At 71.5% G+C, this 225683-nt stretch carries 198 protein-coding genes, 1 tRNA gene, 6 pseudogenes and 1 riboswitch (1 of these 206 running past the window's edge); of the genes and pseudogenes, 86 read left to right on the top strand and 119 right to left on the bottom strand.

Features of this window, described 5'->3' with window-relative positions; all coding sequences use genetic code 11:
• The 4 genes from ACIQVT_RS08985 to glgB all read left to right on the top strand — a co-directional run.
• The coding region (locus ACIQVT_RS08985; RefSeq protein WP_403749775.1) for a DUF3459 domain-containing protein at positions 1–429 on the top strand (429 nt) is incomplete at its 5' end.
• The gene (gene treS / locus ACIQVT_RS08990; RefSeq protein ID WP_403749777.1) at positions 426–2144 is read left to right on the top strand and encodes a maltose alpha-D-glucosyltransferase; all 1719 of its coding nucleotides are present in this window, start codon (positions 426–428) and stop codon (positions 2142–2144) included. The genes ACIQVT_RS08985 and treS, both read left to right, overlap by 4 nt.
• A gap of 95 nt (positions 2145–2239) precedes the next feature.
• Positions 2240–3625 (top strand): phosphotransferase, encoded by a 1386-nt coding sequence (locus ACIQVT_RS08995; protein WP_403749779.1) that lies wholly within the window; start codon positions 2240–2242, stop codon positions 3623–3625.
• Between the two features lie 27 nt (positions 3626–3652).
• On the top strand, positions 3653–5986 hold the full coding sequence (gene glgB, locus ACIQVT_RS09000; protein WP_403749782.1) for a 1,4-alpha-glucan branching enzyme: 2334 nt from the start codon (positions 3653–3655) through the stop codon (positions 5984–5986).
• 48 nt (positions 5987–6034) lie between these two features.
• Here glgB and ACIQVT_RS09005 read toward each other — a convergent pair whose 3' ends face one another.
• The 5 genes from ACIQVT_RS09005 to ACIQVT_RS09025 form a co-directional block, all read right to left on the bottom strand.
• Complete coding sequence (locus tag ACIQVT_RS09005; RefSeq protein WP_403749785.1) at positions 6035–8329, bottom strand: HelD family protein; 2295 nt, start codon at positions 8327–8329, stop codon at positions 6035–6037.
• Between the two features lie 120 nt (positions 8330–8449).
• Positions 8450–8764 carry a thioredoxin gene (gene trxA, locus ACIQVT_RS09010; protein WP_403750907.1) on the bottom strand — a complete coding sequence of 105 codons (315 nt, stop codon included), beginning with the start codon at positions 8762–8764 and terminating at the stop codon, positions 8450–8452.
• Positions 8765–8778: 14 nt separating this feature from the next.
• Complete coding sequence (locus ACIQVT_RS09015) at positions 8779–9207, bottom strand: MerR family transcriptional regulator (RefSeq protein ID WP_403749789.1); 429 nt, start codon at positions 9205–9207, stop codon at positions 8779–8781.
• A 29-nt stretch (positions 9208–9236) separates the two neighbouring features.
• Positions 9237–10007: a DUF2127 domain-containing protein gene (locus ACIQVT_RS09020; protein ID WP_403749794.1), complete on the bottom strand. Its 771-nt coding sequence runs from the start codon at positions 10005–10007 to the stop codon at positions 9237–9239.
• Positions 10008–10106: 99 nt separating this feature from the next.
• A complete protein-coding gene (locus tag ACIQVT_RS09025; RefSeq protein WP_403749799.1) occupies positions 10107–11804 on the bottom strand; it encodes an MFS transporter in 1698 nt (565 codons plus the stop codon).
• 142 nt (positions 11805–11946) lie between these two features.
• Here ACIQVT_RS09025 and ACIQVT_RS09030 point away from each other — a divergent pair, with 142 nt between their 5' ends.
• Positions 11947–12561, top strand: coding sequence for a TetR/AcrR family transcriptional regulator (locus tag ACIQVT_RS09030; protein WP_403749802.1), 615 nt, complete (start codon positions 11947–11949; stop codon positions 12559–12561).
• Positions 12562–12733: 172 nt separating this feature from the next.
• Here the strand turns inward: ACIQVT_RS09030 and ACIQVT_RS09035 are convergent, their stop codons facing one another.
• On the bottom strand, positions 12734–14122 hold the full coding sequence (locus ACIQVT_RS09035; protein ID WP_403749806.1) for a cation:dicarboxylate symporter family transporter: 1389 nt from the start codon (positions 14120–14122) through the stop codon (positions 12734–12736).
• Positions 14123–14300: 178 nt separating this feature from the next.
• On the opposite strand from ACIQVT_RS09035, the gene ACIQVT_RS09040 reads away from it, so the two are divergent.
• From ACIQVT_RS09040 to ACIQVT_RS09050, 3 genes are all read left to right on the top strand, one after another.
• On the top strand, positions 14301–15941 hold the full coding sequence (locus ACIQVT_RS09040) for an ATP-binding protein (protein WP_403749809.1): 1641 nt from the start codon (positions 14301–14303) through the stop codon (positions 15939–15941).
• Complete coding sequence (locus ACIQVT_RS09045; RefSeq protein WP_403749812.1) at positions 15938–16630, top strand: response regulator; 693 nt, start codon at positions 15938–15940, stop codon at positions 16628–16630. Before ACIQVT_RS09040 ends, ACIQVT_RS09045 begins: the two co-directional genes overlap by 4 nt.
• A 1325-nt stretch (positions 16631–17955) precedes the next feature.
• Positions 17956–18669: a helix-turn-helix domain-containing protein gene (locus ACIQVT_RS09050; RefSeq protein WP_403749816.1), complete on the top strand. Its 714-nt coding sequence runs from the start codon at positions 17956–17958 to the stop codon at positions 18667–18669.
• On the opposite strand, the gene ACIQVT_RS09055 is transcribed toward ACIQVT_RS09050, so the two are convergent.
• Positions 18666–19691 (bottom strand): ATP-dependent 6-phosphofructokinase, encoded by a 1026-nt coding sequence (locus ACIQVT_RS09055; protein WP_403749819.1) that lies wholly within the window; start codon positions 19689–19691, stop codon positions 18666–18668. The two genes, ACIQVT_RS09050 and ACIQVT_RS09055, sit on opposite strands and share 4 nt — an antisense overlap.
• A gap of 201 nt (positions 19692–19892) precedes the next feature.
• Here ACIQVT_RS09055 and pta point away from each other — a divergent pair, with 201 nt between their 5' ends.
• From pta to pyk, 3 genes are all read left to right on the top strand, one after another.
• On the top strand, positions 19893–21983 hold the full coding sequence (gene pta / locus ACIQVT_RS09060; protein ID WP_403749822.1) for a phosphate acetyltransferase: 2091 nt from the start codon (positions 19893–19895) through the stop codon (positions 21981–21983).
• Entirely contained in the window at positions 21980–23191 is a 1212-nt protein-coding gene (locus ACIQVT_RS09065; protein WP_403749824.1) for an acetate kinase, read from the top strand. The genes pta and ACIQVT_RS09065 overlap by 4 nt, the downstream gene beginning before the upstream one ends.
• 84 nt (positions 23192–23275) lie before the next feature.
• Positions 23276–24700: a pyruvate kinase gene (gene pyk / locus ACIQVT_RS09070; RefSeq protein WP_403749828.1), complete on the top strand. Its 1425-nt coding sequence runs from the start codon at positions 23276–23278 to the stop codon at positions 24698–24700.
• Between the two features lie 80 nt (positions 24701–24780).
• Here pyk and ACIQVT_RS09075 read toward each other — a convergent pair whose 3' ends face one another.
• From ACIQVT_RS09075 to ACIQVT_RS09110, 8 genes are all read right to left on the bottom strand, one after another.
• Positions 24781–25245, bottom strand: coding sequence for a hypothetical protein (locus ACIQVT_RS09075; protein ID WP_403749830.1), 465 nt, complete (start codon positions 25243–25245; stop codon positions 24781–24783).
• Complete coding sequence (locus tag ACIQVT_RS09080) at positions 25242–25637, bottom strand: hypothetical protein (protein ID WP_403749832.1); 396 nt, start codon at positions 25635–25637, stop codon at positions 25242–25244. The genes ACIQVT_RS09075 and ACIQVT_RS09080 overlap by 4 nt, the downstream gene beginning before the upstream one ends.
• A 161-nt stretch (positions 25638–25798) precedes the next feature.
• Positions 25799–26281, bottom strand: coding sequence for a hypothetical protein (locus tag ACIQVT_RS09085; RefSeq protein WP_403749835.1), 483 nt, complete (start codon positions 26279–26281; stop codon positions 25799–25801).
• A complete protein-coding gene (locus tag ACIQVT_RS09090; RefSeq protein ID WP_403749838.1) occupies positions 26278–26403 on the bottom strand; it encodes a hypothetical protein in 126 nt (41 codons plus the stop codon). Before ACIQVT_RS09090 ends, ACIQVT_RS09085 begins: the two co-directional genes overlap by 4 nt.
• A 96-nt stretch (positions 26404–26499) precedes the next feature.
• Positions 26500–27933, bottom strand: coding sequence for a hypothetical protein (locus ACIQVT_RS09095; protein WP_403749840.1), 1434 nt, complete (start codon positions 27931–27933; stop codon positions 26500–26502).
• Complete coding sequence (locus ACIQVT_RS09100; RefSeq protein ID WP_403749842.1) at positions 27923–28474, bottom strand: DUF6114 domain-containing protein; 552 nt, start codon at positions 28472–28474, stop codon at positions 27923–27925. The genes ACIQVT_RS09095 and ACIQVT_RS09100 overlap by 11 nt, the downstream gene beginning before the upstream one ends.
• Before the next feature lie 113 nt (positions 28475–28587).
• Positions 28588–29259 (bottom strand): DUF6230 family protein, encoded by a 672-nt coding sequence (locus ACIQVT_RS09105; protein WP_403749845.1) that lies wholly within the window; start codon positions 29257–29259, stop codon positions 28588–28590.
• 623 nt (positions 29260–29882) lie between these two features.
• Positions 29883–30854: a tetratricopeptide repeat protein gene (locus ACIQVT_RS09110; protein WP_403749847.1), complete on the bottom strand. Its 972-nt coding sequence runs from the start codon at positions 30852–30854 to the stop codon at positions 29883–29885.
• Positions 30855–31063: 209 nt separating this feature from the next.
• Here ACIQVT_RS09110 and ACIQVT_RS09115 point away from each other — a divergent pair, with 209 nt between their 5' ends.
• A complete protein-coding gene (locus tag ACIQVT_RS09115; RefSeq protein WP_403749849.1) occupies positions 31064–31690 on the top strand; it encodes a TetR/AcrR family transcriptional regulator in 627 nt (208 codons plus the stop codon).
• A gap of 70 nt (positions 31691–31760) precedes the next feature.
• On the opposite strand, the gene ACIQVT_RS09120 is transcribed toward ACIQVT_RS09115, so the two are convergent.
• The 8 genes from ACIQVT_RS09120 to ACIQVT_RS09155 all read right to left on the bottom strand — a co-directional run bounded on the left by ACIQVT_RS09120 (position 31761) and on the right by ACIQVT_RS09155 (position 37464).
• Entirely contained in the window at positions 31761–33461 is a 1701-nt protein-coding gene (locus ACIQVT_RS09120) for a methylmalonyl-CoA mutase (RefSeq protein ID WP_403749851.1), read from the bottom strand.
• A gap of 75 nt (positions 33462–33536) precedes the next feature.
• Positions 33537–33875 (bottom strand): DUF3817 domain-containing protein, encoded by a 339-nt coding sequence (locus ACIQVT_RS09125; RefSeq protein WP_403749853.1) that lies wholly within the window; start codon positions 33873–33875, stop codon positions 33537–33539.
• Positions 33876–33973: 98 nt separating this feature from the next.
• Positions 33974–34483, bottom strand: a complete 510-nt coding sequence (locus ACIQVT_RS09130) for a MarR family winged helix-turn-helix transcriptional regulator (RefSeq protein WP_403749856.1) — start codon at positions 34481–34483, stop codon at positions 33974–33976.
• A gap of 33 nt (positions 34484–34516) precedes the next feature.
• Positions 34517–35215, bottom strand: coding sequence for a TetR/AcrR family transcriptional regulator (locus tag ACIQVT_RS09135; RefSeq protein WP_403749858.1), 699 nt, complete (start codon positions 35213–35215; stop codon positions 34517–34519).
• A complete protein-coding gene (locus tag ACIQVT_RS09140; protein WP_403749860.1) occupies positions 35212–35892 on the bottom strand; it encodes a DUF4166 domain-containing protein in 681 nt (226 codons plus the stop codon). Before ACIQVT_RS09140 ends, ACIQVT_RS09135 begins: the two co-directional genes overlap by 4 nt.
• The gene (locus tag ACIQVT_RS09145; protein ID WP_403749862.1) at positions 35889–36641 is read right to left on the bottom strand and encodes a hypothetical protein; all 753 of its coding nucleotides are present in this window, start codon (positions 36639–36641) and stop codon (positions 35889–35891) included. The genes ACIQVT_RS09140 and ACIQVT_RS09145 overlap by 4 nt, the downstream gene beginning before the upstream one ends.
• Before the next feature lie 188 nt (positions 36642–36829).
• Positions 36830–37123 (bottom strand): MTH1187 family thiamine-binding protein, encoded by a 294-nt coding sequence (locus ACIQVT_RS09150; RefSeq protein ID WP_403749865.1) that lies wholly within the window; start codon positions 37121–37123, stop codon positions 36830–36832.
• Entirely contained in the window at positions 37120–37464 is a 345-nt protein-coding gene (locus tag ACIQVT_RS09155; protein ID WP_121786842.1) for a DUF3817 domain-containing protein, read from the bottom strand. Before ACIQVT_RS09155 ends, ACIQVT_RS09150 begins: the two co-directional genes overlap by 4 nt.
• 154 nt (positions 37465–37618) lie before the next feature.
• Here ACIQVT_RS09155 and ACIQVT_RS09160 point away from each other — a divergent pair, with 154 nt between their 5' ends.
• The 4 genes from ACIQVT_RS09160 to ACIQVT_RS09175 all read left to right on the top strand — a co-directional run bounded on the left by ACIQVT_RS09160 (position 37619) and on the right by ACIQVT_RS09175 (position 40278).
• Positions 37619–38251: an AIM24 family protein gene (locus ACIQVT_RS09160; protein ID WP_403750909.1), complete on the top strand. Its 633-nt coding sequence runs from the start codon at positions 37619–37621 to the stop codon at positions 38249–38251.
• Between the two features lies 1 nt (position 38252).
• Complete coding sequence (locus ACIQVT_RS09165) at positions 38253–38903, top strand: AIM24 family protein (RefSeq protein WP_403749867.1); 651 nt, start codon at positions 38253–38255, stop codon at positions 38901–38903.
• Entirely contained in the window at positions 38900–39709 is an 810-nt protein-coding gene (locus ACIQVT_RS09170; RefSeq protein ID WP_403749869.1) for an AIM24 family protein, read from the top strand. The genes ACIQVT_RS09165 and ACIQVT_RS09170 overlap by 4 nt, the downstream gene beginning before the upstream one ends.
• Positions 39710–39801: 92 nt before the next feature.
• Positions 39802–40278, top strand: a complete 477-nt coding sequence (locus ACIQVT_RS09175) for a MarR family winged helix-turn-helix transcriptional regulator (RefSeq protein WP_403749871.1) — start codon at positions 39802–39804, stop codon at positions 40276–40278.
• A 527-nt stretch (positions 40279–40805) separates the two neighbouring features.
• Here ACIQVT_RS09175 and ACIQVT_RS09180 read toward each other — a convergent pair.
• The 3 genes from ACIQVT_RS09180 to ACIQVT_RS09190 all read right to left on the bottom strand — a co-directional run bounded on the left by ACIQVT_RS09180 (position 40806) and on the right by ACIQVT_RS09190 (position 44509).
• On the bottom strand, positions 40806–42152 hold the full coding sequence (locus ACIQVT_RS09180) for an MFS transporter (protein ID WP_403749873.1): 1347 nt from the start codon (positions 42150–42152) through the stop codon (positions 40806–40808).
• 148 nt (positions 42153–42300) lie between these two features.
• Positions 42301–43257, bottom strand: a complete 957-nt coding sequence (gene meaB / locus ACIQVT_RS09185; RefSeq protein ID WP_403749875.1) for a methylmalonyl Co-A mutase-associated GTPase MeaB — start codon at positions 43255–43257, stop codon at positions 42301–42303.
• Positions 43258–43309: 52 nt separating this feature from the next.
• Positions 43310–44509, bottom strand: a complete 1200-nt coding sequence (locus tag ACIQVT_RS09190) for an acetyl-CoA C-acetyltransferase (protein ID WP_403749877.1) — start codon at positions 44507–44509, stop codon at positions 43310–43312.
• 150 nt (positions 44510–44659) lie between these two features.
• On the opposite strand from ACIQVT_RS09190, the gene mce reads away from it, so the two are divergent.
• The 6 genes from mce to ACIQVT_RS09220 all read left to right on the top strand — a co-directional run bounded on the left by mce (position 44660) and on the right by ACIQVT_RS09220 (position 53214).
• Entirely contained in the window at positions 44660–45100 is a 441-nt protein-coding gene (gene mce, locus ACIQVT_RS09195; RefSeq protein ID WP_403749879.1) for a methylmalonyl-CoA epimerase, read from the top strand.
• A gap of 205 nt (positions 45101–45305) precedes the next feature.
• Positions 45306–49253: a polarized growth protein Scy gene (gene scy / locus ACIQVT_RS09200; protein WP_403749881.1), complete on the top strand. Its 3948-nt coding sequence runs from the start codon at positions 45306–45308 to the stop codon at positions 49251–49253.
• Between the two features lie 183 nt (positions 49254–49436).
• Positions 49437–50372, top strand: coding sequence for a cellulose-binding protein (locus tag ACIQVT_RS09205; RefSeq protein ID WP_361996419.1), 936 nt, complete (start codon positions 49437–49439; stop codon positions 50370–50372).
• 185 nt (positions 50373–50557) lie between these two features.
• A complete protein-coding gene (locus ACIQVT_RS09210; RefSeq protein ID WP_403749885.1) occupies positions 50558–50821 on the top strand; it encodes a DUF3253 domain-containing protein in 264 nt (87 codons plus the stop codon).
• Between the two features lie 204 nt (positions 50822–51025).
• Positions 51026–52333, top strand: coding sequence for an ABC transporter ATP-binding protein (locus ACIQVT_RS09215; protein WP_403749887.1), 1308 nt, complete (start codon positions 51026–51028; stop codon positions 52331–52333).
• Positions 52330–53214 (top strand): ABC transporter permease, encoded by an 885-nt coding sequence (locus ACIQVT_RS09220; RefSeq protein ID WP_403749889.1) that lies wholly within the window; start codon positions 52330–52332, stop codon positions 53212–53214. The genes ACIQVT_RS09215 and ACIQVT_RS09220 overlap by 4 nt, the downstream gene beginning before the upstream one ends.
• Positions 53215–53260: 46 nt before the next feature.
• Here ACIQVT_RS09220 and ACIQVT_RS09225 read toward each other — a convergent pair whose 3' ends face one another.
• Positions 53261–53593, bottom strand: a complete 333-nt coding sequence (locus ACIQVT_RS09225) for an ATP/GTP-binding protein (RefSeq protein WP_403749891.1) — start codon at positions 53591–53593, stop codon at positions 53261–53263.
• 222 nt (positions 53594–53815) lie between these two features.
• On the opposite strand from ACIQVT_RS09225, the gene ACIQVT_RS09230 reads away from it, so the two are divergent.
• The gene (locus ACIQVT_RS09230) at positions 53816–54844 is read left to right on the top strand and encodes an LLM class flavin-dependent oxidoreductase (RefSeq protein ID WP_403750911.1); all 1029 of its coding nucleotides are present in this window, start codon (positions 53816–53818) and stop codon (positions 54842–54844) included.
• A 111-nt stretch (positions 54845–54955) separates the two neighbouring features.
• Here the strand turns inward: ACIQVT_RS09230 and ACIQVT_RS09235 are convergent, their stop codons facing one another.
• The gene (locus ACIQVT_RS09235) at positions 54956–55348 is read right to left on the bottom strand and encodes an SCO5389 family protein (RefSeq protein WP_121786857.1); all 393 of its coding nucleotides are present in this window, start codon (positions 55346–55348) and stop codon (positions 54956–54958) included.
• A 276-nt stretch (positions 55349–55624) separates the two neighbouring features.
• Between ACIQVT_RS09235 and nucS the strand changes: the two genes are divergently transcribed.
• Entirely contained in the window at positions 55625–56296 is a 672-nt protein-coding gene (nucS, locus tag ACIQVT_RS09240) for an endonuclease NucS (RefSeq protein WP_121786858.1), read from the top strand.
• A gap of 62 nt (positions 56297–56358) precedes the next feature.
• On the opposite strand, the gene ACIQVT_RS09245 is transcribed toward nucS, so the two are convergent.
• The 4 genes from ACIQVT_RS09245 to ACIQVT_RS09260 all read right to left on the bottom strand — a co-directional run bounded on the left by ACIQVT_RS09245 (position 56359) and on the right by ACIQVT_RS09260 (position 61393).
• Entirely contained in the window at positions 56359–59031 is a 2673-nt protein-coding gene (locus tag ACIQVT_RS09245) for an ATP-binding protein (RefSeq protein ID WP_403749894.1), read from the bottom strand.
• Positions 59032–59297: 266 nt separating this feature from the next.
• The gene (locus ACIQVT_RS09250; protein WP_403749896.1) at positions 59298–59621 is read right to left on the bottom strand and encodes an STAS domain-containing protein; all 324 of its coding nucleotides are present in this window, start codon (positions 59619–59621) and stop codon (positions 59298–59300) included.
• A 157-nt stretch (positions 59622–59778) separates the two neighbouring features.
• On the bottom strand, positions 59779–60627 hold the full coding sequence (locus ACIQVT_RS09255) for a 3-hydroxyacyl-CoA dehydrogenase family protein (RefSeq protein WP_403749899.1): 849 nt from the start codon (positions 60625–60627) through the stop codon (positions 59779–59781).
• Between the two features lie 124 nt (positions 60628–60751).
• Positions 60752–61393, bottom strand: a complete 642-nt coding sequence (locus tag ACIQVT_RS09260) for a TetR/AcrR family transcriptional regulator (protein ID WP_403749902.1) — start codon at positions 61391–61393, stop codon at positions 60752–60754.
• A gap of 89 nt (positions 61394–61482) precedes the next feature.
• On the opposite strand from ACIQVT_RS09260, the gene ACIQVT_RS09265 reads away from it, so the two are divergent.
• From ACIQVT_RS09265 to ACIQVT_RS09275, 3 genes are read left to right on the top strand one after another with little or no spacing between them, the layout of a single operon-like run.
• Entirely contained in the window at positions 61483–62271 is a 789-nt protein-coding gene (locus tag ACIQVT_RS09265; RefSeq protein WP_403749905.1) for an ABC transporter ATP-binding protein, read from the top strand.
• Between the two features lie 20 nt (positions 62272–62291).
• On the top strand, positions 62292–63041 hold the full coding sequence (locus ACIQVT_RS09270) for an ABC transporter permease (RefSeq protein WP_403749907.1): 750 nt from the start codon (positions 62292–62294) through the stop codon (positions 63039–63041).
• A gap of 13 nt (positions 63042–63054) precedes the next feature.
• Positions 63055–63627 (top strand): cob(I)yrinic acid a,c-diamide adenosyltransferase, encoded by a 573-nt coding sequence (locus ACIQVT_RS09275; RefSeq protein ID WP_403749910.1) that lies wholly within the window; start codon positions 63055–63057, stop codon positions 63625–63627.
• A 65-nt stretch (positions 63628–63692) separates the two neighbouring features.
• Here the strand turns inward: ACIQVT_RS09275 and ACIQVT_RS09280 are convergent, their stop codons facing one another.
• Together ACIQVT_RS09280 and ACIQVT_RS09285 are read right to left on the bottom strand one after the other, a co-directional pair.
• Complete coding sequence (locus ACIQVT_RS09280) at positions 63693–64196, bottom strand: DinB family protein (protein ID WP_403749914.1); 504 nt, start codon at positions 64194–64196, stop codon at positions 63693–63695.
• Positions 64193–64789 (bottom strand): hypothetical protein, encoded by a 597-nt coding sequence (locus ACIQVT_RS09285; protein WP_403749916.1) that lies wholly within the window; start codon positions 64787–64789, stop codon positions 64193–64195. The genes ACIQVT_RS09280 and ACIQVT_RS09285 overlap by 4 nt, the downstream gene beginning before the upstream one ends.
• A gap of 152 nt (positions 64790–64941) precedes the next feature.
• Between ACIQVT_RS09285 and ACIQVT_RS09290 the strand changes: the two genes are divergently transcribed.
• The 3 genes from ACIQVT_RS09290 (at position 64942) to ACIQVT_RS09300 (ending at position 68699) form a co-directional block, all read left to right on the top strand.
• Positions 64942–66114 carry a sensor histidine kinase gene (locus tag ACIQVT_RS09290; protein WP_403749918.1) on the top strand — a complete coding sequence of 391 codons (1173 nt, stop codon included), beginning with the start codon at positions 64942–64944 and terminating at the stop codon, positions 66112–66114.
• The gene (locus ACIQVT_RS09295; RefSeq protein WP_403749920.1) at positions 66111–66752 is read left to right on the top strand and encodes a response regulator; all 642 of its coding nucleotides are present in this window, start codon (positions 66111–66113) and stop codon (positions 66750–66752) included. The genes ACIQVT_RS09290 and ACIQVT_RS09295 overlap by 4 nt, the downstream gene beginning before the upstream one ends.
• A 123-nt stretch (positions 66753–66875) precedes the next feature.
• Complete coding sequence (locus tag ACIQVT_RS09300) at positions 66876–68699, top strand: glycosyl hydrolase family 18 protein (protein ID WP_403749922.1); 1824 nt, start codon at positions 66876–66878, stop codon at positions 68697–68699.
• 77 nt (positions 68700–68776) lie between these two features.
• On the opposite strand, the gene ACIQVT_RS09305 is transcribed toward ACIQVT_RS09300, so the two are convergent.
• The 25 genes and pseudogenes from ACIQVT_RS09305 to ACIQVT_RS09425 form a co-directional block, all read right to left on the bottom strand.
• Entirely contained in the window at positions 68777–69223 is a 447-nt protein-coding gene (locus ACIQVT_RS09305) for a DUF2550 domain-containing protein (protein WP_403749924.1), read from the bottom strand.
• A gap of 154 nt (positions 69224–69377) precedes the next feature.
• Positions 69378–69752: a F0F1 ATP synthase subunit epsilon gene (locus ACIQVT_RS09310; protein ID WP_121786871.1), complete on the bottom strand. Its 375-nt coding sequence runs from the start codon at positions 69750–69752 to the stop codon at positions 69378–69380.
• A 110-nt stretch (positions 69753–69862) separates the two neighbouring features.
• Positions 69863–71299, bottom strand: a complete 1437-nt coding sequence (gene atpD / locus ACIQVT_RS09315; protein ID WP_403749927.1) for a F0F1 ATP synthase subunit beta — start codon at positions 71297–71299, stop codon at positions 69863–69865.
• Positions 71300–72217 (bottom strand): F0F1 ATP synthase subunit gamma, encoded by a 918-nt coding sequence (locus ACIQVT_RS09320; RefSeq protein WP_403749929.1) that lies wholly within the window; start codon positions 72215–72217, stop codon positions 71300–71302.
• 21 nt (positions 72218–72238) lie between these two features.
• A complete protein-coding gene (gene atpA / locus ACIQVT_RS09325; RefSeq protein WP_403749931.1) occupies positions 72239–73831 on the bottom strand; it encodes a F0F1 ATP synthase subunit alpha in 1593 nt (530 codons plus the stop codon).
• A gap of 141 nt (positions 73832–73972) precedes the next feature.
• The gene (locus tag ACIQVT_RS09330; RefSeq protein WP_403749934.1) at positions 73973–74788 is read right to left on the bottom strand and encodes a F0F1 ATP synthase subunit delta; all 816 of its coding nucleotides are present in this window, start codon (positions 74786–74788) and stop codon (positions 73973–73975) included.
• Complete coding sequence (locus tag ACIQVT_RS09335) at positions 74785–75330, bottom strand: F0F1 ATP synthase subunit B (RefSeq protein ID WP_403749937.1); 546 nt, start codon at positions 75328–75330, stop codon at positions 74785–74787. The genes ACIQVT_RS09330 and ACIQVT_RS09335 overlap by 4 nt, the downstream gene beginning before the upstream one ends.
• Before the next feature lie 42 nt (positions 75331–75372).
• Positions 75373–75603, bottom strand: a complete 231-nt coding sequence (gene atpE, locus ACIQVT_RS09340; RefSeq protein ID WP_030915976.1) for an ATP synthase F0 subunit C — start codon at positions 75601–75603, stop codon at positions 75373–75375.
• Positions 75604–75675: 72 nt separating this feature from the next.
• Complete coding sequence (atpB, locus tag ACIQVT_RS09345) at positions 75676–76497, bottom strand: F0F1 ATP synthase subunit A (RefSeq protein WP_403749940.1); 822 nt, start codon at positions 76495–76497, stop codon at positions 75676–75678.
• A gap of 225 nt (positions 76498–76722) precedes the next feature.
• On the bottom strand, positions 76723–77169 hold the full coding sequence (locus ACIQVT_RS09350) for a hypothetical protein (RefSeq protein WP_403749943.1): 447 nt from the start codon (positions 77167–77169) through the stop codon (positions 76723–76725).
• 301 nt (positions 77170–77470) lie between these two features.
• On the bottom strand, positions 77471–78817 hold the full coding sequence (locus tag ACIQVT_RS09355) for an MraY family glycosyltransferase (RefSeq protein WP_403749946.1): 1347 nt from the start codon (positions 78815–78817) through the stop codon (positions 77471–77473).
• Between the two features lie 161 nt (positions 78818–78978).
• Entirely contained in the window at positions 78979–80217 is a 1239-nt protein-coding gene (glyA, locus tag ACIQVT_RS09360) for a serine hydroxymethyltransferase (protein WP_403749949.1), read from the bottom strand.
• A 69-nt stretch (positions 80218–80286) separates the two neighbouring features.
• Positions 80287–80964, bottom strand: coding sequence for a protein-tyrosine-phosphatase (locus ACIQVT_RS09365; RefSeq protein ID WP_403749952.1), 678 nt, complete (start codon positions 80962–80964; stop codon positions 80287–80289).
• Positions 80961–81608, bottom strand: a complete 648-nt coding sequence (locus ACIQVT_RS09370) for an L-threonylcarbamoyladenylate synthase (RefSeq protein WP_403749955.1) — start codon at positions 81606–81608, stop codon at positions 80961–80963. The genes ACIQVT_RS09365 and ACIQVT_RS09370 overlap by 4 nt, the downstream gene beginning before the upstream one ends.
• A gap of 52 nt (positions 81609–81660) precedes the next feature.
• The gene (gene prmC / locus ACIQVT_RS09375) at positions 81661–82506 is read right to left on the bottom strand and encodes a peptide chain release factor N(5)-glutamine methyltransferase (protein ID WP_403749958.1); all 846 of its coding nucleotides are present in this window, start codon (positions 82504–82506) and stop codon (positions 81661–81663) included.
• Positions 82507–82545: 39 nt separating this feature from the next.
• Positions 82546–83622, bottom strand: coding sequence for a peptide chain release factor 1 (gene prfA / locus ACIQVT_RS09380; protein WP_403749960.1), 1077 nt, complete (start codon positions 83620–83622; stop codon positions 82546–82548).
• Positions 83623–83728: 106 nt separating this feature from the next.
• Positions 83729–83950 carry a 50S ribosomal protein L31 gene (gene rpmE, locus ACIQVT_RS09385; RefSeq protein WP_031140670.1) on the bottom strand — a complete coding sequence of 74 codons (222 nt, stop codon included), beginning with the start codon at positions 83948–83950 and terminating at the stop codon, positions 83729–83731.
• A 185-nt stretch (positions 83951–84135) separates the two neighbouring features.
• On the bottom strand, positions 84136–85269 hold the full coding sequence (locus ACIQVT_RS09390; RefSeq protein WP_403749963.1) for an LCP family protein: 1134 nt from the start codon (positions 85267–85269) through the stop codon (positions 84136–84138).
• A 350-nt stretch (positions 85270–85619) separates the two neighbouring features.
• Positions 85620–87674, bottom strand: a complete 2055-nt coding sequence (rho, locus tag ACIQVT_RS09395) for a transcription termination factor Rho (protein WP_403749966.1) — start codon at positions 87672–87674, stop codon at positions 85620–85622.
• 423 nt (positions 87675–88097) lie between these two features.
• Positions 88098–89015, bottom strand: coding sequence for a homoserine kinase (thrB, locus tag ACIQVT_RS09400; protein ID WP_403749969.1), 918 nt, complete (start codon positions 89013–89015; stop codon positions 88098–88100).
• A 411-nt stretch (positions 89016–89426) separates the two neighbouring features.
• Positions 89427–90485, bottom strand: coding sequence for a threonine synthase (gene thrC, locus ACIQVT_RS09405; RefSeq protein WP_403749971.1), 1059 nt, complete (start codon positions 90483–90485; stop codon positions 89427–89429).
• A 6-nt stretch (positions 90486–90491) separates the two neighbouring features.
• The gene (locus tag ACIQVT_RS09410; protein WP_403750913.1) at positions 90492–91784 is read right to left on the bottom strand and encodes a homoserine dehydrogenase; all 1293 of its coding nucleotides are present in this window, start codon (positions 91782–91784) and stop codon (positions 90492–90494) included.
• Positions 91785–91939: 155 nt separating this feature from the next.
• Positions 91940–93331 carry a diaminopimelate decarboxylase gene (lysA, locus tag ACIQVT_RS09415; RefSeq protein WP_403749974.1) on the bottom strand — a complete coding sequence of 464 codons (1392 nt, stop codon included), beginning with the start codon at positions 93329–93331 and terminating at the stop codon, positions 91940–91942.
• A 55-nt stretch (positions 93332–93386) separates the two neighbouring features.
• The gene (gene nrtL, locus ACIQVT_RS09420) at positions 93387–94394 is read right to left on the bottom strand and encodes an ArgS-related anticodon-binding protein NrtL (protein ID WP_403749977.1); all 1008 of its coding nucleotides are present in this window, start codon (positions 94392–94394) and stop codon (positions 93387–93389) included.
• A gap of 431 nt (positions 94395–94825) precedes the next feature.
• Positions 94826–95329: pseudogene (locus ACIQVT_RS09425) on the bottom strand (response regulator); the annotation flags it as partial.
• A 106-nt stretch (positions 95330–95435) separates the two neighbouring features.
• Here ACIQVT_RS09425 and ACIQVT_RS09430 point away from each other — a divergent pair.
• A tRNA-Arg gene (locus tag ACIQVT_RS09430) sits at positions 95436–95507 on the top strand.
• Between the two features lie 176 nt (positions 95508–95683).
• Here the strand turns inward: ACIQVT_RS09430 and ACIQVT_RS09435 are convergent.
• The 13 genes from ACIQVT_RS09435 to ACIQVT_RS09495 all read right to left on the bottom strand — a co-directional run bounded on the left by ACIQVT_RS09435 (position 95684) and on the right by ACIQVT_RS09495 (position 105535).
• Positions 95684–96067 (bottom strand): DUF6083 domain-containing protein, encoded by a 384-nt coding sequence (locus ACIQVT_RS09435; RefSeq protein ID WP_403749980.1) that lies wholly within the window; start codon positions 96065–96067, stop codon positions 95684–95686.
• Between the two features lie 192 nt (positions 96068–96259).
• A complete protein-coding gene (locus ACIQVT_RS09440) occupies positions 96260–97633 on the bottom strand; it encodes a tyrosine-type recombinase/integrase (RefSeq protein WP_403749984.1) in 1374 nt (457 codons plus the stop codon).
• A complete protein-coding gene (locus ACIQVT_RS09445; protein ID WP_403749987.1) occupies positions 97569–98810 on the bottom strand; it encodes a replication initiator in 1242 nt (413 codons plus the stop codon). Before ACIQVT_RS09445 ends, ACIQVT_RS09440 begins: the two co-directional genes overlap by 65 nt.
• Positions 98811–98937: 127 nt before the next feature.
• The gene (locus ACIQVT_RS09450; RefSeq protein ID WP_403749990.1) at positions 98938–99252 is read right to left on the bottom strand and encodes a SpdD-like protein; all 315 of its coding nucleotides are present in this window, start codon (positions 99250–99252) and stop codon (positions 98938–98940) included.
• A 19-nt stretch (positions 99253–99271) separates the two neighbouring features.
• Positions 99272–99427 (bottom strand): hypothetical protein, encoded by a 156-nt coding sequence (locus ACIQVT_RS09455; protein ID WP_403749992.1) that lies wholly within the window; start codon positions 99425–99427, stop codon positions 99272–99274.
• Positions 99428–99440: 13 nt separating this feature from the next.
• Positions 99441–99620, bottom strand: a complete 180-nt coding sequence (locus tag ACIQVT_RS09460; RefSeq protein WP_073889547.1) for a mobile element transfer protein — start codon at positions 99618–99620, stop codon at positions 99441–99443.
• 10 nt (positions 99621–99630) lie between these two features.
• Entirely contained in the window at positions 99631–100344 is a 714-nt protein-coding gene (locus ACIQVT_RS09465; RefSeq protein ID WP_403749995.1) for a DUF2637 domain-containing protein, read from the bottom strand.
• 89 nt (positions 100345–100433) lie between these two features.
• On the bottom strand, positions 100434–101807 hold the full coding sequence (locus tag ACIQVT_RS09470) for an FtsK/SpoIIIE domain-containing protein (protein ID WP_403749997.1): 1374 nt from the start codon (positions 101805–101807) through the stop codon (positions 100434–100436).
• 5 nt (positions 101808–101812) lie between these two features.
• Complete coding sequence (locus ACIQVT_RS09475) at positions 101813–102160, bottom strand: hypothetical protein (RefSeq protein WP_403750001.1); 348 nt, start codon at positions 102158–102160, stop codon at positions 101813–101815.
• A gap of 183 nt (positions 102161–102343) precedes the next feature.
• On the bottom strand, positions 102344–103165 hold the full coding sequence (locus tag ACIQVT_RS09480) for an integrase (protein ID WP_403750003.1): 822 nt from the start codon (positions 103163–103165) through the stop codon (positions 102344–102346).
• Positions 103162–104013, bottom strand: a complete 852-nt coding sequence (locus tag ACIQVT_RS09485; RefSeq protein ID WP_403750006.1) for a sigma-70 family RNA polymerase sigma factor — start codon at positions 104011–104013, stop codon at positions 103162–103164. Before ACIQVT_RS09485 ends, ACIQVT_RS09480 begins: the two co-directional genes overlap by 4 nt.
• A 175-nt stretch (positions 104014–104188) precedes the next feature.
• Entirely contained in the window at positions 104189–104578 is a 390-nt protein-coding gene (locus ACIQVT_RS09490; protein ID WP_403750008.1) for an ATP-binding protein, read from the bottom strand.
• A 105-nt stretch (positions 104579–104683) separates the two neighbouring features.
• A complete protein-coding gene (locus ACIQVT_RS09495) occupies positions 104684–105535 on the bottom strand; it encodes a helix-turn-helix domain-containing protein (protein WP_403750010.1) in 852 nt (283 codons plus the stop codon).
• Between the two features lie 385 nt (positions 105536–105920).
• On the opposite strand from ACIQVT_RS09495, the gene ACIQVT_RS09500 reads away from it, so the two are divergent.
• Positions 105921–106283, top strand: a complete 363-nt coding sequence (locus ACIQVT_RS09500; RefSeq protein ID WP_403750013.1) for a hypothetical protein — start codon at positions 105921–105923, stop codon at positions 106281–106283.
• A 54-nt stretch (positions 106284–106337) separates the two neighbouring features.
• Positions 106338–108416 carry a hypothetical protein gene (locus ACIQVT_RS09505; RefSeq protein ID WP_403750016.1) on the top strand — a complete coding sequence of 693 codons (2079 nt, stop codon included), beginning with the start codon at positions 106338–106340 and terminating at the stop codon, positions 108414–108416.
• A gap of 747 nt (positions 108417–109163) precedes the next feature.
• On the opposite strand, the gene ACIQVT_RS09510 is transcribed toward ACIQVT_RS09505, so the two are convergent.
• Positions 109164–109601 carry a hypothetical protein gene (locus ACIQVT_RS09510; protein ID WP_403750019.1) on the bottom strand — a complete coding sequence of 146 codons (438 nt, stop codon included), beginning with the start codon at positions 109599–109601 and terminating at the stop codon, positions 109164–109166.
• Between the two features lie 1043 nt (positions 109602–110644).
• Here ACIQVT_RS09510 and ACIQVT_RS09515 point away from each other — a divergent pair.
• The 3 genes and pseudogenes from ACIQVT_RS09515 (at position 110645) to ACIQVT_RS09525 (ending at position 114168) form a co-directional block, all read left to right on the top strand.
• Positions 110645–111183 (top strand): annotated as a pseudogene (locus ACIQVT_RS09515) (winged helix-turn-helix domain-containing protein).
• A complete protein-coding gene (locus tag ACIQVT_RS09520; RefSeq protein WP_403750915.1) occupies positions 111180–111746 on the top strand; it encodes a transposase in 567 nt (188 codons plus the stop codon). The pseudogene ACIQVT_RS09515 and the gene ACIQVT_RS09520 overlap by 4 nt, the downstream one beginning before the upstream one ends.
• 514 nt (positions 111747–112260) lie before the next feature.
• A complete protein-coding gene (locus ACIQVT_RS09525; protein ID WP_403750021.1) occupies positions 112261–114168 on the top strand; it encodes a DNA/RNA helicase domain-containing protein in 1908 nt (635 codons plus the stop codon).
• Between the two features lie 50 nt (positions 114169–114218).
• Here the strand turns inward: ACIQVT_RS09525 and ACIQVT_RS09530 are convergent, their stop codons facing one another.
• The 4 genes from ACIQVT_RS09530 to ACIQVT_RS09545 are packed head-to-tail and all read right to left on the bottom strand — an operon-like array spanning position 114219 to position 124361.
• Positions 114219–116351: a DEAD/DEAH box helicase gene (locus ACIQVT_RS09530; RefSeq protein WP_403750024.1), complete on the bottom strand. Its 2133-nt coding sequence runs from the start codon at positions 116349–116351 to the stop codon at positions 114219–114221.
• Complete coding sequence (gene brxD, locus ACIQVT_RS09535; RefSeq protein WP_403750026.1) at positions 116348–117679, bottom strand: BREX system ATP-binding protein BrxD; 1332 nt, start codon at positions 117677–117679, stop codon at positions 116348–116350. The genes ACIQVT_RS09530 and brxD overlap by 4 nt, the downstream gene beginning before the upstream one ends.
• Positions 117676–120441: a BREX-2 system phosphatase PglZ gene (gene pglZ / locus ACIQVT_RS09540; protein WP_403750030.1), complete on the bottom strand. Its 2766-nt coding sequence runs from the start codon at positions 120439–120441 to the stop codon at positions 117676–117678. Before pglZ ends, brxD begins: the two co-directional genes overlap by 4 nt.
• The gene (locus ACIQVT_RS09545; RefSeq protein ID WP_403750033.1) at positions 120441–124361 is read right to left on the bottom strand and encodes a PglY protein; all 3921 of its coding nucleotides are present in this window, start codon (positions 124359–124361) and stop codon (positions 120441–120443) included. The genes pglZ and ACIQVT_RS09545 overlap by 1 nt, the downstream gene beginning before the upstream one ends.
• A 341-nt stretch (positions 124362–124702) precedes the next feature.
• Here ACIQVT_RS09545 and ACIQVT_RS09550 point away from each other — a divergent pair, with 341 nt between their 5' ends.
• Complete coding sequence (locus ACIQVT_RS09550; RefSeq protein ID WP_403750036.1) at positions 124703–125812, top strand: hypothetical protein; 1110 nt, start codon at positions 124703–124705, stop codon at positions 125810–125812.
• Here the strand turns inward: ACIQVT_RS09550 and ACIQVT_RS09555 are convergent.
• Positions 125770–126279: an ATP-binding protein gene (locus ACIQVT_RS09555; protein WP_403750038.1), complete on the bottom strand. Its 510-nt coding sequence runs from the start codon at positions 126277–126279 to the stop codon at positions 125770–125772. The two genes, ACIQVT_RS09550 and ACIQVT_RS09555, sit on opposite strands and share 43 nt — an antisense overlap.
• 152 nt (positions 126280–126431) lie before the next feature.
• Here ACIQVT_RS09555 and ACIQVT_RS09560 point away from each other — a divergent pair, with 152 nt between their 5' ends.
• Positions 126432–127262: a helix-turn-helix domain-containing protein gene (locus tag ACIQVT_RS09560; protein ID WP_403750040.1), complete on the top strand. Its 831-nt coding sequence runs from the start codon at positions 126432–126434 to the stop codon at positions 127260–127262.
• The gene (locus tag ACIQVT_RS09565; RefSeq protein ID WP_403750042.1) at positions 127259–127450 is read left to right on the top strand and encodes a DUF397 domain-containing protein; all 192 of its coding nucleotides are present in this window, start codon (positions 127259–127261) and stop codon (positions 127448–127450) included. The genes ACIQVT_RS09560 and ACIQVT_RS09565 overlap by 4 nt, the downstream gene beginning before the upstream one ends.
• A gap of 65 nt (positions 127451–127515) precedes the next feature.
• Here ACIQVT_RS09565 and pglX read toward each other — a convergent pair whose 3' ends face one another.
• Positions 127516–131259: a BREX-2 system adenine-specific DNA-methyltransferase PglX gene (gene pglX, locus ACIQVT_RS09570; RefSeq protein WP_403750044.1), complete on the bottom strand. Its 3744-nt coding sequence runs from the start codon at positions 131257–131259 to the stop codon at positions 127516–127518.
• Between the two features lie 155 nt (positions 131260–131414).
• Between pglX and ACIQVT_RS09575 the strand changes: the two genes are divergently transcribed.
• The 3 genes from ACIQVT_RS09575 to ACIQVT_RS09585 all read left to right on the top strand — a co-directional run bounded on the left by ACIQVT_RS09575 (position 131415) and on the right by ACIQVT_RS09585 (position 134848).
• Positions 131415–131954: a hypothetical protein gene (locus ACIQVT_RS09575; protein WP_403750047.1), complete on the top strand. Its 540-nt coding sequence runs from the start codon at positions 131415–131417 to the stop codon at positions 131952–131954.
• A 69-nt stretch (positions 131955–132023) separates the two neighbouring features.
• Positions 132024–133376, top strand: a complete 1353-nt coding sequence (locus ACIQVT_RS09580) for a KGGVGR-motif variant AAA ATPase (protein WP_403750048.1) — start codon at positions 132024–132026, stop codon at positions 133374–133376.
• On the top strand, positions 133373–134848 hold the full coding sequence (locus ACIQVT_RS09585; protein ID WP_403750051.1) for a hypothetical protein: 1476 nt from the start codon (positions 133373–133375) through the stop codon (positions 134846–134848). Before ACIQVT_RS09580 ends, ACIQVT_RS09585 begins: the two co-directional genes overlap by 4 nt.
• 141 nt (positions 134849–134989) lie before the next feature.
• Here the strand turns inward: ACIQVT_RS09585 and pglW are convergent, their stop codons facing one another.
• Both pglW and ACIQVT_RS09595 read right to left on the bottom strand, forming a co-directional pair.
• A complete protein-coding gene (gene pglW, locus ACIQVT_RS09590) occupies positions 134990–139375 on the bottom strand; it encodes a BREX system serine/threonine kinase PglW (protein ID WP_403750053.1) in 4386 nt (1461 codons plus the stop codon).
• A 753-nt stretch (positions 139376–140128) separates the two neighbouring features.
• Entirely contained in the window at positions 140129–141163 is a 1035-nt protein-coding gene (locus ACIQVT_RS09595; protein ID WP_403750056.1) for a Ku protein, read from the bottom strand.
• 53 nt (positions 141164–141216) lie between these two features.
• Between ACIQVT_RS09595 and ligD the strand changes: the two genes are divergently transcribed.
• Positions 141217–142104, top strand: a complete 888-nt coding sequence (ligD, locus tag ACIQVT_RS09600; protein ID WP_403750058.1) for a non-homologous end-joining DNA ligase — start codon at positions 141217–141219, stop codon at positions 142102–142104.
• 24 nt (positions 142105–142128) lie between these two features.
• On the opposite strand, the gene ACIQVT_RS09605 is transcribed toward ligD, so the two are convergent.
• On the bottom strand, positions 142129–142932 hold the full coding sequence (locus ACIQVT_RS09605) for a nuclease-related domain-containing protein (RefSeq protein ID WP_403750060.1): 804 nt from the start codon (positions 142930–142932) through the stop codon (positions 142129–142131).
• Between the two features lie 102 nt (positions 142933–143034).
• Here ACIQVT_RS09605 and ACIQVT_RS09610 point away from each other — a divergent pair, with 102 nt between their 5' ends.
• The 6 genes from ACIQVT_RS09610 to ACIQVT_RS09635 all read left to right on the top strand — a co-directional run bounded on the left by ACIQVT_RS09610 (position 143035) and on the right by ACIQVT_RS09635 (position 149485).
• Positions 143035–143550: a protein phosphatase gene (locus ACIQVT_RS09610; protein ID WP_403750062.1), complete on the top strand. Its 516-nt coding sequence runs from the start codon at positions 143035–143037 to the stop codon at positions 143548–143550.
• A gap of 343 nt (positions 143551–143893) precedes the next feature.
• On the top strand, positions 143894–144670 hold the full coding sequence (locus ACIQVT_RS09615; RefSeq protein ID WP_403750065.1) for a hypothetical protein: 777 nt from the start codon (positions 143894–143896) through the stop codon (positions 144668–144670).
• Positions 144667–145911: an ATP-binding protein gene (locus tag ACIQVT_RS09620; protein ID WP_403750067.1), complete on the top strand. Its 1245-nt coding sequence runs from the start codon at positions 144667–144669 to the stop codon at positions 145909–145911. The genes ACIQVT_RS09615 and ACIQVT_RS09620 overlap by 4 nt, the downstream gene beginning before the upstream one ends.
• A gap of 180 nt (positions 145912–146091) precedes the next feature.
• The gene (locus tag ACIQVT_RS09625) at positions 146092–147453 is read left to right on the top strand and encodes an FtsW/RodA/SpoVE family cell cycle protein (RefSeq protein WP_403750069.1); all 1362 of its coding nucleotides are present in this window, start codon (positions 146092–146094) and stop codon (positions 147451–147453) included.
• Between the two features lie 35 nt (positions 147454–147488).
• Positions 147489–148946 (top strand): penicillin-binding transpeptidase domain-containing protein, encoded by a 1458-nt coding sequence (locus tag ACIQVT_RS09630; protein WP_403750917.1) that lies wholly within the window; start codon positions 147489–147491, stop codon positions 148944–148946.
• A gap of 44 nt (positions 148947–148990) precedes the next feature.
• On the top strand, positions 148991–149485 hold the full coding sequence (locus tag ACIQVT_RS09635) for a DUF3291 domain-containing protein (RefSeq protein WP_403750071.1): 495 nt from the start codon (positions 148991–148993) through the stop codon (positions 149483–149485).
• Here ACIQVT_RS09635 and ACIQVT_RS09640 read toward each other — a convergent pair.
• On the bottom strand, positions 149469–150287 hold the full coding sequence (locus ACIQVT_RS09640) for a hypothetical protein (RefSeq protein ID WP_403750919.1): 819 nt from the start codon (positions 150285–150287) through the stop codon (positions 149469–149471). The two genes, ACIQVT_RS09635 and ACIQVT_RS09640, sit on opposite strands and share 17 nt — an antisense overlap.
• 183 nt (positions 150288–150470) lie before the next feature.
• Between ACIQVT_RS09640 and ACIQVT_RS09645 the strand changes: the two genes are divergently transcribed.
• The 4 genes from ACIQVT_RS09645 to ACIQVT_RS09660 all read left to right on the top strand — a co-directional run bounded on the left by ACIQVT_RS09645 (position 150471) and on the right by ACIQVT_RS09660 (position 153592).
• A complete protein-coding gene (locus ACIQVT_RS09645) occupies positions 150471–151409 on the top strand; it encodes a diiron oxygenase (protein WP_403750073.1) in 939 nt (312 codons plus the stop codon).
• Positions 151410–151444: 35 nt separating this feature from the next.
• Positions 151445–152101 (top strand): TetR/AcrR family transcriptional regulator, encoded by a 657-nt coding sequence (locus ACIQVT_RS09650; protein ID WP_403750076.1) that lies wholly within the window; start codon positions 151445–151447, stop codon positions 152099–152101.
• A complete protein-coding gene (locus ACIQVT_RS09655; RefSeq protein ID WP_403750078.1) occupies positions 152088–152408 on the top strand; it encodes a hypothetical protein in 321 nt (106 codons plus the stop codon). The genes ACIQVT_RS09650 and ACIQVT_RS09655 overlap by 14 nt, the downstream gene beginning before the upstream one ends.
• Positions 152409–152521: 113 nt before the next feature.
• Positions 152522–153592: an NlpC/P60 family protein gene (locus ACIQVT_RS09660; RefSeq protein WP_403750080.1), complete on the top strand. Its 1071-nt coding sequence runs from the start codon at positions 152522–152524 to the stop codon at positions 153590–153592.
• On the opposite strand, the gene ACIQVT_RS09665 is transcribed toward ACIQVT_RS09660, so the two are convergent.
• The 5 genes from ACIQVT_RS09665 to ACIQVT_RS09685 are packed head-to-tail and all read right to left on the bottom strand — an operon-like array spanning position 153579 to position 159367.
• The gene (locus ACIQVT_RS09665; protein WP_403750083.1) at positions 153579–154832 is read right to left on the bottom strand and encodes a styrene monooxygenase/indole monooxygenase family protein; all 1254 of its coding nucleotides are present in this window, start codon (positions 154830–154832) and stop codon (positions 153579–153581) included. The two genes, ACIQVT_RS09660 and ACIQVT_RS09665, sit on opposite strands and share 14 nt — an antisense overlap.
• A 24-nt stretch (positions 154833–154856) precedes the next feature.
• The gene (locus ACIQVT_RS09670) at positions 154857–155516 is read right to left on the bottom strand and encodes a GTP-binding protein (RefSeq protein WP_403750086.1); all 660 of its coding nucleotides are present in this window, start codon (positions 155514–155516) and stop codon (positions 154857–154859) included.
• Positions 155497–155904, bottom strand: a complete 408-nt coding sequence (locus ACIQVT_RS09675) for a DUF742 domain-containing protein (RefSeq protein WP_403750089.1) — start codon at positions 155902–155904, stop codon at positions 155497–155499. The genes ACIQVT_RS09670 and ACIQVT_RS09675 overlap by 20 nt, the downstream gene beginning before the upstream one ends.
• Positions 155901–156398 carry a roadblock/LC7 domain-containing protein gene (locus ACIQVT_RS09680; RefSeq protein ID WP_403750092.1) on the bottom strand — a complete coding sequence of 166 codons (498 nt, stop codon included), beginning with the start codon at positions 156396–156398 and terminating at the stop codon, positions 155901–155903. The genes ACIQVT_RS09675 and ACIQVT_RS09680 overlap by 4 nt, the downstream gene beginning before the upstream one ends.
• Positions 156395–159367: a nitrate- and nitrite sensing domain-containing protein gene (locus ACIQVT_RS09685; RefSeq protein ID WP_403750095.1), complete on the bottom strand. Its 2973-nt coding sequence runs from the start codon at positions 159365–159367 to the stop codon at positions 156395–156397. The genes ACIQVT_RS09680 and ACIQVT_RS09685 overlap by 4 nt, the downstream gene beginning before the upstream one ends.
• 371 nt (positions 159368–159738) lie before the next feature.
• Between ACIQVT_RS09685 and ACIQVT_RS09690 the strand changes: the two genes are divergently transcribed.
• Positions 159739–160527 carry a protein phosphatase 2C domain-containing protein gene (locus tag ACIQVT_RS09690; RefSeq protein WP_403750097.1) on the top strand — a complete coding sequence of 263 codons (789 nt, stop codon included), beginning with the start codon at positions 159739–159741 and terminating at the stop codon, positions 160525–160527.
• A gap of 456 nt (positions 160528–160983) precedes the next feature.
• Here ACIQVT_RS09690 and ACIQVT_RS09695 read toward each other — a convergent pair whose 3' ends face one another.
• Positions 160984–161475 carry a MarR family winged helix-turn-helix transcriptional regulator gene (locus tag ACIQVT_RS09695; protein WP_403750098.1) on the bottom strand — a complete coding sequence of 164 codons (492 nt, stop codon included), beginning with the start codon at positions 161473–161475 and terminating at the stop codon, positions 160984–160986.
• 227 nt (positions 161476–161702) lie between these two features.
• Here ACIQVT_RS09695 and ACIQVT_RS09700 point away from each other — a divergent pair, with 227 nt between their 5' ends.
• Positions 161703–162539: a lysozyme gene (locus ACIQVT_RS09700; protein WP_403750100.1), complete on the top strand. Its 837-nt coding sequence runs from the start codon at positions 161703–161705 to the stop codon at positions 162537–162539.
• Between the two features lie 116 nt (positions 162540–162655).
• Positions 162656–165070 carry a SpoIIE family protein phosphatase gene (locus tag ACIQVT_RS09705; protein ID WP_403750103.1) on the top strand — a complete coding sequence of 805 codons (2415 nt, stop codon included), beginning with the start codon at positions 162656–162658 and terminating at the stop codon, positions 165068–165070.
• Positions 165071–165187: 117 nt separating this feature from the next.
• On the opposite strand, the gene lon is transcribed toward ACIQVT_RS09705, so the two are convergent.
• The 3 genes and pseudogenes from lon to ACIQVT_RS09720 form a co-directional block, all read right to left on the bottom strand.
• The gene (lon, locus tag ACIQVT_RS09710) at positions 165188–167611 is read right to left on the bottom strand and encodes an endopeptidase La (RefSeq protein WP_403750105.1); all 2424 of its coding nucleotides are present in this window, start codon (positions 167609–167611) and stop codon (positions 165188–165190) included.
• A 141-nt stretch (positions 167612–167752) separates the two neighbouring features.
• Positions 167753–168121: pseudogene (locus ACIQVT_RS09715) on the bottom strand (GNAT family N-acetyltransferase); the annotation flags it as partial.
• 114 nt (positions 168122–168235) lie between these two features.
• Positions 168236–169060 (bottom strand): rhomboid-like protein, encoded by an 825-nt coding sequence (locus tag ACIQVT_RS09720; protein WP_403750108.1) that lies wholly within the window; start codon positions 169058–169060, stop codon positions 168236–168238.
• Positions 169061–169254: 194 nt separating this feature from the next.
• Here ACIQVT_RS09720 and ACIQVT_RS09725 point away from each other — a divergent pair, with 194 nt between their 5' ends.
• From ACIQVT_RS09725 to ACIQVT_RS09740, 4 genes are all read left to right on the top strand, one after another.
• Complete coding sequence (locus tag ACIQVT_RS09725) at positions 169255–169932, top strand: spermidine synthase (protein WP_403750111.1); 678 nt, start codon at positions 169255–169257, stop codon at positions 169930–169932.
• 112 nt (positions 169933–170044) lie between these two features.
• Complete coding sequence (locus ACIQVT_RS09730) at positions 170045–170785, top strand: response regulator transcription factor (RefSeq protein WP_403750114.1); 741 nt, start codon at positions 170045–170047, stop codon at positions 170783–170785.
• A complete protein-coding gene (locus tag ACIQVT_RS09735; protein WP_403750116.1) occupies positions 170782–171906 on the top strand; it encodes an ATP-binding protein in 1125 nt (374 codons plus the stop codon). The genes ACIQVT_RS09730 and ACIQVT_RS09735 overlap by 4 nt, the downstream gene beginning before the upstream one ends.
• A gap of 303 nt (positions 171907–172209) precedes the next feature.
• On the top strand, positions 172210–176025 hold the full coding sequence (locus ACIQVT_RS09740) for a multifunctional oxoglutarate decarboxylase/oxoglutarate dehydrogenase thiamine pyrophosphate-binding subunit/dihydrolipoyllysine-residue succinyltransferase subunit (protein ID WP_403750119.1): 3816 nt from the start codon (positions 172210–172212) through the stop codon (positions 176023–176025).
• Positions 176026–176646: 621 nt separating this feature from the next.
• Here ACIQVT_RS09740 and ACIQVT_RS09745 read toward each other — a convergent pair.
• The 3 genes and pseudogenes from ACIQVT_RS09745 to ACIQVT_RS09755 all read right to left on the bottom strand — a co-directional run bounded on the left by ACIQVT_RS09745 (position 176647) and on the right by ACIQVT_RS09755 (position 177387).
• Positions 176647–176841, bottom strand: a complete 195-nt coding sequence (locus ACIQVT_RS09745; RefSeq protein WP_403750122.1) for a DUF6104 family protein — start codon at positions 176839–176841, stop codon at positions 176647–176649.
• A 110-nt stretch (positions 176842–176951) separates the two neighbouring features.
• Positions 176952–177035: pseudogene (locus ACIQVT_RS09750) on the bottom strand (DUF6104 family protein); the annotation flags it as partial.
• Between the two features lie 175 nt (positions 177036–177210).
• Complete coding sequence (locus tag ACIQVT_RS09755; RefSeq protein ID WP_403750125.1) at positions 177211–177387, bottom strand: DUF6104 family protein; 177 nt, start codon at positions 177385–177387, stop codon at positions 177211–177213.
• Between the two features lie 190 nt (positions 177388–177577).
• Here ACIQVT_RS09755 and ACIQVT_RS09760 point away from each other — a divergent pair, with 190 nt between their 5' ends.
• Together ACIQVT_RS09760 and ACIQVT_RS09765 are read left to right on the top strand one after the other, a co-directional pair.
• Positions 177578–178489 carry a DUF4097 family beta strand repeat-containing protein gene (locus tag ACIQVT_RS09760; RefSeq protein ID WP_403750127.1) on the top strand — a complete coding sequence of 304 codons (912 nt, stop codon included), beginning with the start codon at positions 177578–177580 and terminating at the stop codon, positions 178487–178489.
• A 1-nt stretch (position 178490) separates the two neighbouring features.
• On the top strand, positions 178491–179552 hold the full coding sequence (locus ACIQVT_RS09765) for a helix-turn-helix transcriptional regulator (protein WP_403750129.1): 1062 nt from the start codon (positions 178491–178493) through the stop codon (positions 179550–179552).
• Positions 179553–179658: 106 nt separating this feature from the next.
• Here ACIQVT_RS09765 and ACIQVT_RS09770 read toward each other — a convergent pair.
• Positions 179659–180076, bottom strand: a pseudogene (locus ACIQVT_RS09770) (Clp protease N-terminal domain-containing protein); the annotation flags it as partial.
• 7 nt (positions 180077–180083) lie between these two features.
• On the opposite strand from ACIQVT_RS09770, the pseudogene ACIQVT_RS09775 reads away from it, so the two are divergent.
• Positions 180084–180278 (top strand): annotated as a pseudogene (locus ACIQVT_RS09775) (helix-turn-helix domain-containing protein); the annotation flags it as partial.
• A gap of 59 nt (positions 180279–180337) precedes the next feature.
• Here ACIQVT_RS09775 and ACIQVT_RS09780 read toward each other — a convergent pair.
• Both ACIQVT_RS09780 and ACIQVT_RS09785 read right to left on the bottom strand, forming a co-directional pair.
• Positions 180338–181303 carry a zinc-binding dehydrogenase gene (locus ACIQVT_RS09780; protein ID WP_403750131.1) on the bottom strand — a complete coding sequence of 322 codons (966 nt, stop codon included), beginning with the start codon at positions 181301–181303 and terminating at the stop codon, positions 180338–180340.
• Positions 181304–181464: 161 nt separating this feature from the next.
• On the bottom strand, positions 181465–182688 hold the full coding sequence (locus ACIQVT_RS09785) for an NADP-dependent malic enzyme (protein ID WP_403750134.1): 1224 nt from the start codon (positions 182686–182688) through the stop codon (positions 181465–181467).
• Positions 182689–183281: 593 nt separating this feature from the next.
• Between ACIQVT_RS09785 and ACIQVT_RS09790 the strand changes: the two genes are divergently transcribed.
• Genes ACIQVT_RS09790 through ACIQVT_RS09800 form a run of 3 tightly spaced genes read left to right on the top strand, consistent with a single transcriptional unit; the run spans position 183282 to position 186018 of the window.
• Positions 183282–184241 carry an ABC transporter substrate-binding protein gene (locus ACIQVT_RS09790; RefSeq protein ID WP_403750136.1) on the top strand — a complete coding sequence of 320 codons (960 nt, stop codon included), beginning with the start codon at positions 183282–183284 and terminating at the stop codon, positions 184239–184241.
• 38 nt (positions 184242–184279) lie between these two features.
• On the top strand, positions 184280–185215 hold the full coding sequence (locus tag ACIQVT_RS09795) for an amino acid ABC transporter permease (protein WP_403750138.1): 936 nt from the start codon (positions 184280–184282) through the stop codon (positions 185213–185215).
• Positions 185212–186018 (top strand): amino acid ABC transporter ATP-binding protein, encoded by an 807-nt coding sequence (locus ACIQVT_RS09800; protein WP_403750142.1) that lies wholly within the window; start codon positions 185212–185214, stop codon positions 186016–186018. The genes ACIQVT_RS09795 and ACIQVT_RS09800 overlap by 4 nt, the downstream gene beginning before the upstream one ends.
• Positions 186019–186114: 96 nt before the next feature.
• On the opposite strand, the gene ACIQVT_RS09805 is transcribed toward ACIQVT_RS09800, so the two are convergent.
• The gene (locus tag ACIQVT_RS09805) at positions 186115–186873 is read right to left on the bottom strand and encodes a class I SAM-dependent methyltransferase (RefSeq protein ID WP_403750145.1); all 759 of its coding nucleotides are present in this window, start codon (positions 186871–186873) and stop codon (positions 186115–186117) included.
• A gap of 99 nt (positions 186874–186972) precedes the next feature.
• On the opposite strand from ACIQVT_RS09805, the gene ACIQVT_RS09810 reads away from it, so the two are divergent.
• Positions 186973–187602 carry a CGNR zinc finger domain-containing protein gene (locus ACIQVT_RS09810; RefSeq protein WP_403750147.1) on the top strand — a complete coding sequence of 210 codons (630 nt, stop codon included), beginning with the start codon at positions 186973–186975 and terminating at the stop codon, positions 187600–187602.
• On the opposite strand, the gene sodX is transcribed toward ACIQVT_RS09810, so the two are convergent.
• Entirely contained in the window at positions 187506–187940 is a 435-nt protein-coding gene (gene sodX, locus ACIQVT_RS09815; protein WP_403750921.1) for a nickel-type superoxide dismutase maturation protease, read from the bottom strand. The genes ACIQVT_RS09810 and sodX overlap by 97 nt on opposite strands.
• Positions 187941–188085: 145 nt before the next feature.
• Here sodX and sodN point away from each other — a divergent pair, with 145 nt between their 5' ends.
• The 3 genes from sodN (at position 188086) to ACIQVT_RS09830 (ending at position 189496) form a co-directional block, all read left to right on the top strand.
• The gene (gene sodN / locus ACIQVT_RS09820) at positions 188086–188481 is read left to right on the top strand and encodes a superoxide dismutase, Ni (RefSeq protein ID WP_046418451.1); all 396 of its coding nucleotides are present in this window, start codon (positions 188086–188088) and stop codon (positions 188479–188481) included.
• A gap of 162 nt (positions 188482–188643) precedes the next feature.
• Positions 188644–189045, top strand: coding sequence for a helix-turn-helix transcriptional regulator (locus ACIQVT_RS09825; RefSeq protein ID WP_403750151.1), 402 nt, complete (start codon positions 188644–188646; stop codon positions 189043–189045).
• A 34-nt stretch (positions 189046–189079) separates the two neighbouring features.
• Entirely contained in the window at positions 189080–189496 is a 417-nt protein-coding gene (locus ACIQVT_RS09830) for a VOC family protein (protein WP_403750153.1), read from the top strand.
• A 47-nt stretch (positions 189497–189543) separates the two neighbouring features.
• On the opposite strand, the gene ACIQVT_RS09835 is transcribed toward ACIQVT_RS09830, so the two are convergent.
• The 5 genes from ACIQVT_RS09835 to ACIQVT_RS09855 all read right to left on the bottom strand — a co-directional run bounded on the left by ACIQVT_RS09835 (position 189544) and on the right by ACIQVT_RS09855 (position 193289).
• The gene (locus ACIQVT_RS09835; RefSeq protein WP_403750156.1) at positions 189544–189762 is read right to left on the bottom strand and encodes a hypothetical protein; all 219 of its coding nucleotides are present in this window, start codon (positions 189760–189762) and stop codon (positions 189544–189546) included.
• A 41-nt stretch (positions 189763–189803) separates the two neighbouring features.
• On the bottom strand, positions 189804–190136 hold the full coding sequence (locus tag ACIQVT_RS09840; RefSeq protein WP_403750159.1) for a DUF952 domain-containing protein: 333 nt from the start codon (positions 190134–190136) through the stop codon (positions 189804–189806).
• Positions 190137–190172: 36 nt separating this feature from the next.
• Positions 190173–190418, bottom strand: coding sequence for a hypothetical protein (locus ACIQVT_RS09845; RefSeq protein WP_403750161.1), 246 nt, complete (start codon positions 190416–190418; stop codon positions 190173–190175).
• Between the two features lie 206 nt (positions 190419–190624).
• Entirely contained in the window at positions 190625–191770 is a 1146-nt protein-coding gene (locus tag ACIQVT_RS09850; protein ID WP_403750164.1) for a family 2 encapsulin nanocompartment cargo protein polyprenyl transferase, read from the bottom strand.
• 112 nt (positions 191771–191882) lie between these two features.
• Complete coding sequence (locus ACIQVT_RS09855) at positions 191883–193289, bottom strand: family 2B encapsulin nanocompartment shell protein (RefSeq protein ID WP_403750166.1); 1407 nt, start codon at positions 193287–193289, stop codon at positions 191883–191885.
• 305 nt (positions 193290–193594) lie between these two features.
• Between ACIQVT_RS09855 and ACIQVT_RS09860 the strand changes: the two genes are divergently transcribed.
• Both ACIQVT_RS09860 and ACIQVT_RS09865 read left to right on the top strand, forming a co-directional pair.
• Positions 193595–194188, top strand: coding sequence for an N-acetylmuramoyl-L-alanine amidase (locus ACIQVT_RS09860; RefSeq protein ID WP_403750169.1), 594 nt, complete (start codon positions 193595–193597; stop codon positions 194186–194188).
• Positions 194189–194991: 803 nt separating this feature from the next.
• Positions 194992–195897, top strand: a complete 906-nt coding sequence (locus tag ACIQVT_RS09865; RefSeq protein ID WP_403750171.1) for a 1-aminocyclopropane-1-carboxylate deaminase/D-cysteine desulfhydrase — start codon at positions 194992–194994, stop codon at positions 195895–195897.
• On the opposite strand, the gene ACIQVT_RS09870 is transcribed toward ACIQVT_RS09865, so the two are convergent.
• Positions 195894–197477: a Na+/H+ antiporter gene (locus ACIQVT_RS09870; protein WP_403750174.1), complete on the bottom strand. Its 1584-nt coding sequence runs from the start codon at positions 197475–197477 to the stop codon at positions 195894–195896. The two genes, ACIQVT_RS09865 and ACIQVT_RS09870, sit on opposite strands and share 4 nt — an antisense overlap.
• Positions 197478–197538: 61 nt before the next feature.
• On the opposite strand from ACIQVT_RS09870, the gene ACIQVT_RS09875 reads away from it, so the two are divergent.
• The 3 genes from ACIQVT_RS09875 (at position 197539) to ACIQVT_RS09885 (ending at position 199702) form a co-directional block, all read left to right on the top strand.
• Positions 197539–197799, top strand: a complete 261-nt coding sequence (locus ACIQVT_RS09875; protein ID WP_403750177.1) for a UBP-type zinc finger domain-containing protein — start codon at positions 197539–197541, stop codon at positions 197797–197799.
• 296 nt (positions 197800–198095) lie between these two features.
• Entirely contained in the window at positions 198096–198512 is a 417-nt protein-coding gene (locus ACIQVT_RS09880; RefSeq protein WP_009190566.1) for an anti-sigma regulatory factor, read from the top strand.
• 17 nt (positions 198513–198529) lie between these two features.
• Positions 198530–199702: an RNA polymerase sigma factor SigF gene (locus ACIQVT_RS09885; protein ID WP_403750180.1), complete on the top strand. Its 1173-nt coding sequence runs from the start codon at positions 198530–198532 to the stop codon at positions 199700–199702.
• A gap of 37 nt (positions 199703–199739) precedes the next feature.
• Here ACIQVT_RS09885 and ACIQVT_RS09890 read toward each other — a convergent pair whose 3' ends face one another.
• Positions 199740–200192 (bottom strand): hypothetical protein, encoded by a 453-nt coding sequence (locus ACIQVT_RS09890; RefSeq protein WP_403750183.1) that lies wholly within the window; start codon positions 200190–200192, stop codon positions 199740–199742.
• Between the two features lie 136 nt (positions 200193–200328).
• Here ACIQVT_RS09890 and ACIQVT_RS09895 point away from each other — a divergent pair, with 136 nt between their 5' ends.
• Positions 200329–201297, top strand: coding sequence for a diacylglycerol/lipid kinase family protein (locus ACIQVT_RS09895; protein ID WP_403750186.1), 969 nt, complete (start codon positions 200329–200331; stop codon positions 201295–201297).
• Between the two features lie 320 nt (positions 201298–201617).
• Positions 201618–201875, top strand: coding sequence for a WhiB family transcriptional regulator (locus tag ACIQVT_RS09900; protein WP_003992873.1), 258 nt, complete (start codon positions 201618–201620; stop codon positions 201873–201875).
• Positions 201876–202074: 199 nt separating this feature from the next.
• On the opposite strand, the gene ACIQVT_RS09905 is transcribed toward ACIQVT_RS09900, so the two are convergent.
• Positions 202075–203541 carry a sensor histidine kinase gene (locus ACIQVT_RS09905; RefSeq protein ID WP_403750923.1) on the bottom strand — a complete coding sequence of 489 codons (1467 nt, stop codon included), beginning with the start codon at positions 203539–203541 and terminating at the stop codon, positions 202075–202077.
• 530 nt (positions 203542–204071) lie between these two features.
• On the opposite strand from ACIQVT_RS09905, the gene nagB reads away from it, so the two are divergent.
• The 6 genes from nagB (at position 204072) to ACIQVT_RS09935 (ending at position 212465) form a co-directional block, all read left to right on the top strand.
• Positions 204072–204857, top strand: a complete 786-nt coding sequence (gene nagB / locus ACIQVT_RS09910) for a glucosamine-6-phosphate deaminase (RefSeq protein WP_403750188.1) — start codon at positions 204072–204074, stop codon at positions 204855–204857.
• A gap of 233 nt (positions 204858–205090) precedes the next feature.
• On the top strand, positions 205091–205855 hold the full coding sequence (locus ACIQVT_RS09915; protein ID WP_403750190.1) for a GntR family transcriptional regulator: 765 nt from the start codon (positions 205091–205093) through the stop codon (positions 205853–205855).
• A gap of 126 nt (positions 205856–205981) precedes the next feature.
• Positions 205982–206257, top strand: a complete 276-nt coding sequence (locus ACIQVT_RS09920) for a DUF3311 domain-containing protein (RefSeq protein ID WP_403750192.1) — start codon at positions 205982–205984, stop codon at positions 206255–206257.
• Positions 206254–207864 (top strand): monocarboxylate uptake permease MctP, encoded by a 1611-nt coding sequence (gene mctP / locus ACIQVT_RS09925; RefSeq protein WP_403750194.1) that lies wholly within the window; start codon positions 206254–206256, stop codon positions 207862–207864. Before ACIQVT_RS09920 ends, mctP begins: the two co-directional genes overlap by 4 nt.
• A 965-nt stretch (positions 207865–208829) precedes the next feature.
• A riboswitch (cobalamin riboswitch) is annotated at positions 208830–208972 on the top strand.
• Positions 208973–209094: 122 nt separating this feature from the next.
• Positions 209095–211452 (top strand): ribonucleoside-diphosphate reductase subunit alpha, encoded by a 2358-nt coding sequence (locus tag ACIQVT_RS09930; protein WP_403750196.1) that lies wholly within the window; start codon positions 209095–209097, stop codon positions 211450–211452.
• The gene (locus ACIQVT_RS09935) at positions 211452–212465 is read left to right on the top strand and encodes a ribonucleotide-diphosphate reductase subunit beta (RefSeq protein ID WP_403750198.1); all 1014 of its coding nucleotides are present in this window, start codon (positions 211452–211454) and stop codon (positions 212463–212465) included. Before ACIQVT_RS09930 ends, ACIQVT_RS09935 begins: the two co-directional genes overlap by 1 nt.
• On the opposite strand, the gene ACIQVT_RS09940 is transcribed toward ACIQVT_RS09935, so the two are convergent.
• Positions 212378–212620 (bottom strand): hypothetical protein, encoded by a 243-nt coding sequence (locus ACIQVT_RS09940; RefSeq protein ID WP_403750200.1) that lies wholly within the window; start codon positions 212618–212620, stop codon positions 212378–212380. The genes ACIQVT_RS09935 and ACIQVT_RS09940 overlap by 88 nt on opposite strands.
• Positions 212621–212713: 93 nt before the next feature.
• On the opposite strand from ACIQVT_RS09940, the gene ACIQVT_RS09945 reads away from it, so the two are divergent.
• Positions 212714–213676 carry a GlxA family transcriptional regulator gene (locus tag ACIQVT_RS09945; RefSeq protein WP_403750202.1) on the top strand — a complete coding sequence of 321 codons (963 nt, stop codon included), beginning with the start codon at positions 212714–212716 and terminating at the stop codon, positions 213674–213676.
• A gap of 21 nt (positions 213677–213697) precedes the next feature.
• Here the strand turns inward: ACIQVT_RS09945 and ACIQVT_RS09950 are convergent, their stop codons facing one another.
• The 10 genes from ACIQVT_RS09950 to ACIQVT_RS09995 all read right to left on the bottom strand — a co-directional run bounded on the left by ACIQVT_RS09950 (position 213698) and on the right by ACIQVT_RS09995 (position 223654).
• On the bottom strand, positions 213698–215068 hold the full coding sequence (locus tag ACIQVT_RS09950; RefSeq protein ID WP_403750205.1) for a cytochrome P450: 1371 nt from the start codon (positions 215066–215068) through the stop codon (positions 213698–213700).
• Positions 215065–216150 carry an epi-isozizaene synthase gene (gene cyc1 / locus ACIQVT_RS09955; protein ID WP_403750208.1) on the bottom strand — a complete coding sequence of 362 codons (1086 nt, stop codon included), beginning with the start codon at positions 216148–216150 and terminating at the stop codon, positions 215065–215067. The genes ACIQVT_RS09950 and cyc1 overlap by 4 nt, the downstream gene beginning before the upstream one ends.
• A 288-nt stretch (positions 216151–216438) precedes the next feature.
• The gene (gene def / locus ACIQVT_RS09960) at positions 216439–217089 is read right to left on the bottom strand and encodes a peptide deformylase (RefSeq protein ID WP_403750211.1); all 651 of its coding nucleotides are present in this window, start codon (positions 217087–217089) and stop codon (positions 216439–216441) included.
• A gap of 65 nt (positions 217090–217154) precedes the next feature.
• Positions 217155–218135, bottom strand: a complete 981-nt coding sequence (locus ACIQVT_RS09965; protein WP_403750213.1) for a tetratricopeptide repeat protein — start codon at positions 218133–218135, stop codon at positions 217155–217157.
• A 99-nt stretch (positions 218136–218234) separates the two neighbouring features.
• Positions 218235–219527 carry a metal-dependent phosphohydrolase gene (locus ACIQVT_RS09970; protein ID WP_403750215.1) on the bottom strand — a complete coding sequence of 431 codons (1293 nt, stop codon included), beginning with the start codon at positions 219525–219527 and terminating at the stop codon, positions 218235–218237.
• Positions 219524–220828 carry an HD-GYP domain-containing protein gene (locus ACIQVT_RS09975; protein ID WP_403750217.1) on the bottom strand — a complete coding sequence of 435 codons (1305 nt, stop codon included), beginning with the start codon at positions 220826–220828 and terminating at the stop codon, positions 219524–219526. The genes ACIQVT_RS09970 and ACIQVT_RS09975 overlap by 4 nt, the downstream gene beginning before the upstream one ends.
• A 110-nt stretch (positions 220829–220938) precedes the next feature.
• A complete protein-coding gene (rsrA, locus tag ACIQVT_RS09980) occupies positions 220939–221250 on the bottom strand; it encodes a mycothiol system anti-sigma-R factor (RefSeq protein ID WP_403750220.1) in 312 nt (103 codons plus the stop codon).
• Positions 221247–221942 (bottom strand): sigma-70 family RNA polymerase sigma factor, encoded by a 696-nt coding sequence (locus tag ACIQVT_RS09985; RefSeq protein ID WP_403750925.1) that lies wholly within the window; start codon positions 221940–221942, stop codon positions 221247–221249. Before ACIQVT_RS09985 ends, rsrA begins: the two co-directional genes overlap by 4 nt.
• A 256-nt stretch (positions 221943–222198) precedes the next feature.
• Positions 222199–222837 carry an alpha/beta family hydrolase gene (locus tag ACIQVT_RS09990; RefSeq protein WP_403750221.1) on the bottom strand — a complete coding sequence of 213 codons (639 nt, stop codon included), beginning with the start codon at positions 222835–222837 and terminating at the stop codon, positions 222199–222201.
• A 1-nt stretch (position 222838) separates the two neighbouring features.
• Positions 222839–223654: an SOS response-associated peptidase gene (locus ACIQVT_RS09995; protein WP_403750224.1), complete on the bottom strand. Its 816-nt coding sequence runs from the start codon at positions 223652–223654 to the stop codon at positions 222839–222841.
• A 103-nt stretch (positions 223655–223757) separates the two neighbouring features.
• Between ACIQVT_RS09995 and ACIQVT_RS10000 the strand changes: the two genes are divergently transcribed.
• Entirely contained in the window at positions 223758–224480 is a 723-nt protein-coding gene (locus tag ACIQVT_RS10000) for a M50 family metallopeptidase (protein ID WP_403750227.1), read from the top strand.
• Positions 224481–224508: 28 nt separating this feature from the next.
• A protein-coding gene (gene aroA / locus ACIQVT_RS10005) for a 3-phosphoshikimate 1-carboxyvinyltransferase (RefSeq protein ID WP_403750229.1) crosses the window boundary here: on the top strand, positions 224509–225683 show its 5' portion. 142 nt of this gene lie beyond the right edge of the window; the window shows 1175 of its 1317 coding nt (coding positions 1–1175); its start codon is at positions 224509–224511; its stop codon lies beyond the right edge, outside the window.

Here is a 225683-nt window from a genome sequence, read left to right on the forward strand (position 1 = left end):
AAGTACCAGCTGCGCCCCCGCGACTGGGAGGCCGCCGCACGCGAGGGCCGCACCATCGCCCCCCTGATCACCCGCCTCAACGCCGTACGACGCCGGAGCCCGGCCCTGCGGCAACTGCGCGACCTGCACTTCCACCACGTCGACAAGGACGCGGTGATCGCCTACTCGAAGCGGAGCGGATCGAACACGGTTCTGGTGGTCGCCAACCTCGACCCCCACGACACCCAGGAGGCCACGGTCTCGTTGGACATGCCGCAACTCGGCCTGGACTGGCACGAGTCCGTGCCGGTGCGCGACGAGCTCACCGGCGAGACCTACTACTGGGGCAGGACCAACTACGTGCGCCTCGAACCGGGGCACCGGCCCGCGCACGTCTTCACCGTCCTGCGACCGTCCACCCCGCCGATCGGAGGGTCAGCCACCATATGAGCGTCAACGAGCCCGTTCAGGACACCTTCGAGGACACTCCCGCCAAGGACCGGGACCCCGAGTGGTTCAAACGCGCCGTCTTCTACGAGGTGCTGGTCCGCTCCTTCCAGGACAGCAACGGCGACGGCGTCGGCGACCTGAAGGGACTCACCGCGAAACTGGACTACCTCCAGTGGCTCGGCGTGGACTGCCTGTGGCTGCCGCCGTTCTTCAAGTCCCCGCTGCGGGACGGCGGCTACGACGTGTCCGACTACACCGCCGTGCTGCCCGAGTTCGGTGACCTCGCCGACTTCGTGGAGTTCGTGGACGCCGCGCACCAGCGCGGCATGCGCGTGATCATCGACTTCGTCATGAACCACACCAGCGACCAGCACCCGTGGTTCCAGGAGTCGAGGCGGGACCCGGACGGTCCGTACGGCGACTACTACGTCTGGGCCGACGACGACAAGCAGTACCAGGACGCCCGCGTCATCTTCGTCGACACCGAGGCCTCCAACTGGACGTACGACCCCGTACGCAAGCAGTACTACTGGCACCGCTTCTTCTCGCACCAGCCGGACCTCAACTACGAGAACCCGGCCGTGCAGGACGAGATGATCTCCGCGCTGAAGTTCTGGCTGGACCTCGGCATCGACGGGCTCCGGCTGGACGCCGTGCCGTACCTGTACCAGCAGGAGGGCACCAACTGCGAGAACCTCCCGGCCACCCACGCGTTCCTGCGTCGGGTGCGCCGCGAGATCGACGAGCAGTACGCCGACAAGGTGCTCCTCGCCGAGGCGAACCAGTGGCCCGAGGACGTCGTCGACTACTTCGGTGACTACGCGGCCGGCGGCGACGAGTGCCACATGGCGTTCCACTTCCCCGTCATGCCGCGCATCTTCATGGCCGTGCGCCGCGAGTCGCGCTACCCGGTCTCCGAGATCCTCGCCAAGACGCCCGCGATCCCCTCCGGCTGCCAGTGGGGCATCTTCCTGCGCAACCACGACGAGCTGACCCTGGAGATGGTCACCGACGAGGAACGCGACTACATGTGGGCCGAGTACGCCAAGGACCCGCGGATGCGCGCCAACATCGGCATCCGCCGGCGCCTCGCGCCCCTGCTCGACAACGACCGCAACCAGATCGAGCTGTTCACCGCCCTGCTGCTGTCCCTGCCCGGCTCGCCGATCCTCTACTACGGCGACGAGATCGGCATGGGCGACAACATCTGGCTCGGCGACCGCGACGCCGTCCGCACCCCCATGCAGTGGACCCCCGACCGCAACGCCGGCTTCTCCTCCTGCGACCCGGGGCGCCTCTTCCTGCCCGCGATCATGGACCCGGTCCACGGCTACCAGGTGACCAACGTCGAGGCCTCCATGGCCTCCCCGTCCAGCCTGCTGCACTGGACCCGCCGCATGATCGAGATCCGCAAGCAGAACCCCGCCTTCGGACTCGGCTCCTACACCGAACTGCCGTCCTCCAACCCGGCGGTGCTCGCCTTCCTGCGCGAGGCGCCCCTGTCGGAGGAGGAGGGCGACGACATCGTGCTGTGCGTGCACAACTTCTCCCGCTTCGCCCAGCCGACGGAGCTGGACCTGAGCCGGTACGAGGGGCGGCATCCCATCGAGCTGTTCGGCGGGGTCCGGTTCCCGGCGATCGGCGAACTGCCGTACCTGCTCACCCTCGCGGGCCACGGCTTCTACTGGTTCCGGCTGCGCCGGGACGCCGCGTAGTGCGGCCGGACCTGCCCGGGCGGGGCGTTTCCACCGCCCCGCCCGGGGCACGGAGTAGTAACACCCCGACGACCCGGGGAAAGGACGTGACGCCCATGGCGGAGACGGTCACCCTCTCTGGCACCACCAGTTCCCTCCTCACCTCGCTCGACCCCTTGTTGCGCACCTGGCTGCCGCGGCAGCGCTGGTTCGCGGGCAAGGGCCGCCCGGTCACGGGCTTCACCGCCGTCGCCGTCACCGAACTCCTGCCGCCCGACGGCCGGCTGGGCCTGTACCACCTGCTGCTGCGCGTCCACCAGCCGTCCGCGCCCGGCACGCCGCCGCACGCCGGGGACTGCTACCAGCTCCTCATAGGCGTGCGCGAGGCGCTGCCGCCCCGGCTGGCGCCCGCGCTGATCGGACACGTGGAGGAGGGCCCGCTCGCCGGTCGCACGGTGTACGAGGCCCTCTACGACGCGCGGCCCGCCGAGGTGCTGCTGGAGGCCCTGCGCACCCAGGCGCGCGTCGGCGGGCTGCGCTTCGAGCGGGATGCGCGGCAGGACATCCGGTCGGGCCTGGTGGCCCGGCTGATGACGGCCGAGCAGTCCAACTCGTCCGTGGTCTATGGAGATACGTTCATCCTCAAGCTGCTGCGGCGGGTCGTGCCCGGCGTCAACCCCGACCTGGAGATCCCGCTCGCCCTGGCCCGCGAGGACTGCCCCCGGGTGCCCGCGCCGACGGCGTGGCTGCACGCCGACGTGGACACCGACGCCTACGTCCTGGCCGTCCTCCAGCCGTTCGTGAACGGCGCCGCCGACGGCTGGGAGCTGGCGCTGCGCGAGCTGGCCAAGGGCGAGGACTTCACCGCCGAGGCGCGGGCGCTGGGGCGGGCCACCGCCGAGGTGCACACCGCGCTGGCCCGCGCCCTGCCGACGGTCACCCTCGGCCACACCCAGCTGGAGTCGCTGGTGGACGGCATGCGGGAGCGACTGTCGGCGGCCGTGCAGGCGGTGCCGGCGTTGCGCCCGTACGAGCGGGGGCTGTGCTCGGCCTACGAGGCGCTGGCCGACCTGGCGGCCGAGGGCCGTACCTGGACCGCCCAGCGCGTCCACGGCGACCTGCACCTCGGGCAGTGCCTGCGCTCGCCGGCCGGCGAGTGGTCGCTGATCGACTTCGAGGGCGAGCCGGCCCGGCCGCTGGCCGAACGGCGCATGCCGCAGCCGCCGGTGCGGGACGTCGCGGGCATGCTCCGCTCCTTCGACTACGCGTCCCACTCGGCGAGCGCGCCCGACCCGGAGTGGGCGCAGCGCTGCCGGGCCGCCTACTGCTCCGGATACGCGGAGGTCAGCGGCGCCGACCCGCGCACCGACCCGGTGCTGCTGCGGGCCTACGAGACCGACAAGGCGGTGTACGAGGTCGTCTACGAGGCCCGCAACCGGCCCGACTGGCTCCCCGTACCCCTGTCGGCGATCCGCCGCCTCGCCGCGTCCGACCCGACCTGACCCGATCCTCGCCCGGGAGACCCGCTCGTGACGTCCAAGAAGTCAGCCACGCCGAAGAACGCGAAGAACAAGTCCGGCAGGAACAGGCCGGTGCGGGCGCCGCAGGAGACCGGGGTGCCCGCGCAGGAGACGCGGGTGCCGCCGCAGGCTCCCGCGCCCGTCCTGGAGGCGGCCGTCTCCCCGGCCGTGGACGCCGGGGACCGCGAGCGGCTGCTGCACGGCACCCACCACGCCCCGCACTCCGTGCTGGGCGCGCACCGGGTGCCGGGCGGGGTCGCCTTCCGCGCGTTCCGCCCGTACGCGCGGGCGGTCACCGTGGCCGGTGACGGGGTCCGGGCCGAGCTGCACGACGACGGCGACGGCTTCTTCTCCGGCCTGCTGCCGCTCGCGGAGGTCCCCGCGTACCGGCTGCTGGTGACGTACGACGGCACCGAACAGGAGACCGAGGACGCCTACCGTTTCCTGCCCACGCTCGGCGACCTGGACCTGCACCTGATCGGCGAGGGCCGGCACGAGCAGCTGTGGCAGGCGCTCGGCGCGCACGTCACCACCCACCAGGGGGTCACCGGCACCCGGTTCGCGGTGTGGGCGCCCGACGCGCTGGGTGTGCGGGTCACCGGCGGCTTCAACTTCTGGGACGGCACCGGCTTCCCGATGCGCTCGCTGGGCGGCACCGGGGTCTGGGAGCTGTTCGTGCCCGGGATCGGCGAGGGCGAGCTGTACAAGTTCGAGATCACCCGCCCGGACGGCTCGCGCACCCTGCGCGCCGACCCGATGGCCCGCCGTACCGAGGCGCCGCCCGCCACCTCCTCGGTCGTGCACGCCTCGCACCACGAGTGGGGCGACGCCGAGTGGATGGCCCACCGGGCGGACGTCCCGGTCCACGAGGCCCCTCTCTCGGTCTACGAGGTGCACCTGCCGTCCTGGCGGCCGGGCCTGAGCTACCGGGAGCTGGCCGAACAGCTGCCGGCGTACCTGACCGAGACCGGGTTCACGCACGTGGAGCTGATGCCGGTCGCCGAGCACCCCTTCGGCGGCTCCTGGGGCTACCAGGTCACCGGCTTCTACGCGCCGACGGCCCGGCTGGGCACCCCGGACGACTTCAAGTACCTGGTGGACCGGCTGCACCAGGCCGGCATCGGCGTCATCATGGACTGGGTGCCGGCGCACTTCCCGCGCGACGAGTGGGCGCTGGCCGCCTTCGACGGACGCCCGCTGTACGAGCACCACGACCCGCGGCGGGCCGCCCATCCCGACTGGGGCACGCTGGAGTTCGACTTCGGCCGGCGCGAGGTCCGCAACTTCCTGGTGGCCAACGCGGTCTACTGGTGCGAGGAGTTCCACATCGACGGGCTGCGCGTGGACGCGGTCGCCTCGATGCTCTACCTGGACTACTCGCGCGAGCCGGGCCAGTGGGTGCCGAACGAGCACGGCGGCCGGGAGAACCTGGACGCGGTGGCCTTCCTCCAGGAGATGAACGCCACCGTGTACCGGCGCTGCCCGGGCGTGGTGACCATCGCCGAGGAGTCCACGGCCTGGGACGGCGTCACCCGCCCCACCCACCTCACCGGCCCCAGCGGGTTCGGCGGGCTCGGTTTCGGCCTGAAGTGGAACATGGGCTGGATGCACGACTCGCTGGCCTACATGAGCCACGACCCCGTGCACCGCAGGCACCACCACCACGAGATGACGTTCTCCATGGTGTACGCCTACAGCGAGAACTACGTCCTGCCCATCTCGCACGACGAGGTGGTGCACGGCAAGGGTTCCCTGGTGTCGAAGATGCCGGGCGACTGGTGGCAGCAGCGCGCCAACCACCGCGCCTACCTCGGCTTCATGTGGGCCCACCCGGGCAAGCAACTGCTGTTCATGGGGCAGGAGTTCGCGCAGGGCGCCGAGTGGTCGGAGGTGCGGGGCCCGGACTGGTGGCTGCTCGACCCGGCCTACGGCGCGGAGGCCGACCACCGGGGCGTACGGGACCTGGTGTCGGACCTGAACAAGGTGTACCGGGCCACCCCGGCGCTGTGGCAGCGGGACACCGACCCGGCGGGCTTCGCGTGGGTCACCGGTGACGCGGCCGACGACAACGTCTTCGCGTTCCTGCGCCACGACGCCGACGGCACCCCGCTCCTCGCCGTCTCCCACCTGGCCCCGGTGGTCCGCACCGACTACCGGATCGGCGTCCCGGAGGACGTGCCGGCCTGGGTGGAGGTGCTGAACACGGACGCGGCGCGCTACGGCGGCGGGGACGCCACCAACCCGGACGTCGTCAAGCCCGAGGCGCACCCCTGGCACGGCCGGCCGGCCAGCATCCGCCTGACGCTGCCGCCGCTGGCGACCGTCTGGCTGCGCCCCGCCTGACCGGGCGGGACACGGGCCCGGGGGCCGGCCGCCCCCGGGCCCGACGCGTTACTCCCCGTCGGCGAGGCCCGGCGGCAGCGAGCCCGTGTGGAGCACACCGAGCCGCTGGGTGGCCCGGGTCAGGGCCACGTACAGGTCGCTCGTGCCGTAGGCGGCCGGCTCGACCACCAGGACCGAGTCGAACTCCAGCCCCTTCGCCTGGCGCGGGTCGAGCAGGACGGTGCCGCGCGTCAGGTCGGGTTCCGCGCCGGCCGTGACCCCGTCCAGCCGGGCGGCCAGGGAGCGGTGCAGCGCGCGCGGCGCGATCACCGCGAGCCGGCCCTCGGCGGGGGCGAGTTCGGCGGCCGCCCGGGCGACCGCGCCGGGCAGGTCACCGGTGGCCCGCCGCACCCAGGGCCGTACCCCGGTCGACCGGACCGAGCTGGGCGGCTCGAATCCGGGTTCCCGGGCGCGGACCACGGCGGCGGCGAGGTCCATGATCTCGGCCGGGGTGCGGTAGTTGACGCCGAGGCGGGTGTGGTCCCAGCGGTCCTCGACGTAGGGGGCGAGAATGTCCGCCCAGGAGCCGACGCCGGCCGCCTCCGCGGTCTGGGCCGGGTCGCCGACCAGGGTCATCGAGCGGGTCGGGCTGCGCCGCATCAGCAGCCGCCAGGCCATCGGCGACAGCTCCTGCGCCTCGTCCACGATGATGTGCCCGAACGCCCAGGTGCGGTCGGCGGCGGCCCGCTCGGCGGCGCTGCGGTGGTCCGCCTCCTCCTGCCGCTCGGCGAACCGCTCGGCGTCGATGATGTCGTGCGCCGACAGCACCTCCGATGCCTCTGGGTCGCTGTCCTCCTTGTCCTCGAACTCGTAGGTCCGGGAGGCGTAGGAGACGTCCAGCACGCCCTGCGCGTAGGCGATCTGGGTCTCGCGCTCGCGGTCCGCGCGGGCCCGCGCCCACCGGTCGTCCTCGCCGAGGAGCTCGGCCGCCTCGTCCAGCAGCGGGACGTCGGCGACGGTCCAGGCGCGGGTCACCGGGCGGCGGACGGCGTCCGCGTCCTCCTGGGGGAGGTGGTCGTCCGGTGCCGCGAGGAAGTCGGCGAGCAGCCGCTGCGGGGTGATCCGGGGCCACAGCTGGTCGACGGCGGACCGGACGGCGGGGTTCTCGGCGAGTTCGTCGCGGATCTGGGTGATGTCGGAGGCGTCGAGCAGGCTGCTGCCGTCGTACGGGTCGGTGCCCACGCGTTCGGCGTACAGCTCGGTGAGGGTGTTGAGGATGTGGCCCTCGAAGTACTCGCGGGCCGCGTTGTGCGGCACCTTCGCGGCGCGGGTCCGTTCCCGGGCGACGCGGACCAGGCCGTCGTCGAGCATCAGCACCTCGCGGTCGTGCTCGATGGCGAGGACCGGGTCGGGCAGCGTCTGCCGGTCGCGTACGACGGCGGCGAGCACGTCGGCCATGCCGGCGCGGCCCTTCACGGCGGCCGCCGCGGGGGTGTCGGTGGCGGTGGCCCGGACGCCGGGGAACAGCTCGCCGACCGTGGCCAGCAGCACCCCGGTCTCGCCGAGGGAGGGCAGCACCTCGCCGATGTAGCCGAGGAAGGCCGGGTTGGGGCCGACGATGAGCACGGCCCGGCGGGCCAGCAGTTCCCGGTACTCGTAGAGCAGGTAGGCCGCCCGGTGCAGGGCGACCGCGGTCTTGCCGGTGCCTGGGCCGCCCTCCACGACCAGCACGCCGCGGTGGGGCGCGCGGATGATCTCGTCCTGTTCGGCCTGGATGGTCTGCACGATGTCGCTCATGCGGCCGGTGCGGGCCGAGTTCAGCGCGGCGAGCAGCACGGCGTCCCCGGTGGGGTCCTCGTGGCCGGTGCGGGTGGCGTCGCCGAGGTCCAGGATCTCGTCGTGCAGGGAGGTGACGGTCCGGCCGTCGGTGGCGATGTGCCGGCGGCGGCGCAGCCCCATCGGGGTGTGGCCGGTGGCCAGGTAGAAGGGGCGGGCGACGTCGGCGCGCCAGTCGACGAGGACGGGGGTGCGTTCGGCGTCGTCCTCGCGCAGGCCGATGCGGCCGATGTGGTGCCTGGTGCCGTCGGTCAGGTCGATCCGGCCGAAGCAGAGCGAGCCGTCCACGGCGTTGAGCGCGGCGAGGAGCCCGGAGCGTTCGGCGACCAGGATGTCCCGCTCCAGCCGGGCCTGCATGGGCTTGTCGCCCTGGGCGAGGGCGTCCGCCACGGAGGTCTCGGCCTCGCCGAGCAGCACGTCCACGCGTGCGTACAGTCCGTCGATGAATTCCTGTTCGTCCCGCAATTCATCGTCCGGAAATTCGCTGTTCGACAGATCCGCGTTTGACAATTCCGCTCCCGCCCGCATACACTGTGCCCACTGAACTTCTTCGCGACCATTCGAATAGAAGTCGCGAACCACTGAATATACGCAGAGAAATCCCCCGGGCGCAATTGCCCGGGGGATTTCTCGTGTCGCGGGGCGGTCCTACAGCGCGTCCGCCAGGTCCGCCAGCAGCTTGCGCTTGGGACGCGCCCCCACGATCGAGCGCACCGGCTCTCCGTCGCGGAACAGCAGGAGCGTGGGCGTGGCCATCACCCCGTAGGAGATCGTCGTCCCCGGATTGCGGTCCACGTCGATCTGGACCACCTTCAGCCGGTGGCCCTCCTCGGCCGCGATGTCCTTCAGCACCGGCGCGAGCTGCCGGCACGGGCCGCACCACTCGGCCGTGAACTGCACCAGCACCGGCAGGTCGGAGCCGATCACCTCCGCCTCGAAATCGGCGTCCGTCACTTCCGCCAGTCCGCTCACCAGACTCACCGTGTCAGCCCTCCCAGTTCGCACACGGGTTCCGGGCCCCCCGGAACCAGCGCCTCGGCGGCCAGCTCGTCCCTGGCCCGCTCGGCCCGCTCCAGCTGTCCGGCGACCGTCCCTCGCACGGCCGTCAACTGCCCGATGAGCGCGTCCAGCTCCGCCAGCTTGCGCCGGTAGACCATGAGCGAGGCCGGACAGGAGTCGCCGTCCGGGTGGCCGGCCCGCAGGCACTCCACGAACGGCCGCGTCTCCTCCAGGTCGAACCCGAAGTCCTGGAGGGTACGGATCTGCCGGAGCAGCCTGAGGTCGCCCTCGTCGTACGTGCGGTGTCCCTTGCCGTCGCGCCGGGCCGGCAGCAGCCCGCGCGCCTCGTAGTAGCGCAGGGTGCGTGTCGTGGTCCCGGCCCGCGTGGCCAGCTCGCCGATTCGCATGTCCCCGACGGTACGGGTTGACGTGGGCGTCAAGGCAAGACCGGGACCCCCGCCGACTCGGCCACCTCCATGAGGGAGGCGCTGTGCCGTTCCTCCTCGAAGCGGCGGCGCCCGCCGCGCAGCCCGAACAGCCGCTTGGTCACGGCGATGTAGAGGACCGCGAGGACGTTGAGGACGAGCGTGGCGATCTTGACCCAGCTGACGTGCTCGGTCAGCTCGTAGATCTCCAGCGGCAGGAAGGCGGCCGTCGCGACCACCGTCAGGTACTCCGCCCACCGCCTGGCGTACCACAGGCCGACCGCCTCGATCAGCTCGACCAGCGCGTAGGCCAGCAGCAGGGCGGCCACCAGCAGCAGCGTGGAGTGCCGGTAACCGAAGGCCTTCTGCACCGAGCCGATGACCGGTGAGTGGTCGAGGTCGTAGTGGAAGTGCCGGAACACCGGGCGGAAGACGTCCAGGTACTCGTCGAAGAGCCGGCGCACCGCGTCCCGGCTGTTGCTGAACTTCCAGACCGCGACCGCGACGAGCACGATGAACACCCCGCGCACGGCCCGCTCGACCGCCAGGAAGCGCAGGACGAACAGGTCCCGCAGCACCTTGCCGCGCGGCACCAGCGGCGCGTCGCCGGCCGGCCCCGAGCCGTGCGGCTCGCCGAGCGCGAAGTCGCCGCAGCGCAGGCAGCGCCACGCGTCCCCGAGCGCGGTCCGGACGTGCAGCCGTACCCGCAGCCGGGGATCGTCGGGCGCGTAGGTCACATGACCCTTGCGCGCGCAGGTCCGCCGGTCCCAGTCGATCGTCATCCTCGTTCCTCCATACGCGTACAGACGCCACGCGCGGACGTGCCGTTCCGCCGGATGGGGAACGACACGTCCGCGCGTCGGTGCGGGGCGGGACGCGGGTCAGCCGGCCCGGCTGTCCGCCGGCTCGCGCTCCCCGGTCTCCGTCTCAGGCTCCGGCTCCGTAGCCGGTTCCGGCGCGGTGGAGTCGCGCCGGGGCAGCAGGACGGCCACGAGAACCGTGCCGACGCCGAGGATGACCGCGCCGACCAGGCTGGTGCGGGCGACGGCGTCGGAGAAGGACGAGCCCACCGCGTCCGCCATCTGCCGGGCGCCGGCGGCCAGCTCGGCGGCCTGCTGCTTGAGCTGCGCGGCCTGCTGCGGGTCCTTGGCGGCCGCCGCCCGCTCGGCCAGGGCGTGCGCCTTGTCGCCGATGCCCTGCGCGACGGCGTACCCGGCGCCGACCGAGTCCCGCGCGGTGTCCAGGGCGCTCGCCGGGAGCTTGCTGCCGGCGGTGGCGTCGGAGAGGTGGTCGCCGTAGGAGGTGGCGAGCAGGGAGCCGAGCAGGGCGATGCCGAGCGAGCCGCCCAGCTCCAGCGAGGTGTCGTTGACGGCGCCGCCGACGCCCAGCTCGGACTCGGGGAACGCGCCCATGATGGCGTCGGTGCAGGGCGAGAGGGCGAGGCCGATGGCCAGGCCGAGGATGATCAGGGGGGCCACGAAGTCGCCGTAGCCGGAGCCCGCGTCCACCCGGGTCAGCAGGGCGAGGGCGGTGGTGCCACCGACCATGCCCGCGCTGACGGTCCACTTCATACCGACGCGCGGGGTGAGCCAGCCGGTCAGGGCGGAGCCGACGAAGACGGCACCGGCCAGCGGCAGCATGCGCACACCGGTCTGGAGGGCGTCGTAGCCGAGGACGAACTGGAGGTGCTGGGTCAGGTAGTAGAAGGCGCCGAAGACGGCCAGGAAGAACAGGGCGACGGCGAGGTTGGAGCCCGCGAAGCGGCGGCCGGCGAAGCGGCGCACGTCCAGGATCGGGCGCGGGTGGCGCAGCTCCCACAGGACGAAGGCGACCAGGCCGACGCCCGCGAGCACCGCCGCCCCGACGGCCTTGGCGTGCCAGCCGAAGTGCGGCCCCTCGATGATCATGTAGACGAGGGCGCCGGTCCACAGCACGGAGAGCAGTCCGCCGACGTAGTCGATCCGGTCGTGGTGGCCGGCCTTGGACGGCGGGACGAGGACCAGCGCGCCGATGACGGCGACGGCCGCGATGGGCACGTTGATCAGGAACGTCGAGGACCAGCCGTGGTCGCGCAGCAGGGCACCGGCGACCACGGGTCCGGCGGCGATGGCGAGTCCGGCGGTGGCGGTCCACAGCGTGATCGCCTTCGCCCGCTCGGCGCGCGGGAAGGTGGCGGCCAGCAGCGAGAGCGTGGCCGGCATGATCAGGGCCGCGCCGACGCCCATCACGGCCCGGGCCGCGATGACGGTGGTGGAGCTGTCGGCGAGGTAGCCGAAGACGGCGCCGCCGCCGAAGACGACCAGCCCGAGGACGAGCGCCCCGCGCCGGCTGTACTTGTCGCCGATCGCGCCGAGCAGCAGCATCAGCGCCGCGTACGGCACGGTGTAGCCGTCGATGACCCACTGGAGGTCGGCGCTGGACAGCCCGAGGTCCCGGGTCATGTCGGGCGCGGCGACCGTGAGCGCGGTGTTCGCCATCACGATGATCAGCAGGCTGAGGCAGAGCACGAGCAGTGCCCACCAGCGCCGGGCGTAGGGGCGCTCCGTCGTGTCGACCGGTTCGGTCATGACGAGTCGCATGGCAGGGGGTCTCCTTCCCGGAGCGGCGGCCGGCGCGGGCGTCCGGCACACCGCCTCGACTTGCACAGTGACGTGCAATTGCACAACTATGTGCAATGTACGTGGTTGCACAGCGCCGTGCAAGTCGAGCCGGGGAGGCACAATGACCGCCATGACCACGGGTAACACCAGCCGCGCCGACGCCAACCGGCGTCGCATCCTCGACGTCGCCCTCACCGAACTGCTGCGCGATCCCGACGCCTCCATGGACCAGATCGCGCGCGCCGCGGGGGTCGTACGGCGCACGGTGTACGGCCACTTCCCCAACCGGGAAGCCCTGATCAGCACCCTGGTGGACGGAGCGGTGGAGGCGCTCGCCGACGCCGACGCGCACGCCCGCGCCGGCGTGTCCGACCCGGCCGAGGCGGTGGCCCGCTCGGTGCTCGCCCTGTGGCCGGTGGCCGACCGCTACCGGCTCCTGATCGCCCTGGCCCAGCGCACGGTCACCGTGCAGGGCATCCGCGAACGCCTCGCACCCGTGCGCGACGACAAGATCCGGCTCCTCCAGCGCGGACTGGACGAGGGCGTCTTCGTCTCCCCGCTGCCCGCGCCCGCCCTCGCCTACGTGGTGGAGCAGATGCTGTTCGCGGTGACGGAGGCGGTCAACGACGGCCTGCTGGCAGCACAGGAGGCGGGCCGCGCGGCCACGGTCGCGGTGCTGACCGCGGCGGGCGTACCCGCCTCGCGGGCCACCGAGCTGGTGGCCGAGGTGTCGTAGCGGAGGGACGGAACGAAGGAAGCGGAAAGGAACGAAGGGGGACGGGGACGCGGGCGGGGCGAACGCGGGAGCCGGGCGGCCGAGGTACGGGGGAGACTCGGCCGCCCGGCGGCGGTGACCGGACGCCCGGCCCGGGTTCAGGCCGGGCCGGACGTCCGGAACTCGTGGCGCATCAGGCCGTGGCCAGCTCCTTCTCGCCGTCCCCGCGCGGCTCGGGCAGCTCGCCCGCCGCCGGGCGCCCCTCGTCCAGCAGGGTCGTCTCGTCGAACGGCAGCTCACCGGCGAGGACCCGGCGCACCCGCGCCTTGTCGATCTCCTTGGTCCACGTCCCCACCAGCACGGTCGCCACCGCGTTGCCCGCGAAGTTCGTCAGCGCGCGCGCCTCGCTCATGAACCGGTCGATGCCCACGATCAGCCCGACCCCGTCGACCAGCGCGGGCTTGTGCGACTGGAGCCCGCCGGCCAGCGTCGCCAGACCGGCCCCGCTGACACCCGCCGCGCCCTTCGACGCCAGCAGCAGGAACAGCAGCAGCGGGATCTGCTCGCCCACCGACATCGGCGTGCCCAGCGCGTCGGCGATGTACAGCGACGCCATGGTCATGTAGATCATCGTGCCGTCGAGGTTGAAGGAGTACCCGGTCGGCACGGTGATGCCGACGACCGGCCGGCTGACGCCCAGGTGCTCCATCTTCGCGATCAGCCGCGGCAGCGCCGACTCCGAGGAGGAGGTGGACAGGATCAGCAGGAACTCCCGCGCCAGGTACTTGAAGAGGGAGAAGACGTTCAGCCCCGCGACGATCCGGAGCACCGCGCCGAGCACCACGAAGACGAACAGGAAGCAGGTGACGTAGAAGCCCAGCATCAGCACGGCGAGGCTCTTGAGCGCGTCGACGCCCGCGGAGCCGACCACGGCCGCGATCGCCCCGAACGCGCCGACCGGCGCGGCCCACATCACCATCGACAGGATGCGGAAGACCAGCCGCTGGATGTGCTCGACACCCCGCAGCACCGGCTGCCCCGCCGACCCCATGGACTGGAGCGCGAACCCGGCGAGCAGGGCCACCAGCAGCGTCTGGAGGACCTGGCCCTCGGTGAACGCGGACACGAACGTGCCCGGGATGATCGACAGCACGAAGTCCACGGGCGGCAGCGCGTCGCTGGACACCTGGGCGTGCCCGGTCTGCCGCAGCGCCTCGGTCAGGTGCAGCCCCGCGCCCGGGTGCAGCACGTTGCCGACGACGAGACCGATGGCGAGCGCGACGAGCGACATCACCAGGAAGTAGCCGAGGGCGATGCCGCCGACGGCACCGACCTTGGCGGCCTTGCGCACGGAACCGATGCCGAGCACGATCGTGCAGAAGATGATCGGCGAGATCATCATCTTGATCAGGTTCACGAACCCGGTGCCCAGCGGCTTCAGCTGCACCGCCGCGTCGGGCCAGATCAGCCCGACGGCGATGCCGAGCGCGACCGCCGCGATCACGGCGATGTACAGGTAGTGGGTCCGGTCCCGCTGCGCGCGGGGTGCGGCAGGAGCCGTACCGGGGGTGCTGGCGGACACGACTGCCTCCTTGACGTCTTCGTCGGTGGACAACCGGCGTGCGGCTCACGTCCGGGCGTTGTCGGGGGGACGCCGTGACTATCCCCCGCCCCTGTGAGGGCGGTCACCCTTGTGTTCATTGAGTTCGCGCCCGGCCGCCCGTTCACGCCCCGCCCGGCCCGCGAGGCACACTGCTGGCATGCGCCTCCCCACCCTCCCGCGGCCCCGCAGCCTGGCGGGCCAGCTGTTCGCCATGCAGGCCGTCCTGGTCGCGGTGGTGCTGGCGGGGTACGCGCTGTTCACCTACGTCAGCGACCAGCGGCAGGCCGAGGACGCCGCCGCCCGGCAGGCGACGGCGGTGGCCCGCGCGACGGCCGACTCCCCCTCGGTCCGCGCGGCCGTCCGCACGGCCGACCCCAGCGGGCGGCTGGAGCCGTACGCCCTCCAGGTCACGCGGGACACCGGCGTGGACTTCGTGACGATCATGACCCCGTCCGGCATCCGCTGGACCCACCCCGACCGGCGGCAGATCGGCAGGCGCTTCCTCGGCACCATCGAACCCGCCCGGCACGGCCGCACCTTCACCGAGACCTACACCGGCACGCTCGGCCCGTCCGTCCGCGCGGTCACCCCCGTCACCGACCACGGCCGGGTCACCGGGCTGGTCAGCGCCGGCATCACCGTGCAGAGGATCAGCGCCCGCGTCCGGGACCAGCTGGCCGCCCTGCTCGGCGTCGCCGGCGGTGTCCTGCTGCTGGGCGCGGTCGGCACGTACGTGATCAACGCACGGCTCCGCCGCCACACCCACGGCATGAACGCCACCGAGCTGAGCCGCGTGCACGACTACCACCAGGCCGCGCTGCACGCGGTCCGCGAGGGCCTGCTGATGCTGGACGCCCGGTACCGGGTGGCCCTGATCAACGACGGCGGCCGGGAACTGCTGGGCGTGGGCGGCGACGGGGACGGCGACGGCGACCTGATCGGGCGCTCGGTCGCCGGACTCGGGCTGCCCGCCCCGCTGACCGGCGCCCTGCTGTCCTCCGAACCCCGCGTCGACGAGGTGCACCTCACGGCGGACCGGGTCCTGGTGGTGAACACGTCCCCGGTGTCCGGCGGTGAGCGCCGCGGCACGGTCGTCACCCTGCGGGACGTCACCGAACTCCAGTCACTGATGGGCGAACTGGACTCCGAGCGCGGCTTCACCCAGGCCCTGCGCTCGCAGGCGCACGAGGCCGCCAACCGCCTGCACACCGTCGTCTCCCTCATCGAGCTGGGCCGGGCCGAGGAGGCGGTGGAGTTCGCGACGGCCGAACTGGAACTGGCCCAGGCCCTCACCGACCAGGTGGTCGCGGCGGTGAGCGAACCCGTCCTCGCCGCGCTGCTGCTGGGCAAGACCGCCCAGGCGAACGAGCGGGGCGTCGAACTCGTCGTGTCCCCCGACAGCCGGCTGGACGACGGGCTCCTCCCGGCGGAGCTGTCCGCGAGGGACCTGGTCACCATCCTCGGCAACCTGATCGACAACGCGGTGGACGCCGCCCAGGGGACGGCGCGGGCGCGGGTGACGGTGACGGCGTACGCTTCGGCCGCCGAGGTCGTGCTGCGCGTGGCGGACACCGGTCCCGGGGTCGACCCCGCCCACGCCGACCTGCTGTTCCGGCGCGGGTTCTCCACCAAGCCGGCCGGGCCCGGCGGGCGGGGGCTCGGGCTGGCCCTGGTCCGGCAGGCGGTCGGCCGCCACCACGGCACGCTGACGGCGACCGGGTCCGACGAGGAGGGTGAGGGCGGAGCGGTGTTCGAAGTGCGGTTGCCGGTGCGCACGGCCCCGGGCGGTGACCGGTGACCGGCGGGCGGGAACCCATCCGCGTCCTCGTCGTCGAGGACGACCCGGTCGCCGCCGACGCGCATGTGCTGTACGTCGGCCGGGTGCCCGGGTTCGTCGCGGTCGGGAAGGCGCACACGGGCGCGGAGGCGCGGCGCGTCCTGGACCGCACGCCCGTGGACCTGCTGCTGCTCGACCTCCACCTCCCGGACGTGCACGGACTCCAGTTCGCCCGGTCCCTGCGGGCCGCCGGGCACCACGCGGACGTCATAGCGGTGACGTCCGCCCGGGACCTCGCGGTGGTCCGGGAAGGGGTCTCGCTGGGCGTCGTCCAGTACGTCCTGAAGCCGTTCACGTTCGCGACGCTCCGGGACCGGCTCGTCCGGTACGCCGAGTTCCGCGCGGCGGTGGGCGAGGCGAGCGGGCAGGACGAGGTGGACCGGGCGCTCGCCAGTCTGCGGGCACCGTCGCCGGCCGCGCTGCCGAAGGGGCTGAGCGGGCCCACGCTGGAACGGGTGACGGGTGCGCTCCGGGGTGCGCCGCAGGGGCTCACGGCGGCGGGGGTCGCCGAGTCCGTGGGCATCTCGCGCATCACCGCGCGCCGGTACCTGGAGCACCTGGTGGAAACGGGCCGCGCCGGCCGAAGCCCGCTGTACGGCCAGGTGGGCCGCCCGGAACTGGTCTACCGCTGGAAATCCCCGCCCCCCTGACCGTCCACCCGAGGGGCGGAGCGCCGCGGCGGGCCGGCCGATCCAGCGAACGGCCGCGGGCCGAGGGCACGGCGGGGCACCGGGGGCCGGACGTCGGAGTCGGATGGCGAGGCGCCCGACGAGCGCGGACGGAGGCCGCCGGGCGGGGACGACAACGGCCGCGACCCGAACAGGCATGGGCGGCCCGCAGGCAGGCGCCGGCGACCGTGAAGTGGCGGCCCGAGCGAACGGGGCCCCGACCGACCGGGGCGGCGAGCCGCAGCGAGGGGCGAGCCGATCGGTGGGAGGTGGGCCGGGGCTGTCAGGCGGGGACCACCACGATCGCGGGCCTCACGCCCGGCGCCCACAGGCTCGGCGGCCGGCAGGCAGGGACCGGCGACCGTGAGGTGGCGGCCCGACCGAACGCGCCCCGACCGAACGGGGCGGCGAGCCGCAGCCGGAGGGCGAGCGCATCAGGGAGCCGGGGGTCGGGGGCCGGGGTCGGGAGTCGGGGGCCGGGAGTCGGCCGCGACGGGCCGGGGACCAGAGGCCGGGAGTCGGCCGCGACGGGCCGGGGACCAGAGGCCGGGAGTCGGCCGCGAGGGGCCGGGGACCGCCAAGCCGGGAGTCGGCCGCGACGGGCCGGGGACCGGAGGCCGGGAGTCGGCCGCGACGGGCCGGGGACCGGAGGCCGGGAGTCGGCCGCGAGGGGACGGGGACCGGAGGCCGGGAGTCGGCCGCGAGGGGACGGGGACCGGAGGCCGGGAGTCGGCCGCCGGGGCCTTGGACTGTGGTCCGCCGAGCGGCCGGGCCGGGCCTCGCGGCCCGGGCTCAGCGGCCGAGCTGTCGACCGAGACTGCACTAGCACCGCAGGGCGAGACGGCACCGGCCCCGCAGGGCGAGGTATCCCCCCGGCTCCGCCGACCGAGGCGCCCAGCCCGGTCGGTCGGGGTGGCGAGCCGCAGCTGCCGGGGGCGAGCGCATCAGGGGGCCGGGGTGGAGGGGTGGGCGCGGGGCGCCGGGGGCCTTGGACTGTGGTCCGCCGAGCGGCCGGGCCGGGCCTCGCGGCCCAGCTCAGCGGCCCGGCGTCGACCGAGGCACCCCGGCGCCGTTATGGCGCGCGAAGGCACCGGCCCCGCCGGGCGGAGGCGCCCCCACCCCCCGGCCCCGCCGGGCCAGGCACCCCCGCCCCCAGCCCAGCCGCCCCAGGCGCGCCCGGCCCGGTCGGTCGGCGGGGCACCGCGTGTCCGGGTCTACGGAGTGATCAGGCCGTACGTTCCTACGACCCGTGGTCTCGGTGGAACCGACCGTAGTCAGGTGGGCGGTGCGGGCCTACGGTGTGCCGGGTGCGCCAACCCTCAGCCCAGCCGAACCCCCCTGCTCCCCCGTTCGACGCCCTCGCCGCCCGCAGGCTCCGTGCCGCGCTGGGCATGGGGCCCGAGCACGTCGCCCACGGGATGCGGGTCTCGTACGGGCTGCCGTACGTCACCCCCGACCTCGTGATCACCTGGGAACGCGGCACCGCCCGCCCCGGCAATGCCGAACTCACGGCGCTGGCAGGCGTGTTGTGGTGTTCCCCGGGTGAACTGATCGGCCGGCCGCGGACGCTGCGCGAGCACCGCGTCGCCCGTGGCGTGGCCCCCGAGGACGTCGCCCGCGCCGTCGGCATGGACCTGCGCGCGTACCTGCGCGCGGAGGAGAGCGGACAGTGGCGGGGCGACGAACGCCGGTCGGCCGCGCTGGCGCGGGTCCTCGGGCTGGCCCTGCCCGACCTCGTCGCCGTCACCGGCCGCGAGATCCGGCTCGCGGAACTGCTGCACAGCGCGGTGACCACCCGATGGCAGGCCTACGTGGGGCCGGTGCTGCGGATCGCCCCGCTCGACCGGGACGTCCTGGAGTCGGTGCTGCGCGGGCTGCACCAGGACTACCAGGGGCACATGGCCGCCACGCTCAGCTGGGGCGGTGGCGGCACGGGTGCCAGCGACTCCGGCCGGGACTTCCTCGACCGGATCGTGGAGCACTTCTGGGACCGGGCCGCCGCGGCGGCCGGCGGGGTCTAGAAGACCGACTCCGCCTCGTCCATGCGGTCCTTGGGGACCGTCTTCAGCTCGGTGACCGCCTCCGCGAGCGGCACCATGACGACGTCGGTGCCGCGCAGCGCGGTCATCCGCCCGAAGTCACCGCGGTGCGCGGCCTCGACGGCGTGCCAGCCGAACCGGGTGGCGAGGACGCGGTCGTACGCGGTGGGCACACCGCCACGCTGGACGTGGCCGAGGATGACCGGCTTGGCCTCCTTGCCCAGGCGCCGTTCCAGCTCGTAGGCGAGGGCGGTGCCGATGCCCTGGAAGCGTTCGTGGCCGTACTGGTCGATGGCGCCCTTGCCGTAGTCCATGGTGCCCTCGGCGGGGTGCGCGCCCTCGGCCACGCAGATGACGGCGAACTTCTTGCCGCGGGCGAACCGCTCCTCGACCATCTTGACCAGGTCGGCCGGGTCGAAGGGCCGCTCGGGCAGGCAGATGCCGTGGGCGCCGGCGGCCATGCCGGACTCCAGAGCGATCCAGCCGGCGTGCCGGCCCATGACCTCGACGACCATCACCCGCTGGTGGGACTCGGCGGTGGTCTTGAGCCGGTCCATCGCCTCGGTGGCGACGCCGACGGCGGTGTCGAAGCCGAAGGTGCGGTCCGTTGAGGAGATGTCGTTGTCGATGGTCTTGGGCACGCCGACGACCGGGAGGCCGGCGTCGGAGAGCATGCGGGCCGCCGTCAGGGTGCCCTCGCCGCCGATCGGGATCAGCGCGTCGATGCCGAACTCCTCGACCATGTCGGTGGCCCGCTCGCAGGCCTCCCGCAGCCGGTCGCGCTCCAGGCGGGAGGAGCCGAGGATGGTGCCGCCGCGGACCAGGATGCCGCTGACCGCGTCCAGGTCGAGGGCCCGGTAGTGGCGGTCGAGCAGACCCCGGTAACCGTCCTCGAAACCGATGACCTCGTCGCCGTACTGCGCCACCGCCCGGTGCACGACCGACCGGATCACGGCGTTCAGGCCGGGGCAGTCGCCACCTGCGGTGAGAACTCCGATGCGCATCGTGCTGTGTCTCCTGCTCGCTGTCGGTACCGGTGAGCCGATCCCGATTCTTTCACGTCCGTTGGGCAGGAGATGTCTTGACGGGCGCCTTATCCGGCAGCGGAGGTATTGTCAAGAGGGTTCTGCTCACCTCGGTGAGCGATTTTTATGCCGCCGACGCGACAGCCACGGCACACACGACAGAGGGAACGGAGTGGACACGTGACGCGCAGCGTGTACGTGACCGGGATCGACCGGGGTGACGGCCGTCAGGTCGTGGAACTGGGGGTCATGGAGCTGCTGACCCGGCAGGTCGACCGGGTGGGCGTGTTCCGTCCGCTCGTCCACGACGGCCCCGACCGGCTCTTCGAGCTGCTGCGGGCGCGCTACCGCCTCGCCCAGGACCCGGCCACCGTCTACGGCATGGACTACCACCAGGCGTCCTCGCTCCTGGCCGAACAGGGCACCGACGAGTTGGTCTCCGCCCTCGTCGACCGCTTCCACCTGGTGGCCCGGGACTACGACGTCGTCCTGGTCCTCGGCACCGACTACGCCGACACCCAGCTGCCGGACGAGCTGTCACTGAACGCCCGGCTGGCCAACGAGTTCGGCGCGTCGGTGATCCCGGTGGTGGGCGGTCGCCGGCAGCCGGCCGAGTCGGTGCTGGCCGAGACCCGCAACGCCTTCCGCGCCTACGACGGCCTCGGCTGCGACGTCCTCGCGATGGTCGCGAACCGGGTGGCCCGGGAGGACCGCGACGAGATCGCCGAGCGCCTCGCCGACCGGCTGCCCGTCCCCACGTACGTGCTCCCCGACGAGCCGGCGCTGTCCGCGCCGACGGTCGCGCAGATCGCCCAGTTCCTGGGTGCCAGGGTGCTGCTCGGCGACGACTCCGGACTCGCCCGGGACGCCCTGGGCTTCGTCTTCGGCGGTGCGATGCTGCCGAACTTCCTCACCGCCCTCACCCCGGGCTGTCTGGTCGTCACCCCCGGGGACCGCGCCGATCTGGTCGTCGGCTCGCTGGCCGCGCACAGCGCCGGCACCCCGCCGATAGCCGGTGTGCTGCTCACCCTGAACGAGGTGCCGAGCGACGAGATCCTCACCCTGGCCGCCCGCCTCGCCCCGGGCACCCCGGTGATCTCGGTCGCCGGCAACAGCTTCCCCACCGCCGAGCAGCTGTTCTCCCTGGAGGGCAAGCTGAACGCGGCCACCCCGCGCAAGGCGGAGACCGCGCTCGGCCTGTTCGAGCGCTACGCCGACACCGCCGACCTGGCCCGCCGGGTCTCGGCACCCAGCAGCGACCGGGTCACCCCGATGATGTTCGAGCACAAGCTCCTGGAGCAGGCCCGCTCCGACAAGCGGCGGGTCGTCCTGCCCGAGGGCACCGAGGAGCGGGTGCTGCACGCGGCCGAGGTGCTGCTGCGCCGGGGCGTGTGCGACCTGACCCTGCTCGGCCCGGTGGAGCAGATCCGCAAGAAGGCCGCCGACCTCGGCATCGACCTCGGCGACTGCCGGCTGATCGACCCGGCCACCTCCGAGCTGCGCGACGCCTTCGCCGAGAAGTACGCGGCGCTGCGCGCCCACAAGGGCGTCACGGTCGAGCTGGCCCACGACGTCGTCTCCGACGTCAACTACTTCGGCACTCTCATGGTGCAGGAGGGCCTGGCCGACGGCATGGTGTCCGGTTCGGTGCACTCCACGGCGGCCACCATCCGGCCGGCCTTCGAGATCATCAAGACCCGGCCGGAGGCGGCCATCGTCTCGTCGGTGTTCTTCATGTGCCTGGCCGACAAGGTGCTGGTCTACGGCGACTGCGCGGTCAACCCGGACCCGGACGCCGAGCAGCTCGCGGACATCGCCGTCCAGTCGGCCGCCACCGCCGCCCAGTTCGGCGTCGAGCCGCGGATCGCGATGCTGTCGTACTCCACCGGCACCTCCGGTTCGGGCGCCGACGTCGACAAGGTGCGCGCGGCCACCGAGCTGGTCCGCGACCGGCGGCCCGACCTGAAGACCGAGGGGCCGATCCAGTACGACGCGGCCGTGGAACCGTCCGTCGCCGCCACCAAGCTGCCCGGCTCCGAGGTCGCCGGGCAGGCCAGCGTGCTGATCTTCCCCGACCTCAACACCGGCAACAACACCTACAAGGCCGTGCAGCGCTCGGCCGGCGCGATCGCCGTCGGCCCGGTCCTCCAGGGCCTGCGCAAGCCGGTGAACGACCTGTCCCGGGGCGCCCTCGTCCAGGACATCGTCACGACCGTCGCCATCACGGCCATCCAGGCCCAGAACCTCAGCGAGAAGGCACCCGAGCAGTGAGCACCCCCACCCGCGTCCTCGTCCTGAACTCCGGCTCCTCCTCTCTGAAGTACCAGCTGCTGGACATGCGCGACAGCGGCCGGCTCGCGGCCGGCCTGGTCGAACGCATCGGCGAGCAGACCTCCCGGCTGCGGCACACCTGCCTCGCCACCGGCGACACCCGCGAGCACAGCGGCCCCATCGCCGACCACGACGCCGCGCTCAAGGCCGTCGCCGGGGAGCTGAGCCGGGACGGCCTCGGCCTGGACTCCCCCGAGCTGGCCGCGATCGGGCACCGGGTCGTGCACGGCGGGCTGTTCTTCACCGAGCCCACCGTCATCGACGACGAGGTGGTCACCGAGATCGAACGGCTGATCCCGGTCGCCCCGCTGCACAACCCGGCCAACCTCACCGGCATCCGCACCGCGCGGGCCCTGCGTCCCGACCTGCCCCAGGTCGCCGTGTTCGACACCGCCTTCCACACGACGATGCCGGAGTCCGCCGCGCGCTACGCCATCGACCCGAGGATCGCCGACCGGCACCGCATCCGCCGCTACGGCTTCCACGGCACCTCGCACGCCTACGTCTCCCGGGAGACGGCGCGGCTGCTGGGCAAGGACCCTTCCGAGGTCAACGTGATCGTGCTGCACCTGGGCAACGGCGCCTCGGCGTCGGCGGTCGAGAAGGGCCGCTGCGTGGACACCTCCATGGGACTGACCCCCTTGGAGGGGCTGGTGATGGGTACGCGTTCCGGTGATCTGGACCCGGCCGTCATCTTCCATTTGGCGCGTGTCGGCGGAATGTCCATGGAGGAGATCGACACTCTCCTCAACAAGAGGAGCGGTCTGTTCGGTCTCTGCGGGGACAACGACATGCGGGAGATCCGGCGCCGGATCGACGAGGGCGACGAAGAGGCCGCTCTCGCCTTCGACATTTACATTCACCGGCTCAGGAAGTACATCGGCGCTTATTACGCGGTCCTCGGCACGGTGGACGCGGTGGCGTTCACCGCCGGGGTCGGCGAGAACGCGGCACCGGTGCGCGAGGCGGCGGTGGCGGGCCTGGAGAGCCTGGGTCTGGCGGTCGACCCGGAGCGCAACGCCGTCCGCGGCGACGGGCCGCGGCTGATCTCACCGGAGTCCGCCCGGGTGGCGGTGGCCGTGGTGCCGACGGACGAGGAACTGGAGATCGCGACGCAGACCTACGCACTGGTCGGAAAGCACAACTGAATAGCACCTGAGCGGTGCCACACTCATTTGTATCTTCCACCAGACGGAATATTCCGTAGCGAAACAAACCGATAGGATCGCTCCATGCGCCGTTCGAAAATCGTCTGTACTCTCGGCCCCGCGGTCGACTCCCACGAGATGCTCGTCGCCATGATCGAGGCGGGCATGAACGTGGCCCGGTTCAACTTCAGCCACGGCTCCCACGCCGAGCACCAGGCGCGGTACGACCGCGTCCGGGCCGCGTCCAAGGAGACCGGCCGCCCCATCGGCGTCCTCGCCGACCTCCAGGGCCCCAAGATCCGCCTGGAGACCTTCGCCGAGGGCCCCGTCGAGCTCGAGCGCGGCGACGAGTTCGTCATCACGACCGAGGACGTGCCGGGCGACAAGCACCTGTGCGGCACGACGTACAAGGGGCTCCCGGGCGACGTGTCGCGCGGCGACCAGGTCCTGATCAACGACGGCAACGTCGAGCTGAAGGTCCTGGACGTCGAGGGCCCCCGGGTCCGGACGATCGTCATCGAGGGCGGTGTCGTCTCCGACCACAAGGGCATCAACCTGCCCGGCACGGCCGTCAACGTGCCCGCGCTCAGCGAGAAGGACGTCGAGGACCTGCGCTTCGCCCTCCGCATGGGCTGCGACATGGTCGCCCTCTCCTTCGTCCGCGACGCCAAGGACGTCCAGGACGTCCACCGCGTCATGGACGAGGAGGGCCGCCGCGTCCCCGTCATCGCCAAGGTGGAGAAGCCGCAGGCCGTCGACAACATGGAGGACGTCGTCGCGGCGTTCGACGCCGTGATGGTCGCCCGCGGCGACCTCGCCGTCGAGTACCCGCTCGAGAAGGTCCCCATGGTGCAGAAGCGCCTGATCGAGCTGTGCCGGCGCAACGCCAAGCCGGTGATCGTCGCGACCCAGATGATGGAGTCGATGATCACCAACTCCCGTCCGACCCGCGCCGAGGCCTCCGACGTGGCCAACGCGATCCTGGACGGCGCCGACGCGGTCATGCTGTCCGCCGAGTCCAGCGTGGGCGCCTACCCGGTCGAGACGGTCAAGACCATGTCGAAGATCGTCACGGCGGCCGAGCAGGAACTGCTCTCCAAGGGCCTCCAGCCGCTGGTGCCGGGCAAGAAGCCGCGCACCCAGGGCGGTTCCGTGGCCCGCGCCGCCGCCGAGATCGCCGACTTCCTCGGCGGCCGGGGCCTGATCGCCTTCACCCAGTCCGGTGACACCGCGCGCCGGCTGTCCCGCTACCGCGCCAGCCAGCCGATCATCGCCTTCACCACCGACGAGGGCACCCGCAACCAGCTCACCCTCAGCTGGGGCGTCGAGTCGCACGTCGTGCCGTTCGTCAACACCACCGACGAGATGGTCGACCTGGTGGACCAGGAGATCGCCCGGCTCGGCCGCTTCGACGCGGGCCAGACGGTCATCATCACCGCCGGCTCGCCCCCCGGGGTCCCCGGCACCACCAACATGATCCGCGTCCACCACATCGGCGGCACCAACTGACCACCGAAGCACACTGAGGGCGCCCCCTGGCAACGGGGGGCGCCCTCCGCTCTTGCGGCGGCCGACGGACGGCCACCGTGTCACCCGGCCGGCAGACTTCCCACCGTCTCCCGCAGCCACGCGTTCTCCCGAAGCTCCGGATGGGCGGCGGTGATCAGCCGGTACGCCTCGGCCTTGGCCCGGTCGGTGAGCCACTGAAGCTCGGACCAGGTCAGTTCGGCTCTGGCCGGCGGCCACTGCGTCGTGAGGGTGACCGTGGTTCCTTCGCGGCGGAAGGAGTACGCGTGCTGGGTGAGGCTGGCCTCGACCGTGATGTCACCCACGGTCTCCAGCTCGTTCCTCGCGTACTCCAGCATCAACGCGATATCCACCACGGGCTCTCCCAGCAGGCGCACACTGAGGTCCACGCCGTGGACGACGAGCCGCAGGTCCGCCTTGAAGTACTTCAGGCAGAAGTCCGAGGAGTTCAGATCCGGACGCGCCGGCCGCCAGTCCGACGACCAGGAGTCGTCCTCGGCGCGGGGCTCGAAGGAGAAACCGATCACGTGTCGGTCCCTGACACGGCCTCGACGACGGCGTGCGCCAGGGTGTCGAAGTTCTCCCGGTAGAAGCCGAGCCGGATGTGGAACGGCTCCTCCGCGAACACTCCGCCGCGCGCCAGGAACAGGGTGGGCACGGCGGTCAACGCGCTGTGCGCCATATGCAGTTCACCCAGGGCAAGCCGGACGTCACGTGGTTCGGTGTGCGGGCCGACCAGGCGTTCCAGCAGCCCGTCCACCGCCTCCCGGCCCGCACCGACCAGCACCGTCAGCTCCGTGTCCGTGAAGTCGCGTTCCAGCAGGTGGCTCAGCGCCTCGTACATCGCCGACGCCTGGGAGGGCGCGAGCCGGACGACGAACGCGTCACCGTCGCGCGTCAGCTTCAGCCGTGTTCTCAACCGTCACTCCTTTCCACGTCAGCTACATGACGCGGCCCACTGCTTCCAGATGGTGGCCGATGCACGGATCCCCCGCCTCACCCCCTGGACGGCACCGAGCGCGCTCTCCTTGCCCGGAGGATGCCCTCGATCCTGTGCGAGGTGGCCCCCTCACGACGGCCTCATGCGGTCGGCGAAGGCCCCATCGTCTCCCGCAGCCACACGTTCTCACGCAGCTCCGGATGGGCGGCGGTGATCAGCCGGTACGCCTCGGCCTTGGCCCGGTCGGTGAGCCGCTGGAGCTCGGACCAGGTCAATTTCGCTGTGTGCGGCGTGTAGTTCGTCGTGAGGGTGACGGTCGTCGCGTCGCGGCTGAAGGAGAACACGTGGCGAGTCACGGTTGTCTCCACCGCGATGCCGCTCGCGGTCTCCAGCCCCCTCTTCGCGTACTCCAGCATCAGCGCGAAGTCGACCACGGGCAGTCCGGGCGTGCGCAGACCGAGATCCACGCCGTGCACGACGAGCCTCAGGTCGGCCTCGAAGAAGCCGGCGGAGAAGTCGGCGCCGGTCAGCTCCGGGTGCTCGGGCCGGTCGCGGTTCACCGGTAGCCGGTCCGGCGACCAGGAGTCGTCCTGGGCACGAGGCTCGAAGGAGAAAGTGATCACGTGTCGGTCCCGGACGCGGCCTCGGGAGTGGCGTGCGCCAAGGTGCCGAAGTCCTCCCGGTGGAAGCCCAGCCGGACGTCGAACGCGTCACCGTCGTGCCTCAGCCTCAGCTGTGTTCTCAACTGTCGTTCTTCCTCCAAGGACCGTGCCCCGCCGGGTGGGTCACCCGGCGGGGCACGGTCGCGGCTCCCGGAAAGGTTCGTGGGGTACGGCGACGGTCAGTCGGTCGTGTACTGGCGCATCCCCGGGATGGTCAGGGTGCCGCCGAACTGGGCCGCCTGCACCACCTTGACGTGGGTGAAGAGGATGAACGGGATGTTCAGGGGCGGCGGGTTGTCGGGGGTGAACGTCACGGGGATCAGGCCGAGCAGGTTCCCCGAGATGCTCTCGGTGTACATCGTGGTCTTGCCGCCCTCGATGGTGGACTCGAGACCCTTGCCGCTCTGTACGTGGTACGTCTTGCCCGACTGCTTGTCCTTGACGATCTGGTGGAGGTCCACGATCTTGGTGCCGCCGGAGATGACGTACTTGAGCACCTTCTTCGTGGTGCCGCTCGCCGTCTTCACCTCCACGATGCCCTGGTAGTCGGCGCCGTTCAGCGTCAGGGAGCTCGCCTCCAGGTGCCAGGGGTCGTCCGCCACCAGGGTGCCGTTGTCGACGCCGCCGACCTTGTCGGTGGCCGCCGGGCAGTCCTCCGGGGACGTGCCGGCATCGGCGGACGGGCTGGGCGTGGCCGACGAGGTGGCGTCCCTGGCCTTCTCGGTGGCGTCCCCGGCCTTCTCCGTGGCCTTGTCGACCGTGTCCTCGGCCGTGCCCGTGGCCTTCTCGGCCGTGCCCTTCACCGTGTCGGTGGCCTTCTCGGCGGTGTCCTTGACGGTGTCGGAGACGCTCGTGCCGCCTCCGGAGGAGGAACCGGAGCCCGACGACGTGGTGCTGGGGGTGGACGAGGGGGTGGGCGCGGACGACGACGGGGAAGCGGAGGGCGCCGGAGCCGCGGTCGACGTGCCGGTGTCCTTGTGGCCGCCGGTGAGGATGTCCCCGACGGTGTCGCCGATGGTGCCGAGGACGCCGCCTATGCCGCCCTGCGTGTGCGACGGCGTCGGGGTGGCCGTGTCACCGCCGGAACCGGAACCCGAACCGGAGCCCGAGCCCGAACCGGAGCCCGAGCCGGTGGACGCGGTCGGCTCGGGGGTGGCCTTGTCGCCGGAACCTGAATCCGGCGAAGAGGTCTTGCCCGGGGCCTTCGTGTCGTCCTGCGGCTTCGTGTCCGGCTTGCCGGTGTCGGCGCTCGCCGTGGGGGACGGCGTGGCCGAAGCACTGTCCGACGCGGAGGCCGAGGCGGACGGCGACGCGGACGGGGACGGCGAGGCGGACGCGTCCTTGGAGTCGCCCAGGGCCTTCACACAGTCCTTGTAGTCCTCGGCCTGCTGGCTGGTGGGCGCGGACGTGCTGCCGTTGGCGGCGAGGGCGAGCGAGGACGTGTACCCGAAGCCCATGAGCACCGCGGTCGGCATCGCCACGGACGCTATCGCCTTGCCGGCGGGCATGTGGAACCTGGTGAACAGGGTCTTCCTGGGGGCCGCGTGGCGTGGCCCGGTTCTTTCGCGGGACCCGTCCACGTCGGTCCCGCGGGCCACCTCGTCAGCCGGCACTGTGCCTCCCGTTCGCCCCGTCGAAGGGACTCGTTCCTGACAGATCCTTCGGCCCGCTCGTCCCCACCGCCGTGATGTCGAACGGGGTTTCGGGAGCGCCGCCCTCCTCCGTCCCGGTCGCCGCGGCGACTTCCGGCTGCGGCGGTACACCCGGCGCCCAGGCGACGGCCATGGCCCCGCCGATGAGCGCGAACAGGAAGCCGACCACGAAACCACCGAAGTTGGAGACGGGGATGGACACCAGGCCCAGCAGGATCGCGGCGACGCCCGCGAAGACGTGGATATGCCTCTGGAACCAGAGGCTGAAGCCCAGGACGACCAGCAACACGCCGATGATCAGGGACCCGGCGCCCGCGGTCGTGGACATCGCCAGCGTCAGGTGCCCGACCTGAAGATGCGCGTACGGGAAATAGATGATCGGAAGGCCGGCGAGCATGACCAACAGGCCGGCCCAGAACGGCCGAGTGCCTCGCCAGGCGCGGAACTGCAGCCTCCGGCGGGCGAACTGGCCGGATGCGGCGGCAGGAGTCTCGGCGCTCATGGAAAACAGCTCCCTGGTGCGGCGTTGCTGTGGTGATGTGGGCGCGCACTGGGGCGCAGCCAAGCTGTCGACGGGCGGGGGCGCCACCGGCTCCCCCGCCCGTCAGCGAGTGACTAGTAGCACTCGACGTTCGGGCCACTGCCGTCGTGCAGCGACATGTGCAGACCGGGAAGCTTGAAGGTACCGGCGGTGGTCGCCCACGCCGTCTGCTTCACCCCGGTCAGGGTCGCCTTGTCGGCCTGCTGACCGAACCCGAAGGGATTGGCGGCTTCCTTGCCACCCTTCATGCCCGGACCCTTGCCGCCCTTGTCCTTGCTCATGTCACCGGCGGCAACGCCGATGTCGATGTTGTCGAACTGGGCACTCGTCGTGCCGAGGTCGTCGACGTCGATGTACAGGTTCTTGGCGTAGACCTGCCCGTCCTTGTCACTGCTGTCGCCGGCCTTGAGCGTCAGCGTGACGGTGCCGACCAGCGGCAGGTTCGGGGTGACGACGGACTGGCACATCTTCTTGATGTGCGCCTCGTCGAACGCCGAGACCGCGACGGCGTGACCCGCCTTCTGCCCGCTGAGGGTGTAACCGGTGTCGAGGGCACCGTACTGGGAGAAGCCCGTACCTTCGAGCGAATCCGCGGTGACCTTGAACTCCTGGCCCGACACGCTGAACGACGCGGCCAGCGCACCCTGTGCGAGGGCGACGCCTATCGCTGCCGTGGCGGCGACGCTGGGCACCATGACCACAGCGAACCGCTTCCATCTGGTCCCGCCACGCACCTGGGACTCCATATTTCCTCCTTCTCGGACGTACATCTCCTGGCCCGGCCACGCCCCCGGACGGCGGCTCAGCCGGGCAGGGATGGGAGAAGTGCTACGTCCTCGGAAAGGAGAGCGCCCGCGCCCGGAAGCGCGAACCGCGCCCGAATCACCGGCGATCACCCCCGAGCGACAACCACTGGTCGCGCCTGACACGCATCACGCACAACCCTGCTGGACAGGCTTCACCGGCCGGCGAAGACCCCCCTGCCCGAGAGCCGGCGCCACTGCCGCCGGCTCTGCTCGGTGGGGACCCTGAGTCTCCCGTCTCCCGGCCGGATGCCGGGGTGCGGGAATGGACCGAGCGTCGCCGATCGTGGTGCATTCTCGGCCCGGACACAAGGGGGCTCGTTACTGGCTAGTAACGGCTGGATAACCGGAGGACGACCGACCGGTCTCGGAACGCCACACTCGGTGGTGGGCCGGGGACGGGAAAAGCCGTTGATCCCTGGACGAACCCAGACAGATCAACGGCTTCGGTTTACTGCGAGTAACAGTGGCCGCGATTGCCAAGTTTTGGCAAAGCACGGCCACCGCGACACCTCGTCGGCGAACCTTTCACCCCGGCATCACACACCGTGGCGTTTAGCGACTGGTCAGAACAGCGCCCGCGCCAGCGCCCGGCGCGCCCCGATCACCCGCGGGTCCTCGGGACCCACCACCTCGAACAGCTCCAGCAGCCGGACCCGCGCCGCGTCCCGGTCGTCACCCGCCGTGAGCCGCACGGTGTCGATCAGCCGGCCGAAGGCGTCGTCGACGTGTCCGCCGACCAGGTCCAGGTCCGCGGCGGCGATCTGCGCGGCCACGTCCGAGGGGTTCTCGGCCGCTTCCCTGCGGACCTTGTGCGGGTCCATGTCCTGCACCCGCTGGAGCAACTCGGCCTGCGCGAGACCGAGGAGAGCCTCCGGGTGCTGGGGGTCGTCGGCCAGCACGTTGCGGTAGGCCTGGACGGCCCCGCCCAGGTCGCCGGCGTCCAGCGCCAGCGCGGCGGCGTTCAGGGACGCGTCGTACGGACCCGCCGCCGGTGCGGTCTGCGGCGCGCCGCCCGGCTCGGCGTCCGGGTCGACGGTCAGGCCGGTCAACCCGAAGCGCTCCTCGGCGACCGCCACCAGCTGGTCCAGCGTCTGCCGGATCTGCTCCTCGCCGGCCGCTCCCTGGAACAGCGGCAGCGCCTGTCCGGCGACGACCGCGAAGACGGCCGGAACGCCCTGGATACCGAACTGCTGCATCAGCATCTGGTTGGCGTCGACGTCGATCCGGGCGAGGAGGAAGCGCCCGTCGTACTCGACGGCCAGCCGCTCCAGGACCGGGCTCAGCTGCTTGCAGGGCTGACACCACTCGGCCCAGAAGTCGATGACGACGGGTACTTCGGCGGATCGCTGGAGGACGTCGCGCTCGAAGCCCGCCTCATCGACGTCGATGACGAGGTCGGCCGGCGAGACGGCCCCCGTCCCGCCCTGGCGGGCGGCTTCGGCGCGCGCCTGTTCGGCCTTGGCCTTGGCCTCCTGGGCCGCCTTCACCGCGGCGAGGTCGACGACTCCGCTCATGGACATGTTCCGTGGCTGCATGCGTCTATCCTCCCCCGATCCCGCGCCGGAACGAAAAATGCGTCGTAGCGGCGCCGGGTCCCCACCCCACGCCCGTGGTCGTCGCCCGTGTACGTCCCTCACGAGCTTTCGCTACGACCCGTAGCGTAATACCAACCGGGCAGCGCGCGACACCCCGCCCCGGTGATCTCCCTCACGGCACCACAGGACCGCCCGGTTATGGTCGTGACATGCAGAGCCGCACCCCCGCCGGCCGTCCCGGACGCCCGCGCAGCGCCACCGCGGACGCCGCGATCCTGGCCGCGACGCGGGAGGCTCTCGTCGACCTCGGCTGGTCCAAGCTCACCCTGGGGGACGTCGCCACGCGCGCGGGGGTGGCCAAGACGACGCTCTACCGCCGCTGGGCCGGCAAGAACGAACTCGTCGTGGACGCCGTGGCGGAACTCTTCGACGAACTGCGCCTGCCCGACCGCGGCAGCCTCGCCGACGACATCGAGGGCGTCGTCCTCCAGTTCGCGGCCATCCTCGCCCGGCCGGAGGCGAAGAGCGGCCTGATGGGCGTCATCGCCGAGTCCACCCGTGACGACGTCCTGCGCGAACGCGTCCGCGCCTCCATCGTGGAACGCCAGATGTGCCTGGTCCTGGAGGGCCGGGCGCGGGCCCAGGAGCGCGGTGAGCTGCCCCCGGAACCCGACCCGCGAGAGTCCGCCCGTACCGTCGACCTGATCTTCGACGTGGTGGCCGGTGCGGTCGTCCACCGCACCCTGGTGAGCGGCAAACCGGCGGACGAGGAATGGGTCCGCAGCTTCACCCACGTCCTCCTCCACGGCCTCTCCCGGGCCCCGGGGGACGACTAGGACCACCGGCCCGCGGATGCCACGCTGCCCGCCGGCTGGGGGCCGGCGGGCAGTTCGGTGGGTGGGGGCGTCAGAAGCCCGGGGGTTCCGTGTAGACGCCCCACTCGTCGCGCAGGACCCCGCAGATCTCACCCAGCGTGGCCTCCGCGCGTACGGCGTCCAGCATGGGTCCGATCATGTTGGCGCCGGAGCGGGCCGCGGCCAGCATGGCGTCCAGGGCGGAGCGCACCGCCGTCTCGTCGCGGGCGGTCCTGCGGCCGGCGAGCGCGCGGACCTGTTCGCGCTCGACCTCGTGGCTGACGCGGAGGATCTCCAGGTCTCCGGTGACCGAGCCGGTGGCGACGTTGACGCCCACGACCCGCTTGTCGCCCTTCTCCAGGGACTGCTGGTAGCGGAAGGCCGACTCGGCGATCTCGCCGGTGAACCAGCCGTCCTCGATGCCGCGCAGGATGCCGGAGGTGATCGGTCCGATCGGGTGCCGTCCGTCCGGGTGGGCCCGCAGGCCGCGCTCGCGGATCTGGTCGAAGATCTTCTCCGCGTCCGCCTCGATCCGGTCGGTGAGCTGCTCGACGTACCAGGAGCCGCCGAGCGGGTCGGCGACGTTGGCGACCCCGGTCTCCTCCATCAGCACCTGCTGCGTGCGCAGGGCGATCTCCGCCGCCTGCTCGCTGGGCAGGGCGAGGGTCTCGTCCAGGGCGTTGGTGTGCAGCGAGTTGGTGCCGCCGAGCACCGCGGACAGCGCCTCCACGGCCGTGCGGACCACGTTGTTGTACGGCTGCTGCGCGGTCAGGGAGACCCCGGCGGTCTGGGTGTGGAAACGCAGCCACTGGGCCTTGTCGGTCTTGGCGCCGTACACGTCCCGCATCCAGCGCGCCCAGATGCGGCGGGCGGCCCGGAACTTGGCGATCTCCTCGAAGAAGTCGAGGTGCGCGTCGAAGAAGAAGGACAGGCCGGGCGCGAAGACGTCGACGTCCAGTCCGCGGCTGAGGCCCAGTTCGACGTAGCCGAAGCCGTCCGCGAGCGTGTACGCCAGTTCCTGCGCGGCCGTGGCCCCGGCCTCCCGGATGTGGTAACCGGAGACGGACAGCGGCTTGTACGCCGGGATGCCCGCCGCGCAGTACTCCATCAGGTCGCCGATCAGCCGCAGGTGCGGCTCGGGCTGGAAGAGCCACTCCTTCTGGGCGATGTACTCCTTGAAGATGTCGGTCTGGAGGGTTCCGTTGAGCACCCCCGGATCGACGCCCTGGCGCTCGGCGGCGACCAGGTACATGCAGAAGACGGGCACGGCGGGCCCGCTGATGGTCATGGAGGTCGTGACGTCCCCGAGCGGGATGTCCTTGAACAGCACCTCCATGTCGGCGGCCGAGTCGATGGCGACCCCGCAGTGCCCGACCTCGCCGAGCGAGCGCGGGTCGTCGGAGTCGCGGCCCATCAGCGTCGGCATGTCGAAGGCGACGGAGAGGCCCCCGCCGCCGGCGGCGAGGATCATCTTGTACCGCTCGTTGGTCTGCTCGGCGTTGCCGAAGCCGGCGAACTGGCGGATCGTCCAGGTGCGGCCGCGGTAGCCGGTGGGGTGGAGCCCGCGCGTGAAGGGGTACTCGCCGGGCCAGCCGATCCGGTCGAATCCCTCGTAGGTGTCGCCCGGGCGGGGCCCGTACACCGGCTCCACGGGGTCGCCGGAGAGCGTGGTGAAGTCCGCGTCGCGCTTGCGCGCGGCGTCGTAGCGGGCCTGCCAGCGACGGCGGCCCTCCTCGATGGCGTGAGCGTCCATACCCTCGAATTTACTAGGACGTCCTAGTAAATGTCGATGGCAAGCCGCCGTACGGCTTCCGTACGGCGGTGTGGGTTACGCCTTGGCGACGGCCGGGGCCCGGTCGGCGGACCGGTCGTCCAGCTCGCGGCTGATCTTCCGCTCGACGAAGAAGGCGGCCGTGGGGATGGTGCCCGCGAGCAGCACCCACAGCTGCTTGCCGACCGGCCACTTCGCCTTGGAGCCGAGGTCGAAGGCGAAGATCAGGTAGACGACGTACAGCCAGCCGTGGGCGATGGCGACGACCCGGGTGAAGTCGGCGGCACCGTCGACGTCCAGCCCGTACTTCGCGATCATGCTCAGGCACAGCAGCACCAGCAGGACGCCGGTGGTGTAGGCCATAACGCGGTAGCGGGTCAGCACGCTCTTTTTCATGGAGTCGAGCGTAACCACCCGTTCCGGGAGATCTTGCCCGGGGTCACCCGTCGTGGACGTCACGCGCCGTGCGCCGGCGCCGCGGACGTCACTCCTCGTCACTCGTCGTCGAAGTCGTGGGCCGCGATCCGCAGGGGCCGGAGCATCGCGAAGATCTCCTGGCACTCCTCCGCGTCGTAGACGCCGAGGCCGAAGTCCATGGCCATCAGGTCGCGGGTGGCCGCGTCGACCACCTCGCGGCCCTTGTCGGTGATCACGGCGAGGGTGCCGCGGCCGTCGTTGGGGTTGGGCCGCTTGGCCACCAGACCCGACCGCACCAGCCGGTCCACGGTGTTCGTCACCGACGTGGGGTGCACCATCAACCGCTCGCCGATCTTGGACATCGGCAGCTCACCGGCCTTGGAGAAGGTGAGCAGCACCAGCGCCTCGTACCGGGCGAACGTCAGCCCGTACGGCTTGACCACCGCGTCCACCTCGGCGAGCAGGATCTGCTGGGCCCGCATGATCGAGGTGATCGCGGCCATGGACGGCACGTTTCCCCACCGCTGCTTCCAGAGCTGGTCGGCGCGGTCGATGGGGTCGAACGGGAGGCTGAGAGGCTTCGGCACGTCGTCAGACCCTACCGGCCGGTCATATGCCGGTCAGCTCCGTCTCGGCTTTCGGTCACCCGGGCCCGGAGAGCCGCCCGGAGCCTCGGCGCCGGCCCGCCGCAGCCGGTGCCGTACCGCCCGCTGGGCCACCGGTCCGAGATCCTCCAGCGCGGCGACCAGCGCGCCGAGCTGTTCCAGCGCGGCGAGCGCCGCGTGCGCGCCCCGGTCGTCGACCCCCTCGTACAGCTCGATCCCGACGAAGGACGCGGCGATCGCCCGGGCCAGCCCCGGCGGGTCGACGAACTCGCCGAACGGGGTCGCGGCGAGCAGCCGGGTCAGCACCCGCTCGATCTCGGTGACCCACAGCCGCAGCCCGTCGGCGGTGGCCGGCCCCAGCGCCGCGTGCGTCGGCGCGCCGGCGAGCAGCTGGCCGAGGAGTGCCACGTGGCCGCCGGCCCGTTCCCGCTCGTGGATCTCCCGGCCGAGGGTGAGCAGCTCGGCCAGGCTGGAGACGGCGGCGAGCCGGTCCCGGTAGCCGGCCACGGCCTTCTCCGCGCCGTAGCGGCAGGCCGCGGCGAGCAGTTCGTCCACCGATCCGAAGTGGTAGAAGACCAGCGCCTGATTGACGCCGGCCGCCGCCGCGACCGTCCGCGCCGACGTCCGGGCGATGCCCTGCTCGGTGAGGGTCCGCAGGGCGCCCTCCAGCAGCCGCGTCCTGGTCTCCCGCGCCTTCGCCGTCTCCGGGCTCATCCGCGTGCCTCCTCGCGCACCGGCCGCAGCCCGGGCCGCACCCCGTGGACCCGTACGTCCGTGTACGAGACCGTGAACGAGCCCTCGTACCCGAAGAGCGGTCCGGCGTACCGGTTCACCACCCGCACCCGGACGCGGAAGCGGCCGGCCGCCTCGTCGTAGGACTCGCGCACCTCGGCCGTGGCGCCGACCAGCTCGGGCACGCGGACGTCGACCGGCCCCTCCCGGAACCGGTGCTCGCCGGAGCGGATGAGCAGCGAACCGTCCGGTTCGGCACGCGGGTGCAGGTCGCTGGCGAGGTGCTGATGGGTGCCGAGGTAGTCGAGGACGCGGTCGCCCCGCGGGCCCAGCACCATCTGCGCGTCGAAGCGGCGGGCGCGGCCGGGCAGGTCGAAGGTGCGCACGAAACTCACCGTCTCACGGCCTAAGGTGTCGAGGTAGGGCACGTTCTCGATCACGAACGGGACGTTCCGGCCCGCCCGGGGGACGAGGATGTTGCGGACGCCGCCCAGGGTCAGGAACGGCCGCACGAACGCCGGGCCGTGCCAGATCCGGTCCATCACGCCCCGGCCCGTGCAGGCCTCGCCGCCGGCCAGGCCCACCGAGAAGCGGCGCCGCAGCTCGGGGTGGAGGCGGTCGAAGTCGGTGCCCATCACGGTCCGGAAGATCGACGTCATCCGTGCTTCTCCAGGGTGGCGAGGAGGCGGGGCGCCCGGGCGCGGGTGACGGGGGCGCGCAGACAGCGCCGGGCGGCCGGGGTGGCCGCGAGCGGTGCCTTGAACAGGGCGAGGGATACACCGACCACCAGCAGCAGCGGGTACGGGTACGCCATGGCGTCCGCGAGGGGGCCGAGGGGGCCGGGGAGGCTGCCGTACCCGAGTCCGGTCAGGCACACGGCGAGCAGCAGGGTCCGGACCGTCAGCTCGGCGAGCCAGTTCACCAGGGCCCGCTCGGGGGTGACGCCCCGCTCCAGCCAGAGCCGCAGCCGGTCGAAGGACCAGGCGGTGGCCCAGCCCATCAGCGGACGGAACACCAGGCGGTCGGCGAGGGCGCCCGGGGCGCCCCAGCGGGGTCGGTAGTCGTAGCCGGTGAGGAAGCGGACACCGTGCGGGCCGGGCACGTAGCGCCAGTAGCCGGCGCCCTCGGCGATGAGCGAGAGGGGGTGCGGGGAGGAGAAGCGCAGCGCGGAGGTCCGGGTGCCGTCCGGGCGCTCCCGCTCCCCCGCCGCGACACCCGTGCCGGAGACGGTGAGGAACGGCAGGACACGGGTGGCGTAGCGGAACCGCTGCGGCTCGTCCCCCGCGCGCGGGAGGTGGTGGATCTCGGTGAAGCGCAGGTCCCAGCGCTGGTGGCAGGCCGGGTCCTGGGTGCGGGCCCACAGCTCGTCCAGATCGGCGCGGATCAGCGTCTCCACGTACAGACCCATGTCTCCCCCACGTCAGCATGGTGTTTGAGCGAACGCTCAAACCGTCTGCCGCGAACATACCGCTGCTTGAGCGATCGCTCAAACCCCTGGGCGGGGCCGTCTCCCGTCAACTCCCCCCGCACACAGGAGAACCCCGGCCCGTTGCGGGCCGGGGTCGTGGGCGCGGAGGCAGGGGGTGGGGCGGGGTCCTACTCCGCCAGGTGCCGCTCGACGGTCTCGACCTTGGAGGTGAGCCCGTCGGTCACCCCGGGCCGGATGTCGGCCTTGAGGACCAGCGAGACGCGGGGCGCGCGCCGCTCGACGGCGGCGACGGCGCGCCTGACGACGTCCATGACCTCGTCCCACTCGCCCTCGACGGAGGTGAACATGGCGTCGGTGCGGTGCGGCAGGCCGGAGGCGCGGACCACCCGGACGGCGTCGGCGACGTACTCCCCCACGTCCTCGCCGACCCCCAGGGGCGTCACGGAGAAGGCGACGATCATGCGTTCACGGCTCCTTCGCGGCGGGCACGGGCGGCGATGACGGCGTCCTCGGCCTCGCGGCGCAGCTTGCGCTCCGCGAAGAAACCGCCGGTGGGCAGCACGGAGAGGACGAAGTAGAGGGCGGCGGTGCCGAGCGGCCACTTGGTGCGGTTCCAGGCGTCCGCCCAGAACAGGACGTACAGCACGAAGAGGACGCCGTGGACCGCGCCCATGACGGGGACCGCGTTGAAGTCCGTGGTCCGCTTCAGGACCGAGCACAGGAGCAGGACCAGGAAGGACACGGCCTCCGGGGCCGAGACCAGGCGGAGACGGCGGAGGGCGGTGGCGGTCTTGATGTCCACGGGTCACCTTCGGTGGGAGTAATCGTTTGTGAACGTACGCACAAGCGTCCCCCCATTGTGGCAAACCGAGCCCCCAGGGGTCCGGTCAGGGTGGGTCTCCACCCATGGGCCCTGTTCCGTCCACCCGACCGGCCGCTACTTTCGCTGCGTGGCGATGTTCCGACTCCAGGGCAGCAAGGTGCTCGCCGTCGACATGACCGGTGACGCCGTGAAGGCGAAGAACGGCTCGATGGTGGCGTACGACGGGCGGGTGACCTTCAAGAAGCTGAGCGGCGGCGGCGAGGGGCTGCGCGGGATGGTGACCCGGCGGCTCACCGGCGAACAGATGACGGTGATGGAGGTGAGAGGACATGGAACCTGCTGGCTGGCGGACCGGGCCGCCGAGATCAACTTGGTCGCCCTGCGGGGCGACACGCTGTACGTCGAGTCGGGCAACCTGCTCGCGACGGACGGCGCGCTGCGGACGGGCACGACGTTCACCGGCCTGCGCGGCGCCTCGCAGGGCACCGGCCTGTTCACCACGACCGTGGAGGGGCACGGCCAGGCGGCGATCGTCTCCGACGGACCGGCGGTCGTCCTCCGGGTCACCCCGCAGTACCCGCTGACGGTGGACCCGGGCGCCTACGTCGCCCACCAGGGGCAGGTGCGGCAGTCCTTCCAGTCCGGTGTGACGTTCCGCACCCTCCTCGGGGAGGGCGGCGGCGAGGCCTTCCAGATCCGCTTCGAGGGCGACGGCCTGGTGTACGTGCAGCCGAGCGAGCGGAACACGATCGCGGGAGACCTCTGAGATGACGTTCCGGGAGATCAACTCCAAGATGGTCGAGGCGGCCGTGGTGCCGGGGCGGCGGCTGTTGAGCCAGCGCGGGGCCATGCTCGCCTACCGGGGGGACGTGTCCTTCACCCCCAGCGTCCAGGGCGGTCAGGGCGGGGTGATGTCGATGATCGGGCGCCGGGTGGCCGGCGAGGCGACCCCGCTGATGACCGTGGAGGGCAGCGGCACGGTCCTCTTCGGGCACGGCGGCCATCACGTGCACGTCATCGGCCTCACCGGCGACACGCTGTACGTGGAGGCGGACCGGCTGCTCGCCTTCGAGGGCACGCTGCGCCAGGGCACGATGTTCATGGGCGCGCAGGGCGGGGTGATGGGCCTGGTGCGCGGGCAGGTCACCGGCCAGGGCCTGTTCACGACCACCCTCCAGGGGCACGGCTCGGTGGCGGTGATGGCGCACGGCGGGGTCTTCGCGCTCCCGGTCGCCCCCGAGCGCCCGGTCCACGTGGACCCACAGGCCTACGTCGCCCACCACGGCGAGGTCCGCAACCGGCTGTCCACCGCGCTCGGCTGGCGCGAGATGGTGGGCCGCGGCTCCGGTGAGGCCTTCCAGTTGGAGCTGAGCGGCAGCGGCACGGTCTACGTCCAGGCCTCGGAGGAGAAGCTGTGAGCACCCACGCGACACCGGGCGCCGGACCGGTCGTGCACGACCCGACGACACTGCCCGTCGACGACAACGTGAACGCCTACACCTTCTGCGTCGACCTCAAGGGGAGCCAGTGGTTCCTCCAGAAGGGGAAGATGATCGCCTACTACGGGGCGATCGAGTTCGAGGGCATCGGGCACGGGCGACTCGACCGGCTGGTGCGGACGTCGTTCCATTCGCCACTGCACGCGAGCGACTGGGTCGTGGCGGCGGGCTCGGGGAAGATGCTGCTGGCCGACCGGGCCTTCGACGTCAACTCCTTCGACCTGGACGACGGGAACTTGACCATTCGCGCGGGCAACCTGCTCGCTTTTCAGCCAAGTCTCGCGCTCAAACAATCGATCGTGCCGGGTTTCCTGACCCTCCTCGGAACCGGGAAGTTCGTGGCCGCGTCGAACGGACCGGTGGTGTTCATGGAACCTCCGATCCGGGTCGATCCGCAGGCGCTCGTGGGGTGGGCGGACTGCCCGTCCCCGTGCCATCACTACGACCACGGGTACATGGCGGGTGTACTGGGCGGTCTCCGTGCGCTGACGGGCTTCGGCGGGGTTTCCGGCGAGGAGCACCAGTTCGAGTTCGCAGGCGCGGGGACGGTGTTGCTTCAGTCGACGGAGGCCCTGGTGGCCGAGGCGGCGACGGGGCCGCTGCCGCCCGATCCGGGGGTTCCCGGAGGTGGCTCAGCGGCACCGTCCGGGCACGGTCCGCAATCGTCGGCCGTACCGCGCCTTCCCGGACAGCTGGGGGACCTCCAGCGTCGCTTCGGGCTGTGAGCGGTAGTCTGCGGAGTGTGACATCGAACGCGTGCGCACAGTCACACCACCCGAAGTAGTTCGCCATTCAACTTCTTAGGTAGACTTCATTCATGGAGACCGAGACGGCCACGCGCTGGCTGACCGATGCGGAGCAGTGCGCCTGGCGCACCCACCTGGAGGTCAACAGGCTGTTGACGTACCAGCTCGAGAAGGATCTCCAACCGTTCGGCCTGACGATCAACGACTACGAGATCCTGGTCAACCTGTCCGAGTCGGAGGACGTGCGGATGCGGATGAGCGACCTCGCCTCCGCGACCCTCCAGTCCAAGAGCCGGCTCTCGCACCAGATCACGCGGATGGAGAACGCGAACCTGGTGCGGCGGGAGAACTGCGAGTCCGACCGGCGGGGACTCTACGCCGTGCTGACCGAGCACGGCATGGAGACCATGCAGAAGGTCGCACCGCACCACGTGTCGTCCGTACGGCGGCACTTCATCGATCTGCTGCCGCAGGACGCCCTGATCGAACTGGACAAGGCGCTCCGGCCGATCGCCGAGCACCTGAGAGGGCAGCGGGGACGTCCCTGAGCCTCCGGGGAGACCCAGGGACGTGACAGCGGGCGGCGGGGGGTGGGGCGTGCGGCCCGGCCCGGACACGACGCCGCCGCGCCCACCCACCTGCGCCGAATCAGGGCCCGGTGGGCGGGCGGCCGCCCCACTCCCTCGGCACGCGACTCGCACTCGGCGCCGCCGGCCCCACTCCCGCCGGACGCGCCGCCGGCAGCACCGAGCCCGACCGGCCGGTGGGTGCCGGCCGACTCCGCCGTCAGCACCCGGCTCCCTCCGCAGGCGGCCGCTCATCGTCCCGGACGGGCCGACCGACCCTGGCTCCTAGCCCGATCAGGGCCCCGGCTCGGGCTCGGCTCCGGCTCGGGCTCGGCTCCGGCTCGGGCTCCGGCTCCGGCTCGGGTCGGGCCCCGGCTCCGACCCCGGCCTGGGCCAGGCTCCGGCCAGGCGGCTTCCTTAGCACCCGCCGCAGCGGATCCGATCCCACCGGAGCCTCCCCCGGCCTCGTCGGGCCGCGCTCTGGCGCGGCTCGCGGCGGCCGGATCCGGTCACACGGAACCCGGCTCCACCCGGCTCGCGTCCACCGGACTCGCCTTCGCCGAACCCGGCTCCACCCGGACCTCGTCAGCCGGACGCACCATCCCTGAGCCCGGCTCCGCCGGACCCGTACCGGTCCGGGAGCCCGGCGCCGAGGGGTTCGCGTCGGACCGGGTCGCTCTCCTGGTGTGGCCGGCCACGGCTAGGGCGGAGAGCAGGGCGACGCCGCCCGCCAGGGCGAAGCAGACCGCCGAGGACAAGCGGCCGGCCAGCACTCCGGCCACCAGCGCCCCCGCCGAACTCCCGGCGTTCACCCCCATGTTCACCCACGCCCCGGCGCGGGTGCGGGCGCCCTCGGCGGCCGTCTCGTCGGCGAGGAGGTAGGCCGTCGTCAGGGCCGGGGCGACGAACGCGCCCGCGACCACCATGGCCCCGGCGAGCGTCCACAGCCCCGGCGCCAGCCCCGCCGGGACCAGCACCAGACCGAGCCCCGCCGCGAACCGGCAGAGCCGGGCCCGGGTGGAGGCGCGCCAGCGCACCGCCCCGTGGGCCAGACCGCCCAGCGCGCTGCCCGCCGAGAGGGCGCCCAGCACCCAGGGCACGAGGGCGATGTCGTAGGAGCGTTCCGTGGCGAAGGCCATCACCAGCAGTTCCACGGCGCTCAGGGAGAGACCCGTGCCGAGGGCGACAACGACCGGGGGCAGCGCCGCACGGAGACCGCCGCGCTCGGGCCGGCCGGAGCCGGGACGCGGGCCGGGCAGCGCCGGTGACCTGACGAAGACACAGGTGCCCGCCACGTTCAGGACCGCGCTGAGCAGGAGTCCGGCGGCCGGCGGGGTGAAACCCACGAGGACGCCGACCACCGCCGGGCCGGAGACGAAGAGCAGTTCCTCGGCGACCCCGTCGAGGCTGTAGGCCCGCCGCACGAGGTCCCGGTCCTGGACCAGCCGGGACCACAGGGCGCGCATGGTCGGGCCCAGCGGAGGAGCGCAGGCGCCCGCGAGCGCGGCGCACACGGCTATGGGGGCCACCGCTGCGCCGGGCCGCCAGGTGAGGAACGCGAGGACGGACAGCAGGGCGCCGTACAGCGCGGACATGGGCGGCAGGACGCGGCGCGGACCGTGGCGGTCGATCAGCGCGGCCCTCGGCGGCATGAGGAAGACCGTCGTCGCGCCGTACAGGGACAGCACGGCGCCGGAGACGGCGATGGACCCGGTGGCCCGGGTGACGGACAGCAGGGCCGCCAGGCCGACCGTGCCGTAGGACAGGCGGGCGGCCAGGACGGCGGTGAAGGCGTGGCGCGCATGGGGGACGCGCAGGACGGCGGCGTACGAAGGCCGCGAAGGGTGCGTGGACACGCGGACGTTCCTCTGGACGAGGCGGAAGAGGGGACACCGAGGGCGGCGGTGACCGGTGGTTGGTCACCGCGCGACGGGTGCGCTCTACGCCAGGAAGAGGAACGACATGGGGAGCAAGCTAGCAGGACGACGGCCCGGGCGACAGGGATCAGCCCTGTGTCAGGCCCGCGACCAGCTCGTCCGCCGCGCGGTACGGGTCCAGTTCGCCGGTGACGATCCGCTCGGCGAGGCTGCTGAGGCGGCGGTCGCCGTGCAGGTCGCCGATGCGTTCCCGCAGCGCGGTGACGGCGATGGTCTCCACCTCGCGGGCCGCGCGGGCCCGGCGCCGCTCGCCGAGGACACCGTGCTCCTCCATCCACGCCCGGTGCTTCTCCAGGGCCTGGACCACCTCGTCGACGCCCTGGGAGCGAGCCGCGACGGTCTTGACGATCGGCGGGCGCCAGTCGCCGGGGCCGCGGGACTCGCCGAGGCCCAGCATGTGGTTCAGCTCGCGGGCGGTGGCGTCGGCGCCGTCCCGGTCCGCCTTGTTGACGACGTACACGTCGCCGATCTCCAGGATGCCGGCCTTCGCCGCCTGGATGCCGTCGCCCATGCCGGGGGCCAGCAGGACGACGGAGGTGTCCGCCTGGGAGGCGATCTCCACCTCCGACTGGCCCACGCCGACCGTCTCGACCAGGATCACGTCGCAGCCGGCCGCGTCCAGCACCCGGATCGCCTGGGGCGCCGACCAGGCCAGGCCGCCGAGATGGCCGCGGGTGGCCATCGAGCGGATGTAGACGCCGGGGTCGGAGGCGTGCTCCGACATGCGGACCCGGTCGCCGAGCAGCGCGCCGCCCGAGAACGGCGAGGACGGGTCGACGGCGAGGACGCCGACCCGCCTGCCCTGCTTGCGGTAGGCGGTGACGAGCGCGGAGGTGGAGGTCGACTTGCCGACGCCCGGTGAGCCCGTCAGGCCCACCACATAGGCGTTGCCGGTCAGCGGCGCCAGGGCCGCCATGACCTCCCTGAGCTGCGGGGACGCCCCCTCCACCAGCGAGATCAACCGGGCCACGGCCCGTGGCCGGCCCTCTCTCGCCTGGGCGACCAGCGTGGGGACGTCCTGCATCACAGCTCCGTTCACTTCACCGACGTACCGGAACACGGCCCTGCCGGGGCCTTCAGGCCTTCGGCACCCGCACGATCAGCGCGTCGCCCTGACCGCCGCCACCGCACAGCGCCGCCGCGCCGACACCGCCGCCGCGCCGCTTGAGCTCCAGCGCCAAGTGGAGCACGAGACGGGCGCCCGACATGCCGATCGGGTGGCCGAGCGCGATGGCGCCGCCGTTGACGTTCACCTTTTCCGTGGACACGCCGAGGTCCTTCATTGACTGCACGGCGACCGCGGCGAAGGCCTCGTTGATCTCGATGAGGTCGAGGTCGGGGACGTCCAGGCCCTCCTTCTTCAGGGCGTGCCGGATGGCGTTGGACGGCTGGGACTGGAGGGAGTTGTCCGGGCCGGCCACGTTGCCGTGGGCGCCGATCTCGGCGAGCCAGGTGAGGCCCAGTTCCTCGGCCTTGGCCTTGCTCATCACGACCACGGCCGCCGCGCCGTCGGAGATCTGCGAGGCGGAGCCGGCGGTGATGGTGCCGTCCTTGGCGAAGGCGGGCCGCAGCCTGCCCAGGGACTCCGCGGTGGTGTCGCCGCGGATGCCCTCGTCCTTGCTGAACAGCACCGGGTCGCCCTTGCGCTGCGGAATCTCCACCGGTGTGATCTCGGCCTCGTACAGGCCGTTCTTCTGCGCGGCGGCGGCCCGCTGGTGGGACAGGGCGGCGATCTCGTCCTGCTCGGCGCGGCCGATGCCGAGCCGGGTGTTGTGCTTCTCGGTGGACTCGCCCATGGCGATTCCCTCGAAGGAGTCGGTCAGGCCGTCGTGGGCCATCGAGTCGAGCATCTCGACCGCGCCGTACTTGAAGCCCTCGCGGGACTTCGGCAGCAGGTGCGGGGCGTTGGTCATGGACTCCTGGCCGCCGGCGACGACGATGTCGAACTCGCCGGCGCGGATCAGCTGGTCGGCCAGGGCGATCGCGTCGAGGCCGGACAGGCACACCTTGTTGATGGTGAGCGCGGGGACGCTCATCGGGATGCCGGCCTTGACCGCGGCCTGCCGGGCCGGGATCTGGCCCGCGCCGGCCTGGAGCACCTGGCCCATGATCACGTACTGCACCTGGTCGCCGCCGATCCCCGCACGGTCGAGGGCGGCCTTGATCGCGAAGCCGCCCAGGTCGGCTCCGGAGAAGGACTTCAGCGAGCCCAGCAGTCGCCCCATGGGCGTTCGAGCGCCCGCGACGATCACCGAGCTGGTCGTTCCAGAAGACATGAGGTGCGATCCCCTTCCAGCTGACGAGCAGCCGAGGAGTGAACGAGGGTTTACTTCGAATGTACTGAGCCCGCGAGCACGGCGTCACCGGCCTGTCGGTGTGATCGCGCGCACGTTGCGTAACCACCCCGGGAGCGCTGCACTGAAACCATGCTGACGCGAATCGACCACATCGGGATCGCCTGTCACGACCTCGACACGACCGTCGAGTTCTACCGGGCCACGTACGGCTTCGAGGTGTTCCACACCGAGGTCAACGAGGAGCAGGGCGTGCGCGAGGCCATGCTCAGGATCAACGGGACCTCGGACGGCGGCGCCTCCTACCTCCAGCTGCTGGAGCCGACCCGCGAGGACTCCGCGGTCGGCAAGTGGCTCGCCAAGAACGGGGAGGGCGTCCACCACATCGCCTTCGGTACGGCGGATGTCGACGCGGACGCCGCCGACATCCGCGGCAAGGGCGTACGCGTGCTGTACGACGAGCCGCGACGGGGTTCGATGGGGTCGCGGATCACCTTCCTGCACCCCAAGGACTGCCACGGTGTCCTGACAGAACTGGTCACTTCGGCCCCTGTTGAGTCGCCCGAGCACTGACCCCCGTACATAAGGGCCGGTAGGGTTGGGGCGGTCGTCCCCGCACCGGGGGCGACCGCATGCCGGGGTCCGGGTTTCGGGGGACGAGCGTCGGGGCGGCAGCCCGTGCTCCGCCGTTGATCTGACACCATTCCCCGGGGGCCCCGTCCGGCGGATGGACGGAGCTCGTTGCAGAAGCCGACCAGGGGACGGATGGGACCGCGCAGTGCGGGGCTACGAGAGCCAGGAGCGAGAGCCGGCGGCTGACGTCGACCACCTCTCTCGGTTCGAGGCCGAGATGAAGCGGCTGAGGACCGAGCGGGAAAAGGCGATCCAGCACGCCGAGGACCTCGGCTACCAGGTCGAGGTGCTGCGCGCCAAGCTGCACGAGGCGCGCCGCACCCTCATGACCCGGCCCGCCTACGACGCGGGTGACCTCGGCTACCAGGCCGAGCAGTTGCTCCGCAATGCCCAGATGCAGGCCGAGCAGCTGCGCCAGGACGCCGAGCGGGAGCTGAGCCAGGCCCGCGCGCAGACCCAGCGCATCCTCCAGGAGCACGCCGAGCAGGCCGCCCGGCTCCAGGCCGAGCTGCACCAGGAGGCGGTGACCCGGCGCCAGCAGCTCGACCAGGAACTGGCCGAACGCAGGGCCACCGTCGAGTCGCACGTCAACGAGAACGTGGCCTGGGCCGAGCAGTTGCGGGCCCGGACCGAGGCCCAGGCCCGCCGGCTCCTCGACGAGTCCCGCGCCGAGGCGGAGCAGGCCATGGCGACCGCCCGCGCGGAGGCCGAACGGCTGACCCGGGAGGCCCGGGAGCGGCTCCGGGACGACGCGGAGAGTGCCCGCGCGGAGGCCGAGCAGATCCTGCGCCGCGCCCGCGCGGACGCCGAGCGGCTGCTGAACGCCGCCTCCACCCAGGCCCAGGAGGCCACCGACCACGCCGAGCAGCTGCGCACCGCCACGGTCACCGAGTCGGACAGCGCCCGCCGGCAGGCCGCCGAGCTGAGCCGGGCCGCCGAGGAGCGGATGGCGACGGCCGAGGAGGCGCTGCGCAAGGCGCAGACCGAGGCCGACAAGGTGGTCACGGAGGCGAAGGAGGCCGCCGCCAAGGCCCTCGCGAGCGCCGAGGCCGCCAACGAGACGCGGACGCGCACCGCGAAGGAGCAGGTCGCCCGGCTGGTCGAGGAGGCCACCAAGGAGGCCGAGTCCACCCGGTCCGAGGCCGAACAGCTGGTCGCCGACGCGCGCGCCGAGGCGGAGAAGCTGGTCACCGAGGCCGCCGAGAAGGCCCGCTCGATCACCGCCGAGGAGACCGCCACCCAGCTGTCCAAGGCGGCCAGGACCGCCGAGGACGTGCTGAACAAGGCTTCCGAGGACGCCCGGCGGACCACCCGGGCCGCCGCCGAGGAGGCCGAGCGGATCCGCGGCGAGGCCGAGGCCGAGGCGGACCGCCTGCGCGCCGAGGCGCACGACATCGCCGAGCAGCTCAAGGGCGCGGCGAAGGACGACACCAAGGAGTACCGCGCCAAGACGGTCGAGCTCCAGGAGGAGGCCCGCCGGCTGCGCGGCGAGGCCGAGCAGCTGCGCGCCGACGCGGTCACCGAGGGCGAGTCGATCCGCGCCGAGGCGCGCCGCGAGGCCGTCACGCAGATCGAGGAGGCGGCCAGGACCGCCGAGGAACTGCTGGCCAAGGCCAAGGCGGACGCCGACGAGCTGCGCCGGTCGGCGACCGCCGACAGCGAGAAGGTCCGCACCGAGGCCATCGAGCGCGCCACGGCGCTGCGCCGGCAGGCCGAGGAAACGCTGGAGCGGGCCCGCGCGGAGGCCGAGCGGCTGCGCGCCGAGGCCGCCGAGCGGGCCGAGACGGTCGGCGCGGACGCCGAGAAGGCCGCCCGCGAGCTGCGCGAGGAGACCGAGAAGGCCCTGGAGGCCCGCCGTACCGAGGCCGCCGAGGAGCTGGGCCGTCTCCAGTCGGAGGCGCAGGAGCGGCTGGCGTCGGCCGAGAAGGCGCTGGCCGACGCGCGCGAGGAGGCCGCCCGGATCCGCCGGGAGGCCGCCGAGGAGGCCGAGCGGCTGCGCGCGGAGTCCGCCGAGCGGATCCGTACGCTCCAGCAGCAGGCCGAGACCGAGGCGGACCGGCTGCGCGACGAGGCCGCGTCCGACGCGTCCGCCTCCCGCGCCGAGGGCGAGGCCATCGCCGTACGGCTGCGCTCGGAGGCCGCCGCCGAGGCCGAGCGGCTGAAGGTGGAGGCCCAGGACAGCGCCGACCGGGTGCGCGCGGAGGCGCAGGCCGCCGCCGAGCGGCTCGGCACCGAGGCGTCCGAGACGCTGGCCGCCGCGCAGGAGGAGGCCGCCCGGCGCCGCCGCGAGGCCGAGGAACTGCTCGGCGCGGCCCGCGAGGAGGCCGGGCAGGAGCGGCAGCGGGCCCGCGAGCAGAGCGAGGAGCTGCTGGCGTCCGCGCGCACCCGGGTCGAGGAGGCCCAGGCGGAGGCGACCCGGCTGGTCGAGGAGGCCGACCGGCGCGCCACCGAGATGGTCGCCGCGGCCGAACAGCACGCGCAGCAGGTGCGGGACTCCGTCGCCGGGCTGCACGAGCAGGCGCAGGAGGAGATCGCCGGGCTGCGTTCGGCCGCCGAGCACGCGGCGGACCGCGCGAAGCGGGAGGCCGAGGAGGAGGCGGACCGGGTCCGCGCCGACGCCTACGCCGAGCGGGAGCGGGCCGGCGAGGACGCCTCCCGGGTGCGGCGCGAGGCGCACGAGGAGACGGAGGCCGCGAAGGCACTGGCCGAGCGGACCGTCGCGGAGGCGATCACCGAGGCCGAGCGGCTGCGCTCGGACGCCGGCGAGTACGCCCAGCGGGTGCGTACCGAGGCCTCCGACGCGCTGGCCGAGGCCGATCAGGCGGCGTCCCGCACCCGGGCGGACGCCCGCGAGGACGCCAACCGCATCCGTTCGGACGCGGCGACCCAGGCGGACACGCTGATCACCGAGGTCCGCGCCGAGGCCGAGCGGCTCCAGACCGAGACGGCCGCCGAGGCCGACCGGGTGCGCACCGAGGCGCTGACCGAGGCGGACCGGCTCCGGACGGAGACGGCCGCCGAGGCGGAGCGGGTGCGGGCCGAGGCGCTCGCCGAGGCCGACCGGGTCCGGTCGGAGGCCGTCGCGGGCGCCGAGCAGCTCATCGGGGACGCCACCGGCGACGCCGAGCGGCTGCGGGCCGAGGCCGCCGAGACCGTGGGTTCCGCGCAGGCGCACGCCGAGCGCGTGCGGGCGGAGGCCGAGCGGCTCAGGACGGACGCGGAGACCGAGGCCGAACGGCTCGTCAACTCCGCGCGCGAGGAGGCCGAGCGGACGCTGGACGAGGCGCGCAAGGAGGCCAACAAGCGGCGTTCGGAGGCGGCGGAGCAGGTCGACACGCTCATCACGGAGACCACGGCCGAGGCCGACAAGCTGCTCGCCGAGGCGCGGCAGCAGGCGCTGAAGGCCACCGCGGACGCCGAGTCGCAGGCCGACACGATGGTCGGCGCGGCCCGCAGCGAGGCGGAGCGGATCGTCTCCGCGGCGACCGTCGAGGGCAACTCGCTGGTGGAGAAGGCCCGTACGGACGCGGACGAGCTGCTGGTCGGCGCCCGCCGGGACGCCACCGCCACGAGGGAGCGCGCGGAGGAGCTGCGCGACCGCGTCACCACCGAGATCGAGGAGCTGCACGAGCGGGCCCGGCGTGAGGCCGCCGAGACGATGAAGTCGACCGGCGACCGCTGCGACGCGCTCATCAAGGCCGCCGAGGAGCAGCTGGCGAAGGCCGAGGCGAAGGCCAAGGAGCTGGTGTCGGAGGCCGACTCGGAGGCGGGCAAGGTGCGTATCGCCGCCGTCCGCAAGGCCGAGGGGCTGCTCAAGGAGGCCGAGCAGAAGAAGGCCCGCCTCGTCAAGGAGGCCGAGGAGCTGAAGGCGGAGGCGATCCGCGAGGCCCGGCGCACGGTCGAGGAGGGAAAGCGCGAACTGGAGGTCCTGGTGCGTCGGCGCGAGGACATCAACACCGAGATCTCCCGCGTCCAGGACGTGCTGGAGGCGCTGGAGTCGTTCGAGGCGCCGGTGGCCGGCAAGGACGGCGGAGTCAAGGCGGGCGCCACCGTGGGTGCCCCCCGATCGGGTGGCAAGTCGTCGGACAGCTAGCGGGAAGGGTGGATTCCGGTGTGTTCCAAGGGCTTTGCCCGGGTCCTGGGTGGACCGTGCGCCGGTCGGCCATCCGAAAGTGGCGCCATTCTCCAGATCAAAACCGTATCCGCTCGATGACACACCGCTTCGGCCCCTAGGATTCCCCTTATCACCTCACCGGTCCCATTCGACAGGAACCCCATGAGCGACACTTCCCCCTACGGCTTCGAGCTTGTGCGGCGTGGGTACGACCGCGCTCAGGTGGACGAACGTATCTCCAAGCTCGTCTCCGACCGTGACAGCGCTCTCTCCCGCATCACCGCCCTGGAGAAGCGCATCGAGGAACTCCACCTCGAGACGCAGAACGCCCAGGCCCAGGTCAGCGACGCCGAGCCGTCGTACGCGGGTCTCGGCGCGCGGGTCGAGAAGATCCTGCGCCTGGCCGAGGAAGAGGCCAAGGAGCTGCGTGAGGAGGCCCGGCGGGCGGCCGAGCAGCACCGCGACCTCGCCGAGTCGGCGGCCCAGCAGGTCCGCAACGACGCCGAGTCCTACGCCTCCGAGCGCAAGGCCAAGGCCGAGGACGAGGGCGTCCGGATCGTCGAGAAGGCCAAGTCCGAAGCGTCCCAGCTGCGTTCCGACGCGCAGAAGGACGCTCAGTCCAAGCGGGAGGAGGCGGACGCCCTCTTCGAGGAGACCCGCGCCAAGGCCGCGCAGGCCGCCGCCGACTTCGAGACGAACCTGGCCAAGCGGCGCGAGCAGTCCGAGCGCGACCTGGCCTCCCGTCAGCAGAAGGCCGAGAAGCGCCTCGCCGAGATCGAGCACCGCGCCGAGCAGCTCCGCCTGGAGGCGGAGAAGCTGCGCACCGACGCCGAGCGCCGCGCCCGCCAGACGGTGGAGACGGCCCAGCGCCAGGCCGAGGACATCGTGGCCGACGCCAACGCCAAGGCCGACCGCATCCGGTCCGAGTCCGAGCGGGAGCTGGCGGCGCTCACCAACCGCCGCGACAGCATCAACGCCCAGCTGACGAACGTGCGCGAGATGCTCGCCACGCTGACCGGTGCCGCGGTGGCCGCGGCCGGCACGTCGACCGACGACGAGCCGGTCTCCCGGGGTGTGCCGGCGCAGCAGTCCCGCTGATCCCGGGCGGCCGTACGGCCCGGTGAGACCGCGAGGGGCGGTGGGATCCCATCCCACCGCCCCTCTCGCGCGCTCCCACGACGACGACCCGCGCCTAGCCTGGAACGGTGGGCCCGCCCTCGCCCCCCGGGTGGAGCCCCGTAGGGGGTGCCCGGGCGGGGTGGCACGGGAAGGCGGTGGTGTGGGTGACGGGTGAGCGGGAGCTGGAGCTGGAGGAGGCGATCCTCGGGCTGCTCGACCGGAGGGCCGCGGGGGCGTCGGTGTGCCCCTCGGACGTGGCCCGCGCCGTGTACCCGGGTGCGGACGAGGGCTGGCGGGAGCTGATGGAGCCCGTCCGCCGAGCCGCGGCCCGGCTCGCCGCCCGGGGCCAGGTGGAGGTCACCCAGCGCGGCCGCCCCGTCGACCCGGCCCGCGCCCGCGGCCCCGTCCGGATCCGCCGCCCGGCCTGACCCGTCCGGCGCGCCCCTTCCGGCCCGACCCGTCCGACCCGACCCACCGCCCGGCCCGCCGGGACGCCCGGTGCGCCCGCGGGCACCCCGGGTGACGTCCGGGCTTTACCCGGTCTTGAGCGGAACCGTCAGCGCCCCGATATCCTCCTAACCCTTACGGGGGCGTGTGCCCCGCTGTCCTGAACCTTTCGATGGGTGCGGAGCATGATCGAGGCTGTCGGCCTGACCAAGCGCTACGGCGACAAGACCGCCGTGCACAACCTTTCCTTCCAGGTGCGGCCCGGCGCCGTCACCGGCTTCCTCGGCCCGAACGGCTCGGGCAAGTCCACGACGATGCGGATGATCCTCGGCCTGGACAACCCCACCTCCGGCTCGGTCACGATCGGCGGCTACCCCTACCGCAGGCTGCCCAACGCTCCCCGCCAGGTCGGCGCGCTGCTCGACGCCAAGGCCGTGCACGGGGGCCGCACCGCCCGCAACCACCTGCTGAGCCTCGCCCAGCTGTCGGGCATCCCGGCCCGCCGGGTGGACGAGGTGCTCGGGGTCGTCGGCCTCCAGGACGTGGCGAGGCGGCGCTCCAAGGGCTTCTCGCTCGGCATGGGCCAGCGCCTCGGCATCGCCGCCGCCCTCCTCGGCGACCCGCAGGTGCTGCTCTTCGACGAGCCGATCAACGGCCTCGACCCCGAGGGCATCCTCTGGGTGCGCAACCTGATGAAGGCGCTCGCGGCGGAGGGCCGTACGGTCTTCGTCTCCTCCCACCTGATGAGCGAGATGGCGGTGACCGCCGACCACCTCGTCGTGATCGGGCGCGGACAGCTGCTCGCCGACATGAGCGTGCGGGACTTCATCTCCGCCAACTCCGCGGACTTCGCGCGCGTGCGCACCCCCGACGCGGATCCGCAGTTGCGCGAGAAGCTGACCTCCGCGCTCACCGAGGCGGGCGGGCACGTCCTGCCCGAGCAGGACGGCGCGCTGCGGGTCACCGGGCTGCCGCTGCCGCGCATCAGCGACCTGGCGCACGAGACGGACGTACGGCTGTGGGAGTTGTCCCCGCACCAGGCCTCGCTGGAGGAGGCGTACATGCGGATGACGCAGGGCGCCGTGGACTACCGCTCGACGATCGACCAGAAGGCGGGCCTCCAGCAGCCGCTGCCGCCCGGCGCGCAGCCGCCCATGCCGGTCCCCGGCCAGGGCCAGCCCGGCTGGTACGCCCCGCCGCCGCCCCAGCAGGGCGGCCGGCCGTTCGCGCAGGCACCGTACGACGGTGCGCCGGGCGCGGGCGCCGCCAACCCGTACGCCCAGCCGGCCGCCCCGGCCCAGCCCGCCCAGGGCCCGGCCCAGCCCGCCGAGGCCCCCGCACAGTCCGCTCAAGCCCCCGCCCAGCCGGCCCAGGCCCCGGCCGGTCCCGCCGCGCCGCAGCCGGCCCCCGCCGCCGGACCGGCCCCCGCAGCCGACACCGCGCCGGCCGCCTCCGCCACCGCCGACCCGACCCAGCCCGAGGACGCCCGATGACCACCCCCCAGCCCCCGATGCCACAGGCCCCCGCAGCCGTGCCCCACTGGCAGGCGGCGCCCGGCGGGCAGTATCCCGGCTACACCTCGCCCATCCCGGTCGTGCGCACGCACCTCGGGCACGCGCTGGCCTCCGAGTGGACGAAGATCCGGTCGGTGCGGTCGACGATGTGGACGCTGGGCGTCTTCCTGCTGCTCGTCCTCGGTATCGGTCTGCTGGCCGGCGCCCTGGTGAAGTCCCACTCGGACACCTCGTCGCTGTCCGGGGAGAACCCGCTGTCCTTCGGTTTCTTCGGCCTGCTCCTCGGCAGCATCTGCATCATCACGCTCGGCGTGCTGACCACGGCGTCCGAGTACGGCACCGGCATGATCCGGACGACGATGACCGCGTGCCCCAGCCGGGCCCGGGTGCTCGCCGCGAAGTCGATCGTGTTCTTCGCCGTCGCGTTCGTGATCACCCTGGTCTCGTCCGGCTTCGTGGCCATGGTCCAGGTGTCCATGCTGGCGGACACCGGCGCCCGGTCCCCCTCGGGCGGCGACTGGTTCAAGGCCACGGTCGGTGTCAGCCTCTACATCGCGCTGCTGGGGCTGATCTCGCTGCTCGTCGGCTCGATCATCCGGCACTCCGCGGGTGCCGTCACCCTCATGATCGGTCTGCTGCTGGCGCCGCTGGTGCTCGCGCTGTTCATGGCGACGGAATCGCTCAACAAGGTGCGGGAGTGGCTCTTCGAGTACTCGATCCCGAACCAGCTGAGCGTCTTCTACGCCAACTCCCTGAGCGAGTCCGGCCCCTCCGGCTGGGACCCTCTGTGGATCATGATGGGCCTGTCGGCGGTGGCGTACGCGGGCGCGTACGCGCTGCTGCGGAGCCGGGACGTGTGACACCCCCCGGACCGGGGTCCAAGGTCCTGTCTTTGTCAGACAGGGCCTAGAACCTCGGCGCGTTACGGGACCGCTGCACCCGCGTGGTGCGGCGGTCCTTCGCGTTCCAGCAGGCCCGGTGCCAGTGCCGGCGGTCGTCCACGCCCGAGTGCTCCGGCCAGGCGACCACGTGCGGCACCGCGGAGGGGATCAGCTGGTCGCAGCCCGGGCAGCGGTACGTCTTGCCCTGCGAGCTGGCCCCGGCGACGTGCCGCACGCTCCACTCCTCGCCCTGCCAGCTCTCGGTGGACTGCCAGCCGCCGTACCGGCCGGAGCGGTCGTCCTCGGCGCTGCGGCCCGGTGATCCGGCTGCGTTCGGTCGGTTGCGACGCGGGGACACGGGACACCTCTCGGGGCTGTACAGGAAGCACGGGGCGCCTCCAGCCTACGCGTCGCCGGACCGGGTACGCGTACGGAACCAACCCGCACAAGTCCCCCTCCACGAACCCCCATTCTCAAGACAATCCGCAAATCTCTCCGCCATGCCGTGTCCTGCGCACGTGTCAGACGGTTATGCCGAGCGGGGGAGCTCCGGGTCGGAGCCGAGGAAGCAGGGATGGCGATGCGCGTAGGAAGTTTTGTGCTGGCGGCCCAGTTCCCGGGCCAGGGTCCCGGCGAGGCCCTGCACCGGGCGGTCCGCTCGGCGGAGGTCGCCGAGCAGTCCGGGCTCGACGCGGTCTGGCTGGCCGAGCACCACTTCGTGCCCTACGGCACGTGCCCGTCCGCCGTCACCCTGGCCGCGCTGCTGCTCGGCCGCACCCGCCGCGTCCAGGTCGGTACGGCGGTCAGCGTACTGCCCACCGTCCACCCCGTCGCCCTCGGCGAACAGGCGGCACTGTTGCACGTGACGAGCGGCGGACGGTTCACGCTCGGCGTCGGCCGCGGTGGCCCCTGGGTGGACCTGGAGGTCTTCGGCACGGGTCTGGCGGCGTACGAACGCGGGTTCCCGGAATCGCTCGACCTGCTGCTGCGCTGGCTGGGCGAGCCGTCGGTGGGGGCCTCGGGGACGCGGTTCTCCTTCCGCGAGGTGCCCGTCGTCCCCCGCCCGTCCGAGGCGCTGACGGACACTCCGGGCCCCGAGGTCGTCCTCGCCTGCACCTCCCCGGCGAGCGTACGGCTGGCCGCCGAACGCGGGCTGCCGATGCTCCTCGGCATGCACGTCGGCGACGAGGAGAAGGCCGAGATGGTCGCCCTGTGGCGGCGCTGCGCCCGCGCGGCCGGCCGGCCCGGCGAGGAGATCGCGGGCGCCGCCCATGTGTCGGCCGGCGTCTGCCAGCTCGCCGACCGGCGCACGGACGCGGTGGAGACCCTGACGAAGGCGATGCCGGGCTGGCTGAGGCAGGGCCTCCAGGCGCACGTGACGGTGGACGGACGGGTGCGCGGGATGCGCGACCCGCACGCCTACACCGAGCTGCTCTGCGGACTGCACCCGGTCGGCACCCCCCGGCTAGCCGCCGACCGGCTCGCGGCCACCGCGGAACGCACCGGCATCTCCCGCTTCGCCCTCCTCATGGAGGGTTCCGGCGACCTCGCCGCCACGGAGGAGAACCTGCGGCGCCTCGGCGCCGAGGTACTGCCCCAGGTGCGCTGAGCCGCATCGCGCACGCGGGCCGGGGGCTTGCCGCCCCGGTACGGAAAGGTGCTCCCGCGGGTGGAGCGGCAAGCGGACGGCTCGCCGCCGCGGCCGTACCGAAGGCGTGCGTCAGCAGTCCCGGAACTCCGGCGACTGGTTCAGCAACTGGCTGCGCACCGAGGTGAAGCGGGCCAACGTCTCGTCCACCGAGGCGTCCAGCGGGAACACCGCCACCCGGTGGCAGTTCTGGAAGGCCAGCCGCACACCGAAGTGCCGCTGGAGCGCGCCGCGTATGGCGTCGCTCGCGAGCGCACGCAGCAGCTGACCGCGTGCCCGCTCGTCCGGCGGGGGCGTCTGGTTGTCGGCAAAGGAGCCGCCGTCCACCTTCAGCTGGGCCACCAGGGAGCTGATCATCTCCCATGCGTAGGGCAGGGAGGTCCGGACGCAGTCGACGAATGCAGCTTCGTCGACCTCGCCTCGCTCGGCCTGTTCGAGTAGGGCCGGTGAGACGTCGAGCGACATGGGTTCTCCTCTCGCACCCCCGAAGAGCAGGGGTTGCCGGACAGGTAAGGGAGTCCGCGATACGGAACACGCTCAGTACATGCGTCGCGACCTCCCGTTCCCTACGGTAGGCAACGGTCGGTGACCACACCAGCAGAATGCGTATATGGAACGGTCGGGTTGTGCCCACAATCGGCCAGGGATGAACAAGAGTTTCCAGGGACAAACGGGACGTTCCACAGGGAGCGGGGCGGGTGGATCGCGAGCACCCGCGGCCGTCGAGTAGCGTTGCCGACCATGCGTCTCGTCATTGCCCGATGCTCGGTCGACTACGCCGGCCGGCTCACCGCCCATCTGCCCTCGGCGCCCCGACTGATCCTGGTCAAGGCGGACGGCAGCGTCTCCATCCACGCCGACGACCGGGCCTACAAGCCGCTCAACTGGATGTCGCCGCCCTGCGCCCTGAAGGAGGGCAAGGGAGAGGACGAGGGCGTGTGGACCGTCGTCAACAAGGCGGGCGAGAAACTGATCATCACGATGGAGGAGATCCTCCACGACTCCTCGCACGAACTCGGCGTGGACCCGGGGCTGATCAAGGACGGCGTGGAAGCGCACCTCCAGGAGCTGCTCGCCGACCGCATCGAGACGCTCGGCGAGGGCTACTCGCTCATCCGCCGTGAGTACATGACCGCGATCGGCCCGGTGGACATCCTCTGCCGGGACGCCGACGGGCAGACCGTCGCCGTCGAGATCAAGCGGCGGGGCGAGATCGACGGCGTGGAGCAACTCACGCGCTACCTGGAGCTGTTGAACCGCGACCCGCACCTCGCGCCGGTCCGCGGCGTCTTCGCCGCCCAGGAGATCAAGCCCCAGGCCCGCGTCCTCGCCACCGACCGCGGCATCAACTGCCAGATCCTGGACTACAACGCCCTGCGCGGCATCGAGGACGACAAGCTCCGCCTCTTCTGACAAGCTCCGCCTCTTCTGATCCGCCGCCGGCCGGCCCCCTCGGGTCGGCCGCCGCGCCGGCGTCAGATCACGGCGCCGGCCGTCCCCGGCGCGCTCTGCGACGCCGACGCGCTGCTCGACGTCCCGCCGGTGGAGCCGCTCGTGGTGTCCCCGCCCGCGTCACCGCCCGTCGTGCCGCCCCCCGTGGTGCCGCCGCCGGTCCCGCCGCCGCCCGTGGTGCCGCCGCCCGCGCCGCCCGTCGTACCGGTGGAGCCGCCGGTCCCGCCCGCGCCGCCCGTGCTCGTGGAGCCGCCCGTGGGGGTGCCCCCCGTCGAGGTGCCGCCCGTGGGGCCGGAGGAGCCGGTGCTGCCGCCGGTGCCGCCGGTGCCGCCCGTCGTACCGCCCGACGGGCTGCCGCTGGTGCCTCCGGTCGTGCCCCCTGTCGTTCCACCTCCCGTGGTCCCGCCGGAGGAGGGGGCGCTCGATCCTCCCGGCCGGGGCGACCTGGACGAACTGCCGGAGGGCTTGGCGGAGCCGGACGGGTCGGCGCTCTCCGACGGCCGGGGGGTGTCGGCCGACGGCGCGGGGTCGTCCGCCGTGCCGTACGTGCCGTCGGGCCCCGGTGCCGTGGCCCGGCCGCCGGCCGAGCCGGTGCCGCCGGTGCCCCCGTTCCCGTCGCTGTCCACGGGGTCCGCGACGACTCCGCCGTCGTCGGCGCCCTGGCTGGCGGACGGGTTGGCGCCGCCCTTGCCCGCCGGGTCGCGCCCGGTGTCGCCGGGGGACGTCATGCCGAGCGTGACGACCGTGCCGAGCACGGCGGCGAGGAGCGCGCCGGAGCCGGCCGCGACCATGTTCCGGCGGGCCACCCGCCTGAGACCGCCGCCGCGCCGCGCCGGCGCGGGCGTGTGCGCGGCCGCGGGGCGCTCCAGCCGCTGGGTCGCCTGGGCGGCACTCGCGGCACCGACGGCACCCAGCGCGCCCAGCGCGCCCAGCGGCGGCCAGGGCTGGTCCCTGGGCGCCGTCTCCTCGGGCTCCGGCAGCGGCGGCCCGGGCACGTCGCCCGTGCGGTCGGCGAGCAGTGCCAGCGCGCGGCGGCCGGCGACCGCGCCGCGCTTGTCGGCGAGGGCGCCGCGCAGTCCGCCGGCCGCCTCCAGTTCGGCGCGGGCCCGGTCGAACTGTCCGGTGCAGAGCGCGAGGATGCCCAGTTCGTGGTGGAAATAGGCTTGTTCGGACACCTCGCCGGCCATCCGGGAAGCCTCCGCGCCGGACCGCAGGGCACGTTCCCAGGCGCTCCAGTGGAGGCCGGCGGCGAAGGCCGGCGCGGCGGTGCGGGCGAGCCGTACGGCGGTGCTCTCCTCCTCCTCGGCGGGCGGGGAGGTCTGGGGTACGACGGCGGCGAGCGCGGCCAGCACCGCGTCGGCCTCCGCGCACACCCGCTCCGGGGTGACCGAGGGGTGCCCGGCCCACCAGGAGTAGTGCTGGGCGGCGGTGACGGCGCGCTCTGCGGCGTCGTCACCGTACCCGGCGGCCTCCAGCTGGGTGAGCACGCCGGCCGCGAGGCGATAGCGGGGGCCGGCCGGGGAGACCAGCCCGCAGGCGACCAGTTCGCCGAGGGCGGCGTCCGCGTGGGTGTCGCCGACCAGGGCGGGCAGGTGCGCCTGGTGCGGTACCTCGCCGCCGAGCGCGACAGCGAAGCGGAGGGCGGCGCGGGCGCAGGCGCCGAGCCGGGAGGCGAGCAGCGGGGCGGGGGCGGCGGCCTCACCGAGGGAGGGCAGGGGTATGTGCTCCTGCTCCGCGTCATGCGGCGGGTCGGCCGTGGTCCGTACGTCCTCGAAGACGCCGTACTCGTCGACCGCCCCGGTGCCGGCCCGCAGCAGGTCGCGCCGGCGCAGCAGGGCACCCGCCTGGACGAAGCGCAGGGGCAGCCCCTCGGACTCGAACCACAGGTCGCCGGCCCAGTTGGCCTCCTCCTCGGTGAGGACCCGGCCGACGGTGCGCTCCAGGATCTCCACCCCGCCGGCGCGGTCGAGGCCGGTGAGGAAGACCTCCTCGACGTCCGACTCGGCGGAGGGCGCGGGTACGTCCGGGGTGGCGCCGAACAGGAACGCGCACTCGGGGGTGGCGTCGAGGAGTTCGTCGAGGGCGGCGCCGCCGAACTGGAGGTCGTCCAGGACGACGACCGCGCCGATCTCCCCGACGAGGGTGAGCAGTTCGTCCCGGTCGGGGCGGTGGCGGGGGGCGTGGTGGACGACGTGGAACAGGTTCTGGAGGAGGTCGCCGGCCGTGCGGTGGTGGCCATTGAGGCGCACGACGCCGTCGGGGGCGAGGTCCCGGCAGTCCTCGGCGACCAGGTCGAGCAGGGCGGTCCGGCCGGAGCCGGCCGGGCCGGTGAGGCGGACGGAGCGGCCGCGGGCCAGGAGGCGGACCAGGCGTTCGCGTTCGTCCTGGCGTTCCAGCAAGGAGAGGGCCGGCTCGGTGGGGCCGGAGGGGGCCGGCGGCCGGGCGGCGCGGTCGGCCTCGGCACGCTCGTCGGCGGTGCGCTTGCGGGGCGTGCCGGGCCGGTCGGCCGGCGGGACGGGTTCTATCTCGCTGCCGTCGACCGGATTGACGGTCAGCTGGAGGTCGCCGGTGAGGACTTGGTGCATCCGGGCCGGTACGGGCGCGCCCGGGGCGAAGTCGGCGGTGAGGGTCTCCCGGGGCGGGCGGCGGATGTGCGCCGGTCCGTGCTCCTCGGGTGCGGGGTTCGTCGGGTTCATGGGTTCAAGCCCCCCAAAAGCGTCGTGCACGTGTCCGGCCCTCCCGGCCTTGTCGCACACCGCGCTGTCGCTTCTGGTCCGGGCCCGCTCGGCCGAGTGTCGCGAGGCAGCGGGCGACCGAACCCTAAACCGTCACCCGGTGTCCGCGACAGGGCGGGGTGCCGTGCGGTCCGAGACGTCACGGTCTCGTGAGGATTGCCCTCGGCCGGTACCGCGACGGCCGTGTCCGGGTCTCCCCCGTCGGCCGGTTCAATCCCGTACGCGGCTCACACCCGGGGAAGCGACTCCACTCCGATGCCGCCCTCGATGGCGAGGATGCGGTGCAGCCGGGTGGCCACCAGCAGGCGTTGCATCTGCGCGGGCACGCCCCGCAGCACCAGGCGGCGCCCGCAGCGGCCGGCCCGCCGGTGGGCGCCCATGATCACCCCGAGTCCGGTGGCGTCCCAGGAGTCCAGTTCGGACAGGTCGAGCACCAGGTCGCCGACTCCGTCGTCGACGGCCGAGTGCAGGGCCGTACGGGCGTCCGCCGCGCTGCGGACGTCGAGGCGGCCCCCGACGACCAGCTCGGCGTGGTCGCCCCTGATGAACATATGCGCTCCCCGTTGGCTGCGGTTGGCGTACTTCGTGACGATGCTGTGCAACGTCTGACTGCGTGGGTGGCGGCACGGTTGCTGCTTGTAAGCGAACCGATACCGAATTCACCCCGGGGAGTGATGCACCCGGGGTGGTGTCGCGTCGGTGGGTGACTCAGTGACTGTAGAAGCCCTGCCCGCTCTTGCGGCCGATGTCACCGGCGTCCACCATCCGGCGCATCAGCTCCGGCGGGGCGAACTTCTCGTCCTGGGACTCGGTGTAGATGTTGCTCGTGGCGTGCAGCAGGATGTCGACGCCGGTGAGGTCGGCGGTGGCGAGCGGGCCCATGGCGTGGCCGAAGCCCAGCCTGCACGCGAGGTCGATGTCCTCGGCGGTGGCGACGCCGGACTCGTAGAGCTTGGTCGCCTCGACGACGAGGGCGGAGATCAGCCGGGTGGTCACGAAGCCGGCGACGTCCCGGTTGACGACGATGCAGGTCTTGCCGACGGACTCGGCGAACTCCCGCGCGGTGGCGAGGGCCTGGTCGCTGGTCTTGTAGCCGCGGACCAGCTCGACGAGCTGCATCATCGGCACCGGCGAGAAGAAGTGGACGCCGACGACCCGCTCGGGGTGCTCGGTGGCGGCCGCGATCTTGGTGATCGGGATGGCGGAGGTGTTGGAGGCGAGCACGGTGTCCTCGCGCACGATCCTGTCGAGCGCGCGGAAGATCTCGTGCTTGACCTCCAGCTTCTCGAAGACGGCCTCGACGACGACGTCGGCGTCGGCCGCGGCGTCCAGGTCGGTGGTCGCGGTGATGCGCGCCAGGGCGGCCTCGGCGTCCGGCGCCGCCAGTTTGCCCTTGCCGACGAACTTGTCGTAGGAGGCCTTGATGCCGTCGGTGCCACGTTTCAGTGCCTCGTCGGTGACGTCCCGCAGGACCACGTCCCAGCCCGCCTGGGCGGCGACCTGAGCGATGCCCGATCCCATGAGACCGGCCCCGATGACGGCGAGCTTGCGTGCCACTCCGACTCCCTTGAACGCGTGTAGGTCTGCCTCTCTCCGGCGGACCATAGCGCTCCGACGCCGCTGTGTGACCGGTAAGTAACGCGCGTCACGTCTCATTTGACGGACATCACACCGGCAGAGGTCAGGACGGCTCACGGACGGCGTAGTTGAGGACCTTCTCGTCCAACAGGTCCTCGATGTCCTCCATGAGGACGAGTATGTCTCGTGATACTTCGGCCGGTTTGTGACCGGCGAGCATGCGGCGGCCGATGGCGGCGAAGACCGTCTGGTGGACCCAGCAGATCTGACCGGCGATCAGGCCCGGCAACGGGTCGTCCGGGTGCGCGCCGGTCTCCTCGCGGAGGGCCGCCTCCAGGTTGTCGTGGGTGTCCCGCTGGAGGCTCCACAGCCGGGAGCGCAGGGGCGGCGCGTCCTGGATGACGCGCATGAAGCGGTCGTAGCCCTCCATCAGGCCGACCCGGGGCGAGACGGCCTCGACCTCCTCGCGCAGTTCGCGCAGCACGGCGCGGGCGGCGGACTCACCCGCGTCGCGGCCGCGCACCCAGCGGGCCAGCCGGTCGACCACGCCGGCGGACCGGTCGAGGAAGAGGTCCTCCTTGGCGGGGAAGTAGTTGTAGACCGTGTTGACGGAGACGTCGGCCGCCTCGGCCACGTCCGCCACGGTCACCGCCATGAAGCCGTGCTCCACGAACAGTCCGGTGGCGACGTCCGAGATCCGCTGTCTGGTCTCGCGTTTCTTCCGCTCCCTGAGCCCCTCTGCCATGCCGTCATCGTAGGGCGCCCCGATGTCGTTGGCCTCTGACTAATTTTGGCGTCATTGCAAAAATGGGCAGTCTCTGTTTTTCTGGGGTCATGACAGCAGTCATCAGTGCGGCGGGCCTCGCCCGCACCTTCCACACCAAGGCCGGCCCCGTGGAGGCCGTCCTCGGCATCGACCTCACCGTCCACGCGGGCGAGATCCTCGGCTTCCTCGGCCCCAACGGCGCGGGCAAGACCACCACCCTGCGGATGCTCACCACCCTGCTGAGACCCACCGGCGGCGCGGCCACCGTCGCCGGGCACGACCTGGCGACCGACCCGGCCGGCGTGCGCCGGGCCAGCGGCTACGTCGCCCAGTCCGGCGGGGTCGACCCGCAGGTCACCGTGCGGGAGGAGCTGGTCACCCAGGGCCGGATGTACCGCCTGCCGAAGGCGGAGGCGGTGGCGCGCGCCGGGGAACTGGCCGCGGAGCTGGATCTCGCGGGGCTCCTCGACCGGCGGACCGGCGCGCTCTCCGGCGGCCAGCGGCGCCGGCTCGACATCGCGCTGGCCCTCACCCACCGCCCCCGCGTGCTGTTCCTGGACGAGCCGACGACCGGCCTGGACCCCGGCAGCCGCGCCGACCTGTGGGACCTGGTCCGCCGGCTGCGCGACCGGCACGGCACGACCGTCTTCCTGACCACCCACTACCTGGACGAGGCCGACGCCCTCGCCGACCGCCTGGTGATCGTCGACCGGGGCACGGTCGCCGCCGAAGGCACTCCGGCCGCGCTCAAGCTGCGCCACGCCGGTTCGGTGGACGCCACGCTCCAGGACACGTTCCTCGCCGTCACCGGCCGCGGCCCCGCACCGGCCGCCGACACCCCGCCCCTCGCCGTATGAGACCGACAGGAACCCGCCCGATGCTCCTGCACGACACGGCCCTCGTCTACGGCCGCTACCTGCGCCAGTCGCTGCGCTCCCGCTTCGCCCTCCTCTTCGGCCTGCTGACCCCCCTGCTGTACCTGCTCTTCTTCGGCCCGCTGCTCACCGGACTGCCGCTCGGCGGGGCGGGCTCCTCCTGGCAGGTGCTGGTGCCCGGCCTGCTGCTCCAGCTGGGCCTGTTCGGCTCCCTCTTCGGGGGCTTCGCGGTCATCCTGGAGAAGGGGCAGGGGGTGGTGGAGCGGATGCGGGTGACCCCGGTCAGCCGGCTCGCCCTGCTGCTCGGCCGGGTGCTGCGCGACGCCACGGTCCTGGTCCTCCAGGCGGTGCTGCTGGTGCTGGCCGCGCTGGTGATGGGACTGCGCGCGCCGCTGGCCGGCGTCCTGATCGGCTTCGGGTTCGTCGCGCTGCTGACGGTGTCGCTGGCCTCGCTGTCGTACGCGCTCGGCATGAAGGTCCGCACCCCGCAGGAGTTCGGGCCGCTGGTCAACGCGGTGTCGATGCCGTCGATGCTGCTGTCCGGGCTGATGCTCCCGATGTCCCTGGCGCCGGGCTGGCTGGACGTGCTGTCGCACTTCATGCCGTTCCGCTATCTGGTGGACGCGGTCCGCGACGCCTACCTCGGCCGCTACGCGAGCACGCACATGCTCTACGGCGTCCTGGTCGCCGTCGCCTTCTCGGCGCTGGCCGTGACGGTGGGCACACGGGTGTTCCGGACGGCCGGGGCCTAACTACGCTGGCCGCATGGTCAACCTGACACGCATCTACACCAGGACCGGCGACCGGGGCACCACCAGCCTCGGCGACATGAGCCGGGTACCCAAGACGGACCTCCGGATCTCCGCGTACGCGGACACCAACGAGGCCAACGCGGTCATCGGCACCGCGATCGCCCTGGGAGGGCTGGACGAGGAGATCGTCGCGGTCCTCACCCGCGTCCAGAACGACCTGTTCGACGTGGGCGCGGACCTGTCGACACCGGTGGTGGAGGACCCGGAGTACCCGCCGCTGAGGGTGGAGCAGTTCTACGTCGACAAGCTGGAGGCGGACTGCGACCGCTTCAACGAGCGGCTGGAGAAGCTGCGTTCCTTCATCCTGCCCGGGGGCACCCCGGGCGCCGCCCTGCTCCACCAGGCATGCACGGTCGTACGGCGGGCCGAGCGGTCCACGTGGACGGCCCTGGAGGCGCACGGCGAGACGATGAACCCGCTCACCGCGACCTACCTGAACCGCCTCTCGGACCTGCTGTTCATCCTGGCCCGCAGCGCCAACCGGGAGGTCGGCGACGTGCTGTGGGTGCCGGGCGGGGAACGCTAGGGCCTGTCGTCCGGATCATGCCGGGCTCGATCCACGAAAAACGCCAGCCCCCGCCCGCGGCCCGGTCAGTCGCCGGTCCGGCCGTCCGCCAGCTCGCGCAGGATGTCGAGGTGGCCGTTGTGCCGGGCCGTCTCCTCGATCAGGTGCAGCACGATCCAGCGCAGGTCGTACCGGTTGCCGTCGTCCCGCTTCCGCTGCGCCTTGGTGTCCAGGTCGTGCGCGGCGATCAGCTCGTTGTGCCGGGCGGACTCCCGGGCGTACTCGTCGAGCAGCTGGGACAGCGGGAGGTCGACGGCGATGCGCATCTCGCGGTCGGGGTCCTCGTCGGTCCAGGGGCCCTCGTCCTCCTCGCCGAGGAAGATGACCCGGAACCAGTAGTACTCGACCCAGCGGAGATGGTTGATCAGCCCGCTGAGGGTCATCAGCGGCGAGCCGGGGAGCGGCGCGTTGCGGGCGTTCTCCGCGGAGAGGTCCTCGCACTTGGCGCGCGCGGTGGCGCGGACGTAGTCGAGGAAGGTGGTCAGCTGGGTGCGCTCGTCCCAGGCAGCAGGCGTATCGGTGCGTGTCATCGCCGGAATGATCTACCGGCATCCGCCTCCGTGTCGACCGGATTTCCGGCGGCACCGTCCCGGGGTTCCCGCTTGGGGAACAGGGTGTAGCTGACCGCGATGACCAGGTTGACGCCGATCACGAACAGCATGCGCTCCTGCCACACGCGCAGCGCGCCCGTGCCGGCGTCGTCGTCGGCGTACCGGACGGCGCACTCCAGGAGGGCGAGGGCGACGGCCGAGGACAGGATCCAGCGGCCCGCGGTCCGCCACTCGTGGACGGTGCGCGCCCTGCCGTAGCGGGGGCGACCGGCCGGACGCGGGCCGCCGGCGAGGTGGTGGGCCGCCCAGCCGTCCGCCCACCGGAGGGTGGCGGGGCCCAGGCCGACCGTGAAGCCGATGTAGACGGCGGCGAGGCCGTGCCGCCAGTCGGGTGCGGCACCGGCGCGCAGGTCGAGCACGGTGACGGCGAGGAGCGCGACCTCCAGCAGCGGCTCGCACAGCAGCAGCGCCAGGCCGGTGCGCGGCATCCGCAGCAGGTACCGGAAACCCAGTCCGGCGGCCAGCAGCACCCAGAACGCCACCTCCGCGGCGGCGATCAGCGCGACGATCACGGTGTGCTCCCCTCGTCCACCCCTTCAGGCTCCCCCGCTCCGGCGCCCGCCGCGTCGTCGGCGCGGACGAGACCGCGGTAAGCGAAAGTCGCAGTGCGGTCCCCTCCACGAGGAGCGGGCGCGCCGGCGCGCGGCCGTGTTGGATGGAGGCCATGGCTGGCGCACTCCCCCGACCCCACCGTGACGACCTGCGCATCGCCGTGGGCGGACTGGCCGGCGGGGTGCTGTTCTGGGCGCTGGGCACGCACCCGCGCCCCGCCTCCGACCCGATGGTGCTGTGGCACCCGGGCTGGGCCCCGCTGGTGCCGCTGCTGGTGACGGTCGCGTGCGAGCCGCTGCGCCGTGTCCGGCCCCGGACCGGCCTGCTGTTCGGCACGGCCGCGCTGGCCCTGGACACGGTGACCGAGGGCAGTCTCGTCACCGTGGTGCTGTACACGGACCTGGTGTACGCCGCCGTCCTGTACGGCACCGCGGCCGCGGCCCGCCGCGTTCCCTGGATCACCGGGGTGTGCACGGTGCTCGGCGGGGTGGTGCCCGCCACGCTGTGGCGTGATCCGCGGGGACTGCTGATCGGGGTCGGCATCGGTGTGGTGGCGTTCGCGCCCGCCGCCACCGGCTGGGTGGTCCGCGACCACCGTGACGCCGCCGAGGCCGCCCGGCTGCGCGCCGAACAGACCGCGCTGCTCGCCGAGATGGACCGCGCGCAGGCGGTCACCGCGGAACGGGCGCGGGTGGCCCGCGAGTTGCACGACCTGGTCGCCAACCACCTGTCGGCCATCGCCATCCACTCCACGGCGGCGCTGTCCATCGGCGACCCGGAGACCTCGCGGGCCGCGCTGGCCGTCGTCCGGGAGAACAGCGTGGCGGGGCTGGCCGAGATGCGCCGGCTGATCGGTGTCCTGCGCGACGGCGGCGGCGACCGGGAGCCCGCCGCGTCCCCGACCCTGGACGGCCTGGCCGCGCTGGTCGCCGCCGCCCGCGCAGGCGGCTTGGACGTCCGCCTCGACGCCGCGCACACCGAGGTGCCCACCCCGGTGGACCTGGCCGCCTACCGGATCGTGCAGGAGTCGTTGACCAACGCGCTGAAGCACGGCGGCGCGGGGCGCGTCGACGTCGCGCTGCGGCAGCACGACGGCGCGCTGGACATCCGGGTGACCAGTCCCCACCGGCCCGGTGACGGTCCTCGCGCCCCGGGTTCGGGCTCCGGGCTCACCGGGATGCGGGAGCGCGCCGCGCTGCTCGGCGGGCGTTTCGAGGCGGGTCCCGAGGGCGGTTCGTGGGCCGTGCGCGCCGTGCTCCCGCTCACCGGAGGGGACCTCACGTGATCCGGGTCCTGGTCGCCGAGGACCAGTCCGCCGTCCGCGCCGGACTGGTGCTGATCCTGCGCAGCGCGCCCGACATCGACGTGGTCGCGGAGGCGGCGGACGGTGAGCGGGCGGTCCGGCTGGCCGGTCAGCTGCGGCCGGACGTGGTCCTGATGGATGTGCGGATGCCGCGGCTGGACGGGGTGTCGGCGACCCGCCGGATCGTCGCGGAGGGGTTCGCGGACGTGCTCGTGCTGACCACGTTCGACCTGGACGAGTACGTGTTCGGGGCGCTGCGGGCGGGCGCGGCCGGGTTCCTGCTGAAGCACGCCGAGGCGCGGGAGCTGCTGGAGGCGGTGCGGACGGTGGCGCGTGGGGAGGGGGTCGTCGCGCCGGCCGTGACGCGCCGGCTGATCGCCGAGTTCGCGGCGGCTCCCGTGCGGGGCGCGCGCTCCGACACGGCGGGGCTGGAGGGGCTCACCCGGCGGGAGCGGGAGGTGCTGGCCTGTGTCGGCGAGGGCCTGTCGAACGCGCGGATCGCGGTGCGGCTGGACATGGCGGAGGGCACGGTGAAGACCCACGTCAGCCGGTTGCTGGCCAAGCTGGGGCTGCGCAGCCGGGTGCAAGCGGCGGTTCTGGCGCGTGAGTCGGGGCTCTGACGCGGCAACTCCAGAATGGTCCAGACCTATTGACGAGTGGTCCAGACCTTTCTACTCTCGCAGCACTCGGGCATGGAGGCTCAGTCATGCCCCTGACACCCCCGACGACGAGGGAGGCGCAGCATGCGCTTCAGACACAGAGCCGCGGCAGGGTTCGCGACCCTGTTGCTCCCGCTGGCCGGTCTGGTCGGCCTCGCGAGCCCCGCCCAGGCCGCGAGCAACGCCACCGCCACCTACACCAAGGCCAGCGACTGGGGCACCGGCTTCGGTGGCCAGTGGACCATCAAGAACACCGGCAGCACCAGCATCAGCTCCTGGACCATCGACTGGGACTTCCCCTCCGGTACGTCCGTCACGTCCTCCTGGGACGCGGACGTCACCAGCTCCGGAACCCACTGGACCGCGAAGAACAAGTCGTACAACGGCCAAATCGCCCCCGGCGCCTCCATCTCCTTCGGCTTCAACGGCGCGGGCACCGGCTCCCCGTCCAACTGCAAGCTGAACGGCGACAGCTGCGACGGCACCACCGTCCCCGGTGACGCGGCACCCTCCGCGCCCGGCACCCCCACCGCCTCCTCCGTCACCGACACCTCGGTGAAGCTCGGCTGGGGCGCGGCCACCGACGACAAGGGCGTCAAGAACTACGACGTCCTGCGCGACGGCAAGGTCGTCGGCACGGTCAGCACCACGTCGTACACCGACACCGGTCTGACCGCCGGCACCGACTACTCCTACACCGTGCAGGCCCGCGACACCGCGAACCAGACCGGTCCGGTCAGCGGCGCGGTCAAGGTGCACACCACCGGCGGCGGCACCACTCCCCCGCCGCCCACCGGCGACAAGGTCAAGCTCGGCTACTTCACCGAGTGGGGCATCTACGGCCGGAACTACAACGTCAAGAACCTGGTGACGTCCGGTTCCGCGGCCAAGATCACGCACATCAACTACGCCTTCGGCAACGTGACCGGCGGCAAGTGCGCGATCGGCGACTCCTACGCCGACTACGACAAGGCCTTCACCGCCGACCAGTCGGTCAGCGGCGTCGCCGACAACTGGGACCAGCCGCTGCGCGGCAACTTCAACCAGCTGCGTGAGCTGAAGGCCAAGTACCCGAAGATCAAGGTGCTGTGGTCCTTCGGCGGCTGGACCTGGTCCGGCGGCTTCGCGGACGCGGCCAAGAACCCGGCGGCCTTCGCCCAGTCCTGCTACGACCTGGTCGAGGACCCGCGCTGGGCCGACGTCTTCGACGGCATCGACATCGACTGGGAGTACCCGAACGCCTGCGGTCTCACCTGTGACACCAGCGGGGCGGCGGCCTACAAGAACCTGATGGCCGCGCTGCGCGCCAAGTTCGGCTCGAACAACCTGATCACCGCGGCCACCACGGCCGACGGTTCCGCCGGCGGCAAGATCGAGACCGCCGACTACGCGGGCGCCGCCCAGTACGTCGACTGGTACAACGTGATGACGTACGACTTCTTCGGCGCCTGGGACGCGAAGGGCCCGACGGCCCCGCACTCCCCGCTCACCTCCTACTCCGGCATCCCGAAGGAGGGCTTCACCACCGCCGACGCGCTGGCCAAGTTCAAGGCGATCGGTGTCCCCGCGAAGAAACTGCTCATCGGCATCGGCTTCTACGGCCGCGGCTGGACCGGCGTCACCCAGGACGCCCCGGGCGGCACGGCCACGGGCCCGGCGGCCGGCACCTACGAGCAGGGCATCGAGGACTACAAGGTCCTGAAGTCCTCCTGCCCGGCCACCGGCACGATCGCCGGCACGGCCTACGCCCACTGCGGCAGCAACTGGTGGTCGTACGACACCCCCGCCACCATCAAGTCGAAGATGGCCTGGGCCAACAGCCAGGGCCTCGGCGGCGCGTTCTTCTGGGAGTTCAGCGGTGACACCAGCAACGGTGAACTGGTGAGCGCCATCAGCGACAACCTGTAACCCACAGGCGCCGCGCGCCACGCGACCAAGCCGCGTTCAGCCTCCCCCGGACCTCGTCCGGGAGAGGGTGGACGCGGCTACGCCACGTTCACCCGCTGTCCGGGCGGGGCGGCCTCCAGCCAGGCGAGGAACCCGGTCAGCGCGTCCTCGCTCATGGCGAGTTCGAGGTGGGCGTCCCGGTGGACACAGGCCAGCACCACCGCGTCGGACAGCAGCGCCAGCTCCTCCTCGCCCTCGGGCAGCCGGCGGCCCGCCACCTCGATCTGCGCCCGCTCCAGGACGCGGCGGGGGCGGACGGCGTAGGAGAACACCCGGTACCACTCGATCCGGTCCCCGTTGTAGCGGGCGACCCCGTAGCTCCAGCCCTTGCCGCCCGCGTCAGGTGTCCCCGGCATGTCCCAGCGCAGCGAACAGTCGAACGTACCGCCGGAGCGCTGGATGAGCCGGCGGCGCAGCCCGAAGAAGAACAATCCCACCGCCACGAGCGCGACCACGATCCCGCACACAGTCAGAGCGAGGACCATCGGCACCGACCTCCTCGTCTCCCAGGCAGTGGCACCGCTGGTGTCACTGGGTAATGAAACGTAAAAAACATCCACATCTGCCTCAGCCGCGACCGGCACCGGATTGCTCCGGGCCGGCCGCGGCTGAGTGACGTCAACGTACAGCGCGGCTGGTTCAGCGCGCCGCCGCCGCGCGCAGTCGGACGTCCGCGCGGCGCTCGGCACCGGCGTCGCCCTCCGCCTTCGCGCGCTCCAGCTCCCGCTCCGTGCGCTGGACATCGATCTCGTCCGACAGCTCGGCGATCTCGGCCAGCAGCGACAGCTTGTCGTCCGCGAACGAGATGAAACCGCCGTGCACCGCGGCGACGACCGTTCCGCCCTCGCTCGTACGGATGGTCACCGGGCCCGACTCCAGCACACCGAGCAGCGGCTGGTGACCGGGCATGACGCCGATGTCGCCGGACGTGGTGCGCGCGACGACCAGGGTGGCCTCGCCGGACCAGACCTGGCGGTCGGCGGCGACGAGCTCGACGTGCAGCTCAGCAGCCAAGGGTGGCTCCTCGGGTCACCACCCGGCGGTAGTGCCGGGTGTTGGGGTCAATTCTAGTGGGCGTGGACGAGGGGGCGGGACGCGCCCGCCCCCTCGTCCGAGCACGAGGCTCAGGAGACGCCCAGCTCCTTGGCGTTGGCCTTGAGGTCCTCGAGGCCACCACACATGAAGAACGCCTGCTCGGGGAAGTGGTCGTACTCACCGTCGCAGATCGCGTTGAACGCGGCGATCGACTCGTCGAGCGGCACGTCCGAACCGTCCACGCCGGTGAACTGCTTGGCGACGTGGGTGTTCTGGGACAGGAAGCGCTCCACACGACGGGCACGGTGGACGACGAGCTTGTCCTCCTCGCCCAGCTCGTCGATACCGAGGATCGCGATGATGTCCTGGAGGTCCTTGTACTTCTGGAGGATCGTCTTCACGCGCATGGCCGCGTTGTAGTGATCCGCCGCGATGTAGCGCGGGTCCAGGATGCGGGACGTGGAGTCCAGCGGGTCCACGGCCGGGTAGATGCCCTTCTCCGAGATCGGACGGGAGAGAACCGTCGTCGCGTCGAGGTGGGCGAAGGTGGTGGCCGGAGCCGGGTCGGTCAGGTCGTCCGCGGGGACGTAGATCGCCTGCATCGAGGTGATCGAGTGACCGCGGGTCGACGTGATGCGCTCCTGGAGGAGACCCATCTCGTCGGCCAGGTTCGGCTGGTAGCCCACCGCGGACGGCATGCGGCCGAGCAGCGTGGAGACCTCGGAACCGGCCTGCGTGAAGCGGAAGATGTTGTCGATGAAGAACAGCACGTCCTGCTTCTGGACGTCACGGAAGTACTCGGCCATGGTGAGGCCGGCCAGCGCGACGCGCAGACGGGTGCCCGGGGGCTCGTCCATCTGACCGAAGACCAGAGCGGTCTTGTCGATGACGCCCGAGTCGGTCATCTCCTCGATGAGGTCGTTGCCCTCACGGGTGCGCTCGCCGACACCGGCGAACACGGAGACACCGTCGTGGTTGTTGGCGACACGGTAGATCATCTCCTGGATGAGCACCGTCTTGCCGACGCCGGCACCGCCGAACAGGCCGATCTTGCCGCCCTTGACGTACGGGGTGAGCAGGTCGATGACCTTGACGCCCGTCTCGAACATCTCGGTCTTCGACTCGAGCTCGTCGAAGTTCGGCGCCTTGCGGTGGATCGGCCAGCGCTCGCCGGTGTAGGTCTCGTCGACGTTCAGCACCTCACCGAGGGTGTTGAACACCTTGCCCTTGGTGAAGTCGCCGACCGGCACCGAGATGGGCGCGCCGGTGTCGATGACCGGGGCCTGGCGGACCAGACCGTCGGTCGGCTGCATGGAGATGGTGCGGACCAGGCCGTCACCCAGGTGCTGGGCGACCTCCAGGGTCAGCGTCTTCTTCTCGCCGGCGTTGGCCGGGTCGGCCACCTCGACGTGCAGCGCCTGGTAGATGTCCGGCATCGCGTCGACGGGGAACTCCACGTCGACGACCGGGCCGATGACCCGGGCGACGCGGCCCGTAGCCGTCGCGGTCTCAACAGTGGTGGTCATTTATCGGTCACTCCCCGCGGTCGCGTCGGCCAGGGCACTGGCGCCACCGACGATCTCGCTGATTTCCTGGGTGATTTCGGCCTGGCGGGCCGCGTTGGCAAGGCGGGACAGCGTGTTGATCAGCTCGCCCGCGTTGTCGGTGGCCGACTTCATCGCGCGCCGCGTGGCGGCGTGCTTCGAAGCGGCCGACTGGAGCAGCGCGTTGTAGATCCGGCTCTCGACGTAGCGCGGCAGCAGGGCGTCGAGGACGTCCTCCGCCGACGGCTCGAAGTCGTACAGCGGCAGGATCTCGCCCTGGGGGGCGCTCTCCTGCGCGACCTCGTCGAGACGCAGCGGCAGCAGCCGGGCGTCGAGCGCCGTCTGCGTCATCATCGAGACGAACTCGGTGAAGACGATGTGGAGTTCGTCCACACCACCCTCGGCCGTGTCCTTCTCGATCGCCTCGATGAGAGGCGCCGCCACCTTCTTGGCGTCCGCGTACGTCGGCTCGTCGGTGAACCCGCTCCACGACTCCGCGATGGTGCGCTCACGGAAGTTGTAGTGCGCGACACCGCGCCGGCCGACGATGTACGTGTCGACCTGCTTGCCCTCGCGCTCCAGGCGCTCGGTCAGCTGCTCCGCCGCCTTGATGGCGTTGGAGTTGAAGGCGCCGGCCAGACCGCGGTCGCTCGTGAGGAGCAGGACCGCGGCGCGGACCGGGTTCTCCGCCTCCGTGGTGAGCGGGTGCCTGGTGTTCGACCCCGTACCGACCGCCGTGACCGCGCGCGTCAGCTCGCTCGCGTACGGCGTGGAGGCCGCCACCTTGCGCTGCGCCTTGACGACGCGCGAGGCGGCGATCATCTCCATCGCCTTGGTGATCTTCTTGGTCGCGGTGACGGATCGGATGCGACGCTTGTAGACCCGGAGCTGGGCTCCCATGAGTCAGGTCCCTTCCTTACGTCACTTGGCGGCAGCGGCAGGAGTGTCCTCGCCGAGCAGCTTGCCGTCCGAGGTCTCGAACTGCTTCTTGAACTCGGCGATGGCGTCCGCGATGGCCGTGAGGGTGTCGTCGGACATCTTGGCGCCCTCGCGGATGGAGGTCATGAGGCCCTGCTCCTTGCGGTGCAGGTACTCCAGCAGCTCCTTCTCGAAGCGGCGGATGTCGGCGACCGGCACCTCGTCCATGCGGCCGGTGGTGCCGGCCCAGACGGAGACGACCTGGTCCTCGGTGGACATCGGCTGGTACTGGTCCTGCTTCAGCAGCTCGACCATGCGCTGGCCGCGCTCCAGCTGCGACTTCGAGGCCGCGTCCAGGTCGGAACCGAAGGCGGCGAACGCCTCCAGCTCACGGAACTGGGCGAGGTCGACGCGCAGTCGGCCGGAGACCTGCCTCATCGCCTTGTGCTGCGCGGAACCACCGACTCGGGAGACGGAGATACCGACGTTCAGCGCGGGGCGCTGACCGGCGTTGAAGAGGTCCGACTCCAGGAAGCACTGGCCGTCGGTGATGGAGATGACGTTGGTCGGGATGAACGCCGAGACGTCGTTGGCCTTCGTCTCGACGATCGGCAGACCCGTCATCGAGCCGGCGCCCTCGTCGTCGGAGAGCTTGGCGCAGCGCTCCAGCAGACGCGAGTGCAGGTAGAAGACGTCACCCGGGTAGGCCTCACGGCCCGGCGGGCGGCGCAGCAGCAGCGACACGGCGCGGTAGGCGTCGGCCTGCTTCGACAGGTCGTCGAAGATGATCAGGACGTGCTTGCCCTGGTACATCCAGTGCTGGCCGATGGCCGAACCGGTGTACGGCGCCAGGTACTTGAAGCCGGCCGGGTCGGACGCCGGGGCGGCGACGATGGTCGTGTACTCCAGGGCGCCGTTCTCCTCCAGCGCGCGGCGCACGCCGGCGATGGTGGAGCCCTTCTGGCCGATGGCGACGTAGATGCAGCGGACCTGCTTCTTCGGGTCGCCGGTGCGCCAGTTGTCACGCTGGTTGATGATCGTGTCGACGGCCAGGGCGGTCTTGCCGGTCTGGCGGTCGCCGATGATCAGCTGACGCTGACCACGGCCGATCGGGGTCATCGCGTCGACGGCCTTGTAGCCCGTCTCCATCGGCTCGTGCACCGACTTGCGCTGCATGACCGTGGGGGCCTGAAGCTCGAGGGCGCGGCGGCCGTCGGTCTCGATCTCGCCGAGGCCGTCGATCGGGTTGCCGAGCGGGTCGACGACGCGGCCGAGGTAGCCCTCGCCGACCGCCACGGAGAGGATCTCACCGGTGCGGTGCACCGGCTGCCCCTCCTCGATACCGCTGAACTCGCCGAGGACGACCGCACCGATCTCGCGCTCTTCCAGGTTCAGCGCGAGGCCGAGGGATCCGTCCTCGAACTTCAGCAGTTCGTTCGCCATGGCCGAGGGCAGGCCCTCGATCTTGGCGATGCCGTCGCCGGCGACGGTGACCGTGCCGACCTCCTCGCGCGAGGCCGCGTCCGGCTTGTACGACTGGACGAAGTTCTCCAGCGCGTCCCGGATCTCCTCCGGCCGGATCGTGAGCTCCGCCATCTGGGTTCCCTGCTCTCCTTGTTGGGCCCGAAGTTTCACTTTGGGGGGATGGGGACTCCCCCCAACAGGAGGTGAATCCTCTGCACGGCCCAACCAGGGCCGTAATTACGTTCTGCTGTTTCTCGGTGTGCCGAGGTGTTGCTAGCTCGCCATGCGGCGGGCGGCCTCGTCCAGCCGGTCCGCGATCGAGCCGTTGATGACCTCGTCGCCGACCTGCACCCGGATGCCTCCGACGACCTCGGGGTCGACGTCGAGGTTCAGGTGCATCCGGCGCCCGTAGAGCTTGGTCAGGGCGGCGCCGAGGCGCTCCTTCTGCCCGTCGCTCAGGGGCACCGCCGAGGTGACGACGGCGACCATGCGGTCGCGACGCTCCGCGGCGAGCCTGGACAGGGACTCGAGTCCCGATTCAAGGCTACGTCCCCGCGGCGCGGTAACGAGGCGCGTGACCAGCCGTTCGGTGACCGGCCTGGCCCGCCCGCCGAGCAGCCGGTGCAGCAGCTCGGTCTTGGCCGGGCGGCCGGCGGCGCGGTCGGTGAGCGCGGCGCGCAGCTCGGTGCTGGAGGAGACGATCCGGCCGAACCGGAACAGCTCGTCCTCGACGTCGTCGAGGGTGCCCGTCTTCTCCGCGGCCGTGAGGTCGGCGATGCTCGCCAGCTCCTCGACCGCGTCCACCAGATCACGCGACTGCGACCAGCGGGACCGGGCCAGCCCGGACACCAGGTCGGCGGTGGTGCCGCTGACCTGGCCCCCGATCAGACGCTGGACCAGCTGCGCCTTCGCCTCTCCGGCCTTGCCCGGGTCGGTGAGGGCGCGGCGCACGCCGGCCTCGCGGTCGAGCAGCGCGGTGACGGCCGCCAGCTCGTCGGCGAGCTGCGCGGCGTCCACGGCCGTCGAGTCCGTCAGCGCGTCGAGACGCCCACGGGCGGCTGCCAGTGCCTCGCGGCTCGCTCCGTTCATCGCGTGGCCTCGGCCTTCTCCTCGAGCTGGTCGAGGAAGCGGTCGATCACACGGCTCTGCCGGGCGTGGTCCTCGAGGGACTCGCCGACGAGCTTGCCGGCCAGGTCGGTGGCGAGCTTGCCCACGTCCTGGCGCAGCGCGGACGCGGCGGCCTTGCGGTCGGCCTCGATCTGCGCGTGACCGGCGGCGACGATCTCCTCGCGCTGCCGCTGGCCCTCGGCCCGCATCTCGGCGATGAGCGTGGCACCCTGCTCCTGCGCCTCCTGGCGCAGGCGCGCGGCCTCGTGCCGGGCCTCGGCGAGCTGGGCCTTGTACTGCTCGAGGACGCTCTGGGCCTCGGTCTGTGCGGCCTCGGCCTTTTCGATACCGCCCTCGATGGCCTCGCGACGCTCTTCCAGAACCTTGTTGATGTTCGGGAGGAGCTTCTTGGCGAGGAAGCCGAAGACGATGACGAAGGCGAGCAGGCCGATGACAAGCTCGGGGACCGGCGGGACGAGCGGGTTCTCCCCGTTCTCGGCCGCCATGATGAGCAGCTGGCTCATGTCAGTGCCTTTCGTCTAGTCGGCTGTTCGTGGATCAGCAGATCACTGGCCGTAGACGAACGGCATGACCAGACCGATGAGGGCGAGCGCCTCACAGAAGGCGAAGCCGAGGATCTGGTTGGCGCGGATCAGGCCGGCGGCCTCGGGCTGACGGGCGAGGGCCTGGGTGCCGTTACCGAAGATGATGCCGACGCCGACGCCGGGACCGATGGCAGCGAGGCCGTAACCGATGGAGCCGAGCGAGCCGGAAACAGCGGCAAGGGTCTGGGACATGCCAGTTCTTCCTTCTTCTTTACGGACCGGTGGGGGTTGGCCACCGGACGATGGGGGTGTGGGACGAGGCGCTCAGTGGTGCTCGGCCAGGGCGCCCTGGATGTAGGTGCACGTCAGAAGAACGAAGACGTACGCCTGAAGAGCCTGGATGAAGAGTTCGAAGGCCGTCATCACGATGGTCATGATGAAGCTGACGCCGGCGTAGGCGATGCCGATGCCGTTCAGCAGGTACCAGCTGGCGATCGTGAAGAGCAGCAGCAGGGTGTGGCCCGCGAACATGTTCGCGAAGAGTCGCACCGCGTGGGTGAACGGGCGCACCAGGAGGTTCGAGAAGAACTCGATGACCATGGCGAGCGGCAGCACCGCGCCGAGCGACTTGTCGTAGCCCGTGACGTTCTTGAAGAAGCCGACGAATCCGTGGCGCTTGAAGGTCAGCGAGACCCACAGCACGTAGACGATCAGCGCCAGCACGAGCGGGTACGAAATGATCGACGTCACCGGGAACTGGGCGACCGGGATGATCGACCAGAGGTTCATCATCCAGATGAAGAAGAACAGCGAGACGACCAGCGGGACGTACTTCTCGCCTTCCTTCTTGCCGATGGTCTCGTAGACGACACCGCGGCGGATGAAGTCGTAGCCGGTCTCGGCGACCATCTGGAGCTTGCCGGGGACGACCTTCGGCTTGCGGAAGGCGGCCCAGAAGAAGCCGACGATGATGATCGAGCCGAGCAGCGCCAGCAGCATCGTCTTGTTGAAGTACACGTTGCTGTCGCCGTCGCCCCAGAGGGGCTGGAACAGGAACGAGTGCAGGCCGGGAGCCGGGAAGCCACAGCCGTCGAAGATGTGGCAGTCGGTCTCGAAGGCGAGCACCTGCGTCGGATCAGCACTCACCGCGGGCTCCTTCAGCGTGGCGCATAGGTACGGCAACCTCGTTGTGTCGGCGCGGCGTACGACCGCGGGTCGGCACGGGACTGGTGTTACGGATGTGGGGGCGGCTTGGGGGCATCTCGCCTCGCGATCGAGCAGGCGTCAGCTCGAATGCCCGCGCCCGCGATGCCGCAGTTGGCACCGGACGATAGCAGGAGATCTCATGCGCCTTTATCCCGGCCCTACCCCTCACGACGAGTGCCCCGACTTGTGGGACTTCTCGTCGCTCGTGGACGTCGTCGAATCGGGTTCGACGTACAGGATCTTGGACTTCATGTGCGCACGCGTCTGCGCGGCGATCCACGTGAGGGTGCCGGCGAGCAGCGTGAGCGCGAAGGACCTGGGATTGAACAGCGTCGTGTGCTTGAACGCGGCCATGAACACGAACAGCAGCAGGATCTGCGCCGCGTACAGCAACAGGCCCATGGCCTGGAACAGATGCGGAAGCGATTTGGCGGTGCGCTGTAGGACGTACAGGCCGATACCCATGAAGAGGATCACGATCACCGTCGCGACGACGGCCCCGACCGCGCCCTTGCCGCCCGCGACCACACCGCTGACGACGGCGGCGATCGCGCCGACGGCAACCGTGGGTACGGCGGCCTGAGCCAGGATCCGGACGTCATTGGACGGCATGGCGGCAACTCCGCTTTCACAGGGGGCAGGGTGTCGTCATGGACGAGCGTAGTCCCGGGCCGAGGGGGTCGAGACCTCACACCGATGGACCATCGCAGCGGGTCCGTCGGCTCTCTCCGGGGTTCTCGTGAACCGTATCACAAACTATTTGATGAGGTCTTTACCTGATGGGTGTGCTTGCTGTCACACATGAGGGTGACAGCGCCCGTCTGTGCAAAAACCGAGCCGAGTTGTCTGGTATTGGGGATTTTGCTCCCCCACGAATTGGCAATGCTCTAGTCAGATTCTTACCTTGGCCGCCTCAGCGGCGGTGGGCGAAACGCGAACGGGCGCCGAGCGCGGTCGCCCCGTTGACGCCCCCCGCACCGGCCGCGACGGGGCCCCGCTCCTCGTGCTCCCCGGCCCCCTGCCCGGCCTCACCGGCCTCACCGGCTTCCCGCGAGGCCTCCGGCCCGGACGCGGCCGGCTCCTCGGTCCGGCCGCGCCTGCGGTACCGCGGCGGCACGAACCGCTGCGCCCACACCGGCACCCGCGGGGTGAAGCGCGGCAGGAGCAGCAGGACCAGGCCGATCGCGCTGAGGAACACCACACCCAGCACGATCCACATCGACGCCGAGTTGACCGAGTAGGCGAGGGCGCCGAAGCCGATCAGGGCCGACCAGAAGTACATGATCAGCACGGCCCGGCTGTGCGAGTGGCCGATCTCCAGCAGCCGGTGGTGCAGGTGGCCGCGGTCGGCGGCGAACGGCGACTGGCCGCGCCAGGTACGGCGGACGATCGCCAGGACCAGGTCGGCGGCCGGCACCGCGATGATCGTCAGCGGCAGCAGCAGCGGAATGTAGACGGGCACCGTCTGGTGCACCGCCGCCTTCTCCGACCCCGTGAAGAGCGCCAGCGCGTCCGGGTCCACCTGGCCGGTGATGGAGATCGCGCCCGCCGACAGCACCAGGCCGATCAGCATCGAGCCCGAGTCGCCCATGAAGATCCGCGCCGGGTGCATGTTGTGCGGCAGGAAGCCCAGGCACATGCCCATCAGGATGGCCGCGAAGAGGGTCGCCGGCGCCGCGGACTCGATGCCGTACGAGTACCAGATCCGGTAGGCGTACAGGAAGAACGCCGCCGCCGCGATGCACACCATGCCGGCCGCGAGACCGTCCAGGCCGTCCACGAAGTTCACCGCGTTGATCGTGATCACGACCAGGGCGACGGTGAGGAGCGTGCCCTGCCACTGGGTCAGCGCGACGTTGCCGACGCCCGGGATGGGCAGCCACAGGATCGTCAGACCCTGCATGACCATCACGCCCGCGGCGATCATCTGACCGCCCAGCTTGATCAGCGCGTCGATCTCGAACTTGTCGTCCAGGACGCCGATCAGCCAGATCAGGGCGGCACCGGAGAGCAGCGCCCGCGGCTCGTTCGACTTGGCGAACACGTCGTTGAGGTTGGTCAGGTGGTCCGCGACCAGCAGGCCCGCGCACAGCCCGAAGAACATGGCGATACCGCCGAGCCGCGGAGTGGGCTCCCGGTGCACGTCACGGGCCCGGATCTCCGGCATCGCCCCGGCCACGATCGCGAACTTCCGTACCGGCCCTGTCAGCAGGTACGTCACCGCGGCCGTGATGCAGAGCGTCAGCAGGTATTCACGCACGGGCTTCCCCACAGGTCTCGCTGGCCATCACAGCCTCACACCCTAGCGACGGACGCATATGGTTGAGGACTTCCGGGTAGCGACGATGGTTGCACGGGTGGCTGTGCGCCACCGTCCACCGGGGTCCGTACCGGGAGCCACGGGGCCGCGCCACACCCCGTTCAGCCCGGATATGGCGGGAACTCACCGGTGAGCGCGCGCACCTCCTCCCGGGCCGCGGCCGGCTCCGTTGCGCCCCGCACCACGGCCGCCAGCAGCGCCGCGATCCGCACCATCTCCGCCTCGCCCATGCCCTGCGTGGTCACGGCGGCCGTCCCCAGACGCAGGCCGCGGTCGTCGCCGTGCGGCAGCGCGCAGCAGTCCAGCACCAGACCGGCCGCCAGCAGCCGGCCCCGCGCGGTACGGCCGTCCACACCGAGCGGGGCCGGGTCCGCGGTGATCAGGTGGGTGTCCGTGCCGCCGGTCGTGACGGCCAGCCCCTCCGCGGCCAGGTGACCGGCGAGCACCCGCGCGTTGGCGACCACCTGACGGGTGTACGCGGCGAACGCGGGGGTCGCCGCCTCACCGAACGCGACGGCCTTGGCGGCGATGGTGTGCATCTGCGCGCCGCCCTGGGTGAACGGGAAGACGGCCCGGTCCACGCGCTGGGCCAGGTCCGCGCCGCACAACAGCATGCCGCCGCGCGGGCCGCGCAGCACCTTATGGGTGGTCGCGCACACGATGTCCGCGTACGGCACCGGGTTCGGCGCCGCACCGCCGGCGACCAGTCCGATCGGGTGCGCCGCGTCGGCGATCAGATACGCCCCGACCTCGTCGGCCACCTCGCGGAAGAACGCGTAGTCGATGTGGCGGGGGTAGGCGATGGAGCCGCACACGATGGCCTTGGGACGGCGGTTGCGGGCCAGGTGGCGCACCTGGTCGTGGTCGATCAGCCCGGTCTCGGCGTCGACGCCGTAACCGACGAAGTCGAACCAGCGGCCGGAGAAGTTCGCCGGCGAGCCGTGCGTGAGGTGGCCGCCGTGCGTCAGGCCGAGGGCGAGGACGGTGTCGCCGGGGCGCAGCAGGGCCGCGTAGGCGGCCAGCACGGCCGAGGAACCGGAGTGGGACTGCACATTGGCGTGCTCGGCGCCGAACAGGGCCTTCGCCCGGTCCACGGCGGCACGCTCGGCGACGTCGACGATCTCGCAGCCGCCGTGGTGCCGGGCGCCGGGGTACCCCTCGGCGTACTTGTTGGCCAGCGGTGAGCCGAGGGCGGCCAGCACCGCCGGCGAGCAGAAGTTCTCGGCGGCGATCAGCTGGAGCGTGGTCGACTGCCGCTCGGCCTCGGCCAGCAGGATCTCGGCCATCGCCGGATCCTGCCGCCGCAGGGCATCGGTCTCGGGGACGGTGGTGACCGACATGACGGACTCCGGGCGGTCGACGGTGACGTACCCCCAATGTAGGCCCGCCCCCCACGGCACGCGCGCCCGTCACGCGCGTGCCGGAACCCCCGTCAGGGCGGTGACCACCGGGTCCAGGGCGTCCCGTATCTCGTCGCCGATCGAGCGGAAGAACGTCAGGGGAGCTCCGTACGGGTCGTACACCTCGTCCGCCTCCGCCGTCGGCGCCAGCAGCCAGCCGCGCAACGCCGCCGCGGCCCGCACCAGGGCCCGCGCCCGCGCCACCACCCCGTCCTCCAGCGGCGGCAGCGTGGTGGGGTCTATGGCACGGACCAGCCGGGTGAACTCCTTCAGGGTGAAGGTGCGCAGCCCGGCCGAATGGCCCATGGAGATGACCTGGGCGCGGTGGTCGCGGGTGGCGGTCAGGACCAGGTCGGCCATGATCACGTGCTCGTCCAGCAGCTCCCGGCCCACGAAGCCGGAGGTGTCCGCGCCGAACTCGGCCAGCACGGTCTCCGCGTGGGACTCCATGGACGCGCCCTCGTGGCCCCAGGTGCCCGCGCTCTCCACGATCAGCCCGCCGCCCAGCACACCGAGCCGCTCCGCGACGAAGTGCCGGGTCAGCCGCTCGGTGATGGGTGAACGGCACACGTTGCCGGTGCTGACGTGGAGGATGCGGAAGGTGTCGCGCGGGAACCCGAACGTCGTCGTCTCCTCCGCGCCGTAACCCCCGCCGCCTATGCCACGCCCCGCTTCAGGGGCCGTCAATTCGCCACCTCGAGATCGGGTACCACCTTGCGCAGCTCGTCCGGGGAGATCGCGCCCTCGCGCAGCAGCAGCGGCACCTCGCGGGAGACGTCCACGATGGACGACGGCACGATGCCGGGGGTGGGTCCGCCGTCGAGGTAGACGGAGACGGAGTCGCCGAGCATCTGCTGCGCGGCGTCGCAGTCCTCCGGCGCCTGGTGGCCGGTGAGGTTGGCCGAGGACACGGCCATCGGACCGACCTCGGTGAGCAGCTCGATGGCGACCGGGTGCAGCGGCATGCGCACGGCGACCGTGCCCCGGGTGTCGCCGAGGTCCCACTGGAGGGACGGCTGGTGCCTGGCGACGAGCGTCAGGGCGCCCGGCCAGAACGCGTCGACCAGTTCCCAGGCCTGCTCGGAGAAGTCCGTGACGAGGCCGTGCAGGGTGTTCGGGGACCCGATGAGGACGGGGGTGGGCATGTTGCGGCCCCGCCCCTTGGCGGCGAGCAGGTCGTTGACGGCCTCGGAGGAGAACGCGTCGGCGCCGATCCCGTACACCGTGTCGGTCGGCAGCACCACCAGCTCGCCCCGGCGGACGGCGGACGCCGCCTCGCGCAGACCCGTCACGCGGTCGGTCGCGTCGTTGGTGTCGTATCGCCGTGCCATGACTAACTGGCCTCCTCGTACACGTGCTGCGGAGTGGGATTCTGCGGGGTGCTCACGGCAGCGCCTTGCGGGCGGTCGCGAAGCGGGGGCGGTTGTTGAGGTCGGGGTGGTCGGCCGCGTCGGCCCAGCCCCGCTCCTCGGTGAAGATCCACGGCACCTGGCCGCCCTGGGTGTCGGCGTGCTCGATCACGACGACACCGCCGGGGCGCAGCAGCCGGTGCGCGGTGCGTTCGATGCCCCGGATCAGCTCCAGCCCGTCCTCACCGGAGAACAGGGCCAGCTCGGGGTCGTAGTCGCGGGCCTCCGGGGCGACGTACTCCCATTCGGTGAGCGGGATGTACGGCGGGTTGGAGATGACCAGGTCGACCTGGCCGTCGAGGTCGGGGAAGGCCGCCAGGGCGTCCCCCTGGCGCAGGTCGACCCGGGACCCGGACATGTTCTTGCGCGTCCACACCAGGGCGTCCTCGGACAGTTCCACGGCGTGGACCCGGGAGCGCGGCACCTCCTGGGCGAGGGCCAGCGCGATGGCGCCGGAGCCGGTGCACAGGTCGACGATGCACGGCTCGACGACGTCCATGGCGCGTACGGCGTCTATCGCCCAGCCGACCACGGACTCCGTCTCCGGCCGGGGCACGAACACCCCCGGCCCGACCTGGAGCTCCAGGTACCGGAAGTAGGCCCGCCCGGTGATGTGCTGGAGCGGCTCACGCTGCTCGCGCCGGGCGATGACCTCCCAGTACCGGGCGTCGAAGTCGGTGTCCTTCACGGAGTGGAGTTCGCCGCGCTTCACCCCGTGCACGAAGGCGGCCAGCTCCTCCGCGTCGTTGCGCGGCGAGGGCACGCCGGCGTCGGCCAGCCGCTGGGTGGCCTGGGCCACCTCTGCGAGCAGCAGGTTCACGCGAGTCCTCCGTGTCGTACTCGTGCGGGCGTACGGGTCTTACGCGGCGGCGAGCTTCGCCGCCGAGTCCGCGTCGACGCAGGCCTGGATGACCGCGTCGAGGTCGCCGTCCAGGACCTGGTCCAGGTTGTACGCCTTGAAGCCGACGCGGTGGTCCGAGAGGCGGTTCTCCGGGTAGTTGTACGTGCGGATCTTCTCGGACCGGTCGACGGTGCGGACCTGGCTGCGGCGGGCGTCGGCGGCCTCCCGCTCGGCCTCCTCCTGCGCCGCCGCGAGCAGCCTGGAGCGAAGGATACGCAGTGCCTGCTCCTTGTTCTGGAGCTGGCTCTTCTCGTTCTGGCAGGAGGCGACGACACCGGTCGGCAGGTGGGTGATCCGCACGGCGGAGTCGGTGGTGTTGACGGACTGGCCGCCCGGCCCGGAGGACCGGTAGACGTCGATCCGCAGGTCGTTGGGGTTGATCTCGACGTCGACCTCCTCGGCCTCCGGCGTGACGAGGACACCGGCGGCGGAGGTGTGGATGCGGCCCTGGGACTCGGTGGCCGGCACCCGCTGCACGCGGTGCACCCCGCCCTCGTACTTCAGCCGGGCCCACACGCCCTGACCGGGCTCGGTCGCGCCCTGGCCGCCCTTGGTCTTCACCGCGACCTGGACGTCCTTGTAGCCGCCCAGCTCGGACTCGGTGGCGTCGATGATCTCGGTCTTCCAGCCGACGCGCTCGGCGTAGCGCAGGTACATGCGCAGCAGGTCGCCGGCGAACAGGGCCGACTCGTCGCCGCCGGCGCCCGCCTTGATCTCGAGGATGACGTCCTTGTCGTCGCTGGGGTCGCGCGGGACGAGCAGCAGCCGCAGCTTCTCGGTCAGCTCCTCGCGCCGCTTCTCCAGCTCCTTCACCTCGGCGACGAAGTCGGGGTCGTCGGCCGCGAACTCGCGGGCGGTCTCCACGTCGTCACCGGTCTGCTTCCAGGAGCGGTACGTGGCGACGATCGGGGTCAGCTCGGCGTAGCGCTTGTTCAGCTTGCGCGCGTTGGCCTGGTCGGCGTGGACCGACGGATCGGCGAGCTTCTTCTCCAGGTCGGCGTGCTCGACGACGAGCTCCTCGACGGCCTCGAACATTCTGGGCTCCTGTACTGCGGTGAAGGATAGGGCGGGCGACCAAAAACGCCGGTCCCGGGCACACCCCGCGAGAGGGCGTGGCCGTGGACCGGCGAAATGGGGCTCGCTACTTCTTGGAGCCGGCGGCCTTGCCGAAGCGGGCCTCGAAGCGGGCCACACGGCCACCGGTGTCGAGGATCTTCTGCTTGCCCGTGTAGAACGGGTGGCACTCGGAGCAGACGTCGGCCCGGATGGCACCGGACTCGATGGTGCTGCGGGTGGTGAACGACGCGCCACAGGTGCAGCTGACCTGCGTCTCGACGTACTCGGGGTGGATGTCGCGCTTCAAGGTGTCTCCTAGGTTCGGGAGGGCGCCGGGTCGCCGCCACGGGATGCGGGAGCGTGAACCGGAGCCGACGTACCAGTCTGCCAGGACTGGGGCCATCCACCCAAACCGGGGGTGCACCTGTTCTATTCCGGCGGGGTGCGGCCGGGCGCCCGGAGGCCGCCGCACGGCCCGGTGGTCCGGTACGGCTAGCCGGTCACCACGCCGGCGGCCTCGCCCGTGGCCGTGCCCTCGGTGGCCGACCTGGGGATCGGCCGGTCGTTCTTCAGGGCGTTCCACACCAGCGCGGCCCGGTGCCGCTCCAGCAGGACCCGGTTGGGGTTCGCCGGGTCGTACCGCACGGGCATCGTGACCATCTTCATGTGCGACGAGCCGATGCCCTTGAGGCTGCCCGCGAAGTCCATGAGGGAGTTGACCGAGCCGAGGTCGGAGTCGGCGGTGACGGTGCTGGTGGCAGTGTCGGCGAGGTCGTACAGCTTCTTCGGGTCGGTGAAGACGCCGACGTGCTTGACCTGGTCGATCAGCGCCTTGACGAACGCCTGCTGGAGCTGGATGCGGCCCAGGTCGGAGCCGTCGCCCACGCCGTGCCGGGTGCGGACCAGGCCGAGGGCCTGCTCGCCGTCCAGGGTGTGCGCGCCGGCCTTCAGGCGCAGGTGGCTCTGCGGGTCGTCGATGGCCTTGGTGGTGGTGATCCGGACCCCGCCGAGGTCGTCGATGAGTCTCTGGAAGCCCTTGAAGTCGACTTCCAGGTAGTGGTCCATGCGGATGCCGCTGATCGATTCGACGGTCTTCACCGCGCAGGCCGCGCCGCCGGTGGAGTACGACTCGTTGAACATCACGCCGGACGCGGCGGGGTGGACGGTGCCCTTGGTGTCGGTGCACGAGGGGCGGTCTACGAGGGTGTCCCGGGGGATGGAGACCACGCCGGCCCGCTTGTGGCCCTTGTACACGTGGACGATCATCGCCGTGTCGGAACGGGCGCTGCCGTCGTCGGTGCCGCCGCCGAGCTTCCGGTTCTTGCCGGAGCGGGTGTCCGAGCCGAGGACCAGGATGTTCTCGGACCCGTTGTCGACCTTGGTGGGTCGGTCGCCGCCGAGGGCCTGGTTGATGTCGATGCTGCGGATGTTGCCGTTGAGCTTGACGTACAGGAACCCGGCGCCGGCACCGCCCAGCACCACCACGCCCGCCGCCGTCCAGGCCGTCACGAGCAGCGCCTTGCGGCGCGTCCCGCGGGCCTTGCGGCGGCGGCCCCTGCCCCCGCGGCGGGATCCGTTCGGGCCCGGCTCCGTTATGACGGGCTCGGGCGTGCTCTCGGCGGCCACAGCGCTCCTCGGTCTCGTCGGTCGGCTACCCCCTGCGGTCAGGGTCAGGCGCGGTTCTCACCACTCCATCGTCGCTCCGCCGGGTCAGACGGAGAAACCGGGAAAAGGGTTGCACGACGCAGTGTGGCCGCCGCACACGGAAACGGTCACAGCAGGTAGCCGCCGGATTTCGATCAACCGCTCTCACCTGCGGTTTCGACACCGGAAGTCGTACGACCGGAGTTCGGTGCCCGGCCGGATCCCTGTGGCGGAAATCTCCGGCCGGAGCCCTCACCGCCGCACGACGAGCCCGCCCCCCGTCCGCGGACGGACGGGGGGCGGGCTCGTGCGGCTCAGGGACGCGGGGACCTTCAGTCACCGTTTCCCGGGGTCGGCGTCGTCTTCTGGATCTGCATCAGGAACTCGCCGTTGGACTTGGTCTGCTTCATCTTGTCCAGCAGCAGCTCGATGGCCTGCTGCTGGTCCAGGGCGTGCAGCACCCGGCGCAGCTTCCAGGTGACGGCCAGCTCCTCGTTGCCGAGCAGGATCTCTTCCTTGCGGGTGCCGGACGCGTCGACGTCCACCGCCGGGAAGATGCGCTTGTCGGCGAGCTTCCGGTCGAGCTTGAGCTCCGCGTTGCCGGTGCCCTTGAACTCTTCGAAGATGACCTCGTCCATGCGGGACCCGGTGTCCACCAGCGCGGTGGCCAGGATGGTCAGCGAGCCGCCGTCCTCGATGTTGCGGGCCGCGCCGAAGAACCGCTTCGGCGGGTAGAGGGCGGTCGAGTCGACACCACCGGACAGGATGCGGCCGGAGGCCGGCGCCGCCAGGTTGTAGGCACGGCCCAGACGCGTGATCGAGTCGAGCAGCACGACGACGTCGTGACCCAGCTCCACCAGCCGCTTGGCGCGCTCGATGGCCAGCTCGGCGACCGTGGTGTGGTCCTCGGCCGGGCGGTCGAAGGTCGAGGAGATGACCTCGCCCTTCACCGACCGCTGCATGTCGGTGACCTCTTCCGGACGCTCGTCGACGAGGACGACCATCAGGTGGCACTCGGGGTTGTTGTGCGTGATCGCGTTGGCGATCGCCTGCATGATCATGGTCTTGCCGGTCTTCGGCGGGGCCACGATCAGACCGCGCTGGCCCTTGCCGATCGGCGCGACGAGGTCGATGATCCGGGTCGTCAGCACGCCCGGGTCGGTCTCCAGGCGGAGGCGGTCCTGCGGGTAGAGCGGGGTCAGCTTGTTGAACTCCGGGCGGCCACGGCCGTGTTCGGGCGCCATGCCGTTGACGGAGTCCAGCCGGACCAGCGCGTTGAACTTCTCGCGGCGCTCGCCCTCCTTGGGCTGGCGGACCGCGCCGGTGAGGTGGTCACCCTTGCGCAGGCCGTTCTTGCGGACCTGGGCGAGGGAGACGTACACGTCGTTCGGGCCGGGCAGGTAGCCGGAGGTCCGGATGAACGCGTAGTTGTCCAGGATGTCCAGGATGCCCGCGACGGGGATCAGGACGTCGTCGTCGGTGACCTGCGGCTCGGCGATCTCGTCGCGGCCACGGCGGCCACGACGGTCGCGGTAGCGGCCCCGGCGGCCGCGGCGGCCGCCCTCGAAGTCGTCGTCGTCCTGCTGCTGACGGTCACGGTCGCGGTCCTGGCGGCCACCGCCCTGCTGCTGGCCCTGCTGCTGACGGTCCTGGCGGTCCTGCCGGTCCTGGCGGTCCGGACGGTCCTGCCGGCCGCCGCCCTGACCCTGCTGGTCGTCGCCCTTGCCGCGGCGGTCGCGGTCCCGGCCGCGCTCACGGCGGTCCCGGCGGCCACGGCCCTCGCCGTCGGCGGCGTCGCCCTTGGCGTCACCCTGCGCCTGCGCGGACGCGTCGCCCTTGGGCTCGCTCCGGGTCTCGGCGGCGACGGTGTCGGCACCGCTCGCGGCCGGGCTGCCCGCGTCGGCGGTGGCACGGCGGCGACGGCGCTCGGCCGGGGCGTCGTCCCCCGCGCGGTCGTCGCGCGAGGGGCCTCCGGCGGGCTGGCCGGGGATCTCGATCTGCTGCTGGGCCACGGCCTTGTCGGCGGGCGCCTCGGTCCTGGCCTCGGTCTTCTTCTCCGCGGCCTCGGCGGCGTCGCCGGTGCGGGCCTTGGAGGTGGCCCGACGCTTCGGCTTCGTCTCGGTGGCGGTCTCGGCCTTGGGGGCGGCGCCCCCGGAGGCCTGCGCCTCCTTGATGACCTCGATCAGCTGGCTCTTGCGCATCCGCGCGGTGCCCCTGATGCCGAGGCCCGAGGCGACCTGCTGGAGCTCGGCCAGCACCATGCCCTCGAGGCCGGTACCGCGGCGCCGCCGGGAGCCGGCACCGGTGGCAGGCGCGGAGGCGTCCGTGGAGGGCGCGGCAGCGGTCTCCTCGACACGTGCGCCCATCAGATCGGTGGTGTCGCTCACGAAGGGTCCTTCCCTGGAGCGGACGTCGGCCTGTCTGGCTCGGCGACCGGTTGTGCTGTCCGGCTTACGGTCCTGTCTTCGTGAACCGTGCCGGGGCGGTGGTCCGCCAAAGCGGCGGAGGAAAATGTGCGGTGATGGCGCTTCCGCGAGCCGTGGCACCGGGTGTCACATGGCGTGGTAGCACCGATTCCGGAGCTCCCCCGCAGGGGGTACCCCCACCGGCGGCCCGCTCAGCGTTCGCATACGACGTACTGCCCAGGTACGGCGCAAGGAACACGGAGTGGCGCGGGAGGCTCCCGGAAGAATGTCTGTCCCCGACGGGGACACGAGGCACCTCGCCATTGGTGAGGTCGGGTGCAGACTTGAGATTAACACTACCGGATCCAACAAACATTCCCCCTCTCCAAATCCGGCAACCGCGTGTCAGGGCGCGAGCGGCAGCACGCAGGCGCCCGGTACGTCGAGGTCCAGCCGGTTGGCGGCCCACTCCGGGCCGGCCAGGGCTTCCACCTTGTCGGCGGTACCGGCGTCGGCGAGGGCCATGACGGTGGGGCCGGCGCCGGAGATGACGGCCGGGACGCCGTCGGCGCGCAGCCGCTCCACCAGCGCCGCGCTCTCCGACATCGCCGGCGCGCGGTACTCCTGGTGGAGACGGTCCTCGGTGGCGGGCAGCAGCAGCTCGGGACGCCTGGTCAGCGCCTCGACGAGCAGGGCGGCGCGGCCCGCGTTGGCGGCGGCGTCGACGTGCGGCACGGAGCGCGGCAGCAGGCCGCGCGCGGTCTCGGTGAGGACCGGTTTCCCGGGCACGAAGACCACCGGAACGATGGAATGGTGGGGCTCCATCCTGATGGCCCGGGCGGCGCCGCCCTCCATCCAGGACAGGGTGAAGCCGCCGAGCAGACACGCGGCCACGTTGTCGGGGTGTCCCTCGATCTCGGTGGCCAGCTCCAGCAGCGCGGCGTCGTCCAGGCGGGACTCGCCGCCTATGGTCACCGCGCGGGCGGCGACGATGCCGGCGCAGATGGCGGCCGAGGAGGAGCCGAGGCCCCGGCCGTGCGGGATGCGGTTGGCGCACACGATCTCCAGGCCCCGCGGCTGGCCGCCGAGCAGGTCGAAGGCCGTGCGCAGGGAGCGGACGAGGAGGTGGCGCTCGTCGCGCGGGAGGGTCTCGCTGCCCTCGCCCGCGATGTCGATGTGCAGCCCGGAGTCGGCCACCCGGACGACCACGTCGTCGTAGAGCCCCAGCGCGAGCCCCAGGGCGTCGAAGCCCGGGCCGAGGTTGGCGCTGGTGGCGGGAGTGCGCACCCGGACGGCGGCGGCGCGGAACGCTGGACCGGCCATCGCTCGTTGACTCTCCTTGAGCTGCGTGACTGTCGAATGACGGTCGATGGATTCGATGGCCATTCGGTGGACTGCCGATGACTGATGTACGAAGACCCGTCGGGCCGCGTAGACGGCGCGGCGCCGTGCCACACGCGAGGGCGTATGCGGTGGGCGGGTTGGACACAGCCTATCGAAGGAAGGTTCCGCCGCGACATAGGGCGCACAGGAGGCGCACGATGCGTGTCGCAGGCCCGTCGTGCCCCGGTCGGAGAACGGCCCCGGACCAGGGGCGCCCGGACCGGGGCACGGGGCCGGCGACCCGGCTCCCGGCGCCCCGTCCCGGACGCGTCCTGCTGCGCCCGCGGGCTCTACCCCGGAGTCCCGGGGCGAGGGTCCGCGCACCCGGGCGAGGCGCGCGGACCGCACCCGTCAGGCGAGGCCGAGGCGCTCCGCCGCGGTGGCCGCGTCGACCGGGACGGTGACCGGTTGCGGGGCACCGGCGACGGCCCAGTCGGGGTCCTTCAGGCCGTTGCCGGTGACGGTGCACACGATGCGCTGCCCCGGGTCGACCCTGCCCTGTTCGGCGGCCTTGAGCAGACCGGCCACGGAAGCGGCGGAGGCGGGCTCCACGAAGACACCCTCCTGCGCGGCCAACAACCGGTAGGCGCGCAGGATCTCACGGTCCGTCACCTCGTCGATGGCGCCGCCGGACTCGTCCCGCGCGGCCAGGGCGTACTGCCAGGAGGCGGGGTTGCCGATGCGGATCGCGGTGGCGATGGTCGACGGGTCCTTGACGACCTCGCCGCGCACGATCGGGGCGCTGCCGGACGCCTGGAAGCCCCACATGCGGGGCGTGCGGGTGGCGACGCCGTCGGCGGCGTACTCCCGGTAGCCCTTCCAGTAGGCGGTGATGTTGCCCGCGTTGCCGACCGGCAGCACGTGGATGTCCGGTGCGTCGCCGAGCATGTCCACGATCTCGAAGGCGGCCGTCTTCTGCCCCTCGATGCGTACCGGGTTGACCGAATTCACCAGCGCCACGGGGTAGTTGTCGCTCAGCGACCGCGCGAGGGTGAGACAGTCGTCGAAGTTCCCGTCCACCTGGAGGATCTTCGCGCCGTGCACGAGGGCCTGGCCCATCTTGCCGAGCGCGATCTTGCCCTGCGGCACGAGGACCGCGGACACCATGCCGGCGCGCACGGCGTACGCGGCGGCGGAGGCGGAGGTGTTGCCGGTCGAGGCGCAGATGACCGCCTTCGCCCCCTCCTCCTTGGCCCTGGTGATGGCCATGGTCATCCCCCGGTCCTTGAAGGACCCGGTGGGGTTGGCTCCCTCCACCTTCAGGTGGACCTCGCAGCCCGTGCGCTCGGAGAGCACCTGTGCGGGCACGAGGGGCGTGCCGCCCTCGCGGAGCGTCACGACCGGCGTGGTGTCGGTTACCGGAAGCCTGTCCCGGTACTCCTCGATGATGCCGCGCCACTGGTGGGTCATCTCTGGCTACTCTCCTTCAACCCGCATGATGCTGGCGACACCCCGCACGGTGTCGAGCTTGCGCAGTGCCTCGACGGTCCCGGTGAGGGAGGCGTCGAAGGCCCGGTGGGTGACGACGACGAGGGAGGCCTCGCCGTCCTTGCCCTGCTGCCGAACGGTGTCGATGGAGACGCCGTGTTCGGCGAAGACGGTGGCCACCTGGGCGAGCACGCCCGGCTTGTCGGCCACGTCGAGGCTGATGTGGTACCGCGTGACGACCTCCCCCATCGAGGAGACGGTCAGGTCGGCGTAGGCCGACTCGCCGGGCCCGGTGGTGCCGTCGAGCCGGTTGCGGCAGACGGCGACCAGGTCGCCGAGGACCGCGGAGGCGGTCGGGGAACCGCCGGCGCCGGGGCCGTAGAACATCAGCTGCCCGGCCGCGTCGGACTCGACGAAGACGGCGTTGTACGCGCCGCGCACCGAGGCGAGCGGGTGGCTGAGCGGGATCATCGCCGGATGGACGCGCGCGGTGACCGACGCCCCGTCCTCGGCGCGCTCGCAGATGGCGAGCAGTTTGATGGTGCAGCCCATCTCCGCGGCGGAGCGGAAGTCGGCGGCGGTGACCTCGGTCATGCCCTCGCGGTAGACGTCGTCGAGCCGCACGCGCGTGTGGAAGGCGATGCCGGCGAGGATCGCGGCCTTCGCTGCGGCGTCGAACCCCTCGACGTCGGCGGTCGGATCGGCCTCCGCGTACCCGAGCGCGGTGGCCTCGTCCAGGGCCTCCTGGTAGCCGGCGCCCGTGGAGTCCATCTTGTCGAGGATGAAGTTCGTGGTGCCGTTGACGATGCCGAGCACCCGGTTGACCTTGTCGCCGGCGAGGGACTCGCGCAACGGCCGGATCAGCGGGATGGCGCCGGCGACGGCGGCCTCGTAGTACAGGTCCTTGCCGTGCTGCCCGGCGGCGGCGTGCAGCGCGGCCCCGTCCTGGGCGAGCAGCGCCTTGTTGGCCGAGACGACGGAGGCACCGTGCGCGAAGGCGGTGGTGATGAGCGTCCGCGCGGGCTCGATCCCGCCGATGACCTCGACGACCACGTCGATGTCGCCGCGTTTGACGAGGGCGGTGGCGTCGGTGGTGACGAGGGCCGGGTCGATGCCCTCCCGGACCTTGGAGGGCCGCCGGACCGCCACACCCGCGAGTTCGAGCGGGGCGCCGATCCGGGCGGCGAGGTCGTCGGCGTGCGTCGTCATGATGCGCGCCACCTCTGAGCCGACCACTCCACAGCCCAGCAGCGCCACCTTAAGCGGACGCGTACGCATCATCCGACCTCGTTTCCTCATACCGTCTACGGTTGGACCAGTCTCACTCACCGGACGACAGTTTCTACCCTTCGTCCGGATCGTGAGACATCTATTTCATTTCCGCGAAGGCGCGGAACCGGAGATCTTCCGCCCCCGGTTCTTCCCGTGCCGACCGGTCACCCGACGTCGAGACGCAGGAGGTCCTCCTCCGTCTCGCGCCGGACGATCACCCGGGCCTCACCGTCCCGCACCGCCACCACCGGCGGCCGCAGCACGTGGTTGTAGTTGCTGGCCATGGACCGGCAGTACGCCCCCGTCGCGGGCACGGCGATCAGGTCGCCCGGCGCCAGGTCGGAGGGCAGGAACGCGTCCTTGACCACGATGTCCCCGCTCTCGCAGTGCTTGCCGACGACGCGGGCGAGCATGGGCTCGGCGTCGGAGGCCCGCGACACCAGCGCCACGCTGTACCCGGCGTCGTACAGCGCGGTCCGGATGTTGTCGGACATGCCGCCGTCGACCGAGACGTACGTCCGCAGCCCCTCCAGCGGCTTCACTGTGCCGACCTCGTACAGCGTGAAGGCGGTCGGCCCGACGATGGCCCGCCCCGGCTCGACGGAGATCCGCGGGGTCCGCAGCCCGGCCGACTCACACTCACGCGTGACGATCTCGTGGAGCGCCTTGGCGATCTCGTGCGGCTCGCGGGGGTCGTCGTCGCTGGTGTAGGCGATGCCGAGGCCGCCGCCCAGATCGATCTCGGGCAGCTCCACCCCGTGCTCGTCGCGGACGTCCCGCAGCAGCCGCACCACGCGGTGCGCGGCGACCTCGAACCCGGACATGTCGAAGATCTGCGACCCGATGTGGGAGTGGATCCCGATCAGCTCCAGCCCGTCGAGCTGGAGCGCCCGGCGCACCGCCTCCGCGGCCTGCCCGCCGGCGAGCGGGATCCCGAACTTCTGGTCCTCGTGCGCGGTGGCGATGAACTCGTGGGTGTGCGCCTCCACGCCCACGGTGATCCGGATCTGGACCGGCTGGCGCCTGCCCAGCGACCGCGCGATGTGCGCCACCCGCACGATCTCCTGGAAGGAGTCCAGGACGATGCGTCCGACACCGGCCTCGACGGCCCGGGTGATCTCCGCGACGGACTTGTTGTTCCCGTGGAAGGCGATGCGCTCGGCGGGCATGCCGGCGCTCAGGGCCGTGGCCAGCTCGCCGCCCGAGCAGACGTCGAGGTTGAGCCCCTCCTCGTCCAGCCACCGCACCACGGCCCGGGACAGGAACGCCTTCCCGGCGTAGAACACGTCGGCGTCCGGGCCGAACGCGGTGCGCCAGGCACGGGCACGGTCCCGGAAGTCGGCCTCGTCGAGGATGTAGGCGGGGGTGCCGAACTCCTCGGCGAGCCGGGTGGCCGGGATCCCGCCGACGGTGAGGACGCCGTCGTCGTCCCGGCCGACGGTGCGGGCCCACACCTTGGGGTCGAGGGTGTTGAGGTCGGCGGGCGGCGCGGAGTAGTGGCCCTCGGGCAGGACGTCGGCGTGGCGGGGCCCGGCGGGGTGGGCGGAACGACTCATGACGTGACTCTCAGACTCTCTGTCTCTCTCCGGGACGCCATCTGCTCTCGGCGCCTCAGAGATGTTCGGGTGCGTCGATGCCGAGCAGGGACAGGCCGCCGGCCAGCACCGTCCCGGCGGCTTCGGCGAGGGCCAGCCGGGCACGGTGGGCGGCCGAGGGTTTCTCGTCCCCGCGGGGGAGCACGCGGGGCAGGAAGGGCAGCACGGCATCGGCGACGGTCACGAGATGCCGGGCGACCCGGTCCGGGGCACGGTGGGTGGCGGCCGCGGCGAGGATACGGGGGTGGTCGGCGAGGGAGACCAGCAGCGGGCGGAGGTCGTGACCACCGTCCGGAACGCCGTCCCCGGCGGCCTCCACGGGCCCGGGTACGGCGGTGAAGCCCAGGCGGCCGGCGTTGCGGCCGAGGGACCGGACGAGGGCGTGCGCGTACCGGACGCGGAAGAGGGGGTTGCCCTCCCGCTGCACCAGGTGGTCGGCGCTGATCCGCGGCCGGTCGTGCGGCGCCGGGTGGAGCAGGGCCCACCGGGCGGCGTCGGGGCCGAGCGGGGCGGGGTCCTCCGGCGCGGGCACGGGCCGCAGGTCCGCGGGCTCGCCGTGCTCGACGGTGGCCCGGCCGCCCTGCGCCGCCACCAGCCGTACGACCGCGTCGGCGACGACCTCGGCCCGCACCTCGTACGGCACCCGCACCGCGACGACCTGCCCGGCGAGGCCGTCACCGTGCCCGTACCGGACGCCCTCCTCCAGGATCTCCCGCACCAACGCGCCGACGGGATCGGCCTGCGCGGCGAGGGTGATGTTGAGGAACCCCGGCCCGGTGACCACGACGTCCCGGATACCGGCGGTGTCGGCGAGGCGGGGCCGCAGGATCTCGGCGACCCGCCGCGGGGTCTGCCCGGCCGGCCGGGCGAGCTGGAGCGCGATGGTGGTGGCGAAGTCCCCGCACCCCCCGGGCCCCGGCTCCCCCACCACGGCCCGCTCGGGCACGGTGACGCTCAGCTCACCGTCGTCGACAGCACGACGCACCGCGCGCAGCACGGTCCGGGAGAGCTCGACGGGTGTCACGGGACAAGCGTAGGGGAGGCGGGGGGTGGGGGGGTGTTTGTGGGGGGGTGGGGGAGGCAGGCGCACCGTCGTCGCTCGCGGGGCTGGGGGAGGTAGGCGCCCGGGGGTTCCCGCATCGGCGTGGGTACGGGAGGCCGACTCTCCAGTGCTTCAGCCGCTGGGCTCCTCTCGGCGCCCCAACTGCCGTGGGAGCTTTTTCTGTTTCAGTTCCCGCGGGCCATGCCGCCCGGCACGCCGTCGGAGACCCCGTCGCGCACGCCGTCGGACGCCACATCACCGTCCGGGCCGTCACCGATACCGGATCCTCCGCAGCCAGGCCTGGATTGACCACCGTCCCCGGACACCCCGTGCGAACCGGGAGCCCCGCCGTCCCGAGCCCCGGCACCACCGCCGTCACGGCAGTCACCGTCCCCCGACCCACGGCCACCGCCCCCGCCGTTGCCGCCGCCCTGGTCGCCGCCCCCGTCTCCCCCGCCCCCGTGGGCCTCACCCCCGTGCCCCTCGTGCCCCGTGCGGCGCTCGATGAGGTCTTTGACGAGCCGTACCAGCTCGGCCGGCTCGAAGGGCTTGGCGAGGAAGGCGTCCACACCGACGTCGAGGCCGGTCTCGACCTCGAACTGGGTGCACGCGCTGATGATGGCGAGGGGTAGATGGCGCGTACGGGGATCGGCACGGAGCCGGGCGGCGGTGCGCAGCCCGTCCAGCCGGGGCATGACGACGTCGAGCGTCACGACATCGGGCTGGACCTGATGCACCACGTCCAGGCACTCGACACCGTCGGCCGCGGTCACGACCTCGAGCCCTTCCAGCTCGAGATTGACCCTGATCAGCTGCCGGATGACCTTGTTGTCGTCCACAACAAGCACCCGACCGGGAGCGCCTGACACACGTCGAGAGTAGGTCGGCACCGGCCACCGCGTCCGGGTTTTCCCCACTTCCACCCCCTACCGGGGACGCCCGCGACAACGGGTTCTCGATCACCCCCGCGGACCTGCTAGTGTTCTACCCGTCGCCGCGAGCAAGCAGCTCAACGCAAGACACGCCCCCGTAGCTCAGGGGATAGAGCAACGGCCTCCGGAGCCGTGTGCGCAGGTTCGAATCCTGCCGGGGGCACCCAACATGAGGTGCCCAAAGACCCCGTCACCAGCGGAAACGCTGAGGCCGGGGTCTTCGCGTTTGTGCAGGCGTATACGGCCCGAAGCGGGCGTATGCCGAGGTCTGTGGACTATTCGTGGACAGAATCTTGGAGCGTCTACCCAGGTCAGCCCCCACTTTGGGTGAGGAAGCCGTCACCCGGCATCCGGCCACTGCTCAGGGAGCTCCAGCGGCTCCGGGGCATCCTGCCGCTCTACTCGTCGCGCGTTCTCACCGCGGAGCGCCGTCAACCACGGCCAGAGATCCGGTAGCGGCTGTGCCGAGCAAGCCAATCGATGCTCGATACGGCACCGCTGGTATGGATCCGGCGGACCCACGCCATAGACGGCCACTCGCCCATCTGACAGCTCGATCCACCGATGCTCCGCCGGCACCGTATGGGCCAGCGGAGACATGTCCGGCTCCAGCAACACCCAATCCTGCTCAAGCGTCGCCACCCGGTCCTGTGGTAGGCCGCAGCGCGGACAGCGGGAGCGACCGCTGTGCAGTCGGCGCGGCTCCTCTTCTTTAGGCCCCATACCGTGAGAGTCGACAGCCCGACGACATATGCGTAGAAGCGAATTGGACGGGACATCTGAGGTGTCCGCTCATTCCTGAGACCAGCAACGACGCGGCAGGTGCATCCAGCACCTACTGGCCGCCAGCATGCGGCTGATACACGACAAAACCCCCCGCTCGTACAAGCGGAGGGCTTTGGCGTGCCTACGTGATCACTCGTACTCGCGCAAGAGGTCCTCAATCTTGCGGTTGGCGATTTCCTGCCGCCCGTCGATGCACTTGGCGTAACGGCCCAGCAAGACCTCGACGCTATTGCCCGCGCGCTCGGCGACCTCGGTCGGGTCCACCCCGGAGTTGAGCCAGGTCGACAGCGCCGAGTGCCGGAGGTCATACGGTCGGGCGGCAAGCGGCGAGGCGACCGCGGCCGGCGGGAGCGCCAGCGCACGGGCCTCCTGCCAGACGCGGTAGTACGTGGACGAGCCGACCACTCCCCCGCGCTCGTTGGTGAACAGCCGTCCGTCCTCGGCGGTGCCGAAGCTGTCGAGGTGCTGCCGGAGGATGGCGACGAGCTGGGGCGGGACCGGTACGAGCCGGACCTCTTCCGCCGGCCGATTCTTCAGGCCCCGGTCGTCATGGGTCTCGCCGGAGTCCGTCCACTGCTTTCCGACGCTCGGACGCGTCCGGTTCAGCAGGACCGTTCCCCAGCCGACCTCGGGCAGCTTCAGGTCCGCATCGGTGAGGCCGACGGCCTCAGCCGGACGCAAGGCACCGTAGTACATGCAGGCGAACAGGCCGACGAGGCGGCGACCACGCGCCCGGCCGTACCCACCGACATACGAGACCGCAGTCAGCAGGGAACGGGCCTGTGCGGGATTGGCGACCACCCGGGGATCGACTTCCCCGGCCACCTTCGGTTTCTTCCAGCGAATGCCCGTGATCGGGTTCTCTTTGAACTCCCCGAGATCCACTGCATAGTGCAGCGCATTGACGAGCGTCCGACGCTTGCGCCGGACGGTCTCCGCGGCTGCCGCCGTCCCGTCGAGCTTCAGCTTGAGCGAATCCAGGACGGCCCTGCCGATCGCGGCGTCACCGAGATCCGAGAGTGGACGCGATGCCTTGGCCACCCAGTGCAAGGTGTTCGCGATACTGGGCGGCAATTCGCGCTCGTCCGGTCCGGGAAGGATGAAGGCCCAGTTACGAAGCGCCTTCCTGATCAGTTCCTCGGACGGCTGCCCCGGACGCTCGTCGAGAAGGGCTACCGTCACGGCGGTCAGGGCCTCATTGATCCCGTTGCGTGTGTTCGGCGCCGCGTGCGGCCACTTCATGGCGAGGTACTTGAGAGCGAAGGCGTACCAGGTCATCGAGGCCGCCTTCTCGGCCATCGACTCGGGCAGCCCCGTCACCGTGTCGAACTCTTCGCCGGCATGAATGGCGCGAAGCAACTTGGACCGATAGTGATCCGCCAACCCTTTGGTACGGAACTGGTCAGAGAACACGTTCCCGGCGACGATCCACCGGACGTCATACGACGACTTCTTGGTGTTCCTCTTCCGGACGCCCCACACCTTCACGTCGAGAGACTTCACGCCGCCGCCTCCATCTGTCGCAGCCAAGCGGTGAAGTCACTCCGCCACACTCGGAGCTCTCCATTGGGCAACTTGAACGCAGCGGGGCCCTGTCCATGTGGGCCCACTTGCGCAGGCGCAGGTCTTCGAGTTCAGGCAGCGCGCCGAGGTGCCAGCAGGTGAGGATCATCCGCCGGGCGTGGTCGGTGACGCCGGAGCCGATCGGGTCGGTGATCGGGTTGCGGATGGGACGGTCCAGGGTGCCGGCGGTCTCGGCACCCTTGGTGGCGTACTTGGCGATGTACGCGGCCACGGCGCGGCTGGACAGCTCCGAGGTGCCCGTGAAGTCGGCAGAGCGGATGGGGCGGATGTCGAGCTGCGTGCCGAAGCGGAAGGCGTACGCGTGGCCGTCGAGGACCGGACCGGGCGCCTCAGCGAGCCGGGCCGCCGAGCGGATCGCGTCGGTGAGCAGTTCGGTGGTGGCCCAGGCCGGTGGGGTGTCCTCGGCACCGTCCGGGCCGTCGAGGCGGACGACGGCGTGGAAGTGGACGGCGCCACGCCGCTGGTACTCGGCAACCTTGGCATACGAGACCTTGAGGCGGTGACGCAGTGCGGAACGGCCCACACCCGCGCGGGAGGCGAGCTGTTGGCGCAGGTAGGTGGTGAAGCGGCCCCACAGCGCCCCGGCGTGTGCGTTCCACAGGACTGCGGCGCGGTAGTCGTAGCGGTCGGGGTCGAGCGGTGTGCCGAGGGCGGGATCGTCGTCGGGGTGGGATCGTCCGCAGCGGCACCGGCCACCGGTGGGGCGGTTGTGGACGGGGCCGAAGGACGGGGCGGTGAAGGTGGCGAACACGCGGGGGTGCTGGGCGACAGCCGGGCCGATGCCCTTGCCACCGCTCAGCCCGGCCGTGACGAGGTGGAAGGTGTCCTTGCGGTACACCTCCGCGCAGGCGGCGCACCGGGTGGCCCGGCGGTTGTTGCAGCGGATGAGGAGCTGTCCGGCGGGAAGATCGCGGTCGATGACCTCACGGACGATCTCCCCCGTGGTGGCGTGGACATCGAGCCGGTGGCCCTCCATCCGTACGGGCCGCTCGCAGCCGCCGAGACGCTGGACCTGCCGGGCGTAGGCGCCCAGGTCGCCGTACCGGGCGAGCGCGGCCAGGTGGCGGATGGCTCCAGTCGGAGCCGGGGCGTGCATGTGCGGTGTCCTCCTTACCGGTGCGGGTCGGTGGGGGTGTTGGGGACGAGCGCGCCCGGCCTGATGTCGTTGTTGTCGAGGGGGCTAGACGGCACGGGCAGGCCAGACGCGCGTCGGAGCAGGCGGATTAGCGGCGGGCGAGGAGGACGGAGCGCATGACGACGGCGCACACGGCGACGGAGACAGCCGTAACGGCCACGGTAAGGAGCAGGGAGACGAGGACCACGCCGACCACCAGGACGACAGCGGTGCCGCCGCCGACGAGAGCGAGCCCGGTCTTAGGGGTGAGCTGGACGGCCGGGCGGGACGGTTCCGCAGTCGCGGGGACGGTGAAGGCCGGCTGCCGGACTGGCGCCGGGGCGACGGCGGTCGGCTGGATGACGGTGGGCGGGACGACCAGGCCAGTTGGCTGCGGCATGGTCGGAATCTTCGGCTGGAACATCGGCGGGGCTCCTTCCGAGTTACTTGACGACGGAGTCGATGACGGGGGCCAGGAGGCTGTCGGCGAGGAGGTAACCGCCCAGCAGCAGAACGGCGATGAGCCACCAGGGCGGGTGGATGAGCTTGACGCCCAGGACCCCGATGCAGAGCAGGGCGAGCCAGAGCGGGACGTTCATGCGTGGTCTCCTGTCAGGCCGAGCAGCGGTGGGTACGGGCGGCGAGTTCGGCGGCGGCGCGGCTGTCGTACTCGGCGGAGAAGTCGCAGCGGGGTGCGGTGCAGGCGGCCAGGTGGCGGTTCTTGCCGCGGTCGAGGTAGGAGGCGACGTTGACGGGTCCGATGCGGCGGACGTTGCGGAAGCGCCGGTGCATGGTGTTCCTCTCAGAGGTGAGCGGCGACGGATGCGGTCATGGACGGGGGCAGGCCGAGCCGAGCCCTTAGGGCATCGGGGTCGGCGGGGCGGCCTGTGGCCGAGCGGTGCTCGTCGGCCAGAGCCCGGACACGGTCGATCAGGGCGGGTGGCAGCGGGACGGCGGCCACGGGCGCCGGAGTCAGGGCAGGGGTGTCGTCCGGCTCCGCCGTGGTAGTGAGTTCGGGCGCGGGAACGGGATCGGTGAGCGTTGGCCGTGGCGCGTCCCGGTCGACCTCGTCGTCCGTCGCCGAGGCGGGGCGCGGTTCCGTGCTCGTGTCCGGCATGGAGGAGGCCGTCACCGCCGGGTCGTGTGGTGCGTGGGCCAGGAGCGTGCCACCGAAGAAGGCGACGGCGGGCCAGCCGGCGACCACGACGCGGAGCGGGGCGGGGACGTGGTGCAGGTCGAGGAGTCCGGCAGTGGCGATGTTGGCGCCGAGGGATGCGGCCAGGGCAACGACGAACCACAACCGCGGTTTCCCGGCCGCCTGTCCCGCTCCCTGCGGTTGGCGCATTCGGCGCCAGGCGGCAACCAGCAGCAGGTCGACGCTCACCGGGTAGGCCCATGCCTTCCAGCCGCCCTGCCCAGCCGCCGAGGCGAGGTCGTGCAGGTGCGAGAAGGACAGGGCACCCGCGATGACGGCCTGAACGATCACGGCATCCACGCGGGCCAGGTGCGCACGCATCGGCTCCGGTTCCTTCCTGTTGCAGGCATGGAGGGGGTAGGGACGTGGCGCGAGACGGTCACGCCGACCGTTGGAGGGAGAGAGCGCGGTTACTCGGCCACCGGTCGAGTGGTCGGCACGACGGCGGCACCGGCCGTGGGCGCCGGCCCGGCGGACTCCACGGCGACGACGGGACGGAAGGCATCGAGCCGGGGCAGTTCCGGCACCAGGGCCGAGGTGTCGCGGCAGACAGCGGCCGCGCCTTCGAGGGTGAGGTGTGGCGAGCGGACGCGGGACCAGCCGCCCGAGGAGTCACCGACAACCGCGACGCCAGGGCGTTCCGCCGGGATGGCAGTGGCAGCCAACGTGGCTTCCGGGGAGATGTCGGCCAGCGCCATGTTCGCCGACGCCTCGTCGTTGACGCGGTGGCAGACACGGCCGGTCAACTGGGCGCGCAACATGGTGGCGCCCTTGCCGAGTTCAGAGCCGAAGCGCTGCCCGCACACCTCCAGGTAGAGGCCGGCCGCACGGCCGAGCTGGGCTAGGCGGATGAGCTTGGTGACCATGGAGTCGCGACGTTTCTCGTCTTCCTTGCCGGCGGCGAGGAACAGTTCCGCGACCTCGTCCACGACGATCACGACCGGCACCGGCCGCACCGCTTCCGGCAGTCCCCACACGTCCGAGGTGAGTACGGCGTCCGCACCGGCCCCGCCGCCGAGCCCGATCAGGCGGAACCGTGCCTCCATCTCCTCCAGCAGCGCGTCGAGGAGTTCGTTCGCCCGGTCGGGGTTGTCAGCCAACGCGGACAACCGGGGCGCGAAGGGAGCGAGTTCGACGCCCCATTTGCAGTCGATGCCGACAAGCACCACCCGTTGCCGGGCCAGGCCGCACAGCAGGTTGCGCAGATAGACGGACTTGCCGGACTGCGTGGCGCCGAGGATCAGTTCATGCGGCACGGTACGGAAGTCCCGTACGTGCCATTCACCGTCCTCCCGTAGCGCCAGCGGCAGGCGGAGCGCCCCGGATACGAGCCGTCGCCGGGCGGGACGCACCTCGGCGAGTACATCCCAGCCGACCAGGCGCAGTTCGAGCCGACCCGGCTTGGTGGGGCGGACGTGCACGGCTTGAACGCCCCAGGCATGCCGCAGCCGGTCAGCCGAGGCGGTGAAGTCCTCGGGCGCTTGCCCGACCGCCATACGCAGCCGCATCACGAGCCCCGACCCGGTCGGCCGCGGGAATGACCGGCGAGGCGGTACGGGCGCCGCCTGCCGCCCCATCATCCGGGCCGTGGCCTGTCGTACTGCCGAGGCCGGGACCGTCAGGCCGCAGGCGTCCATCGTCGACCGGTACGAGGCGAGCACCCGCAGCGCGACGACCGGATACCCGACCAGCCACCAGAACACCACCGGCATACGGCGGCGGACCACCAGCAGCGCGACCAGGACCAGCAGAAGCGGTAACAGCACTCGCACGGTGTCGGTCATGGCGGTCAGCCCTGCACCGCGGCCGGAGCGTTCACCATGACGGCGTCGGCCCGGTAGGCGATGCCGTGCCGGGCACGCCCGCCGAACTCGCTCTCCCACGGCCGGGCCATCAGACCCGACAGGATGACCGGCGCCCCCATGACCAGGCCCTCACCGATGCCCTGCTCGGGAATGGTCACCTTGATCATGTCCGACCCGCCCGCCGCGATGAACACCAGCTCCAGCGTCATGAGCCGCTGGTTGGTCACCGGGTCGACGGCGACCTCACCGGTCTGCCGGTCACGCACCTTCACCTCAGGCAGCTTTGTGACGAGGAGCGTGGCGGCCGATGTGTCCACGGGGATCACTCGCATTGTCTATACCTCACTGGGTTGTCGGCACCGATACTGTTCGGCGCCTCACTGAACTGCGTACCCCCCTAGACAGCACAGGAGGGGCCCGCCCGATCTGTCTAGGGGGGTTGACGACAAAGGTAACCGACGACCCATCAACTGTCTAGGGGGGTATACGAGCGTGTCCCTGAGCGTGTGAACGCGCTACCGCAGCACCCAGTGAAGGGCCGTCGCGTCGTCACGGGCCTTGCCACGGGGCCAGCGCCGGCCGTCCGGGTCGCCGGCCTCGGCCTCACGTACCTGGCGGATCAGTTCACCCGGCCCGGCCGAGCCGAGCACGCCCAACGCCTCTTGCCAGTCGGCGAGTTCGAAACGGTCGATGAGTCGCGTCGCCCCATCACTCAGCAGCGTCACGGACGCCAGCGAGTCCAGCGGCACAGTGCCCGTTAGGGCGTGTTCGGCCGCCCGCGGATCAGGGCCAGCGATCCAGAAGCCACCCAGCCGGTTACGGAGCCCGGTCAGTGCGTCCCGGTATCCGGCCAGCGCGGCGGAGTGCTCGGGCGAACCGGTGGGCAGGGCGTCCACGGGCCCGCGCAGCCGCTTGCCGACCTCGTCCAGGCGCCGGTCGGTGACGACAGAGGCGGACCCGTTCTTGTTGGCCAGGAGCAGTGAGGAGTCCCCGAGGACCAGGTACTCCAGTGCTTCCCCGTTGAACCGCGCAGTGACGACCGTGCTGGTGGGGCTGGCCCGATACGCGAGGTCGCAACTGTCTTCGTGCAAGGAGCGGACGAGGCGGATCGCGTCGGCCAGGCAGTCGGCGAGTGACTGGGCGGGGTGCGCGGAGATGCTGCGCAGCAGCAGGCCGCCCAGTGTCCCGGAGAACCAGGCGACGCCGTGCGTGCACCCGGTTTCGGCGCCACCGACGCCGGCGCCGTCGAGGAGTACGGCCGCCCCGGGAGCGGCGGCGGCGAAGTCCTCGTTCTCACGGTCGGAGTCGGCGGGCAGCGTGGCGAGGGCAACCCTCACGCCGGCGTCTCCTCGTCGTGCCGGTACAGGGGGCAGAGCAATTCTACGGACTGCGGCTCGCTGGTCTCCGGGTCGTACTCAACACCCACCAGGGTGGAGAAGCGACGGTCCCCCACCTGGCCCCAGAGGGCGTTCAGATCGTTCGCGAGCAACTGCACGACACCGAGGGAGCCTTGCGTGTGGATACCGGCGATGGCGAGCAGCGAGCCCGAGCCGTCCGGACGAGGCAGCCGTCCGAGATAGCCCACGTCGTACGGGCGCACCGGTTCGCTGTCCTGTCCCGACCGGTACACAGTGCCGGAGCGCCGGTCCACCACGGTCCAGGGCCCGTCCTCCGCGCGCTCCCAGCGCAGTACCGGATCCTGCCCGTAGGTGTCCCACATTTCCTGGGACATACGCGGGCCGCAGACGACGATCAGGCCGTCACGGTTCAGGTCGATCTCACCACTCACCGGTACGTGCTCCGAGGTCACGTCGAGCCCATACGACCGCGCCAGGTCCTCCAACCGCTTACCGGAGCTGACGTCGTCCACCGCGACGACCGTCCGCCCGCGCTCGTCATCACGCCGCAGCGGAGTCGCCACGGTGACGGCACCCCGGCCGAGGAACGCACCCTCGGGGGCCGGACCGGTATGCCGGATCTGGTGAATCCGCCCCCGACTGAGGCCGGCCTTCGCGGCGATCTGCGCGTACGACAGCCCCTGTGCATGTAGGTCCTGCACCACACGCCGACGGAGGCGGGCCAGCTCGGTCACCTCCTGCTGGGCATCGGCCAATCGGGTCGTGACCTCGCGCAGGAGCAAGTACGGATCACTCATCGCCATGATCCGTTGCAGCTCGTCCGACATGACCTCACCTCCTAGCAGTAACCAGGAGTCTAGGGCCCTAGACGATAAGGGCGGGAGCCGCCGTCCCGTACGAACGCCGATCACGAAGAACCCCGCCCGCCGACGCGGTACACCCCGAGGACTCATCCGTCACCGCCGGCCAAGCGGCAGCGCAGCCGTATCGAGTCCGACGCGCTCACGCACTCGCCCGCACCAACTCGGCCCACACGGAGCGCCCGTCAGGCCTGATCGTGTAGCCCCAGTTCTTCGCGAAGGCTGCGATCAACCGCAGGCCATGGCCCCCCTCTTCGCGGCCGGTGGCGTGACACAGGTGGGGCACGCGGTCGCCGCCCTGGTCGACCACCTCGATGCGCACCAGGTCGTCACCTGCGCAGACGACCACGAAGAAGCGGCCCCCGGCCGATCCGCTCAGGGTGTGTCGTACGGCGTTGGTCGCCAGCTCACTCACGACCAGGGCGGCATCCTCGACGGGACCGCGGTCGGCCAACAGTGAGGCAACGAAGTGACGAGCATGGGCCACCTCTTCTGGCAGACCGGGAAAGACACGGCTCCACTGGGCAGGCATGGGAGGGCTCCTCAAGTCACAGGTCGTCTAGGGGGCTAGACGCTGCCAGCGGCAGAGTATTCCCATTCATGGCAACCAGACCAGGCATTGTGAGGAATTATTCCTCTAAGGAGTGAGGCTGTCCCCCAGCGCCCGGTACTCCTCCATCAACTGCAGCAGCAGCTCCCGGACCTCAGCACCGAAGACCGCGGCTCCCTCGAACCGCTCGAACTGTTCCTCGTACGCGGCCAGGTCAGCGTCGTCGTCCGTGACGCGCTCGGTGTCGAAGGTCTCCACAACGACCGCCCGCTGGTCGCACAAGGTGAACCCGTGACGAGGCAGCACCGGCACCGGCCGGCGCCAGGGGATGACGCCGAGCCGGACCGTGCTCAGGCTCTCCACGGCCAGCAGCCGGTCGAACTGGGCGAGCATGAGCGTCGGAGCCCCCGGCCAGGTACGTAGCACGGCTTCCGTCAGCACGAACACCGACTCCCGCCCGGGCTCGTACAGCACGCTCTGCCGCTCCACCCGAGCAGCGACAGCCCGACCGACCGCTTCGGGGACCGCATGGGGCGCACTCTCGAAGACGTGCCGGGCGTACTCCGCGCTCTGGAGCAGGGCGGGGAGAACAACGCACTGAAACGAGCGCACCAGCAGAGCGGACCGAACCTCTTCGTCAACTGTGAGACCGGCCGGGGTCGCAAGGGCGGCCGATTCCGCGGAGTTCGCCGCAGCCACCACGGCCGCCAGGAGGTCCCGCACCTCACGGACGGCCGACTCATCCAGGTCGAGGGCGTGCGAGAGCCGGTCGAGCACGTCCAGGCTCGGAACCATCCGCCCGGTCTCGATCTTCGACACGGTCGGCTGCCCCACACCGGCCCGCTGCGCCAGCACGGCACCCGTTAGGCCGGCCTCTGTCCGAAGCTCCCGAAGACGCACACCAAGCGCCCTCATCCGCTCCCGCCGCTTACTCCCCATGTCCAGGGTTCTACACCACGGAGCAGCAACAGCCGGACGCACGAGCCATGTCGATCACTGGCAGCCCGAGCATGATTCAAACTTTCTCTACTGGTTCAAGGCGGCTCGCTCTGCTCCCCGCACGCGGCCCGGCCCCCGGCCGGGCCTGCGCTCCTGTCTCCGCCCCGCTCCAGCCCGGCCGGCGCCCGCGCCGCGCTCAGAGCAATCAGTCACCTAACGCCAGAGAAGAGATGCGTCAGGGCTGGGGCGGTCGGCTCCGCGGCCCGCGGTGCCACCCTGCCTGTGAACGGACGGTCCGGAATCCGGCTTTTTCAGGTCTGTGCCGGTCTCTGCGTGCCAGCATGGGCTGTTTGAACCGAGTAGGCCGGACAGCCCGGAGGCGAGCATGCAGGCTGCGGTGCGATGGCTGGTTGCGGTGGCGGGTTCAGTCGTGGCGTTTCTCGTGGTGGCAGTGCCGTGGGCGGTGTTGTCGGATGGTAGCGACGATCCGTGGGACGTGATCGGGCCTGTCGGGGGCGTGTTCGCGGCCGGTGTTCTCGCTGCTCTCAGTTGGTGGGCCGCACAAGCCACCACCGTCGGCAGTGTGCCCACCCGCCGAGTTCGGCAGTCAGCACGTGGGCGCGGGACCATCAAACAGACTGCAGGCAACCAGGGGGCCGCAGTGTCAGCCCAGCCCCTGCTGGAAGACATTCGCCAGAAGGCGCGGGGTTCTGGTGACATCGATCAGATCGGCGGCAATCGATCGTAAGACAGAAATAGGCGAGTCAGCGAAACCGGCGCGCGGTTGAGGGATGGGAGACGGGTGGAGCACAATGGCCCCGACCGGGTACGTCAGCAGGCAAAAGCCTCGGGGAACGCGCAAATCACTCAGGTAGCTGGAGATCAGCATATCTACGTCCACACCATGGGGGGCGTGCCACCTCTGCCGAACGCCAACGTAGAGAAGGCCCGCCCAGTGCCAGAATGGACAGCGGCGCAGCTTGGGGTCCATGCGGCCATCCCTGGTGACCAACACAACAACTTAGGGACGTTTGTGCTGCCAACGTACCTGCGACGGCATCACGACGAAGGGCTCCGTGCCCGCATCGAGACCGTTACACATGACGCCCTCACCGAGTTCGAAGTTCTACGCGGAGGATCATGCACGGGCAAGACCCGTACTGCTTTTGAAGCTGTGCAGGCCTGCCTGTCAGATTGGCAACTGCTGTTTCCCAAAGATGCAGACAGTTTGCTCGCGTCCCTGGCCGCTGATGTTGTCCAGCCGCAGACCGTACTGTGGCTCAACGAAGCGCAGAACTATCTGGATGGTCCTGCCGGGGAGGCGTGCGCCGCTGCGCTGCGCCGCCTGCTGGAGACCAATGGTCCCCGTATTGTTATTGCGACACTGTGGCCGGAGTACTACCAGGAATTTTCAACCAGCCAAGTTCGAGAAAGAGCACAGGTCCGGGCTCTATTGGATCAGGCAACGGTCCACAATGTACCGGGCCACTTCAGCGACATTGACCTGACAGCGCTGGAGCAGAAGATCCATCTTGACCGATCGTTGGCTACAGCGCACCACACGAGCAAGGCTACGGGCTTGGTCACCCAAACTCTGGCTGCCGGACCGGACTTGGTCGACCATTACGAGCATCCCACTGGCCCCTTCGGCCCATACGGAAAAGCTCTCATCACTGCCGCCATGGACGCCCAGCGGCTCGGCGTCACGGCGCCATTGCCACTGGACTTCCTCACTGCCGCGGTTCCTGGCTATCTCACCGATACCCAGCGTGCCACTGCACCCCACGACTGGGAAACACATGCTCTTGCTTATGCTCGTACCCCTATCAAATACGTGACATCAGCCTTTTCCCCTGCGCCGCACCCAACTGGCATGGGCGCTCGCCCCGGTGTGGTTCAGCTCGCTGACTACCTGTTCCACCACGGCCGAAACATCCGTCGCTTTAACGCCCCACCGGAGTCGTTCTGGAGTGCCGCCCATTTGCTTACAAACGCCGCCGACCTTCATGCACTGGCCGACGCCGCCCGCACGAGAGGGCGGATATTCCACGCAACAAGCCTCTATCTGCGGATCACGGAAAGACCTGGCGTACTGGCCTCACTAACAGAAATGACACATCAAGTCGGGAACGAGAGCCGCGCCGAGACCCTTGCATACCAGGCTGCCGAAATTGGAGACGGCAGCGCGCTCGTCATCCTAGCCGCAGCTCGGATGGAGGACGGTGACTCAAACGGAGCCGAGCCTCTTTATCGCCAAGCCGCCGATCTAGGTCATCCAGAAGCATTGCTCGCCTTGGGACACATTCACAAAAGGGCCCGAGACTCCAGTAGAGCAGAACGGCTATACCGTCAAGCCATGGATGGCGGCCTGTCCGGCTATGGACTCACTGAAGCCCGCCGCGCCTTGGCTGAGATCGCTAGAACATTCGGCGATCAAGGAGAAGCGGAGCGATTGCAGCTCCAGGCAGCCGGGGGCGTTCAGCAATTCCAGCTTCGTAGCCTTGCCGATATTCAGCAACGTGCGGGCAGTAAGGCGACCGCCGAAAGTGAATTCGAGGAGTTCGCTGCCGATGGTGACCGGATGGCGCTCGTAGTACTTGCTGAGATGCGTGAAGACGCCGGAAATCAGACGGAGGCAGAGGAATATGCACACAAGGCCGCAGCCGCCGGACTCATGGATGGGCTAGCCAATCTGGCGATCATGCGTGCTAACGCTGGTGATCTCGCTTCAGCAGAGCGTCTGGCTCGCCTGGCTGCCGACGGCGGTATGACCTGGGCGTTGTGGGAGCTGGCTCGAGTAGACAAAGACCAGCCTCAGTGGAAGGGGGTCCTCCGGTATGGCTTAACAGCAGACGGCCACCCACCTGACGCATGGTGGTAGAAGTTGTAGCGAATTTCACTTCGTCGTCTGCACCAACCCGCCGTGACGGCAATCGGACCGTAAACGGCCTCCGCACACCGAGTCTCCAGCCGACAGGTCGAGACGAAGAGGTCGTGCCAGACGCGTGCCAGAGATTACCCAGGGAACCACTGGGAGCAACGGGGAACCAATGACCCCGCCCGTAGGCGTCGATAGCCAATCTTCCCAGGTCAGTCCCACAGTGAGTCCTTAAATCACCCAGCTTCCCAGGCTGAGGGTTCGACTGCCCCGGTCGTCGAGGCTTGGTCTTATCGACGGCAGCATGGCTAAGGCTGGCGGGGAGTGCAGCGAGGCATACGCGTGCGTGGTCGGTCAGCGCACCCGCCGTCGTGGCTGACTGTCTTCGGCTGAGGTTCAGGCGGCGCACATCGAGAGTGCCGGCCGTCAGTCGCGCGTGGCAAAGCTGGGCCGTGTCTGGTCCGTCCGAGAGCGCTCGATGATGGCCAAGGACGACCAACAAACGAACACCAGCCGCACGCGCTCTCCGTCTCTGAGCAGCGAATACTCAGCTCACAAAGATCCCCGGCAAGAGCCACGTGTTCTATGCGACCCACATGGACGCCCCCTGCCCACAAAGTTCTGATCTCTGCGGCGAGAGCGCAGGCAGCAGCTGGGACCGAGTCATTTGAATCCTGCCGGGGCCACTCGCCTGTATTCAGCAACTAACGCACGCGCCGCTAGCTTGACAGTGAAGCAGGGCGAGAAACCTCAGAATGGATTATCCCACGGATCCTCCATTGAAACCCGAACCCATGCATCGTCTTGGGTGCTTTCACTGAGGTCGAACGCAGCGTAATCGATGTGCACGTATTCGCTGACTGCGGCCCGCTTGCCGACGAAGTGGCCGGGTGCAGGAAGTCCGAAGAGCACGGCAGTAACTAGTTGGCGCGGGTCGGTCTCCTTCCATCGCCAAGGGCCCTCGTCTCCCTGGGGTCTCCAGCCTCCGGGGGCCTTTTGCAGTCTCCACAGGAACTCGATCTCGGAGTGCATCCAGAGACGATTCAATATGTCCGTGGCCTGTTTCGGCACCAGGGCGCCGCGATCGAGGTACGCCATGAACCTGAGCACCGCAGAATACGAGAGTTTCAATCTTCGATTCCTACGCTGCTCGTCGTCCAGAGTCGCCAGAAAGGTTGCGGCGGTCACACTCGGGTGCTCGTGCTCTGGACGAAGGGTGATGACGGATCCCGCGCTGCCGTCCCTCCGATGCTCCCCTTGATGGGCCAGCCAATATCGTCGAGAGCTGTGCCGACGATATCCCGGAGCTTTCGGCGGGTGTCGACATCAAGGCTGGCGGGTGCTTCCCACTCAACGCGCATGACCAGGACGGGGCGTGGGTCCGACGGGGCTACTGGCAGTAGCGTCCGTGTGCCAGTCGGCACCGGTGTTGGTGGGGGCAGGGGTGCCTCATCCGCCTTCGGAGGCATCGGTGGCGCCGGCTGCTTGAGGGCCGTGTGCCCCGACGCCGCCAGCCACAGCTGATGCAAGCGCTGCACCTCGCGTGCCTGATCCGCACCCGGCGTCCACTCCGCAAGGGCCTCCACCAGAAGCTCGACCAGCCCCCACGTCGGCACTCGCTCGCTGGAAAAGGCGTCGTGGACCCGACTCCTGCCGGCCACCTTGGGGTCGACCCGATGGACGAGCGCACGCACGGACGGTAGCCCAGCCCGAAAGTGCAGGTCGTGGAGCGCGTCGTTCAGTTCCTTGCCAGGTCCCTCGGGCAAGGAGGGTCGCTTCAACCTCGGCATGGCCCCCAACCCGTCCGATTCCGTCCGACGATACCGCCTGGCGTCCGCGCGCGTCCGCGTCGTCCTGCGCCAACGCACGCTGAATCGAGACGCGTTGTAGATCGGAAGGACGGTAGCCATGTGGGTGTCCACGTTGCCTTGGGACGCCATCGGCCAGGGTGCGCTCAGCGAGACGATCGGGTCTCTCCTCGCCACGGGACTCGTGGCTGGCGGCGGTCGGCTGACTCGGAGAGTGCGCCGTCGACGCAGGAGTGAGGGGGCCCCGCACACCGTCGAACCCTCTCCGAGCCCCGCGGAGGATCACGGCCGGATCGAGGCGTGAGTTCGCGCCGATCATCCCCCTCGGGTGCCTTCCGGTGCACCCACCATCGTGGCTACTGAGCTTGAAGGCGGGTTGTCGTGGGGGCTGACGATCGGTGATCGTCGCGGTATGCCGGGTGTATGAGGTATCCGCAGGGTGGGGGTCTGACCGCGGAGAGGCAAGCGTTCCGCGAGCGGGTCCGGATGGAAGCAGCGGTGATGTTCGCCGAGGGGCGGGGCAGCACGGACATCGCGAAGGAATTACGGGTCAGCGTCCGGTCGGTCCAGCGGTGGCGGCAGGCATGGAAGGCGGCTGGCCGGGACGGGGTTCGGTCTCGCGGCCCAGCGTCCAAGCCGAAGCTGAGCGACGCACTGTTCGCCGTCCTTGAGGAGGAGCTGTCCAAGGGGCCGGTCGCGCATGGCTGGCCGGACCAGAGATGGACACTGGCCAGGATCAAGACGCTGATCGGCCGGCGGTTTCACAAGTCGATGACTTTGTCGGGGATCTCGCAGATGCTGCGGCGCCATGGCTGGAGTCATCAGGTTCCGGCCCGTCGTGCCCTCGAGCGCGACGAAGCCGCGGTGGCCGGCTGGGTGAAGGAGGTGTGGCCGCACGTGGAAACACCGCGGCGGCGCCGGGGCCTGGATCGTCTTCGAGGACGAAGCGGGATTCTCGATGACGCCGCCTACCTCACGCACCTGGAGCCAACGCGGCACCACACCGGTCATCCGGGTCCGCGGCCGTTCCCAGCGTCGCTTCTCCATCGCCGCCCTGTGCTGCTACAAACCCGGCGAGCGCTCCCGCCTCGTCTACCGGCCCAGACAACATACAGATCACAAGAGCGGAGGCCGCAAGAGCTTCGCGTGGACCGAATACCGCGACCTCCTCATCGCCGCCCACCAGCAGCTCGACGCACCCATCGTCCTCATCTGGGACAACTTGAACGCCCACAAAGACCGCCGAATGCGGGCCTTCATCGACGCGCAGGACTGGCTCACCGCCTACCACCTGCCGTCTTACGCGCCCGACCTCAACCCCGTGGAAGGGATCTGGTCGGTCCTCCGCCGAACCACCCAGGCCAACACGGCCTTCACCGACCCGACGGCCTTCACCGACCCGAGCCACCTCATACGCCGGCTCCGACACGGCCTCCGCCAGATCCAATACCGCAGCGACATCATCGACGGATGCCTCACCGGAACAGGGCTCACACCGACGACACCACGACTACAACGTCAGTAACTGCCTTCGGCTGAGGTTCAGACGGGCCACATCAAAGGTTCCCACCCTCCCCGGGCGTGCCGACCCTGGGCCGTCTCTGGGCCGTCCAGGGCCGCTCGACATTGGCCAAGGGCGACCAACGACGACCACCAGGTGCACGGCCCCACCGCCCCTGAGCAGCAAAAACCGAGCTCACCAAGATCCCCGACAAGACCCAGGGCCAGAAGAAGTAGCCCAAGTGGCTTCCCGTCTCTCCTTTGGGGAACCTGGCGGCGCGATACCGGCACGGGCGCAAGCCCGGCGGCGCGGAAGCGAGTCGGTGAGCTGCTGCTCGGTCGCCTATCCGGCCGCCGGTGATGTTGACCGTAGCAGCTGCGCGGCTGACCAAAGATCGCTTGTCGTCACTGGGGGCTACTGGGATACTGCCACCTCATTCGCACCAAAGGCTCTCCTGTTAGGGCCGTTGGTGTCTCCGAAATGGTGGATCGGCTTCAGGAGCGTGGGCGTAGTGGCTGGCGGGGGCACGTGGTCAGAGTTGGAGGCCTACTGGCCCGCGGAAGAGATGGTGCGGGACCGGGAACGCATCAAGGACAAGATCGCCGAGTGCTACAAGGCGGCGCATCCCACAGGACAGGCCCCGTCAGCGGGGGACATCGATTCGTGGCGGGAGAGTGTCTACGAAGTTGCGACAGCGCTCAAGGATCTCGGCCTCGGCCAGGTGTGGGTATTCATCGAGTATCGCGTCGACCCGAAGATGAACCCCATCGACGTAGTCCTCGCCGGTCACCACCCCGAGGGAGGGCTGAGCTTTGCAGCTTTTGAACTAAAGCAGTGGAGCACAGTCGAGCGACCCAACCGGACGCATACCACCAAGGGCTTCTGCGCCGAATGCCGGAAGCCAGGCGCCCTGGCCCTGTGCAAGCAGTGTGCGATCGAGCGCGTCTACGCGCCGTTCTACTCAGCACACAAGAAGCATCCGGCAATGCAGGTCGGGTCCAATCTGGAGTCCCTCAAGCAACACCACAGCATGTTCGACGACCGGTACATCCACCTCACTGGGGCCGCCTATCTGCACAATCTCAAGGACCCGCAGTCTCAGTGGATTAGCCAGGTTATGCCCTGCCCCGGCATCCGCACGTTCACAGCCCGCCAGCCTGCAAAGTTCCGGGAGTTCCTCAAGGCCACCTTCATCTCAGCCGACGGTGCGGACGCTGCCGAGGCGCTGCTGGGGCGGCGCCGGTCGACCGCGCTCCTGACCTCCGAGATCGGCAACATTGTCAGCGGCTACACACACTTCAGTCTGGTGGAGAACCAACTTAAAGCCGTGAACGACGTCATGAACTCGGTCCGCGATCCGTCGACAAGCCTCAAGCAAGTCTACGTTATCCGCGGCCGCGCAGGCACGGGTAAGTCCCTCGTCGCGCTCACTTTGCTGGGAGATGTTATTAGGGACGGCTATGCGGCACGTTTCGTATCGGGTGGCGTGGCATCACGCGAGAACTTTCGGCGCGGTGCGCCGCGTGGCTACGGAAAAGCGTTTATGACGCTCAACAAGGTCGCGGACAAGATCGGGCCCGACGGAGTGGAACTCATCCTTTGCGACGAGGCGCACCGGCTAACTGAGCGCCCCATGAAGGGCTCGTTCTACATGCGAGACGGCGAGTCCTCCGTCGAGGTCATCGTGTCCCGGGCAAAGGTTCCGGTCTTCTTTATCGACGGCGACCAGCGTCTGTTCGCTGATGAGGTCTGGTCCGAGGAACTACTTATCGAGGAGATCCAGAAGCTACACGCAGAGGTCGTCACGATCGACTTCGATCGTGCGCTCCGCGCGGTAGGCAGTTCCACCTTCGACACCTGGGTTAAACGGCTCCTGCTTGGCGATCCCCTGCCATGGAAGGCAGACGACGGGACTGAAGCCGAACCGTTCGAACTCCACTGGACCGACAGCGCCGCGCGGATGGAGAAGTTTCTGCAGGCGAAGTTGGACGCTGGTGCAAGTGCCAGGATGACGGCTGGCATGTGCTGGGAGTGGAGCGACACATCGGGCACCTTCCCAGACGTCGCCCCGGAGCCCGGGTGGACCCGCCCGTGGAACGCCGAGGACTCACACGACACGCCCGGCGTACCGAAGCGCCACTACTGGGCAACTGACGACGGCGGTTTCAATCAGATCGGCTGTGTGCACACTGCCCAGGGCCTGGAGTATGACTGGGGCGGCGTCATCATGGGCCCCGATCTCACATGGTCAGACAACGCCTGGGTCCTGGACCGAGAATACGTGAAGAGCAAGGCCATCCGGATCAACTCCGACGTCGAATTGGCCCAACGAATCCGTAACCACTACGGCGTCCTGATGACCCGCTCCATCCGCGGCACGGTGCTCTACTCCACCCACCCGGCAACTAGGAAACTTTTCGCTGACCTCGGCGTTCCTAAGCTCTGATGCTGCAGGTGCCCCGCCCTGCAGGCCGGAGCGACTCTCACGCCAGAAATTTATTGGGTACGCATAACAAAGCGCACCTGTTCAGAAAGCACTTGCGCTGCCGGCTGCAGATCCGCCAGCCGCCTCGCCAGCGTCGATTCGGCGAGCCTGGATGGCAGTGCATCCGCGAACTTCAGTCCTTTAACCGCCCGTTCATCGACCTCCGGCAAGCACAGATGGTCCGGGGCGGCAGCCGAAGCCTGCTTCCAGGCATCGGGGCTGAGGTCCTCACGCAGGCGGATCCAGCAGTCGTTGATCTGCTGGGCAGGTACGGCAACCTCGGCGAGCGTCGCGGCGAGTGTGGCGTTCGCCCGATGACCGGCCCAGGTCCACCACCTCACGTATCCACCCGATCCGCGGGTAATCACCGTGCCTCCGGGATGCACCTCCTCCACGAAGTGCTCCCGCGCTTCGGCCAGGTACTTCTCCGCACGCGCCGTGAGGTCCACGGACAGGTTCGCCCCGAGGAGCACTTCCCTGACTGCCCGCGTCAGCTCGAAGGAGGTACCGAAGTCGAGCCCGGCGCCACTCCACTTCGCTCTGCCACCGCCGTCGACGGGCTCGACGAAGCACCGCTTGCGCTTCCAGTCGATGTACGTGACCTGCCAGCTCCGCCCGGCCAGGAGCAACCGCCTTGGCCCGTCGATCCGTTCGGTGAGCAGGCTCGGATCCGTCCTGCCGATCTCCCTGCGGCCCTGCAGCACGGTGAACTGCGGAGGCGCGGTGAACACCGCCGTCAGGTTCATGAAGTGCCGGTGACCGAAGCGCCGTTCGGCCTCTGGACCGATGAACAGGAGTCCACCGTCCTGGTCCAGGTAGCCGTTGTCGACCAGGTGCCGGACGATCGGCTCCGCGGACTGACCGAACGGGCCGAGGCCGTTCCACCACTCCTGCCAGAGACGCTCTCCGACCTGCGGTTCCTGCAGGCACAGCGCGAGAAGCTGCTGGGCCACGATGTGCCGCGGCTCCGGCGGGGCGATGACGGGCTCCACCCAGCCGCGCGACCACTGCAGGAGAAGGGCCGCAGCGCCGAGCAGTCCATCGCGATCCAGCGTGAGGAACAGGCAGTTGCGTGACGTTCCGGGCCTGCGTCCGGTGCGGCCGAGCCGTTGCAGGAAGGAGGCGACGGTGAGCGGGGCGTCGATCTGGATAACCCGGTCCAGGTCCCCGACGTCGATGCCGAGTTCGAGGGTGCTCGTGGAGACGATGACGCAGTCGCGGGCCTCGGCGAACGCCTCTTCCGCGCGACGGCGTTCGTCGACGGAGAGGGAGGCGTGGGAGAGGAAGGTGGTCACGGCTTTGGCGCGCAGCTTCTCGCCCAGTTCCTCGACGAGCCTGCGGGACTCGCAGAAGACGAGCCGTTTCTCACCGCGGTGCAGGGCCGCGATCATGGTGGCGGCGTTGTCGACGGAGCCCACGTAGTCGAGCTGGATGTCCGCCGGGGCCGGCGACGCCGCTGCCGATGTGTCCGGCTGCGGATCTGCCAGGTGCGGTGCGACCACAGTGGACGGTTGCTTCCCCGCTCCGGATCCCTGCAGCCACAGCAGCAGCTCGTCCGGGTTTCCCACGGTCGCCGACAGCCCGACTCGTTGAACGGGACGTCCGACGACACGCTGCAGCCGCTCCAGGACGGCCAGCAGATGCCAGCCTCTGTCGTCCCCGGCGAAGGCATGCACCTCGTCGACGACCACGGCGCGCAGTCCGGAGAAGAAGGACGCGTGGTCGACGTTCGCGCTCACCAGCATCGCTTCCAATGACTCCGGCGTGGTGAGCAGGATGTCGGGGCGCGCGGCCAGGATCCGCTTCCGCGTGCCGGAGGTGACGTCCCCGTGCCACAGGGCGGCCGTGCGTCCGAGCCACGAGGCGTACGTCTCCAGCCGGGGCAGCAGGTTGTTGAGCAGCGCCTTGAGCGGACACACGTACAGGACGGACGTCCCAGACCACTTCCGCTGCGTCATCTTCGACAGCAGCGGAAACGACGCGGCCTCCGTCTTGCCTCCGGCCGTGGGCGCCAGAAGGATCGCGTCGTCGCCCGCGAGCAGCGGCCCGATGGCCTCCTCCTGCAGGGGGCGCAGTCCGGGCCAGCCGAGCGTGTTGACGATGTGGTGGACGAGCGCGGGTTCGAGATCGTCGATGCCGCTCACGGCATCTCCAGGTCGATGTCGTCCGCGCGTGCGGCCGCCGCGTTGCGTTCCACTTCGGTCAGCTCGCCGTCCGTAATGGTGAGCGCGTAGTGCTTGCGTGGATCGAAATCCTGGAACTCGTCCACCCGGTCGAGCACATCGGCGACGAGTTTGCGCAGGAAGACGCGGGGCGCGACGCCGACCTTGCCCCCGAGTCCGCCGGTGACGGCGGTGGCGAGTTCCATGAGGTACGCGTCGTCCACCTGCTGCTCAACTCGTTCCGGATGCCGGGCGGCGCCCGCGTACAGGTCGCGCACGCGCCTGCCCAACTCGCCGAGCCGTTCCAGGTCGAAGCCGGCGAGCCGCAGTTGGACCGCCCGCGGCGAGTCGAAGCGCGGGTCGGTGGTGAAGTCGGTCGCCAGCCGCTGCGCGAGCGGCGGAAGCCGCTGTGCGCCCTGCTGACCGTCGTAGAAGGCCGGCGTCCCCGTGATGACGAGGAACAATCCCGGGAAGCGTTTTGCATCGATCTCGTCGAGAAGCTGCCGCAGTGCGTTGAGTCCCTTCTCCCGCACGTCACCGCGCACCCGCTGAAGTGTCTCGATCTCGTCCAAGACGAGCAGCAGGCCGGGGTGACCGCAGTCCCGCAGCACGGTGAGCAGCCCCTGCAAGAAGCCGAGCGCCGCGAAGTGGTCGAGGTCGCCCCGTACCCCGGCGGCCCGGCGTGCTGACGCGGCGACGGACTTCTGACCGCCGAGCCAGGCGATGAGGGCTTCCGCGGTCGCCGCGTCGTCGGCCGCGACCGCGCGCCGGTAGCCACGCAAGGCCGCGGCGAACGCCGGTGTGGTGCGGGCCACTTCGGCGAGCCGACGTTCCATCAGTACGTCGACGGCTTCGCCCAGCGCCGCCTCGTCCTCCTCGTCCACGTCGCCGTTGTCGAGGACCTCCTCCTCCAGCGTGTAGAACCAGGAGTCGACGATCGCGCGCAGCGCGCTGGGCTGATGGGTCGCCGTGGACAGGCGCTCGGTGAGCCTGCGGTAGACCGTCTCCAGCCGGTGCAGAGGTGTCTCCGTCTCGGAGATCTGCACCTCGGCCGTGGCGAGCCCGGCGCGCTTGGCCCGCTCGGCGAGCCAGCGTGCGAAGAAGGTCTTGCCGGAGCCGTACTCGCCACGGATGGCGTGGAAGGCGGCTCCGCCCCGCGCCACCGTGGCCACATCCTCGTCGAGGGCGCCGGTGAACCGGTCGAGACCGACCGCGAAGAGGTCGAGCCCGGAGTGCGGCACGGTGCCCCGGCGCAGTGCGTCGACGACTTCCCGCCGCCGGACCGCGCTCACGTCGGGCGACGACGTCACATTTTCTCCTTCGGGAAGAACTGGTCGCGCAGCAGGGTCACGTCGAGTTTCACCGTGTGCCCGGCGTCGATGAAGCCGAGGACGGGGTAGCCCTCGATGTTGAGCAGCCGCTGCAGGGTGGCGATGAACCCGTCGATGTTGCGCCGCACCCGCCCGGTCGCCGAGATGGCGCCGGCCAGCGCGGCCGGTGACATGGTGCCGCCCGTCCCGGCCAGCGCGTCGATGACGGCTGCCACGACCTTGCTCTCGGGAGCCTTGCGTACGTACTCCTTCTGCGCCTCGTACACCTCACTGGCGACCACACGCTCGCCCAGAGTGGCGGGGGCGGCTCCGTCCGCGGCCGGTGCCACGAGCTCGGCAGCCGCGAACAGCCCTTCGCCCGCGGGCTGCTCCTTCGGTTTACCCCGCTTCAGCTTGCGCGGCGTCTCCTGCCCGGCGACGACGTCGGTACTCCCCCCCTTGCGGGGAGCCCACCACGACGGGACGGCCTGCTCCCGGGGCAGGGCCTGCCACCCCTTGGGCACCAGGTCGCGGTCCGACACGAGGACGAGCAGCGGCACGGTGACCTCCGCGAGTGAGGCTCCGCCGTGGTACCCGGCCCGGCGACCGGTGTAGCGGATATTCTCCCGCCAGGGCGCGACGATGGTGCCGCCGCCCTCCAGTACGCGGGGCCCGGACAGCCGGACCTCGCCGTCCTTCGCCGCGCCCGTACGCCACCGAGCCGAGCCGTGCCCTGCGTCCTCGTAACCCACGGGTCCTTCGCTCGCGCCCCGCTCCAGCACATGCCCGTGGTCCGCGACGAGCACGACCGGGCGCCCGTACCCCTTGGCCGCCGACAGCAGTTCCCGCAGGTAGGTGACGTCACCCAGGCTCCACTGGGTTCGCCGCCCCTGCTGTCCCTTGTCGAGGGCGTCGTCGATGGTGTTCAGCACGACGCCGACCACCGCCTCCGAGGCGAGCGCGGCCATGATCTCCTCGGAGAGGAACCTTCCCGCGCCTCCCTCTATCCCGGCCTTGTGGAAGAGCACGGCGTCCAGTCGCCGCTGCCTCCAGAAGGCAGCGAAGCCCGAACCCTCCTTCGTCTGCCCGCCTTTGACGGCCGTACCGGTGAGCAGGGACGCTCGGCTGGCCTCCGTGACCGAGGGGAGCATGGACACGGCGGCCATCCGCCGCGGCCCTTCCTCCGATCCCCCCTCCCTGGGCACGACCTCGGTCCAGCCCTCGCGCTCGACCTCCTCGCCGAGCTGGGCCGCGACCGCGCAGCTCATGCCGTCCAGCACCAGGACGAGCGGAGCCGTGTCGCCGGCCAGCGGCCTGACCGCTTCGGCCAGGACGTTCTCGACGACCAGGCAGCCACCGGGATGGAGGGCGGTGGCATTCGGCGTCCAGGACGCCAGCCTCCATGCGAACTCCTCGTCCAGCCGCCCGCGGCGCTCGCGGGCCGCCTCGTACAGCGCATGGAGGTCCTCGCCTACGGCGGCGTCACCCTCGGGGTCGCCGGCCCACAGGACGGCGAGCGCCCGGTCCGCCCAGCCCCAGTCCCCTGCCTGGTCCCGTACTCCGGCCGCCACCGACGCCACCGAGGGCCGTGGAAGGGCCAGCCAGCGGGCGATCCGTACGGCCATCTCGGCCACGCCGACGCGGTCCGTGTTCAGCCGGGCCAGCATGTGCGCGTTCAGCTCGGACAGGGCCGCTTCCCCCGCTTCCGGGGAGGTGCGGGCCGCTGCCGTCACGTGCCGCAGCTGGGCCGTGAAGCTGGACGGCAGGAAGCGGTTGGATTCGAGGGCCGTGGTGAGTCCGGCGTCCTCGGCGAGCTTGTCGGCGCGCTTGAGGACGGCGGAGACCCGCTCCAGTGCGTCGGCGTTGTGCCGGGCCTCCCCGATCCAGCGGATGAGGGCGCCCTCGACGGCCTCGGTGAAGGACTGCAGTTCGGTCCGGCGCGGCATCACCTGGCCGAACAGCCCGCCCACGGCGAGCACCACGTCCGGGCTCGCGGCCTGGTCGCGCAGGACGGCTCCCAGCAGACCGAGCGGCATCGCGTCCGGTCCGCGCCCGGTCTCGGCCAGGGACATCAGGACCGGTGCGGCCGGCCCCGTGGTCTCACCGAGCCACTTCTTCAGTTCGTCCCGTTCGGTCTGGTCCAGCTCGGCGAACCGCAGGGGCCCCGCAGGTGTACGGGACCAGGTGAGCAGGGCGTCCAGATCGACGACTGTCCCCGCCGCCGGGGCCGCCCCGTCGTCGCCGTCGCCCAGCCCGAGCCGGGCCACGACCAGCGCGCGCAGCGCCGCGTCCCGCGTCAGGACGGAGCCCGCGCGCCTCCATCCCTGGGACGGCTCGGCGTCGAGCAGCGCCTCCAGCAGCCATCCTTCGTCGTACATGCGCGGGTCGAGTCCGGCCGCCCCGAAGCGCTGCATGACGATCTCGGCGTTCTCCACCGTGAGGGTCTGCCGCCGTACCGCCTGCCCGCGCAAGTCCCAGCCGATCTGACCGTCGTCGACGCCGGTGGTGACGACGAGGAGGTCCGCACCGGCAGCCTTGTCCCGGTGCTTCGTCCACTCCTCGAGGATGCCCAGGACGGACGCCTGGTGGCTGACGCGGACGCGCCGCGTCTCCTCCCCCGTCCGTACGGTGAACTCCTCGGGCGCGCCGGCCGTGTAGCGCCCGTGCACCAGGACGAGACGCCGGTCTCCGAGCCCGGAGGCGTGCGTGGCGAGCAGGGCCTCGATGGTGCGACGGCCCACCTGGGGCAGGGCGGCGCCCATCAGCGTCCGGTCTCCTTCTCCTGGTCGCCGATGGGCACGGGGCGCCAGGTGACCTGGATGCGGGTGCCCGGATGCGTGGCGAGGTACGACCTGATCTCCTCCTCCACTTCGGCGACCGTGGCGGCGAGGGACGCTTCGAGCCGAGTGGGCTCGACGACATGCGGAGCCCCCGGGCGTACGGCGTCAGCGGGTACGTCCACCGGCCGCCCGCCACCGTCGACCTGCTGCGGCGTGTCCTCCGGCACGACGGGCGCCGACGGAATCACCGGCTTCCCGTGTTCCGTGAAGCTGATGTCGTCCGCGGTCGGCTGTGGTTGCTGCGGCTGAGGTGGCACGGGCTGGGCGACCTGCGCGAGGCGTGCGACTTCGTTGACGAGGGCCAGCGCCTGGTCCTGTAGCTGTTCGAGTACGGGGACGAGCGAGCGGGCCTGCTCGTGGTCGTTCGCGGTCTCCTCGATGACCTGGATCAACCGTGCGGCCCGGTCGCCCACACCGTCGTCCCGCCCGGCGAAGCCGCGCACGCTGCCCAGCAGCTTCCAGTTGGTGTCGTCGAGCGCGGCCAGCACCTCGGGGGCCTGCTTGAGGGCTGCCCCGATCTCCTGGTCGGTCACGTCGTACGCCACCGCCGCGAGCTCGCGCACCACCACGGCCGCGTCGTCGGTGCGCCCGAGCCGGGCCACCAGGTCCGCCGCGGCCTTCATGGACCTCATCCGCGGGGCGTCGGCCCCATGGGGGCCCTGCAGCCCCAGCTCCCCGGCCCGCTTCTGCAGCACGGACCGGACCCCGCTCACGGCATCGCGATGTCTCTCGGCCACTTCCTTCACGCCGGTGGCGAGTTTGGCGACGTTCAGTGCGATAAGAGCGGGCGGTACGTGAACCCCGAAAATCCTTCCGGCCCGTTCACGCGCGGTCGCGAACTCCTCGTCGGTCGGCTTCTCGACGGCGCGCAGCCCGTAACCGGGGCCGATCTTGTCCAGCTCCGGCGCCTGCCGCAGCGGTGAGGTCTGGTACACCCACGTCCGGTCGTCGAGCAGTGCGTAAGTGGCGATGATCAGGTTGCTGACGTTCTTCTCCAGACCGGTGAACCCGAGCTGGCCGATCCACCTGCGGATGTCCTCGACGGACAGGTCCGTCCCGGCGTGCGCGTCCGCGGCCTTCTGGTTGATCCGCAGCCGCCACTCACGGCTGACGTTCAGCGGACCGTCGTACACCTCGCCCAGTCCCAGCGGGTGCACGATCTTCTTCACCATGGCCAGCTGGTGGCTGTCGACGACGATCCGTCGCTCGCCGCTCTCCATGGCCCGGCCGATCCATTCGAGCGCCGTCTTCAGCTCGCGCAGGGTGACCGGCTTGCGGGTGAGGGCAGGGTCGAAGTCGGGGTGCTTCGGGTAGAGCACGGCGAACATCTCGTCCGCGAGGGCGTAGAGGTTCTTCTCGAAGCCGATCCCGGGCTCGGGCTTCTGCCGCGTGAAGCCGGGCCGCAGCGACCACACATGCTGGTCCGCCGGGACCTCGGCTCCGACGTTCGCAGCTTCAGCCTTGCTGATCCCGTACAACTGCTCGAGTACGGCGGACAGTTGCGTGGTGAGGTTGTCGCTCTGCGCCTTGAGCTGGTGGCGGATCTGGATCCGTTCCTCGGTCGGGCGGGTGGCGGTGACGTCGTCGAGGCGGTCGCGCTCCAGCAGATAGTTGATCTTCAAGAGTCGTCCGAGCTGCCGGGCCCGCTGCTCGGAGAAGAAGTCGGGCAGCCAGACGATGGTGTTCCCGGACCGTCCCGACCGCTTCAGGGCCTCGATCCGGTGGACGTCCTCGATGGGCGAGCGCTGCGGCTCGTCGAAGGGATAGTCCAGTACGAAACGGATGTTGCCGTCCGTCTGCGGTTCGAACTGCTCGTCGGGCAGATGGGGATCCCGTACGTTCCCGAAGACGAACTCGGCGGTCCGCTTGGTGCCCCGCCATACGATCTCGCGCTCACACACGAACGCCTGCGTGTCCTTGATGCCGAAGGCCGCCCACAGGTGGTCCTTGACCCACTGCCGCCGGTGTCCGCCCTTGTCCGCGACCCCCTGGACCTCTTCGAGCAGCGGCTCGACGTCCAGATCGGACAGGTGCAGATGGAACACCGGGTCGGCGTCGCCCTCACTCCTCAGCTCCCCGAAACCCTGGGCCTGCAGGTCTCGCAGCGCCTTCACCGCGATCGATCCGGCCGACCCCACACGGGCCCTGATCGTGCCGTGGTTGAGGGCGGCGAGCCGCCCACCGGTCAGCCGTGCCAGAGCCGGGACGTTGGGGGCGAGCGCGGCGAGCAGCAGCGTTTTGACGAGCCGGTCGTCCCGCCGGTAGCGCGGATCGTCGACGGACCCGTACTTCTCCAGCAGATGCGCCCGTACGCGTGCGTGGAAGCGGTGCGCGATCTCGGACTCGCGGCGCAGCTTGGCGGTGAACGCCTCCCCGGTGCCCGACGCTATGACGTCCCACAGATCGCCGAGCGGGATCAGCTCCCCCATCCTCAGGTCGTCGCGCCGCCGCCGCAGCAGCTCCTGGACGAGCTTGAGGCCGGTGCGCTCGCGCTGGAGCGCACCGGAGAGGTCCACGAGGACGTTGAGCAGCGCGGGCGAGAGCGGATACAGCGTGCGGAAGTCGTCCCAGCTGGCCTCGGTCCGCCCGTGGGCGTCGAGCAGCACCTGCCGGACCTCGTCCTTGGACGACTCGACGAGCGTGAAGGCCTCGTCGCGGGCCGCTTCCATCCCGGGCTTCGGTTCCAGCACACGGCGCTTGATGATCTCGACGAGGTTGCTGTCCTCCAGATTGACGACGTCGATGCGTCCGGCCAGGTACTCGATCTGCTGTTCCAGGTTCTGCACCTCGGCGCCTGCCACGTCGGAGCCGATGAGCTGCGACAGGTCGCGCTGACGCGAGATGAACGACACGATCGGCACGGGCCGGTCGGTGTCCCCGGACTCGATCAACTTGACCAGCCGCTGCACCTGGTCGCGGACGAAGTCCTGCTCGCCCATGTGCGCCTGGAGCCAGAGGATCAGCTCGTCGAGGAAGAGCACGATGCCGTCGTAGCCGAGAGACTTGGCGTGCCGGGAGATGACCGACAGCCCGTTCTCCAGCGGCACGAAGGCGTCCTTGTCGCCGCGGGCTCCCTGCGCGTACGCCGCCATGGGCCCGGAGAGCAGCGCGGAGACCAGTGCCTCGCGGTACGGGTCCCCGGCGGGCGCGTCGAAGGCACGGTCCAGGTCGGCGGAGGCCCAGCTGCCGGCGGCCGGGGCGGCGTCGTCCGCGTCCAGCATGTCGAGGTCGTCGTCATCGCCGTTCGCGCCGACGGCACCGCCGCCCGGGGTCACCACGGCGGCCCCGTCGCCGAGCCACTGCATGAACTTGGCGTCGTCGGCGAGGAACTCCCGCTGCCTGCGCGCGTCCGCGAGCGCGGAGTCGGCCCGGTAGACGGCGGGGGTCGGCTTGTTCCCTTCCAGGGAGCGCACGGCGTGCACGTAGCCGCCGAGGATGGCCGAGTCCAGGTCGGTGGAGCCCACGAGGTGGTAGGGCACCATGAGGAACTTGCTGGCGCGCAGCCAGTCGTCGTGCTCGGCGATGACCTCCTGCAGCCGCGGCTTGGAGCGGGCCGCAGCGCTGTTGTTCAGCACGGCGTGAAGCACGGTCAGGAAGTGGCTCTTACCGGCACCGAACGAACCATGCAGATAGGCGGCGTGCGAGTTCCCCGACCTGACCGCCGCCCCGACCAGCCCGAGCGCGCTCCGGAAGGCCCCCTGCAGCTGCTCGGTGACCACGTACTCCGCGACGCGGGCATCGGTTTCGGTGAACCCGCCGGACAGCTCGACCTTGAAATCGCCGGCATGGACGTCTTCCTTGATGTCGATGACATCCCGCAGGAAGAGTTCGCTGGTGGGCATCCGGCTCTCGTTCCCTCACTCGGCAGCAGTCGGGGCGCGCCGATCTCCCGGATCTCACGCGCGACATCCAATCTTGCCAGTCTTGCCATGCCTTGCGCCCAGGCCAGACGCAAGTTGCGTGACGCCGGTGTCACGTTGAGCCCCTTGAGCGAACGAAACTTTCACACGAAGTGACGATGCCGGATCTCTGCGTGACATCCACCTGGGTGCGGGCCTGTCGGCATCCTGGCCGAGAACCGCTTAAGCCCGCATACGACCGTCTTGTGCTCCTTTTCAACCGGCTCTGACACTCGTGACCAGCGGGACATGCCGACGTGCTTGATGACCGCGAGGGGGACCCCATGGGGAGCACCGGGATCGAGGGCTTACTGCGCGACAGGTTACTGATCATGGTGAACGACAGGTCGGCGATCGGCCTGCTTCCATACATCGACGGCAACACCGGGGGTCTGCTTCTCACGGGTGCCGATGCCGCCGTGCGGTGCCGGAACATACGCAACAGCTACCCGGACACCGTCGTGGCCGTCGACTACGGCGGCCACGAACACCGGGTCGCGACCGCCGACCGCCCCTTCGGCTATCAGGCGTCCGACGGCTGGCACGCGCTGGACCACTCCGGCTTGGAGGAGGTCCTGAACGGCCAGCTGGCCAACAAGGCGGCGTTCGCGGTGACCCCGACCTGCTTCATACCGCCGCCGGACGAGGGCGGCGACGCGCGCGTGCTGCGTGCCGTGATCACCCAGGCCAACCTGCTGGAGCGGACGGACACGGTCGTTCTGCTGCCGTGCAGCTACCGCTGGCTGCGGGACGAGTCGCTGCTGCACCTGGTGGCGGCGGTACGGGCGAGTCGGCATCCCGTGGCGTTGATCATGCAGCACTACAAGGACCCGCTGGAGCGGGTGGGTGTGGCCGAGGGCCTACGCGTGTTGTGCCGGTCGTGCCCGCGCCTGCTGCTGTGGCGTACGGACCTGGCGGCATTCGACGCACTGGCGCACGGCGCGCTGGGCACGGCGGTAGGGGTCACGGCCATGCTCCGTCACGGCATGGACCCGCGCCGCAAGGGCCGAGGCTGGCGGCCGTATCCGGTGGTGCTCGTCCGCGAGCTGCTGAAGTACCACCGGGTGGAGGTGCTGCAGAACTGGTTCGCCCGCGTCGAACCGTGGACGTGCCGGTGCGCGGTGTGCGAGGGCGCCGAGTTGTCCCGCTTCAGCGAGAGCACCGCCGACGTACGCGAGTCGCAGTGGCACAACACGTGTGAGCTGTACGCGCTGCACGATGAGTTGATCTCGGCCGACGCGGGCCCGGACAGGCTGGAGTGGTGGCGGCAGATCGTCGACGACGCGGTTGCCCGGCATCACCTGCTGACCTCCGATCTCGGGGAGGAGGTCGCGCATCCTCCGGTGCTGCACTACTGGCAGCGGCCGAGCCCGCCGGCGGTTCCGATGCCGTGACGGATGCTCGGAGCGCTGTCGAGGAGGTCGATCTCGGCCCAGACGACTTTGCCGGGCCCTCGACGGTCGGCGACGCCCCAACGGGAGGAGAAGGCGTCGACGATGACGAGGCCCCAGCCGTGGTCTTGATCGGTGGTCGCGTCCGTGGCGTCGGTCGCGGGTGGCTGCGCGGTGAGAGAGCGGTCGCCTCGGGCGTCGGCGACCTCGATGCGGAGGGCGTCCGCACGGTGTTCAAGGCGGAGGGCGAAGTCGCGGCCGGGTACGCGGGCGTGGAGTACGGCGTTGGAGGCCAGCTCGGCGACGACGAGGGCGACGGTGTCGGAGAGGTCCGAGCCGAATGGGATGCCCCAGGCGTCGAGTTGGTGCGTGGCGAGGTGGCGGGCGAGGCGGGCGCCGCGACCGGTCGCGCTGAGCCGCTGGAAGAACACACTTACGGTGACGGCCGGTTGAGTCAGAGGTGCGGTCATGCGGCCAGCGTCGTGGGAGGGGGAGCACTTCAACAGGCACGGCGCTGGTACAGCCGTGGCTGGGTGGGTTCACTGAGTGGACAGGGTGAGTGACTCCCCGTAACCATGGGCGGGTTGATGTCCCGGTGGGGTACGTGGGAGGTGGGCCGGTCGTGTTGGACGGCGTCGCGAGCAGTGAACCGGAAGTGTCGGACGGCCTCAAGAGCTTCGGCGCGGTCCTGAAGGCGTTGCGGGAGGAAGCGGGGCTGACGCAGGAGGAGTTCGCGCCGCAGGTGCGGTACTCGGTCCATGCGGTGGCCAAGCTGGAGCAGGGGAAGCGGTTCCCGTCGGTGAGGTTCATCGAGCGGGCCGGGGTGGTTCTACAGGCGCCGAGGGTGCTCAAGGCGGCGGCACGGCATCTGACGCGGCGGCAGGGGTTGGCTTCGTGGTTTGTGCAGTGGGCGGGGATCGAGGAGGAGGCGATCTCGCTCTATGCGTATGAGTGCCGGGCGATTCCTGGGTTGTTGCAGCCGGAGGCTTACATCCGAGCGATCTTTGATCGAAGGCTGCCGCCGGTGACCGAGGAGCAAGTGGAACGTGAGACTGCGGCGCGACTTGAGCGACAGCAACTCCTGACGCAGAAGCCGAACGCGGCCTTCAGCTTCGTCATCGAACAGGCGTTGTTGGAACGGCGGGTGGGTGGAGCGAGCGTCACAAGGGCCCTCATCGACCACCTCCTGGAGGTCGGGAAGCTGCGCAACGTGGAGATCCAGCTCATGCCACTCCAGCAGGAGGACCACGCGGGCGTTGACGGCCAAATGTACCTGGCAGAGACTCCTGACAACCAGTGGATCGGCTACACCGAGGGTCAGCGTTCCAGCACCCTGATCACGGCATCGAAGGACGTCAGCGTCCTGCTCCAGCGCTATGGCAAGCTGCGTGCGCAGGCCCTCGACTGCAGGGCCACGGTGAGCCTGCTGGAACACATGCGAGGAGCGCTATGAGCACTACGGAACCGGCGTGGTTCAAGAGCAGCTACAGCGGTAGCGAGGGCGACAACTGCGTCGAAGTCGCTGACTGCCCTGAAGCCGTCCGCGTCCGGGACTCCAAGGACAAGGAGGGCGGCCAGCTGGCCCTCTCCCGCACCACGTGGTCGACCTTCATCGCGTATGCGGCAGAGGACCGGGTCTGACACTCGCCCAACGCCCGTGGGGCTGCCGGAGTACTGAACTCCGGCAGCCCATCGCCACGTTCCGCCTACTCGCCGTCGAGGGCGGGCTGCTCCGGGGCGCTGGCCTTCTTCGACGCGGCAGCCTTACGCCCCCGCGCCCGCTTCACCGGCCGCCAGGCCTTGAGATCCGCCGCGCTGAGCCGATGCTTGCCCATCTGCTCTTCAAGGAAGGCATCGCAGTCCTCCGCCGGCACGGACTCCCACTCGGGGTCGTACTCGCCGTGCCACTGCCGCACCCAGGGCATGACCTCGTGCAACCCGGCGATCAACGGCGTGAGCCGCTCAATGCCCCAACCGCTCTGCTCCGTACGGTCCTCGATGAGGTTGATGAGCGCCTGAGCTTGATCCTTGTGATCCCACCCGGCCCACCCAAGCAGCGTGGTCGGGTCAGCCTCGGGCCCGGCCTCCAGATAGGAGATGAACCGTTCCTTGGGTACGTCGAGCTTGCCGCGGTGGGACCAGTAGGAGGTCTTCGGGAAATCGGTGGGTGAGTACTTCGGCGGTACGGGCATATCGAGCCGCCGCCCAGTCCGGTCCTCCTCTCGCTGCTGCTCCCAGACGCCTTCCCACTGCTCGCGCTTACGCAGACCGGAGTCCTTGTACCTCATGGCCGCGAGATACGGCACGTGCTCATCGGCGATCACATCGGCAAGCACCTGCCCGAGCGGGAGGTCCGGCTTGTTGAGGTGGTCGGAGGCATACAGCGCGGCAACGGAGTTGAAGTCAGCGTCGGAACTCAGGGCATCGGCAAGTTGGTTGACGGTGAGCGTTCGAGGCTGGTTCACGCCGTCCCGCAGACTGAACCACAATGAGGGATCCTCACACCGACCCAGCAGCCAGGAGCGAAGGGCAGCCTTCTCCTTCTTCTCCCAAGGCTCGACGGACCAGCGCCGCTTACACTCGGGCCGCTCGATGAGCCTGATGTCCTTGCGCTGCTCGATGATGTCAATACGAGCCTGCACGATGTCTCGGTACCAGTCCGGCCAACGCCTCGGTACTTCGGCTGTAGGAGCCGATCCATGCCGCTCAAACCATTGCTCAACTGCCTCATCGGAGGCCGCTTGAGGAGCGATGACGATTTCAAACGCTCGCTCGCCCAAGTCCACTTCGGGAATCTCGTCAGCCGCAGGCGACTGAACCGTTGTGCGGGCCACCTCTCCGTCGCTCAGCAGCCCGTAGAGTCCGTAGACCTGCCAGTCGAGCTCTTCTTGGAGAGCAATCATGCGACGCCGGGTGCGGGCGTACTGAGCGTACGCCTCATCGAGGCGAGCACGCGTCGGCACGCCCGGCTCAAGCACACTGAACGGCTCACACTGCTCCAACTCTTGAGCAAGAGAGTCGAGGGCGTTTCCGAGACTCAGCGGCAAGCATTCCGGCAACGGGAATTGCTGAAGCTTCGTTCCAGTGAACTCGTAAAAGCTTTCCCAGGCATACCGCCCAGTGGACCGCTCACCACCCCTGTTTCCCTTATCCTGGCTTACCTGTTTCAACCAAAAACAAGCTGTGGACGAGTTCAGCACCCCCACCAACTCCAGGTGCTCATCCTCCCCCGCCGTCTCAGGCAACTTGATCACGGGCGCGGAGCGGTTGAATACATTCCCACCTCGCCCTAGGACGAAGTGGTTGTGCGTCGCCACGAACGCGAACGAGAGAAGGTAGGGAGCGTCAGTCCGCTCCCAGGAGAGCATGATGTGCTCGTGCCATGCCATCCCTCGCTCTTCCCTCGTCTTCCCGAAGGTCAAGCCGGAACGGAGCGTCCTGCGGTATGGCCAAAAGAGCGGCGTGCTCTGCAACGTAAGATCAGCTTCTCGTCCTTCATAGGGCCAGAGCACCGCGGCTCCACGGTGCCCCCAGTCGCGCAGGACATCACCGGTGACCAACGGGCGAGCCTGAACCGATGCCTGCTTCCACTGCGTCGGCACCGAGTCAGCAGCAAACACGTCGTCCTCGCCCAAGATGTCGTGGAAGCCCATCGACTCCGACCGCGAGGACAGCCGCCGAGCCGCTGCGGCCTCAACCCTCTCCAAAAGTGAACCCGCGCCGCCACCACTAACTGACCAAGGGTGCGTGGCGAAGCTGCTGGCAGCCGTGTCCTCGACAGACACCCACTGCGACTCGCTCCCAGGCCTACCCACCTGCTCAACAATCGCCCGCCAAACGGATGCCTCTGCCGCGACTTCGGGCTGAGATGGCTCCCCTCGAACGCCCAGCACCGCCCGCACGGTCCGCTCGGGACTCGGTACGCGATTACGCCCCACAAGGATCACAGTCGGTGTCCCGTGCCCAGGAATGAACGCTCCAGATGTGTCGATCACATGAGACAACTCGACCTTATCCCGGAATACCACCTCAATGAGCTTCTTGCCGAATTCACGCTTCATAAAGGAGTTCGCAGTGATCTGCCCGACAAAACCGCCACCGCCCGCTCTGCCGCCCGCTCCCTTCAGGGCCAGTTCGAAGAGCCTCTGCGCAAAAGGCGCCGACAGAGCGTACTTCCCGGCGCAGGAATCCCTGTACGCCGCCCGGTAATTCTCGTTCTCCTGCTTGTCCTTTACCGTGATATACGGCGGATTCCCCACAACAACGTGATAAGATCCCCGCCCCAACAAATCCACCTCCCCCGCAAACTCCCCCACATCCTCCGTAGAGTAAACAAAGGCACCCCCGCCCCCGGACTCACCCCCCTCCATCTCATCAAACAACGTCCCCAAATCCGTCTGAATACCCGCCGCATCCCGCCCATGCAGCAACGAGTCCCCCACCGCCACATTGATAGGAAACACCGGCGCAACCGCCAACCGCTCAGCCCCTGCGGCCCGCATAGCCGCAACCAGCAACCGGAACCGAGCGATACTGACCGCAAACGGATTCTTGTCGCACCCGTGGACGGACTCCAAAGCCCTTCGCACCACAGACCACTCATCGGCGCCTGGCTCCGCCTCCCGCCACTTCTCCACGAGCCGCTCAAAAAGGCCCAGCAGGAAGTGCCCCGACCCACACGCGGGGTCGATCGTCCGCAGCCCCCGCCGCTCGACACCTCCCGGCCCCTCCACCACAGGATCCAGCCCGAACTCCTCGATGGCCGGCTCCAGCGTCAAATCGAGGATGAACTCCTCGACGAACTCCGGCGTCTGCAACAGCGCGTACGTCTTGCGGGCATGGTCACTCAGGTCCTGGTACAGGTCACCGAGGAACCGCGTATCCCAGTCCAGATGCGAGAAGTCGTAAACGATCCGCCCGTCCGCGTCCCACCGCCGCCAGAACCGCAACAACTCCGTTGCGGCCTCATAGCTCGGCATCAATTCCCACAGCGGATTGTGCGCACGGTCGAAGAGACCGGCCACGGTCTCATGGGCCCCCGCAAGGTGCTCGAAGGCGGCGAGCAGCCAGTCCCGGTCGTTGTGGTCGGGATGCTGACGGAAGTGCGCCTCATGCCGCTCCTCCGCCTCGACCAACCGCTCCCCGGGCCCTGCGATGAACGGCGCCTCGATCAGCCCGTGATCCTCACAGAACCGTACGAAGACACAGGCCAGCACCCAAGCCACCGCAGCCTGAGTCACCCGCTCGTCCCGCCACGCCCCATACGTCGCCGCCGTACGCTGCGCCTCCCGGGCCCGCCGGTACTCGGACTCCAGCCGGACGCGGCACTCCTCCACAGACTCACTGCGCGCACGCAGATCGTCCTCAAGGATCACGACCTGCCGCCGCAGATCCTTCAGCAGCGCCGCCTGGTCCAGCCCCGCCCGCTCACCCTGGCCCGTGACCGTCACTCTTCGCATCCCTCTCGCAGCACCACATCACCCACCGCACATCGCCATACGGTTTCGCGTCCCAATCCTGCCAGCACCGTCGACCGAAACAGATCCCGCAGGAGTCATGGCAAAGTACTCTCATCTGCCGTGATCACGCCGCTAGGGTGATCACCGTGACGGCTCAGACACCTCCTCCGGTCCCGGCGGCCTCACCCGCGCCCGGACCCGCCCACCAACACTCGTTCTTAGAGGTGGGCCGCTGCCACTACGACGCGGCGACGCAACTCGCCAAGTCACCCCCGCTCTTCGGCTCCGCCGACCACCTGGCCGGCATTGCGGCGGAGTGCGTCATCAAGGCGATGCTCCTCGACTTCTTCGGTTCCAAACAGGACACCCCGCTCGGGATCCCGTACAGCCCGGCGATCAGGAACAAACCGGCGGCGCCGAGCAAGACCCAGATCGAGAAGGCGAGGAAGGCCTCCGAACACGGTCACCTCCCCCACGTCTGGGACCAACTCCTCCTGCTCGCCAACGGCCACCGAGGCGCCACCGTGCTTGCGCAGATTTCCCAGCAGAACCCCTTCCGGGAATCAGCCGACGAGTGGGACGTGGCCCACCGCTACCGTGACAGCAGCCAGATATCGGATCAGCGCGTGAAACGTCACCTCGCCGCAGCGCGTACCGTGATAGCCGCCTACCAACAGGCGAAGTAGCACAAAGCACAAACGCAGCCAAAGCCGAACCAAAGCCAGAGCCGAAGTGGAAAAGCAGGCGCCCGCCCCATGAACCCCACCCGATTCGACGCCGCGTGGCACGCCGCCCTGGGCCACGCCCGCCGGGCCGCCGAAACCGGCCGGGACACCGTACTCGTACGCGACCTGTTCGGGCGTGCGTCGCTCCTCATCGACGACGAGTCCGAGCCACTGCCCGCCGAGGAGCTGGAATCGCTCGCGGAGGCGTTCCGACGCGACACCCAGGCCTTCGCAGGCCCCCAACCCGTCCAGGCCGCGTCCACGATGTTCGCACCGGAGATGTTCTTCGCCTCCCCCGAACTCATCGTGCAGGACGAGGGCGAGCCAGGACGGCGGGGCCGCGTCGCCGTACTCGAACGGACCGTCGTGGGCGCCGACTGGGCCCGGGAAGCCGCACCAGGCGCCTCACCACAGCCCGAGGTGCGAGAGCGACGCGTCGCCCTGTACGGCTTCAAGGGCGGCGTCGGACGCTCCACCGCCACCGCCGTCCTCGCCCGGCACCTTGCCGACAAGGGCCACTGCGTCCTCGTCGTCGACCTCGACCTGGAGTCCCCGGGAGTCTCCACGCTCCTGCACGGCCTCGACGAACTGCCCGAGCACGGCATCGTCGATCATCTGGTCGAAGCCGGCGTCGGCAACGCGGACGAGCTGGACCTCGTCACCCAGAGCTCGTTCTTCACCCCCACCCAGGGCAACGGCGAGATCTGGCTGGCCCCCGCCGGAGGCCGCCCCCGCGACGACTACGACTACCTCGCGAAGCTGAACCGCATATACAGCGACCTTCCGGCCGCCGAGCCGGGCGGCGCGCCCAAGCCGTTCTGCGTGCGGCTGGAGGAGGCCATCGCCGCCTGCGAAGCCCAGGTGGCCGGGATCTCGCGGCAGCCGGATGTCGTCCTGCTCGACAGCCGCGCCGGCATTCACGACATCGCCGCCGTCACCCTCACCCAGCTCAGCGGGCTGTCCCTGCTCTTCGCCGTCGACAACCCGTCCACCTGGTACGGCTACGGCATGCTGCTCTCCCAGTGGAAGCAGCGCCAGGACCGGGCCGTCGAGCTACGCGAGCGCCTCCGTATCGTGGCCGCGATGTTCCGGTCCGCCGGGGACATACAGCGGCTGCACAAGCTCCGCGACAACGCCCAGAAGATGTTCGCCGACACGCTCTACGACGACGCGGAGGGCGCGGACCTGGACGCGTACCACCCGGCCCTGGAGGACGACCAGGCCCCGCACTCGCCCATTCCGATCCTCTTCAGCCACGACCTGATCGGCCTCGACCCGCTCCAGGACCGCGACTGGCCCGAACTGCCCTTCGTGGAGGCCGCGTACAAGAGGTTCCTCGACGAGGTCTACCAACTCGTCTTCCCGAGCGAGGAGCTGTCATGACGGACCGGGACCCACTGTCCACCGACGAGTACCGGACTCTGCTCTCCACCGCGCCCGGCAGCGCCTTCGACGCCGACACCGTGAGCCCCGACGTCACGCGGCTGTTCACGCCCTCGAGTCACCGGCGTGCGCTGGACCCCGACGTGACGGTGGTGCGCGGCGCGCGCGGTTCTGGCAAGACCGTGTGGACCAAGGTGCTCAGCGACGACAGGATGCGCGAGATCGCGGCGGCCTCGTACATGATGCCCCGGCTGCAGCGGATGACGGTCGCCACAGGCCACGCGAAGGGCGGCGAGCCGAACCTGCACCACCCCAGCAAGAACGTCATCAGCAAACTCCTGGAGGACGGCGTCAAGCCCCAGCACCTCTGGTCAGCCGTGGTCCTGACCGGACTCGGGGCCCCGGAGATCCTGCGCATCGAAGGCTGGGACAAGCGGGTCCGCTGGGTCTCCGGGCACATGGAGTCCTACGAACGCGCCCTGTGGACGATCGACCAGGAGGCCCGCAAGAGCGGCCGAACCCGCCTGCTGATCTTCGACGCCCTGGAGCACCTCCACAACGAGAGGCCGGTCGTCGACCAGCTGGTGTCCGGCCTCTTCGAGGTGGCGCTGGATCTCCGCATGAGCACCAGCGCGGTCCGGGCGAAGATCTTCGTCCGTCCGGACATGTACGAGAGCGCGCCCAAACACTTCCCCGACGCCTCCAAACTCGGCGCCAACGCCACCGACCTGACCTGGACCACGGAGAACCTGTACGGCCTCCTCTACCACCAGCTCGGCAACCACCCGAGCCCCGAGGCGGATAAGTTCCGTTCGTGGACCGGCAGTTGGCGCAGAGAGGGCGAAGGCAGGTGCATCGCCCCCGTCGACGTCATCGCCACCCCGAAGCGGCAGCACGAACTGTTCGTCACCATGGCCGGCCCGTACATGGGCGCGAGCCATCGCCGCGGCCACACGTACACCTGGCTTCCCAACCACCTGCAGGACGGCAAGGGCCAGGTGAGTCCGCGCACGCTCCTCCAGGCCGTCTCCACAGCGGCGACGATCAGCCGGGATCGGTACCCCGAACACGAATACGCCCTTCACTACGACGCCATCCGCGCGTCCGTGAGTACCGCCTCCCAGATCCGCGTGGACGAGATCAAGGAGGACATCCGCTGGGCGGCGGTCGCCGTCGAGCAACTGCGGGGCGGCCAGGTGCCGATGCAGCCGTCCGTGGTCCTCGCCTACTGGCGGGACGCCTCCCTCTCCGCGAAGCTGCGCGAGGTCCTGGCGAACGGCTCGCAGGGCAGCGGCCCGGAGGATGTCGACAACCACCGTGAGCTGATCGACGAGTTGGAGAGGCTCGGTGTGATGACACGGCGAGCGGCGGGCGCCACCGACCTGCGCGACTACGCGGTCGACATCCCCGACGTCTACCGCCTGGCTTTCGGTATCGGCCGCAAGGGGGGCGTCTCCCGGCGCGCACACTGACCACAGGCAGATCCCGGCGCGCGGCCTTGAAGGCGGCGGAGGGCGCCCCGAACGCCCTGAAGGGCTCCGGGGAACCGCGCGACCGGCAACGACGGCGCCGCAGACGACCGACGGCACATCGCGGTACTTCCAGCAGAGCGCTCAGGCCGCCGCAGTCACTGCCGTCAGGAAGTCGCCGTCGAGGTAAGCCCGTTCCCCGTCGCCGCCGATCACCTCGACCGTCCGCCCGTCCAGGTGCGGGACCTGCGTCCGCGTGTCCACGGGGCACAGCAGCCACAGCCCGTGCGGGTCTTCGGCCGGTCGGCGGGCCGCGGTCTGCAGCCGGATCAGGAGGTCGTGGCCGCCTTCGTCCCAATACCGGGCGAGCAGCCCCGCATCATGCAGGAAAAGGACCGTGCGAGGTGCCGCGGCCCGCTCCAGCAGGGCCGCCTCCAGACGTACCCAGACCGCACGTACGAACGAAGCCAGACCCCGCTTGATCTGCCCCGGCGCGGAGCCCGCGTCGGCGCGCAGGACCTTCTCCCAGTCCTGCCCCTTCTCCGCCGCCAGCGCCCGGAACTCGGCGAGGAACTCCCGCCCCAGGTCGACGCGTTCGACGGGGAACGCCGCGGCCACCGCCTCGGCGGCACCCGGCAGCCGGCTGCCCTTCACGGTCAGCGCGAGGAACCCACCGCGCTGCACGCGGGATGCGAGCCTGGCACGGGTGGCGGCATGCGGATCCCCGTCCACCTCCGCGACCGCCGGGATGCCGTGGCCGGGTGACACGTAGCTGGTGCCCGTCCCGGTGGACGTCCACTGGCCGACCGTCTCCAGGGCCGGCGGGAAGAACCGCTCCAGCTTGGTGTCGTACCGGAGCTCGAAGCGCGCCTCCCTGAGCGGGTCCTCCAGCTCGACGTACGTCGGCTCGCGCTCACCGGAGAGCGCATCGAGCACGGGGAAGCGCGCGCGCAGTCGCGCCAGCAGCTCGGCGACGGTGATGCCTCGGTCCCGTCGTACTCCCGCCCCTGCCTGCGAGATGCGCAGGGCGCGGTCCAGGCTGAGGTCACGGGGGTACAGCTCCAGGCGCGGAGTGACCTCGGTCCCCACGGCGACGGCGGCTGCGAGGTCGACCAGCCGGGTGTCCGCGAGCGGGGCGAAGCCCTCCGGGGCAGGTACCGCGCGCAGGTCCCGGACCACCGCGGCTCGTCCCGGCAGTGGCTCCTGACGCGCCAGTCGCTCCGCCACCGACCCCAACTCGGCTGCATAGTCAGCCAGTTCACGGGGGCTCGGGTCGTCGGTCCCGGGCAACGATTCCGCGGCGATCAGTACGGTGTCGCCTCGTCGGTGCACGGCCAGGCGCGGCTCGTGCTGTTCCACGCCCTCGCCGTCCCACAGCTCGGCCTCGGTGGCGGCCCGCACCACGGCCAGCGCCCTCGCGAGCGTACGCTCGGGAGCGTCGTCGCCCGCGCCGTGCCGGACGCGCAGCTCGGCGGCCGCCTCCTGCGCGGTCATGACCCGCCCGGCCGCCGAAACGATCTCGACCAGCTCTTCGCGCACCCGCCGCAGCCAGTCCGCCTCGGCCCACTGCTTGATCTCGATGCGGTGGTGACGCGAGACCGGCGGCTGCTTGATCTTGAGATGGTCGGCGATGCGGGCCTGGACCGGCCACGGACCCAACGGCGAAAGTCCGCCTTCCTCGGGCGGCAGACCGAGCGTGAGCCGGACCACCGGCGCACGGTGGGAACCCTTGCGACCGGGTTCGGGGGTGAGCCTGGCGGCCATGTCGTCTATCGACAGGAGCAGCGATCCGTCCGGCTCGGGGTCACCGTCCATGCGCGCGGCCGGTACCGCGGGACGGACATCGGCCCCGGTGGGCTGCCGCAAGGCGATCGCCCACTGCTTGCGGCGCCGGTTGAGTTCCTTGCGTACGAGCGCACCGGCGCCCCGCGCCTTCGAGATCGCGTACGGCTGGACGTTGAGCAGCTCTCCCACCTTGGTGGCGCCCAGCCCGTGCGCGACGGACACGGCCCGGGGCGACAGGCCTGCGGCGTCCAGCAGGGTCTCGGCGTCCGCGGCCTCGGCGGCGGCGTCACGGGCCTCCTCCGCGTCCTCGGCCTGGGCACCGACCGTGGCCGGGGTGGTGGCCGGTTTGGTCGCGTCGGCCGCCCGGAACACCTCGCGCCACTCGTCGTGCATCTGCCGCAGCGTGTCGAAGCGGTGCTCGGTGTCGCGGTGCAGCGCCCGCCGGAAGAAGGACGTCAGGCCGTCCCTGAGGGCCGGCTCGAACAGCTCGGAGGCGACGTACAGTTCGGCGGACTCGTTGGTGAGCGGGTCCAGCTGTCCGTCGCCCCACATGGGGCGCTCACCGCCGGCCATCTCGTGCAGGGTGACGGCTGCCGCGTACCGCTCGGCGTGGTCGTCGTAGTACGGCCGCCGCAGGGAGCCGAGGAAGGGGTCGAGGTAGCCGCGCGTGCCCGCCTTGATGTCACGCTCGGAGGCGTCGGCGAGGGAGAAGTCGAACAGCTTCAGACGCCAGATCCGGTCCTTGCTGTGGTGGATGCCGAAGTTGTCGGGCTTCAGGTCGCGGTGCAGGACACCGTTGGCGGCCAGCTGGTCGAGCGCCCTGAACAGATCGTCGCCGAAGCGCTCCAGCTCGTGGTAGGTCAGCTTGCCCTTGCCTCGCAGCCGGGCGCCCAGGGACTGCTCACCGGCGTACTCGAGCTGCAGGACGGTCCGCCCACCGATCTCGCGCAGCCCCTCACCCCGCAGCTGTACGACCGCGCCGCCGCCCACCTCTTTGAGGACGCCCGCCTCGGCACGCAGCCGTTCGGCCTTCTGCTCGTCCAGGGCGACCTTGAAGACCCGTTCGTCGATCTGTGTGTGGCCGTCCTCGTCCTCGACCGCGCGCTCCACGAGAAGGGCGCGGGCCGTGGCGCCGGTGCCGAGGACACGGCGTACGGACCATTCCGCGTCGAGCGACTGACCGGGCAGCGCCTCCAGCGGATCGACCCCTACGGCTGTGGGTGCCTCGGGCAGCACGCTGGCGCGCTCCGCCTTGTCCAGCAGATCGAGGAACTCCTCGGCAGAGCCGAGGCGTTCGGTCACGTCGGAGCGGGTGGCCTTGAAGACCAGGTCGTCGAGGGCGTCCGAGAAACCGTCGGCGACGGCGTACAGATGCAGCCCCGAATCGGTGCGCAGGCGCTCGCTCAGCGCGCTGCGCTGTGTGGCGGGAGGCTGACCGGTGAGGATCAGGTACGCGACAGCGCCGAGCCCGAACATGTCCAGGTCTGCCGGATCGGCGTACGGCTGGTCGGTCTCGGGGGCGAGATAGAGGCGGGCCGCGTCTTCGATCAGAGCGGCGTCGAGTGCCGACCCGCCGATGGAGCGGAAAAAGGTGGCGTTGCTGTCGAAGTCGCGGGCCGCGGTCTGCCAGTCGGTGATGCGCAACTCGGGGCGCGTCCCGTCGGACCGGAAGGAGACGTAGACGGAACTGGCCGCCAGGGCTCGGTGGTAGAGGGCACGGTTGTGCGCGTAGCGGACGGCTTCGGCGAGCTGTCGTACGAGGTCGAGGCGGATTTCGGGGGTGAGCTTGCCTCCGTAGGTGGCCAGGTACTGGTCGAGGCGCAGGTCCGTGTGCCGGTGACGGAAGAGGATCGCGGGTCCGCCCTGATGCTCGCGGATCTCGACGGCCTCGACGATGCCGCGGTGCGTGATGCCCTGCAGGACCTGGTACTCGCGGCGGGCCGCGCGGTCGGTCGACTTCTTCGCGGCCTCGGTAGCCATATGGCCGACCAGGTAGATGCGGACGCGGCCCTCGTCCTGGACGAGGCCGTCGTCGCGCGTGGCCAGGCGGTCCTCCCAGGACTGCCCGCGGTCCAGGGGGTGCGGCTGCAGCTTCCAGGCGTCGCCGAACCTGAGATGGGCCGTGGACTGCTGAACACCGATGGCCTTCAGCAGGCGCGGCAGAGTTTCCCGGGAGAAGTCCGGCGTGACGCGGCGGTCGGGTCGGTCCGGCGGCAGGCCCAGGAAGTCCTGCCAGATGCGCTTCAGGCCGGTGGGGCGGTCGTCACGACCGTAGACCTTGACCTTCTGGACGTCGTCGAGATGGCTTTCGAGGTCCGGAGCCGAGAGGAAGATCGCCGGTTCCACGCGCGGCACGGAACGCTCGGGGATGCCCAACTTGCGCGCCGCCCATAGGAGTCTGCTTTTGAGGTCCTTCGACTTGGCATCGTTGAAGTGGAGCGGGTTGTTGATCGTCCTGGTGCGGTCGGAGCCACGGAAGTTCCAGGTGGATCCGTTGTTTTCCAGCCGCCCCGGGTGGCTCTTGATCTCGACCAGGTACAAGCCCGCGGGCACCGCGATCAGCAGGTCGCACTCGTTGATACGGCCCGATTGCGCGGTGAAGGAGAACGTGGCCCAAGCGCGATAAGGCTCGGCGGGCGGCATCAGGCGACGTACATGGTCGAGAGCGTCCTGCTCCCAGGGGTACGGAGAAGGCCGGTCCTGGAACCACTGCTGTGCCGGACGGGGCGGTCCGGGCTTGGGCACCGGACGCGAGTCTCCTGCCGTCACCGTCCGACCTCCGCGTCTGCTTCCTGCCCTACTCAGAACGAAACTCCCTGGCTGACCTTACCGCGACCTACTGACAGCCCGGATCTGTGCTTCTCTCACGGCTGGGTCACGACGGGCCCACCCGGCGAATCCGTAATTGCCACAGCACCAGCTGAGCTACTTGACCCGGGCGTCAGCAGCAGAGCCGCCAGCCTCTCTCCGCGGAGCGATGGTCACGGATGTCGTGGACTATCTGTGGACGGGCCTTAGCCAACCGAGCGTACCCAGGGCATCTACCAGCGCTTTTCTCCGAGACTCAAGCGCCCTCCGGAGCCGTGTGTGTGACTGCTCAGGCGTATGCGCACTGGGGCCACTGAGGGCCAAAGGCCACAAATGAGGCGGTCCCAGGAGTCTGAGGTTTCGGTCGGGGAGTCAGTGGTCAGCGTGAGCGTGCATGTCCGGTCGACTGCGTACAACTGACGGCGCAAAAGCCCATCGTAGGCATCGGAACTCTGGCCACCACCACAGGCGGCCCCTGGGGACTCGGTGATAGTGGGGGGCCAGTTCCAGCGTGGTCCGCTGTCAGTCCGTACGTCCCCACAAGGGAACTGCACGTCCCCCCTACCACCTCTGTGCCACCGGGCAGGCGAGCCCTCGGCTTCGACCCGGGGTCGGCTTCGAGGGGGCGTGGGCCGCGTCGATCTTCGGGTCGAGGTGTCGACCCCGCGTCGCGGCCTCCGCCGCGTTCCCTCAGGCCGATCGCTTCCGGGCTGCTGGCTTCTTCTGGGGTGCCTTCTTCGTCGTCTGTGTTGTCTTCTTCTGGGTGTTCTTCTCCGTCGGGGTCGGCTTCTTCGGCGTGGTCTTCGTGGGGGGTGTTCGCTTCTTCGGCGTGGTCTCCGGCGGCTTGGGCGTCGACTTGCGGGGGGTCTTCGGCGTCTTCGCGGTCGTGGGCTGTTCGGGGGCCGTGCGGCCGTGCAGGGGGCTGACCTCCGCCTCGCCGGTGGGGGTTCCGCGGGACTCGCGGGCCGCTCGCACGCTGTTCTCCAGCGCCGCCATCAGGTCCAGCACCTTGCCGCCGGTGTCGGGGGTCGGGGTCTCGGGCGGGGACTCGCCGGCGGCCTTGGCGGCGATGACCTCCTCCAGCGCCTCCCGGTACTCGTCGTGCAGGTCCTCCAGGTCGACCTCGCCGAGGGTGTCCATGAGGGCGTCCGCCAGGTCGAGTTCCTTGTCGCGGATGGTGACGTCGGTGTCGGGGGCGATGCCCTCGGGAGCGCGTACCTCGTCGGGCCACAGCAGGCCGTGCATGGCGATGGCCTCCCCCACGACCCGCAGCATGCCCAGGCGTTCGCGGCCGCGCAGCGCGTACTTGGCGACGGCGACCTTGTCGCTGCGCTTCAGGGCCTCGCGCAGGAGGGTGTACGGCTTGGCGGCGGGCGCGCCTCCGGAGGCGAGGTAGTACGCCGAACCCATCTGGAGGGGGTCGATCCGGTCGGCCGGTACGAAGGCCACGATCTCGATGGTGCGGGCGGTCGGCATGGGCAGGTGGGAGAGGTCCTCGTCGGTGATCGGGATGATCGAGCCGTCGGCGTCCTCGTACGCCTTGCCGATCTCGGCCTGACTGACCTCGCGGTCCTCCAGTTCGCAGACCTTGCGGTAGCGGATGCGACCGCTGTCCTCGGTGTGGATCTGGCGGAAGGAGATGGCGTGGTTCTCCGTGGCGTTCACCAGTTTGACCGGGATGGTGACGAGGCCGAAGGAGATGGCGCCGTTCCAGATCGATCGCACGTGCCGCACCCTGCCTTTCCGGCTTTTTCCGATTCGTCTGGGATTGTCATCCTATGACGCCTATCACAGAGGTGGAGGGGCGCCGGGTGGTGCTCAGCAACCTGGAGAAGGTGCTGTATCCGGAGACCGGCTTCACCAAAGCGGAGCTGCTGCACTACTACGCGACCACCGCCGGGGCCCTGCTGCCGCACCTGCGTGACCGGGCGGTCTCCTTCCTGCGCTATCCGGACGGCCCGGGCGGGCAGCTGTTCTTCGCCAAGAACGTGCCGCCGGGTACGCCCGAGTGGGTCACGACGGCGAAGGTGCCGCGCTCGTCGGCGGACAGCCCGGCCCGGATGGTGGTGGTGCAGGACCTGCCCAGTCTGGTCTGGGCGGCGAACCTGGTCACCGAGTTCCACACCCACCAGTGGCTGGTGCGGACGCCCGACGAGGCCGACCGGCTGGTGTTCGACCTCGACCCGGGCGCCCCCGCGCACGTCGTGCACTGCTGCGAGGTCGCCCTGTGGCTGCGTGAGCGGCTCGCCGCCGACGGCATCGAGGCGTACCCGAAGACGGCCGGGTCGAAGGGACTGCACCTGCTGGCGGCGGTGCGCGGGGCTTCCTCCGAGCGGACCTCGGAGTACGCGAAGGCGCTGGCGGTGGAGGCGGAGCGGGCGATGCCCCGGCTGGTGGTGCACCGGATGAACAAGAGCCTGCGGCCGGGGAAGGTGTTCGTGGACTGGAGCCAGAACGCGGCCCGCAAGACCACGGCCACCCCCTACACCGTGCGGGCCCGCCGGGCCCCGCTGGTGTCCGCGCCGGTGACCTGGGAGGAGGTCGCCGACTGCCGCAGCCCGGCGCAGCTGGAGTTCCGGGCCGGGGACATCGCCGCGCGGCTTCAGGACCTCGGTGACCTCATGGCGCCGCTGACCGACCCGGCCACGGCCGCCTCCCTGCCCTGACCCGCGTCTGCGCCCACGCCCGTGTCAGACCCTCGCCCAGGTGCCGCGGTCCCGTGCCATTCCGTGCAGGGCCTCCACGTCCGCCGGCTTCAGCACGCCGCCCGCCCGGGCCAGGTCCGCCAGCTCGGTGTCCCGCAGGATCCGCACCCGACGTGGCTCGGCCGTCACGGTCACCTCGGCCGGGGCGGTGAGCACCAGTACCGGGCGGACCTCCGCGGTCAGGGCGTACGAGGCGCGGTCGGCCTCGGCGCGCAGGCGGCGCAGCAGCGGTTCGGCCGTGCGGCGGCCCAGGCCGATCATGGGGTCGGCGACCAGGACGCGGGTCCGGCGGGCGTACAGGGCGTGGACGGCGAACAGGCCGCCGGGGCCGATCACCAAGTGGTGGATGCGGTCCCCGCCGGGCAGCGGGACCGAGTGCAGGGTGTGCCAGCCGGCGCCCTCCAGGCCGTCCAGCGTCTCGCCGGTGAGCTGCTCGGCGGCCAGGGCGTGCCGTCGGGGGTCGGGGCGCAGCCGGTGCGCGGGGCCGGGATCGCGGTCGAGGGCGACGAGCAGGGCCTCGCCGGGGCGGTTGGGGGCCAGGTCGTCGTCCGGGTGCAGGGTCAGCCGGGCGAGTTCCGCCGGGGTCGGCACCGGGGGCGGCCCCACGGTGACCGGGCCGGTGAGGAAGGGGCGCAGGGCGTCCAGTACGGCGTCCCCCCTGTCCTCGTCCAACAGGTTGACCCGGCTGGTCTCGCGGTCGTACCAGGCCACGCTCGTTCCGTCCGCGCGACAGACGTACAGCCGTTCCCTGCCGTGCCGGCCGGCCGGCACCACGCGCAGTCCGCTCATGTGCCATCACCCCTCGACCATGGGAACAGGCGGGGTGCTCCGGGGGCAAGAGCGGTTACCGTGGAGGACGGCCCCCCGCGCGGGGGAGTTGGGGAGGCGCCGGTGCGGACCCGCGGAGAGCAGCCCGACGTACCGGCTCCGGAGAGCCCGTGGAACGAGATCGTGCCCGGCCTGTGGATGGGCGGCCACGAGTTCCGGAGCCGTTCCGGACGCCTGGAGTCCGCCGTGGTGGGCGACGAGTTCGACGTGGTGCAGACGCTGCTGCGGCTGCCGGGGTACGGGCCCGATCCGGGCGTGGAGCACCACGTGTGGCCGATACCGGACGGGCCGCTGGACGGCACGCAGCTCGCCGGGGTGATCCGGCTGGCGCGTGCGGTGGACGAGGCGCTGGACGCCGGCCGCCGGGTGCTCGTGCGCTGCTGCCACGGGTACAACCGGTCGGGGCTGGTCGTCGGGCACGCCCTGGTGCGGCGGGGTGAGCGGGCCGACGAGGCGATCCGGCTGATCCGGGCCCGGCGCTCGGCGTGGGCGCTGCACAACGAGCTGTTCGTCGCCTACCTGCGGGCGGGGCTGGCGACCGTGCGGCTGCTGGAGGAACTGGCGGAGCTGACCGAGTAGCGCTCGCCGCCCGCTGCCGGGGGTCCATGGCGGTACCGGCCCGGCAGGTCGCGCGGGGCCGCTCGCCCGGTCGTACCGCCAGTCCCCGTTTCCGACGCCGCCTCCCCGGTCGTACCGGCCCCCTGGGGAAGCCCCGTCCCCGACGCCGCCTCCCCGGTCGTGCCGGCCCCCCTCGGGAAGCCCCGTCCCCGACACCGCTCTCCCGCCGTGCCGCCCCGCCGACGCGGGCCGCCCCCGGCGGTCCTGGTGTGCGCGTGGCGGGTGGTCGGCGCAGGCTGGGCGGGTGTCCCCGCGCACCCACGAATTAAGGTGGCGGGGATCGGACCCGACGCCCAGGAGCACCGTGCCAGCCCGACGCCCCGCGCGCACCGCCCTCGCCGTGACCGCCGTCGTCCTGCTGTCGGCGACGGCGGCGGCCTGCGGGGACACCGGCGGGTTGCGCGGCGCCGGCTCGACCCCGGCCGCCAACAGTCCCGTGAAGCTCTGGCCCGGGCTGCGGCCGGCGTCCAGCCCCGCCTACCCGTACGACGTGGCGACCAGGGAGGCGGTGAAGGGCGTGGCCGTGCCCGGGAACGACATCCGGAAGGTGGATCCGGTGGACGTCGTCGAGGCGGAGCTGAAGGCACACCCGGGCGACTACGGGCCCAAGGGCGCCTACCACGCCACCGTGGGCCGGATGAGGGAGTGCCGGCCGGGCGGTGACCGGGCCCGCTGCCCGTTGCTGACGCCGTACTACCGGGACCTCACCGGGGACGGCCGGCCGGACCTGACGCTCGGGTTCCGGCTGTATCCGACGAACCAGACCGGGGTGCGGGTCTACACCGTCGAGAAGCACGGGCTGGTGCAGGTGCTGTCCGACAACGACGCGATCACCGGGGTGGAGCTGGCCGGCCGGGCGCTGATCGAGCGTTCGCCGGCGGACATCTCGGGCTACGAGTACCGCACCACCTGGGTGTGGGACCCGGGCCAGCGCGCGATGGTGTTCTCCCGCGACGAGTACCTGCACGTCGGGGACGGGCGGCACGGCAGGACGCCGTCCGCGTCGGCGTCCTCCTCCGTGTCGCCGTCCGCGTCCGTCTCGCCGTCGGCACCGGCGGCCCCGTCCGCGAGCGGGCGATGAGGCTCGCGCTGCCCCAGTGGGCCGGGACGCTCGCCGCCAAGGCCGCCGCGTTCATCACGGTGATGTGCTGTGCGCTGGCCGCGCTGCTCGGTGTGCTGGTCCACGTCTCGGTGACCGACCAGACCGTCGGGCAGGCCCGTGACCTGGCGCTGTCCCGGCTGACCGACGCGACCCGGGCGTACGAGGCCGGGGACACCCTGCTGCCGGGCGCCGCGGTGGAACCGGCGGGGCTGCCCGCGCCGCTGCGGAGGCTGGCGGTGTCCGGGAAGCGCGGCACGATGGTCGCCACGTACCGGGGGCGCCCGACGATGTGGGCGGCGGGGCCGGTGGCGGGGCGGCGGGCGCTCGGCGTGGAGGTCGACTACTCGCAGCAGCACCGCACCATCGCCGGCCTGGACCAGTCGATCCTGTGGTCGTCGGGGCTCGCGATCGGGGCGACGGTGCTGGTCGGCGCGTTCGCGGTGACCCGGGTGACCAGGCGGTTGCACGGCACCGCGCGGGTGGCCCGGCGGATCAGCGCGGGTGACCTGGACGCCCGGGTGGAGGACCCGCGGACGAAGGATCCGACCCGGCCGCAGGACGAGGTGGCGGCGGTGGCGGCGGCGCTGGACTCGATGGCCTCCTCGTTGCAGGGCAAGCTGCTGTCCGAGCAGCGGTTCACCGCGGACGTCGCGCACGAGCTGCGCACCCCGCTCACCGGGTTGCACGCGGCGGCGGAGCTGCTGCCGCCGGGCCGGCCGACGGAGCTGGTGCGGGACCGGGTGGCGGCGCTGCGCACGCTCACCGAGGACCTGCTGGAGATCTCCCGGCTGGACACCGGGCGGGAGCGGCTGGAGGCCGACACCGAGGAGCTGGGCGCCCTGGCCGGGCGGGTGGTGCGGGCGTCGGGCACGCCGACGGAGGTCCGGTTGGTGCGGGACGCACGGGTGGAGACCGACCGGCGGCGGCTGGAGCGGGTGCTGGGGAACCTGGTGGCCAACGCGCACCGGCACGGGCGTCCGCCGGTGGTGCTCACGGTGGACGGGCCGGTGGTGACGGTGCGGGACCACGGCGGCGGGTTCCCGGAGTACCTGGTGGCGCACGGCCCGCAGCGGTTCCGCACGGAGGGCGGGGCCAAGGGCCACGGGCTCGGGCTGACCATCGCGTCGGGGCAGGCGGAGGTGCTGGGCGCCCGGCTGTCCTTCGCCAACGCGGCGGACGGCGGTGCGATCGCCACGCTGACCCTGCCGGGCGGGGAGTGACGCCCGGGAGGCGGAGCGCGGGGTGACCGGCGGGGACGGGGCGCGGGGTGACCGGTGGGGGCGCGCGCGGCGTCCCGTTCCCGGGCGTGCGCCTCCGGAACGCCGGTCCCACGCCACGCTGGTGCTGACGCGGCCGTCCAAGAGCGCCCACGAGTCGCCGCGTTTCGGTAGGTTCCGGACATGACGAAGGCCGGAACCACCGTGGAGTCGGTCCCCGCTCCCGTGCGCGCCCCCCGGCTCCCCCGGCGCCGGGGTGTCGAGCTCGCCCTGATCGTGCTGGCCGTCCTGCTGTCCGTGTACGGCTACTGCGCGGTGGGGCTGGCGCGCACCGGGTCCGTGCCGCCCGGTGCCGTCGGTTACGGTGCCGGCCTCGGGGTGCTCGCCCTGTTCGCGCACATCGCGGTGCGTGTCCGGGCGCCGTACGCCGATCCGCTGCCGCTGCCCATCGGGGTGCTGCTCAACGGGCTGGGGCTGGTGCTGATCTACCGGCTGGACCTGGAGACGCCCGGCGACCGGGCGGCCCCCACCCAGCTGGTGTGGTCCACGTTCGGGATCGGGCTGTTCATCGCTGTCGTCCTGGTGCTGCGCGACCACCGGGTGCTCCAGCGGTACGCGTACGTGTGCGTGGTGGCCGCCCTGGTCCTGCTGGCGCTGCCCATCCTGTTCCCGGCGGTCAACGGCGCCCGGATCTGGATCCGGCTCGCCGGGTTCTCCATCCAGCCGGGCGAGTTCGCCAAGGTGCTGCTCGCGGTGTTCTTCGCCGCCTACCTCGCGGCCAACCGCAGCGCGCTCGCGTTCTCCGGCCGCCGGCTGTGGCGGATGCAGTTCCCGACCGGGCGGGTGCTGGGGCCGATCGTGACGATCTGGGTGGTGAGCGTGGGGGTGCTGGTGCTGGAGCGGGACCTGGGGACCTCGCTGCTGTTCTTCGGGCTGTTCGTGGTCCTGCTGTACGTGGCCACCGGTCGGACCGGCTGGATCGCGGTCGGGCTGCTGCTGGCCGTGGTCGGCGCCGTCGCCGTGGGCCGGCTGGAGCCGCACGTCAACGGGCGGATCGAGGACTGGCTGCACCCGTTCGCCACGATCCAGGCCGGGCAGGGGCCCAACCAGCTCGCCCAGTCCCTGTTCGCGTTCGCCGCCGGCGGGGTCCTCGGCACCGGGCTCGGGCTCGGGCACTCCATCCTGATCGGGTTCGCCACCAAGTCGGACTTCATCCTGGCGACCGCCGGGGAGGAGCTGGGCCTCGCGGGTCTCGCGGCGATCGTGCTGCTGTACGCCCTGCTGGTGGAGCGCGGCTACCGGGCGGGGCTGGCGCTGCGCGAGCCCTTCGGCCGGCTCCTCGCGGTGGGGCTGGCCTCGATCGTGGCGCTCCAGGTGTTCGTGATCGCGGGCGGGGTCACCGGGCTGATCCCGCTGACCGGGATGGCGATGCCGTTCCTCGCCCAGGGCGGCTCCTCGGTGGTCACCAACTGGGCGATCGTGGCGCTGCTGATCCGGGTGAGCGACTCGGCGCGCAGCCAGTTCGACGGCCGGGAGGCTCCGTGACCGAGTACGGGGGGCTGCCCGAGCACGGGCGCCCGATGGCGAAGTACATCCGGCACGCCTGCGCGTTCTGCGCCCTGCTGCTGGCGGCGCTGCTGGGCAACGCGGCCCGCGTGCAGGTCGTGCAGTCCGGTCAGTACACCGACAGCCCGGCCAACCGCCGCGCCACGATCGCCCGTTACCAGCAGCCACGCGGGAACATCCTGGTGGACGGCGGGCCGGTCACCTCCTCGGTGGACACCGGCGAGCAGCTCCGCTTCGAACGCGGTTACACGGACGGGCCGTTGTACGCGCCGGTCACCGGGTTCGCGTCGCAGAAGTACGGCACCACGTTCCTGGAGCACGCCGAGGACGGGGTGCTCTCCGGCACCGATCCGCTGGTGTCGCCGCTGCCGCTGTGGAAGGAGGTGACGCGCGCGCCGAACCGGGGCGGGGACGTCGTCACGACGCTGGACCGCCGGGCGCAGGAGGCCGCGTACCGGGGGCTGGCCGGCCGCAAGGGCGCGGTGGCCGCGCTGGACCCGGCCACCGGGCGGATCCTGGCGCTGGTGACCAGCCCGTCGTACGACCCGGCCGAACTGTCCGGCAACAACGAGGCGGTGACGTCGGCGTGGTCCCGGCTCAACAGCGACCCGGAGAAGCCGATGCTCAACCGGGCGGTACGGCAGACGTATCCGCCGGGGTCGACGTTCAAGGTGGTCACCGCGGCGGCGGCGCTGGACGCGGGCGTCGTCACCGACCTGGACGCGCCCACCGACTCCCCCGATCCTTACCGGCTGCCCGGCACCACGACCCGGCTGACCAACGAGGGCGACGGCTGCGTGGACACATCGGTGCGGGAGGCCTTCGAGTGGTCCTGCAACACGGTGTTCGCCAAGCTGGGTGTGGACGTGGGCGTGCGGGACATGGCGGCCACGGCGCAGGCGTTCGGGTTCAACGACCCCGATCTGCGCATCCCGTTCTCGGTGGCGCCCAGCACCTTCGACGGCCGGGTGGACCGGGCGCAGCTGGCGCTGTCCTCGATCGGGCAGTACAACACGCGGGCCACGCCGCTCCAGATGGCGATGGTCGCGGCGGCGGTCGCCGACGACGGTGTGCTGCGTCCGCCGTACCTGGTGGAGCGCACCACCCGGCACGGCGGCCAGACCGTCGGCGGCAGCGCGGCCCGTCCGGGACGGCAGGTGATGCGGCCGTCGACGGCGGCCCGGCTCAGGGAGCTGATGACCGGCGTGGTGGAGGAGGGCACCGGCACCCGGGCGGCGCTGCCCGGCGCGATCGTCGGCGGGAAGACGGGCACCGCGCAGCACGGGGTGGGCAACGCGGGCGTGCCGTACGCCTGGTTCGTCTCCTGGGCGCAGGCCGACGACGCGCCGGAGCCGCGGGTGGCGGTCGCGGTGGTGGTGGAGGACGCCTCGGCGGACCGGGGCGAGATCAGCGGGGGCGGGGACGCGGCGCCGATCGCCAAGGAGGTGATGCGGGCGGTTCTCGCGGGCTGAGACGGGGGGTGCCGGTGGTCCGGGAGCCGACCTACCGTGCGCGCATGACGGAAACCGTGATCGCCCACGAGCTCGCCCAGGTCAACATCGCCCGCCTCAAGTACACGCTGGACTCGCCCGAGTTGAAGGACTTCGTCGACGCGCTCGACCCCGTCAACGCGGTGGCCGACGCGGCGGAGGGGTTCGTGTGGCGGCTCCGGGGCGAGGGCGGGAACGCGACGGCCGTCCCCGTCCTCGGCGACGCGTGGCTGATCGTCAACATGTCGGTGTGGCGGGACACGGACGCGCTCACGGCGTTCATGTACCGGGGGACGCACCGGGAGTTGCTCGCCCGCCGGCGGGAGTGGTTCGAGCGGCCGGCGGAGGCGATGACCGCCCTGTGGTGGGTGCCGGCCGGGCACCGTCCGGCGGTCGCCGAGGCGGAGGACCGGTTGCTGCACCTGCGGGCGCACGGCCCGACGCCGTACGCCTTCACCCTGCGGGCGACCTTCCCGCCGCGGGCGGCCGGGGAGGCGATGGCCGTCAGCCGACCGGCTTGAGCATCTCGCCGCGGATGTCGAGGGCGTCGCGTGCGGCGGCGTCGAGGTCGATGCCGGCGGGGTCCGTCCGCTCGCGGCCCACCGCGCCGATCATGGCGGCCGTGTTGCCGTCCGCCCAGGCGCAGACCGGGTAGGTGAGCGTCACCGTGCCGCTCTTCTGGACCAGCACCTCGCAGCTGACGGGCGTGTCCGCGCCGGGCGGGGCGACGTCCCTGGCGGGTTTCCCGAGCGTGACGCCGTCGGCCTCGGCGGCGCCCTTGAGCATCCGGCGCCGGACCGACGCCTGGTTCTTGAACCGGCCGTACATGCCGGAGACCGCGAGCGAGCCCCGGGTGGCGTCGCCGTCCAGGCTGTAGCGGGCGGTGACGGCGTGGATGTCCTTGGCGTCCCAGGCGCCGTCGGCCTCGCGCTCGACCTTCTTGCCCTCGGTGGCGGAGTAGTCCTCGGCGAAGACGTACCTGCCGTGCAGCAGTGTGTGCGGCAGCGTCAGCTTGTGCCTGGCCTCGGGGAAGCCGCTCTCGGCGACCGTTCCGAGCAGGACGAGACCCACGACGGCCAGTGTGACGACACCGCCCACGATCCCGAGCACCAGGCCCACCCGGCGCTTCCTCGGGGGTGGGACCACGGGCGGCATGCCGCCCCAGCCGGGGTAGGGCTGCGGCGGGTACGGCTGCTGCGGGTAGGGCTGCTGCGGCGGGTACGGCTGCTGGGCGTAGGGCTGTTGCTGGGGGTACGGCGAGCCGTACGGGCCCGGGGCGGCGGGGGGCCGGCCGCCGTACGGGTATTGCGGTTGCGGAGGCATGGACACGCCAGCACGCTACTGCATCCGGGTGAGCGCACCGGCGCCGCGTCCGCGCCCGCCGGGAGCACGCCGCCGCCCGCGCGCGCCGGTTCAACAAGTCGGGCGCAGGGGATTGACGCGCTTGCTGACAGGCAGTCTTATAAGAATACGACGACTACCCCCGGGTAACGAGGTGAGGGAGCCATGACGACCCTGACGGAAGCGGACGCGCTCGAGGGGCTGCGCGACGCGCTCGGCCTGCTGAAGGACCGGGAACAGGTGGCCGAACGCCTGCTCGTCTCTTCCGCCAAGCACTCCTTCGACCCGGACGAGGAGCTGGACTGGGACGCGCCCTTCGAGGAGGGCAAGTGGTTCTGGCCCCCGGAGCTGGTGTCGCTGTACGGCACCCCGATGTGGCGGCGGATGGGCGAGGAGCAGCGGCTGCTGCTGTCGCAGCACGAGGCGGCGGCGCTGGCCTCGCTCGGCATCTGGTTCGAGCTGATCCTCATGCAGCTGCTGGTCCGGCACGTCTACGACAAGGCGGCGACCAGCGCGCACGTGCGCTACGCGCTCACCGAGATCGAGGACGAGTGCCGCCACTCCAAGATGTTCGCCCGGCTGATCACGCACGGCGGCACGCCGTGGTACCCGGTGAGCCGCGCCCACCAGAACCTCGGCCGCCTGTTCAAGACGATCTCCACGACCCCCGGTTCCTTCACCGCCACCCTGCTCGGCGAGGAGGTCCTGGACTGGATGCAGCGCCTGACCTTCCCCGACGAGCGGGTCCAGACGCTGGTCCGGGGCGTCACGCGGATCCACGTCGTGGAGGAGGCGCGGCACGTCCGGTACGCCCGTGAGGAGCTGCGGCGCCAGATGGTGACCGCGCCGAAGTGGTCGCAGGAGTTCACCCGGGTCACCTCCGGGGAGTTCGCCCGGGTCTTCTCGGTGGCCTTCGTGAACCCGGAGGTGTACACCAACGTCGGCCTCGACAAGCGGGAGGCCATGGCGCAGGTGAAGGCGAGCGGGCACCGGCGGGAGGTCATGCAGACGGGCGCGAAGCGGCTGACCGACTTCCTGGACGACATAGGGGTGCTGCGCGGCGTCGGCCGGCGGCTGTGGCGGGCCTCCGGGCTGCTGGCCTGACACCCCGCCTCCCCGCGGCGATTAGGCTGCGGGACATGACCCCGTCCGCCAGTCCCGCCTACCGCCGGCTCAGTGTGGAGGAGCGGCGGCGTCAGCTCCTCGACGCCGCGCTCTCCCTCTTCGCGCACCGCGCCCCCGAGGACGTGTCCCTGGACGACGTGGCGGAGGCGGCCGGGGTCTCGCGTCCACTGGTGTACCGGTACTTCCCGGGCGGCAAGCAGCAGCTGTACGAAGCGGCGCTGGGGTCGGCCGCGGTGGAGCTCCAGCAGTGCTTCGACGAGCCGCGCGAGGGTCCGCCGCTGCCCCGCCTGTCCCGGGTGCTCGACCGGTACCTGGCGTTCGTGGACGGGCACGACACCGGCTTCAGCGCGCTGCTCCAGGGGGGCAGCGTGGTGGAGACCTCCCGCACGACCGCCCTCGTGGACGGGGTGCGCCGGTCCGCCGCCCGGCACATCTGCCGGCACCTCGACGTCACCGACCCCGGCCCCCGGCTGCGGATGACCGTCCGGATGTGGATCACGGCCGTGGAGGCGGCGTCCCTGATCTGGCTCGACGAGGGCAAGCAGCCGCCGGCCGGGGAGCTGCGCGACTGGCTGGTGGAGCAGTTCGTGGCCGTGCTCACGGTCACCGCGGGCCGGGACCCGGAGACCGCGGCGGTCGTCGGCGCGCTCACCGGGGATGACCGAGACTGAACCCGTGAAGAGCCAGGACACCCCCTTCGAGGGCGGGCCCATGGACGGCCGCGTGCTGCCCGTGCTGGTCGGCCCCACCGGGCACCCGCCGAAGACCTACCGCATCCCCGTCCCGGACCCGGAGGGCGGCGCGCCCACGGTGCTCGTCTACCACCGCGTGCCGCGCGGGCACAGCCGGCGGCTGGGGCTGGTCCAGGGCTGGAAGTACCGGTACGCCCCCGAGGACCGGTCGGGCGGCCGGCCGAAGTGGCCCTGGTCCCGGCCGGACGCCGCGCCGTCCGGCAACCCGGACGACCCGGACGGGTGACAGGGCTGCGCCGAACCGCGCACGCCCGGGGCGCGCCCCGCGCGCACACCCGCCGTCCTCGCGGTGCGATAAGCGGACGAAAATTCCGCACTCTGCGCACCCGAGGTGATGACGTGTCAGGAATGCTCCCGCGCCTGGCCTGCGCGGCCGCGGTGGCGGCCCAGGCCGTCCTCGTGCCCGTGCCGGCCGCCGCCGCACCCGATCCACAACGCTCCGTCGCCCAGCTTTTGACGGACCTCCAGCGGCTGTACCGGCAGACCGAACAGGCCACCGAGACGTACGACGCCACCACGGAACAGCTTCAACGGCAGCGCGCCGAGGTCGCCCGCCTCGACGGCGAACTGACCCGCGCCCGGCTCGCCCTGGACGGCAGCCGGTCCGACGCCGGGCGCCTGGCCCGGCAGCAGTACCAGAACAGCGGCGGCCTCGGCCCCTACGTCCGCGTGCTGCTCGCCCCCGACCCCCAGCACGCGCTCGACGAGGGCCACGTCATCGCCGAACTCGCCCGGGAACACGCGCGGACGGTGGCCCGGCTGACCGCCACGGAGAGACGCAGGGACGTACTGGCCCGTGCGGCCCGCAAGGCCCTGGACACCCAGCAGACCCTCGCCGGCCGGCAGCGCGGCCAGCGCGACGACGTGCGGGCCCGGCTGTCCGACGTGGAGCGCCTGCTCGCCGGGCTCACCCCGGAGCAGCTCGCGGCCGTGGCCCGGCTGGAGCAGCAGGGGGTCGAGCAGGCACAGCGCAAGCTCGTCACCGCGGGTGCCCTGCCCGCCGACCGCCCCGCCTCACCGGCGGGCGACCGCGCGGTCGACTACGCCCTGGACCAGCTCGGCAAGCCCTACCGGTGGGGCGCGCAGGGCCCGGACGCGTACGACTGCTCGGGCCTGACGTCCCAGGCGTGGACCCACGCGGGCACCCCGCTGCCGCGCACCAGCCAGGAACAGTGGGACCGGCTCCCGAAGGTCCCGCTGGACCGGCTCCGCCCGGGAGACCTGGTCGTGTACTTCCCGGAGGCGACGCACGTGGCGATGTACGTGGGCGACGGCAAGGTCGTCCAGGCACCGCGGCCCGGCGCGAAGGTGGAGGTCTCCCCGATCGCCGGCCACCCGATCCTCGGCGCGGTCCGGCCCGACCCGGACGCGCGCCTCCAGGGTCTTCGGCGGGCGGTCAGGCCCCGGTGACCGATGCCAGGTAGGCGGCCGTCTTCTCGGGGTCGTAGAAGAAGTTCTCGAAGTCGGCCGGGTCGTTGAAGGCGTTGGCGAACCGGTCGGCCACCGGCTGGAGCTGTCCGGCCGCGCCGATGAGGCCGAGCACGTGCTCCGGCGGCGGCGCCAGCATGGCATTGGTCCACTTGGTGACGTGCCGGGCGGTGGCCCAGTACCGGTCGAAGGTGGCCCGCATCCACTCCTCGTCGAACGGCTCGTCACCGCGCTCCAGGATCGACGCGAGGTAGGCGGCGGCGCACTTGGACGCCGAGTTGGAGCCCTGGCCGGTGACCGGGTCGTTCGCGACGACCACGTCGGCCACGCCCAGGACCAGGCCGCCGGAGGGCAGCCGGCCGATCGGGTTGCGCACGGTCGGGGCGTACCGGCCGGCCAGCGTGCCGCCGGCGTCGGTCAGTTCGACCTTCGTGGCCCGCGCGTACTCCCACGGAGTGAACTTCTCCATGAGCTCCAGGGTCAGGGACAGGTGCTCGGCCGGGTCCTTGACGCCCTTGAAGACGTCGAGCGGGCCGCCGGGTATGCCCTCCCAGAACAGGATGTCGGCGCGGCCCGAGGTGGTCAGGGTCGGCATGACGAACAGCTCGCCGACCCCGGGGACCAGGTTGCAGCGGACCGCGTCGAAGTCCGGGTGCTCGGGACGCGGGCCGAGCCCGTGGACGTAGGCCACCGCCAGCGCGCGCTGCGGCTCGCTGTACGGGGAGCGCTCGGGGTCGCGGGCGAACATCGACACCAGTTCGCCCTTGCCGGCCGCGACGAGGACGAGGTCGTAGGTGCGGGAGAAGTAGTCGAGGTCGCCGACGGCCGCGCCGTGGATGACCAGCTGGCCGCCGCGCTGGGCGAACGTCTCCATCCAGCCGGCCATCTTCACCCGCTGGTCCACCGACTGCGCGTACCCGTCGAGCCGGCCCACCCAGTCGATCGCCCGCTGGGTGGGGCCCGGGTCGTGCGAGCCGGGGGCCGCGACCGACACGCCGAGGCCCTGGATCTTCGGGGCCTGGGTCTCCCAGAAGTTGACCTGGAGGTCGCGCTCGTGCCCGAGTGCCGTGTCGAACATGCACTGCGTCGACATGACCCGGCCGGAGCGGATCTCGTCCGCGGTCCGGTTCGACATCAGGGTGACCTCGTAGCCGTGCGACTGGAGGCCGAGGGCGAGCTGGAGTCCGGACTGACCGGCTCCGACGACGAGTATCTTCCGCATGCGGGTGGTGGCTCCTTACAGGGACTACTCGGGTGTTTCGGCCAGCGCGTGGCCCACCAGGGACAGCAGGGTCTCGATCACCGAGATCCGGCGCCGGGCGTCCATGATCATGACAGGGACGTGCGCGGGGATCGTCAGCGCCTCCCGCACGTCCTCCGGCTCGAACCGCTCGCTGTCGTCGAAGTGGTTGACGGCGACGACGTACGGCAGCGCGCAGCTCTCGAAGTAGTCCAGCGCCGGGAAGCAGTCCTTCAGGCGGCGGGTGTCCGCCAGGACCACGGCGCCTATCGCGCCGCGCACCAGGTCGTCCCACATGAACCAGAACCGCTGCTGGCCCGGCGTGCCGAACAGGTAGAGCACCAGGTCGTCGTCGAGCGTGATGCGGCCGAAGTCCATGGCCACGGTGGTGGTGAGCTTGCCCGGGGTGGCGGACAGGTCGTCGGTGCCCTCGCTGGCCTCGGTCATCAGCGCCTCGGTCTGGAGGGGTGTGATCTCCGAGACGGAGGTGACCAGGGTGGTCTTGCCGACGCCGAAGCCCCCCGCCACCACGATCTTCGTGGCGACGGGGGCGCGGGTGCGGTCCGTCTGCCAGGACCTCAGGTCCTCGTCGGGCTCGGCGAAGCCGGCGACGAGGGGGGTGCCTCCGACCGGGGAGGCGGCGGCGTCAGAGACGGCGGAGTCCACTCAGCACCCTTTCCAGCAGCGCGCGGTCCGGGCGGCCGGTGCCGTGCCCGGTACCGGTGCCGTACACACGGATCTTTCCCTGGTCCGCGAGATCGCTCAGGAGCACGCGGACCACGCCGAGCGGCATCTTGAGCAGCGCGGCGATCTCGGCCACCGTGCGCATACGGCGGCACAGTTCGACGATGGCCCGCATCTCCGGCATGATCCGGGTCGCGAGCGAGCCGTTCGTCAGTTCCCTGCGCTCCTCGGGGGCCTCCAGCGCGGCCACGAAGGTCTCCACGAGGAGGACGTGGCCGAAGCGGGTACGGCCGCCGGTCAGCGAGTAGGGGCGGACGCGGGCGGGTTTGCGGTCGCCGCCGCGGACGGGCAGTTTGGCTGTGCCGGTCATCGGGCGCTCCCCGTCGACTGGGACTCGAGTGACTGCCGTAGCTCCGAGCGGAGCTCCGGGGTGAGGACGTGGCCGGCGCGGCCGACGAACAGCGCCATGTGGTAGGCCACCACGCTCATGTCGCACTCGGCGGAGCCGTGCACGCCGAGCAGCGAGCCGTCGCTGATCGACATCACGAACAGGCTGCCCTCCGCCATCGCGACCATCGTGTGCCGGACCCCGCCGGAGTCCATCAGCTTGGCCGCCCCGACGGTGAGGCTGCCGATGCCGGAGACGATGGTGGCGAGGTCGGCCGAGGACCCGCGGGGGCCCTTCGCCGGGCCGGCCCGGCGGGACTGCTCGGTGTGTCCGGGATCGGACGAGAGCAGCAACAGGCCGTCCGAGGAGACCACGGCGACGGACTGGATGCCGGGTACTTCCTCGACCAGGTTGGTCAGCAGCCAGTGCAGGTTGCGGGCTTCGCTGCTCAGTCCGTAGGTAGTGGGCGCGGTCAACTGCTTGCCTCCTCGGCTGTGCCCCCCGTGGTTGGTGTGGTGTGTGCGGCGATCTCCGCCTCCACGTCGCGGTAGCCGGCCACGGCTCCCCGGCGGAACCCGCCGAGCCTGCGGCGCAGGGCGTCGGCGTCGACGCTCTCGGTGCGCTGGCGGGGCGGTGCCGCGGGTGCGGTGATCCTGGGCGTGCGCTTGGGCAGGCCCTTGCTGGTGACCGCCTCGGTCTCGTCCTCGGTGGATTCGTCCGGGCCGGCGCCGCCGGTCGGGGTGTCGGCGCCGGGCGCGTCCGGTCGCGGAGCGGCCGTGCTCCGCGCCCTGGTGGCCGGGTCCTGCTCCGGGGGGGTCGGGTCCTGGTGCGCGGCCGACGGGTCCCGCTCCGGGGGGGTCGCGGACAGCTCGGGGAGCAGCAGCTCCATCGTGGTCTCGGCGGGCGTCTCCGGCGGCGCCTTGGGCCGTGCCGGCGCGTCCTGCGGGCGGCGCTGCCCGGGGGTCTCCGCCCGGGTGTGCGTCTCGGCCCCGGTGTGCGTCTCCGCCCGGGTGTGCGTCTCCGCCCGGGTGTGCGTCTCGGCGACCCCGGACTCCGGCGCGGGCGCCTCGGGTCGCGTCTGTTCGGGCCGGGTCTCCGCGGGCTGGGGGCTCCCGGCCTGGATCTCCGCGGCCTGGGGGTTCGCGGCCTGGGGGTTCGCGGCCTGGGGGTCCTCGGGCTTCGCCGGCGTGTCGCCGGCGGCGCGGGCCGCCTTCTCCGCCAGCGCGACCAGCGGGTCGGGGTCCGCGGCACGGCCGTGCAGGACGTTGGAGTTGGCCTCGGCGTCGGCGCCCGGCAGGGAGTAGGTGCCGGTGCCGCTCATGGACGCGGCCGGCGGCGACGCGGCCGACGGGGGCTCGGTGAGGAGAGAGGCCGGGAGGACCACGACCGCGGCGATCCCGCCCTGCTTCTGCTCGCGCAACTGGACGCGGACGCCGTGGCGCTGGGCGAGGCGGGCGACGACGTACAGGCCGAGCCCCAGGTTCTCGCCGGCCTCCTGGTCGTACGGCGACGCGGGGTCGAAGTCGGCGAGGCGGGCGTTGAGGCGGTCGAGGCGCTCCTCGGTCATGCCGATGCCCTCGTCCTGCACGGACAGCATGACCTCGCCGGACTCCAGCAGCCAGCCGGAGACTTCCACGTGCAGGTCCGGCGGCGAGAACGACGTGGCGTTCTCCATCAGCTCGGCAAGCAGGTGGGAGAGGTCGTCGGCGGCGAAGCCCACGAGGTGCGCGTGCGGGGGCAGGGCCGCGATGCGGACGCGTTCGTAGCGCTCGATCTCGCTGACCGCCGCCCGGACCACGTCGACCAGCGGTACCGGGCCGGGGTGCTGCTGGACGTGCTCGGTGCCGGCCAGGACCAGCAGGTTCTCGCTGTGCCGGCGCATGACCGTGGCGAAGTGGTCGAGCTTGAAGAGCGTGGCCAGGCGCTCGGGGTCCTGCTCGCGGTCCTCCAGGCCCTCGATGACCGCCAGCTGGCGCTCGACCAGGCCCAGCGTGCGCAGGGCCAGGTTGACGAAGGTGGAACCGATGCTGGTGCGCAGCCGCTCCAGCTGGCCGGAGGACTCGGCGAGTTCGGCGCGCAGCTCCTCGCGGGCGTCGGCCATCTTCTGCCGCTGGCCCACCAGGTGCCTGCGGTCCGTCTCCAGCGTCCCCACCCGCTCGTGCAGGGTCACGGCGTGCGCGTGCAGGGCGTTGACCGAGCGGACCACCTGAGCGAACTCGTCGTTGCGGCCGGTGAAGGCGATCGGCTCCTGGGCCGCCGGGTCCTCGGCCCCCGCGAGGCGGGCGGAACCGCGGCGCAGCACCGACAGCGGGCGGGTCAGGGTGCGGGCCATGGCCGCGGTGACACCGATCGCCACCAGCATCAGCACGCCCAGGACCGCGACGCGGACCTCCAGGTCGGTGACGTCGTCGTCGCGCAGCGCGGCGAGGTCCTTGGTGCGGTGGTCGTAGAGCGCCGACTCGGCGCCGCGCATCAGGTCGACGCGGGCGGACAGGGCGGCGTCCAGCTTCTTGGTGCTGGTCGTCAGCTCGCTGTCGGCCAGGGTCGGCTGGTCGGTCAGCGTGGCCAGGTACTTCTCGGCCGAGTTGACCTCCGGGCCGGTGACCGTGGCGTCGTAGGAGTCCACGGCCGACCGGGGCGCGGTGTCGCGGAAGCCGGCGATGGCCGCGTCGGCGCGCAGCCGGGCCTGCTGGGCGGCGACGGTGAGCGCGTCGCGCTGCCTGGCCTCCGCGTCGGTGGCCGTGGCGGACGTGGTCGGCAGGCCGGTGGCGGGGTCGATCGCCGTCCGGGAGTGGGAGGGGACGTTCAGCGCCGCCAGCAGCAGGCCGCGGGCGGCGGCGGACTGCTGGACGGCGGAGTCCAGCTCGGCGAGGGCGTGGGCCCCGGAACCGGCCCTCGGGGGCGTCCGGTCGGCCAGCCGCTCGGCGAGCCGGTGCAGTGCGGTGATCGTCCCCGAGTACGCCTGGTGGGCCTGGAGGGCGCTGCTCTTGCCGGTGAGGGCCGCGCGCCGGACCGCGTCGATGCCGCCGAGCTCGGCGCGCAGGTCCGCCGGGGTGTCGGTGTCGGCGCGCACCTCCTCGACCTGCCGGTCCACGCGGGCGCTGCGGTCCTCGGCGGGCGCCTTGGAGCGGGGCCGGCCGGCCGCGATGTAGGAGGTGACCTCGTCCCGCTCGTCGGCGAGGGAGTGGGCGAGGGTCAGCGCGTCCTGGGTGCGGGCGGCCAGCGTCACGAGGTCCTGGGAGTCGCTGACGTCCCGGGAGGCGGCGAGCACGGCGGGCGCGCCCGCGCCGGCCACGGCCGCGGCGACCACCGCCACGGCGACGATCAGCCGGTTGCGCACATGGGTGGGGCGGCCGGTGCCCACGGGTGTCTGCGGGGCGGTCCCCGCGGGGGCCGTCTGACTGCCTGTGCGCCGAGGCCGCTTCATCTGCACCGGTGCTCGCATTCCTGAACTCGTCTACCCAGGGCCCGGGTGGCACCCCGTCATCACGGTGCCAAGTGGTGCGTACACCCGGTTCGTACGGTTCCCGACCCTCCCAGCGCCGGTGGGCAGTGGTCGCGCATCACCTGACCCGCCACCCGAAGGAGTGAACATCGGAGGGGAGTTGGCGGGCAAGTTCCTCTGGCCAGTGCGCGGGCCTTGCGCGGTGGGCCGGTTGGACGCGCGCGGCAGGCTTTGGCAGTATTCGCCAGCACGCCTTCCCGGAGTAGATCATTACGCCCCAAATCCGGCGCCTGACCTGCGGGGTCATGGGAATCGGCCACCGCTTGCCAGTCTTTGGCGGAGCGTGTGGAGGTGTCGTGCAGACTGGCCGGATGCGCACTGATCTCGTTTCCGAACCCGGTGACGCGGCCCGCCCCGACGAGGACTTCGCCGCGGTCGGGCTACCCGCCTGCGGACAGGGAGGTTGCGTCGTCGTCCTGGACGGGGTGACTCCGCCCAGCGACGGGACGGGCTGTCTGCATTCCGTCCCCTGGTTCACCGCGCGTCTGGGCGGCGCGCTGACCGAACTGACCGTTTCCAACCGAGATCTGACACTGTCGGAGATCCTCGCGGCGGCCATCCGGCGCACCGCCGACGCCCACGCGGGCACCTGTGACCTTTCTCACCCGCGGACGCCGCAGGCAACCGTGGCCCTGGCCCGCTGGTCCGCCACCACCGTGGAGTACCTGGTGCTGTCCGACTCCGCGCTGCTGCTGCGGGGGCCCGACGGCACGGTCACCCCGGTGCTGGACGATCGGCTGGCCCGGCTGCCCCGCGCCGCGCTGGCCACGGCGGCCCTGGTCGACGCGCGCCTGCGCAACCGGGAGGGCGGCTTCTTCACGGCCGCCGCCGACCCGGACGTGGCCGCCCGCGCGGTCGCCGGCACGGTGCCCCGGCACTCGGTCCGGGCCCTGGCCGCGCTGACGGACGGCGCGACCCGCTGGACGGAGACGTTCCGTGAGGGCGACTGGACCGCCCTCCTCGACGTGGTCGCGAAGGAGGGCGCACGGTCCCTGATCGACCGGGTCCGCGCCCTGGAGGACGCCGACCGGGAGGAACGCGCGTTCCTGGGCAACGCCAAGACACACGACGACGCGACGGTGGTGTACGCCGAGCTGTGAGGGGGGCCGGCCGCTCGCCGGGCGTTCGGGTACGGGGACCGGGCACGCCGAGGCCGCTGGTGTGACGCACGGAGAGCGTAGGGACGGGGCCGCTCGCACCCGGCGGAAGCCGGCCGCGCGACGGCGTTCGCGTACGGAGGCGGGCGCACCGACGCCACCGATATGACGCGCACGGAGAGCGTAGGGACGGGGCCGTTCGCACCCGCGCCGGCCCACGAGGATGGCCCACAGCGGCGCCGCGAGGGATGCGTGCACGGCCGCACCCGATGCGGGGCGCACGATCCCCGGCGTGCCGATGGGGCTCCGCGCACCCGCGGCCGGTAGCTAGGCCGACCCCGCTCGGCGTCGCCACGAAGGCGCGCCCGCCCGGTCGGCCTGCCGGGAGTGTGCGGGGCCGGGTTGCCGTGGGGATGCGTGGTGGGGCAGGCCGGAGGGCGGGTGCGGGCCGCCGCGCGGTCACTTCTCCATGCCGCCGTTGAGTTCGTGGAGCAGCCGGGCCAGCTCGGCGACCTCGTGACGGTCCCAGTGGGCGAGCTGGCGGACGTACCGGGCGCGGCGGGCCTCGCGGACCGTGCCGACGCGGCGGCGGCCCTCGTCGGTGAGGGTGACGAGCCAGGCGCGGCCGTCGGCGGGGTCGGGCTCGCGGGCGATCAGCCCGAGTTCCTCCAGGGCACGCAGTTGCCGGGACATGGTGGCCTTGCCGACGCCGATGTAGGCGGCGAGTGCCGTGGCCCGCTGGCCGCCGAGTTCGTCCAGCCGGATGAGCAGGCCGTAGGCGGAGGACTCCAGGTCGGGATGGACCGCGCGGGCCATCTCCCCCTGGCTGGCCCGGGCGCGCCGGAGCAGCACGGTCAACTCCCGTTCCAGCGCGAGGAATTCCTGGTCCGCGCCACTGGGCGTCGTCTGGCCGGTGACGCCACGCGCGCCACCGTTTCCGTCCTCGTGCACGTCAGCACCTTTGCTCGGTTTCGCTGGTCTGAAAGTTTCTGCCGTACGTCGTCATCACCGCAGCTCCGCCAGTATTTCGTAGGCGTAGACCAACGGCGTCCTCCGGACCCCCTTCCCACCCCTTATCTACGTGCGTAGCTTCTTTACGAGGCAATCAATGGCATGCCCACGCCATTGGATCAGCGGTCCGCGCCCCGTCCCCCACTTCACTCCCCCGGAGGCACGTCATGGCCGTGCTCAGACCCGGTTCCATCCGCTCCCCCCGCCCGCGCACCCTCGCCGCCCCCCTCACGGCCCTGTTCGCGGCGGTCGCCCTCACGTGCACGCTCACCCCCGCGCACGCCGCGACCACGCCCAGCCGCGGCTCCGCCTACCTCGGCATCGGTGTCCTCGCCCACGACGGCCGAGGCGGTGCCCCCACCACCGGCGCCCAGGCCACCCAGACCGAGGGCGTGGACGTCTCCGCCTACCAGGGCAACGTCGCCTGGTCCACCCTGTGGACCAGCGGGGTGCGCTGGGCGTACTCCAAGGCCACCGAGGGGACGTACTACACGAACCCCTACTTCGCCCAGCAGTACAACGGCTCGTACAACGTGGGCATGATCCGGGGCGCCTACCACTTCGCGACCCCCGACACCGCCGGCGGCGCCGCCCAGGCGAACTACTTCGTCGACCACGGCGGCGGCTGGTCCCGGGACGGCAGGACACTGCCCGGCACGCTCGACATCGAGTGGAACCCCTACGGCGCCGCCTGCTACGGCAAGACGGCGAGCCAGATGGCCGGCTGGATCGCCGACTTCGTCAACACCTACAAGGCGCGCACCGGTCGCTACCCCGTCATCTACACGGCCGCCAGCTGGTGGACCCAGTGCACCGGCGACTACAGCGGCTTCGCCGTGAACGACCCGCTGTGGATCGCCCGCTACGCCGCGGACCCGGGGACGCTGCCGGCCGGATGGGCGTTCCAGACGATGTGGCAGTACACCTCCTCCGGACCGACCGTCGGCGACCACGACAGGTTCAACGGCGCGCTGGACCGGGTGCAGGCCCTGGCCAACGGGTAGCGGCCGGCCCGGTCCCACCCCGCCGCGTCCGGCGGTCCTCCCTGCGTTGGTGCTCCGCGCCGCCCGGGATCATGCTGGTCAGGAGAGCCTGCCGAGCAAGGGCGAGATGAGCGGCGATGGAGCGACAGTCGACGTACACGGCCACGGCCACCATCGATGACCGGGGCATCCTGACCGGCTGGAGCGAGGGCGCGCGGCGGCTGCTCGGCTACGACCCGCCGGCGGTCGTCGGCCGCCCCGCGACCACGCTGCTCGCCACGGACGGCGCTGCCGTCCGGCGGGCCCTGGCCGGCCGGACCCGCTGGAACGGCACGGTCCCGCTGCGCCACCAGGACGGCCGGCTGCTGGAACTCGGCGTCCTCGCCCATCGCCGGACCTCCGGCACCGGCGTCTCCGACTGGCTCGCGGTGAGCGCCGTGACACCCCGGGTCCAGCCGCCCCGCGGCGAGCCGCTGGAGGAGTGGACGTTCCTCCAGTCGCCCTTTCCGCTGGCGGTCTTCGACACCGACCTGCGCCTGGTGCGCGCCAACCGCCGGCTGGAGCACGCCCTCGCCCTGCCCGAGGCGGCGATGCGCGGACTGCGCCTGACCCACATCGTGCCGGGCGCCGCCGGGGAGGAGGCCGACCGGTCGATGCGGCTGGCCCTGGAGACCGGTCGACCCGAGGAGGCGCGCGGTCCCCTCGCCCCCGGCCTCGCCCCGGCCACCGTCCTGACCCCGCTGAAGGACGCCGGCGGCGAGGTGCGTGCCGTCTGCCTGTCCGTGCAGCAGCCCGACCGGGACTCCGCCACCGGGCAGCGCGCCCCGGCGGACTCCGGCTCGCGCGTCGGGACGGTGGCGGACCAGGCCCGCGCCGCGCAGGAACTCGGCGAGGTCACCGTCCCCCGGCTCGCCGACGTCATGGCGGTCGATCTGCTGGACTCCCCGCGCACCGGCGAACAGGGCGGCGGGTCCCCCGATCCGATCGTGCTGCGCCGGGCCGCGCTGCGCGCCCTGCCGGAGGGCGGGGGCCCGCGCCGCGGCACCGGAGCACCCGCCGATGCCGGCACCGGAGCCCCCGCGGGCACCGGCACGGGAGCACCCGCGGGCACCGGCATCGGTGACGCCGTCGTCTGCCCGGCGGACTCGCCGCCCGCCCAGTGCCTGGCGGCGGCCCGCCCGCTGCTGTACGACACCGCCGACCCGGCCGTCGCCGGGTGGGCCGCGCTGGACCCGGGCGCCGCCTGGCTGGCCGCGTCCGGGGCGCGCGCCCTGCTGGCGGTGCCCCTCCTCCACCGGGGCAGCACGCTCGGTGTGGCCCTGTTCGCCCGCCACCCGGGGCGGGGGGCGTTCGGGCCCGAGGACCTCCGGCTGGCGGAGGAGTTCACCGCCAAGGCGGCCGCCGGCATCCAGCAGGCCCGGGACCACTCCGAGTCCCGTACGACCACGATGACCCTCCAGCGCAGCCTGCTCCCGCACACGCTGCCCGACCAGGCCGCGCTGGAGATCGCCACGCGCTATCTGCCGGCCGCCACCCGGGCCGGGGTGGGCGGGGACTGGTTCGACGTGATCCCGCTGTCCGGGGCGCGGGTGGCGCTGGTCGTGGGCGACGTGGTCGGGCACGGCATGCGCGCCTCCGCCACCATGGGCCGGCTGCGCACGGCGGTGCGCACCCTGGCCGACGTCGACCTGCCGGCCGACGAGCTGCTCACCCACCTCGACGACCTGGTGCTCCGGCTGGCCGCCGACGAGGGCAGTGCGGACCCGGCCGGCGACACCGCGGGCGGCATCGGCACCACCTGTCTGTACGCGGTCTACGATCCGGTGTCGCGCCGGTGCACCATGGCGCGGGCCGGCCATCCGCCCCCCGCCGTGGTCACCCCGGACGGGACGGTCCGCTTCGTCGACGTGCCCGCGGGGCCGCCGCTGGGGCTCGGCGGGCTGCCGTTCGAGGCGGTGGAGACCGAACTGCCCGAGGGCAGCGTGCTCGCCCTCTACACCGACGGGCTGCTCGAGGCCCGCGACCACGACATCGACGAGGCACTGGACAAGATGTTCCGCGCGCTCGGCCGCCCGGCGAAGTCGCTGGAGTCGGTGTGCGACCGGGTGCTCACCGAGTTGCTCAGCCACCGTCCCGACGACGACATCGCCCTGCTGGTCGCGCGCACCCGGGCGCTGCACGCGGACCGGGTCGCCTCCTGGGAACTCGACAACGAGTTCACCGTCGTCTCCGTGGCCCGCCGGTACGCCACCGACCAGCTCACCACCTGGGGCCTGGACGAGGCCGCGTTCACCACGGAGCTGATGGTCAGCGAGCTGGTCACCAACGCGATCCGCTACGGCCGCCCGCCCATCCAGCTCCGGCTGATCCACCAGGGCCGCAAGCTGATCTGCGAGGTGTACGACTCCAGCGGCACCACCCCGCACATGCGGCGCGCCCGCATCTTCGACGAGGGCGGGCGGGGCCTGCTGCTGGTGGCGCAACTGGCCGAACGGTGGGGCACCCGGCACGACCGGGTGGGCAAGACGGTGTGGGCGGAGCAGTCGGTCTGACGCCTTCGGACCCGGACAGGCCGCCGCCCCGCCACAGGTAGGGACCGCGACCGTGCAGGGCGAAGGCCCGGACCTCCCGTACGGGAAGACCGGGCCCCGCCCCTGCCGAGGCGTCCGTCACGCCGCCACGGGCACCTCCGGCGCCGCCCCGGCCACGGCGGGCGCGAGCGCCAGTTCCAGGACCTGGCGGACGTCGGTCACGGCGTGGACGTCCAGCTTGTCCAGCACCTCGGCCGGCACGTCGTCCAGGTCGGGTTCGTTGCGCTTGGGGATGATCACGGTGGTCACCCCGGCGCGGTGGGCGGCCAGCAGCTTCTGCTTCACCCCGCCGATGGGCAGCACCCGGCCGGTCAGCGAGACCTCGCCGGTCATGGCGACGTCGGTGCGGACCAGGCGGCCGGAGAGCAGCGAGGCGAGGGCCGTGGTCATCGTGATGCCGGCGCTCGGGCCGTCCTTCGGGACGGCGCCCGCCGGGAAGTGGATGTGCACGCCCCGGTCCTTGAGGTCGGCCACCGGCAGCTCCAGTTCGGCGCCGTGGCTGCGCAGGAAGCTCAGCGCGATCTGCGCCGACTCCTTCATCACGTCACCGAGCTGTCCGGTGAGGGTCAGGCCCGCGCCGCCGGTCTCCGGGTCGGCGAGGGACGCCTCCACGAACAGCACGTCCCCGCCGGCACCGGTGACCGCCAGGCCGGTCGCCACGCCGGGTACGGCCGTACGGCGCTCGGCCGGGTCCTGGGCGGACTCGGGCACGTGGTGGGGGCGGCCGATCAGAGCGCGCAGGTCGGCGTCGGTCACGGTGAACGGCAGTTCCCGCTCGCCCAGTTCGTGCTGGGCGGCGACCTTGCGCAGCAGCCGGGCGATGGACCGCTCCAGGGTCCGCACGCCGGCCTCGCGGGTGTACTCGCCGGCGAGCCTGCGCAGCGCGCCCTCCTCCAGGGTGACCTCGTCCCCGTGCAGGCCGGCCCGCTCCAACTGGCGCGGGAGCAGGTGGTCGCGGGCGATGACGACCTTCTCGTCCTCGGTGTAGCCGTCCAGCCGGACGATCTCCATGCGGTCCGCGAGCGCCTCCGGGATGGCCTCCAGGACGTTGGCGGTGGCGAGGAAGACCACGTCGGACAGGTCCAGCTCGACCTCCAGGTAGTGGTCGCGGAAGGTGTGGTTCTGCGCCGGGTCCAGCACCTCCAGCAGGGCGGCCGCCGGGTCGCCGCGGAAGTCCGAACCGACCTTGTCGATCTCGTCGAGCAGGACGACGGGGTTCATCGACCCGGCCTCCTTGACGGCCCGCACGATCCGGCCGGGCAGCGCGCCGACGTACGTACGGCGGTGGCCGCGGATCTCGGCCTCGTCGCGGACGCCGCCGAGGGCCACGCGGACGAACTCGCGTCCCATGGCGTGGGCCACCGACTGCCCGAGCGAGGTCTTGCCGACTCCTGGCGGCCCGACCAGCGCGAGCACCGCGCCGCCGCGCCGTCCGCCGACCACGCCGAGTCCCCGGTCACCGCGCCGCTTGCGCACGGCCAGGTACTCGGTGATGCGCTCCTTCACGTCCTCCAGTCCGGCGTGCTCGGCGTCGAGCACGGCCTTGGCGCCCCGGATGTCGTAGGCGTCCTCGGTCCGCACGTTCCACGGCATCTCCAGGACGGTGTCCAGCCAGGTGCGGATCCAGGAGCCCTCGGGCGACTGGTCGGAGGCGCGCTCCAGCTTGTCGACCTCCTTCAGGGCGGCCTCGCGGACCTTCTCCGGCAGGTCGGCGGCCTCCACGCGGGCGCGGTAGTCGTCGGACTCCTCGGCCGGGTCCTTGCCGTCGCCGTTCAGCTCGCGCAGCTCCTTGCGGACGGCCTCCAGCTGGCGGCGGAGCAGGAACTCCCGCTGCTGCCTGTCGACGCCCTCCTGGACGTCCTTGGCGATGGTCTCGGCCACGTCCTGCTCGGCGAGGTGGTCGCGGAGCTGCTGGGTGGCGAGCCGCAGCCGGGCCACCGGGTCGGCGGTCTCCAGCAGGGCGACCTTCTGGTCGGTGGTGAGGAACGGCGAGTAGCCGGAGTTGTCGGCGAGCGCGGCGACGTCGTCGATGGCCTGGACGCGGTCCACGACCTGCCAGGCGCCGCGCTTCTTCAGCCAGGTGGTGGCGAGCGCCTTGTACTCCTTGACGAGTTCGGTGACGTGGCCCGGCAGCGGTTCGGGCACGCTCTCCTCGATCCGGGCACCCTCGACCCACAGCGCGGCGCCGGGGCCGGTGGTGCCGGCGCCGATGCGCACCCGGCTCCGGCCGCGGATCAGTGCTCCCGGGTCACCGTCGGCGAGCCGGCCGACCTGCTCGACCGTGCCGAGGACGCCGGTGCCGGCGTAGGTGCCGTCGATGCGCGGGACCAGCAGCACGGTGGGCTTGCCGGACTCCGGGGCGGCGGACTGGGCGGCCTCCACCGCGGCCCGCACCTCGGCGTCACTCAGGTCCAGCGGGACGACCATGCCGGGCAGCACGACCTCGTCGTCGAGCGGCAGCAGCGGCAGGTTGAGCGTGAACGCCGGTGACTCAGCAGCCATGATCTCCCCTTCGGCAGTCAACTTGAGCTATGCCGACTCAATGTTCCGGCGGCCCCTGTTGTTCCCATCCGGCTGTTCGCCGTGAGCGATCACGGAATCCGCTGGCCGGTCGGGTGCTGCCGGACGGGTCTCCGGGTCGCCGGCGGAGGGCGTGGCCGGGGACCGCAGGTCGAGTCGCTGCGCGGCGTCCCAGCTTTGCCACGAAGCGCATCGAGCCGACGTTGGCGGTCCGGGTGTGGAGCACCAGCAGCTCGCCGGGAAGTACACCGTCGAGCCAGTCGAGTGCCGCCGCGCACGCCTCCGCGGCGTACCCGAATCCCCACGCGCGCGGCAGGAACATGTAGCCGAGATCGACCATCCCCGCGGCAGCCGGACGACCGTGCTCCGGTGCTCTCCTGAGCAGAATCTGGCCGATCATCGCCCCGTCGAGCTCGACGACGAGACTCCCGGGCCACCGCGCGGGCGGGGGTCGCCGAGGTAGGTGTGGACCTCTGGTGACGCAAGCGGCTCGCTTCGCAAGGTCGATCCGCACGACTCCCGCGCCGACCGTGCGGACAGCGCCTTCATCCCGCCGACCACAGCGACCGTCCCGGGCCTCCTGCCGCACTGGGCATCGGCGGCCGATCAGCGCAGGTGAGGTCCTCGCCGGGGGGCTCCGGCCGGCGGATGCGGGCGGCGCAGCAGCGGCCAGGCGGCCACCCCGGTCGCCAGGGCGATGAGGTGGCCCCAGTCGGTCAGCGGGTCCAGGTAGGCGTACAGGTCGCCCAGGAGCGCTCCGGTCACGGGTACCAGCACCGACCAGCGCAGCCAGGGCCGGAGCAGTCCGGCCAGCGCGCCGACGCTGGCGGCGACGCCGAAGCTGATGCCGTAGTCGAGGCGGTGCAGGGAGGTCGGGGGCAGGTGGCCGGCCAGGACGGCGAGGCCGACGGGCACCTCGGTGGCGAGGGTGGCAACGACGTGGCCGGCGAGGAAGACGCAGGCGGCCCGCACCGCGCCCACCCGCCGTTCCAGCGCGGTGAGCACCAGCACGAACGCGACGGCGTACGGCGAGACGATCCCGCCCGCGATCCACAGCGCGCTCGCCGCCAGCACGGGGACGGGCGTGCGTATCAGGTGGGCGACGTCCGTGCTGGAGGACTGGTGCAGGGCGTGCACCAGGGCGGGGCCGGCCACGGTGGTGACCACGGAGGTGACCGCCAGGACCGTCGCGTAGGCGAAGGTGAACGGGGTGCCGGCCGGGGTGGGCAGCAGGCGCCAGGGCCGTGGGGCAGGCCCGGACGGGCGGGCGGGGGCCGCGGCGGACCGCGGCGCGGGCCCGCGCGGGCCGGGCACTCCGTCCAGCAGACCGGCGACGGGCGGGGCGGGGGCGGCGGCGGAACCGCCGGGCAGGGGCGGGGCCGGCAGCGGCGGGGCCGCGGCCCGAGCGGGGCCCTGCGTGATCCGTTCCACGGTGCGGCGCTCCTTCCGTCGTCCCCCAACCCTTGGGCCCCGGCGCGCCGCTGTCTATGACCGGCGCCACCCGGGAGCGGATTCACAGCGATCTCTCACCTCCCGGCCGCGTGCGTGGGCCGCGAGTCCGGGGCGGCCGTCGCACCGCGCGCAATTCCCGTGAAGGATCTGCTCCGTTCGGCCAGGATGGGGCCATGACTGCCCCGCTCGACTCCCCCGAGGTCCTGGACCGGCGCGACGGCCCGTACGGGGAGGTGGTGCTGCGCCGGCACGGCCCGCTGCTCCAGATCATCGCCAACGGCTGCTTCCTGATGGACACGTCCGACGGCCGCTCGGAGCGGCTGCTGGTCGACGCCGCCCGGGCCGCGCTGGACGGACGGCCGAGGCCCCACGTGCTGATCGGGGGGCTGGGCGTGGGGTTCTCGCTCGCACACGCGGCGGCCGATCCGGGGTGGGGGCGGATCACCGTGGTGGAGCGGGAACCCGCCGTCATCGACTGGCACCGGCGGGGGCCGCTGGCCCGGGTGTCCGGCGACGCGCTCGCCGATCCGCGCACCAGGATCGTGGAAGCGGATCTGGTGGCGTACGTCAATGAGACATCGGACACGTTCGACGCGCTGTGCCTCGACATCGACAACGGACCCGGCTGGACGGTCACGGAGGACAACGGCAGCCTCTACTCGCCGGCCGGACTCGCCGCGTGCGCACGGGTGTTGAGACCGGGCGGGGTGCTCGCCGTGTGGTCCGCGCAGCCCTCTCCGGAATTTGAAGGAACCTTGCGGAATGCCGCATTCCAGCAGGTGCGTACCGAAGAGGTGCCCGTTGCCCGGGGCGTTCCGGACGCTGTGCACCTCGCCGTCCGACCTGGATAGCGACAGCCCGGTGAGTCCCCGTAATGTGCTGCCCTGACGCGGATCATTCAAGCGTCAAACGCAGACATGGGATCACCCCACGGATTCCGGAAAGCAACAACAGGGGCGGGCGATGGAGCAGACACACACCTCCCAGAGCGGCGCGGCGACGACCACCCCGGGCGCACAGCGCCGGGTGCTGGTCGTCGAGGACGACGTCACGATCGTCGACGCCATCGCGGCCCGGCTCCGTGCCGAGGGATTCCTGGTGCAGACGGCCGCCGACGGTCCCGCGGCCGTCGACACGGCGGAGGCCTGGCAGCCCGACCTGCTGATCCTCGACATCATGCTGCCCGGCTTCGACGGGTTGGAGGTCTGCCGGCGCGTGCAGGCCCAGCGCCCGGTGCCGGTGCTGATGCTCACCGCGCGCGACGACGAGACGGACATGCTGGTCGGGCTCGGCGTCGGCGCCGACGACTACATGACCAAGCCCTTCTCGATGCGGGAGCTGGCGGCCCGCGTGCACGTGCTGCTGCGCCGGGTGGAGCGGGCGACGATCGCCGCCGCCACCCCGCGTTCGGGCATCCTCCGCCTCGGCGAACTGGAGATCGACCACGCGCAGCGCCGGGTGCGGGTGAAGGCGGAGGACGTCCACCTGACGCCGACCGAGTTCGACCTGCTGGTGTGCCTGGCGAACACCCCGCGCGCGGTGCTCTCCCGGGAGCAGCTGCTGGCGGAGGTCTGGGACTGGGCGGACGCCTCCGGCACCCGCACGGTCGACAGCCACATCAAGGCGCTGCGCCGGAAGATCGGCGCCGAGCGGATCCGTACCGTGCACGGCGTGGGCTACGCGCTGGAGACGCCGGCACCATGAGCGGCGACGGGCGCCGGACCGCACGCGGGGGCCGCCGACTCGCCGGCGGCGGACCCTGGGGCGGCGTGCGCCCGTTCTCGATCAAGACCAAGCTGGGCGCGCTGGTCGTCATCGCGGTGCTGATCACCACCGGGCTGTCGATCGTCGCCGTGCACACCAAGACGGAGCTGCGCTTCATCACGGTGTTCTCGATGATCGCCACCCTGCTCATCACCCAGTTCGTGGCGCACTCGCTCACCATGCCGCTGGACGAGATGAACACGGTGGCCCGCTCCATCTCGCACGGCGACTACACGCGCCGGGTGAAGGAGAACCGCCGGGACGAACTCGGCGACCTGGCCGAGACGATCAACGTCATGGCCGACGAGCTGGAGGCCCAGGACAGCCAGCGCAAGGAGCTGGTGGCGAACGTCTCGCACGAGCTGCGCACCCCGATCGCGGGCCTGCGCGCGGTGCTGGAGAACATCGTGGACGGGGTCACCGAGCCCGACCAGGAGACGATGCGGACGGCGCTGAAGCAGACCGAGCGGCTCGGCCGCCTGGTGGAGACCCTGCTGGACCTCTCCCGCCTCGACAACGGCGTCGTACCGCTGAAGCTGCGGCGGTTCGAGGTGTGGCCGTACCTGTCGGGCGTACTCAAGGAGGCCAACATGGTCGCCTCCGCGCGCGCGGGGATCGCCTCCGGCTCCGGCAGCCACACCCGGACCGACGTCCACCTGCACCTCGACGTCTCGCCGCCGGAGCTGACCGCGCACGCGGACCCCGAGCGCCTGCACCAGGTGGTGGCCAACCTCATCGACAACGCGGTCAAGCACAGCCCGCCGCACGGCCGGGTGACCGTGAAGGCGCGGCGCGGTCCGCAGCCGCAGTCGCTGGAGCTGGAGATCCTGGACGAGGGTCCCGGCATCCCCCGGTCGGAGTGGCACCGGGTGTTCGAGCGGTTCAACCGCGGGGCGGTGACCCGGCCGCACGGACCGGGCAGCGACGGCGGCACGGGGCTGGGGCTGGCGATCGCCCGGTGGGCCGTGGATCTGCACGGCGGCCGGATCGGTGTGGCCGAATCGGAGCGCGGCTGCCGGATCATCGTCACTCTTCCGGGTCTGACTTCTGACCTGAGTTGACGTAGGGTCCGAACCGGAAGCACAAGATCCACGACGGTCGCCGCCGCTCGGCGCGACCGGACCCGTGCGATCGGCAACAGGGCCCGCGCCACCCGTCGAACGAAGACGCGCAGGGCCGGGGCCGGTGCACCCTCCCCCATGCGGAACCACGGTTGTTTCCCGCCATTTCAAGCCCCGAAACAAGATTTCCGATGTGACTTACACGACGTTGAACGGGCCCGGCCTGACCTTCACGGTCAGGGAGGCGTAGCCTTTATTCCCGCTGTCCATCACCTTGTGAAGCGGAAGAGGGCGGTTGCCGCCGTGTCGCCACAGTCCCCCAGTAACTCGAGCATCTCCACCGATGACCAAGCCGGGAAGAACCCCGCCGCCGCGTTCGGTCCGAACGAGTGGCTCGTCGACGAGATCTATCAGCAGTACCTCCAGGACCCGAATTCCGTAGACCGCGCCTGGTGGGACTTCTTCGCCGACTACAAGCCCGGCGCTCCCGCCACCCCGGCTCCGGCGGGTACTGCGGCCGCGGGGGCCGCAGAGACCCCCAGCACGGCCCCGCAGGCCCGGCCCGCGGCTCCGGCCCCGGCTCCCCAGGCCGCCGCCCCGGCCGCACCCGCGGCCCCGAAGCCCGCGGCCGCCCCGGCCCAGGCGCCCGCCGCTCCCGCTCCCGCTCCCGAGGCGAAGGCCGCCCCGGCCAGGCCGGCGCAGCCCGCACAGGCGCCCGCCCAGCCGAAGGCGAAGCCCGCCGAGGCCCCCGGCGGCCCGGAGCTGATCACGCTGCGCGGTCCGGCCGCCGCGGTCGTGAAGAACATGGACGCCTCGCTGGAGGTGCCGACCGCCACCTCGGTCCGCGCTGTCCCGGTGAAGCTGCTGTTCGACAACCGCATCGTCATCAACAACCACCTCAAGCGCGCCCGCGGCGGGAAGATCTCCTTCACGCACATCATCGGGTACGCGATGGTGCAGGCCATCAAGGCCATGCCGTCGATGAACTGGTCGTACGGCGTCAAGGACGGCAAGCCGACCCTGATCAAGCCGGCACACGTCAACCTCGGCCTCGCCATCGACCTGGTCAAGCCGAACGGTGACCGCCAGCTGGTCGTCGCGGCGATCAAGAAGGCCGAGACGCTGAACTTCTTCGAGTTCTGGCAGGCCTACGAGGACATCGTCCGCCGCGCCCGCGAGGGCAAGCTGACCATGGACGACTTCACCGGTGTGACGGTCTCCCTGACCAACCCCGGCGGCCTCGGCACCGTGCACTCCGTGCCGCGCCTGATGCCCGGCCAGTCCGTGATCATGGGCGTCGGCTCCATGGACTACCCGGCGGAGTTCCAGGGCACCAGCCAGGACACCCTGAACAAGCTCGGCGTCTCCAAGGTCATGACGCTCACGTCGACCTACGACCACCGGGTCATCCAGGGCGCCGCCTCCGGCGAGTTCCTGCGCGTCGTCGCCAACCTGCTGCTGGGCGAGAACGGCTTCTTCGACGACGTCTTCGAGGCGCTGCGCATCCCCTACGAGCCGGTCCGCTGGCTCAAGGACATCGACGCCTCCCACGACGACGACGTCACCAAGGCCGCCCGCGTCTTCGAGCTGATCCACTCCTACCGGGTCCGCGGCCACGTCATGGCCGACACCGACCCCCTGGAGTACCGCCAGCGCAAGCACCCCGACCTGGACATCGTCGAGCACGGCCTCACCCTGTGGGACCTGGAGCGCGAGTTCGCCGTCGGCGGCTTCGCCGGCAAGTCGATGATGAAGCTGCGCGACATCCTCGGCGTGCTGCGCGACTCGTACTGCCGCACCACCGGCATCGAGTTCATGCACATCCAGGACCCCAAGCAGCGCAAGTGGATCCAGGACCGCGTGGAGCGCCCGCACACCAAGCCGGAGCGCGAGGAGCAGCTGCGCATCCTGCGCCGGCTGAACGCGGCGGAGGCCTTCGAGACCTTCCTCCAGACCAAGTACGTCGGCCAGAAGCGGTTCTCGCTGGAGGGCGGCGAGTCCGTCATCCCGCTGCTGGACGCGGTCATCGACTCGGCGGCCGAGTCCCGGCTGGACGAGGTCGTCATCGGCATGGCCCACCGCGGCCGGCTGAACGTCCTGGCCAACATCGTCGGCAAGTCGTACGCGCAGATCTTCCGCGAGTTCGAGGGCAACCTCGACCCGAAGTCGATGCACGGCTCCGGCGACGTGAAGTACCACCTGGGCGCCGACGGCACCTTCACCGGCCTGGACGGCGAGCAGATCAAGGTCTCCCTGGTCGCCAACCCCTCCCACCTGGAGGCCGTCGACCCGGTCCTGGAGGGTGTGTCCCGCGCCAAGCAGGACATCATCAACAAGGGCGGCACGGACTTCACCGTCCTGCCGGTGGCGATCCACGGCGACGCGGCCTTCGCGGGCCAGGGCGTGGTGGCCGAGACCCTGAACATGTCGCAGCTGCGGGGCTACCGCACCGGCGGCACGGTCCACATCGTCATCAACAACCAGGTCGGTTTCACCGCGGCCCCCGAGTCCTCGCGTTCCTCCATGTACGCGACGGACGTCGCCCGCATGATCGAGGCCCCGATCTTCCACGTCAACGGCGACGACCCCGAGGCCGTCGTCCGTGTCGCCCGGCTCGCCTTCGAGTTCCGCCAGGCGTTCAACAAGGACGTGGTCATCGACCTCATCTGCTACCGCCGCCGCGGGCACAACGAGTCGGACAACCCGGCCTTCACCCAGCCGCTGATGTACGACCTGATCGACAAGAAGCGCTCGGTGCGCAAGCTGTACACCGAGTCGCTGATCGGTCGCGGCGACATCACCCTGGAAGAGGCCGAGCAGGCCCTCCAGGACTACCAGGGGCAGCTGGAGAAGGTCTTCACGGAGGTCCGCGAGGCCACCTCCCAGCCGGCCGCCGGCAACACCCAGGAGCCCCAGGACGGCTTCCCGGTCGCCGTGCCGACCGCGGTCTCCGCCGAGGTCGTCAAGCGGATCGCCGAGTCCCAGGTCAACGTCCCCGACCACATCACGGTGCACCCGCGGCTCCAGCCGCAGCTCCAGCGCCGCGCGGCGATGGTCGAGGACGGCACCATCGACTGGGGCATGGGCGAGACCCTGGCCATCGGCTCCCTGCTGCTGGAGGGCACCCCGGTCCGCCTCGCGGGCCAGGACTCCCAGCGCGGCACCTTCGGCCAGCGCCACGCGGTGCTGATCGACCGGGAGACCGGCGAGGAGTACACCCCGCTCCAGTACCTCTCCGAGGACCAGGCCCGCCTGAACGTCTACAACTCGCTGCTCTCCGAGTACGCGGCGATGGGCTTCGAGTACGGCTACTCGCTGGCCCGCCCCGACGCGCTCGTCATGTGGGAGGCCCAGTTCGGCGACTTCGTCAACGGCGCGCAGACGGTCGTGGACGAGTTCATCTCCTCGGCCGAGCAGAAGTGGAACCAGACCTCCGGTGTGGTCCTGCTGCTGCCGCACGGCTACGAGGGCCAGGGCCCGGACCACTCCTCGGCCCGCCCGGAGCGCTTCCTCCAGCTCTGCGCGCAGAACAACATGACGGTCGCGATGCCCACGTCCCCGTCGAACTACTTCCACCTCCTGCGGTGGCAGGTCCACAACCCGCACCACAGGCCGCTGGTCGTCTTCACCCCGAAGTCGATGCTGCGCCTGAAGGCGGCGGCGTCGAAGGCGGAGGAGTTCACGAGCGGCGAGTTCCGCCCGGTCATCGGCGACGGCTCGGTCGACGCGGCCGCCGTGCGCAAGGTCGTCTTCTGCGCGGGCAAGGTCTACTACGACCTGGAGGCCGAGCGGCAGAAGCGCGGTGCCACGGACACGGCCATCATCCGCATCGAGCGGCTGTACCCGCTGCCCGGCGCCGAGCTCCAGGCGGAGATCAAGAAGTACCCGAACGCCGAGAAGTACCTGTGGGCGCAGGAGGAGCCGGCGAACCAGGGTGCGTGGCCGTTCATCGCGCTCAACCTGATCGACCACCTGGACCTGGCGGTCGGCGCGGACGTCCCGCACGGCGAGCGGCTGCGGCGCATCTCGCGCCCGCACGGCTCCTCCCCGGCGGTGGGTTCGGCCAAGCGCCACCAGGCCGAGCAGGAGCAGCTGGTGCGTGAGGTGTTCGAGGCCTAGGCCCCGGCAGACACACGACGACGAAGGGCCCGGCACCGAGTACCCACTCGGCACCGGGCCCTTCGCCCGTCCGGGCCGCGGCCGTGGGGGGGCTGCGCGGCGGGGGGTGGGCGCGGGGGCGGTGGGGGGCGTGGCCGCGCGGGCCGGGGGCCGTATCCGTGCGAGCCGGGCGCGGGGGGCCGCGCCGTGCGCGGTGTGGGCGGACCATGCTGGTCGTGGCCGAAGAGGTCGTGACCGTGAGGGTCGTGGCCGGCCGTGGCCGTGGGAGTCGTGGCCCCGAGTGGGCCGTGGGACGCAGTGCGGGCCTTGGCCGTGCGAGCCGGGCGGTAGGCCGGGCCGTGCGCGGTGGGGCGCGCCTTGCGCAGTGGGGCGGACTGTGCGGGCCGTGGCCGTAGAGGTCGTAGCCGGCCATAGCCGTGGGGGGTCGGCCGTATGGGCGTGGCCGTGCAGGTCATGGCCGGCCACGGCCGCGGGAGTCGTGGCCGTGCGGCCAGGGCGCGGTGGGGCGCACCGTGCGCGGTCGAGCGGACGTGCAGGCCGTGGGGACCGTGACCCCGTGCGGGCAGGGCGCGGTGGGGCGGGGTCCCGCCGGGTGGGCGGGACCCGCTCGTCGGGCGGGGCCTACTCGTCGTCCTCGTCGTCGAGGCGCGCGAGCCAGGCGGCCAGCCCCTCCACGGGCACCTCGAAGTCCGGGTTCAGGCCCACGAAGACTGGCCGGGCGCGGTGCCGGCGTGGCCGCGGGGGTCGTGGCCAGCCATGGCCGCGGGGGTCGTCGCCGTACGGGCCGGGCGCGGTAGGACACGCCGTGCGGGCCATGGCCGTAGAGGTCGTGGCCGGCCATGGCCGGGGGGACTGTGGCCGTACGGGCCAGGCGCGGTGGGGCGGGGCCCGCCGGGCGGGCGGGACTGCCGCTCGTCCGGCGGAGCCTACTCGTCCTCGTCGTCGAGGCGCGCGAGCCAGGCGGCCAGCCGCTCCACGGGCACCTCGAAGTCCGGGTTCAGGCCCACGAAGGCTGGCCGGGCGCGGTGCCGGCGTGGCCATGCGAGCCGCAGGCCGGGCGCGGTGCGGACCGGCCGTGCGCGGTCGAGCGGACCGTGGCCGTGGGGGTCGTGGCCGTACGGGCCAGGCGCGGTGGGGCGGGGCCCGCCGGGCGGGCGGGCGGGACTGCCGCTCGTCCGGCGGAGCCTACTCGTCCTCGTCGTCGAGGCGCGCGAGCCAGGTGGCCAGCCGCTCCACGGGCACCTCGAAGTCCGGGTTCAGGTCCACGAAGGCGCGCAACTGCTCGGCGAGCCACCCGAAGGTGACCTCCTCCTCGCCACGCCGCTTCTCCAGCTCCTCGATACCGCGGTCGGTGAAATACATGGGGCCGTGTCTCCTGCGCATCCGTCCAGGCCGTCGCTGACTGGTTCCCAGCCTAAGCGCCGGGCCCGCCCCGCCCAGCCGCGTCCCTCACCGAAAGGGTGTCTTGACTTCCCGGAGCCACGATATATCGTGTTTCTCCGAGGACGCGATATGACGTGGCAATGTCGCGCCGCCCCGCCGAGGAGGCCCCATGCCCGACTGGTCCGTCAGCGAGCCCCGGAAACTGACCTTCGACGACCCCGTACGCGACCTCCATGTCCGACTGGTCAACGGCACGGTCAACGTCGTGGGCACGGACGAGCCCGCCGCCCGCCTGGAGGTCTCGGAGATCGAGGGACCGCCGCTGGTCGTCACCCTGCGGGACGGCACCCTCACCGTGGCCTACGAGGACCTGCCCTGGAAGGGCTTCCTCAAGTGGCTCGACCAGCAGGGCCGGCGGCGCAGCGCCGTCGTCTCCCTCGCCGTCCCGCCCGGCACCCAGGTGGAGGTCGGCGTGGTCGGCGCGGGCGCCGTCGTCTCCGGCATCCGCGGCCCCGTCGCGGTCCGGGGGGTGACCGGCGACACCACCCTGGTCGGCGTCTCCGGCCCGGCCCGCGCGGACACCGTGTCGGGGAACCTGGAGGCCCAGGCGGTCACGGGCGACCTGCGGTTCCACTCGGTCTCGGGCGACCTGACCGTGGTCGACGGCTCCGGCCCCTCCGTCAAGGCGGAGTCCGTCACCGGCTCCATGATCGTCGACCTGGACCCGGACGGCCCCACCGAGGTCGGCCTGACCAGCGTCTCCGGCGAGATAGCGATCCGCCTGCCGCATCCGGCGGACGCCACGGTCGAGGCGAACACGGCGAGCGGCACCATCTCCAACGCCTTCGAGGGACTGCGGGTGCACGGCCAGTGGGGCGCCCACAAGGTCTCCGGCCGGCTCGGCGCGGGCACCGGACGGCTGCGCGCCTCCACCGTCTCCGGCTCGATCGCCCTGCTGCGCCGCCCGCCCCGGGACGAGGAGGAGCCCACCCCCGAGCAGACGGAACCGGACTCCCCCCGGCCGGCCGGCGCGCCCGGCACCCCGGCCGACGGTACGACGACCGACAAGAAGGTGCTCTGACATGCCCCCCGTCTTCGCCCACGGCCGCCTCCGCCTGTACCTGCTCAAGCTGCTCGACGAGGCCCCGCGCCACGGTTACGAGGTGATCAGGCTCCTGGAGGAGCGCTTCCAGGGCCTGTACGCCCCCTCGGCGGGCACCGTCTACCCCCGCCTGGCCAAGCTGGAGGCGGAGGGCCTGGTCCGGCACACCACCGAGGGCGGCCGGAAGGTGTACGCCATCACCGACGCGGGCCGGGCCGAACTGGCCGACCGCGGCGGTGAGCTGGCCGACCTGGAGCTGGAGATCCGCGACTCGGTGGCGGAACTGGCCGCCGAGATCAGGGCCGACGTCCGCGGTGCCGCCGGTGACCTGCGCCGGGAGATGCGTGCGGCGGCCTCGGAGGCCCGTCGGGACACCGGCGTGCCCCCGGACGACACGGCCCGCGGGGAGGAGGCCGGCCTCGGCGAGAAGGAGGCCTGGAGGACCGCCAAGGAGGAGATGCGCCGGGTCAGGCAGGAGTGGAAGGAGCAGGCGCGGCGCGCCAAGGACGAGAGCCGCCGGGCCCGTGAGGAGGCCCAGCGGGCCCGCCGCCAGGCCCAGGAGGCACAGGCACGGGCACGGGTCCAGGCGCAGGAGGAGATGCAGCGCATGGCCCACCGGGTCCAGGAGCGCGTCCAGGACCACTTCGCCCGCGGCGACTGGCCGACCGGCGTCCGGGAAGGCCTCACCGAGCTGGCCAAGGAGTTCGGTGAGTTCGGCAAGGACTACGGCAAGGTGTTCGGCAAGGAGTGGGGTTTCGCCCGCCCCGCCGGGGAGTCCACCGGACCACAGCCGCACCACACGTCCCCCGACGAGGAATTCCCGGTCGGGTACGAGCCCTCCTGGGCGCACGAGGACGCCGGGGCCGGCCTGACCGGCGACCCCGCCCGGGACCTGGACCGCCTGTTGGACCGCTTCCGCGACGACATACGTGACGCGGCCCGCGACCACGGCATCACCCCGGAGCAGCTCGGCGAGGCCCGCCACCACCTGTCGACGGCGGCGACCCGCATCGCGGCGTTGCTCCACACGGACAAGCCCTGACCCGACATCCGAGGCGCAGCGCCGAGACGCCCGCCCACCCGGCCGACGGGGTCGGGCGGACGGGTGGGCGGCGCCCGGGGTTCGCGGCGGAGCCCCGAGGTGGGCGCTATCGGGCCGACCGAGTCGGCTGGGCGGGTGGGCAGACCCTCGACACCCCCTCGAACGTCACCCCGTGGTCGGCCAGCACCTCCCCCGTCACCCCCGGTACCACCGTGAGCGCCAACAGCAGGTGCTCGTCACCGATCCACCGCTCCCCCCGCCCCAGGGCGACCCGGAGCCCCCGTTGCAGCACTCCCTTCGCCGGCCGGCTGAAGCTCGGCCGGCCGGTCTTCCGCCGCCGGCCCCCGGCCATCGCCCCGACGCCGTGCGCCTCCTCCACCCGCGCGACGATCTCCGCCACGTCGATCCCCAGCCCCGCCAGCGCGTCCGCGTCGGCCCGGGTCGGTCCGGCCCGCCCGCCGCGCCTCGGCCACGTCCCGCCGTACCTGCTCACGTGACGGCGCCAGCCCCAGGGCGGACAGGGCGGACATCATGACCGAGGCAACCGATCTCGCCGAGCGCGCCGGTGACCGTGACCCACGGGTCGGCCTGCGGGCCGTGGCCGCGCTGTGCAGGCTGCTGGAGCAGCTGGAGGCGGTACAGGTGCACAGTGCGCGCAATCAGGGCTGGTCGTGGCAGGAGATCGCCGCGGAGCTCGGTGTCAGCAGGCAGGCCGTGCACAAGAAGTGCGAAAAGGGCGGGCCCGGCGTCCCGGGCCCGCCCTCCGTCCCGATCCTCCCGCGGACTCAGGCGTTGGTCAGCACGATCTTTCCGAACTGCTCCCCGGAGGCGAGCCGTTCGAAGCCCTCGCGGGCCCGGTCCAGCGGCAGCTCCTCGTCGATGACCGGCCGTACACCGGTCGCGGCGCAGAAGGAGAGCAGGTCCTCCAGTTCGTCCTTGGTGCCCATGGTCGACCCGACGACCTTCAGCTCCAGGAAGAAGATGCGGGTCAGCTCGGCGTGCGAGGGTCGGTCGCCGCTGGTGGCCCCGGAGATGACGAGCGTGCCGCCGGGGCGCAGGGACTTCACCGAGTGGGACCAGGTGGCGGCGCCGACGGTCTCGATGACGGCGTCCACCCGCTGCGGCAGCCGCGCCCCGGGCTCGACGGCCTCCACGGCCCCGAGCTCCAGGGCCCGCTTCCGCTTCGCCTCGTCCCGGCTGGTCGCGAAGACCCGCAGCCCGGCCGCCCTGCCGAGGACGATCGCGGCCGTGGCGACCCCGCCGCCCGCGCCCTGCACGAGGACCGAGTCGCCGGGCCGGACCCCGGCGTTGGTGAACAGCATCCGGTACGCGGTCAGCCAGGCGGTCGGCAGACAGGCGGCCTCGGCGAAGGACAGTTCCCTGGGCTTCGGCAGGACGTTCCAGGTCGGCACGGCGACCTGCTCGGCGAAGGTGCCCTGGTAGCGCTCGGTGAGGATGGAGCGCGGCTCGTCGGGGCCGACGCCGTGGCCGCTCTGGCCGATGACGGAGTGGAGGACGACCTCGTTGCCGTCCTCGTCGATCCCGGCGGCGTCGCAGCCGAGGATCATCGGCAGCCGCTCCTCGGGCAGGCCGACGCCCCGCAGGGACCAGAGGTCGTGGTGGTTGAGGGAAGCGGCCCGTACGGTGATCGTGCTCCAGCCGGGACGGGCCTCGGGAGCCGGGAGCTCCCCCAACTCGAGGCCGGTGAGCGGCTGGTCGCGGTCGATTCGGGCGGCGTAGACAGCGAACATGGTGCCGACGATAGGTGCACGGTGCAGTCGGCGGAACCAGCACCGCCTGTGACACATGCCCTCTTGCGCGACGGCACCCGTGCGGCGCAGGGGCGGGGACGCCAGGGGAGGGCACGAAGAGCGGCCCCGCCCCCGAGGGGACGGGGCCGCTCGGTACGACGTCAGCCGCGGGCGACGCCCTCGGCACGCGCGGCGGCCGCGACCGCCGCGGTCACGGCCGGGGCGACCCGCTCGTCGAACGGGGACGGGATCACATAGTCGGCGGCGAGGTCGTCCCCCACCACCGCGGCCAGCGCCTCGGCCGCCGCGATCTTCATGCCCTCGGTGATCCGGGTGGCCCGCACCTGGAGGGCGCCCGCGAAGATCCCGGGGAAGGCCAGCACGTTGTTGATCTGGTTGGGGAAGTCCGAGCGTCCGGTGGCGACGACCGCCGCGTACTTGTGCGCCACCTCGGGGTGGACCTCGGGGGTGGGGTTGGCCATCGCGAAGACGAAGGCGCCCTGCGCCATGGAGGCGACGGCCTCCTCCGCGACGGTACCGCCGGAGACGCCGATGAAGACGTCCGCGCCCGCGAGGGCGTCCTCCAGCGAGCCGGTGAGGCCGGCCTTGTTGGTGAAGGAGGCCAGCTCGCGCTTGACCGGGGTGAGGTCCGGCCGGCCGGCCCACACGACGCCCTTGCGGTCCGCCACGGCCACGTCCCCGATGCCGGCCTCGACCAGCATCCGGGCGATGGCGACACCGGCCGCGCCGGCGCCCGAGATGACGGCCCGCAGCTGGCCGATCTCGCGCCGGCTGAGCCGGGCCGCGTTCCGCAGCGCCGCGAGCGTCACGACGGCCGTGCCGTGCTGGTCGTCGTGGAAGACCGGGATGTCGAGCCGTTCCTGGAGCCGGCGCTCGATCTCGAAGCACCGGGGCGCCGAGATGTCCTCCAGGTTCACTCCGCCGAAGGACGGGGCGAGCCGGACGACGGTCTCGACGATGTCGTCCACGTCGGTGCAGTCGAGCGCGATCGGCACCGCGTCGACGCCGCCGAACTGCTTGAACAGGATGGCCTTGCCCTCCATCACGGGGAGGGAGGCCTCGGGACCGATGTCCCCGAGTCCGAGCACGGCGGTGCCATCGGTGACGACGGCGACCACGCTGGACTTCCATGTGTAGTCGTTGACCAGCTCCGGCTGTTCCGCGATCGCGGTGCACACGCGAGCGACGCCGGGCGTGTACGCGAGGGAAAGGTCGTCCTTGTCGCGGATCGGCACGGTGGCCTGCACGGCCATCTTGCCACCGCGGTGCAGCGCGAACACCGGATCGAACGCGTCGAGGGGCTCGGCCCCTCCGTCCTGGCCCGTACCGTTGTCGCTGCGAGGATTGACGATCTCCGCTGCCACTTTGTTTTACCCCTTAGCTATGCATGGTTTGAGGGTCGACCACTCCTGGTGAGGGGTGGGCGGGCACCGCGCACGGCTCGATTGCGGATACGTACGAGCACATACGCGACGGGCGCGCCGCACACGCGCCCTGAGCCCCGGATGAGGGGTGTAAAGAACCTTCTTACCGGACGGACGGCGCCCGCGACGAGTCCATTAGGTGCAAGGTCACATCCCGGAACCGCAAAGCGGCGGGAAGGTGACGTCCGGCCGACGGCAGGGGGGACGGCGCTCGGACGAGCCGGAGCGAGGGGCACGGCCGGGGGCGCACGGGGCCGCGGAAGGGGCCCCGGAGGCGATCACATCGTGAGACACGCCGAAGATTTTCCGGCCGGAGCGCTGGATTCCCGCAGATGATCCTGCGGCTATGGACCGGGGTTGTACCGACCTGATGTGGTTCGGGGGTCACCCGTTATCCGATTTTGACATAGCGACGCCCCTGAATGGCCCAGTCCGAATGGCAAGATGCCGTAAACCCACGAGGTCGCGACACCCGAAGGTGTGTGTTTCCGTCGACCCATCGGCAACTCTTCCCATCCGCCGGAGGAACCACGATGACCGCAAGCTCCACCCGTCGTACAAGCGCCGCGCGCTCACGTCTGGCCGCGGCCGGTGCGATCGCGGTCGCAGGCGCCCTGCTGATCACCGGCTGCGGTGACCAGACCAAGGACAAGGACAAGAACTCCGGCGGCGCGTCCACCAGCACGGCGCCGCTCGCCGACAAGCTCCCCCAGGACATCCGCAGCGCCGGCAAGATCCGGGTCGGTTCGGACATCGCGTACGCCCCGGTGGAGTTCAAGGACTCCTCCGGCAAGGTCGTCGGCCTGGACCCGGACCTGGCGGCGGCCATGGGCAAGCAGCTCGGGGTGACGTTCGAGTTCGAGAACGGTACCTTCGACGCCCTGCTCACCGGTCTGCGCTCGGGCCGCAACGACATCGCGATGTCGGCGATGACGGACAACAAGAACCGTCAGGAGGGCGTCGACCCCGACACGGGCAAGAAGGTCGGCGAGGGCGTCGACTTCGTCGACTACCTCAACGCCGGTGTGTCGATCTACACCCGCAAGGGTGACACCAAGGGCATCAGCACGTGGTCGGACCTGTGCGGCAAGAAGCTGGCCGTCGAACGGGGCACCGTCTCGGAGGACCTGGCCAAGCAGGAGGCCAAGAAGTGTCCCGCCGGCAAGAAGCTGACCGTCGAGGCCTTCGACGACGACCAGCAGTCCCAGACCCGGCTCCGCTCGGGCGGTGTGGACGCGGCCTCCTCGGACTTCCCCGTCGCCGCCTGGGCGGTCAAGAACTCGGGCGGCGGCAAGGACTTCCAGCTCGTCGGCGACCAGGTGCAGGCCGCCCCGTACGGCATCGCGGTCTCCAAGAAGGAGACGCAGCTGCGCGACGCCCTCAAGGCCGCGATGGACGCGATCATCCGCAACGGTGAGTACAAGACCATCCTCGAGAAGTGGGGCGCCGAGGACGGCGCCGTGAAGGAGTCCGCGGTCAACGGCGGCAAGTGACCCGCGTCAGCGCCAGCGGACACCGAGAGGCAATACCCGTGACTGACATCGACAAGACGGCGGGCCCCCAGGGCACGCCCCGGGCCGGCGCGGAGGCCATCAAGGCCATCCCGGTCCGGCACTACGGGCGGTACGTCTCCGCCGTCATCGCGATCGCGATCCTCGTCGCGATCGTCTACGCGTTCGGCCAGGGCAGGATCAACTGGCACGCCGTACCGGACTACTTCTTCGACGACCGGATCCTGACCGGTGTCGGCAAGACCCTCCTGCTGACGGTCCTGTCCATGGTGATCGGCATCGTCGGCGGCATCGTCCTGGCGGTGATGCGGCTGTCCAAGAACCCGGTGACCTCCTCGATCGCCTGGTTCTACATCTGGTTCTTCCGCGGCACCCCGGTCCTGGTCCAGCTGTTCCTCTGGTTCAACCTGGGCCTGGTCTTCGAGTACATCAACCTGATGCCGTTCTACAAGGACTACTGGTCGAACTTCATGACGCCGTTGCTGACGGCGCTGCTCGGCCTGGGTCTGAACGAGGCGGCCTACATGGCCGAGATCTGCCGGGCCGGTCTGCTCGCGGTGGACGAGGGCCAGACCGAGGCGGCCCACGCCCTCGGCATGAGCCAGGGCAAGACGCTGCGCCGGGTGATCATCCCGCAGGCGATGCGCGTGATCGTGCCGCCGACGGGCAACGAAGTGATCAACATGCTGAAGACGACCTCGCTCGTGGCGGCCGTCCAGTACCCCGAACTGTTCCGCTACGCCCAGGACATCGGCCAGAACTCCGGCGCCCCGGTGGAGATGTACTTCCTCGCCGCGGCCTGGTACCTGATCATGACCTCGGTCCTGAGCGTCGGCCAGTACTACGTCGAGCGCTACTACGCCCGCGGCTCCAGCCGCCAGCTGCCACCGACACCGTGGCAGAAGGTCAGGACGAACATGCTCTCCCTGGGCCGGCCGAAGGGTGGCATGGCATGACCGACAAGCTGAGCAAGACGCAGGACACCCCGGCCGGGGACACCGTCCCGATGGTGCGGGCGGAGGGCGTCCACAAGTCCTTCGGCCACGTGGAGGTGCTCAAGGGCATCGACCTGGAGGTGAAGCCGGGCGAGGTGTTCTGCCTCATCGGCCCCTCCGGCTCCGGCAAGTCGACCTTCCTGCGGTGCATCAACCACCTGGAGAAGATCAACGCCGGGCGGCTGTACGTCGACGGCGAGCTGGTCGGCTACCGCCAGCAGGGCGAGAAGCTGTACGAGCTGCGCGACCGCGAGGTCGCCATGAAGCGCCGGGACATCGGCATGGTCTTCCAGCGCTTCAACCTGTTCCCGCACATGACGGCCCTCGAGAACGTCATGGAGGCGCCGGTGCAGGTGCGGGGCGCCGGCCGGACGCAGGCCCGGGAGCGGGCCGTGCAGCTGCTGGAGCGCGTGGGCCTGGCCGACCGGGCCGGGCACTACCCCTCGCAGCTCTCCGGCGGCCAGCAGCAGCGCGTGGCGATCGCCCGGGCGCTGGCGATGGACCCGAAGCTGATGCTGTTCGACGAGCCGACCTCGGCCCTGGACCCGGAGCTGGTCGGTGACGTCCTGGACGTCATGCGGGATCTCGCCGAGTCCGGCATGACCATGGTGGTCGTCACCCACGAGATGGGCTTCGCCCGCGAGGTGGGTGACAGCCTGGTGTTCATGGATGACGGCGTGGTGGTCGAATCCGGCCATCCGCGGGAGGTCCTTACGAACCCGCAGCACGAGCGGACGCAGTCCTTCCTGTCGAAGGTGCTGTAGCGGAGTGGGAGAGGGGCGGTACGGCCGTGGCCGTACCGCCCCTCTCCGTTGCCCGGCCCCGGTGGCGGCGCATCCCGTGCCGTCACCGGCCGGCCGTCACTTCAGGGCCAGCAAAAGGGTGTCCGAGGGGGAGCACCACACCGGGCGGACCTCGGCGAACCCCTTCTCGCGCAGCACCCGCGCGTGCCAGGCGGCCGACGGCGTGTCCCCGTCCGCGTGCTCGCCGAAGATCGCGAAGCGGCGGGCGGTGGGCTCGGCGAGGACCGGGTCGGCGGCCGCCAGCTGCCACCACTCGGCCCAGTCCGGGGTGCCGTCCCGCCTGGCCTGATCCATGCGTGCGTGGCGCTGGGCGCGCTCGGCCGCGTTGATCCGGGGCGTGCTGTCATCGATCATGTGGTCCGCGTTCATCAGGACGCCACCGTCGCGGACCAGTTCCGCGACCTGACCGTAGAGGGCCGCGAGGGGTTCACCGTGCAGCCAGTGCAGGGCCGTCGCGGTCAGGACGGCGTCGTAGGAGTCGTACGGCAGCCGCGCCGGCCAGTCGGGGTCCAGCAGGTCGGCGGTGACGAGGGTGACGCGGTCGTCGCCCTCGAAGGTGCCGCGCGCGATGGTGAGCAGCGCGGGGTCGAGGTCGACGCCGGTGCTGGTCGCCCGCGGGAAGCGCTGGAGCAGCCGGGCGGTGATGCTGCCGGTGCCGCACGCGAGGTCGAGCACGCGCGGGGCCGCCCCCACCAGCGCCTCGACCATGTCGAGCATGATCCGGAAGCGTTCCTCGCGGTCGGGCAGGTAGCCCTCCTGCTGCCGGTCCCAGCTCTGCTGCCAGGCGGCCCAGTCCGTACCGGTGCCCGTGGTCATGGAATCCCGTCTCCTCTCAATTCGCGTAATACCCTGGAAGCACGACCGGCTGTTACTCGACCGCAGACCGACGATAAAGCGCCCTCGTAAGGACTACAAGTGGAACTGGCCTATTACTCGGATTACGCCGTACGCCTCGTCAACAGCGAGGAGCCGGTCCGGGGCAAGGACTCCCTGACCTCCGTCGAGGCCGTCCGCGACCTCTTCGGCGTCAACGCGTCCGCGGCCCGCCGCGCCACCGACGCCGACGTCACCCGCTTCCGCTCGGTCCGCGGCCGGCTGCGCTCGGTCTTCGAGGCCGCCGACACCGGCGACGAGACCCTCGCCGTGGACCTGCTGAACTCGCTGCTGCTGGAGTTCCCGGTCAGCCCCCAGATCTCCGGGCACGACCACCGCGACGAGGACGACCGGCCGCTGTGGCACATGCACCTGGCCGACCACCCCTCCAACGCCACCGCCGGGTACGCGGCGATCGCGGCGATGGGCCTGGCCTTCCACCTCACCGAGTACGGCGTGGACCGCCTCGGCCTGTGCCAGGCGGCGCCGTGCCGCAACGCCTACCTCGACACCTCCACCAACCGCTCCCGGCGCTACTGCTCCGACCGCTGCGCCACCCGCGCCAACGTCGCCGCCTACCGCGCCCGCAAGCGCCTGGAGGCCGACCGGTCGGCCGGCAGCGGCCTCACCGCCGAGACCGCCCAGCGCAGCAGCGTCAGCGGCCGCCGCTGACCGGCCCGCCGCGGCCGGTACCGCAGCAGCGCCCTGCCGAGCACCAGCTCCTCGGGCACCACCCCGTAGTCGGTGCTGTCCCCGCCCGCGTACGGGTTGTCCCCGAGCACCCACCAGCCGCCCTCGCGCCGTTCCGCGGCCCGCTTGACGACCAGCAGGTCCTGCTGGAACGGATGGCGCAGGACCACGACGTGCCCCGGTGCGACCGCACCCCCGTACCGCACCAGCAGCCGGTCCCCGTGGCGCAGCGTGGGCACCATCGACGGGCCGGACACCTCGGCCAGCCCGAAGGGCGCCACGGCCCCGCCCCGCTCGGTCTCCCGCGACAGCTCCGGCATCCCCGGCACCTCCCCGGTCCGTTCCTCCACCGGTCCCAGTCTGACCCTGGACTTTCGTCCTAAGCCCTAGGGGGCACTCACGAAAACCGGTCCCTCAGGGAGTAATGTCGCACCTGAGAAGACGATCACGAGGAAGGAATGCTCCATGCTTTCCCGCCTGTTTGCCCCCAAGGTCAAGGTCAGCGCCCACTGCGACCTGCCCTGCGGCGTGTACGACCCGGCCCAGGCCCGCATCGAGGCGGAGTCGGTCAAGGCCGTCCAGGAGAAGATGGCCGGTAACGACGACCCTCACTTCCAGGCGCGTGCCACCATCATCAAGGAGCAGCGCGCGGAGCTGGCGAAGCACCACGTCTCCGTTCTCTGGAGCGACTACTTCAAGGCCCCGCACTTCGAGAAGTACCCGGAGCTGCACCAGCTGGTCAACGACACCCTGAAGGCCCTGTCGGCCGCCAAGGCGTCCACCGACCCGGCGACGGGTCAGAAGGCGCTGGACTACATCGCGCAGATCGACAAGATCTTCTGGGAGACCAAGAAGGCCTGATCCCCGATCACGACGGCCGGTCCGCGATGTCCGCGGTTCCCCGGTCGCCAGGTCTCCCGTCCGCACCCGGTCCGCGGCGCGCCGAACACGGCGTTCGTCACGGCCGGGTGCGGTCTTTCCCGCCCCTGGAGGCCGCGGGCGGTGGTGTGACAGGCTGAGCGGATGACCGCCCTGGAGGATCTCAGACGGCTGCGACGGGTGCGGGACCGGATGGACCGCGAGTACGCCGAGCCGCTCGACATGACCGGGCTGGCCCGCGACGCCCTGATGTCCCCGGGCCACTTCCAGCGCAGCTTCCGCAAGGCGTTCGGCGAGACGCCGTACAGCTATCTGATGACCCGCCGGATCGAGCGCGCGAAGACCCTGCTGCGCCGGGGCGACCTCACCGTGACCGAGGTGTGCCTCGCCGTCGGCTGCACCTCGCTCGGCTCCTTCAGCTCCCGGTTCACCGAGCTGGTCGGCGAGACGCCGAGCGCGTACCGGGCCCGCGACCACGAGGAGAGCGCGGTGATCCCGTCCTGCGTGGCCCGCCGGCTGACCCGGCCCCGGCGCCGCCCGTACTGAGGCACGGCGCGGTCCGCGGTCCTAGGGTGAGTCCATGGACGTGAAACTCGCGCAGTGCTTCCTCGCCGTGGACGACCACGACAAGGCCATCGCCTTCTACCGCGATGTGCTGGGCCTGGAGATCCGCAACGACGTGGGCTTCGAGGGGATGCGCTGGGTCACCCTGGGCTCTCCGCTCCAGCCCGACGTGGAGATCGTCCTGGAGCCGCCGGACGCCAGCCCCGACGCCTCCCCCGCCGACAAGCAGGCACTGAACGAGCTGCTCGCCAAGGGCCTGCTGCGCGGGGTGATCTTCACCACCCGCGACTGCGACGCCCTGTACCAGCGGGTGCGGGAGGCCGGCGCCGACGTCATCCAGGAGCCGACGGACCAGCCGTACGGGGTCCGCGACTGCGCCTTCCGCGACCCGGCCGGCAACCAGCTGCGCTTCCTCGAGCGACCGGCGGGCTGACCCCCCGCGCGGTACGGCACGACGGGGGCGGGCGCCGCCGTGCCGCCTCAGGGCAGGGCCGTGGCACGGGCGCAGGCGAGGGGGCCGCGGCCGGACTCCGGTGCCGCCCCGGTCGTCCGGCAGGCGGAGGGATCCTCGTCCGGGTCCGGTGGGTGCGAGGAGTCGTCCCCGTTCTCCCACACGTAGGGGCCTCCGGGCCGGGCCTCGTCCTGGAGGACGAGCGTGAGGCCGCCGCCGACCGCCACGGCCACCGTCCACACCGTCACGGCCCACCACCACGTCCGGCGGCGCACGTCCCCCCGCCGCTTCACCCCCAGGGCTCCACGTCCACCACGGCCGCGACCGGCACCGGCCCGTACACGTGCGGGAACTCCTCCCCGCCCGGTTCGGCCGCCTCGTACCGCACCGGCGCCCCGACGCGGGCGGGGTCCACCACGAGGACCACCAGCTCGTCCGGGCCGTCGTAGTCGCCGTAGAGGAAGGCGGCGACACGTGGCAGCTGGTCCCGGGTGGAGAAGTGGATGAATCCCTCCTCCTGGAGGGTGCGGCCACGGGTCGACAGCTCATAGGTGCCGCGCTCGCGCGCCGCCTCCCACAGGGAGCGCTCGGTGACGTGCAGGATGTGCGGAAGTTTCGGCATGCGCCCACGCTACGGCGCCCCCTGGCCGTCCCGTGCTCAGACGGCGCTGTTCCCCGTCCCCGTCGCCGGCGGACGCTCCGGGCCGCCGTCCCCCCGCCGCACCGGGGCACCGGCGGGCCGGGCGGGGTCGGAGTGGGCGGGGTCGGTGCGGGACACGCAGTCGGGGCTGTGGCACGGACCGGAGGACCATACCGGCACCCAGGTACCCAGGGTCTTGTGCCGCCTGACGACCGTGTCGACGGGCTGTCCGCAGACGGGACAGACGGGTTGTTCGCTGCCCATGCCCTCAGGGTAGGTCCGCGGCGGGTTCAGCGCTTCCCGCCGCACGCCCGCACGAGCGCGCCGTCTACGTCCCGGCGGAGCGGCGGGCCCCGCGCACTGTGGGGGTGCGCGGGGCCCGTCTGGCCGGAGACCCGGGCGCCCGTGCGGGGTCAGGAGCCGCACAGGTCCCGGAACTCCGGATTCCAGGTGTTGCCGGGGCGGCGACCTCAGCTGCTGCGCCGGGTCACGAACTCGGCGAGCGCCAGCAGACCCCCGGCAGCCTCCGGGACGGGTACCGCGCGGGCCAGCTCCTGCATCGCGCGGGCCATCCGGTCGGCCGCCTCGGCCTGCGCCCAGTCCCGGCCGCCGGCCCGCTCCACCGCAAGCGCCGTCCGCGCGATCTCCCCGTCCCCGGCCTCCGCCTCGACGTAGGGCTTCGCGTACAGCGCGGTGAGTTCGGCCGCCGCGGGGGTGCCGGAGGTGAGCGCCGCCACCACCGGGAGCGACTTCTTGCGCGCCGCGAGATCCGCGCCGGCCGGCTTGCCGGTGTGCCGCGGGTCCCCCCATATCCCGATGACGTCGTCGATGAGCTGGAACGCGAGCCCGGCCTGCCGGCCGAAGCCGTCCAGGGCGGCCACCTCGTCCGCGCCGGCGCCCGCGTACAGCGCGCCGAGCGCGCAGGCACAGCCCAGCAGGGCGCCGGTCTTGGCCTCCGCCATGACGAGGACCTCGTCCAGGGTGACCGCGTCCGGGGCGCGGCGCTCCAGTGCGGTGTCGGTGTGCTGGCCGGCACAGAGTTCCATGACGCAGCCGGCGAGCCGGGCCACGGCCGGGGCCGCGGCCGGGTGCGGGTCCTCGGCGAGCAGCCGCAGGGCCAGCGCCTGGAGAGCGTCCCCGGCGAGGATGGCGTCGGCGTCGCCGAACACCGTCCAGACGGTGGGCCGGTGCCGCCTGGTGGTGTCCCGGTCCATCACGTCGTCGTGCAACAGCGTGAAGTTGTGGACGAGTTCGACCGCCACCGCCGCGCGGACGGCCGCCGCCCGGGCCGCCGGTCCTCCGAGCGCGGCGGCGGCCGCGAGGACGAGCGCGGGCCGCACCGCCTTGCCCGCGTTGCCCGCCGCCGGTGTGCCGTCCGCCTGCTGCCAGCCGAAGTGGTAGAGCGCGACGCGGCGCATGGAGCCGGGCAACGTCTCGACGGCCGCGCGCAGTTGCGGGTCGACGAGCGCGCGGGTGCGCTCCAGCAGTGCCGTCGCCTCGTGCCCGTCGGCCGGACCGGCGGCGACCTCCCCTGCTCTGTCCCCCGGGTCCCCCGGGATGCCGGGACGCGGCACCCCGGGGGCTCGCTGCCCGGTCTCCGTCATGAACTCGGCCATGCCTCCCCCTCGCCAGGTCCGTGCGGGCCGGTGTCGCCGGCCCGACCGGACGGCTGTCCCGGGGGCCTACCCGCCCGTGTCCCCGGGGACACGGCGGCGACGTGCGCAGACGTCACCCCCACCGGCCGATCTCGACGTTCTCCAGCACTCCGAGCGCGTCGGGCACCAGGACGGCCGCCGAGTAGTACGCCGTCACCAGGTACTTGATGACGGCCTGTTCGTTGATGCCCATGAACCGCACGGACAGGCTCGGTTCGATCTCGTCCGGGATGCCGGACTGCCGCAGGCCGATGACGCCCTGGTCGGCCTCGCCCGTACGCATCGCGAGGATGGACGTCGTACGGGCCTCGCTGATCGGGATCTTGTTGCACGGGTAGATCGGCACCCCGCGCCAGGTGGGGATGCGGTTGCCGCCGATGTCGATGGTCTCCGGGACCAGTCCGCGCTTGTTCAGCTCGCGTCCGAACGCGGCGATGGCGCGCGGGTGGGCGAGGAACAGCTTGGTGCCGCGGCGGCGGCTGAGCAGTTCGTCCATGTCGTCCGGGGACGGTGCGCCGTCGTGCGGCTGGATGCGCTGGCCGTACTCGCAGTTGCTGAGCAGACCGAACTCCGGGTTGTTGATCAGCTCGTGCTCCTGGCGCTCCTTGAGCGCCTCGACCGTGAGCCGCAGCTGCTGCTCGGTCTGGTTCATCGGCTGGTTGTACAGGTCGGCCACGCGGGTGTGGATGCGCAGCACGGTCTGGGCGATGCTCAGCTCGTACTCGCGGGGCCGGGGTTCGTAGTCGACGAAGGTGTGCGGGATGTCGGGCTCGCCGGAGTGGCCGGCCGCCAGCTCGACCTCCTTCTCGCCGTACTTGTTGGTCCGCTGCCGCGGGAGCGCGCGCACCTGGTCGAGGTGTTCCCGCAGGGTGTCCGAACGCTCGGCGACCTGCTCGAAGTCCTGGCGGCTCAGGACCAGCACCGTGGTCGCGGTGTCCGCGCGGGCCGTGTACTCCCAGATGGCGTCGGGGTCGACCAGCGCCTGGTCGCCGAAGTAGGCGCCGTCCGCGAGGACACCGAGGGCCGCGTCGTCGCCGTACGGACCCGTGCCGACCTTCGACACCCTGCCGTGGGCGAGCAGGTAGACCTCTTCCGTCCGGTTGCCGAAGTCGGCGATGACCTCGCCCGGCGCGAAGTCCCGTCGGCGGCAGCGCCGGGCCAGCTCGGTGAGCACCTCCTCGTCCTCGTAGGACCGCAGGACCGGGAGCTCGCCCAGTTCGGCCGGGATGACCTCCACCTGGTCACCGGTCTTCACGAAGGTGACGCGGCCGTCGCCGACGGCGTAGGTCAGCCGCCTGTTCACCCGGTACGTACCGCCCTGGAGGTCCACCCAGGGGAGCGTGCGCAGCGCCCAGCGGGAGCTGATCTCCTGCATCTGCGGAACGGACTTGGTGGTGGTGGCCAGGTTCCGCGCTGCCGCCGTCCCGAGGGACTGCTGCGGCCTGCCCTGATCCGTGCGGACCTCTTCGCCTACCGACATAGAGAAATGCCCTCCCAATGTATGCCCGGTCGCCCTGTCGCACGGAGCTCCGGTCTCGGGTCGAGCCTTTCATCACGGTGTGTCGCCGCACCATTACCCGAAAGAGCGGGAATGGATCATCGCACTACTGGGCACAATGAGGGACTTGCCCCGCCCCTCCCCGATGGCACCGGATGCGCCGCCTGTCCGGATCGGCTCGCACACCGTACGAACGATGTGTCCGCACACGTCCGGTTTCGGTAGAAGCAGCCAGAGCGGATCGGTCGCGACCGGCGGCCGGACGGGCACGGCAGAAGGAGTCGGTCATGGCCCCACCCATGTCGGCGAGCGGATTTCTGGACGCGCTGCGGGCGGAGGGCGTCACGGTCGTCGAGATCGGCGACTGGCAGCACCACAACCGCAATCACAAGGGGCCCTGGGGGCCCGTCCACGGCGTGATGATCCACCACACCGTCACCCGGGGCAGCGCGGCCACGGTGGACATGTGCCGCGACGGCTATGCGGCGCTGCCCGGTCCCTTGTGCCACGGCGTGATCACCAAGGACGGCACGGTCCACCTGGTCGGCTACGGGCGCGCCAACCACGCCGGGCTCGGCGACGACGAGGTGCTGCGCGCGGTGATCGCCGAGCGGGGGCTGCCACCGGACAACGAGGCGAACACCGACGGCAACCGGCACTTCTACGGCTTCGAGTGCGAGAACCTCGGCGACGGGGAGGACCCGTGGCCGGAACCGCAGCTGGACGCGATCGAACGGGTCGCCGCGGCGGTGTGCCGGCACCACGGGTGGACAGAACGGTCGGTCATCGGGCACCTGGAGTGGCAACCGGGCAAGATCGATCCCCGGGGCTTCACGATGGCGTGGCTGAGGGACCGGGTACGGGAACGACTCAAGGACTGAAGGGCTGGCGCCCCCACGCCCCACCGTCCGGCCCGAGGGCGAGGGGCGGCCGGCCGACGCCTGACGGGTGACCGCCGCCGTGACGGTTCCGGGTCACTGGACGTCCTCACCGGACCACAGCCCGTCGCGCACCCGGAAGCCGGGCCGGCCGGTAGCCGCTCGGAGCAGCCGGCCGGTCACCGGCGGCACCCCGCCGACGCCGCCCCGTCCGCACGCCGGAGAGCCGCCACCGGCCCGTCGACGCCCGGCCGTGCGGCGCCTCAGCCAACCGATCGAGCTCCTCAGTGGCCGGCCGGTGAACACGGCGGGCGGTTCTCGACAGCCACCTGGGCGGCCGCTCCAGGCGTGCCGACGGCCCCGGGACCGGCCCTGTGTGCGCGTCAGACAGCCGGCCCACGCCCGTCGATGCCCTGGTCGTACGCAGCGCGCGATTCCGGCAGCCGGTCGGCGCCCCCAGTCGCCCGCCGGCGGGCACAGTGGGCAGTCTGTCGACGGCTCCCCGCCCGCCCGGTGGGTTCTCCGGGGCAACTGGTCGCCCGCCCGCTGCGCCCGGCCGTAGAGGCGCTCCAGCCAACCGGTCCACGCGCTCGGCCGTCGACCGGACGCGGGCCCGCGTCTGCCCCGGGACCCCCCGGTGGGCGCCTCGATGACGGTCGACGGCCCGTCGGCTGCCGTCGCGCGGACGCTCGTCGTATCGGGGTGGTCGCTGGGCATCGCCGCAGCTGCGGGCGGGCGTTGCGCCGGAACCGTGCCGTCGCCCGCGCAGGGCGGCAGGCCGTCGGGGTCGGGGGACAATGGGGTGCGTGACCAGCCCGGATCCGCTCGCGCCCCGCCTCCCCTCCCCGTTGCACGCGGTCCATGACGACCGTTTCGCCCGGCGCGGGGTGCGGTTGCTGCTCAAGCGGGACGACCTGGTCCACCCGGAGTTGATCGGCAACAAGTGGCGCAAGCTGGTGCCCAACATCGCCGCGGCGCGGGGCCGTCCGCTGGTCACCTTCGGCGGGGCCTACTCCAACCACCTGCGGGCCACCGCCGCGGCGGGCCGGCTGCTCGGGCTGCCGACCACCGGTGTGGTCCGGGGCCAGGAGCTGGCCGGCCGCCCGCTCAACCCGTCCCTGGCCCGGTGCGCGGCCGACGGGATGCGCCTGCACTTCGTGGACAGGGCGACGTACCGCCGCAAGGACGAGCCGGAGACCCTGGCCGCCGTCCTGCGCGCGGCCGGGGCCGAGGGGGCGTACGTCGTCCCCGAGGGCGGCAGCAACGCCGAGGCGGTCCGAGGCTGTCGCGCCCTCGGCGAGGAGCTGCGCGGCCGGGCGGACGTCGTCGCGGTCGCCTGCGGCACCGGCGGCACCCTCGCCGGCCTGGCCGCCGGGATATCGCCCGACCAGCGCGCGCTCGGCGTGCCGGTCCTCAGGGGCGGCTTCCTGGAAGCGGCCGTGGAACGGCTCCAGGAAGCCGCCTTCGGCGCGCGCACCGGCACCTGGTCGCTGGCCGACCGCTTCCACTGCGGGGGCTATGCCCGTACGACACCGGACCTGCTGGCCTTCGCACAGGATTTCGAGCAGCGGCACGGACTGCCCCTGGAACGTCTCTATGTCGCCAAGTTGCTGTACGGACTGCTCGCGCTGGCGGAGGAGGGGGCCTTCGCGCGCGGGACGACGGTCGCCGCCGTGGTGACCGGCCGGCCGGACCCGGACGACGGGCCCTAACCGGCCTCCCGGTAGGCGGCCGCCTCCTCCAGGTCCAGGCGCCGGAGCAGGGCGCGCAGCATCTCGTCGTCGATGTGACGGTGGTCGCGGAGTTTGACGAAGACCTCGCGCTCGGCGCTGATCATCTCGCGGGACAACCGTCGGTAGGTCTCGTCCACGGATTCACCGGTCACCGGGTTGACCTGGCCGAGCCGTTCCCAGACGGCGTTGCGGCGGCGCTCCAGGACGGTGCGCAGCCGGTCGGCGAGCGGCGGAGGCAGGGCGTTGCGGTCGTCGGTGAGGAGTTCGTCCAGGCGGCTGTCGGCGGCCCGGGACGCCTGGGCCTGGGCGTTGGCCTCGGCGAGGGTCTCGGCGCGCCGGTCGCGGGCGGGGAACCTCAGGAGCCGGATCAGCGGGGGCAGGGTCACGCCCTGTACGACCAGCGTGCCGATGACCGTGGTGAAGGTCAGGAAGAGGACCAGGTTGCGCGGGCCGTCGGCCATGGTCGGCGGGATGGCGAAGGCGATCGCCAGGGAGACGACACCGCGCATGCCGGCCCAGGCGGTGACCATCGCGCCCCGCCAGGTGGGGTTGTCCTCGCGCTCCCGGATGCGCGCCGACATCATCCGGGGCAGGAAGGCGGCCGGGTAGACCCAGACGAACCGGGCCACGACGACGACCAGGAAGACGGCGACCGCGTATCCCACGGCGGCGGCGCCCTCGTACTCCCCCAGCCGCTTGAGGACGATAGGCAGCTGGAGGCCGATCAGGGCGAAGACGGCGGACTCCAGCACGAAGGCGACCATCTTCCACACCGCCTCCTCCTGGAGCCGGGTGGCGAAGTCGACCTCCCAGGCGCGGTGGCCGAGGTAGAGGGCGACGACGACGACCGCGAGCACTCCGGAGGCGTGGGCCTGCTCGGCGACCCCGTAGGCGACGAACGGGATCAGCAGGGAGAGCGTGTTCTGGAGGAGAGCCTCGGTCAGGCGCGTGCGCAGCCAGTGCAGGGGTGCCATGAGGACGAGGCCGATCCCGACGCCGCCCACCGCGGCGAGCAGGAAGTCGCGGATGCCGCCGCCCCAGGTGGCCCCCGCGCCGATCGCCGCGCCGAGCGCCACCTTGTACGCGGTGATCGCGGTGGCGTCGTTCAGCAGGGACTCGCCCTGGAGGATGGTGGTGATCCGGGAGGGCAGGCCGGCCCGGCGGGCGACCGCCGTGGCCGCGACCGCGTCCGGCGGGGCGACCACCGCGCCCAGCACCAGGGCGGCGGGCAGCGGCAGTCCGGGCACGATCAGGTAGGCGGCCCAGCCGACGACCAGGGTCGCGAAGAGCACGTAACCGACCGACAGCAGGGCCACCGGTCGCAGCTGGGCGCGCAGGTCGAGGTAGGAGCTGTCGGCGGCGGAGGTGTACAGCAGCGGGGGCAGCAGCAGCGGCAGGACGATGTGCGGATCGAGGGTGTAGGACGGCACACCGGGGATGCCCGAGACCACCAGCCCCACCGCGACCAGCAGCAGGGGCGCCGGCACGGGAGTGCGCCGGGCCGCCCCGGCCACCGCGGCACTGCCCGCCACCAGCAACAGCAGTGGCATCACGTCCATGGTCTTCGCCCACCCTCGTATTCCGCGCGGTCACCCGCACGCCCGTCGTAATCTGGCAATCATGAAACAGTGCACGCACGCCGACGCGCTGCCGCTCCCGGAGCCGGAGCCGCTCGGCGAGACCTGCCCGGAGTGCCTGCGCAACGGCACCCACCCGGTGCAGCTGAGGCTGTGCCTCACCTGTGGCCACGTCGGCTGCTGCGACTCCTCGCCCGGACGGCACGCGACGGAGCACCACGAGCGGACCGGTCATCCGGTGATGCGGACCTTCGAGCCCGGCGAGGACTGGCGGTGGTGCTTCGTGGACCACGTCCTGGTCTGAGTGTTTCCCGTCCGGGCGGGTTCTCGTGTGACACTGCATGGGGTGGTCGCCGCACGACGGTTCGAGCAGGTGGCGCCTGGGTACGTCAACCCGGCGCGCGCTCTTTCCATTTGGGTCCGCAGACCCTCTAGACACGGAGCGTATCCACAGCTTTACTGTGAGTGACGCCAGGGGGTCGGGGTCCCGGGGACAGGAATGTTCGCAGCGCGATAGCGTCACCGCTTGAACTCGTACGCGTTACCCCGGGGGGCGAGACCCTCGGCCCCATAAAGCTTTGTACCACCATGGAGGTGAGGGTGTCCCAGATCGCAGGCGAGCCCGCGGCGAACCAGGACTTCGTGGAAGTCCGGCTGCCGGCGGCGGGTGCCTACCTGTCGGTGCTGCGGACGGCCACGGCCGGTCTGGCGGCCCGCTTGGACTTCACCCTGGACGAGATCGAGGACCTGCGCATCGCCGTGGACGAGGCCTGCGCGATCCTGCTCCAGCAAGCCGTGCCCGGTTCGGTGCTCAGCTGTGTCTTCCGGCTCGTCGACGACTCGCTGGAGGTCACGGTGTCGGCGCCGACCACCGACGGCCACGCTCCCTCACGGGACACCTTCGCCTGGACCGTGCTGTCGGCCCTCGCGGGGAAGGTCTCGTCCGCCGTCGACGAGGACAAGACGGTGTCGATCAGCCTCTACAAACAGCGCGGCGCGGGTCCCGGGCCGGCGTGAGGAACGGGGACGGGCCGGTGCGGGACGAAGAGCGCGGCACGCGGGAGCGGCCGACCGGGGACGAGGGTGCTCCCTGGTCGTGGGAGTCCCCCCGCTCGGGCGCAGTCGAGGGTGACACCGGAGCCGACACCCCGGGGCAGGACCCCCGGGACGGCTCCCGGCGCATGGCGGACGGCATCGACGGCATCCCCGAGCAGGCCAGACCGCACCCGGAGGACGGCTCGGCGCCGGCCGGTGACGACGGTGCCGCTCCGGCGGCGCCGCCGGAGGCACACGGCGGTGCCGGTTCCGCAGGCCGCGCGGGGGCGAGGGCTCGGGGAAGGGCTACGGGCGGGACGATGAGCGAGCACGGGCGACACGCCGACGACGACGCGCCGGCCGCGGAGGCCGTGCCTGCCGCGCAGCACGCCGGGCAGCACGCCGCGCACCACACCCCGCACGACCGCAGCGGGGCACGGGCGCTGTTCGTGGAGCTGCGCGCGCTGGACGCGACCAGCGCGGAGTACGCGGAGCTGCGCAACCGGCTGGTCCGCATGCATCTGCCGCTCGTGGAGCACCTGGCGCGCCGGTTCCGCAACCGGGGCGAGCCGCTGGACGACCTCACCCAGGTCGCCACGATCGGTCTGATCAAGTCCGTCGACCGGTTCGACCCGGAGCGCGGCGTGGAGTTCTCCACGTACGCCACCCCGACCGTGGTCGGTGAGATCAAGCGGCACTTCCGGGACAAGGGCTGGGCGGTGCGGGTGCCGCGCCGCCTCCAGGAGCTGCGGCTGGCGCTGACGACCGCGACGGCCGAGCTCTCCCAGCTGCACGGCCGCTCCCCCACGGTGCACGAGCTGGCCGAGAAGCTCGCCATCTCCGAGGAGGAGGTCCTGGAGGGCCTGGAGTCGGCGAACGCCTACTCCACGCTGTCGCTGGACGTCCCCGACACGGACGACGAGTCGCCGGCGGTCGCCGACACCCTGGGTGCGGAGGACGAGGCGCTGGAGGGGGTCGAGTACCGCGAGTCCCTCAAGCCGCTGCTGGAGGACCTGCCGCCGCGCGAGAAGCGCATCCTGCTGCTGCGCTTCTTCGGGAACATGACCCAGTCGCAGATCGCGCAGGAGGTCGGCATCTCCCAGATGCACGTCTCCCGGCTGCTGGCCCGCACCCTGGCCCAGCTGCGGGAGAAGCTCCTCGTCGAGGAGTGAGCGCCGCGCAGGGGTGAGGAAGACCGGGCAGTGGGCGCTATTCGGCCCGGCCCGGTCCCTTGATCCCGAGGGCCCGGGTCGTCTCGCTGTTGACCAGCAGGACGAGCGCCGCCACGGCGACCACCGCCAGGGCGATGCCGACCGGGATGGCCATGCTGTCGGCCTGGAGCAGGTTGTAGGCCACCGGGAGCGCCATCAGCTGCGTGATCACGGCGGGGCCCCGGCTCCAGCCGCGCCGCAGCAGCAGACCGCGCGCGGCGAGCAGCGGCAGCAGCGCGAGGACGACCAGGGTGATGCCCAGGGTCACGGCCTGCTGCCGGCCGTCCGGGTCACCGGTGAGCGCGCGGACGACCACCCACAGACCGCCGCCCACCAGGGCGGCTCCCTCCAGCGCGGCCAGTGCCGCCGCGTACGTCAGCCGGCGCGGGCGCGGCTCGGTGGCCGGGGCGGTCTCGGCGGTGTCCGGGGCGGGATTCTGCTCACTGCTCACCCCAGCAGGGTAGCCCGCCCGCCCCCACGCCCGGCGGTGCCCGGTGGAGCCGGGTGTCCAGGCTCACCCGCCGGGTTCTTACCGCTTCCCTACCTCGGTCTGGGATCAATACCCCCCAGTAGGTACGCTGCCATGCATGCGTGCACTTCTCGTGGTCAATCCGGCGGCAACCACCACAAGCGCACGCAGGCGTGACGTCCTGATCCACGCGCTGGCGAGCGAGATGAAGCTGGAGGCGGTCACCACCGAGTACCGCGGGCACGCGCGCGACCTCGGCCGGCAGGCGGCGGAGAGCGACGACATCGACCTGGTGGTGGCGCTCGGCGGTGACGGCACGGTCAATGAGGTCGTCAACGGTCTGCTGCACGCCGGCCCCGATCCGGAGCGGCTGCCCGGTCTGGCTGTGGTCCCCGGCGGCTCCACCAATGTCTTCGCCCGCGCCCTGGGCCTGCCCAACGACCCGGTCGAGGCGACCGGCGCGCTGCTGGACGCGCTGCGCGAGGGCAGCGAGCGGATCGTCGGGCTCGGTCTGACCTCGGGTCCGCGGGGCACCGAGGACGAGGCGGTGCCGGCCCGCTGGTTCACCTTCAACGCCGGGCTGGGTTTCGACGCGGGCGTGGTGGGGCGGGTCGAGCAGCAGCGCGAGCGCGGGAAGAAGTCGACGCACGCGCTCTACGTCCGCCAGGTGGTCCGGCAGTTCCTCGGGGAGACCAACCGCCGGCACGGCACGATCACCCTGGAGCGGCCCGGCGCGGACCCGGTCGAGGAACTGGTGGTCGCCATAGTCTCGAACACGTCCCCGTGGACGTATCTGGGCAACCGCCCGATGTACACCTCGCCCCGGGCGTCGTTCGACGCCGGCATCGACGTGCTCGGTCTCAGCCGCCTGTCGACGGCCGCGGTTGCCCGGTATGGCACCCAGTTGCTCACTTCGTCCCCCGAGCGCGGACCCCATGGGAAGCACGCGGTGGCGCTGCACGATCTGGACCAGTTCACCTTGCATTCGAAGGCGCCCCTCCCCCTCCAGATGGACGGTGACCACCTGGGGCTGCGAACCAGCGTGACGTTCACAGGCGTACGCCGTGCACTGCGTGTGATTGTGTGAGCGGAAGAGGCGAAAGTCCTTTCACTCGAACGTTTAGGCCAGGATCCACCCCATGGAAGTACGGCTGTGACCTAGTCGACACCGAGGAATCAAAAAAAATCTTCGGGAAGGGGTTGTATCCGCCGCTGAGGTTTGCGAGTCTCTACGTGGCGATCGGGACGGCCCGCAACATCGGCATCCACTGATCACCAGAACCCCTCTTCAATCCACAGGACCACGCCGGGGAGACTCGGCGATCGGCCCTTCACTTGTTGAGGGATTCGTGAAAGCGTTCACATTCACAAGCAATCCGCACGTAATACCAAGGAGAGGTAGCAGCCATGGACTGGCGTCACAACGCCGTTTGCCGCGAGGAAGACCCCGAGCTCTTCTTCCCCATCGGCAACACCGGTCCTGCGCTGCTGCAGATCGAGGAAGCCAAGGCCGTCTGCCGCCGCTGCCCGGTGATCGAGCAGTGTCTGCAGTGGGCGCTCGAGTCCGGTCAGGACTCCGGCGTCTGGGGTGGTCTCAGCGAGGACGAGCGCCGTGCCATGAAGCGCCGCGCCGCCCGCAACCGGGCCCGTCAGGCCTCCGCCTGACATCCCACCCCTCTTGACGGCCTGAGCTTGGCGGCGCGTGCAGCACGCACGCTTCTCCCGCCCCCGAGCCGCAGCGCGCAGTATCCCCCGATGCGCTTAGCGACACAGCGGAGCAGCAACGAGCATCAGCCTCGGACCAATGGCGGTCCGGGGCTTTTTGCTGCGCCCGGTCCCCCGCGCCCCCGCCGGGCGGCCCGGGTCACTTGTCCGCGCGTACGGGGACGTCCAGGATCACCCGGGTCCCCCGCTCCGGCGCCGGCACCATGTCGAAGGTGCCGCCCAACTCGCCCTCCACCAGCGTGCGGACGATCTGGAGCCCGAGGTTGCCCGAGCGGTGCGGGTCGAAGCCCGCGGGCAGACCGACGCCGTCGTCCTGGACGGTGACCAGGAGGCGGGCCTCCTTGGCGGTGCCGCCGCGCACCGCGGAGACCTCGACCGTGCCGGTGTCCCCCTCGCGGAAACCGTGCTCCAGCGCGTTCTGGAGGACCTCGGTGAGCACCATGGACAGCGGGGTGGCGACCTCGGCGTCGAGTATGCCGAACCGTCCCGTGCGCCGGCCGGCCACCTTGCCCGGCGAGATCTCGGCGACCATCGCGAGCACCCGGTCGGCGATGTCGTCGAACTCCACCCGCTCGTCCAGGTTCTGCGACAGCGTCTCGTGGACGATGGCGATGGAACCGACCCGGCGGACCGCCTCCTCCAGCGCCTCGCGGCCGCTCTCGGAATCGATGCGCCGGGCCTGGAGCCGCAGCAGCGCGGCGACCGTCTGGAGGTTGTTCTTCACCCGGTGGTGGATCTCCCGGATGGTCGCGTCCTTGGTGATCAATTCACGTTCGCGGCGGCGGAGTTCGGTGACGTCCCGGCACAGCACCAGTGAACCGATGCGGGTCCCCTTGGGTTTGAGCGGGATGGCCCGGAACTGGATGACACCGTCATGGGCCTCGATCTCGAACTCGCGCGGCGCCCAGCCGCTGGCCGCCTTCGCGAGCGCCTCGTCCACCGGGCCCCGGGTGGGGGCGAGTTCGGCGGTGGTCCGGCCGAGGTGGTGACCGACCAGGTCGGCGGCGAGACCGAGGCGGTGGTAGGCGGACAGGGCGTTCGGGGAGGCGTACTGGACGATGCCGTCCGCGTCGAGCCGGATCAGGCCGTCGCCGGCGCGCGGGGAGGCGTCCATGTCGACCTGCTGGTCGGGGAAGGGGAAGGAGCCCGCGGCGATCATCTGCGCCAGGTCGGAGGCGCTCTGGAGGTAGGTCAGCTCCAGCCGGCTCGGGGTACGGACGGTGAGCAGGTTGGTGTTGCGGGCGATCACACCGAGGACGCGGCCCTCACGGCGCACGGGGATGGACTCGACCCGTACGGGGACCTCCTCGCGCCACTCCGGATCGCCCTCGCGCACGATCCGGCCCTCGTCGAGCGCCGCGTCCAGCATGGGCCGCCGGCCGCGCGGGACCAGGTGGCCGACCATGTCGTCCTGGTAGGAGGTGGGGCCGGTGTTGGGCCGCATCTGGGCGACCGAGACGTACCGGGTGCCGTCACTGGTGGGCACCCACAGGACCAGGTCCGCGAAGGAGAGGTCGGAGAGCAGCTGCCACTCCGAGACCAGCAGGTGGAGCCACTCGAGATCGGAGTCGTCGAGGGCGGTGTGCTGGCGTACGAGTTCGTTCATGGAGGGCACGTGTGCGAGCGTACCGGGGCCGCGCGGGGGCCGGAGAACACCCGCGGGCCGCGGCGCCTGGAAGGGACCCTCAACCCTCCCGGCACCGCAGCCCGGAGCATCATCGGCCGTGGGGTGTGCGGTCCCGGTCGGCCGAAGGTCGAGGAGCCGGGACAGTCAGGGCAGAGAGCCCGGTTCCTCGGTCCGCCTTCCTGTGCGGGGAGGGCGGAGACCTGTTCTCATGGATTGTGGACTAGACCATGAGCGCGTGTCCATGGTGGGGGCGAACGCCGCGGACCACTGGCACGCGATGCCAGGAAGCCTAGCCCGCCCGGGTCGCCCGTGGGGCCGGATGGCCGGGGCAATTTCCGCGGAGGCCGCCCGTTCCCCCCGGTTCCGTGGCTGCGGCAGGAGGCCCGGCCCCTCGCTCACCGCCCGTTCCGCGCCCTACGCGGACCCACGCCCGGGAACCCCGGTTCTGCTAGATTGGTCTAAACCACATGGAGACGCACACAGCCCCCTTTCAGAACGGCAGGCACAGCGTGGAAGTTGTCATCGTTCCGGACGCCGCGGCGGGCGGCGAGCTGATCGCCGAGGCCATGGCGCAGCTGCTGCGGCGCAAGCCCGACGCCCTGCTCGGTGTGGCCACCGGCTCGACCCCGCTGCCCGTCTACCAGGCCCTGACCGCCAAGGTGCGCTCGGGCGCCGTGGACGCCTCCCACGCGCGGATAGCGCAGCTCGACGAGTACGTGGGCCTGCCCGCCGACCACCCCGAGTCCTACCGCTCGGTGCTGCGCCGCGAGGTGCTCGAACCGCTCGGCGTCGGCATGGACGCGTTCGTGGGGCCGGACGGCACGGCCGACGACGTCCAGGCCGCGTGCGAGGCGTACGACCGCGCGCTGGTCGAGGCCGGCGGGGTGGACCTCCAGCTGCTGGGCATCGGCACCGACGGGCACATCGGGTTCAACGAACCGTGCTCCTCGCTCGCCTCGCGCACCCGGATCAAGACGCTGACCGAGCAGACCCGGATCGACAACGCCCGCTTCTTCGACGGCGACATCGAGCAGGTTCCGCACCACGTCATCACCCAGGGCATCGGGACCATCCTGGAGGCCCGGCACCTGGTGCTGCTGGCCACCGGCGAGGGCAAGGCGGACGCGGTCGCCGCGACCGTCGAGGGCCCGGTCGCGGCGGTCTGCCCGGCCTCCGCGCTCCAGCTCCATCCGCACGCCACGGTGGTCGTCGACGAGGCCGCCGCCGCCAAGCTGAAGCTGGCCGACTACTTCCGGCACACGTACGCCGACAAGCCGGAGTGGCAGGGCCTCTAGCCGGGGAACAGGGGTACGCGGGGCGGCGAGGTGTGCGACACCGGGCCGGGCACGCCGTCACCCCTCGGCCTCCCGCGCCCCGGATGGACTAGACCAACAGGGGGCGCACCGGTATACAGAGGAGATCACGGAGCGTGCGGGGGGAGTCCCGACACGGCGACCCGTGCCACGATGTGTGCCGTGGCCGATGGGATGTCGGTCGCTTTCGGCACTCGGAGCCGGGAAGGCAGAGCATGAGCACCGACGTCAGCAGTGCGGAGAACGAAACCGGCACGACCGTCCGTACCGCGCGCGTGCCCAAGTACTACCGCCTGAAGAAGCACCTGCTCGACATGACGGAGACGCAGGCACCGGGCACGCCGGTCCCGCCCGAGCGGACCCTGGCCGCCGAGTTCGACACCTCCCGCACCACGGTCCGCCAGGCGCTCCAGGAACTGGTCGTGGAGGGCCGGCTCGAACGCATCCAGGGCAAGGGCACCTTCGTGGCCAAGCCCAAGGTCTCCCAGGCGCTCCAGCTCACCTCATACACCGAGGACATGCGGGCGCAGGGCCTGGAGCCGACCTCGCAGCTGCTGGACATCGGGTACGTCACGGCGGACGACCGGCTCGCCGGGCTGCTCGACATCACCGCCGGCGGGCGCGTGCTGCGCATCGAGCGGCTGCGCATGGCCAACGCCGAGCCGATGGCGATCGAGACCACGCACCTGTCGGCGAAGCGCTTCCCGGCCCTGCGGCGGTCGCTGGCGAAGTACACGTCCCTGTACACCGCGCTCGCCGAGGTCTACGACGTCCACCTCGCCGAGGCCGAGGAGACCATCGAGACCTCGCTGGCCACCCCCCGCGAGGCCGGCCTGCTCGGCACCGACGTGGGCTTGCCGATGCTGATGCTCTCCCGGCACTCCCTGGACCGCCGCGGCGACCCGGTGGAGTGGGTGCGCTCGGTCTACCGCGGGGACCGCTACAAGTTCGTGGCGCGGCTGAAGCGGCCCGTGGAGTAGGGGCGGGAGCGCGCCTTCACCGCATCGACATACCGATATGCGGACGAGGTCTTCCACTGGCACGACGCCGTCACCTAGATTGCCTGCGCATTACACAGGTGATCAGCGAGGGGACGGAGCCGTGGCATGTCCGAAACGCCTGAAGTGAGACCACCGGTGGTGACACCGGTCAGGGTGGTCATCGCCCTGTGTCTCGTCGCGCCCTTCGTGGCGATGCTGTGGGTCGGCTCGTACGCCGGGACGGACCCCACGTTCGTCGGGATCCCGTTCTTCTACTGGTACCAGATGCTCTGGGTGCTGATCTCCACCGCGCTCACCGTGCTCGCGCACCAACTGTGGCAGCGCGACCAGCGTGCCCGCGGCGGGTCCGCCGCCGGCCGGGACAAGGAGGCGGCGAAGTGAAGGACGGCGTCAACGGCGTCGCGCTCGGCGTCTTCATCTTCTTCTTCCTGGCCGTCACGGTCATGGGCTTCCTGGCCGCGCGCTGGCGCCGGGCCGACGACGAGCACACCCTCGACGAGTGGGGTCTGGGCGGCCGGTCCTTCGGCACCTGGGTCACCTGGTTCCTGCTCGGCGGCGACCTGTACACGGCGTACACCTTCGTGGCCGTACCGGCGGCGATCTACGCGGCGGGAGCCTCCGGGTTCTTCGCCGTGCCGTACACGATCCTGGTGTACCCGCTGATCTTCACCTTCCTGCCCCGCCTGTGGTCGGTCTCGCACCGCCACGGGTACGTCACCACCTCCGACTTCGTGCGCGGCCGGTTCGGGTCGAAGGGTCTGTCGCTGGCGGTGGCCGTCACCGGCATCCTGGCGACGATGCCGTACATCGCGCTCCAGCTCGTCGGCATCCAGGCGGTGCTGGACGTCATGGGCGTCGGTGGCGGCGAGCACACCAACTGGTTCGTGAAGGACCTGCCGCTGCTCATCGCCTTCGGCGTGCTGGCGGCCTACACCTACTCCTCCGGGCTCCGCGCCCCCGCGCTGATCGCGTTCGTCAAGGACGCGCTGATCTACATCGTCATCGCGGTGGCCATCATCTACATCCCCATCAAGCTCGGCGGGTTCGACGACATCTTCGCCAAGGCGGGCCAGAAGTTCACCACCACCGGGGTGGGCGGTGTCGTGCCGGCCCCCGCGGGACAGTGGACGTACGCCACGCTGGCCCTCGGCTCCGCGCTGGCCCTGTTCATGTACCCGCACTCGATCACCGCGACCCTGTCGTCCAGGAGCCGTGAGGTGATCCGCCGCAACACCACGATCCTGCCGCTGTACTCCCTGATGCTGGGTCTGCTGGCGCTGCTGGGCTTCATGGCGATCGCGGCCGGGGTGAAGGTCACCAACGGGCAGCTGGCGATCCCGCAGCTGTTCGAGGACATGTTCCCCGACTGGTTCGCGGGCGTGGCCTTCGCGGCGATCGGCATCGGGGCGCTCGTCCCGGCGGCGATCATGTCCATCGCGGCGGCCAACCTGTTCACGCGCAACATCTACAAGGACTTCATCAAGCCGGACGCCACGCCCCAGCAGGAGACCCGGGTCTCCAAGATCGTGTCCCTGCTGGTGAAGGTCGGCGCCCTGGTCTTCGTCCTGACCATGGACAAGACGGTGGCCATCAACTTCCAGCTCCTCGGCGGCATCTGGATCCTCCAGACGTTCCCGGCCCTGGTCGGCGGCCTGTTCACCCGCTGGTTCCACCGCTGGGCTCTGCTCGCCGGCTGGGCGGCGGGCATGGTCTACGGCACCATCGCCGCGTACGGGATCGCCTCGCCGACGCAGAAGCACTTCGGCGGCAGCGCCAAGGAGATCCCCGGCATCGGCGAGATCGGCTACATCGGCCTCACCGCGTTCGTCCTGAACGTGGTGGTCACGGTCGTCCTCACCTTCGTCCTGAAGGCCGTCAAGGCCCCCGAGGGCGTCGACGAGACCAGCCCCGGGGACTACACGGCCGACGCCGGCGACCCGGGTGTACAGGTGGAACTGCCGCCGGCCACCGCGGACGCCGCCCACTGAGGTTTCCGGCAGCGCACTGTGCTGCGGGCCGCCGGAGGTTCCCCTCCGGCGGCCCGCCGCCAGGCACCGGGCGGGCGGCGAGTCCGCCGGGCGGACGACGGCGTCACCGCCGCCGGTGCCGGAGAGGGCTCCGGTGCCGGCATCGGCGGGTGCTCCGGTGTCGCGGGGCGGGGCCCTGTCCGCCAGGGCGCGCAGCACGGCCCGGCGCAGCACGACCGGATCGGGGGTCACCGCCGCACCCGGCTCCACATCGGTGACGTGCACCAACCGGTCTGGCCCGCCGAAGCCTTTGGGGACGGGCCCGGGCGGCACGGTGCCGCACCGGAAACGTCCACGCGGGCCGCGGTCGTGAACGCCCTCGCTCTCGTCGACGCGCTCCGGCCCGGAGTCGGGGACTGCCGTCTCCGACCGGCGGCAAGCTGCTCCCGGTGGACCGGTCCGGCGGGGCTCCCGGCGGGCCACAGGCGCTCGCGGGACGGCCGTCGCCTACTTTCCGGAAGCCCGCTGCCCCGCACGGGCGACTCCCCCCGGGGGGCGAGCCGGTGCTTCGTTCGAGCGACGCCCGCGTGATCGGCATGGCGAAGGTACACGGACCGCGCCGAACGACCACCACGCACCTGCCCCAGCGGACCGGCACCGCGTAAGGGGCCCGCGGGGCGGCCGTCGCGCACTCCCCGGCAGCCCGCTGGCCCGCACGGGCAACACTCACGGCACCCTCCCCCGGCAGGCCGGCGCCCGGCCACACACCCCGCCCCCAGGTGAGCCGGCGGCCCGCACACTGAACGCCCGCACACCCTCCCGGGCGGACCGTCGCCCCCGCAGCCTGATGCGCCCCCCGACGAACGCCGGGCCCCCGCAGGACGGTCGCCCGTTGCCCCCGTGGGTCCCTCCCCGGCAGGGCGCCGGCGCACCCCGGACACGCCCCGGACACGGTGGGCCGACACAACATGTGGGGGTGACGTGGCAGCCCGGCACCAGATGTATGCTCGTGCTCGCTGTCGCCGCAGGGGAATCCGGTGCGAGTCCGGAACTGTCCCGCAACGGTGTGCTCGCGTGCGTCCGCACGCCTGTTCCAGTCCGAGGTCCTGCCGACAGCGCACCCGGCCGTCCGGTCCGGGTGCCTGTGACGTCCGGGTCTCGTGGAGTGGGCCGGTGGACGCGACGCCGTGCGCGCTCGTGACTGCCCCCTGCCCTCCGCCAGGCCCCGTGCCGAGCGAGGGAGAGCCCCACGTGACCATCGCGCCAGCCGATCCGGCTTCAGTCACCGAGCCGAAGTCCGACGGCCCCGGTACCGCGCTGCTGCGGATCCTGACCGAGTTGACCGCGGACCTGCCCGACGCCGACCCCGGCCGGGTCGCCGCCGCCGCGCTGCGCGGCCGGTCCGCGCGGGCGGACGAGGCGGAGCTGCGGGAGCTGGCCACGGAGGCCGCCGCCGGCCTGATCTCCGAGGACCCCGCCTACTCGAAGCTGGCCGCCCGGCTGCTGACCCTCGCGATCCGGGACGAGGCCGCCTCGCAGGGCGTGACGTCGTTCACCGGGTCCGTCGCCGTCGGGCACCGCGAGGGCCTCGTCGCCGACCGCACCGCCGCCTTCGTCCGGCTGCACGCCGAGCGGCTGGACGCGCTGGTCGACGGCGCGGCCGACGACCGGTTCGGCTACTTCGGCCTGCGCACCCTGCACAGCCGCTACCTGCTGCGGCACCCGATCACCCGCAAGGTGATCGAGACGCCCCAGCACTTCATGCTGCGCGTGGCGAGCGGTCTGGCCGAGGACGACACGAGCCGGGCCGTGGACGAGGTCGCGGCGCTGTACCGGCTGATGAGCCGCCTGGACTACCTGCCCTCCTCCCCCACCCTGTTCAACTCCGGCACCCGGCACCCGCAGATGTCGTCCTGCTACCTGCTGGACTCCCCGCTGGACGAGCTGGACTCCATCTACGACCGCTACCACCAGGTCGCCCGGCTCTCCAAGCACGCCGGCGGCATCGGTCTGTCGTACTCCCGCATCCGGTCGCGCGGTTCGCTGATCCGGGGGACGAACGGGCACTCCAACGGCATCGTGCCGTTCCTGAAGACGCTGGACGCCTCGGTGGCCGCGGTGAACCAGGGCGGCCGGCGCAAGGGCGCGGCGGCGGTCTACCTGGAGACCTGGCACTCCGACATCGAGGAGTTCCTGGAGCTGCGGGACAACACCGGCGAGGACGCCCGCCGTACGCACAACCTCAACCTCGCGCACTGGGTGCCGGACGAGTTCATGCGCCGGGTCAACGCCGATGAGCAGTGGTCGCTGTTCTCGCCCGCCGACGTGCCGGAGCTGGTCGACCTGTGGGGCGCGGAGTTCGACGCCGCCTACCGCCGGGCCGAGGCGGCGGGGCTGGCCCGCAGGACGATCCCGGCGCGGGACCTGTACGGCCGGATGATGCGCACCCTCGCGCAGACCGGCAACGGCTGGATGACGTTCAAGGACGCCGCCAACCGCACCGCCAACCAGACCGCCGAACCGGGCAGCGTCATCCACTCCTCCAACCTGTGCACGGAGATCCTGGAGGTCACCGACGACGGCGAGACGGCCGTCTGCAACCTGGGCTCGGTCAACCTCGGCGCGTTCGTGCGGGACGGGGACATCGACTGGGAGCGGCTGGACGAGACGGTCCGCACGGCCGTCACCTTCCTCGACCGCGTGGTGGACATCAACTTCTACCCGACGGAGCAGGCGGGCCGGTCCAACGCCAGGTGGCGTCCGGTCGGCCTGGGCGCGATGGGCCTCCAGGACGTCTTCTTCAAGCTGCGTCTGCCCTTCGACTCCCCCGAGGCCAAGGCCCTGTCCACGCGGATCGCCGAGCGGATCATGCTCGCCGCGTACGAGGCCTCCGCCGACCTCGCCGAGCGCAACGGGCCGCTGCCCGCCTGGGAGCGGACCCGTACCGCCCGCGGGGTGCTCCACCCCGACCACTACGACACCACGCTCACCTGGCCCGAGCGCTGGGAGGTGCTGCGCGCGCGCATCGCGCGGACGGGGATGCGCAACTCGCTGCTGCTGGCCATCGCCCCGACGGCCACGATCGCCTCGATCGCGGGGGTCTACGAGTGCATCGAGCCGCAGGTGTCGAACCTGTTCAAGCGCGAGACGCTGTCCGGTGAGTTCCTCCAGGTCAACTCCTACCTGGTGCGGGAGCTGAAGGACCTCGGGGTGTGGGACGCCCGCACCCGCGAGGCGCTGCGCGACGCGAACGGCTCCGTGCAGGGGTTCGCCTGGATCCCCGAGGAGGTACGCAGGCTGTACCGCACGGCCTGGGAGATCCCGCAGCGCGGCCTCATCGACATGGCCGCCGCCCGCACCCCGTTCCTCGACCAGGCCCAGTCCCTGAACCTGTTCCTGGAGACGCCGACCATCGGCAAGCTCTCCTCGATGTACGCGTACGCCTGGAAGTCCGGGCTGAAGACGACGTACTACCTGCGCTCGCGTCCCGCGACGCGCATCGCCCGCGCCGCCCAGGCGCAGCCCGCCATTCCCGTGCAGCAGGCCACCGACCCCGACGCGGTCGCCTGCTCCCTGGAGAACCCCGAGTCCTGCGAGGCCTGCCAGTGATGACCACCCGTGACACCCGGCTCCTCGACCCGGGCTTCGAACTGACGCTGCGTCCCATGCGCTACCCCGACTTCTACGAGCGCTACCGGGACGCCATCAAGAACACCTGGACCGTGGAGGAGGTCGACCTCCACTCCGACGTCGCCGACCTCGCCCGGCTCACGCCGGAGGAGCAGCACCTCATCGGCCGGCTGGTCGCCTTCTTCGCGACCGGTGACTCGATCGTCGCCAACAATCTGGTGCTGACGCTGTACAAGCACATCAACTCCCCCGAGGCGCGGCTCTACCTGAGCCGGCAGCTGTTCGAGGAGGCAGTCCACGTCCAGTTCTACCTGACCCTCCTGGACACCTACCTGCCCGATCCCGACGACCGCGCCGCCGCCTTCGCCGCCGTCGAGAACATCCCGTCCATCCGGGAGAAGGCCGGGTTCTGCTTCAAGTGGATCAACGAGGTGGAGAAGATCGACCGGCTGGAGACGCCGGCCGACCGCCGCCGCTTCCTGCTGAACCTGATCTGCTTCGCCGCCTGCATCGAGGGGCTGTTCTTCTACGGCGCCTTCGCGTACGTCTACTGGTTCCGCAGCCGGGGTCTGCTCCACGGCCTGGCCACCGGCACCAACTGGGTGTTCCGCGACGAGACGATGCACATGTCCTTCGCGTTCGACGTCGTCGACACCGTGCGCAAGGAGGAGCCGGAGCTGTTCGACGACGCGCTGCGGCAGGAGGTCACCGACATGCTCGGGGAGGCCGTCGAGGCGGAGCTCCAGTTCGCCCGTGACCTGTGCGGCGACGGCCTTCCCGGCATGAACACCGACTCCATGCGCCAGTACCTCCAGTGCGTCGCCGACCAGCGCCTGACGCGTCTCGGCTTCGCCCCGGTGTACGGCTCGCAGAACCCCTTCTCCTTCATGGAGCTCCAGGGTGTTCAGGAGCTGACGAACTTCTTCGAGCGCCGTCCGTCGGCGTACCAGGTGGCGGTGGAGGGCACCGTCGACCTGGACGAGGACTTCTGAGCCCCTGCCTTCGTCCGGTCCTCCTGGGCCTCCCTCAGCTGCCGGTCGATGCGCCTGTCGCGCACGACACCGAGCAGGGACGGGAGGACCAGGAGGACCAGGATCCCGAGGGTGGTGGACATTCCGATGAGGCCTTCGATCTGGTTTCCGTTCATGGACACCACTGTCCCGCCGGATACTCCTTACCGGCAGTGGCAGGAATGCCAGGGACCCTCGAATTACTGCCACCGGTGCGGCACACTGGCCGCATGCTGAAGAACGTGGCGGCCGTGCTGCTGGACGGAGTGCACCCCTTCGAGCTGGGTGTCGTGTGCGAGGTGTTCGGCATCGACCGCGGTGACGAGGGACTGCCGGTGTACGACTTCGCCGTGGTCTCCGCGGAGGGGCCCTCGCTCGGCACCCACTGCGGGTTCACCGTGTCCACCCCGTACGGGCTGGAGCGGCTGGAGGAGGCCGACCTGATCGCCGTCCCGGCCGGGCAGGCGTACACGGAGCGCGCGTTCCCGGAGGAACTGCTGGCCGCGCTGCGGCGCGCCGTCGACCGGGGTGCCCGGGTGCTCAGCGTCTGCTCCGGGGTGTTCGTGCTGGCCGCGGCGGGACTGCTGGACGGGCGGCGGTGCGCGGTGCACTGGCACCACGCCGACCAGCTCGCCCTGCGGTACCCCCGGCTCCGGGCCGAGCCGGACGTGCTCTACGTGGACGAGGACCCGGTCATCACCTCCGCCGGCACCGCCGCCGGCATCGACGCCTGTCTGCACATCGTGCGCAAGGAGCAGGGCCCGGAGGTGGCCAACAGGATCGCCCGCCGGATGGTGGTTCCCCCGCACCGGGACGGCGGCCAGGCGCAGTTCATCGAGCGTCCCCTGCCGAAGGCTCCCTGCGACACGGTCGGGGAGGTGCTGGCGTGGATGGAGGCGCACCTCGACCAGGAGGTGACCGTCGAGCAGCTCGCCGCCCGGGCCCACATGGCGCCGCGCACCTTCGCCCGGCGGTTCCAACAGGAGACGGGGACGACCCCGTACCGGTGGATCCTGCGCCAGCGCGTGCTGCTGGCCCAGGAGTTGCTGGAGGGCACGGAGGAGACCATGGACGCCGTCGCCTGGCGGACCGGGTTCGGTACGGCCGCGGCGCTGCGCCATCAGTTCGTGCGGGCGCTGGGCACGACCCCGCAGGCCTACCGGCGCGCGTTCCGGGGCCCGCGGGCCGCCTGAGCGCGCGCCGGTACCGGCGGCCTACCAGGGGATCGCCCGCAGCAGCAGGTTCTGCGGACGGAGGGTGATGCCCACCCGGGTGCTCTCGTCGGACCCCTCGGCCCGCTCGAAGCGGTACTTCGCCGAGACCGCGGCGGTGATCAGGGTCAGCTGGGTCATGGAGAAGTGGTCGCTCGGGCACTTGCGGTTGCCCACGCTGAACGGGCTCATGGCGTACTTCGGTACCTCGCCGGCGCGCTCCGGCAGCCAACGGTCGGGGTCGAAGTCGAGGTGGCGGGCGTAGGAACGGCCGTCGCGCTGGATGGCGTACGGGCTGTAGACGATGTCCGCCCCGGCCGGAATGCGATAGCCACCGAGTTCGGTGTCCGTCACCGCGCGGCGGGTCAGAATCCATACGGCGGGCCGAAGTCGCATGGCCTCGACGACGACATTGTTGGTGTGCCCGAGGGCACGCACGTGCTCCAATGCGACCGGCCGGCCGCCGGTCACGGATTCCACCTCGGCCCGGACCCGCTCGGCGTGTTCCGGATGCGCGGCGAGGACCTGGAGCAGCCACATGACCGTGGACGCCACTGTTTCGCTGCCGGGGGTGAGGATCGCGACGACCTGGTCGTGGATCTCCTGTTCCCCGATGGGCTCGCCATTGTCATCCTTCGCCTCCAGCAATGCCGTCAGCAAATCGTCCGGCTTTTGACCGGATGCCCGTCGCTCGGCGACGATCTCGTCCACCAGCAGATGCAGATCGGCCAATGCCCGGTTGAATTCCAGGTTGGCCGGAAACGGCAGCCGGTAGAGGGGGCCCAGCGGGATCACCATCCTGCGGTACATACCGCGGAAGACGGTGGCGAGATCGGTGCTGAGCCGTTCCGCGCGCTCGTCCATGAAGTCGCCGCGCAGCAGGCAGCGGGCGGCGATGCGGACGGCGACCCGGAAGGACTCGGAGGTGCAGTCGATGGTCCCGCCGGCCTTCCAGCGCTCGGTCAGCCCGTGCGCCTCCTCCTCCATGACCGGCCCGTACCGCGGTATCGCGTCGAGCCGGAACGCGGGCTGGATGGTGCGCCGCTGGCGGCGGTGGCGGGAGCCGTTGGCGGTGGCCACGCCCTCCTTGCCGAGCAGGCCCTCCAGGGACTCCCACAGGGGGCCGGCGATGCTGAACCCGGGGTCGAGGGCGAGGGCTCCGGTGAGCGCGGGGGTGGTGACGGCGTACACGGTCTTGGGGCCGAGCCGCAGGCGCACGATGTCACCGTGGTCGCGCAGCCCGGACATGAAGGCGAGCGGGTCGCGGGCCAGTTTCGGGCCGTGTCCGAGGACCGGCACGGCGCCCGGGGCCCGGGGCGGTTCTCGCAGCGCGCCCGCTCCGGGGGAGGCGGACTGCACGGACTCCACGGTCATTGCTCACCTGCCGCTTCGTTCGACACGTACGGGGGCGTGGACCGGTCGTCCCAGTTGTCGACCATGTACCGGCCGGACTCGTGGTGGAACCAGTAGACGGAGCTGAACCAGTTGCGCATGGCGTCGACGCAGGTGCGCACGGCGGTGCCGAGTTCCCTGCCGCGGACGGTGCCGTCGTCGATGTCGTGGGCGAGCCGTAACGCGTCCCGTTCGACTGCGAGGAATTCACCGACGCACGTCTCGACGCGTCTCCTCATCTCGTCGACCGCTTCTTCGAGGGTCAGTCCCTCATGGGTGATGAGGCTGATGCCGAGATTGTGGACCTCGTCGCCCGCTATTTCCTTCGGCAGCGAACACAGGTCGTTGTACCAGGCGGCGAACTCCTGACTGAGAAGGGCCGCCCGGCGATATGCGGGGTGCTTTCTCACGGCGTCCGGGAGTTCGCAACCGGCGCCGGGTTCGAGAAGGTCCGTCCATATCCGGTGGGCGAAGGTCAGGCGGCGCAGGGCGAGGTATTCCTCGACGCCCGGCACATACCCTTCGGTGCGGTTACGGAATTCGCGGTCATAGGCCTCGATCACCGCGTGGAAGTGCCGGGCGAACCGCAGGTTCCAGGTGCGCGGCAGGAAGCCGTACAGCCGCAGCACGCTGTCGGCGAAACCCGCGACCAGAGGGTCCGGGTGGTGCAGGTGGTGCCTGGGCGAGTCCAGGGCGGCGTGCAGCCGGTGTCTCAGCCGCCGCCAGTCGCCGGCCCGGCCGTGCACGATGTCGCGGTCGTGGCGGTCGTCCCAGACGAAGAACCACGCGCTGTAGTCGGCTATGGCCTGGAGGACCTCGTCGGCCGCGCCGGTGTAGTAGCCGGCCATGAGGTCCGTGTAGCACAGTCCGTCGGCATATTCATGGACCTTGTCCACCGGCATGAGCCGCTTTTCCAGCAGCCAGCGGCGCGTGTTCTCCTGGAGTCGCGGCCAATACGGGTGCAGCCGCCGGGGAAAGGCGGTCTCGATCACCGGGAGCGCCAGTGAGGGCGGGACCGCGACCGCCGTCCGGGTCGCTGTGGTGCTGCGCGGGAAAGCCTGCACGTACAAACCCCTTCCAGCCGCCAGGAGCGCACGCCCCCTGTTGTGCCGGGCGTGCGCCGTTGCGTATCCCCGTACTTCTATTCAGCACCACAACTGACCGCCGTGGGAACGGATTTGCTCCATTCACTACCCCAAGGTGCTGAGAATCCCCCTTGTGTGACTGATTAAGGATCACCATCGGGCGGCAGGGGATCGGGTGTACGACGCACGCGCGAGCGAGGGGCGGCGGCAACACGAAGGCGCCCGGCCGGGAGTGATCCCGGCCGGGCGCCATCCGCCGTGCGGCGGTCAGTCGTTGGCGACCACGGGGTAGCGCGGTTCGTTCTCGGCCATCTGCCGCAGCGCGTCCTTGCGGTCGCGCTTCGACAGCCGGTCGATGTACAGGTAGCCGTAGAGGTGGTCGGTCTCGTGCTGCAAACAGCGCGCGAAGTAGCCGGTGCCGCGGACCTTGACCGGGTTGCCCCGCTCGTCCTGGCCGGTCACCTCGGCGTAGTCCGGCCGGGCGAGCGCCGCGTAGGCCGCCGGCACCGACAGGCAGCCCTCGTTGCTGTCGTCCAGACGGCGCCGCTCGGCGGGCAGGTCGACCAGCTTCGGGTTGCAGATCACACCGACGTGCCGGACCCCCTCGTCGTCCTGGCAGTCGTAGACGAAGACCTTCCGTCCGACACCGATCTGGTTGGCGGCCAGGCCCACGCCCTCGGCGGTGCGCTGGCTGGCGAACATGTCGGCGACCAGCCCCTGGAGCTCCTCACCGAACTCGGTGACGTCCTCGCACTCCTTGTGCAGCACGGGGTTGCCGACGACCGTGATCGGCCGCGAGGTGCCGCGCTCGCGCCACGTCCGCTCACGCTCCTCGCAGTCCTCCGTGTCGACGACGTACCCCTCGTCGTCGACGGGGAGCACGCCCGCGTGCTGCTGATCGGTGTCCTGCTGCGCCATGACCGACGTACGCCTTCCTCAAAGAATCAGGGGGAGATACTGCTGATACAGGGTACGGCGAGCGGTCAGCAGACCTCTTCCAGATCCCGCCAGTCCCGCGAGTCCGGGCTGTCCGCCACCCATCCGTCCAGCAGCCCGCGCACGAGCGAGGCCGGTGCCGCGACCCCGCACTCCCGCTCCGGCACCCACAGCTGCCCGTCGGTGCGGTGCCCCAGCGGCCCCGGGTGGCCCGGCTCGCTGTGGTCGTGCGGGTCCAGGTGCACCCCGTCGCCCTCGTCGGACGGCATCCGCGACTCCGAGCACGTGCGGCACAGCAGCCGCACCGACGACGACCAGTCCTCCGCGGCGAACCCGGCGTCGGCGGCCAGCTGCTCCAGCGCGTCCCGGTCCGCCTCGGTGGCCGCCTCCAGCAGGACCACCCAGGTGGGCACGGGCGACGGCGCCCACAGCTCGATCTCGTCGAACACCGGGTAGGTGTGGCCGGCGGACGTCGTGCGCTCGCCGTGCGGGACGCCGTCGTGCAGCACGACCTCGCCCCAGCGCCGCCCGGACGAGGGCAGCGGGATGGACAGCACCTCCATCCGCGCCGGGTCCAGCCGGCGGCCCCACACCACCTCGGCCTCGCCCTCCGGGGACAGCCGCACGGCCGCGCTGCCCAGCTCCATGCCGAGCGGCTCACCGGGGACGGCGGCACCGCCGGGCACCTTCAGCCCGTACGCCTGCCAGGCGCGGCGGGCCAGCGGCCAGTCCTGGAGGGCGGTCGCGGCGATCCCCACGTTCCACCAGTCGGGAGCGCCGGACTCCCGGTCGAGCAGGGCCACGGCGCGCAGACCGGCGGCCCGGGCCTGCTCCCAGTCGTGCCGGAACTTGTGCAGCAGGGCCAGGTTGAACCAGGACTCCGCCAGCCAGGGCTCCAGGTCGGCGGCGCGTGTCAACAGCTCGCCCGCGTCCTCGTACCGGCCGTCACCGATGAGTGTGAACGCGCGGTCGGTGGCCTGCCGCCAGGAGGCGGAGGGCCGGTGCCGTGCCTTGCCGAAGATCCTCACGATTCCCGCCTGCCAGTTCCATTTCCCGCTGTGGGCTGGCTTGTGCCCCCGGACACCCTCTCCCTCGCATCCAACCACGTACGGCGGGAGAGTCGCTCATTACCCATGGGTTACCCAGCCGGGAGCGGGGTCAGACAGTTCCGTCCGTCTCGCTGTGCCGGGGGGCGGGACGGGCGCGGGCCGGCCGCGGGACCGGGCCAGGACCCGGGCGAGCGACTCCACGACCTCGGGAGCGTAGTCGCCGGCGGTGCCCAGCCGCAGTTCCTCCAGCGCGCGCAGCGGACCCTCGGGGCCGGCGTCGCGGGCCTTCTCCTCGTAGGCGTTCACGGCCCGCACGACCCGGGCGGCGAGCGGCTGCTCCGGGCAGGGATCGGCCTGCCGCTCCACGACGACGGCGACGGCCGCGGCCACGCCGGTCTGCCGGACCACGGCCCCGCCCAGCAGGGCGATGCGCCGCTGCTCGGCGGCGGGCAGGGCGGCGGTGGCGCCCGCCGGGACCGGGTCGACCAGGCTGAGCTGGCCGATGTCATGCATGAGCGCCGCGTACTCCAGGACGGTCAGCTCGGGTCCGGTCAGACCGAGGTCACGGCCGACGGCGAGGCTGAGCGCGGCGACCCGGTGGGCGTGCCCGGCGGGGGTGCAGCCGGCGATCTCGGTGGCGCGGGCGAGGGAGGCGATGGTCTGCCGGTAGGTGGCGCGCACGGCCGCGTACCGGCGCAGGGACACCTGGACGAGGAGCAGCGGCAGGCAGAACACCGGCAGCGCCCAGAGCCCGGCGACGGCGACCCCGAGCGCGATCACCGCGCCGGTGGCGCAGACCGCGGAGCCGATGCCCAGCAGCCCGCGCAGTTCCTCGCGCAGCAGCGGGCCGAACGGCCAGCCGGTGCGGCAGTGGGCGAGCGTGGCGGCCAGGACCGCCCCGCACAGGGAGGTGAGGGCGAGCAGGGTGAGCAGCAGCAGCGGGTAGGCGGGGCCGGTCCAGGAGGCGAAGACCCGGTTGTCGCAAGGGGGCTGGAAGCAGACGGCGGCGAAGCCGACGGTCAGGACGCGGCGGGCCAGGTGGTCGGTGGTCGGGGTGGCGCCGGACCAGATGTGCGGGACGGCACCGAGCAGGGCGGCGACGAGGACCACGGTGACCACCTGGGCCGCCCCGTGCTGGACGGGCCGCCCGGCGTCGGTGCCCAGCAGGGCGTACGACAGGGAGCCGGCGGCACCCAGGGGCGCGGCCTGGCGCGCCCGGGAGTCGCTCCACCGGGTCAGCTCGCCGACGGCGACGAGGGTGCCGAAGGCGAGCGCGACGCCCCGGTCCTCCAGGCCGTTCCACAGGGTCGCGGCGAGGGAGCCGGCCGCGAGGAGGGCCGCGGCACCGTGGATGAGCCGCAGGGGGCTCACCGGGCCGCCCCGGTGCGCGGGGCCGGCCCGGCCGGTGCGGTGCCGTACGGGGGTTCGTCGGCGGTGACGGTGGGCCGCCAGCCGCAGCGGCGCACGGCGCGGACGAGGGCGCCGACCACCCGGGGGTCGAAGTGGGCGCCCGCGCAGCGCTCCAGCTCGGTGACGGCCGCCTCGACCGGCCGGGCCCTGCGGTAGGACCGGGTGGAGGTCATCGCGTCGAAGGCGTCGGCTACGGCGACGATCCGGGCGCACTCGGGGATCCGGTCGCCGGCCAGCCCATAGGGGTAACCGCTGCCGTCGAGGCGTTCGTGGTGGTGGAGGATGGCCGCGCGGGCCTCGCCGAGGAAGGAGATCCCGCGGACCATCTCGTGGCCGTACTCGGGGTGCAGCTCGATGATCCGGCGTTCCTCGGGGGTGAGCGGTCCATCCTTGCGCAGCAGCCGGGTGGGCACGCCGAGTTTGCCGACGTCGTGGAGGATGCCGGCGAAGCGCAGCGTCTCGACGCGGTCCTCGTCCATGCCGAGTTCGCGGGCGATCAGCACGGAGGCCTGGCCGACGCGTTCGCTGTGGCCGCGGGTGTAGCCGTCCTTGATGTCGACGGCCTGGACGAGGGCACGGATGGTGGCCTGGTGGGCCGCGCGTTCGCGGTGGTACTGGGCGAACACCCAGCACGAGACGCACATCGGGAGCAGGACGAGCAGCGCGGCGGCCGGGCCGTAGGGGCTGCGCCAGAGCACGGCCATCATCAGTCCGGCCAGGCCGTGCACGGCGACCGGCGCCAGGGAGCGGGCCAGCAGTCCGCGCCAGGCGCGCCGCGGCGGCGCCAGCCCGGCCGCCGCCCGCAGCCCGCCGTCGAGGAGGGTGAGGACGAGGCAGAAGGCGAGGACGGCGGCGCCGGCGGGCAGCAGGGCGTAGGGGAAGTCGGAGCAGGTGACGGCGTCCCGGCCGCCGAGCGCGCCGTGCGCCCGCGCTGCGCTCCACACGGCCAACACGGGCCGCGCGGCTCGCCACACGCGCCGGGACAGGGCGGCCCGGTCTCCGGCCGGGGGCAGCAGGAGAGCGGGCAGCGGGACGAGCGCGGCGGCCGCGGGGGGCAGCAGGAAGGCGCCGGCGAGGAGAACGGGGTAGAAGGTGCCGCCGAGACGCCGGTGCACGACGTGCTCGCAGGCCGCGTAGAGCGCGGCGAGCAGGGCCGGTGCCCACCAGTGCACGGGGGTGCCCGGCGGGCGCAGCAGGCAGGGGGCGGCGAGCAGGGCGACGCCGGTCACGTAGCCGCGCGCCCTCGCCGGTACCGCGTCCATCACGCCCCTCCCCGACCCTGCCCGTCGTGGCTGGGAGCCTAGGGCGGGGGTCGGGAGTGCGGGACCTATGACCTGAGGATTAGCACGTTCGGGTGATACGACTCGGCGTGTCAGGATTCCTGGGGCGCCGTCGGGGTCCGGGCCACGTCGTGGCCGGGGACGGTCCGGCCGGAGCGGATCAGGTCGATCCGCCCCATGACCTTGGCGCGCAGGTCGGCGGGCACGTCGTCATGGCCGCAGCACCGCTTGACCAGCTTCTTCACGGCCTGCTCCAGGCCGTACTTCTCCAGGCACGGCGAGCATTCCTCGAAGTGGTGCTGGAACTTGTCGCGGTCGACGTCCGGCATCTCGCTGTCCAGGAACTCGTACAGGTGGTCCAGGACCTCACGGCAGTCCGTCTCGTGCGGATCTCCGCAGCTCATGAGCCCGAGCCTTTCGCTTCGTTCGACTCTCCGGCACCGGCCGGGACCAAGCCCCGCTCACGGGCGTAGTCCTCCAGCATGCCGCGCAGCTGGCGGCGCCCCCGGTGCAGCCGGGACATCACCGTTCCGATGGGTGTCCCCATGATGTCCGCGATCTCCTTGTAGGCAAACCCCTCGACGTCCGCGAGATACACCGCGATGCGGAACTCCTCGGGGATCGCCTGGAGCGCCGACTTCACGTCCGAGTCGGGCAGGTGGTCGAGCGCCTGCGACTCGGCGGAGCGCAGACCCGTCGACATGTGCGACTCGGCGCGGGCGAGCTGCCAGTCCTCGATCTCCTCGGCGGCGGAGCGCTGGGGCTCGCGCTGCTTCTTGCGGTAGGAGTTGATGAAGGTGTTGGTGAGGATGCGGTAGAGCCACGCCTTGAGGTTGGTGCCCTCGCGGAACTGGTGGAAGGACGCGTACGCCTTCGCGTACGTCTCCTGCACCAGGTCCTCGGCGTCGGCCGGGTTGCGCGTCATGCGCAGCGCGGCCGAGTACATCTGGTCGAGGAACTCGAGCGCGTCCCGCTCGAAGCGCGCACTGCGCTCCACGGTCGTCTCACCGGACGCCTCCGCGCTGACGCCCTGGCCCTCGGGCGGCTCCGCCTGGCCGTTGTCGGTCCCTGCGTCGGTCCCAGTGACCGGACCCACCTCCTCGAAGTCCCGGGCGGGACCAGAACCGGTCCCACTCGTTTCGGAGGATAGAACACGACCCGTGCCTGCCGCCGCTCGAATAGGAGCGGTCCTGGCCGCGTGCAGCACCGTCCAGTCCAGGTCGGTGCGGCCGCTGCGGCCCGGGCAGATGGTCGAACCCATGCGGCGGACTTCCTTTCCCACGACATCGGTGCCGAGGCGTCAGCACTTCTGTCCGCCTCAACAGCGGCCGTTCGCGCCGCATTCCCTGGCGTCACCCCAGTGACAGGGCCCACTCCGCGACGCGGGCGCCGATGAGGTCCAGGGCCTGGTCCTGGGTGAGGTCCGCGCCGCGGGGTACCGCGAGGCCGTGGTCGGCCCGGTCGACCTCCACCAGGGCGAAGTCGCCCGCCGGGAACTCCGCCGGCCTGCCGAAGGGGTCGTTGCCGCCCTGCACGACCAGCGTGGGCACGCCGGTGCCCAGCAGTTCCGCCGCGCGGGAGCGCTCGGGGCGGCCCGGCGGGTGCAGCGGGAAGCTCAGCGCGAGCACGGCGTGCGCGCCCAGCTCCCCGGCCGTGCGGCAGGCGACGCGGGCGCCGGCGCTGCGCCCGCCGGAGATCACCGGCAGGCCGGGCCGGATGAGCGCCGGCCACACCCCGCGCCATCCGGTGTCCAGGGTCTTCGGCGCGGGTGCGACCTTCTTGCCGGCGACCCGCCAGGGCTGTTCGACGAGGGCGACCGTGACGCCCCGCGCGGGCAGGGTGCGGGCGAGTACGCGCAGGTCACGGGCGTCGATGCCGCCGCCCGCGCCGTGGCCGGCGGCCAGCACCAGGCGGGCCGCGGGGGCCGGGTGCCAGGTGACGCGGGCGGGTCCGGCGTCCGTGTCGACGGTCTCGACGGTGTGGGTGCTCACGTCAGAAGAGTGTGCCCTCTTCGGGTGCCTCCAGCTCCTTCAGCAGCTCCGCGCCGTTGTTGCGGACGTTGCTGACGGCGGTGGAGACCGGGTAGGCGCGCATCAGGCCGGGCGGGGGCGGGGCCAGCAGCGCGCGCAGCTCCTCGGGGTCGGTGCGGGAGGGGTCGAGCCAGGCGTCCCAGCGGTCCGGGGTGAGCATCAGCGGCATCCGGGGGTGGATGTCGGCGAGGGAGCGCGGGCCCTCGGCGGGGGCGACGGCCAACGGGTCCCGCTCCGCCTCGGTGGTGATCACCGAGCAGGTGACCCACCAGGCCGACGGGTGGTCGTCGGGCAGCGTCCGGTCGCGCCAGAACTCGTACAGGCCGGCCATCGCGAACACCGAGCCGTCGGCGGGGAGCACGAAGTACGGCTGCTTGCGCGGGCGCTTCTTGCGGCCCTCCACCTCCAGCTCGCGCTCCTGGCTGCCGGTGACCCACTCGTAGTAGCCGTCGGCGGGCAGGATGCAGCGGCGGGCGGCGAAGGCGCGCCGGTAGGCGGGCTTCTCGTGCACGGTCTCGGCCCGGGCGTTGATCATCCGGGCGGCGCCCTCGGGTGTCTTCGCCCACGACGGGACCAGGCCCCACCGCAGTCTGCGCAGCTGACGAACCGGGCGCGGGGATTCCGCGTCCTTCAGGGGGCGGTCCAGGACGGCGTGGACCTCCTTGGTGGGGGCCACGTTGTAGTCCGGCTCCAGGGTCTCCTCGGGATCCCAGCGTTCGACCCCGAAGACTCCCGCGAGATCCTCGGGCCCACGACTCGATGCATACCGTCCGCACATACGTGCCACACTGCCAGGCCGACCCGCCCCCCGACCACCACCCCGCCGCGCCGGCGCCCGCGCCGGCCGCCGTCGACCACCAGGACAGGAGCCACTCGGACACATGGAGAGCCTCGCCGCCACCGCGCTGCCCGGCCTCTGGGGCCGGCTCACCGGCACCCAGCCCGATCCCGACCTGTGGGTGGTGCTGGCCACCCTGGGCGCGGCCCTCGCCGTCGTCGTCCCGCACCCGGTGTGGCGGGTGTCCCGCAACGCGGTCACCATCGCGCACGAGGGCGGCCACGGCCTGGTGGCGCTGCTCACCGGCCGGCAGCTCACCGGCATCCGGCTGCACTCCGACACCAGCGGGCTCACCCTCAGCCGGGGCAAGCCCTACGGGCTGGGCATGATCCTCACGGCGGCCGCCGGGTACACAGCGCCCTCCCTGCTGGGGCTCGGCGGGGCCGCGCTGCTGGCCACGGGCCGCATAACGCTGCTGCTGTGGGTGGCCACGGCCCTGCTGGTGGCGATGCTGGTGATGATCCGCAACGCCTACGGCGTGCTCACCGTGGTGCTGGCCGGGGGCGCGTTCCTGCTGGTGTCCTGGCTGGCGGGGCCGCAGGTGCAGGCGGCGTTCGCGTACGCGGTGGTGTGGTTCCTGCTGGCCGGCGGGGTACGGCCGCCGTTCGAGCTCCAGACCAAGCGGTCGCGGGGCGGTGCGGGCGACTCGGACGCGGACCAGCTGTCGCGGCTGACGCACGTACCGGCGGGACTGTGGCTGTTCCTGTTCCACGCGGTGTCCCTGTCCTCGCTGATCGGCGGGGGACGCTGGCTGCTGGAAGGTTGACGCCGGGCCCTGCTTATAAAGTGGCCCCATGGCCCCGAATCCCGCTCCCACCGCCCTCTGGCCCGCCCCGCTCGCGAGCGGGGCCGTCGACGCCACGGTCCATGTGCCGGGGTCCAAGTCGGTGACCAACCGCGCCCTGGTCCTCGCAGCCCTGGCCTCCGAGCCCGGCTGGCTGCGCCGCCCGCTGCGCTCGCGGGACACCCTGCTGATGGCCGGTGCGCTGCGCGCCATGGGCGTGGAGATCGAGGAGGGTGTGGGCCCCGACGGCACCGGTGAGGCCTGGCGGGTGCTCCCCACCGGCCTGCGCGGTCCGGCCACGGTCGACGTCGGTAACGCGGGCACGGTGATGCGGTTCCTGCCGCCGGTGGCCGCGCTGGCCGACGGCCCGATCCGGTTCGACGGCGACCCACGCTCCTACGAGCGTCCCCTGCACGGGGTGATCGACGCCCTGCGCGCGCTCGGTGCCCGGATCGACGACGACGGCCGGGGCGCGCTGCCGCTGACCGTGCACGGCGGGGGCGCCCTGGACGGCGGCCCGGTCTCGGTCGACGCCTCATCGTCCTCCCAGTTCGTCTCGGCGCTGCTGCTGTCCGGGCCGCGCTTCAACCAGGGCGTCGAGGTTCGGCACACCGGTGCCACCCTGCCGTCGGTGCCGCACATCCGGATGACGGTCGACATGCTGCGCGCGGTGGGCGCCCAGGTGGACACCCCGGAGTCCGGCGGTGAGCCCGATGTGTGGCGGGTGACGCCGGGGGCGCTGCTCGGCCGGGACCTCACCGTCGAGCCCGACCTGTCCAACGCGCAGCCGTTCCTGGCGGCGGCCCTGGTCACCGGCGGCAAGGTGCTGATCCCGGACTGGCCGGCCCGCACCACCCAGCCGGGCGACCGGCTGCGGGAGATCTTCACCGAGATGGGCGGCTCCTGCGAACTTACCGACTTCGGGCTGGTGTTCACCGGTTCGGGCGCGGTCCACGGCATCGACGTGGACCTGGGTGACGTGGGCGAGCTGACCCCGGGCATCGCGGCGGTCGCGGCGCTCGCCGACTCGCCGTCCACCCTGCGGGGCGTGGCCCACCTGCGGCTGCACGAGACGGACCGGCTGGCCGCGCTCACCAAGGAGATCAACGAACTCGGTGGTGACGTCACGGAGACCGCCGACGGCCTGCACATCCGCCCGCGCCCGCTGCACGGCGGGGTGTTCCA

Source organism: Streptomyces sp. NPDC100445 (assembly GCF_044759735.1).
Classification (GTDB): Bacteria; Actinomycetota; Actinomycetes; order Streptomycetales; family Streptomycetaceae; genus Streptomyces.

What these genes read in the sequence shown, in the direction of transcription:
- treS (WP_403749777.1), top strand. Translation starts at nt 426, where the DNA reads ATGAGCGTCAACGAGCCCGTTCAGGACACCTTCGAGGACACTCCCGCC.
- ACIQVT_RS08995 (WP_403749779.1), top strand. Translation starts at nt 2,240, where the DNA reads ATGGCGGAGACGGTCACCCTCTCTGGCACCACCAGTTCCCTCCTCACC.
- ACIQVT_RS09005 (WP_403749785.1), bottom strand. Translation starts at nt 8,329, where the DNA reads ATGCGGGCGGGAGCGGAATTGTCAAACGCGGATCTGTCGAACAGCGAA.
- ACIQVT_RS09015 (WP_403749789.1), bottom strand. Translation starts at nt 9,207, where the DNA reads ATGCGAATCGGCGAGCTGGCCACGCGGGCCGGGACCACGACACGCACC.
- ACIQVT_RS09020 (WP_403749794.1), bottom strand. Translation starts at nt 10,007, where the DNA reads ATGACGATCGACTGGGACCGGCGGACCTGCGCGCGCAAGGGTCATGTG.
- ACIQVT_RS09025 (WP_403749799.1), bottom strand. Translation starts at nt 11,804, where the DNA reads ATGCGACTCGTCATGACCGAACCGGTCGACACGACGGAGCGCCCCTAC.
- ACIQVT_RS09030 (WP_403749802.1), top strand. Translation starts at nt 11,947, where the DNA reads ATGACCGCCATGACCACGGGTAACACCAGCCGCGCCGACGCCAACCGG.
- ACIQVT_RS09040 (WP_403749809.1), top strand. Translation starts at nt 14,301, where the DNA reads ATGCGCCTCCCCACCCTCCCGCGGCCCCGCAGCCTGGCGGGCCAGCTG.
- ACIQVT_RS09055 (WP_403749819.1), bottom strand. Translation starts at nt 19,691, where the DNA reads ATGCGCATCGGAGTTCTCACCGCAGGTGGCGACTGCCCCGGCCTGAAC.
- pyk (WP_403749828.1), top strand. Translation starts at nt 23,276, where the DNA reads ATGCGCCGTTCGAAAATCGTCTGTACTCTCGGCCCCGCGGTCGACTCC.
- ACIQVT_RS09100 (WP_403749842.1), bottom strand. Translation starts at nt 28,474, where the DNA reads ATGAGCGCCGAGACTCCTGCCGCCGCATCCGGCCAGTTCGCCCGCCGG.
- ACIQVT_RS09105 (WP_403749845.1), bottom strand. Translation starts at nt 29,259, where the DNA reads ATGGAGTCCCAGGTGCGTGGCGGGACCAGATGGAAGCGGTTCGCTGTG.
- ACIQVT_RS09110 (WP_403749847.1), bottom strand. Translation starts at nt 30,854, where the DNA reads ATGCAGCCACGGAACATGTCCATGAGCGGAGTCGTCGACCTCGCCGCG.
- ACIQVT_RS09115 (WP_403749849.1), top strand. Translation starts at nt 31,064, where the DNA reads ATGCAGAGCCGCACCCCCGCCGGCCGTCCCGGACGCCCGCGCAGCGCC.
- ACIQVT_RS09120 (WP_403749851.1), bottom strand. Translation starts at nt 33,461, where the DNA reads ATGGACGCTCACGCCATCGAGGAGGGCCGCCGTCGCTGGCAGGCCCGC.
- ACIQVT_RS09125 (WP_403749853.1), bottom strand. Translation starts at nt 33,875, where the DNA reads ATGAAAAAGAGCGTGCTGACCCGCTACCGCGTTATGGCCTACACCACC.
- ACIQVT_RS09135 (WP_403749858.1), bottom strand. Translation starts at nt 35,215, where the DNA reads ATGAGCCCGGAGACGGCGAAGGCGCGGGAGACCAGGACGCGGCTGCTG.
- ACIQVT_RS09140 (WP_403749860.1), bottom strand. Translation starts at nt 35,892, where the DNA reads ATGACGTCGATCTTCCGGACCGTGATGGGCACCGACTTCGACCGCCTC.
- ACIQVT_RS09145 (WP_403749862.1), bottom strand. Translation starts at nt 36,641, where the DNA reads ATGGGTCTGTACGTGGAGACGCTGATCCGCGCCGATCTGGACGAGCTG.
- ACIQVT_RS09150 (WP_403749865.1), bottom strand. Translation starts at nt 37,123, where the DNA reads ATGATCGTCGCCTTCTCCGTGACGCCCCTGGGGGTCGGCGAGGACGTG.
- ACIQVT_RS09160 (WP_403750909.1), top strand. Translation starts at nt 37,619, where the DNA reads ATGTTCCGACTCCAGGGCAGCAAGGTGCTCGCCGTCGACATGACCGGT.
- ACIQVT_RS09165 (WP_403749867.1), top strand. Translation starts at nt 38,253, where the DNA reads ATGACGTTCCGGGAGATCAACTCCAAGATGGTCGAGGCGGCCGTGGTG.
- ACIQVT_RS09175 (WP_403749871.1), top strand. Translation starts at nt 39,802, where the DNA reads ATGGAGACCGAGACGGCCACGCGCTGGCTGACCGATGCGGAGCAGTGC.
- meaB (WP_403749875.1), bottom strand. Translation starts at nt 43,257, where the DNA reads ATGCAGGACGTCCCCACGCTGGTCGCCCAGGCGAGAGAGGGCCGGCCA.
- ACIQVT_RS09190 (WP_403749877.1), bottom strand. Translation starts at nt 44,509, where the DNA reads ATGTCTTCTGGAACGACCAGCTCGGTGATCGTCGCGGGCGCTCGAACG.
- mce (WP_403749879.1), top strand. Translation starts at nt 44,660, where the DNA reads ATGCTGACGCGAATCGACCACATCGGGATCGCCTGTCACGACCTCGAC.
- ACIQVT_RS09205 (WP_361996419.1), top strand. Translation starts at nt 49,437, where the DNA reads ATGAGCGACACTTCCCCCTACGGCTTCGAGCTTGTGCGGCGTGGGTAC.
- ACIQVT_RS09215 (WP_403749887.1), top strand. Translation starts at nt 51,026, where the DNA reads ATGATCGAGGCTGTCGGCCTGACCAAGCGCTACGGCGACAAGACCGCC.
- ACIQVT_RS09220 (WP_403749889.1), top strand. Translation starts at nt 52,330, where the DNA reads ATGACCACCCCCCAGCCCCCGATGCCACAGGCCCCCGCAGCCGTGCCC.
- ACIQVT_RS09230 (WP_403750911.1), top strand. Translation starts at nt 53,816, where the DNA reads ATGCGCGTAGGAAGTTTTGTGCTGGCGGCCCAGTTCCCGGGCCAGGGT.
- ACIQVT_RS09235 (WP_121786857.1), bottom strand. Translation starts at nt 55,348, where the DNA reads ATGTCGCTCGACGTCTCACCGGCCCTACTCGAACAGGCCGAGCGAGGC.
- nucS (WP_121786858.1), top strand. Translation starts at nt 55,625, where the DNA reads ATGCGTCTCGTCATTGCCCGATGCTCGGTCGACTACGCCGGCCGGCTC.
- ACIQVT_RS09245 (WP_403749894.1), bottom strand. Translation starts at nt 59,031, where the DNA reads ATGAACCCGACGAACCCCGCACCCGAGGAGCACGGACCGGCGCACATC.
- ACIQVT_RS09250 (WP_403749896.1), bottom strand. Translation starts at nt 59,621, where the DNA reads ATGTTCATCAGGGGCGACCACGCCGAGCTGGTCGTCGGGGGCCGCCTC.
- ACIQVT_RS09260 (WP_403749902.1), bottom strand. Translation starts at nt 61,393, where the DNA reads ATGGCAGAGGGGCTCAGGGAGCGGAAGAAACGCGAGACCAGACAGCGG.
- ACIQVT_RS09265 (WP_403749905.1), top strand. Translation starts at nt 61,483, where the DNA reads ATGACAGCAGTCATCAGTGCGGCGGGCCTCGCCCGCACCTTCCACACC.
- ACIQVT_RS09270 (WP_403749907.1), top strand. Translation starts at nt 62,292, where the DNA reads ATGCTCCTGCACGACACGGCCCTCGTCTACGGCCGCTACCTGCGCCAG.
- ACIQVT_RS09275 (WP_403749910.1), top strand. Translation starts at nt 63,055, where the DNA reads ATGGTCAACCTGACACGCATCTACACCAGGACCGGCGACCGGGGCACC.
- ACIQVT_RS09280 (WP_403749914.1), bottom strand. Translation starts at nt 64,196, where the DNA reads ATGACACGCACCGATACGCCTGCTGCCTGGGACGAGCGCACCCAGCTG.
- ACIQVT_RS09290 (WP_403749918.1), top strand. Translation starts at nt 64,942, where the DNA reads ATGGCTGGCGCACTCCCCCGACCCCACCGTGACGACCTGCGCATCGCC.
- ACIQVT_RS09300 (WP_403749922.1), top strand. Translation starts at nt 66,876, where the DNA reads ATGCGCTTCAGACACAGAGCCGCGGCAGGGTTCGCGACCCTGTTGCTC.
- ACIQVT_RS09305 (WP_403749924.1), bottom strand. Translation starts at nt 69,223, where the DNA reads ATGGTCCTCGCTCTGACTGTGTGCGGGATCGTGGTCGCGCTCGTGGCG.
- atpD (WP_403749927.1), bottom strand. Translation starts at nt 71,299, where the DNA reads ATGACCACCACTGTTGAGACCGCGACGGCTACGGGCCGCGTCGCCCGG.
- ACIQVT_RS09320 (WP_403749929.1), bottom strand. Translation starts at nt 72,217, where the DNA reads ATGGGAGCCCAGCTCCGGGTCTACAAGCGTCGCATCCGATCCGTCACC.
- atpA (WP_403749931.1), bottom strand. Translation starts at nt 73,831, where the DNA reads ATGGCGGAGCTCACGATCCGGCCGGAGGAGATCCGGGACGCGCTGGAG.
- ACIQVT_RS09330 (WP_403749934.1), bottom strand. Translation starts at nt 74,788, where the DNA reads ATGAACGGAGCGAGCCGCGAGGCACTGGCAGCCGCCCGTGGGCGTCTC.
- ACIQVT_RS09335 (WP_403749937.1), bottom strand. Translation starts at nt 75,330, where the DNA reads ATGAGCCAGCTGCTCATCATGGCGGCCGAGAACGGGGAGAACCCGCTC.
- atpE (WP_030915976.1), bottom strand. Translation starts at nt 75,603, where the DNA reads ATGTCCCAGACCCTTGCCGCTGTTTCCGGCTCGCTCGGCTCCATCGGT.
- ACIQVT_RS09350 (WP_403749943.1), bottom strand. Translation starts at nt 77,169, where the DNA reads ATGCCGTCCAATGACGTCCGGATCCTGGCTCAGGCCGCCGTACCCACG.
- glyA (WP_403749949.1), bottom strand. Translation starts at nt 80,217, where the DNA reads ATGTCGGTCACCACCGTCCCCGAGACCGATGCCCTGCGGCGGCAGGAT.
- ACIQVT_RS09370 (WP_403749955.1), bottom strand. Translation starts at nt 81,608, where the DNA reads ATGGCACGGCGATACGACACCAACGACGCGACCGACCGCGTGACGGGT.
- prfA (WP_403749960.1), bottom strand. Translation starts at nt 83,622, where the DNA reads ATGTTCGAGGCCGTCGAGGAGCTCGTCGTCGAGCACGCCGACCTGGAG.
- thrB (WP_403749969.1), bottom strand. Translation starts at nt 89,015, where the DNA reads ATGGCCGGTCCAGCGTTCCGCGCCGCCGCCGTCCGGGTGCGCACTCCC.
- thrC (WP_403749971.1), bottom strand. Translation starts at nt 90,485, where the DNA reads ATGACCCACCAGTGGCGCGGCATCATCGAGGAGTACCGGGACAGGCTT.
- ACIQVT_RS09410 (WP_403750913.1), bottom strand. Translation starts at nt 91,784, where the DNA reads ATGATGCGTACGCGTCCGCTTAAGGTGGCGCTGCTGGGCTGTGGAGTG.
- lysA (WP_403749974.1), bottom strand. Translation starts at nt 93,331, where the DNA reads ATGAGTCGTTCCGCCCACCCCGCCGGGCCCCGCCACGCCGACGTCCTG.
- ACIQVT_RS09435 (WP_403749980.1), bottom strand. Translation starts at nt 96,067, where the DNA reads ATGGGGCCTAAAGAAGAGGAGCCGCGCCGACTGCACAGCGGTCGCTCC.
- ACIQVT_RS09445 (WP_403749987.1), bottom strand. Translation starts at nt 98,810, where the DNA reads ATGCACGCCCCGGCTCCGACTGGAGCCATCCGCCACCTGGCCGCGCTC.
- ACIQVT_RS09450 (WP_403749990.1), bottom strand. Translation starts at nt 99,252, where the DNA reads ATGTTCCAGCCGAAGATTCCGACCATGCCGCAGCCAACTGGCCTGGTC.
- ACIQVT_RS09455 (WP_403749992.1), bottom strand. Translation starts at nt 99,427, where the DNA reads ATGAACGTCCCGCTCTGGCTCGCCCTGCTCTGCATCGGGGTCCTGGGC.
- ACIQVT_RS09460 (WP_073889547.1), bottom strand. Translation starts at nt 99,620, where the DNA reads ATGCACCGGCGCTTCCGCAACGTCCGCCGCATCGGACCCGTCAACGTC.
- ACIQVT_RS09465 (WP_403749995.1), bottom strand. Translation starts at nt 100,344, where the DNA reads ATGCGTGCGCACCTGGCCCGCGTGGATGCCGTGATCGTTCAGGCCGTC.
- ACIQVT_RS09470 (WP_403749997.1), bottom strand. Translation starts at nt 101,807, where the DNA reads ATGACCGACACCGTGCGAGTGCTGTTACCGCTTCTGCTGGTCCTGGTC.
- ACIQVT_RS09475 (WP_403750001.1), bottom strand. Translation starts at nt 102,160, where the DNA reads ATGCGAGTGATCCCCGTGGACACATCGGCCGCCACGCTCCTCGTCACA.
- ACIQVT_RS09485 (WP_403750006.1), bottom strand. Translation starts at nt 104,013, where the DNA reads ATGTCGGACGAGCTGCAACGGATCATGGCGATGAGTGATCCGTACTTG.
- ACIQVT_RS09490 (WP_403750008.1), bottom strand. Translation starts at nt 104,578, where the DNA reads ATGCCTGCCCAGTGGAGCCGTGTCTTTCCCGGTCTGCCAGAAGAGGTG.
- ACIQVT_RS09495 (WP_403750010.1), bottom strand. Translation starts at nt 105,535, where the DNA reads ATGGGGAGTAAGCGGCGGGAGCGGATGAGGGCGCTTGGTGTGCGTCTT.
- ACIQVT_RS09500 (WP_403750013.1), top strand. Translation starts at nt 105,921, where the DNA reads ATGCAGGCTGCGGTGCGATGGCTGGTTGCGGTGGCGGGTTCAGTCGTG.
- ACIQVT_RS09520 (WP_403750915.1), top strand. Translation starts at nt 111,180, where the DNA reads ATGACGCCGCCTACCTCACGCACCTGGAGCCAACGCGGCACCACACCG.
- pglZ (WP_403750030.1), bottom strand. Translation starts at nt 120,441, where the DNA reads ATGGGCGCCGCCCTGCCCCAGGTGGGCCGTCGCACCATCGAGGCCCTG.
- ACIQVT_RS09545 (WP_403750033.1), bottom strand. Translation starts at nt 124,361, where the DNA reads ATGCCCACCAGCGAACTCTTCCTGCGGGATGTCATCGACATCAAGGAA.
- ACIQVT_RS09550 (WP_403750036.1), top strand. Translation starts at nt 124,703, where the DNA reads ATGGGGAGCACCGGGATCGAGGGCTTACTGCGCGACAGGTTACTGATC.
- ACIQVT_RS09555 (WP_403750038.1), bottom strand. Translation starts at nt 126,279, where the DNA reads ATGACCGCACCTCTGACTCAACCGGCCGTCACCGTAAGTGTGTTCTTC.
- ACIQVT_RS09565 (WP_403750042.1), top strand. Translation starts at nt 127,259, where the DNA reads ATGAGCACTACGGAACCGGCGTGGTTCAAGAGCAGCTACAGCGGTAGC.
- ACIQVT_RS09580 (WP_403750048.1), top strand. Translation starts at nt 132,024, where the DNA reads ATGAACCCCACCCGATTCGACGCCGCGTGGCACGCCGCCCTGGGCCAC.
- ACIQVT_RS09585 (WP_403750051.1), top strand. Translation starts at nt 133,373, where the DNA reads ATGACGGACCGGGACCCACTGTCCACCGACGAGTACCGGACTCTGCTC.
- ligD (WP_403750058.1), top strand. Translation starts at nt 141,217, where the DNA reads ATGACGCCTATCACAGAGGTGGAGGGGCGCCGGGTGGTGCTCAGCAAC.
- ACIQVT_RS09605 (WP_403750060.1), bottom strand. Translation starts at nt 142,932, where the DNA reads ATGAGCGGACTGCGCGTGGTGCCGGCCGGCCGGCACGGCAGGGAACGG.
- ACIQVT_RS09620 (WP_403750067.1), top strand. Translation starts at nt 144,667, where the DNA reads ATGAGGCTCGCGCTGCCCCAGTGGGCCGGGACGCTCGCCGCCAAGGCC.
- ACIQVT_RS09625 (WP_403750069.1), top strand. Translation starts at nt 146,092, where the DNA reads ATGACGAAGGCCGGAACCACCGTGGAGTCGGTCCCCGCTCCCGTGCGC.
- ACIQVT_RS09630 (WP_403750917.1), top strand. Translation starts at nt 147,489, where the DNA reads ATGGCGAAGTACATCCGGCACGCCTGCGCGTTCTGCGCCCTGCTGCTG.
- ACIQVT_RS09635 (WP_403750071.1), top strand. Translation starts at nt 148,991, where the DNA reads ATGACGGAAACCGTGATCGCCCACGAGCTCGCCCAGGTCAACATCGCC.
- ACIQVT_RS09640 (WP_403750919.1), bottom strand. Translation starts at nt 150,287, where the DNA reads ATGCCTCCGCAACCGCAATACCCGTACGGCGGCCGGCCCCCCGCCGCC.
- ACIQVT_RS09645 (WP_403750073.1), top strand. Translation starts at nt 150,471, where the DNA reads ATGACGACCCTGACGGAAGCGGACGCGCTCGAGGGGCTGCGCGACGCG.
- ACIQVT_RS09650 (WP_403750076.1), top strand. Translation starts at nt 151,445, where the DNA reads ATGACCCCGTCCGCCAGTCCCGCCTACCGCCGGCTCAGTGTGGAGGAG.
- ACIQVT_RS09655 (WP_403750078.1), top strand. Translation starts at nt 152,088, where the DNA reads ATGACCGAGACTGAACCCGTGAAGAGCCAGGACACCCCCTTCGAGGGC.
- ACIQVT_RS09665 (WP_403750083.1), bottom strand. Translation starts at nt 154,832, where the DNA reads ATGCGGAAGATACTCGTCGTCGGAGCCGGTCAGTCCGGACTCCAGCTC.
- ACIQVT_RS09675 (WP_403750089.1), bottom strand. Translation starts at nt 155,904, where the DNA reads ATGACCGGCACAGCCAAACTGCCCGTCCGCGGCGGCGACCGCAAACCC.
- ACIQVT_RS09685 (WP_403750095.1), bottom strand. Translation starts at nt 159,367, where the DNA reads ATGCGAGCACCGGTGCAGATGAAGCGGCCTCGGCGCACAGGCAGTCAG.
- ACIQVT_RS09690 (WP_403750097.1), top strand. Translation starts at nt 159,739, where the DNA reads ATGCGCACTGATCTCGTTTCCGAACCCGGTGACGCGGCCCGCCCCGAC.
- ACIQVT_RS09700 (WP_403750100.1), top strand. Translation starts at nt 161,703, where the DNA reads ATGGCCGTGCTCAGACCCGGTTCCATCCGCTCCCCCCGCCCGCGCACC.
- ACIQVT_RS09705 (WP_403750103.1), top strand. Translation starts at nt 162,656, where the DNA reads ATGGAGCGACAGTCGACGTACACGGCCACGGCCACCATCGATGACCGG.
- lon (WP_403750105.1), bottom strand. Translation starts at nt 167,611, where the DNA reads ATGGCTGCTGAGTCACCGGCGTTCACGCTCAACCTGCCGCTGCTGCCG.
- ACIQVT_RS09725 (WP_403750111.1), top strand. Translation starts at nt 169,255, where the DNA reads ATGACTGCCCCGCTCGACTCCCCCGAGGTCCTGGACCGGCGCGACGGC.
- ACIQVT_RS09730 (WP_403750114.1), top strand. Translation starts at nt 170,045, where the DNA reads ATGGAGCAGACACACACCTCCCAGAGCGGCGCGGCGACGACCACCCCG.
- ACIQVT_RS09735 (WP_403750116.1), top strand. Translation starts at nt 170,782, where the DNA reads ATGAGCGGCGACGGGCGCCGGACCGCACGCGGGGGCCGCCGACTCGCC.
- ACIQVT_RS09745 (WP_403750122.1), bottom strand. Translation starts at nt 176,841, where the DNA reads ATGGCCCGCACGGCGTGTCCTACCGCGCCCGGCCCGTACGGCGACGAC.
- ACIQVT_RS09755 (WP_403750125.1), bottom strand. Translation starts at nt 177,387, where the DNA reads ATGTATTTCACCGACCGCGGTATCGAGGAGCTGGAGAAGCGGCGTGGC.
- ACIQVT_RS09760 (WP_403750127.1), top strand. Translation starts at nt 177,578, where the DNA reads ATGCCCGACTGGTCCGTCAGCGAGCCCCGGAAACTGACCTTCGACGAC.
- ACIQVT_RS09765 (WP_403750129.1), top strand. Translation starts at nt 178,491, where the DNA reads ATGCCCCCCGTCTTCGCCCACGGCCGCCTCCGCCTGTACCTGCTCAAG.
- ACIQVT_RS09780 (WP_403750131.1), bottom strand. Translation starts at nt 181,303, where the DNA reads ATGTTCGCTGTCTACGCCGCCCGAATCGACCGCGACCAGCCGCTCACC.
- ACIQVT_RS09790 (WP_403750136.1), top strand. Translation starts at nt 183,282, where the DNA reads ATGACCGCAAGCTCCACCCGTCGTACAAGCGCCGCGCGCTCACGTCTG.
- ACIQVT_RS09800 (WP_403750142.1), top strand. Translation starts at nt 185,212, where the DNA reads ATGACCGACAAGCTGAGCAAGACGCAGGACACCCCGGCCGGGGACACC.
- ACIQVT_RS09805 (WP_403750145.1), bottom strand. Translation starts at nt 186,873, where the DNA reads ATGACCACGGGCACCGGTACGGACTGGGCCGCCTGGCAGCAGAGCTGG.
- sodX (WP_403750921.1), bottom strand. Translation starts at nt 187,940, where the DNA reads ATGCCGGAGCTGTCGCGGGAGACCGAGCGGGGCGGGGCCGTGGCGCCC.
- sodN (WP_046418451.1), top strand. Translation starts at nt 188,086, where the DNA reads ATGCTTTCCCGCCTGTTTGCCCCCAAGGTCAAGGTCAGCGCCCACTGC.
- ACIQVT_RS09825 (WP_403750151.1), top strand. Translation starts at nt 188,644, where the DNA reads ATGACCGCCCTGGAGGATCTCAGACGGCTGCGACGGGTGCGGGACCGG.
- ACIQVT_RS09830 (WP_403750153.1), top strand. Translation starts at nt 189,080, where the DNA reads ATGGACGTGAAACTCGCGCAGTGCTTCCTCGCCGTGGACGACCACGAC.
- ACIQVT_RS09840 (WP_403750159.1), bottom strand. Translation starts at nt 190,136, where the DNA reads ATGCCGAAACTTCCGCACATCCTGCACGTCACCGAGCGCTCCCTGTGG.
- ACIQVT_RS09845 (WP_403750161.1), bottom strand. Translation starts at nt 190,418, where the DNA reads ATGGGCAGCGAACAACCCGTCTGTCCCGTCTGCGGACAGCCCGTCGAC.
- ACIQVT_RS09850 (WP_403750164.1), bottom strand. Translation starts at nt 191,770, where the DNA reads ATGGCCGAGTTCATGACGGAGACCGGGCAGCGAGCCCCCGGGGTGCCG.
- ACIQVT_RS09855 (WP_403750166.1), bottom strand. Translation starts at nt 193,289, where the DNA reads ATGTCGGTAGGCGAAGAGGTCCGCACGGATCAGGGCAGGCCGCAGCAG.
- ACIQVT_RS09860 (WP_403750169.1), top strand. Translation starts at nt 193,595, where the DNA reads ATGGCCCCACCCATGTCGGCGAGCGGATTTCTGGACGCGCTGCGGGCG.
- ACIQVT_RS09870 (WP_403750174.1), bottom strand. Translation starts at nt 197,477, where the DNA reads ATGGACGTGATGCCACTGCTGTTGCTGGTGGCGGGCAGTGCCGCGGTG.
- ACIQVT_RS09875 (WP_403750177.1), top strand. Translation starts at nt 197,539, where the DNA reads ATGAAACAGTGCACGCACGCCGACGCGCTGCCGCTCCCGGAGCCGGAG.
- ACIQVT_RS09895 (WP_403750186.1), top strand. Translation starts at nt 200,329, where the DNA reads ATGCGTGCACTTCTCGTGGTCAATCCGGCGGCAACCACCACAAGCGCA.
- ACIQVT_RS09900 (WP_003992873.1), top strand. Translation starts at nt 201,618, where the DNA reads ATGGACTGGCGTCACAACGCCGTTTGCCGCGAGGAAGACCCCGAGCTC.
- ACIQVT_RS09905 (WP_403750923.1), bottom strand. Translation starts at nt 203,541, where the DNA reads ATGAACGAACTCGTACGCCAGCACACCGCCCTCGACGACTCCGATCTC.
- ACIQVT_RS09915 (WP_403750190.1), top strand. Translation starts at nt 205,091, where the DNA reads ATGAGCACCGACGTCAGCAGTGCGGAGAACGAAACCGGCACGACCGTC.
- ACIQVT_RS09920 (WP_403750192.1), top strand. Translation starts at nt 205,982, where the DNA reads ATGTCCGAAACGCCTGAAGTGAGACCACCGGTGGTGACACCGGTCAGG.
- ACIQVT_RS09935 (WP_403750198.1), top strand. Translation starts at nt 211,452, where the DNA reads ATGACCACCCGTGACACCCGGCTCCTCGACCCGGGCTTCGAACTGACG.
- ACIQVT_RS09940 (WP_403750200.1), bottom strand. Translation starts at nt 212,620, where the DNA reads ATGAACGGAAACCAGATCGAAGGCCTCATCGGAATGTCCACCACCCTC.
- ACIQVT_RS09945 (WP_403750202.1), top strand. Translation starts at nt 212,714, where the DNA reads ATGCTGAAGAACGTGGCGGCCGTGCTGCTGGACGGAGTGCACCCCTTC.
- ACIQVT_RS09950 (WP_403750205.1), bottom strand. Translation starts at nt 215,068, where the DNA reads ATGACCGTGGAGTCCGTGCAGTCCGCCTCCCCCGGAGCGGGCGCGCTG.
- def (WP_403750211.1), bottom strand. Translation starts at nt 217,089, where the DNA reads ATGGCGCAGCAGGACACCGATCAGCAGCACGCGGGCGTGCTCCCCGTC.
- ACIQVT_RS09975 (WP_403750217.1), bottom strand. Translation starts at nt 220,828, where the DNA reads ATGGACGCGGTACCGGCGAGGGCGCGCGGCTACGTGACCGGCGTCGCC.
- rsrA (WP_403750220.1), bottom strand. Translation starts at nt 221,250, where the DNA reads ATGAGCTGCGGAGATCCGCACGAGACGGACTGCCGTGAGGTCCTGGAC.
- ACIQVT_RS09995 (WP_403750224.1), bottom strand. Translation starts at nt 223,654, where the DNA reads ATGTGCGGACGGTATGCATCGAGTCGTGGGCCCGAGGATCTCGCGGGA.
- ACIQVT_RS10000 (WP_403750227.1), top strand. Translation starts at nt 223,758, where the DNA reads ATGGAGAGCCTCGCCGCCACCGCGCTGCCCGGCCTCTGGGGCCGGCTC.